The sequence below is a fragment of the Bacillus sp. FF-1 genome (assembly GCF_028548245.1).
Classification (GTDB): Bacteria; Bacillota; Bacilli; order Bacillales; family Bacillaceae_G; genus Bacillus_A; species Bacillus_A paranthracis.
The window spans coordinates 230686-461371 of the sequence record NZ_JAQQGG010000001.1; the positions used below are offsets into that span (position 1 = coordinate 230686).

At 35.5% G+C, this 230686-nt stretch carries 254 protein-coding genes, 2 pseudogenes, 6 riboswitches and 3 other annotated features (2 of these 265 running past the window's edge); of the genes and pseudogenes, 196 read left to right on the plus strand and 60 right to left on the minus strand.

What is annotated here, in order from left to right; translation table 11 throughout:
• The 5 genes from PQF83_RS01235 to PQF83_RS01255 all read left to right on the plus strand — a co-directional run.
• A protein-coding gene (locus PQF83_RS01235) for a phosphatase PAP2 family protein (RefSeq protein ID WP_001996991.1) crosses the window boundary here: on the plus strand, window positions 1-344 show its 3' portion. The gene continues 274 nt to the left of window position 1, outside the view; the window shows 344 of its 618 coding nt (coding positions 275-618); its start codon lies beyond the left edge, outside the window; its stop codon occupies window positions 342-344.
• Window positions 345-454: 110 nt separating this feature from the next.
• Complete coding sequence (locus PQF83_RS01240) at window positions 455-2647, plus strand: MMPL family transporter (protein WP_000856431.1); 2193 nt, start codon at window positions 455-457, stop codon at window positions 2645-2647.
• Between the two features lie 101 nt (window positions 2648-2748).
• Window positions 2749-3165: a hypothetical protein gene (locus PQF83_RS01245; protein WP_000490297.1), complete on the plus strand. Its 417-nt coding sequence runs from the start codon at window positions 2749-2751 to the stop codon at window positions 3163-3165.
• A gap of 98 nt (window positions 3166-3263) precedes the next feature.
• A complete protein-coding gene (locus tag PQF83_RS01250) occupies window positions 3264-4187 on the plus strand; it encodes an RluA family pseudouridine synthase (RefSeq protein ID WP_000448363.1) in 924 nt (307 codons plus the stop codon).
• A 91-nt stretch (window positions 4188-4278) separates the two neighbouring features.
• Window positions 4279-4884 carry a DUF1648 domain-containing protein gene (locus PQF83_RS01255; protein WP_000598992.1) on the plus strand — a complete coding sequence of 202 codons (606 nt, stop codon included), beginning with the start codon at window positions 4279-4281 and terminating at the stop codon, window positions 4882-4884.
• A gap of 40 nt (window positions 4885-4924) precedes the next feature.
• Here PQF83_RS01255 and PQF83_RS01260 read toward each other — a convergent pair whose 3' ends face one another.
• From PQF83_RS01260 to PQF83_RS01275, 4 genes are all read right to left on the minus strand, one after another.
• Window positions 4925-5752 (minus strand): CAP domain-containing protein, encoded by an 828-nt coding sequence (locus PQF83_RS01260; RefSeq protein WP_000747582.1) that lies wholly within the window; start codon window positions 5750-5752, stop codon window positions 4925-4927.
• Between the two features lie 465 nt (window positions 5753-6217).
• Complete coding sequence (locus PQF83_RS01265) at window positions 6218-7546, minus strand: (Fe-S)-binding protein (RefSeq protein WP_000209639.1); 1329 nt, start codon at window positions 7544-7546, stop codon at window positions 6218-6220.
• Entirely contained in the window at window positions 7543-8955 is a 1413-nt protein-coding gene (gene glcD / locus PQF83_RS01270; protein ID WP_000890742.1) for a glycolate oxidase subunit GlcD, read from the minus strand. Before glcD ends, PQF83_RS01265 begins: the two co-directional genes overlap by 4 nt.
• 117 nt (window positions 8956-9072) lie before the next feature.
• Entirely contained in the window at window positions 9073-10188 is a 1116-nt protein-coding gene (locus PQF83_RS01275) for a CdaR family transcriptional regulator (RefSeq protein ID WP_000898624.1), read from the minus strand.
• A gap of 136 nt (window positions 10189-10324) precedes the next feature.
• Here PQF83_RS01275 and PQF83_RS01280 point away from each other — a divergent pair, with 136 nt between their 5' ends.
• From PQF83_RS01280 to PQF83_RS01320, 9 genes are all read left to right on the plus strand, one after another.
• Window positions 10325-11299 carry a YncE family protein gene (locus PQF83_RS01280; RefSeq protein ID WP_001232402.1) on the plus strand — a complete coding sequence of 325 codons (975 nt, stop codon included), beginning with the start codon at window positions 10325-10327 and terminating at the stop codon, window positions 11297-11299.
• The gene (locus PQF83_RS01285; RefSeq protein ID WP_000049872.1) at window positions 11292-11963 is read left to right on the plus strand and encodes a response regulator transcription factor; all 672 of its coding nucleotides are present in this window, start codon (window positions 11292-11294) and stop codon (window positions 11961-11963) included. The genes PQF83_RS01280 and PQF83_RS01285 overlap by 8 nt, the downstream gene beginning before the upstream one ends.
• 3 nt (window positions 11964-11966) lie before the next feature.
• Entirely contained in the window at window positions 11967-13367 is a 1401-nt protein-coding gene (locus PQF83_RS01290; protein ID WP_000494825.1) for a sensor histidine kinase, read from the plus strand.
• Window positions 13368-13590: 223 nt separating this feature from the next.
• The gene (locus PQF83_RS01295) at window positions 13591-14280 is read left to right on the plus strand and encodes a FadR/GntR family transcriptional regulator (RefSeq protein ID WP_255256540.1); all 690 of its coding nucleotides are present in this window, start codon (window positions 13591-13593) and stop codon (window positions 14278-14280) included.
• 168 nt (window positions 14281-14448) lie between these two features.
• The gene (locus PQF83_RS01300) at window positions 14449-15168 is read left to right on the plus strand and encodes a (Fe-S)-binding protein (protein ID WP_000869149.1); all 720 of its coding nucleotides are present in this window, start codon (window positions 14449-14451) and stop codon (window positions 15166-15168) included.
• 16 nt (window positions 15169-15184) lie between these two features.
• Window positions 15185-16606, plus strand: a complete 1422-nt coding sequence (locus tag PQF83_RS01305) for a LutB/LldF family L-lactate oxidation iron-sulfur protein (protein ID WP_000061914.1) — start codon at window positions 15185-15187, stop codon at window positions 16604-16606.
• Window positions 16606-17316 carry a LutC/YkgG family protein gene (locus PQF83_RS01310; protein WP_000147209.1) on the plus strand — a complete coding sequence of 237 codons (711 nt, stop codon included), beginning with the start codon at window positions 16606-16608 and terminating at the stop codon, window positions 17314-17316. The genes PQF83_RS01305 and PQF83_RS01310 overlap by 1 nt, the downstream gene beginning before the upstream one ends.
• 112 nt (window positions 17317-17428) lie before the next feature.
• Complete coding sequence (locus PQF83_RS01315; protein ID WP_000495748.1) at window positions 17429-18151, plus strand: prepilin peptidase; 723 nt, start codon at window positions 17429-17431, stop codon at window positions 18149-18151.
• Window positions 18152-18165: 14 nt separating this feature from the next.
• The gene (locus PQF83_RS01320) at window positions 18166-18477 is read left to right on the plus strand and encodes a cyclic-phosphate processing receiver domain-containing protein (RefSeq protein WP_001103778.1); all 312 of its coding nucleotides are present in this window, start codon (window positions 18166-18168) and stop codon (window positions 18475-18477) included.
• A gap of 27 nt (window positions 18478-18504) precedes the next feature.
• Here PQF83_RS01320 and PQF83_RS01325 read toward each other — a convergent pair whose 3' ends face one another.
• The 7 genes from PQF83_RS01325 to phaQ all read right to left on the minus strand — a co-directional run bounded on the left by PQF83_RS01325 (window position 18505) and on the right by phaQ (window position 23981).
• On the minus strand, window positions 18505-19356 hold the full coding sequence (locus tag PQF83_RS01325; protein ID WP_000893048.1) for a formate/nitrite transporter family protein: 852 nt from the start codon (window positions 19354-19356) through the stop codon (window positions 18505-18507).
• Window positions 19357-19559: 203 nt separating this feature from the next.
• A complete protein-coding gene (locus PQF83_RS01330; RefSeq protein WP_000383322.1) occupies window positions 19560-20354 on the minus strand; it encodes a TerC family protein in 795 nt (264 codons plus the stop codon).
• Window positions 20355-20444: 90 nt separating this feature from the next.
• A riboswitch (yybP-ykoY riboswitch) is annotated at window positions 20445-20610 on the minus strand.
• Window positions 20611-20648: 38 nt separating this feature from the next.
• Window positions 20649-21968: a TrkH family potassium uptake protein gene (locus PQF83_RS01335; protein WP_000822333.1), complete on the minus strand. Its 1320-nt coding sequence runs from the start codon at window positions 21966-21968 to the stop codon at window positions 20649-20651.
• Window positions 21969-22082: 114 nt separating this feature from the next.
• Window positions 22083-22268: an alpha/beta-type small acid-soluble spore protein gene (locus PQF83_RS01340; RefSeq protein ID WP_001140707.1), complete on the minus strand. Its 186-nt coding sequence runs from the start codon at window positions 22266-22268 to the stop codon at window positions 22083-22085.
• Between the two features lie 148 nt (window positions 22269-22416).
• Window positions 22417-22860, minus strand: coding sequence for a MaoC family dehydratase (locus PQF83_RS01345; protein ID WP_001067916.1), 444 nt, complete (start codon window positions 22858-22860; stop codon window positions 22417-22419).
• 101 nt (window positions 22861-22961) lie between these two features.
• Window positions 22962-23486 carry a polyhydroxyalkanoic acid inclusion protein PhaP gene (gene phaP / locus PQF83_RS01350; protein WP_000448576.1) on the minus strand — a complete coding sequence of 175 codons (525 nt, stop codon included), beginning with the start codon at window positions 23484-23486 and terminating at the stop codon, window positions 22962-22964.
• A gap of 42 nt (window positions 23487-23528) precedes the next feature.
• Window positions 23529-23981: a poly-beta-hydroxybutyrate-responsive repressor gene (gene phaQ, locus PQF83_RS01355; protein ID WP_000903020.1), complete on the minus strand. Its 453-nt coding sequence runs from the start codon at window positions 23979-23981 to the stop codon at window positions 23529-23531.
• 198 nt (window positions 23982-24179) lie between these two features.
• Between phaQ and phaR the strand changes: the two genes are divergently transcribed.
• The 5 genes from phaR to PQF83_RS01380 all read left to right on the plus strand — a co-directional run bounded on the left by phaR (window position 24180) and on the right by PQF83_RS01380 (window position 29386).
• Window positions 24180-24662, plus strand: coding sequence for a polyhydroxyalkanoic acid synthase subunit PhaR (gene phaR / locus PQF83_RS01360; RefSeq protein WP_000566940.1), 483 nt, complete (start codon window positions 24180-24182; stop codon window positions 24660-24662).
• Between the two features lie 151 nt (window positions 24663-24813).
• Window positions 24814-25557 carry an acetoacetyl-CoA reductase gene (locus PQF83_RS01365; RefSeq protein ID WP_000250417.1) on the plus strand — a complete coding sequence of 248 codons (744 nt, stop codon included), beginning with the start codon at window positions 24814-24816 and terminating at the stop codon, window positions 25555-25557.
• Between the two features lie 82 nt (window positions 25558-25639).
• A complete protein-coding gene (phaC, locus tag PQF83_RS01370; RefSeq protein WP_000206335.1) occupies window positions 25640-26725 on the plus strand; it encodes a class III poly(R)-hydroxyalkanoic acid synthase subunit PhaC in 1086 nt (361 codons plus the stop codon).
• Window positions 26726-26819: 94 nt separating this feature from the next.
• Window positions 26820-28013, plus strand: a complete 1194-nt coding sequence (locus tag PQF83_RS01375) for an NAD(P)/FAD-dependent oxidoreductase (protein WP_000772473.1) — start codon at window positions 26820-26822, stop codon at window positions 28011-28013.
• Window positions 28014-28036: 23 nt separating this feature from the next.
• Window positions 28037-29386, plus strand: coding sequence for a TrkH family potassium uptake protein (locus PQF83_RS01380; protein WP_001204709.1), 1350 nt, complete (start codon window positions 28037-28039; stop codon window positions 29384-29386).
• A 38-nt stretch (window positions 29387-29424) separates the two neighbouring features.
• On the opposite strand, the gene PQF83_RS01385 is transcribed toward PQF83_RS01380, so the two are convergent.
• Window positions 29425-29760 (minus strand): DUF3905 domain-containing protein, encoded by a 336-nt coding sequence (locus PQF83_RS01385; protein WP_000725962.1) that lies wholly within the window; start codon window positions 29758-29760, stop codon window positions 29425-29427.
• Window positions 29761-29908: 148 nt separating this feature from the next.
• Between PQF83_RS01385 and PQF83_RS01390 the strand changes: the two genes are divergently transcribed.
• The 11 genes from PQF83_RS01390 (at window position 29909) to cbpA (ending at window position 42438) form a co-directional block, all read left to right on the plus strand.
• Window positions 29909-30061 (plus strand): hypothetical protein, encoded by a 153-nt coding sequence (locus PQF83_RS01390; protein WP_000240799.1) that lies wholly within the window; start codon window positions 29909-29911, stop codon window positions 30059-30061.
• A gap of 228 nt (window positions 30062-30289) precedes the next feature.
• Entirely contained in the window at window positions 30290-31366 is a 1077-nt protein-coding gene (locus PQF83_RS01395; RefSeq protein ID WP_000750887.1) for a putative 2-aminoethylphosphonate ABC transporter substrate-binding protein, read from the plus strand.
• 20 nt (window positions 31367-31386) lie between these two features.
• Window positions 31387-32388: a putative 2-aminoethylphosphonate ABC transporter ATP-binding protein gene (locus PQF83_RS01400; RefSeq protein WP_000006183.1), complete on the plus strand. Its 1002-nt coding sequence runs from the start codon at window positions 31387-31389 to the stop codon at window positions 32386-32388.
• On the plus strand, window positions 32389-34146 hold the full coding sequence (locus PQF83_RS01405; protein ID WP_000425420.1) for a putative 2-aminoethylphosphonate ABC transporter permease subunit: 1758 nt from the start codon (window positions 32389-32391) through the stop codon (window positions 34144-34146). It begins immediately after the preceding gene.
• Between the two features lie 21 nt (window positions 34147-34167).
• On the plus strand, window positions 34168-34962 hold the full coding sequence (gene phnX / locus PQF83_RS01410) for a phosphonoacetaldehyde hydrolase (protein WP_000687359.1): 795 nt from the start codon (window positions 34168-34170) through the stop codon (window positions 34960-34962).
• Between the two features lie 15 nt (window positions 34963-34977).
• On the plus strand, window positions 34978-36075 hold the full coding sequence (phnW, locus tag PQF83_RS01415) for a 2-aminoethylphosphonate--pyruvate transaminase (protein WP_000138244.1): 1098 nt from the start codon (window positions 34978-34980) through the stop codon (window positions 36073-36075).
• The gene (locus tag PQF83_RS01420) at window positions 36072-37256 is read left to right on the plus strand and encodes a saccharopine dehydrogenase family protein (RefSeq protein WP_000862149.1); all 1185 of its coding nucleotides are present in this window, start codon (window positions 36072-36074) and stop codon (window positions 37254-37256) included. Before phnW ends, PQF83_RS01420 begins: the two co-directional genes overlap by 4 nt.
• Before the next feature lie 40 nt (window positions 37257-37296).
• Complete coding sequence (locus tag PQF83_RS01425) at window positions 37297-38079, plus strand: DeoR/GlpR family DNA-binding transcription regulator (protein ID WP_000117662.1); 783 nt, start codon at window positions 37297-37299, stop codon at window positions 38077-38079.
• Window positions 38080-38492: 413 nt separating this feature from the next.
• A complete protein-coding gene (locus PQF83_RS01430) occupies window positions 38493-40811 on the plus strand; it encodes an NEAT domain-containing leucine-rich repeat protein (RefSeq protein ID WP_074604387.1) in 2319 nt (772 codons plus the stop codon).
• 248 nt (window positions 40812-41059) lie between these two features.
• On the plus strand, window positions 41060-41689 hold the full coding sequence (locus PQF83_RS01435; protein ID WP_000895995.1) for a class II aldolase/adducin family protein: 630 nt from the start codon (window positions 41060-41062) through the stop codon (window positions 41687-41689).
• A gap of 125 nt (window positions 41690-41814) precedes the next feature.
• Window positions 41815-42438, plus strand: a complete 624-nt coding sequence (gene cbpA, locus PQF83_RS01440) for a cyclic di-AMP binding protein CbpA (RefSeq protein WP_001264219.1) — start codon at window positions 41815-41817, stop codon at window positions 42436-42438.
• Between the two features lie 67 nt (window positions 42439-42505).
• Here the strand turns inward: cbpA and PQF83_RS01445 are convergent, their stop codons facing one another.
• Complete coding sequence (locus tag PQF83_RS01445; protein ID WP_001234121.1) at window positions 42506-43276, minus strand: divergent polysaccharide deacetylase family protein; 771 nt, start codon at window positions 43274-43276, stop codon at window positions 42506-42508.
• Window positions 43277-43612: 336 nt separating this feature from the next.
• Here PQF83_RS01445 and PQF83_RS01450 point away from each other — a divergent pair, with 336 nt between their 5' ends.
• Window positions 43613-43894 (plus strand): aspartyl-phosphate phosphatase Spo0E family protein, encoded by a 282-nt coding sequence (locus tag PQF83_RS01450; RefSeq protein WP_000493391.1) that lies wholly within the window; start codon window positions 43613-43615, stop codon window positions 43892-43894.
• 29 nt (window positions 43895-43923) lie between these two features.
• On the opposite strand, the gene PQF83_RS01455 is transcribed toward PQF83_RS01450, so the two are convergent.
• The gene (locus PQF83_RS01455; protein WP_000669144.1) at window positions 43924-45420 is read right to left on the minus strand and encodes a DUF3149 domain-containing protein; all 1497 of its coding nucleotides are present in this window, start codon (window positions 45418-45420) and stop codon (window positions 43924-43926) included.
• 190 nt (window positions 45421-45610) lie between these two features.
• Here PQF83_RS01455 and PQF83_RS01460 point away from each other — a divergent pair, with 190 nt between their 5' ends.
• The 4 genes from PQF83_RS01460 (at window position 45611) to PQF83_RS01475 (ending at window position 48801) form a co-directional block, all read left to right on the plus strand.
• The gene (locus tag PQF83_RS01460; RefSeq protein ID WP_000203341.1) at window positions 45611-46057 is read left to right on the plus strand and encodes a MarR family winged helix-turn-helix transcriptional regulator; all 447 of its coding nucleotides are present in this window, start codon (window positions 45611-45613) and stop codon (window positions 46055-46057) included.
• A 161-nt stretch (window positions 46058-46218) separates the two neighbouring features.
• Entirely contained in the window at window positions 46219-47913 is a 1695-nt protein-coding gene (locus tag PQF83_RS01465) for a M3 family oligoendopeptidase (protein WP_000008562.1), read from the plus strand.
• Window positions 47914-48051: 138 nt separating this feature from the next.
• Window positions 48052-48585 carry a DinB family protein gene (locus PQF83_RS01470; RefSeq protein WP_000941973.1) on the plus strand — a complete coding sequence of 178 codons (534 nt, stop codon included), beginning with the start codon at window positions 48052-48054 and terminating at the stop codon, window positions 48583-48585.
• A gap of 99 nt (window positions 48586-48684) precedes the next feature.
• Window positions 48685-48801: a DUF6254 family protein gene (locus PQF83_RS01475; RefSeq protein WP_000066280.1), complete on the plus strand. Its 117-nt coding sequence runs from the start codon at window positions 48685-48687 to the stop codon at window positions 48799-48801.
• A gap of 11 nt (window positions 48802-48812) precedes the next feature.
• Here the strand turns inward: PQF83_RS01475 and kinB are convergent, their stop codons facing one another.
• The gene (gene kinB / locus PQF83_RS01480; RefSeq protein WP_001993722.1) at window positions 48813-50021 is read right to left on the minus strand and encodes a sporulation sensor histidine kinase KinB; all 1209 of its coding nucleotides are present in this window, start codon (window positions 50019-50021) and stop codon (window positions 48813-48815) included.
• A 207-nt stretch (window positions 50022-50228) separates the two neighbouring features.
• Window positions 50229-50272: riboswitch (PreQ1 riboswitch) on the plus strand.
• A gap of 93 nt (window positions 50273-50365) precedes the next feature.
• Between kinB and queC the strand changes: the two genes are divergently transcribed.
• The 4 genes from queC to queF are packed head-to-tail and all read left to right on the plus strand — an operon-like array spanning window position 50366 to window position 52744.
• Window positions 50366-51028 (plus strand): 7-cyano-7-deazaguanine synthase QueC, encoded by a 663-nt coding sequence (gene queC, locus PQF83_RS01485; protein WP_000711607.1) that lies wholly within the window; start codon window positions 50366-50368, stop codon window positions 51026-51028.
• Window positions 51028-51519 (plus strand): 6-carboxytetrahydropterin synthase QueD, encoded by a 492-nt coding sequence (gene queD, locus PQF83_RS01490; RefSeq protein ID WP_000368413.1) that lies wholly within the window; start codon window positions 51028-51030, stop codon window positions 51517-51519. The genes queC and queD overlap by 1 nt, the downstream gene beginning before the upstream one ends.
• Entirely contained in the window at window positions 51512-52228 is a 717-nt protein-coding gene (queE, locus tag PQF83_RS01495; protein ID WP_000036282.1) for a 7-carboxy-7-deazaguanine synthase QueE, read from the plus strand. The genes queD and queE overlap by 8 nt, the downstream gene beginning before the upstream one ends.
• Window positions 52229-52246: 18 nt before the next feature.
• Window positions 52247-52744: a preQ(1) synthase gene (queF, locus tag PQF83_RS01500; protein ID WP_000918895.1), complete on the plus strand. Its 498-nt coding sequence runs from the start codon at window positions 52247-52249 to the stop codon at window positions 52742-52744.
• Window positions 52745-52799: 55 nt separating this feature from the next.
• On the opposite strand, the gene PQF83_RS01505 is transcribed toward queF, so the two are convergent.
• Window positions 52800-52985 carry a YkvS family protein gene (locus PQF83_RS01505; RefSeq protein ID WP_001165081.1) on the minus strand — a complete coding sequence of 62 codons (186 nt, stop codon included), beginning with the start codon at window positions 52983-52985 and terminating at the stop codon, window positions 52800-52802.
• Between the two features lie 231 nt (window positions 52986-53216).
• On the opposite strand from PQF83_RS01505, the gene PQF83_RS01510 reads away from it, so the two are divergent.
• Both PQF83_RS01510 and PQF83_RS01515 read left to right on the plus strand, forming a co-directional pair.
• Window positions 53217-53399 (plus strand): hypothetical protein, encoded by a 183-nt coding sequence (locus PQF83_RS01510; RefSeq protein ID WP_001997014.1) that lies wholly within the window; start codon window positions 53217-53219, stop codon window positions 53397-53399.
• An 88-nt stretch (window positions 53400-53487) separates the two neighbouring features.
• Window positions 53488-54090 (plus strand): phosphoglycerate mutase, encoded by a 603-nt coding sequence (locus PQF83_RS01515; RefSeq protein ID WP_000703127.1) that lies wholly within the window; start codon window positions 53488-53490, stop codon window positions 54088-54090.
• A gap of 33 nt (window positions 54091-54123) precedes the next feature.
• Here the strand turns inward: PQF83_RS01515 and PQF83_RS01520 are convergent, their stop codons facing one another.
• Window positions 54124-54702 carry a GNAT family N-acetyltransferase gene (locus PQF83_RS01520; protein ID WP_000619530.1) on the minus strand — a complete coding sequence of 193 codons (579 nt, stop codon included), beginning with the start codon at window positions 54700-54702 and terminating at the stop codon, window positions 54124-54126.
• 245 nt (window positions 54703-54947) lie between these two features.
• Between PQF83_RS01520 and PQF83_RS01525 the strand changes: the two genes are divergently transcribed.
• The 12 genes and pseudogenes from PQF83_RS01525 (at window position 54948) to PQF83_RS01580 (ending at window position 64803) form a co-directional block, all read left to right on the plus strand.
• On the plus strand, window positions 54948-55142 hold the full coding sequence (locus PQF83_RS01525; protein WP_000356683.1) for a hypothetical protein: 195 nt from the start codon (window positions 54948-54950) through the stop codon (window positions 55140-55142).
• Window positions 55143-55167: 25 nt separating this feature from the next.
• Complete coding sequence (locus PQF83_RS01530) at window positions 55168-55485, plus strand: hypothetical protein (RefSeq protein WP_000502211.1); 318 nt, start codon at window positions 55168-55170, stop codon at window positions 55483-55485.
• A 476-nt stretch (window positions 55486-55961) separates the two neighbouring features.
• Window positions 55962-56321, plus strand: a complete 360-nt coding sequence (gene nrdI / locus PQF83_RS01535; protein WP_000959450.1) for a class Ib ribonucleoside-diphosphate reductase assembly flavoprotein NrdI — start codon at window positions 55962-55964, stop codon at window positions 56319-56321.
• Window positions 56308-57435 (plus strand): annotated as a pseudogene (locus tag PQF83_RS01540) (ribonucleotide reductase N-terminal alpha domain-containing protein); the annotation flags it as partial. The gene nrdI and the pseudogene PQF83_RS01540, both read left to right, overlap by 14 nt.
• Window positions 57436-57817: 382 nt before the next feature.
• Entirely contained in the window at window positions 57818-58768 is a 951-nt protein-coding gene (locus PQF83_RS01545) for a ribonucleotide reductase (RefSeq protein WP_073536430.1), read from the plus strand.
• Window positions 58769-58849: 81 nt separating this feature from the next.
• On the plus strand, window positions 58850-59818 hold the full coding sequence (gene nrdF, locus PQF83_RS01550) for a class 1b ribonucleoside-diphosphate reductase subunit beta (RefSeq protein ID WP_001203021.1): 969 nt from the start codon (window positions 58850-58852) through the stop codon (window positions 59816-59818).
• Between the two features lie 216 nt (window positions 59819-60034).
• Window positions 60035-60415 (plus strand): GntR family transcriptional regulator, encoded by a 381-nt coding sequence (locus PQF83_RS01555; protein ID WP_000687514.1) that lies wholly within the window; start codon window positions 60035-60037, stop codon window positions 60413-60415.
• Window positions 60412-61110, plus strand: a complete 699-nt coding sequence (locus tag PQF83_RS01560) for an ABC transporter ATP-binding protein (protein WP_000137737.1) — start codon at window positions 60412-60414, stop codon at window positions 61108-61110. The genes PQF83_RS01555 and PQF83_RS01560 overlap by 4 nt, the downstream gene beginning before the upstream one ends.
• Window positions 61107-61895, plus strand: coding sequence for a hypothetical protein (locus tag PQF83_RS01565; protein ID WP_000804799.1), 789 nt, complete (start codon window positions 61107-61109; stop codon window positions 61893-61895). Before PQF83_RS01560 ends, PQF83_RS01565 begins: the two co-directional genes overlap by 4 nt.
• Before the next feature lie 14 nt (window positions 61896-61909).
• Window positions 61910-62812 (plus strand): ABC transporter ATP-binding protein, encoded by a 903-nt coding sequence (locus tag PQF83_RS01570; RefSeq protein ID WP_000528779.1) that lies wholly within the window; start codon window positions 61910-61912, stop codon window positions 62810-62812.
• The gene (locus PQF83_RS01575) at window positions 62812-63588 is read left to right on the plus strand and encodes an ABC transporter permease (protein WP_000475445.1); all 777 of its coding nucleotides are present in this window, start codon (window positions 62812-62814) and stop codon (window positions 63586-63588) included. Before PQF83_RS01570 ends, PQF83_RS01575 begins: the two co-directional genes overlap by 1 nt.
• Before the next feature lie 201 nt (window positions 63589-63789).
• On the plus strand, window positions 63790-64803 hold the full coding sequence (locus tag PQF83_RS01580) for a CPBP family intramembrane glutamic endopeptidase (protein WP_000558792.1): 1014 nt from the start codon (window positions 63790-63792) through the stop codon (window positions 64801-64803).
• 29 nt (window positions 64804-64832) lie between these two features.
• Here the strand turns inward: PQF83_RS01580 and PQF83_RS01585 are convergent, their stop codons facing one another.
• Both PQF83_RS01585 and PQF83_RS01590 read right to left on the minus strand, forming a co-directional pair.
• Window positions 64833-65015 (minus strand): DUF3913 family protein, encoded by a 183-nt coding sequence (locus PQF83_RS01585; RefSeq protein WP_000707103.1) that lies wholly within the window; start codon window positions 65013-65015, stop codon window positions 64833-64835.
• A gap of 100 nt (window positions 65016-65115) precedes the next feature.
• Window positions 65116-65568, minus strand: a complete 453-nt coding sequence (locus PQF83_RS01590; protein WP_001175495.1) for an Lrp/AsnC family transcriptional regulator — start codon at window positions 65566-65568, stop codon at window positions 65116-65118.
• 63 nt (window positions 65569-65631) lie between these two features.
• On the opposite strand from PQF83_RS01590, the gene PQF83_RS01595 reads away from it, so the two are divergent.
• The 3 genes from PQF83_RS01595 to PQF83_RS01605 all read left to right on the plus strand — a co-directional run bounded on the left by PQF83_RS01595 (window position 65632) and on the right by PQF83_RS01605 (window position 67155).
• Window positions 65632-66123: a carboxymuconolactone decarboxylase family protein gene (locus PQF83_RS01595; RefSeq protein ID WP_001997023.1), complete on the plus strand. Its 492-nt coding sequence runs from the start codon at window positions 65632-65634 to the stop codon at window positions 66121-66123.
• Window positions 66116-66670, plus strand: coding sequence for a cysteine hydrolase family protein (locus tag PQF83_RS01600; protein ID WP_001064616.1), 555 nt, complete (start codon window positions 66116-66118; stop codon window positions 66668-66670). The genes PQF83_RS01595 and PQF83_RS01600 overlap by 8 nt, the downstream gene beginning before the upstream one ends.
• An 86-nt stretch (window positions 66671-66756) precedes the next feature.
• Window positions 66757-67155: an SseB family protein gene (locus PQF83_RS01605; RefSeq protein ID WP_000435208.1), complete on the plus strand. Its 399-nt coding sequence runs from the start codon at window positions 66757-66759 to the stop codon at window positions 67153-67155.
• Between the two features lie 179 nt (window positions 67156-67334).
• On the opposite strand, the gene PQF83_RS01610 is transcribed toward PQF83_RS01605, so the two are convergent.
• A complete protein-coding gene (locus PQF83_RS01610; protein WP_272792284.1) occupies window positions 67335-68255 on the minus strand; it encodes a S66 peptidase family protein in 921 nt (306 codons plus the stop codon).
• Window positions 68256-68370: 115 nt separating this feature from the next.
• Here PQF83_RS01610 and PQF83_RS01615 point away from each other — a divergent pair, with 115 nt between their 5' ends.
• On the plus strand, window positions 68371-69465 hold the full coding sequence (locus PQF83_RS01615; RefSeq protein ID WP_000495257.1) for an NAD(P)H-dependent flavin oxidoreductase: 1095 nt from the start codon (window positions 68371-68373) through the stop codon (window positions 69463-69465).
• A 17-nt stretch (window positions 69466-69482) separates the two neighbouring features.
• Here the strand turns inward: PQF83_RS01615 and dltD are convergent, their stop codons facing one another.
• The 5 genes from dltD to PQF83_RS01640 all read right to left on the minus strand — a co-directional run bounded on the left by dltD (window position 69483) and on the right by PQF83_RS01640 (window position 73799).
• Window positions 69483-70658, minus strand: a complete 1176-nt coding sequence (gene dltD, locus PQF83_RS01620; protein WP_001030285.1) for a D-alanyl-lipoteichoic acid biosynthesis protein DltD — start codon at window positions 70656-70658, stop codon at window positions 69483-69485.
• Window positions 70655-70894 (minus strand): D-alanine--poly(phosphoribitol) ligase subunit DltC, encoded by a 240-nt coding sequence (gene dltC / locus PQF83_RS01625; protein ID WP_000807310.1) that lies wholly within the window; start codon window positions 70892-70894, stop codon window positions 70655-70657. The genes dltD and dltC overlap by 4 nt, the downstream gene beginning before the upstream one ends.
• Before the next feature lie 68 nt (window positions 70895-70962).
• Window positions 70963-72129, minus strand: coding sequence for a D-alanyl-lipoteichoic acid biosynthesis protein DltB (dltB, locus tag PQF83_RS01630; RefSeq protein ID WP_000127926.1), 1167 nt, complete (start codon window positions 72127-72129; stop codon window positions 70963-70965).
• Entirely contained in the window at window positions 72126-73640 is a 1515-nt protein-coding gene (gene dltA / locus PQF83_RS01635) for a D-alanine--poly(phosphoribitol) ligase subunit DltA (protein ID WP_000770523.1), read from the minus strand. Before dltA ends, dltB begins: the two co-directional genes overlap by 4 nt.
• A gap of 12 nt (window positions 73641-73652) precedes the next feature.
• On the minus strand, window positions 73653-73799 hold the full coding sequence (locus PQF83_RS01640) for a teichoic acid D-Ala incorporation-associated protein DltX (protein ID WP_000440293.1): 147 nt from the start codon (window positions 73797-73799) through the stop codon (window positions 73653-73655).
• A 337-nt stretch (window positions 73800-74136) separates the two neighbouring features.
• Here PQF83_RS01640 and amaA point away from each other — a divergent pair, with 337 nt between their 5' ends.
• The 5 genes from amaA to PQF83_RS01665 all read left to right on the plus strand — a co-directional run bounded on the left by amaA (window position 74137) and on the right by PQF83_RS01665 (window position 77254).
• Window positions 74137-75306 (plus strand): N-acyl-aliphatic-L-amino acid amidohydrolase, encoded by a 1170-nt coding sequence (amaA, locus tag PQF83_RS01645; protein WP_001082800.1) that lies wholly within the window; start codon window positions 74137-74139, stop codon window positions 75304-75306.
• Between the two features lie 274 nt (window positions 75307-75580).
• A complete protein-coding gene (locus PQF83_RS01650; RefSeq protein ID WP_000929012.1) occupies window positions 75581-75757 on the plus strand; it encodes a hypothetical protein in 177 nt (58 codons plus the stop codon).
• Window positions 75750-76196, plus strand: a complete 447-nt coding sequence (locus tag PQF83_RS01655) for a flavodoxin (protein WP_000041151.1) — start codon at window positions 75750-75752, stop codon at window positions 76194-76196. Before PQF83_RS01650 ends, PQF83_RS01655 begins: the two co-directional genes overlap by 8 nt.
• A 24-nt stretch (window positions 76197-76220) precedes the next feature.
• The gene (locus PQF83_RS01660) at window positions 76221-76994 is read left to right on the plus strand and encodes a hypothetical protein (protein WP_000544556.1); all 774 of its coding nucleotides are present in this window, start codon (window positions 76221-76223) and stop codon (window positions 76992-76994) included.
• A 98-nt stretch (window positions 76995-77092) separates the two neighbouring features.
• Complete coding sequence (locus PQF83_RS01665) at window positions 77093-77254, plus strand: hypothetical protein (RefSeq protein WP_000651089.1); 162 nt, start codon at window positions 77093-77095, stop codon at window positions 77252-77254.
• A gap of 2 nt (window positions 77255-77256) precedes the next feature.
• Here PQF83_RS01665 and PQF83_RS01670 read toward each other — a convergent pair whose 3' ends face one another.
• Complete coding sequence (locus tag PQF83_RS01670; protein WP_000378999.1) at window positions 77257-78159, minus strand: aminoglycoside phosphotransferase family protein; 903 nt, start codon at window positions 78157-78159, stop codon at window positions 77257-77259.
• Window positions 78160-78237: 78 nt separating this feature from the next.
• On the opposite strand from PQF83_RS01670, the gene PQF83_RS01675 reads away from it, so the two are divergent.
• Complete coding sequence (locus PQF83_RS01675) at window positions 78238-78756, plus strand: hypothetical protein (RefSeq protein WP_000820142.1); 519 nt, start codon at window positions 78238-78240, stop codon at window positions 78754-78756.
• A gap of 63 nt (window positions 78757-78819) precedes the next feature.
• On the opposite strand, the gene PQF83_RS01680 is transcribed toward PQF83_RS01675, so the two are convergent.
• The 3 genes from PQF83_RS01680 to PQF83_RS01690 all read right to left on the minus strand — a co-directional run bounded on the left by PQF83_RS01680 (window position 78820) and on the right by PQF83_RS01690 (window position 80596).
• On the minus strand, window positions 78820-78969 hold the full coding sequence (locus PQF83_RS01680; RefSeq protein ID WP_000744620.1) for a hypothetical protein: 150 nt from the start codon (window positions 78967-78969) through the stop codon (window positions 78820-78822).
• A gap of 18 nt (window positions 78970-78987) precedes the next feature.
• Window positions 78988-79161 (minus strand): hypothetical protein, encoded by a 174-nt coding sequence (locus PQF83_RS01685; RefSeq protein WP_000343560.1) that lies wholly within the window; start codon window positions 79159-79161, stop codon window positions 78988-78990.
• Between the two features lie 73 nt (window positions 79162-79234).
• A complete protein-coding gene (locus PQF83_RS01690) occupies window positions 79235-80596 on the minus strand; it encodes an MATE family efflux transporter (RefSeq protein ID WP_000665529.1) in 1362 nt (453 codons plus the stop codon).
• A 187-nt stretch (window positions 80597-80783) separates the two neighbouring features.
• Between PQF83_RS01690 and uppP the strand changes: the two genes are divergently transcribed.
• Window positions 80784-81575 (plus strand): bacitracin resistance undecaprenyl-diphosphatase, encoded by a 792-nt coding sequence (gene uppP, locus PQF83_RS01695; RefSeq protein WP_000796248.1) that lies wholly within the window; start codon window positions 80784-80786, stop codon window positions 81573-81575.
• Window positions 81576-81604: 29 nt separating this feature from the next.
• Here uppP and PQF83_RS01700 read toward each other — a convergent pair whose 3' ends face one another.
• Together PQF83_RS01700 and PQF83_RS01705 are read right to left on the minus strand one after the other, a co-directional pair.
• Complete coding sequence (locus tag PQF83_RS01700) at window positions 81605-82192, minus strand: thioredoxin family protein (protein WP_141402922.1); 588 nt, start codon at window positions 82190-82192, stop codon at window positions 81605-81607.
• A gap of 33 nt (window positions 82193-82225) precedes the next feature.
• Window positions 82226-82657 (minus strand): YrvL family regulatory protein, encoded by a 432-nt coding sequence (locus PQF83_RS01705; protein ID WP_000503434.1) that lies wholly within the window; start codon window positions 82655-82657, stop codon window positions 82226-82228.
• A 162-nt stretch (window positions 82658-82819) separates the two neighbouring features.
• On the opposite strand from PQF83_RS01705, the gene PQF83_RS01710 reads away from it, so the two are divergent.
• Entirely contained in the window at window positions 82820-83239 is a 420-nt protein-coding gene (locus tag PQF83_RS01710) for a MarR family winged helix-turn-helix transcriptional regulator (protein ID WP_000081435.1), read from the plus strand.
• A 136-nt stretch (window positions 83240-83375) separates the two neighbouring features.
• Complete coding sequence (locus PQF83_RS01715) at window positions 83376-83531, plus strand: hypothetical protein (protein WP_000184931.1); 156 nt, start codon at window positions 83376-83378, stop codon at window positions 83529-83531.
• A gap of 22 nt (window positions 83532-83553) precedes the next feature.
• Here the strand turns inward: PQF83_RS01715 and PQF83_RS01720 are convergent, their stop codons facing one another.
• A complete protein-coding gene (locus PQF83_RS01720; RefSeq protein ID WP_000814817.1) occupies window positions 83554-84789 on the minus strand; it encodes a dicarboxylate/amino acid:cation symporter in 1236 nt (411 codons plus the stop codon).
• A gap of 1122 nt (window positions 84790-85911) precedes the next feature.
• Between PQF83_RS01720 and PQF83_RS01725 the strand changes: the two genes are divergently transcribed.
• On the plus strand, window positions 85912-87255 hold the full coding sequence (locus PQF83_RS01725) for a TrkH family potassium uptake protein (RefSeq protein WP_000454130.1): 1344 nt from the start codon (window positions 85912-85914) through the stop codon (window positions 87253-87255).
• Window positions 87256-87288: 33 nt separating this feature from the next.
• Here PQF83_RS01725 and PQF83_RS01730 read toward each other — a convergent pair whose 3' ends face one another.
• Window positions 87289-87681, minus strand: a complete 393-nt coding sequence (locus PQF83_RS01730) for an imidazole glycerol phosphate synthase (RefSeq protein WP_001997037.1) — start codon at window positions 87679-87681, stop codon at window positions 87289-87291.
• Window positions 87682-87793: 112 nt separating this feature from the next.
• Here PQF83_RS01730 and ytfJ point away from each other — a divergent pair.
• Both ytfJ and PQF83_RS01740 read left to right on the plus strand, forming a co-directional pair.
• A pseudogene (gene ytfJ / locus PQF83_RS01735) lies at window positions 87794-88254 on the plus strand (GerW family sporulation protein).
• 114 nt (window positions 88255-88368) lie between these two features.
• Window positions 88369-88458 carry a hypothetical protein gene (locus PQF83_RS01740; protein WP_000608225.1) on the plus strand — a complete coding sequence of 30 codons (90 nt, stop codon included), beginning with the start codon at window positions 88369-88371 and terminating at the stop codon, window positions 88456-88458.
• Window positions 88459-88820: 362 nt separating this feature from the next.
• Here PQF83_RS01740 and PQF83_RS01745 read toward each other — a convergent pair whose 3' ends face one another.
• Window positions 88821-89060 (minus strand): YkuS family protein, encoded by a 240-nt coding sequence (locus tag PQF83_RS01745; RefSeq protein ID WP_001062580.1) that lies wholly within the window; start codon window positions 89058-89060, stop codon window positions 88821-88823.
• A gap of 125 nt (window positions 89061-89185) precedes the next feature.
• A complete protein-coding gene (locus tag PQF83_RS01750; RefSeq protein ID WP_000752508.1) occupies window positions 89186-89425 on the minus strand; it encodes a DUF3911 family protein in 240 nt (79 codons plus the stop codon).
• 415 nt (window positions 89426-89840) lie between these two features.
• Between PQF83_RS01750 and ilvE the strand changes: the two genes are divergently transcribed.
• The 20 genes from ilvE (at window position 89841) to PQF83_RS01850 (ending at window position 108074) form a co-directional block, all read left to right on the plus strand.
• The gene (gene ilvE, locus PQF83_RS01755; RefSeq protein ID WP_001005497.1) at window positions 89841-90737 is read left to right on the plus strand and encodes a branched-chain-amino-acid transaminase; all 897 of its coding nucleotides are present in this window, start codon (window positions 89841-89843) and stop codon (window positions 90735-90737) included.
• A 16-nt stretch (window positions 90738-90753) separates the two neighbouring features.
• Window positions 90754-90982: a binding site (T-box leader), on the plus strand.
• Window positions 90983-91054: 72 nt separating this feature from the next.
• The gene (ilvB, locus tag PQF83_RS01760) at window positions 91055-92755 is read left to right on the plus strand and encodes an acetolactate synthase large subunit (protein WP_000095851.1); all 1701 of its coding nucleotides are present in this window, start codon (window positions 91055-91057) and stop codon (window positions 92753-92755) included.
• Complete coding sequence (ilvN, locus tag PQF83_RS01765) at window positions 92752-93261, plus strand: acetolactate synthase small subunit (protein WP_000822948.1); 510 nt, start codon at window positions 92752-92754, stop codon at window positions 93259-93261. Before ilvB ends, ilvN begins: the two co-directional genes overlap by 4 nt.
• Window positions 93262-93287: 26 nt before the next feature.
• Window positions 93288-94298, plus strand: coding sequence for a ketol-acid reductoisomerase (gene ilvC, locus PQF83_RS01770; protein ID WP_001151736.1), 1011 nt, complete (start codon window positions 93288-93290; stop codon window positions 94296-94298).
• Between the two features lies 1 nt (window position 94299).
• The gene (leuA, locus tag PQF83_RS01775; protein ID WP_000809576.1) at window positions 94300-95820 is read left to right on the plus strand and encodes a 2-isopropylmalate synthase; all 1521 of its coding nucleotides are present in this window, start codon (window positions 94300-94302) and stop codon (window positions 95818-95820) included.
• A 77-nt stretch (window positions 95821-95897) separates the two neighbouring features.
• Entirely contained in the window at window positions 95898-96962 is a 1065-nt protein-coding gene (gene leuB / locus PQF83_RS01780) for a 3-isopropylmalate dehydrogenase (protein WP_000415369.1), read from the plus strand.
• A complete protein-coding gene (gene leuC / locus PQF83_RS01785; protein WP_000518108.1) occupies window positions 96962-98356 on the plus strand; it encodes a 3-isopropylmalate dehydratase large subunit in 1395 nt (464 codons plus the stop codon). The genes leuB and leuC overlap by 1 nt, the downstream gene beginning before the upstream one ends.
• Window positions 98334-98915, plus strand: coding sequence for a 3-isopropylmalate dehydratase small subunit (leuD, locus tag PQF83_RS01790; RefSeq protein WP_000433211.1), 582 nt, complete (start codon window positions 98334-98336; stop codon window positions 98913-98915). The genes leuC and leuD overlap by 23 nt, the downstream gene beginning before the upstream one ends.
• A 310-nt stretch (window positions 98916-99225) precedes the next feature.
• The gene (hisZ, locus tag PQF83_RS01795) at window positions 99226-100488 is read left to right on the plus strand and encodes an ATP phosphoribosyltransferase regulatory subunit (protein ID WP_000170316.1); all 1263 of its coding nucleotides are present in this window, start codon (window positions 99226-99228) and stop codon (window positions 100486-100488) included.
• On the plus strand, window positions 100464-101099 hold the full coding sequence (gene hisG, locus PQF83_RS01800; RefSeq protein WP_001244470.1) for an ATP phosphoribosyltransferase: 636 nt from the start codon (window positions 100464-100466) through the stop codon (window positions 101097-101099). The genes hisZ and hisG overlap by 25 nt, the downstream gene beginning before the upstream one ends.
• 11 nt (window positions 101100-101110) lie before the next feature.
• Window positions 101111-102400, plus strand: a complete 1290-nt coding sequence (gene hisD, locus PQF83_RS01805; RefSeq protein WP_000407007.1) for a histidinol dehydrogenase — start codon at window positions 101111-101113, stop codon at window positions 102398-102400.
• Window positions 102400-102984 (plus strand): imidazoleglycerol-phosphate dehydratase HisB, encoded by a 585-nt coding sequence (hisB, locus tag PQF83_RS01810; protein ID WP_001209290.1) that lies wholly within the window; start codon window positions 102400-102402, stop codon window positions 102982-102984. Before hisD ends, hisB begins: the two co-directional genes overlap by 1 nt.
• A complete protein-coding gene (gene hisH, locus PQF83_RS01815; RefSeq protein ID WP_000560333.1) occupies window positions 102985-103614 on the plus strand; it encodes an imidazole glycerol phosphate synthase subunit HisH in 630 nt (209 codons plus the stop codon). It begins immediately after the preceding gene.
• Window positions 103587-104306 (plus strand): 1-(5-phosphoribosyl)-5-[(5-phosphoribosylamino)methylideneamino]imidazole-4-carboxamide isomerase, encoded by a 720-nt coding sequence (gene hisA, locus PQF83_RS01820; RefSeq protein WP_000402310.1) that lies wholly within the window; start codon window positions 103587-103589, stop codon window positions 104304-104306. Before hisH ends, hisA begins: the two co-directional genes overlap by 28 nt.
• Window positions 104300-105058, plus strand: coding sequence for an imidazoleglycerol phosphate synthase cyclase subunit (hisF, locus tag PQF83_RS01825; RefSeq protein WP_000880083.1), 759 nt, complete (start codon window positions 104300-104302; stop codon window positions 105056-105058). The genes hisA and hisF overlap by 7 nt, the downstream gene beginning before the upstream one ends.
• Window positions 105055-105360 (plus strand): phosphoribosyl-AMP cyclohydrolase, encoded by a 306-nt coding sequence (gene hisI, locus PQF83_RS01830; RefSeq protein WP_000803968.1) that lies wholly within the window; start codon window positions 105055-105057, stop codon window positions 105358-105360. The genes hisF and hisI overlap by 4 nt, the downstream gene beginning before the upstream one ends.
• Window positions 105361-105370: 10 nt before the next feature.
• Entirely contained in the window at window positions 105371-105694 is a 324-nt protein-coding gene (hisE, locus tag PQF83_RS01835; RefSeq protein ID WP_000786132.1) for a phosphoribosyl-ATP diphosphatase, read from the plus strand.
• Between the two features lie 11 nt (window positions 105695-105705).
• The gene (locus tag PQF83_RS01840; RefSeq protein ID WP_000861820.1) at window positions 105706-106722 is read left to right on the plus strand and encodes a histidinol phosphate phosphatase domain-containing protein; all 1017 of its coding nucleotides are present in this window, start codon (window positions 105706-105708) and stop codon (window positions 106720-106722) included.
• 67 nt (window positions 106723-106789) lie between these two features.
• Window positions 106790-106957 carry a YozQ family protein gene (locus tag PQF83_RS01845; RefSeq protein ID WP_000043572.1) on the plus strand — a complete coding sequence of 56 codons (168 nt, stop codon included), beginning with the start codon at window positions 106790-106792 and terminating at the stop codon, window positions 106955-106957.
• Window positions 106958-107102: 145 nt separating this feature from the next.
• On the plus strand, window positions 107103-108074 hold the full coding sequence (locus PQF83_RS01850) for an NAD(P)-dependent oxidoreductase (protein ID WP_001062823.1): 972 nt from the start codon (window positions 107103-107105) through the stop codon (window positions 108072-108074).
• A 32-nt stretch (window positions 108075-108106) separates the two neighbouring features.
• Here the strand turns inward: PQF83_RS01850 and pssA are convergent, their stop codons facing one another.
• A complete protein-coding gene (gene pssA, locus PQF83_RS01855; protein ID WP_000285422.1) occupies window positions 108107-108808 on the minus strand; it encodes a CDP-diacylglycerol--serine O-phosphatidyltransferase in 702 nt (233 codons plus the stop codon).
• Window positions 108809-109102: 294 nt separating this feature from the next.
• A complete protein-coding gene (locus PQF83_RS01860; RefSeq protein WP_000941734.1) occupies window positions 109103-110989 on the minus strand; it encodes an LTA synthase family protein in 1887 nt (628 codons plus the stop codon).
• 200 nt (window positions 110990-111189) lie between these two features.
• Here PQF83_RS01860 and PQF83_RS01865 point away from each other — a divergent pair, with 200 nt between their 5' ends.
• The 12 genes from PQF83_RS01865 to PQF83_RS01920 all read left to right on the plus strand — a co-directional run bounded on the left by PQF83_RS01865 (window position 111190) and on the right by PQF83_RS01920 (window position 122255).
• Window positions 111190-111639, plus strand: coding sequence for a DUF3888 domain-containing protein (locus PQF83_RS01865; RefSeq protein WP_002163720.1), 450 nt, complete (start codon window positions 111190-111192; stop codon window positions 111637-111639).
• An 89-nt stretch (window positions 111640-111728) separates the two neighbouring features.
• Window positions 111729-111910: riboswitch (Lysine riboswitch) on the plus strand.
• Between the two features lie 180 nt (window positions 111911-112090).
• A complete protein-coding gene (lysA, locus tag PQF83_RS01870; RefSeq protein ID WP_000280637.1) occupies window positions 112091-113407 on the plus strand; it encodes a diaminopimelate decarboxylase in 1317 nt (438 codons plus the stop codon).
• Window positions 113408-113524: 117 nt separating this feature from the next.
• Window positions 113525-113633: riboswitch (SAM riboswitch) on the plus strand.
• A 72-nt stretch (window positions 113634-113705) separates the two neighbouring features.
• Window positions 113706-113849 (plus strand): YezD family protein, encoded by a 144-nt coding sequence (locus PQF83_RS01875; protein ID WP_000116161.1) that lies wholly within the window; start codon window positions 113706-113708, stop codon window positions 113847-113849.
• An 86-nt stretch (window positions 113850-113935) separates the two neighbouring features.
• Window positions 113936-114640, plus strand: coding sequence for a phosphoadenylyl-sulfate reductase (gene cysH, locus PQF83_RS01880; RefSeq protein WP_000958982.1), 705 nt, complete (start codon window positions 113936-113938; stop codon window positions 114638-114640).
• Between the two features lie 38 nt (window positions 114641-114678).
• Entirely contained in the window at window positions 114679-115815 is a 1137-nt protein-coding gene (gene sat, locus PQF83_RS01885) for a sulfate adenylyltransferase (RefSeq protein WP_000108788.1), read from the plus strand.
• Window positions 115816-115827: 12 nt separating this feature from the next.
• The gene (gene cysC, locus PQF83_RS01890) at window positions 115828-116421 is read left to right on the plus strand and encodes an adenylyl-sulfate kinase (protein WP_000380508.1); all 594 of its coding nucleotides are present in this window, start codon (window positions 115828-115830) and stop codon (window positions 116419-116421) included.
• Between the two features lie 11 nt (window positions 116422-116432).
• Window positions 116433-118055, plus strand: coding sequence for a nitrite/sulfite reductase (locus PQF83_RS01895; protein WP_000119628.1), 1623 nt, complete (start codon window positions 116433-116435; stop codon window positions 118053-118055).
• A 10-nt stretch (window positions 118056-118065) separates the two neighbouring features.
• The gene (locus tag PQF83_RS01900; RefSeq protein WP_000366909.1) at window positions 118066-118266 is read left to right on the plus strand and encodes a DUF3906 family protein; all 201 of its coding nucleotides are present in this window, start codon (window positions 118066-118068) and stop codon (window positions 118264-118266) included.
• An 86-nt stretch (window positions 118267-118352) separates the two neighbouring features.
• Window positions 118353-119129, plus strand: coding sequence for a uroporphyrinogen-III C-methyltransferase (cobA, locus tag PQF83_RS01905; RefSeq protein WP_000521270.1), 777 nt, complete (start codon window positions 118353-118355; stop codon window positions 119127-119129).
• 1 nt (window position 119130) lies between these two features.
• Window positions 119131-119886, plus strand: coding sequence for a sirohydrochlorin chelatase (locus tag PQF83_RS01910; RefSeq protein ID WP_000644366.1), 756 nt, complete (start codon window positions 119131-119133; stop codon window positions 119884-119886).
• On the plus strand, window positions 119861-120478 hold the full coding sequence (locus PQF83_RS01915; RefSeq protein WP_000283342.1) for an NAD(P)-binding protein: 618 nt from the start codon (window positions 119861-119863) through the stop codon (window positions 120476-120478). The genes PQF83_RS01910 and PQF83_RS01915 overlap by 26 nt, the downstream gene beginning before the upstream one ends.
• 61 nt (window positions 120479-120539) lie before the next feature.
• Window positions 120540-120788: a binding site (T-box leader), on the plus strand.
• A gap of 111 nt (window positions 120789-120899) precedes the next feature.
• A complete protein-coding gene (locus tag PQF83_RS01920; RefSeq protein ID WP_000665448.1) occupies window positions 120900-122255 on the plus strand; it encodes a sodium-dependent transporter in 1356 nt (451 codons plus the stop codon).
• Window positions 122256-122285: 30 nt separating this feature from the next.
• On the opposite strand, the gene PQF83_RS01925 is transcribed toward PQF83_RS01920, so the two are convergent.
• The gene (locus tag PQF83_RS01925; protein WP_001095993.1) at window positions 122286-122447 is read right to left on the minus strand and encodes a hypothetical protein; all 162 of its coding nucleotides are present in this window, start codon (window positions 122445-122447) and stop codon (window positions 122286-122288) included.
• Between the two features lie 101 nt (window positions 122448-122548).
• Window positions 122549-123820 carry a murein hydrolase activator EnvC family protein gene (locus PQF83_RS01930; protein ID WP_000726432.1) on the minus strand — a complete coding sequence of 424 codons (1272 nt, stop codon included), beginning with the start codon at window positions 123818-123820 and terminating at the stop codon, window positions 122549-122551.
• A 494-nt stretch (window positions 123821-124314) separates the two neighbouring features.
• Between PQF83_RS01930 and gltP the strand changes: the two genes are divergently transcribed.
• The 9 genes from gltP to PQF83_RS01975 all read left to right on the plus strand — a co-directional run bounded on the left by gltP (window position 124315) and on the right by PQF83_RS01975 (window position 132026).
• Entirely contained in the window at window positions 124315-125586 is a 1272-nt protein-coding gene (gltP, locus tag PQF83_RS01935) for a glutamate/aspartate:proton symporter GltP (RefSeq protein WP_000821149.1), read from the plus strand.
• Window positions 125587-125652: 66 nt separating this feature from the next.
• Window positions 125653-126171 (plus strand): DUF402 domain-containing protein, encoded by a 519-nt coding sequence (locus PQF83_RS01940; RefSeq protein WP_000824677.1) that lies wholly within the window; start codon window positions 125653-125655, stop codon window positions 126169-126171.
• Between the two features lie 120 nt (window positions 126172-126291).
• A riboswitch (SAM riboswitch) is annotated at window positions 126292-126397 on the plus strand.
• 94 nt (window positions 126398-126491) lie between these two features.
• Window positions 126492-127808, plus strand: coding sequence for a Na+/H+ antiporter NhaC family protein (locus PQF83_RS01945; protein WP_000665478.1), 1317 nt, complete (start codon window positions 126492-126494; stop codon window positions 127806-127808).
• A 228-nt stretch (window positions 127809-128036) separates the two neighbouring features.
• Window positions 128037-128393, plus strand: coding sequence for a lmo0954 family membrane protein (locus PQF83_RS01950; RefSeq protein WP_000808648.1), 357 nt, complete (start codon window positions 128037-128039; stop codon window positions 128391-128393).
• A gap of 45 nt (window positions 128394-128438) precedes the next feature.
• Window positions 128439-129101: a PspA/IM30 family protein gene (locus PQF83_RS01955; protein ID WP_000814144.1), complete on the plus strand. Its 663-nt coding sequence runs from the start codon at window positions 128439-128441 to the stop codon at window positions 129099-129101.
• Between the two features lie 106 nt (window positions 129102-129207).
• Window positions 129208-129948 carry a cell wall-active antibiotics response protein LiaF gene (liaF, locus tag PQF83_RS01960; RefSeq protein ID WP_000716087.1) on the plus strand — a complete coding sequence of 247 codons (741 nt, stop codon included), beginning with the start codon at window positions 129208-129210 and terminating at the stop codon, window positions 129946-129948.
• Window positions 129948-131003, plus strand: a complete 1056-nt coding sequence (locus PQF83_RS01965; RefSeq protein ID WP_000744320.1) for a sensor histidine kinase — start codon at window positions 129948-129950, stop codon at window positions 131001-131003. Before liaF ends, PQF83_RS01965 begins: the two co-directional genes overlap by 1 nt.
• On the plus strand, window positions 131000-131632 hold the full coding sequence (locus PQF83_RS01970; protein WP_000598709.1) for a response regulator: 633 nt from the start codon (window positions 131000-131002) through the stop codon (window positions 131630-131632). The genes PQF83_RS01965 and PQF83_RS01970 overlap by 4 nt, the downstream gene beginning before the upstream one ends.
• 124 nt (window positions 131633-131756) lie before the next feature.
• Window positions 131757-132026: a DUF3992 domain-containing protein gene (locus PQF83_RS01975; protein ID WP_001997062.1), complete on the plus strand. Its 270-nt coding sequence runs from the start codon at window positions 131757-131759 to the stop codon at window positions 132024-132026.
• Between the two features lie 23 nt (window positions 132027-132049).
• Here PQF83_RS01975 and brnQ3 read toward each other — a convergent pair whose 3' ends face one another.
• Complete coding sequence (gene brnQ3 / locus PQF83_RS01980; protein ID WP_001099164.1) at window positions 132050-133405, minus strand: branched-chain amino acid transport system II carrier protein BrnQ3; 1356 nt, start codon at window positions 133403-133405, stop codon at window positions 132050-132052.
• A gap of 56 nt (window positions 133406-133461) precedes the next feature.
• Window positions 133462-133720, minus strand: a binding site (T-box leader).
• Window positions 133721-134002: 282 nt separating this feature from the next.
• Between brnQ3 and PQF83_RS01985 the strand changes: the two genes are divergently transcribed.
• Window positions 134003-134212, plus strand: coding sequence for a hypothetical protein (locus tag PQF83_RS01985; protein WP_000880629.1), 210 nt, complete (start codon window positions 134003-134005; stop codon window positions 134210-134212).
• A 39-nt stretch (window positions 134213-134251) separates the two neighbouring features.
• Here PQF83_RS01985 and PQF83_RS01990 read toward each other — a convergent pair whose 3' ends face one another.
• The gene (locus tag PQF83_RS01990) at window positions 134252-135028 is read right to left on the minus strand and encodes a class I SAM-dependent methyltransferase (RefSeq protein WP_001122122.1); all 777 of its coding nucleotides are present in this window, start codon (window positions 135026-135028) and stop codon (window positions 134252-134254) included.
• A gap of 108 nt (window positions 135029-135136) precedes the next feature.
• Between PQF83_RS01990 and PQF83_RS01995 the strand changes: the two genes are divergently transcribed.
• Entirely contained in the window at window positions 135137-135988 is an 852-nt protein-coding gene (locus PQF83_RS01995) for a hypothetical protein (RefSeq protein ID WP_000824714.1), read from the plus strand.
• A 104-nt stretch (window positions 135989-136092) separates the two neighbouring features.
• On the opposite strand, the gene PQF83_RS02000 is transcribed toward PQF83_RS01995, so the two are convergent.
• Entirely contained in the window at window positions 136093-136290 is a 198-nt protein-coding gene (locus tag PQF83_RS02000; protein WP_001053353.1) for a hypothetical protein, read from the minus strand.
• A gap of 151 nt (window positions 136291-136441) precedes the next feature.
• Between PQF83_RS02000 and PQF83_RS02005 the strand changes: the two genes are divergently transcribed.
• The 3 genes from PQF83_RS02005 (at window position 136442) to hmpA (ending at window position 139540) form a co-directional block, all read left to right on the plus strand.
• Window positions 136442-137539 (plus strand): site-2 protease family protein, encoded by a 1098-nt coding sequence (locus PQF83_RS02005; protein WP_000794507.1) that lies wholly within the window; start codon window positions 136442-136444, stop codon window positions 137537-137539.
• Between the two features lie 114 nt (window positions 137540-137653).
• On the plus strand, window positions 137654-138172 hold the full coding sequence (locus PQF83_RS02010; protein ID WP_000735216.1) for a hypothetical protein: 519 nt from the start codon (window positions 137654-137656) through the stop codon (window positions 138170-138172).
• A gap of 159 nt (window positions 138173-138331) precedes the next feature.
• A complete protein-coding gene (gene hmpA / locus PQF83_RS02015; protein WP_000947706.1) occupies window positions 138332-139540 on the plus strand; it encodes an NO-inducible flavohemoprotein in 1209 nt (402 codons plus the stop codon).
• Between the two features lie 32 nt (window positions 139541-139572).
• Here hmpA and PQF83_RS02020 read toward each other — a convergent pair whose 3' ends face one another.
• Window positions 139573-140085: a Crp/Fnr family transcriptional regulator gene (locus tag PQF83_RS02020; protein ID WP_000600590.1), complete on the minus strand. Its 513-nt coding sequence runs from the start codon at window positions 140083-140085 to the stop codon at window positions 139573-139575.
• A 169-nt stretch (window positions 140086-140254) separates the two neighbouring features.
• Between PQF83_RS02020 and PQF83_RS02025 the strand changes: the two genes are divergently transcribed.
• The gene (locus PQF83_RS02025; RefSeq protein WP_000882907.1) at window positions 140255-140482 is read left to right on the plus strand and encodes a hypothetical protein; all 228 of its coding nucleotides are present in this window, start codon (window positions 140255-140257) and stop codon (window positions 140480-140482) included.
• Between the two features lie 293 nt (window positions 140483-140775).
• Here PQF83_RS02025 and PQF83_RS02030 read toward each other — a convergent pair whose 3' ends face one another.
• The 3 genes from PQF83_RS02030 to PQF83_RS02040 all read right to left on the minus strand — a co-directional run bounded on the left by PQF83_RS02030 (window position 140776) and on the right by PQF83_RS02040 (window position 143324).
• A complete protein-coding gene (locus tag PQF83_RS02030; protein WP_000455754.1) occupies window positions 140776-141576 on the minus strand; it encodes a sulfite exporter TauE/SafE family protein in 801 nt (266 codons plus the stop codon).
• A gap of 117 nt (window positions 141577-141693) precedes the next feature.
• Window positions 141694-142692, minus strand: a complete 999-nt coding sequence (locus PQF83_RS02035; RefSeq protein ID WP_000380271.1) for an inorganic phosphate transporter — start codon at window positions 142690-142692, stop codon at window positions 141694-141696.
• An 11-nt stretch (window positions 142693-142703) separates the two neighbouring features.
• Entirely contained in the window at window positions 142704-143324 is a 621-nt protein-coding gene (locus tag PQF83_RS02040; RefSeq protein WP_000231448.1) for a DUF47 domain-containing protein, read from the minus strand.
• 312 nt (window positions 143325-143636) lie between these two features.
• On the opposite strand from PQF83_RS02040, the gene PQF83_RS02045 reads away from it, so the two are divergent.
• Window positions 143637-145679 carry a transglycosylase domain-containing protein gene (locus PQF83_RS02045; RefSeq protein ID WP_000769284.1) on the plus strand — a complete coding sequence of 681 codons (2043 nt, stop codon included), beginning with the start codon at window positions 143637-143639 and terminating at the stop codon, window positions 145677-145679.
• Window positions 145680-145803: 124 nt separating this feature from the next.
• On the opposite strand, the gene PQF83_RS02050 is transcribed toward PQF83_RS02045, so the two are convergent.
• The 3 genes from PQF83_RS02050 to PQF83_RS02060 form a co-directional block, all read right to left on the minus strand.
• Window positions 145804-146232 (minus strand): hypothetical protein, encoded by a 429-nt coding sequence (locus tag PQF83_RS02050; protein WP_001265565.1) that lies wholly within the window; start codon window positions 146230-146232, stop codon window positions 145804-145806.
• 195 nt (window positions 146233-146427) lie between these two features.
• Window positions 146428-148350 carry a Gly-Xaa-Xaa repeat protein gene (locus PQF83_RS02055; RefSeq protein WP_196240851.1) on the minus strand — a complete coding sequence of 641 codons (1923 nt, stop codon included), beginning with the start codon at window positions 148348-148350 and terminating at the stop codon, window positions 146428-146430.
• A gap of 243 nt (window positions 148351-148593) precedes the next feature.
• Complete coding sequence (locus tag PQF83_RS02060; RefSeq protein WP_000937251.1) at window positions 148594-149865, minus strand: ATP-binding protein; 1272 nt, start codon at window positions 149863-149865, stop codon at window positions 148594-148596.
• A gap of 160 nt (window positions 149866-150025) precedes the next feature.
• Here PQF83_RS02060 and PQF83_RS02065 point away from each other — a divergent pair, with 160 nt between their 5' ends.
• A complete protein-coding gene (locus PQF83_RS02065; RefSeq protein ID WP_000897346.1) occupies window positions 150026-150871 on the plus strand; it encodes a DUF72 domain-containing protein in 846 nt (281 codons plus the stop codon).
• Between the two features lie 293 nt (window positions 150872-151164).
• On the opposite strand, the gene PQF83_RS02070 is transcribed toward PQF83_RS02065, so the two are convergent.
• The 4 genes from PQF83_RS02070 to deoD all read right to left on the minus strand — a co-directional run bounded on the left by PQF83_RS02070 (window position 151165) and on the right by deoD (window position 154792).
• Window positions 151165-151359: a DUF3924 domain-containing protein gene (locus PQF83_RS02070; RefSeq protein ID WP_001094858.1), complete on the minus strand. Its 195-nt coding sequence runs from the start codon at window positions 151357-151359 to the stop codon at window positions 151165-151167.
• Between the two features lie 119 nt (window positions 151360-151478).
• Window positions 151479-152009 (minus strand): tyrosine-type recombinase/integrase, encoded by a 531-nt coding sequence (locus PQF83_RS02075; RefSeq protein ID WP_000806236.1) that lies wholly within the window; start codon window positions 152007-152009, stop codon window positions 151479-151481.
• A 107-nt stretch (window positions 152010-152116) separates the two neighbouring features.
• Complete coding sequence (locus PQF83_RS02080; protein ID WP_000797533.1) at window positions 152117-153928, minus strand: sensor histidine kinase; 1812 nt, start codon at window positions 153926-153928, stop codon at window positions 152117-152119.
• Window positions 153929-154084: 156 nt separating this feature from the next.
• Window positions 154085-154792 carry a purine-nucleoside phosphorylase gene (deoD, locus tag PQF83_RS02085; protein WP_000110707.1) on the minus strand — a complete coding sequence of 236 codons (708 nt, stop codon included), beginning with the start codon at window positions 154790-154792 and terminating at the stop codon, window positions 154085-154087.
• 176 nt (window positions 154793-154968) lie between these two features.
• Between deoD and PQF83_RS02090 the strand changes: the two genes are divergently transcribed.
• Window positions 154969-155757 (plus strand): hypothetical protein, encoded by a 789-nt coding sequence (locus PQF83_RS02090; RefSeq protein WP_000232619.1) that lies wholly within the window; start codon window positions 154969-154971, stop codon window positions 155755-155757.
• 4 nt (window positions 155758-155761) lie between these two features.
• Here the strand turns inward: PQF83_RS02090 and mprF are convergent, their stop codons facing one another.
• Window positions 155762-158347: a bifunctional lysylphosphatidylglycerol flippase/synthetase MprF gene (gene mprF, locus PQF83_RS02095; RefSeq protein ID WP_000010864.1), complete on the minus strand. Its 2586-nt coding sequence runs from the start codon at window positions 158345-158347 to the stop codon at window positions 155762-155764.
• 186 nt (window positions 158348-158533) lie between these two features.
• Between mprF and PQF83_RS02100 the strand changes: the two genes are divergently transcribed.
• The 14 genes from PQF83_RS02100 to PQF83_RS02165 all read left to right on the plus strand — a co-directional run bounded on the left by PQF83_RS02100 (window position 158534) and on the right by PQF83_RS02165 (window position 171572).
• Complete coding sequence (locus tag PQF83_RS02100) at window positions 158534-158923, plus strand: hypothetical protein (protein WP_000583786.1); 390 nt, start codon at window positions 158534-158536, stop codon at window positions 158921-158923.
• A gap of 21 nt (window positions 158924-158944) precedes the next feature.
• A complete protein-coding gene (locus PQF83_RS02105; RefSeq protein WP_000067567.1) occupies window positions 158945-159436 on the plus strand; it encodes a YpuI family protein in 492 nt (163 codons plus the stop codon).
• A gap of 105 nt (window positions 159437-159541) precedes the next feature.
• Window positions 159542-160456, plus strand: a complete 915-nt coding sequence (locus tag PQF83_RS02110; RefSeq protein ID WP_000082669.1) for a superoxide dismutase — start codon at window positions 159542-159544, stop codon at window positions 160454-160456.
• 111 nt (window positions 160457-160567) lie between these two features.
• On the plus strand, window positions 160568-161692 hold the full coding sequence (dacB, locus tag PQF83_RS02115) for a D-alanyl-D-alanine carboxypeptidase DacB (RefSeq protein WP_001252622.1): 1125 nt from the start codon (window positions 160568-160570) through the stop codon (window positions 161690-161692).
• Window positions 161685-162281: a spore maturation protein SpmA gene (gene spmA, locus PQF83_RS02120; protein WP_000247808.1), complete on the plus strand. Its 597-nt coding sequence runs from the start codon at window positions 161685-161687 to the stop codon at window positions 162279-162281. The genes dacB and spmA overlap by 8 nt, the downstream gene beginning before the upstream one ends.
• The gene (gene spmB, locus PQF83_RS02125; protein WP_000029510.1) at window positions 162278-162808 is read left to right on the plus strand and encodes a spore maturation protein SpmB; all 531 of its coding nucleotides are present in this window, start codon (window positions 162278-162280) and stop codon (window positions 162806-162808) included. The genes spmA and spmB overlap by 4 nt, the downstream gene beginning before the upstream one ends.
• A gap of 289 nt (window positions 162809-163097) precedes the next feature.
• Window positions 163098-163826, plus strand: a complete 729-nt coding sequence (gene rluB, locus PQF83_RS02130) for a 23S rRNA pseudouridine(2605) synthase RluB (protein WP_000440555.1) — start codon at window positions 163098-163100, stop codon at window positions 163824-163826.
• A 94-nt stretch (window positions 163827-163920) separates the two neighbouring features.
• Entirely contained in the window at window positions 163921-164442 is a 522-nt protein-coding gene (gene resA / locus PQF83_RS02135) for a thiol-disulfide oxidoreductase ResA (protein ID WP_000742198.1), read from the plus strand.
• Window positions 164443-164563: 121 nt separating this feature from the next.
• Window positions 164564-166189, plus strand: coding sequence for a cytochrome c biogenesis protein ResB (resB, locus tag PQF83_RS02140; protein ID WP_000910527.1), 1626 nt, complete (start codon window positions 164564-164566; stop codon window positions 166187-166189).
• 14 nt (window positions 166190-166203) lie between these two features.
• Window positions 166204-167361: a cytochrome c biogenesis protein ResC gene (gene resC / locus PQF83_RS02145; RefSeq protein ID WP_000250096.1), complete on the plus strand. Its 1158-nt coding sequence runs from the start codon at window positions 166204-166206 to the stop codon at window positions 167359-167361.
• Between the two features lie 302 nt (window positions 167362-167663).
• Entirely contained in the window at window positions 167664-168380 is a 717-nt protein-coding gene (gene resD, locus PQF83_RS02150; RefSeq protein WP_000426862.1) for a DNA-binding response regulator ResD, read from the plus strand.
• On the plus strand, window positions 168380-170155 hold the full coding sequence (resE, locus tag PQF83_RS02155) for a sensor histidine kinase ResE (RefSeq protein ID WP_000964682.1): 1776 nt from the start codon (window positions 168380-168382) through the stop codon (window positions 170153-170155). Before resD ends, resE begins: the two co-directional genes overlap by 1 nt.
• Before the next feature lie 136 nt (window positions 170156-170291).
• Window positions 170292-170873 (plus strand): cob(I)yrinic acid a,c-diamide adenosyltransferase, encoded by a 582-nt coding sequence (locus PQF83_RS02160; protein ID WP_000781284.1) that lies wholly within the window; start codon window positions 170292-170294, stop codon window positions 170871-170873.
• Window positions 170874-170957: 84 nt separating this feature from the next.
• Window positions 170958-171572, plus strand: a complete 615-nt coding sequence (locus PQF83_RS02165) for a peptidoglycan DD-metalloendopeptidase family protein (RefSeq protein ID WP_000645700.1) — start codon at window positions 170958-170960, stop codon at window positions 171570-171572.
• Window positions 171573-171601: 29 nt separating this feature from the next.
• Here PQF83_RS02165 and PQF83_RS02170 read toward each other — a convergent pair whose 3' ends face one another.
• A complete protein-coding gene (locus PQF83_RS02170; RefSeq protein ID WP_000711807.1) occupies window positions 171602-172288 on the minus strand; it encodes a hypothetical protein in 687 nt (228 codons plus the stop codon).
• Window positions 172289-172533: 245 nt separating this feature from the next.
• Window positions 172534-172673, plus strand: a riboswitch (FMN riboswitch).
• A gap of 162 nt (window positions 172674-172835) precedes the next feature.
• Here PQF83_RS02170 and PQF83_RS02175 point away from each other — a divergent pair.
• Entirely contained in the window at window positions 172836-173414 is a 579-nt protein-coding gene (locus PQF83_RS02175) for an ECF transporter S component (RefSeq protein WP_000810854.1), read from the plus strand.
• Between the two features lie 123 nt (window positions 173415-173537).
• Here the strand turns inward: PQF83_RS02175 and PQF83_RS02180 are convergent, their stop codons facing one another.
• Entirely contained in the window at window positions 173538-173786 is a 249-nt protein-coding gene (locus PQF83_RS02180) for a ferredoxin (protein WP_001151996.1), read from the minus strand.
• A 267-nt stretch (window positions 173787-174053) separates the two neighbouring features.
• Between PQF83_RS02180 and PQF83_RS02185 the strand changes: the two genes are divergently transcribed.
• The 12 genes from PQF83_RS02185 (at window position 174054) to PQF83_RS02240 (ending at window position 183966) form a co-directional block, all read left to right on the plus strand.
• Entirely contained in the window at window positions 174054-175115 is a 1062-nt protein-coding gene (locus PQF83_RS02185) for a helix-turn-helix domain-containing protein (RefSeq protein WP_001176996.1), read from the plus strand.
• Window positions 175105-176634, plus strand: a complete 1530-nt coding sequence (locus tag PQF83_RS02190) for a RecQ family ATP-dependent DNA helicase (protein ID WP_000762996.1) — start codon at window positions 175105-175107, stop codon at window positions 176632-176634. The genes PQF83_RS02185 and PQF83_RS02190 overlap by 11 nt, the downstream gene beginning before the upstream one ends.
• A complete protein-coding gene (locus tag PQF83_RS02195) occupies window positions 176634-177197 on the plus strand; it encodes a CPBP family intramembrane glutamic endopeptidase (RefSeq protein WP_001025765.1) in 564 nt (187 codons plus the stop codon). The genes PQF83_RS02190 and PQF83_RS02195 overlap by 1 nt, the downstream gene beginning before the upstream one ends.
• A 22-nt stretch (window positions 177198-177219) precedes the next feature.
• Window positions 177220-177699, plus strand: a complete 480-nt coding sequence (locus PQF83_RS02200; protein WP_001254346.1) for a LysM peptidoglycan-binding domain-containing protein — start codon at window positions 177220-177222, stop codon at window positions 177697-177699.
• Between the two features lie 57 nt (window positions 177700-177756).
• Window positions 177757-178533, plus strand: coding sequence for a metallophosphoesterase (locus PQF83_RS02205; protein WP_000637818.1), 777 nt, complete (start codon window positions 177757-177759; stop codon window positions 178531-178533).
• Entirely contained in the window at window positions 178533-179408 is an 876-nt protein-coding gene (locus tag PQF83_RS02210; protein ID WP_001142636.1) for a MerR family transcriptional regulator, read from the plus strand. The genes PQF83_RS02205 and PQF83_RS02210 overlap by 1 nt, the downstream gene beginning before the upstream one ends.
• 77 nt (window positions 179409-179485) lie before the next feature.
• Window positions 179486-180094, plus strand: a complete 609-nt coding sequence (locus PQF83_RS02215; protein WP_001235392.1) for a genetic competence negative regulator — start codon at window positions 179486-179488, stop codon at window positions 180092-180094.
• Between the two features lie 268 nt (window positions 180095-180362).
• A complete protein-coding gene (gene gudB / locus PQF83_RS02220) occupies window positions 180363-181649 on the plus strand; it encodes an NAD-specific glutamate dehydrogenase (RefSeq protein WP_000225176.1) in 1287 nt (428 codons plus the stop codon).
• Between the two features lie 78 nt (window positions 181650-181727).
• Entirely contained in the window at window positions 181728-181937 is a 210-nt protein-coding gene (locus PQF83_RS02225) for a hypothetical protein (RefSeq protein WP_000526182.1), read from the plus strand.
• Window positions 181938-182029: 92 nt separating this feature from the next.
• A complete protein-coding gene (locus PQF83_RS02230; protein WP_001983018.1) occupies window positions 182030-182266 on the plus strand; it encodes a DUF3961 domain-containing protein in 237 nt (78 codons plus the stop codon).
• Window positions 182267-182345: 79 nt separating this feature from the next.
• Entirely contained in the window at window positions 182346-182876 is a 531-nt protein-coding gene (locus PQF83_RS02235; protein WP_001240643.1) for a peptidoglycan recognition protein family protein, read from the plus strand.
• A gap of 109 nt (window positions 182877-182985) precedes the next feature.
• Window positions 182986-183966 (plus strand): YpdA family putative bacillithiol disulfide reductase, encoded by a 981-nt coding sequence (locus PQF83_RS02240; RefSeq protein ID WP_196240852.1) that lies wholly within the window; start codon window positions 182986-182988, stop codon window positions 183964-183966.
• A gap of 37 nt (window positions 183967-184003) precedes the next feature.
• On the opposite strand, the gene ansA is transcribed toward PQF83_RS02240, so the two are convergent.
• The gene (ansA, locus tag PQF83_RS02245; protein ID WP_000822020.1) at window positions 184004-184978 is read right to left on the minus strand and encodes an asparaginase; all 975 of its coding nucleotides are present in this window, start codon (window positions 184976-184978) and stop codon (window positions 184004-184006) included.
• A 180-nt stretch (window positions 184979-185158) separates the two neighbouring features.
• Here ansA and PQF83_RS02250 point away from each other — a divergent pair, with 180 nt between their 5' ends.
• From PQF83_RS02250 to PQF83_RS02265, 4 genes are all read left to right on the plus strand, one after another.
• A complete protein-coding gene (locus tag PQF83_RS02250; protein ID WP_000738061.1) occupies window positions 185159-185332 on the plus strand; it encodes a YpfB family protein in 174 nt (57 codons plus the stop codon).
• A 128-nt stretch (window positions 185333-185460) separates the two neighbouring features.
• Window positions 185461-186138: a (d)CMP kinase gene (cmk, locus tag PQF83_RS02255; RefSeq protein WP_000361264.1), complete on the plus strand. Its 678-nt coding sequence runs from the start codon at window positions 185461-185463 to the stop codon at window positions 186136-186138.
• 333 nt (window positions 186139-186471) lie between these two features.
• Window positions 186472-187620, plus strand: coding sequence for a 30S ribosomal protein S1 (gene rpsA, locus PQF83_RS02260; protein ID WP_000229569.1), 1149 nt, complete (start codon window positions 186472-186474; stop codon window positions 187618-187620).
• A 12-nt stretch (window positions 187621-187632) separates the two neighbouring features.
• Complete coding sequence (locus tag PQF83_RS02265) at window positions 187633-188682, plus strand: type 2 isopentenyl-diphosphate Delta-isomerase (protein ID WP_000251042.1); 1050 nt, start codon at window positions 187633-187635, stop codon at window positions 188680-188682.
• A 317-nt stretch (window positions 188683-188999) separates the two neighbouring features.
• Here PQF83_RS02265 and PQF83_RS02270 read toward each other — a convergent pair whose 3' ends face one another.
• Window positions 189000-189134, minus strand: coding sequence for a YpzI family protein (locus PQF83_RS02270; protein WP_000513898.1), 135 nt, complete (start codon window positions 189132-189134; stop codon window positions 189000-189002).
• Between the two features lie 116 nt (window positions 189135-189250).
• On the opposite strand from PQF83_RS02270, the gene PQF83_RS02275 reads away from it, so the two are divergent.
• From PQF83_RS02275 to PQF83_RS02420, 29 genes are all read left to right on the plus strand, one after another.
• Window positions 189251-189862, plus strand: coding sequence for a YphA family membrane protein (locus PQF83_RS02275; RefSeq protein ID WP_000399224.1), 612 nt, complete (start codon window positions 189251-189253; stop codon window positions 189860-189862).
• Entirely contained in the window at window positions 189855-190748 is an 894-nt protein-coding gene (locus tag PQF83_RS02280) for a YIEGIA family protein (RefSeq protein WP_000575282.1), read from the plus strand. Before PQF83_RS02275 ends, PQF83_RS02280 begins: the two co-directional genes overlap by 8 nt.
• The gene (locus tag PQF83_RS02285) at window positions 190745-190930 is read left to right on the plus strand and encodes a capping complex subunit for YIEGIA (protein ID WP_000979054.1); all 186 of its coding nucleotides are present in this window, start codon (window positions 190745-190747) and stop codon (window positions 190928-190930) included. The genes PQF83_RS02280 and PQF83_RS02285 overlap by 4 nt, the downstream gene beginning before the upstream one ends.
• Before the next feature lie 124 nt (window positions 190931-191054).
• Window positions 191055-192365, plus strand: coding sequence for a ribosome biogenesis GTPase Der (der, locus tag PQF83_RS02290; RefSeq protein ID WP_001125893.1), 1311 nt, complete (start codon window positions 191055-191057; stop codon window positions 192363-192365).
• An 18-nt stretch (window positions 192366-192383) separates the two neighbouring features.
• Window positions 192384-193406, plus strand: a complete 1023-nt coding sequence (locus tag PQF83_RS02295; RefSeq protein WP_000161776.1) for an NAD(P)H-dependent glycerol-3-phosphate dehydrogenase — start codon at window positions 192384-192386, stop codon at window positions 193404-193406.
• 114 nt (window positions 193407-193520) lie between these two features.
• A complete protein-coding gene (locus PQF83_RS02300; protein ID WP_000369754.1) occupies window positions 193521-193772 on the plus strand; it encodes a stage VI sporulation protein F in 252 nt (83 codons plus the stop codon).
• A gap of 267 nt (window positions 193773-194039) precedes the next feature.
• Window positions 194040-194243: a DUF2768 domain-containing protein gene (locus tag PQF83_RS02305; protein ID WP_001288998.1), complete on the plus strand. Its 204-nt coding sequence runs from the start codon at window positions 194040-194042 to the stop codon at window positions 194241-194243.
• A gap of 48 nt (window positions 194244-194291) precedes the next feature.
• Complete coding sequence (locus tag PQF83_RS02310) at window positions 194292-195005, plus strand: hypothetical protein (RefSeq protein WP_000755470.1); 714 nt, start codon at window positions 194292-194294, stop codon at window positions 195003-195005.
• Window positions 195006-195248: 243 nt separating this feature from the next.
• Window positions 195249-196727, plus strand: coding sequence for a stage IV sporulation protein A (gene spoIVA, locus PQF83_RS02315; RefSeq protein WP_000416519.1), 1479 nt, complete (start codon window positions 195249-195251; stop codon window positions 196725-196727).
• 297 nt (window positions 196728-197024) lie between these two features.
• Window positions 197025-197297, plus strand: a complete 273-nt coding sequence (locus PQF83_RS02320) for an HU family DNA-binding protein (protein ID WP_001043860.1) — start codon at window positions 197025-197027, stop codon at window positions 197295-197297.
• Between the two features lie 120 nt (window positions 197298-197417).
• Entirely contained in the window at window positions 197418-197987 is a 570-nt protein-coding gene (gene folE / locus PQF83_RS02325) for a GTP cyclohydrolase I FolE (protein WP_001151482.1), read from the plus strand.
• Window positions 197988-198200: 213 nt separating this feature from the next.
• On the plus strand, window positions 198201-198950 hold the full coding sequence (locus PQF83_RS02330; RefSeq protein ID WP_002163716.1) for a heptaprenyl diphosphate synthase component 1: 750 nt from the start codon (window positions 198201-198203) through the stop codon (window positions 198948-198950).
• Window positions 198951-198979: 29 nt separating this feature from the next.
• The gene (gene menG, locus PQF83_RS02335; protein WP_001187667.1) at window positions 198980-199693 is read left to right on the plus strand and encodes a 2-heptaprenyl-1,4-naphthoquinone methyltransferase; all 714 of its coding nucleotides are present in this window, start codon (window positions 198980-198982) and stop codon (window positions 199691-199693) included.
• Between the two features lie 31 nt (window positions 199694-199724).
• Entirely contained in the window at window positions 199725-200687 is a 963-nt protein-coding gene (gene hepT, locus PQF83_RS02340) for a heptaprenyl diphosphate synthase component II (protein ID WP_000776082.1), read from the plus strand.
• A gap of 124 nt (window positions 200688-200811) precedes the next feature.
• Window positions 200812-201258, plus strand: coding sequence for a nucleoside-diphosphate kinase (gene ndk / locus PQF83_RS02345; protein ID WP_000415887.1), 447 nt, complete (start codon window positions 200812-200814; stop codon window positions 201256-201258).
• A gap of 270 nt (window positions 201259-201528) precedes the next feature.
• The gene (gene aroC / locus PQF83_RS02350; RefSeq protein WP_001269362.1) at window positions 201529-202701 is read left to right on the plus strand and encodes a chorismate synthase; all 1173 of its coding nucleotides are present in this window, start codon (window positions 201529-201531) and stop codon (window positions 202699-202701) included.
• Complete coding sequence (aroB, locus tag PQF83_RS02355; protein ID WP_000526830.1) at window positions 202701-203798, plus strand: 3-dehydroquinate synthase; 1098 nt, start codon at window positions 202701-202703, stop codon at window positions 203796-203798. Before aroC ends, aroB begins: the two co-directional genes overlap by 1 nt.
• Before the next feature lie 120 nt (window positions 203799-203918).
• Entirely contained in the window at window positions 203919-205031 is a 1113-nt protein-coding gene (gene hisC, locus PQF83_RS02360) for a histidinol-phosphate transaminase (RefSeq protein ID WP_001264036.1), read from the plus strand.
• Between the two features lie 463 nt (window positions 205032-205494).
• A complete protein-coding gene (locus tag PQF83_RS02370; RefSeq protein WP_001168676.1) occupies window positions 205495-206757 on the plus strand; it encodes a tetratricopeptide repeat protein in 1263 nt (420 codons plus the stop codon).
• 73 nt (window positions 206758-206830) lie between these two features.
• Entirely contained in the window at window positions 206831-207367 is a 537-nt protein-coding gene (locus tag PQF83_RS02375) for a ReoY family proteolytic degradation factor (RefSeq protein WP_001095923.1), read from the plus strand.
• A 154-nt stretch (window positions 207368-207521) separates the two neighbouring features.
• Complete coding sequence (locus tag PQF83_RS02380) at window positions 207522-207977, plus strand: YpiF family protein (protein ID WP_000871307.1); 456 nt, start codon at window positions 207522-207524, stop codon at window positions 207975-207977.
• Window positions 207978-208120: 143 nt separating this feature from the next.
• Window positions 208121-208633 carry a menaquinol-cytochrome c reductase iron-sulfur subunit gene (gene qcrA, locus PQF83_RS02385; protein WP_001290418.1) on the plus strand — a complete coding sequence of 171 codons (513 nt, stop codon included), beginning with the start codon at window positions 208121-208123 and terminating at the stop codon, window positions 208631-208633.
• Window positions 208634-209308: a menaquinol-cytochrome c reductase cytochrome b subunit gene (qcrB, locus tag PQF83_RS02390; protein ID WP_000932700.1), complete on the plus strand. Its 675-nt coding sequence runs from the start codon at window positions 208634-208636 to the stop codon at window positions 209306-209308. It begins immediately after the preceding gene.
• A 43-nt stretch (window positions 209309-209351) separates the two neighbouring features.
• On the plus strand, window positions 209352-210119 hold the full coding sequence (gene qcrC / locus PQF83_RS02395) for a menaquinol-cytochrome c reductase cytochrome b/c subunit (protein WP_000554606.1): 768 nt from the start codon (window positions 209352-209354) through the stop codon (window positions 210117-210119).
• Window positions 210120-210229: 110 nt separating this feature from the next.
• The gene (locus PQF83_RS02400) at window positions 210230-210820 is read left to right on the plus strand and encodes a DUF1405 domain-containing protein (RefSeq protein WP_000262820.1); all 591 of its coding nucleotides are present in this window, start codon (window positions 210230-210232) and stop codon (window positions 210818-210820) included.
• A gap of 25 nt (window positions 210821-210845) precedes the next feature.
• The gene (gene lit, locus PQF83_RS02405) at window positions 210846-211532 is read left to right on the plus strand and encodes a lipoprotein intramolecular transacylase Lit (protein WP_000742533.1); all 687 of its coding nucleotides are present in this window, start codon (window positions 210846-210848) and stop codon (window positions 211530-211532) included.
• Between the two features lie 108 nt (window positions 211533-211640).
• Window positions 211641-212429 carry a sporulation protein YpjB gene (ypjB, locus tag PQF83_RS02410; protein ID WP_000831595.1) on the plus strand — a complete coding sequence of 263 codons (789 nt, stop codon included), beginning with the start codon at window positions 211641-211643 and terminating at the stop codon, window positions 212427-212429.
• A gap of 104 nt (window positions 212430-212533) precedes the next feature.
• On the plus strand, window positions 212534-213214 hold the full coding sequence (locus PQF83_RS02415; RefSeq protein WP_000499536.1) for a zinc metallopeptidase: 681 nt from the start codon (window positions 212534-212536) through the stop codon (window positions 213212-213214).
• Window positions 213215-213313: 99 nt separating this feature from the next.
• Window positions 213314-213955 carry a uracil-DNA glycosylase gene (locus PQF83_RS02420; protein ID WP_000876851.1) on the plus strand — a complete coding sequence of 214 codons (642 nt, stop codon included), beginning with the start codon at window positions 213314-213316 and terminating at the stop codon, window positions 213953-213955.
• A gap of 28 nt (window positions 213956-213983) precedes the next feature.
• Here the strand turns inward: PQF83_RS02420 and PQF83_RS02425 are convergent, their stop codons facing one another.
• Complete coding sequence (locus PQF83_RS02425; RefSeq protein ID WP_000203301.1) at window positions 213984-214865, minus strand: YitT family protein; 882 nt, start codon at window positions 214863-214865, stop codon at window positions 213984-213986.
• A gap of 268 nt (window positions 214866-215133) precedes the next feature.
• Here PQF83_RS02425 and PQF83_RS02430 point away from each other — a divergent pair, with 268 nt between their 5' ends.
• Genes PQF83_RS02430 through PQF83_RS02460 form a run of 7 tightly spaced genes read left to right on the plus strand, consistent with a single transcriptional unit; the run spans window position 215134 to window position 220688 of the window.
• Window positions 215134-215475, plus strand: a complete 342-nt coding sequence (locus PQF83_RS02430; RefSeq protein WP_002108639.1) for a nucleotide pyrophosphohydrolase — start codon at window positions 215134-215136, stop codon at window positions 215473-215475.
• Complete coding sequence (dapB, locus tag PQF83_RS02435; protein WP_000658807.1) at window positions 215475-216275, plus strand: dihydrodipicolinate reductase; 801 nt, start codon at window positions 215475-215477, stop codon at window positions 216273-216275. Before PQF83_RS02430 ends, dapB begins: the two co-directional genes overlap by 1 nt.
• A gap of 14 nt (window positions 216276-216289) precedes the next feature.
• On the plus strand, window positions 216290-216685 hold the full coding sequence (mgsA, locus tag PQF83_RS02440; protein WP_000684755.1) for a methylglyoxal synthase: 396 nt from the start codon (window positions 216290-216292) through the stop codon (window positions 216683-216685).
• Between the two features lie 11 nt (window positions 216686-216696).
• Window positions 216697-217401 carry a bacillithiol biosynthesis deacetylase BshB1 gene (gene bshB1 / locus PQF83_RS02445; protein ID WP_000015666.1) on the plus strand — a complete coding sequence of 235 codons (705 nt, stop codon included), beginning with the start codon at window positions 216697-216699 and terminating at the stop codon, window positions 217399-217401.
• Entirely contained in the window at window positions 217398-218543 is a 1146-nt protein-coding gene (bshA, locus tag PQF83_RS02450; protein WP_000768296.1) for an N-acetyl-alpha-D-glucosaminyl L-malate synthase BshA, read from the plus strand. Before bshB1 ends, bshA begins: the two co-directional genes overlap by 4 nt.
• Entirely contained in the window at window positions 218530-219723 is a 1194-nt protein-coding gene (locus tag PQF83_RS02455; protein ID WP_000439308.1) for a CCA tRNA nucleotidyltransferase, read from the plus strand. Before bshA ends, PQF83_RS02455 begins: the two co-directional genes overlap by 14 nt.
• Window positions 219708-220688, plus strand: coding sequence for a biotin--[acetyl-CoA-carboxylase] ligase (locus PQF83_RS02460; RefSeq protein ID WP_001192048.1), 981 nt, complete (start codon window positions 219708-219710; stop codon window positions 220686-220688). Before PQF83_RS02455 ends, PQF83_RS02460 begins: the two co-directional genes overlap by 16 nt.
• A 100-nt stretch (window positions 220689-220788) precedes the next feature.
• On the opposite strand, the gene PQF83_RS02465 is transcribed toward PQF83_RS02460, so the two are convergent.
• On the minus strand, window positions 220789-221178 hold the full coding sequence (locus tag PQF83_RS02465) for a cupredoxin domain-containing protein (protein WP_000026412.1): 390 nt from the start codon (window positions 221176-221178) through the stop codon (window positions 220789-220791).
• A 406-nt stretch (window positions 221179-221584) separates the two neighbouring features.
• Here PQF83_RS02465 and panB point away from each other — a divergent pair, with 406 nt between their 5' ends.
• From panB to PQF83_RS02515, 10 genes are all read left to right on the plus strand, one after another.
• Window positions 221585-222421, plus strand: coding sequence for a 3-methyl-2-oxobutanoate hydroxymethyltransferase (gene panB / locus PQF83_RS02470; RefSeq protein ID WP_000853114.1), 837 nt, complete (start codon window positions 221585-221587; stop codon window positions 222419-222421).
• Window positions 222421-223269 (plus strand): pantoate--beta-alanine ligase, encoded by an 849-nt coding sequence (gene panC, locus PQF83_RS02475; RefSeq protein WP_000691778.1) that lies wholly within the window; start codon window positions 222421-222423, stop codon window positions 223267-223269. Before panB ends, panC begins: the two co-directional genes overlap by 1 nt.
• Window positions 223270-223281: 12 nt before the next feature.
• Window positions 223282-223665 carry an aspartate 1-decarboxylase gene (gene panD / locus PQF83_RS02480; RefSeq protein WP_000490176.1) on the plus strand — a complete coding sequence of 128 codons (384 nt, stop codon included), beginning with the start codon at window positions 223282-223284 and terminating at the stop codon, window positions 223663-223665.
• Between the two features lie 129 nt (window positions 223666-223794).
• Entirely contained in the window at window positions 223795-226599 is a 2805-nt protein-coding gene (gene dinG, locus PQF83_RS02485; protein WP_000044927.1) for an ATP-dependent DNA helicase DinG, read from the plus strand.
• 251 nt (window positions 226600-226850) lie between these two features.
• On the plus strand, window positions 226851-227021 hold the full coding sequence (locus PQF83_RS02490; RefSeq protein ID WP_000358352.1) for a YpmA family protein: 171 nt from the start codon (window positions 226851-226853) through the stop codon (window positions 227019-227021).
• Window positions 227022-227028: 7 nt separating this feature from the next.
• Window positions 227029-227532, plus strand: a complete 504-nt coding sequence (locus PQF83_RS02495; RefSeq protein ID WP_000758749.1) for a cell wall elongation regulator TseB-like domain-containing protein — start codon at window positions 227029-227031, stop codon at window positions 227530-227532.
• 18 nt (window positions 227533-227550) lie between these two features.
• A complete protein-coding gene (aspB, locus tag PQF83_RS02500) occupies window positions 227551-228738 on the plus strand; it encodes an aspartate transaminase AspB (RefSeq protein ID WP_000761548.1) in 1188 nt (395 codons plus the stop codon).
• A gap of 120 nt (window positions 228739-228858) precedes the next feature.
• Window positions 228859-229566, plus strand: coding sequence for a DNA replication protein DnaD (dnaD, locus tag PQF83_RS02505; protein ID WP_000728540.1), 708 nt, complete (start codon window positions 228859-228861; stop codon window positions 229564-229566).
• 15 nt (window positions 229567-229581) lie between these two features.
• Window positions 229582-230229 (plus strand): endonuclease III, encoded by a 648-nt coding sequence (gene nth / locus PQF83_RS02510; protein ID WP_000933025.1) that lies wholly within the window; start codon window positions 229582-229584, stop codon window positions 230227-230229.
• 3 nt (window positions 230230-230232) lie between these two features.
• A protein-coding gene (locus PQF83_RS02515; RefSeq protein WP_000442682.1) for a YpoC family protein crosses the window boundary here: on the plus strand, window positions 230233-230686 show its 5' portion. Its footprint extends 65 nt past the window's final position; the window shows 454 of its 519 coding nt (coding positions 1-454); it begins with the start codon at window positions 230233-230235; its stop codon lies beyond the right edge, outside the window.

A 230686-nucleotide genomic window follows, 5' to 3' on the forward strand; every position in this document is an offset into this window, starting at 1 on the left:
AAGGGATAAAAGAAATTATGAAAAGGGATCGTCCGTCGTTAAATGAAACGTTGGATGCGCTTGGATATAGTTTCCCTAGTGGGCATGCAATGTTATCTATTATGACATTTGGATTTCTTACTTATATCATTGTGGCAAATTTGAAGAGTGTGATCGGAAAATATGTAATAACGCTTTTCATGGGAATAGTAATCGTATCGATTGGATTAAGTAGAGTCATTTTAAATGTACATTATCCAACTGATATTTTAGCAGGTTATTGTGTAGGTGGTATTTTGTTAATTATGGCGATTTATTGCCATCGTTTACTTACCGAGAGATTGGGACTTAATAAAGAGAGATAAAAAGACGTCTGGAAAAACTATCATTATAGTGTTTCCAGACGTTTTTTGTTTGCATGAAGATGTGATACATTATAAGTAACAATTGAATGATGTAAAGTAGGTGAAAATGTGTGAAAACAAATGTACATAAAGTAGATAAGTGGGGAAAATTAGGAGCTTTTTTGTATCAGTTTCGTTATACAGTAATAGTAGCATTACTATTGGTTGCGATAGCGCTCGGTATTTTCGCTCCAAAGCTACCGGGAGTATTAGGTGGTGACGGTTTCCAAACAGAAGGGGACTATCAAAAAACGAAAGAAATTTTAGATAAAGATTTTAAGAGGTCTCAAGATACGCTCCTACTCGTTTTTGAAAAAAATAAAGGTGTTTCACATGAGGAATTTAAAAAGCAGTTAGAGGAAATTTTAAAGAATGTTCAAGAGAAAGAGACATATGAATCTTTCCATCATCCAGTGCAAAATAAAGAAATGTTACAAGATGATATCGGCTATGCGACAATTTTATTTTCCGGGAAAACCAATAAAGAACGAATGGAAAAGACATTACAATTTGCTGATAAAATTGAAAAGGAAAGTAATACAGCATTAAAAGTAACACCTACAGGGTTTCCGAAAATTAATAAAGAGATTAATGAAAGAACGCAAAATGATTTAAAAGTGGCAGAGATGATTGGGTTACCAATTGCATTTCTCGTATTACTATTTTCATTCGGTAGCCTTTTGGCATCTATTTTACCAATTGTAAATGGGGCACTTAGTGTTATTAGTACGATGGGCATATTATATTTTATAGGTAGTGATAAGGAACTATCTATCTTTGTGCTAAATGTTGCACCGATGATCGGACTTGCGTTATCTATTGATTTTGCGCTATTATTTGTAAATCGTTTTCGAGAGGAAGTTGCAAAGCGAACGGTAAAAGAAGCAATAGCAATTACATATCAGACAGCAGGGCGGGCAATCGTATTTTCGGGATTATGTGTATTCGTTGGCCTATCCGGTTTGTTTTTCTTTAAAATCGATTATATTCAGTCTGTCGCAATTAGTGGAATGATTGTTGTGATTATGAGTATTGTATTCTCGCTCACACTTCTTCCAGCGTTATTATCATTAATTGGTAAACGAATATTAAAAAAGAATCAAGTAGCACATACGCCGGCAAAGGCATGGCGTACATTTGCACAATTTGTAATGAAACATCCAATTGCGATGATTATTGTTGTTACAACATTTATTGTGATTTGTTTATTACCATTACGTACAGCTAATTTACAGTTCCCTGACGTAGAAGCTTTACCTAAACAAAGTGATACAAGAATTGCATATGAGAAGTACGAAGAGGCATTTAATAAAACTGCAAAAACACATGCTGATGTTACGTTAGTGGTAGAGACGAAAAAAGATATGAAAGAAAAAGAAAGTTTACAAAAGGTAGAAGAAGTCGTTCAAAAGTTAAAAGATGATAAGAAAGTATATGAAGTAAGAAGTTTATACGACAGTTTAAATGGAATGAAATCAGAGCAAGTTGCGGGGATGTTACAGTCGCCAGAAGCTGCTAAAATAGCTCCGGTATTTGAATCGTATACGAAAGGAAATAAGACAACAATCGAAGTCTTTTTACATACAAAACCACGTACAGAAATTGCGAAACAGTGGGTGCGTGATTTTAAACAAAATTATAAAGAAACGAACGTTACATATTATCTAGGCGGAATGACGACGTTCCAACAAGAGTTAGAAGATGAAATTAAAGATAAAGTTGCAATTGGTATGTCTGTTATATTTGGATCGACTTTTGTTATATTATTATTTGCATTTCGATCTATACTCATTCCAATTAAGGCGATTATTATGAATATACTTAGTTTAAGCGCAACAATTGGAATTGTTGTTTGGTTATTCGAAGGTGGTCATTTTGGTTTAGAAGCAAGTCCAGTTCTATTTGTTTTACCAATTTTCATTTTCGGCCTCGTCTTTGGGCTTAGCATGGATTATGAAGTCTTTCTTATTTCGCGTATCCATGAACTGTATGAAGAAACAGGGGATAACGATCAGGCGACGTTAGAAGGACTTGTTTCAACAAGTAGAATTATTACGTCAGCCGCTTTAATTATGATTGTTGTAACTGGTGCGTTTGCTTTTACTGATATTTTACCAGTACGACAAATGGGGCTTGGCGTTGCATTAGCGATATTTCTTGATGCAACAATTATTCGTCTTATGCTCGTACCAAGTTTAATGAAATTGTTTGGAGACTGGAACTGGTGGTTACCATTTCGAAAGAAAAAAGAAAAATCATCGTAAAAAATACTCATCTTATAGATGAGTATTTTTTTATGAATAGCAAGACCTACATTTTGCAAATAGTATGTGATAAGAACATTACATATAAGTAGGTGAAGGCAATGTTTCGTTATTTTAAATTTAAGCTAAATGATACAGTACAGTTTGCAGAAAACGATGGGCATATGTATCGCATTGTCGGTTATCGGTTAGAAAAAGGATTTTATCCAAAAGATGAATGGACTCATATTATTTATGAATTGCTTAGAGATTTTGATGGGTATACGATGGATGCGGAAGAAGAGGAACTTGTAAAGGTCATTCAAGTAGAGGATGAGTATTACAAAATACAAGAAGTATCGGGCTATCGTTATCCGGTAAAAATGAAGCAAAAACAACAAGTGATGAAAGTAGAAAAGATGGATGACTTATTAGATACGTATAACGATTATAAGAGGTTGGCGGATTTCTTTAAAGATTTATCATATGAACAAAAAGCGGAAGAAGTGTTGCAGGAAATGAGAAGGCGTAGAGCATGAGGGGCAGTCTATTATAAGACTGTCCTCTATTTTTGACGGTGCATCAAAGTGTATTTTCCGTTACAATGAGAGAATCAATAGAAATAAGGTGATACAGTATGGAAACGAAGAAGAAGGGCGAATGGTGCGAAATGACTGTGCCAGCGAAATGGAATGGTATAAGCATTGAGTCGTTATTAAAAATAGAATGGGAAATACCGAAAAAGTTGTTACATCAGCTTCGTATGGAAAAAGGTGTTACCGTTAATGGGGAACAGAGAAGATGGAATGAGCTTTTAAAAGAAGGCGATAAGTTGCAAGTTCATATGTTTATGGAGGAAGAATACGATGTAGAGCCTGAATATGGTGAATTACATGTAGTATATGAAGACGATCATGTACTCATTGTAAATAAGCCTGAGAAGATGGATACGCATCCTTCTGAAAAAGGCGGGATGGGAACACTTGCAAATCTTGTTGCCTTTCATTTTCAAATGCAAGGTTTAGAGACGAAGGTTCGTCATATTCATCGGTTAGATAAAGATACGACAGGTGGTGTCGTGTTTGCCAAACATAGAATTGCTGGTGCAATTATGGATCGTTTATTAATGGAACGAAAAATTAAAAGAACATATGCAGCTCTTGTAGAAGGCAAAGTGAAAAAAAAGCAAGGAACGATTGACGCGGCTATCGGAAGAGATCGCCATCATGCGACGAGACGACGTGTTTCTCCAAAGGGAGATCAAGCAATTACCTATTATAAAGTAGAGAAGTATTTTAGAAAACAAAATGTTACGCTTGTAACGTTACAATTAGAAACTGGTAGAACCCATCAAATTCGTGTTCATATGAGCTATAATGGTAATCCGTTAGTTGGGGATGTTTTATATGGTGGAGGAACGAAATATATGTCTAGGCAAGCGTTACATGCGATGAAGATAAACTTTTTACATCCAATTACGAAAGAAGAGATTGAAGTGGATGTACCATTTCCTACAAAATTAAATGACACAATGAAAGAATTTCAAAGAGTAAATGCGTAAAGTGTAAGTTTAAAGTTGAGAAAAGTAGATTTTTGCAGGAATTTCTCTAAAAGAAGCGAAGCCGTTAAGAGAAAAGAGGGGTGAGAATCACTTGATCAAATATAAATATATACTAGGAATATTTTTCGCTTGTCTTTTAGTTACTCTATGTCTCTATCCATATTTACAAGAGCATTTGGCGGTACATTGGGATGTAAATGGTCGGCCAAACGAGTTTATGAGTAAACAAGTTGTTATAGCACTTATTCCTTGTCTTATTATTTTCTTACATGGATTGATGTATATTATTTCACATAATATATATAAGTTTAATGAAGACGAGCATGTCATTATAAGTGGATTTCTAAAGACGATTACTTTATTTATGTTGTTTATCCATATGCTCATTCTCTTTATTAATTTTGGAAGCATGATATCCTTTCAAACAGGACTAACAATAGGGATTAGTATGTTTCTTTTTATGCTTAGTAAGGCGTTTAAAAAAGTTCAGAGTACGGAAAAAGACCCAATCAAATTAAAAAAGATCCGTTTAGTGAGTAGACGGATTTTTCAAGTGATGGCATGTAGTATATTGTTTTCATTGTTTTTGAACTTGAAATGGGGATTTTATGTGTTACTTAGCGTAATAAGTGGTGGTTCTATTTTGTTTATGTTCTACGCTTTATACTCATACATAATAGAAAGTTATGAAACGTAAAAAAGAGTCTTCTCATTATGAGAAGACTCTTTTAATCTATTTACTTCGTAATAAATTGTTGTGTCCAGTAGTTGCCGCTTTCTACATAGCCAACACCGATGTGAGTGAATCCATTATTTAAGATGTTTGCACGGTGTCCAGCACTGTTCATCCAAGCTTGTACTACTTCTTCAGGTGTACGTTGGCCTTGGGCGATGTTTTCACCTGCAGATGTATAAGAAATACCAAATTTCTTCATCATGTCAAACGGAGACCCGTATGTAGGGCTGTTATGATCAAAGTAGTTATTTTTTTGCATATCTTCAGATTTAATGCGTGCTACTTTGCTTAATTCAGTGTCGATTTTTAAAGCTGGTAAACCTTGTTTTGCACGCTCAGCGTTTGTTAATTCAACAACACGTTGTTCGAACTCGCTTAAAGATTTTGCTTCTTCAGCAGGCTTTTGCTCAGCTGGTTTTTGTTCAGCCGGTTTTTGCGTATTATTGTTTTCAGCAGGCTTTTGAGCTTCTGGTTTTTGAACTTCTTCAGCAGGCTTTTGCTCGGCAGGTTTTTGCTCAGCAGGCTTTTGAGTTTCTGGCTTAGCTGTCGGTTGCTCAGTTACAACATTTTCAGTAGGTTGTTGACCAGGAATAATGCAATTTGGTTGGAAGTTTCCTTGTTGCCATTGTGCTAATGACTCAACGCCCATAGATTGTAAGAATGCTTGTAATTCTTGTTGGCTCATTTGCTTCATCATCACTTTTGAATGCTGAATATTTTGAACCTTTATGTTAGATGGTTGTACTGTTGCAGCTTGTGCATCTAGAGAAGATACTCCTAAAGTAAGAGCTGTTGCAGCAGCTACAGATAATAAAACACGCTTTTTCATGATGTGTGTCCCCCTATATAAAGTTTTAATTTGTTTTCACACGATTTGTTTTTGACAGCCTGTCTGACTGACAAATTCATCGTAGCATAGATTTTGTGAGAAAAAAGATGGAAAAAAATTCATAGACTTAAAATTTACCTAATTTATCCTAAGAGGGGAAAAGGGGAAAAATAAGAGAAACATAGAGTATAAAAGGAATTTTCAGCATTTTTATACTTGGTTATAAGACGCGTTTTTTGGATAAATGTACCTATATTGAAAATGAAGAATCCTATTGTATCAATGGTTTGAGCGTTTTTTTGAGGAATATACTGGATTGATTTTTACAAAACTGTAATGTTTCTGTTGTTCTTTTTTATAATAAAGTAACATATTTTTAATGTTGTAGCGGACAAAAAAGCGGCTATCTCTTTACATAGACGAAGGAGATAGCCGTTTTCCTATTATTACGTATGTTACGAGTTATTACGAGTTGGTTTCAATTGCTTCTAATAATAAATCAACGATGTGAATTCCTCTCATTTTATGAGAAAGACCTTCTCGTTCAATGCCTAATTTCATTTGTAATAAACAACCTGGATTTGCAGTAACAATGGTTGCTGCTTCTGTTTCATGCACACGGTCCATTTTGTAATCTAGAAATTCCATAGATAGTTCTGAATGAACAATGTTATAAATACCAGCAGAACCACAGCAGCGATCAGCATCTTTCATTTCACGGTATGTTGCGCCTTGAATTGCTTCTAGTAACATACGAGGTTCTGAAGATGTTCGCATAACATTGCGTAAGTGACAAGAGTCTTGATACGTAATAACTTGCGGCGTGACTCGTAAGTCATTACGTTTATGGAAATCTAGTTCTACTAGAATAGCAGTAATATCTTTAATTTTAGAAACGAACTGCTTTGCACGTTCAGCCCACTGTGGATCATCTTTTAACAAGTAATCGTAGTCTACGAGGTAAGCTCCGCAACCACCAGCATTCGTAATAATATAGTCGATGTTTAAATCTTCGAATGCTTTTATATTGCGTTTTGCTAATTCCTTTGCCCCATTTTTCTCACCAGCATGTCCATGTAATGCCCCGCAGCAACTTTGTGTTTTCGGAATAACGATATCACAACCAGCTAACTGAAGCAGTTTCATCGTTGCGTTATTTGTTTCTAAAAACATTGTATCCATTAAACAACCTGTGAAGAATGCAACTTGTTTCTTCTTCGTACTTTCAGTAGGTAAAAATTCAGGGCGATCTTTCATTGCTTTCATTTTAGGGACCTTAGGCAAAACGAGATCCATTGTTGCAAGTGTTTCAGGGAATAACTTCATAATCCCTGTTTTATGTGTTAGCGTTTGTAAACCGGAACGTTGGTAAAATCCGATTAATCCTGTTAATGTTCTCATTCGATTTTGATGCGGGAAAAGTCCTTCAAAAACGACTTTACGAACAGCTCTCACTGGCATTGAAAACTTTTTGTTTTGATTTATAATATCACGAGCTTCTTCTAATAAATGTCCATAATTCACACCAGATGGACAAACAGGTTCACAAGCACGGCAGCCGAGGCAAACATTTAATGTGTTTTCAACATCTTCATCTGGCTCAATTAAGCCGTCAACGACCGCTTTCATTAATGCGATACGTCCACGCGGGGAATGTGATTCTTTATATCCAGATTGAATGTAAGTAGGGCAAGTTGGTAAGCAGAAACCGCATCGCATACAGTTTAGTAGTTCATCTTCACTTAATCGTTCTTTAAATTCCTTTTGAATGTTTTCTTTATTTAATGTTGTCATCGCTCAACCACCACTCTTTTACGAGTGTCCTTCGCGAACATCTTTCCTGGATTCATAATGTTATTTGGATCGAAGGCTTGTTTAATTCCTTGCATAGCAGCAATACCTTCTTTACCTAACTTCATTTCTAAATACGGAGCCTTCATCGCACCAACACCATGTTCACCAGTAATCGTGCCACCAAGTTCAATTGCTTTCGCAAATATTTCAGCAAAAGCTTGTTCAGCTCGGTGCATTTCTTCTTCGTTGCGAGCATCTGTCATACAAGTTGGGTGTAGGTTGCCATCGCCAGCATGGCCAAACGTACAAATAGGAATATTATATTTTTTGGCAATGGCATTAATAGCTTCAACCATCGGAGCAATCTGTGAGCGTGGTACCGTTGCATCTTCTAATATTGTAGTAGGTTTTAATCTTGCCAGTGCTGACAGTGCACTACGGCGAGCTGTTCGAAGCGCATCTGCTTCCGCTTCATCTTTTGCGACGCGAACATCAACTGCATTCATGGAACGACAAACGTTAGCCATTTTTTCAATATCTCGATTAACAACTTCAGGTGGACCGTCTTGTTCAATTAATAAAATTGCTTTTACGTCAGTTGGTAAACCGATTTGAGCAAACTCTTCTACTACTTCAATTGTCGGCTGGTCTAAAAACTCAAGTGTCGCTGGAATGATTTTATTTGCAATAATAGAAGAAACAGCACGTGCAGCTTCATTAATATCTTCATATAGTGCAAGCATCGTTTTCTTCGTTTCAGGCATAGGAACAAGTTTTAATATTGCTTCTGTTACGACGCCAAGTGTTCCTTCAGAACCGATAAATAAACGAGTTAAATCGTAACCAGCTACATCTTTTGCTAATTTACCACCAGTGCGAATCATATCACCATTTGGTAAGACAAGTTCAAGCCCCATCACATAATCACGTGTTACGCCATATTTTAATCCACGTAATCCACCCGAGTTTTCATTAATGTTACCGCCAATTGTAGAAATTTTCATTGAGCTTGGATCTGGTGGATAAAATAAACCTTTTTCTTCTACTGCTTTAATAATATCAAGCGTAATAACACCAGCTTGTACAGTAATTGTTAAATTTTCTTCATCAATTTCTAAAATGTTATTCATATGGCGGAAGATAAGGACGATACCGCCTTCAAGTGGACATGTCCCTGCGCAAAGATTTGTTCCAGACCCACGAACATATACAGGGATTTTGTGAGTGTTACATACTTTTAATACTTCAGCTACTTCATTTGTATTACGAGGAGCAATGACTGCATCAGGCATTGCTTGGAAGTTTGGAGTGGCATCATAACTATACGTTAAACGCCCCATATTGGATGTATCTACATTATCTTCGCCAACAATGGATACGAATGAATCAATAATTTGTTTTTCTAACATTGGAAATCCCCCTCAAACTGTTAACGTAATGAGTCATAATAAAAAACGTTGTCACAGTGCTTTCATTATAATGATAAAAAAGTCGGGGGATTCTTTCTATGTATAATCATCTAAAGATTAATCTATTTTATCATTCTTTTTTGTTTGATTATCTAATAAGAGGAGCGAGAAATATAAAATATTTAAGTCCTTGAATTGTTTCGGATCAAGTCCTGTATACTCCTCAATTTTTTTAAGTCTATAATGCAATGTGTTAATGTGTATATGTAATTGCTCCGCTGTTTGTTTATAGGATTGGTTATAATCAATAAATAAACGTAAAGTGTGCATAAGTTCAGGCGATGATAATAAGTTTTCGATGGTGCGCTTTAGAAATTGTTCCCGCGTTTCCGCAGAAATATCTTGTAAGCACATTTCTAAACGTAAATCTTCATTAAATACAATGTTTTTCGTTTCAAGTGATACGGAAAGAGCTTGTAATGCTTGTTCGTATGATAAGTTCATATTGCTTGGTGTAACGGATTGGCCAATCCCGATATATAAAGGAATAGAAAACAAAGTTTCACAGTCTTGTTTTAATCGTTTTAAAAATTGATATGTTTGCTCTTTGGAGTTCGTGGCTGTAAATAAAATGAATCGATCATTTCCCCAGCGAACAAATAGATGCTCCTTTGTTAATAGATTGCGTACGTGTTGCCAAATCTTACGCTGAAGCATCGTGTCATTTTGATCGATAGAGAACAAAATAAGTTGTTTCTTCTTATATAAATCAATACCAAGTGTTTTGGCACGATCGAGAAAGCTTGGAGACCAGTCTGTATTTTGGAGCCAATCAAAGACAAATGCTTCATAAGAACGGTGTTCAAGTTCTAGCTGTTCTAAAAAGTAGTTTTCGTGAATGAGTAGTTCGGTCATTTTACGTAATATTTCTCCGTATTGGGAAATGTTTTCAGGTTCGCCTGTAATTCCAATGACACCAATTACTTCGTCATGGAATAGTAAAGGGAGATTCATACCCGCTTTTACGCCATGCAAACGTCGTTCATCTTCTTTTGTAATAATGACAGTTTTCTTTTGTTTCGCACAGCGGAGTGCGCCTTCATGAAATTGACCGATTCTTTCTATATCTGTACTTGCGATAATAACGCCTTGTATATTAATGATAATAATATTTTCTTTAATTAGTCTGCGTACTTCTCGTACAATTTTATTTGCTAAATCAGGAAAAAGCATAATTGGCACACCTCAAATTCTATTTGTTGTACATTATATATGTAAATGAAGTAGGAAAGGGAAATTTCACACTTTCCACACATTTATTTGTTATTTTACAATTATAACGAAATCATCCGAAGATGGAGGGAATCTTTTGAGAAAGTCTGTTTTTCTTCTCTGTTTTGTATTTCTATTAGTAGGGTGTCAAGGAAGCTCGTATACACCGATTGCTAAAGATAAAAGTGTTATTATAACAACGAATATAAAAGAAGGCAGTATTAGTTTTGTCGATAAGCAAACTAAAAAGTTAATTACGACATGGGAACTTAACGAGCCGATGGCAGGAACCCTACTACTTCCAAATGGTGAAGACATACTTGTATATGGTAAGCAGTTAGAGTACATGTATGTATATTCACTAGTCGAAGGAAGACAAGTGGAGAAATATAAAACTGGAAAAGGTATTGTAAATGTAATCGTATCCGAAGATAAAAAACAATTGCTTGCTGCCGATCAAAATGCCCAAAAGGTAAGGTTCTTTACGATAAAAGGTAAAGAGACAGGAAGTGTGTCAACCGGAAAAGGGCCAATAACGATGGTAGAGTACCATAACCAGTTATCTGTATTAAACTTTTATGATACGAAGCTAACGACAATTGATACAAAGAAAAAAGAAGTGATACAAACCTTTATGATTCCACCAGCGTCAACGGGGGCGACAATTAGTCCAGATGGGAAAGAAATATGGATTGGCGGACATGGTGATGGAAATCAGGTAAATGAGAAAGTATTAGTGTATTCTTTGCAGAGCGGAGAAATGGTACGTTCTTTACACGCTCCGTTTATGCCTGTGAATATTACGAAGGATCATAAGTACGTATATGCATTAAGTCACGGTTCGAATACGCTTAGAAAGTTTGATGTTAGCACGTATAAAGAGGTGGCTTCTGTAGAAGTAGGATCAAACCCATTTGCATTTTTGAAGAGCGGAGCAGAAGGATACGTAGCAAGCTATGATAGTGATGAAGTTTGCGTCATGGATATGAAGAATTTGAAAATAAAACAAACAATTAAAGTCGGAAAAGGACCGTTTCAACTCATAGAGAGAGAAGGGAAGGACAATGAGTAAATATAGGGTGCTAGTTGTAGATGATGAAAGTGATATGAGGCAACTTGTTGGAATGTACTTAGATAATTTCGGATACGAGTGGGAAGAAGCTGAAAATGGAAAAGAAGCTCTAAAAAAATTAGAGACAAATCATTATGATTTCGTTGTACTAGATATTATGATGCCAGAGATGGATGGACTTTCAGTTTGTAAAGAAATTAGAAAAACGTCAGATGTACCAATAATATTTTTAACAGCAAAAGGTGAAGAGTGGAATAGGGTGAACGGCTTACGTATGGGAGCAGATGATTATATTGTAAAGCCATTTAGTCCTGGTGAATTAATTGCTCGTATGGAAGCTGTATTAAGGCGTTATACAAAGCAAGAGCAACAAGAGGAATTTCAGTTTGGGCCGATCCTTATTAATGAAAAAAGTAGGAAAATTGAGGTGGATGGTGAGCCGATTTCTCTTACAGTAAAAGAGTTTGATTTACTCTATTTTCTTTGCCAACATACGGGACAAGTATTTAGCCGAGAACAATTGCTGGAAAAGGTATGGGGATATGATTATGCCGGAAGTACAAGAACCGTAGATACGCACGTGAAAACGATGCGTTTGAAGCTTGGAGAAAGTGGAAACTACATTCAAACTGTTTGGGGTGTAGGCTATAAATTTGAGGTGTAACGTATGTTTACGATGGTACAGAAGCTTTGGCTGACAGTAGTATGTGCAGTATTTGTAACAGTTTCCTTTCTTTATTTTGTATCTTTATATTCGTATGAAAAACTATACGTTGATAATTTAAAAGATTCATTAGTAATGGAAGGGAAGCGTCTTGCTGCGCAATATGATAAGCGCGAAGGAATATCAATTTTTGAAGAGAAAGTAAGAGCATTTGATCAAATATCTAGTTCAGACGTTCTTTTCGTATCGAACCCACGTGATTTAAGTGCATGTTTACCATTTGATGTGCACCATCATTCTCTTATAAGTGAAGGGGACAGGCAAGCATTATTAGATGGAAAAACTGTGACAAAGATAGGATACGAGGAACATTTTGACCGTAATATTATGGGGGTTGTCATCCCTGTTTTAGAAAATAAAAAATTAGTTGGTATTGTATATTCTTATATTCCTTTAAAAAGTATAAAAGACTTAATATATGATATGGGTCTTATTTTAGCACCGTTAGCACTTGCTATAACTTTACTGACAATATGGATTGGTAGAAAAATTATTATTGCTATTACGAAACCACTTTCGCAAATGGAACGAGTTGCCAATCATTTGGCTACGGGAGATTTCTCAGAACGAATTACAATTTCTTCTGAAGATGAAATTGGACGATTAGGAAAAGCATTTAATAAGATGGCAAATTCTTTAGAGACAGAAGACGTAAAGCGTAAGGAGTTTTTAGCTAACGTTTCGCATGAACTAAGAACACCGCTTAGTTATATAAAAGGGTATAGCGAGGCTATTTTAGATGGTGTAGCGAAGGGACCGCAGCAGGAAAAAGTAACACAGCTCATTCATAAAGAAGCAGATCGTATGCAGCGTCTCGTTCATGATTTATTAGATTTAGCACAACTAGAAGGGGAACATTTCCCTTTAAAGAAACAACCTATCGTTTTTTCACAACTAATTGAAGATGTGTTAGATACGTATGAGATTAAGTTTATAGAAAAGAAAATTCGTATTTCAACAAATTTAAATCCAGAAATCATTGTAATGATTGATGAGGATCGTATGCAACAAGTGCTTCATAACGTGTTAGATAATGCGATACGGTATACAAATCAAAACGGGGATATTATGATAACGCTTAGGCAGATAGATGATTACTGTGAATTGAACATAAAAGATACAGGAATCGGTATTGATACGGAGCATTTAGAAAACCTTGGTGAACGTTTTTACAGAGTTGATAAAGCGAGAAGTCGTCAACATGGTGGAACAGGTTTAGGCCTGGCAATTGTAAGACAAATTGTTCATATACATGAAGGACAGTGGCGAATTGAAAGTGAAAAAGGGAACGGCACGACGGTTAGTATTAAATTGAAAGTACAGGATGAGGAGAGCATGTTCTAATTTTTAGGGCATGCTCTTTTTTAGAAAACAGTTATATGTAAAAGTATTAATTAATATGTAATAAATATCGAAATTTTGACGATTTTATGAACAAAACATTTGTACTTCTTACCAATTCGTTCTAAAATGGTTATGATGCAAAGTTCTTATAAATCGTTTCAATTGTTGTTTGGAAGATACTGAGGTGATTTAACTGGAGTACAAATCTATTAAACCGAAAAAAATTTACGAAGAAGTATCTGAAGCTATTTTAACAATGATTAAAAATGGTACGTTAAAACCTGGTGACAAACTACTTCCTGTACATCAATTAGCTGAGCAGTTTCAAGTTGGCAGATCTGCTGTTCGTGAAGCGCTAAGTGCGCTAAGAGCGATGGGCTTAATTGAGATGAAACAAGGAGAAGGTACATATGTGAAGAATTTTGATTCTTCTTCATTAACAAAATCATTAAACAATAGATTATTGATGAAGAAAGAAGATATTTTGAATTTATTAGAAGTACGAAAGGTGCTTGAAGTGGGGGCAGTTCGAGCAGCTGCGGCAAAACGTACGGAAGATAATTTGCAAAATATGAAGCATTGGTTAGATGAAATGGCAAAGAGCATTGGAGATGAAAAGGCTGGCGAAAAAGCAGATTTTCAGTTCCATATGGGAATTGCGGAGTCTTCGCATAACAACATTTTGCTTGAACTCATGAATCATGTTTCAGAGATGATTGCTGAAACGATTGGTGAATCAAGACGCATTATTTTATATGGTGAACAAACAACATCAGAACGACTTATAGAAGAGCATCAAGTTATATATGATGCAGTGTTAAAGCAAGATGTAGAATTAGCGCAGCAAGCAATGCTAGATCATTTAACAAATGTAGAACATATTGTCACAGGTAGCAACGATATAAATTCTTAATTTAATCTTTTAAAAATCTAATTTTCTGATAAAATAGAGAGAGATTAAGTAAGCGTTTTCTTTAGAAGAGGGAGAGGATAGGCCATGGTTGAGCCTATTTCTTCTCTCCTTAGTCATCTGATGACCATATGTTTGTTGGTGGAGTTGTAAAAAGGGGGAGTAATAATTATGAAAGTTACTTTATTTGTTACTTGTTTAGTCGATATGTTTGAAACAAATGTCGGCAAAGCAACAGTTGAGGTGTTGGAGCGTTTAGGTTGTGAAATTGAATTTCCAGAAGCACAAGTTTGTTGCGGTCAGCCTGCTTATAATAGCGGCCATGTAGAAGCTGCAAAAGAAGCGATGAAACATATGATTGAAACTTTTGAAGATGCAGAATATATTGTTACGCCATCTGGTTCTTGTGCGACAATGTTTCATGAGTATCCGCATGTTTTTAAAGATGATCCGAAGTGGGCTAAACGTGCACAAAAAGTTGCTGATAAAACATATGAATTTACACAATTTATTGTAGACGTTTTAAAGGTTACTGATGTTGGTGCAAGTTTACCAGGGATTGCTACTATTCATAAATCATGTCATATGACACGTATGCTTGGAGTAACAGAGGCACCAGGAATTTTATTATCAAATGTAAAAGGGTTAACTGTGAGAGAGTTACCAAATGTGCAAAATTGTTGCGGGTTTGGGGGAACGTTTTCAGTGAAGATGACTCCAATTTCTGAGCAAATGGTAGATGAAAAGGTAGATAGTGCAATGGAAACAGGCGCTGATTATTTAATCGGTGCAGATTGTGGGTGTTTGTTAAACATTGGCGGACGTATTGAGCGTTTAGGAAAAGAAATAAAAGTAATGCATATTGCTGAGGTACTGAATAGTCGCTCATGAAGGGGGAACATAAGCTATGTCTATGAAAATCAGTGAGAAAAAATTTAATGATCGCGTTGGCGATGGAATTCAAGATTCGTTTATGCGCGGAGCAGTATCTTCTGCACAAACACGCTTATATACGAATCGTTTAAAAGCAGCAGATGAATTAGGAAACTGGGAAGAATGGCGTGAACTCGGTGAAGAAATTCGTCAACATACGTTAGAAAATCTTGATTATTACTTAATGCAGTTAAGTGAAAATGTATCCAAAAGAGGCGGACATGTGTACTTTGCGAAAACGAAAGAGGAAGCAGCAAAGTATATTCAAGACGTTGCAAAAAAGAAGCAGGCAAAAAAGGTAGTAAAATCAAAGTCAATGGTAACAGAAGAAATTAGTATGAACCATGCGCTTGAAGAAATCGGTTGTGAAGTGTTAGAAAGTGATCTAGGAGAGTATATTCTGCAAGTAGATAACGATCCACCTTCACATATTATTGCGCCTGCTCTTCATAAAAATAGAACGCAAATTCGTGACGTATTTAAAGAAAAGCTTGGCTATGAAAATTCTGATGATCCATACGAAATGACAAAGTTTGTTCGTAAACAACTTCGTGAAAAATTTATGGATGCTGAAATTGGTGTGACAGGTTGTAACTTCGCTGTTGCAAATACTGGCTCTCTTTGTTTAGTAACAAATGAAGGTAATGCCGACCTTGTTATGTCGATTCCAAAAACACAAATTGCGGTTATGGGTATGGAACGTATGGTTCCGACAATGGAAGAATTAGATGTTTTAGTTGGTTTACTATGTCGTAGTGCAGTAGGTCAAAAGTTAACAAGTTATGTAACGGTAGCGGGACCAATTCAAGAAGAGGAAGTAGATGGCCCAGAAGAATTCCACTTAGTTGTGGTTGATAATGGTCGTTCTCAAATTCTCGGATCTGAATTCCGTCAAGTTTTGCAATGTATTCGTTGTGCTGCTTGTGTGAACGTATGCCCTGTATATCGACATGTTGGTGGACATTCATACGGCTCTATATACTCAGGACCAATTGGGGCGGTATTAACACCACTTTTAGGTGGATATGATGATTACAAAGAGCTTCCTTATGCTTCTAGTTTATGCGGAGCGTGTACAGAAGCTTGTCCAGTAAAAATTCCATTGCATGATTTATTATTAAAACATCGTCAAGTTATCGTTGAGCAAGAAGGGCGTGCTCCACTTGCAGAAAAATTAGCAATGAAAATGTTTAGTATGGGTGCATCTTCAGCAGCTTTATATAAAATGGGATCAAAGATGGCGCCAGCAGCAATGAGTCCATTTACATCTGGTAACCGTGTATCAAAAGGTGTTGGGCCACTTAAAAACTGGACAGATATTCGTGAATTCCCGGCTCCAAGTAAAGAACGATTCCGTGATTGGTATAAAGATCATAAGAAAGGCGGGGACAAATAATGACAGGATTAATTCAAAACCGTGAGTCCTTTCTAGAAAATATTGCAAAAGAACTTGGACGCACGCGTAAAACGGATGGTGTAAAACGTCCAGTATGGAAAAACAATGTGAATAAAGAAACGTTAAAAAATTATTCACAAGAAGAATTGTTAGAAGTATTTAAAAATCAATGTACAAACATTCATACAACTGTTGTGGAAACGACAAATGACCGTTTACGTGAAGATATTCAAAAAGTAATCGTTGAAAACGGCGGGGGACCTATTATGTTATCGGCAGATGAACGTTTTGATTCTTATGGATTGACTTCTTTATTTAAAGAAGAACTTCCAAAGCAAAATGTTGAAGTGAACGTATGGGATCCTGAGAAAAAAGAAGAGAATATGCGTATCGCGGAAAGAACGAATATTGGAATTGCATTTAGTGATTATACTTTAGCCGAATCTGGTACGATCGTTGTACAAAGTCATAAAGGCCAAGGCCGTTCTTTACACTTTTTACCGACTGTATACTTTGCTATTATTCCACGTGAAACACTTGTACCTCGTATTACACAAGCAGTTGAGGATATGAACAAGCGTGTAGAAAATGGCGAGACAGTGGCATCTTGTATTAACTTTATTACAGGACCTAGTAACTCGGCAGATATAGAAATGAATCTTGTTGTCGGAGTACATGGACCATTAAAAGCAGTATATTTCATCGTATAAAATAGGGGAAAGCAGGCCAGAAAATGGCCTGCTTTTTTAATAGAATAGAGATAATATGAAGTAGAAGTTCTCTCCTTTTTTTGCTATGTTCTTCTGGAAAGGAGAGGAAGGGATGTTCACTTATGTATATGCATTGTTAGCGGGGATGGTGTTTGGTTCTTTTTTTATGGTAATTGCGATGAGAGTTCCGCTAGGGGAGTCTATCATAACCCCGCGTTCATATTGTCATTATTGTAAGTATGTGCTAAAGCCAAAAGAATTGATTCCAATCATTTCTTTTTGTATGCAAAGAGGGCGTTGTACGAATTGTAAGAGGAAAATTTCAATTTTGTACGTAGTATTTGAACTTGTAACTGGAATGATATGCCTTCTTACTGTATATATGATTGGGGTGGAACGAGAGCTTATTATCGTTTTATCACTTTTTTCGTTACTTCTTATTATTTCAGTTACAGATTACATATATATGTTAATTCCAAATCGTATTTTAGCTTGGTTTGCTTGTTTACTCATTTTAGAATGTGCTTTTATACCGTTAGTCACTTGGATAGATAGTATAGTTGGTAGTTGCGTTATATTCATTTTGTTATACTGCATGCAAAAGATATATCCAGAAGGGCTTGGGGGAGGGGATATAAAATTACTTTCGTTACTTGGATTTATAGTGGGATTGAAAGGGATTTTTATCGTTTTATTTTTAGCATCTTGCTTTAGTCTTTGTTTCTTTGGAGCTGGTCTCGTATTAAAACGTATGAAAATGAGGACTCAAATACCGTTTGGTCCTTTTATTAGTCTTGGGGCAATATGTTACATGTTGGTCACGTATGCAAAATAGAGAGGGGATAGAAAATGAATGTATATATGGATGATCAAAGAAGTTGTCCGTACGGTTACGTGCTCGCAACTACAGTAGAATGTGCTTTGCAAATGGTACGAGATTATGAGGTGAATGTTCTTTCCATTGATTTCAATATGGGATGGGGAGAAAAAAGTGGATTAGATTTTGTCGAAGCTTTTTGTAAAGAGGGTTTATATGTAAATGAAATACACTTTCATACGAATGATGTCATCGGTATGCATAAGATGAAACAGAGAATGAATAAGGGAAAGGAAGAAGGAGAGATTAATCCTAATCTTGTTGTTAAATATGTGGGGAGCTAAAAACTCCAAAGTAAAACTTTGGAGTTTTTAATGTTTCATATGCGCTTGCAACGGAATGATTTCTTCTTGTTGAGCTGCTCCTAATTCAGTTTCTTCTTGTTTCACGTCAGGTACTTTCTTTGTTAAGTAATGGTATACCATACCGACAAATACAGACCCACCAATAATGTTACCGATTGTAACTGGAATTAAGTTATGAATAGCACCTGCAAAAGAAATTGTCTCAGGATGCGGTGAAACTAAAGATAAAGCAAACAGTGATAAGTTTGCGATGCTATGCTCGTAACCAGATAAGAAGAATGTGAAAACGAGCATCATCATCATCATAATTTTTGCTGTATCACCTTTAACTTGAGAAGGTAAGAAACAAGCAAGACATACAAGCCAGTTACATAAAATTGCTTTAAAGAATAGTTGCATTGTAGGTGTATTCATTTTTCCTTCTACTACTTTATTCATGAAATGACCGTGATCAATTGCTTCAAAAATGCCAGTTGCGTAAAATAGTAAGGCAAAGAATAAAGCACCAGCTAAATTGCCTGCATAACAAGCAAACCAGTTACGAAGTGTATCAGATAGTGTTGTTTCTTTTCTTAATGTTGCTACAGTGAAGTACATTGTGTTTCCAGTAAACAATTCAGCACCACCATATATAATAAGTACGAGAGCAATTCCGAAAAACATAGAAGCAGCTAAATAAGTTGCTGGTGAATCTGCAATGTGAAAAAAGTTACCTAATTTAAAGCATAGAACAATAATAAAACCGATATAAATACCCGCAAGTGCTGCACGAATGAAATATTGCATCGGGTTTGTATCTAACATTTGTTTTTTGCTCTTAGCCAGTTTGACAACATAATCTAATCCTTGTTCTAGCATGAGTAATACGCTCCTTTAGTACATCATCTATAAATACTCCTTATATGAATAAAGTACATGGATTCTTTTATAGTTTCAATAAGTTTGTGCAATGTTTCACAAAAAGGACATACATATATTAAGAAAGCGTTTACAAAATATAGTATAATAGAATTTTTTCTGGACATTGAGAGGGGGAAGGGCAAAAAGAAAAAGCACTGTAATTACAGCGCTTTTTCGTCTAAATTCTTTTCTACTTTTGTTTCTACTTCTTTTGAGAAGAACCAACCACCAGCTGCGATTCCAACTAATACAATCCAGAATGTAAGCTTCCATGGTGTAGATTCTGGGAATGAGTGCGGAATTACATTTAATGCAGGGTGTGCTAACGTATAAACTGCTAGTTTCACACCAACCCAACCTACAATTAAGAATGCCGCAGTTTCAAGTCCTGGTTTACGTTTTAAAATTTGTACGAAAGCAGTTGCCGCAAATCGCATAATGATTAATCCGATAAGTCCACCTACAAAGATAACAACGAATTGTCCAGTATCAAGACTACCAATTGTACCTAATCCTGTTTTTGGTAAAGTCATTGCTAATGCAACAGCAGCTAAAATAGAATCAACTGCGAAGGCGATATCTGCAACTTCAACTTTAAATACAGTCCACCAAAAGTTCTCTTGTTTTTTCTTTGCTTCTTTTTCTTCTGTTTCTTCATCTGTATTCTTTTTAACATACGTTTTAAATAAGTGATTACCAGCGATAAACATAAGGTAAATGGCACCGATTGCTTGCACTTGCCATACGTCGACTAGGAACGAAATCATAAATAACGATCCGAAACGGAAAACAAATGCCCCTGCTAATCCATAAAATAGTGCTTTCTTTCTTTTTTCTTCTGGTAAATGTTTTACCATAATTGCAAGAACAAGAGCGTTGTCAGCCGCTAAAATCCCCTCTAGTGCAATTAGGATGAGTAATACCCAACCATACTCCAATAATAATGATACATCCATGTACATTCTCCTCTCATTTCTATAAGTACTAAATAAGTGAAGAATTTCCCCACTATTTAGTTTCCCCATACTCCTGCCTATTAACTTTGGAAGAATTTGGTAATGAATGCAAAAAAGACCTCTGCCGTTAATAGGCAAAGGTCTTGCTAGACATATGTAATGAAAATGCCAACAAAGCCGGAAGAACTAAGTTCTACGTAATGACGACTTTGTTTCCAAGAAATATTCTTGGACGCTACTCCCCTTTGGAGATATGCTATTGTACTCTCATTATATGGATAATTTATACGGTTGTCAACCTGTTAAAATGTCTTCATTCGGATATTTTATTTTCCGGTTCTTTTTACGTGCAAATGAAAAAGCTAATGTTAAAGGCCCCATCTTCCCAAAAAACATCATAAAGATAATAATAGCTTTTCCAATCATCGTTAAGTGTGGTGTGAAATTCATACTGAGACCGACAGTCCCAAATGCTGAAAATACTTCGAAAGCACTCATCAATAGAGGAACTCGCTCAGTAATGCTTAAAATTAAAATAGCAAAAAAAATAAATGAAATAGAAATAATAGCGATGGTTAATGATTTGACAATGAGAGTATCTTTAATGGATTTTTTAAATACGACAATATCATCTTGCTCTTGTAAAAATTTAAATACCCCAAAAAACATGATTAAAAAGGTTGTTAATTTAATCCCACCGCCAGTTGAAGCACTACCGGCTCCGATAAACATTAGAAGCATCATTAATAAAAGGGAAGGCTTTGATAATGCGGAAATATCAACTGTATTAAAACCAGCAGTACGCGTTGAAATAGCTTGGAAATAAGCAGCCATGCCTTCTTCAAATGGAGTAAAGCCTCTCATAGAAAGAGAATTGTGAAACTCGAATATAAAAATAAAAACAGTCGCAATAATATTGATGATTAGAGTAGAAGAGAGCATAAGTTTTGAGTGTAATGTAAGGTTTTTAAAATTTTTCTTTCTTTTTATATCTACGATTACTGTAAAACCAATCCCACCTAAAATAATGAGGGAGGAAATGACGAGATTGACAAGAATGCTGTGAGAGTGGGACATTAAATTATCGCTCCAAACAGAAAAACCTGCATTGTTAAAAGCAGAGATGGAATGAAAAAAGCTATAATAGATCCCTTTAGCAATCCCATATTTCGGTACCCATTCAAAAGAAAGAATGAAAGCAGCGATACATTCGACTGTAAAAGAGAATAAAAATAATGCTTTGGCAAGACGAATGACACCGCCTATATTCGTTTGATTTAATGCTTGTTGCAGTAAAATTCGGTTTTGAAGGCCAATTTTTCTGCCAAGCATAATCGCAATTAAAACGGCAAAGCTCATAATGCCAAGTCCGCCCACTTGTATAAGTGTTAAAATGACACATTGGCCAAATAAGGTAAATACTTTCCCGGTGTCCACAACACCAAGCCCTGTAACCGTACAAGCAGAAACGGTTGTAAATAAAGCATCGAGCCATGAAATAGACGTCGTTGTAGCAATTGGCAATTTTAATAAGCATGTACCGATAATTGATAACATAATAAAAGACAAAGTAAGAACACGGGGAGGACTCATGCGAATGTTAATCCGTTTCATGTTACATATCGTTCCTTTCAGTTTGCTTTTACTAGTATGTGAAAAAGCACCATTATGTATGTTAAAAATAGAAAGAGGCAGAGAATATCTGCCTCTAAGCCATATGTTATATTGTTATCCACGTAATTGTTGTTGAGCTAAAGAAACAAGACGTTTTGTTACTTCACCGCCAACTGATCCGTTAGAACGTGATGCAGTATTAGACCCTAAGCTTACGCCGAATTCTTGTGCAATTTCATATTTAAATTGATCAAGTGCTTGTTCAGCACCTGGAACTAGTAATTTGTTTGTTTTTGCCATGATGATACACATCCTTATGAGTAATCCAGTTCAGCTAAGTATGTATCTGAACTGGTACCGTTATTTTATGTGGAACCGGCGTGCTCATACGCGGAAGTAATCGGTGTGATTAGAAGTTATTGGATAGAAAAAAGAGTAGCAATTTTTGCTACTCTTTTTTTAGTATTGTCGCTGTACCTTCCACGACAATATCATCCGATTGATTATATATATTTGTTTGCAACGTAATGATTTTTTTATCGTCACGTTTTTTGATGACCTCTGCCACAACGCGAAGTGTATCGCCGATTTTGACAGGAGCGCGGAATGAAACGTTTTGAGATAAATAAATCGTATTTTTACCCGGGAGTTTCGTTCCAAGGATGGTAGAAATAAAACTTGAAACGAGCATACCATGAGCAATACGTTCTTTAAACATTGTCGTTTTTGCAAAAGAATCTAAAATATGAATAGGATTCACATCTCCAGTCAATTTTGCAAAATTGATAACGTCCTCATCCGTAATCGTTTTTGTAAGTGATGCTTGATCACCGACTTGAATCTCATCATAACGAAGCTCCGGGACGGTTTGTGCTTCTTGAAATGGATTCATTTTGTCCTCCTTCTTTTCCATATCGAAAAATGCTAGCCATCTTGATGTAGTAGGAGGAAGAAAGAGTTTTGTTTGTGCTGCAGTTAGCTCCCACATTTTTCTTACTTGATGGAAGTAAATAGATTTTTTGAGTTTTCCTCGAACTTTTTTGCGAGTTCCAACTGTTTTGTCTTGAAATCTTCCAAAAAACCTTCTAACTGTTTTTGAGCCTCTTCACGTTGTAATTGTTGTTGTTCAATAAATTGCTTCGTTGTTTCTTCAAATTGACCGCTTGTTTGAGTAAGGATAGACAAAGATGTTTTTGTAGGAGAAACAGTTAGCTGTTGCATATGAGCAGAAAGCTCTTTCCATTTGTCTTGCCACTCATTAATTTGATCATTTAAGGAGTTTCCAGTTAATTGCTTCACGTAATCTGTATACTGATTATTGAATTGAGTAGTAAATTGTTGCAGTTCTTTTTCTAGTTCATCTACTCCTGCTGTTAATTTATGCAAAGCATCTTGTTGTTGTTTTAATGTTTCTAAAGTAAGTTGCTCTAATTGTTTCCCAGCTGAAGAGAAAAGGGAAAGTGATTGAGACCAGTTTTTCCAAAATGCATCGACTAATTCGTATGGTTTAGTTTCCATTGTTTGACCCCCAAATGTTTTTTTACATATTGTGAACGCAGATTATTCTGCTGTATCACCAGGTGAAGATGAAGAATCTTTTTCATCCTTTTCTGGAGAAGTAGAAAATGGAAAGAATGCATTGGTGTATAACGTGAAAAACGTCCGCAACATATTTTGATAATGCTCAAAAGAAGTCGCACATGTTGTTAAATATTGCTCTCCATATTCAGTTAAAGAATAAATTCTTTTGGCTGGCCCTCCGTCGCTTGTGTCCCAAGTAGAAGAAATAAGGTTTTCTTTTTCTAATTTGCGTAGTGTTCTGTACACATTACCTTGGTCAACAGAAGAAAAGCCGATATCCATTAGCATTTGAATAAGTTTGTAACCATGAAGACTCCAGTCTTTAAGACAGAGAAGTAAGAAGGGAACTAAGAAGTTTTTTGGCATGGAGTTTGGTTGTTTTGCTTGGTTGTTCTCCAAACTTTCGCGTTGTTCTGGTTCATTATGTAGCATGATTGTGCATCACCTCATGAATCAGTTAGATGGAATTTTTTGCTTATAAGTGCAATTTACACCTATCTGTTTTTAAAGTCAATACATTTGTTAGAAAATAGAAAAAAATAAAATATAGACTTGAAGTTTTATTCAGAATATTAGAAAATAATGAATAGGTTGAATTGTTTCAAAAACGAAAAAGGGAGTGTAGGTAAAGTGATTGATCAAAAATTCGATCCACTACAAGCATGGAAAAATGCTTATGAACAAACCGAAACATTTTGGGGAAAAGCGCTCAATGAAACAATTAAAACAGAAGAATATTCTGCTTGGATGGGCAGCGTTCTAGATTTGAATTTGTTTTATCAAAAAGCATTAAATGATACGACAAAAAATTATTTAGAGCAGGTAAATGTGCCTACGAAAGAGGATATCGCTAGAGTGGCTACGCTTGTTATTAACTTAGAAAATAAAGTGGATAACATTGAGGAGTTTCTAGAAGATAAGGTAGAGTCAGTAGGACAAGCTCCTACATTAAAGCGCGATGTTACGAAAGTAAAACAAGATATTCGCACATTAGAAACGAAAGTTGATCAAATTTTAGAATTGCTAGAAAAGCAAAATGCAGTACTAGCAAAACTACAAGAACCTGTAAAAGAAGAAGTAAAACCTACGAATAAGCCAGAAAATAAAAAGTGATAATAGCGCTTGTTTATAACATATGAAAGAGAAAGGGAGAATCTCTTTTCTATGTATAAACAGCGAAACATAATTATATAGGGACTCCATAGTATGAGTACCAAAATGATTCATAATAGTCGTTCACAAATTCATTTAAGGGGGAAAAGAAATGGTTCAATTAAATGGCAAAGTAGCAATCGTAACAGGTGGGGCAAAAGGGATTGGAAAAGCAATCACAGTAGCGTTAGCACAAGAGGGCGCAAAAGTTGTTATTAACTATAACAGCAGTAAAGAAGCAGCTGAAAACTTAGTAAATGAACTAGGAAAAGAAGGACATCACGTTTATGCAGTTCAAGCAGATGTTTCTAAAGTAGAAGACGCAAACCGACTTGTAGAAGAAGCAGTGAATCATTTTGGTAAAGTTGATATTCTTGTTAATAATGCTGGTATTACAAGAGATCGTACATTCAAAAAGTTAAATCGTGAAGATTGGGAACGCGTAATTGACGTGAACTTAAGCAGTGTGTTTAATACGACAAGCGCGGTACTTCCATACATAACGGAAGCGGAAGAAGGTAGAATTATTAGCATTTCTTCTATTATTGGTCAAGCGGGTGGATTTGGACAAACAAACTACTCAGCAGCGAAAGCAGGTATGCTAGGATTTACAAAATCATTAGCATTAGAGCTTGCAAAAACAAATGTAACTGTAAACGCTATTTGCCCAGGGTTTATTGATACTGAAATGGTAGCAGAAGTACCAGAAGAAGTACGCCAAAAAATCGTTGCGAAAATCCCGAAAAAACGTTTTGGTCAAGCTGATGAAATTGCAAAAGGTGTAGTATACCTATGCCGTGACGGTGCTTATATCACAGGTCAGCAATTAAACATTAACGGCGGATTATATATGTAATGAAGTAAGAAAAAAGTGCATATCCATAGCAGGAATGCACTTCTTTTTTTAGAAGGAAATTGACCAAAAAGGAGATAGAAAAATGACTACATTCGCAACAGAATGGGAAAAGCAATTAGAGCTATACCCAGAAGAGTACCGAAAAGCATATCGCCGAGTGAAAAGGGCGAGTGAAATTTTATTACGTGAACCAGAGCCACAAGTAGGATTAACGCCGAAAGAGGTTATTTGGACGAAGAATAAGACGAAGCTTTATCGCTACATTCCAAAACAAGAAAAAACACAAAGAGTCCCAATTCTATTAATATATGCTCTTATTAATAAACCATATATTATGGATTTAACTCCTGGAAATAGTTTAGTGGAATATTTAGTGGACCGTGGTTTTGATGTGTATATGCTTGATTGGGGCACATTTGGTTTAGAAGATAGTCATTTGAAATTTGATGATTTTGTGTTTGATTATATTGCAAAAGCAGTGAAAAAAGTAATGCGAACTGCAAAATCGGACGAGATTTCTTTACTTGGTTATTGCATGGGGGGAACGCTAACTTCTATTTATGCGGCACTTCATCCGCACATGCCAATTCGTAACCTAATCTTTATGACAAGTCCTTTTGATTTCTCTGAAACAGGATTATATGGCCCTTTATTAGATGAGAAATACTTCAATCTAGATAAAGCGGTTGATACATTTGGAAATATTCCGCCAGAAATGATTGATTTCGGAAACAAAATGTTAAAACCAATTACGAACTTTGTTGGTCCATATGTTGCTTTAGTAGATCGTTCAGAGAATGAGCGCTTCGTTGAAAGCTGGAGGTTAGTTCAAAAGTGGGTTGGCGATGGCATTCCGTTCCCAGGTGAATCATACAGACAGTGGATTCGTGATTTTTATCAAAATAATAAATTGGTTAAGGGTGAACTTGTGATTCGCGGACAAAAGGTAGACCTTGCAAATATTAAGGCGAATGTCTTAAATATTTCAGGGAAACGTGATCATATCGCCCTGCCGTGCCAAGTAGAAGCGTTGCTAGATCATATTTCTAGCACAGATAAACAATATGTATGTTTACCAACGGGACATATGTCGATTGTTTACGGTGGAACAGCGGTAAAACAAACGTATCCGACGATTGGAGACTGGCTTGACGAGCGCTCTAAGTAAAAATAAAAAATCCAACTAGCATATGTTAGTTGGATTTTTTTATGTAAAATAACAAAACATAGAAAGGAGAAATTTATATTTTAGGAGTATAATTATGAAGCTTATGATTGGTAAGTTGTTTTGGGATACAGGAGCTTCTATGCCTTGTTATCCATCGTTAGAAAATGATATGATATGTGATGTGCTTGTAGTTGGAAGTGGCGAAGCGGGTGCTCAAATAGCGTATTCGTTAGCGAAAATGGGAATGTGCGTTACACTTATTGAAAAAAATATGATTTCATGTGGCAGCACAGCTGCTAATACAGGGTTATTACAATTTCTTCATGATAAATCGTTAACCTCACTTATCCATACATTTGGCGAAGAAAAAGGGGTGCGAGCATATAAGCTTTGTTACGAAGCGTTACGAACAATGGAGAAAGTTGTACCGACTCTCGATATCGATCCCCAGTTTATTCCGCGAAACAGTTTATATTATGCAAGTAAAAGTGAAGATGTCTCATTTTTACAAGAGGAATACAAAACGTTACAGAATTATGAGTTTCCAGTTGAGTATTTTACAGCATCTGATATTAAGGAACGGTATCCTTTTACAAAACAAGCGGCATTATATACACACGGTGATGCTGAGGTAAATCCGTATTTATTAGCGCATAGCCTTTTGCATAAAGCAAATCAAATGGGTGCTACTATATATGAACATACAGAGGCCATATATATAAAAAAACGTCAAAATGATTTAATTTGTTATACGAAAACAGGAAATCAAATTGTAGCAAAGAATATTATTATGGCGACGGGTTATGAAGCACTTTTTGGAAAGAAAGAAAAAAATACAATAGTAGAAACTTCTTATGCAATTGTAACAAATGAAATAGATCAGTTTGAAGGTTGGTATGAGCGATCATTAATTTGGGAAACAGCACGGCCGTATTTATATTTTCGAACGTATAAAAACCGTATTATTGTAGGCGGATTAGATGAAGCAATGCAAATTCAAACAATCGGTGATACGAAATTATTGCATAAGCGTGATGTCCTTATTAACATTATAAAAGAGATGTTCCCGCAGTATAAAGATATACAGGCAGACTACTATTGGGCGGCAGCATTTGGCGGTAGTCATGATGGTCTCCCTATTTTAAAAGAAGATAATAAGATACATAATTTATTTTATGCATTGCCATATGGAGGTAATGGAACTGTGTATGGAATGGTATTTGCTAAAATATTTGAGCAGTTATTTACAAATAAAGAAAGTAAAGATTTTTCTTTATTTAATCGATAGAAAAAAGGTAGCGAAGTGATGGAATGAGAGATATAAAAAAGTTTTTACAAAAATTACGCCCTGTACAACTCATTGTTCTGTTTTATTTATTAGCGGTAGTTGTATCGGTGATATTGCTTAGTTTACCGTTTGTTACGAAGCCTGGTGTCAAATGGACATTTATAGATGCACTTTTTACATCGGTTAGTGCGGTAAGTGTTACGGGCCTGTCTGTTGTTACGATTTCAGATACATTTACTACGGCAGGAATTATTATTTTAGCCCTTATTTTACAATTGGGCGGCTTAGGAATTATGGCGTTAGGTACATTCGTTTGGATTATAACAGGAAAAAAGATTGGTTTGCAGAGAAGAAGACTCATTATGGCAGACCATAATCAAGGGAATTTATCAGGTCTTGTAGAATTGATGCGTTCTATTTTAATTGTAATTATTTCAATAGAGCTTATTGGAGCGATATTATTAGGTACAAGATTCTTACTTTACTTTCCAACTTGGCAAGAAGCTTATTTTCACGGTTTTTTTGCAGCTGTTAGTGCAACTACGAACGGCGGATTTGATTTAACAGGACAATCGCTAATTCCGTATAAAAAAGATTACATTGTTCAAATGATTCATATGTTACTTATTATTTTAGGAGCAATCGGCTTCCCTGTATTAATGGAAGTGAAACAATTCCTTAGTAAAAGGAGACAGCAACTATTTCGTTTTTCGCTATTTACAAAATTGACGACAACAACATTTTTTGCGCTCGTGGTCGTTGGAACGATTATGATTTTTTTACTAGAACGAAATCATTTTTTAGCAGGAAAGTCATGGCATGAAACAGTTTTCTATACACTATTCCAATCTGTGACGACGCGAAGCGGGGGACTTGCTACAATGGATATACTTGAATTGTCACAACCGACGCTTTTATTTATGAGTATATTAATGTTTATAGGAGCATCTCCAAGTTCGGTTGGGGGCGGGATACGTACAACGACATTTGCTGTTAGTATATTGTCACTATACACTTTTGCAAGAGGCGGGAGAACGGTTAGAGTCTTCAAACGTCAGCTACATGAAGAGGACGTGCTGAAAGCATCTGTCGTTATGACAATGGGGATTTTATTATGTGCCACAGCACTATTTATTTTATCTATTACGGAAAATGTACCGCTTATGAGTTTAATTGTTGAAGTCTGTTCTGCTTTCGGGACGACAGGACTATCGACAGGTATTACGCCAGATTTAACAACTGTTGGTAAACTTGTACTCATTGTACTTATGTTTATCGGGCGTGTCGGTATTTTAACATTTATACTAGCTAGTGGCGGAAGAGAACAGCCACCTCGCTATAAATATCCGAAAGAGAGAATTATTATTGGATAGTATGAAACCATTCTACCTAACATAGGTAGAATGGTTTTTTAGTCATTAATGCCAAATTGCGGATGCATAAAAGTATCCTTCTTATTATCTCCTTCTTTTTTTAGTAACTCTTGATTTTCTTCTGAAATCCAACCAATATCATTTGTAGGATGGATCCATTCTTCTCCAGCCATAATGGCAGGATCTACATCATCACTCCAATTGTGAAGTGGACTGTTCTCGGAATCATATTTACTGTCTCCGATTACGACGTCATATTGATTTATGAAAGGTTGTTGCATCTTCTTTCCTGTTCCTTTAAAAGATGGGAAATTCATTTGATGCGGGAGCGTTTCATCTAAAATGGGTGACTGGATTTTATCTTTCTTCTTCAAAATAAGAGCTCCTTTTTATTATGATTTCTTCATATGTAGTATTTCCATCTAACAGTTCTTATGTACTTGTTAACACTTGCCAGTAATAATTATTTTAGCTCGCTTCAAACTAGAGTAGAAAGTGAATTTTTGAGAGCAGGTGAATGTATTGGTAAAAAGAAAAGTGAAACAAAATGCGGCAATCAACAATAATAAAACTCCGAAAGAAAGCTTACCAGATGCAGAATTTGCATTAGAGTATGAAGGAGAAAATAGCGCGAAGTATGCAAATCGTAATTCAAAAAAAGGTAAACAAAAGTGAGGCGTTTTTTACAAACGCCTCATTTTTTTGTGGGATTATAAAGGTTTTTTTAATTATTTGTAAATTTAGTGTTCATTATTAGCAGAAAAATGCGAAAAAACATAGAAGTAGCAACGTATTACACAAAAACAAACAACAAACAAAAGATTAATGTTGGTTTAATACTGCTTTTACACTAGTTGTTTATATTTGAGTTGTACATAAGATTTGTAAAAGGAGAGAGAGACAGTGAAAAAAACAATCTTTAAAGCTGTAGCAACTGGAATGGTATTTTCGTTATTAATGGGGTGTGGTGCAAAGAAAGAAGAAAGTGCTGGGGCAAAAGTAAAAGATGATAAATTATCTGGATCATTAACTGTTTACACAGCAATTGAAGAAGAACTTGTACCAATTTATCTTGATTCTTTTAAAAAGAAATATCCAGATGTGAAGCTGAATATTGTTCGTGATTCAACTGGAGTTATTACAGCAAAATTGCTAGCTGAAGGAAAAAATACACAAGCAGATGTTGTATGGGGAACTGCAGCTTCAAGTCTATTAGCTTTAGATAAAAAAGATATGTTAAAAGGATACTCTCCAAAAGGAGCGGATCGCGTTTTACCGCAATTTAAAGATGATAAACAACCAGAAAAATGGGTAGGAAATACTGCATTTATGACGGGGATTGCTATAAATAAAGAAGAATTAAAGAAGAAAAATTTACCGATGCCAGAATCATACGAAGACTTAACGAAACCAGAGTATAAAGGAACGCTTGTTATGCCGCATCCAGCATCTTCTGGAACAGGATTTTTAACAGTTTCTGCATGGTTACAAATTATGGGTGAAGATAAAGGCTGGGATTACATGAAGAAACTTCATGATAATATGGCAACTTATACTCATTCAGGTTCAAAACCAGCGAAATTAGCGGGGGCGGGTGAATATCCAGTTGGTGTATCGATGGTTTATAGTGCTTTGAAAGAGAAACAAAAAGGTGCACCAGTTGAAGTTGTATTGCCAAAAGAAGGATTAGGTTGGGAAGTAGAAGCGAACGCACTTATTAAAAAAGATAATGCAAAAAATGAAAAATTAGCGCAAGCATTTTTAGATTGGGCAATTACTGATGATGTAATGAAGTTATACTTCGAGAAAAATGGATTTGCGACAATTAAAAATGATTATAAACTTCCAGATGGATTCCCTAAAGATGTGACGGAAAAATTATACAAAAAGAATGACTTTAAGTGGGCAGCAGAAAATCGCGACAAAATTTTAGAAAAATGGGAAAAAGAGTTTGGCCAAAAAGCAGAACCGAAAAAGTAAGTGAGTGGGAGAGAGAAAAAATGAGCGAATATTTATCAATTCAACACATTCAAAAACAGTTTGATGCATTTACAGCGTTAAAAGATATTTCTTTTACTGTGAAAAAAAATGAGTTTGTATGTTTATTAGGCCCAAGTGGCTGTGGGAAAACAACATTGCTTCGAATTTTAGCAGGGCTAGAAGAGGCGACAACAGGCAGTATAGCTGTGAATGGAAAAGATATTACAGCATTACCTCCTGGAAAGAGAAATTTCGGAATGGTGTTTCAATCATATGCATTATTTCCGAATTTAACAGCACTTGAAAACATTGAATACGGCTTAAAGACGAAAAAGTATGGAAAAGCAGAAGTAAAAGAGAAGGCGCTATCGGCGTTAGAACTAGTTGATTTACTGAATGTAAAAGATAAATATCCTGCTCAAATGTCTGGTGGACAACAGCAGCGAGTAGCACTTGCACGTGCGCTCGCTCTGTCTCCGGATATTTTGTTACTCGATGAGCCGTTATCTGCTTTAGATGCAAAAGTACGTGAAAAGTTACGTAGAGAAATGCGTGATTTGCAAGAAAAAGTAGGAGTAACAACTATTATGGTCACGCATGATCAAGAAGAGGCATTAACGATGGCTGATAAAATTGTTGTAATGAATCATGCGGAAATTATGCAGATTGGAACACCAGAGGAGATTTATCAAAGACCAGCCAATCCGTTTGTGGCAGATTTTATTGGTTCTATTAATTTCTTTTCGAAAAATAATGAAGAACATGCAATTCGTCCTGAACATGTAACGATTGTACAAAATGATGGTATTAAAACGGTTGTGGAAAGTATGGAATTTCGTGGATCTGTATACCGGACAGAAGTGCGAGTTATAGATGAAAAAACACATCTATATAATGAGAAAATCGTTGTAGATATATTGGCATCAGAAGTAGAAAAAACAGCTATTAGGAAAGGAAATCCGATTCAAATCTCTTTCTCAGAAAATCATATGTTGTCATATGGAAAGAAGGTTGTTGTATAGATGGAGATGTTAGAAGACTTAAAGGTAGAAAGTACGAAAAAAAAGATTAAGAGACGTATCGGTAAAGAAGAATGGATACAAAGACTATTAATTATTGGTATGATTCTTGCTTTTTTGATTATGCTTGTATTACCACTATTACAATTGTTTACACAAGCTTTTTATGATAAAGATGGAGCTTTCATTGGTGTTGCGAATTTCAGTAAATATTTCACAACCCCAACATTAGTTCAATCATTACAAAATACGATATGGATTTCGGGCGCGACAACAATTATTGCAGTGACACTTGCTTTCGCTTACGCCTATGCGATCGCTCGTACGAATGTATTTGGCAAGCGTGTATTTCAATATGTCGCGTTGTTACCATTATTCGCACCAACGATGATGCATGGTATCGCACTGACATATTTATTTGGTAATCAAGGATTAGTAACGAAAGGGATGTTTGGTTTATTTGAAGGTATACAAATCCCTTTATATGGACCAGTAGGAATTGTAATGGCTGAAGTCATGTATACATTTCCGCAAGCATTTCTTATATTATTAATTGCTTTCCAAGGTTCTGATTATCGTTTATATGAAGCTTCTAATATGTTGGGAGCGAGTAAAACAAAGCAATTTCTCACTGTTACTTTACCTAGTGTAAAGTATGGATTAATTAGTGCGATGTTTGTTGTGTTTACACTTAGTTTTACTGATTTTGGCGCACCAAAAATTGTTGGTGGGCAATATAATGTACTTGCTACTGATGTATACAAACAAGTAATTGGACAACAAAATATGCCGATGGGTGCAACTGTCGGAATGATTTTATTAATTCCAGCTATATTTGCATTTGCAGTTGATCGCATTACGCAAAGAAAGCAGGCAAATTTCTTATCTTCCAAAGCAGTGCCATATAGAATAACGGCTAATAAGAAAAGAGATGTAGTCTCATTCATATATTGTAGTGTGATTACACTTATGATTATTCTTTTATTTGTGGCGGTTGGTATTGCTGCAAGTGTGAAAGTATGGCCATATAATATGAGTTTTACATTTGAGCATTTTAATTTTTCGAGTTTAACAGGTGATGGACTTGAAGCATTTAAAAATAGTGTGATTGTCTCAGCAGTTACAGCAGTTATTGGGGCAATTTTAACATTTATGTTCGCATATGCGATTGAGAAAATAGATCAGCTAAAGTTTTTCCGAAAAACAGGCTACTTTTTCTCGATTGTCCCTTTAGCAATCCCAGGTTTAGTACTTGGATTGGGATACGTCTTTTTCTTTAGTCAACCAACGATTCAAATACTTGGACTTTCAGTAACGAATCCGTTTCATTCTTTATACGGAACAATTGCTGTGCTAGTACTAGTAAACATCATTCATTTTTATTCTGTAACATTCGTTACCGCAACGACTGCTTTAAAGAAATTAGACCGAGAGTTTGAGCTTGTTTCGCAGTCGATGGGCATTCCGTTTTATAAAACATTCTTTAGAGTAACAGTACCGATGTGTTTACCAGCAATTTTAGAAATGGTCATGTACTATTTCGTCAATTCGATGGTAACTGTGTCAGCGGTTGTATTCTTATACGCAGCTGATTTTAAACTAGCTGCCGTATCAATCGTAAATATGGATGATGCAGGAAATGTAGCGCCAGCAGCTGCAATGAGTGTACTTATTGTTGTTACAAATATTGTAGTAAGAGTTGTATATGAATGGGGAACGAAAGCACTTCGTAACCGAACGTCACAATGGCAAAAAAGATAAGTGAGAAGGGTGATGGATTGAATGAAAATAGAAGCAGTTATTTTTGATTGGGCAGGTACGACAGTTGATTACGGATGTTTTGCACCACTGGAAGTATTCATAAAAATTTTTCGTAAACGTGGTGTTAAAATTACAGATGAAGAAGCCCGTAAACCGATGGGATTATTAAAGATCGATCATGTAAGGGCACTAACAGAAATGCCTCGTATTGCGAATGAGTGGGAGCGTGTTTTCGGACATTTACCAACAGAAGCAGACATTCACGAGATGTATGAAGAGTTTGAAGAAATACTCTTTACTATTTTGCCACACTATGCCACGCCAATTGATGGGGTGAAAGAAGTGGTTGCTTCATTACGTAAAAGAGGCCTTAAAATTGGCTCAACAACTGGTTATACGAGAGAAATGATGGACATCGTTGCAAAAGAAGCAGAAATACAAGGATATAAACCTGATGTTCTTGTGACGCCAGATGATGTTTCAGCAGGCCGTCCGTACCCTTGGATGTGTTATAAAAATGCGATGGAACTTGGTGTGTATCCGATGAATCATATGATAAAAGTCGGGGACACAGTGTCAGATATGAAAGAGGGCAGAAATGCTGGTATGTGGACTGTGGGTGTAATTCTCGGTAGTAGTGAGCTCGGCTTAAGCGAGTGGGCAGCTGAAACTATGGATCCGGTAGAACTTCGTGAAAAAATGGAAGTAGTTCGAAAGCGTTTCGTTGAAAACGGGGCTCATTTTACAATTGAAACGATGCAGGGACTCGAAAACGTAATTGAACAAATCGAGAAACAAGAATTTATTATTTCATAAAAGGGGAATAGGATCATGACTGAAAATCACTACTTATTATTAACGCCAGGACCATTAACGACAACAAAAACAGTAAAAGAAGTTATGCTATACGATTGGTGTACGTGGGATGTTGAATATAACATGATGGTGCAACAGGTAAGAGCTAAACTTGTATCGTTAGCAACGAAGGAAGAAGAGAGATATACAACAGTATTAATGCAAGGAAGCGGTACGTTTTCAGTTGAAGCAGTAATCGGTTCTGTCATTCCAAAAAACGGAAAGCTGCTTGTTTGTACAAATGGTGCGTATGGTAAGCGAATTGTACAAATGGCAGAGATGTTACATATAGATGTGGTGGTCAGTCAAACAGAAGAGTGGGAGCCTACTAATATTGTAGAAGTAGAAAAGATATTACAACAAGATAAAGAGATTACACATATTGCAGTTGTTCATTGTGAAACAACAACAGGTATTATCAATCCAATTGTAGATGTATGTAAATTAGGGAAGCAATACGGAAAAGTAACACTAGTTGATGCAATGAGTAGTTTTGGTGGTATTGAAATAGATATCGCTGAGTTGCAAATTGACTTTCTAATTAGTAGTGCGAATAAATGTATTCAAGGGGTTCCAGGGTTCGGATTTGTTATTGCAAAGCGCGATGAATTGTTGAAATGTAAAGGGCAGGCACGTTCATTATCTTTAGATTTATACGATCAATGGGAAACGATGGAAAATCAAAATGGAAAATGGCGTTTTACATCACCTACACATGTTGTACACGCTTTTTATCAAGCACTACTTGAATTAGAAGAAGAGGGCGGAGTAAAAGCACGTTACAATCGATATGATAACAATCAAAAACTATTAGTGAATCGAATGAGAGAAATCGGATTTAAGCCACTAGTAGATGAAAAATATCAATCGCCTATTATTACATCTTTCATTTATCCAGAAGAATGGTTTGATTTTGATCAATTATACAATGAATTAAAGCGTGATGGATTTGTTATATATCCAGGTAAAATTTCAAAAGTAGATACATTCCGCATTGGAAATATCGGTGATGTACATGAGGCAGATATTCATCGCTTAGTTGATAGTATCGCTAAAGGAGTTGTTATAGGTTGAAAGTATTTTGCTTAGGTGGAGCAGGTAAAATTTGTCGTGAAGCAATTTTAGATTTAGTGCAATTTTCATCTTTTGAGACGATTACAGTAGCAGATTTTAACGAAGAAGAGGGGCTTAAAGTAGTAGAATGGCTCAACGATCCTCGCGTTGATTTTGTGAAAGTAGATGTAACGAATCATGAGGATACGGTTGCAAAAATGAAGGGCTATGACATTGTAATGGATGGTACAACAATTAAGTTAAATGGATTATCTACTCGATGTATTGCAGAAGCAGGTTGTCACGGTGTGAATTTAAATGGATTTGGTGAAGAAAATGATTCGCATTCTATATTTGTTCAAAACGGAAAAACATGTTTACCTGGGTTTGGTATGACGCCAGGTGTAACGCAAATGATGGCGATGCATGCAGCAAATCAGTTACATACTGTAGAGTCAGTTCGTGTAAGTCATGGTTCGTATCGTCCTATTGCTTTTTCTGCATCCATTACAGAAACAACGACATATGAATATGATCCACATTTGCCATCGCGTACAGTGTATGAAGATGGTGAGTTTAAGCAAGTGCCTCCGTTTGCGCGTCCAAGAGAAATTGAATTACCGGCGCCTTATGGTAAGACAACGCAGTATATCATACCGCATTCTGAAACGATTACGTTAGCAAAAGCATTAGAAAATAAAGGCGTTAAACTAATAGAGACGAGAGGAACTTGGCCAAAGCAAAATATGCAGCTCGTACGTGCATTGTATGATTACGGTATATTGCGTAATGATCCAGTTGAAATAAATGGAAAAGAAATCGGCATAATGGATTGTATTGCGAAGTATTTATTGCAATCGAAAGAAGGACAAGAAACAGAGATTTACGGTTATGCACTTCATGTAGAAGTAATAGGTATGAAAAATAATGAGAAACAAAGACGTGTATTATATCATACACACCCGTTATCTGATGGATCTGTTGTAGGATGGGAAAAATTAAGAGCTTATACGAGAAACGTCGGTATTCCATTTGGGATTGCTACAGAGCTAATCGCAAATGGGAATGTAAATAAAGTTGGTGTTGTGACACCCGAGGAAGCTTTTGTCAAACCACAAATTATTTTTGATGAACTAAAAAAGCGTGGTATTCATATTCACGAGGAAGTTTTCGTTGAAAAGGAAAGTTATAACTTTGTATAAGTAAGGCAGTGTATGAGGTAGAAATCAATGGGGTGAGGTTATGTCTGTAGTAGGTGAAGAAAGAAAGCGAACCATTCTTGAGAAGGTAGAGTTTAAAGGGAAGGTAAAAGTTTCAGAATTAGCGAGAGAGTTTGCTGTATCAACAGAGACGATTCGTCGTTATTTAGAAGAATTGGATCGTGAAAAGAAGTTGAAGAAAGTGTATGGTGGAGCCGTCCAACTTCCGGGAGCTGGAATAGAGGCACCAATGTTAGAACGAGAGATGCTACATATAGAAGAGAAGAAGCGAATTGGGTATAAAGCAGCAACATTTGTAGAAGATGGAGATGTGATTGCGATTGATGACGGAAGTACACCACTTCAAATGGTACCATATCTTGTACATCGCAAAAATTTAACGATTGTAACAAGTTCATTTCCAGTAGCGACACAATTAATTTCTTCTATTAATAAAAAGATGTTTCACGGTGAAGTTTTATTTATTGGTGGAAAAGTATCTCCAAAACATTCACGCGTATCAGGATCTATTTCGCAGCAAGTTATCCAGCAATTTCATTTTCATAAAGCATTTGTTTCGATTGATGGATTATTACCTGGTTTTGGAGTTTCTAGTTTTGAATTAGAAAAGGCGAAACTGTCAGAAGCGATGATGAAATTAGCAGAGAAAACATATATTTTATGTGATCATACAAAGGTAGGTGTAAAAGGAAATTACCGAATAGCAGCGTTTTCGCGCATTCAACATGTAATTTGTGATAAGAAAATGCCCTATAGTTTTGAAGAGGAAGTTAAAAGGCATAATATTCAATGGACAATTTGTTAAATACGTAGAACTCCCACCTGATTGTGAGGTGGGAGTTTTACTGCCTGCAAATAGCGGGATAAAAGATTTGTATTTATGCAAAAAAAGTGGACACATTTTCCCATCTCTTTCATATAATTTACCAATACAAAAAAAGTTGGTCGAAGGAAAGAAGGGGAAGTATGTCAGAACGGATATATAATAAACTTGTATTGTATGCAAATATTTTGCAAAAAATTGGTGTCATCAATGAGAAGGAGAAAAATGAAATTCTTCATACGATAGGTAAAAAAGCTCTTTGAATAAAGGGCTTTTTTATTTTTTGCCTTTAAAAATATAAATTTAATGTAATATTCTCGTTGACATCGATAATGATATTCATTATCATTTATTTATGAGTAATTGATAATGTTTATCAATTATAAAGATTATATATGATAGGGGATATTATTTTGAAAAAAAATTATATGAAGGCGCTAGTAGTAGCGACAACATTAGCAATTCCATTTGCTGCATACTCTACTCCAGCGTTAGCAGCAATAAAAATTGAAGCAAACCAATCGGTAGCGGCAGCTAGTGAACGTACATACGATACTGAGATTAAAATATATAAGGATCAAAAAGACGAGCCATCTATGGTTTCTCAATATATAAAAAATCCTAAAGTAACGATTGCGGATGGGAAAAAAATTGTAACTGTAACAATGCAAGATAGCGATTATTTTCAATACCTTAGAATAGAGGATAAAAACCAACCTGGCGTATTTCATGATGTGAAAGTTTTGTCAGAAGATAAGAGGAAGAATGGAACGAAAGTAGTTCAATTTGAAATTGGCGAGTTTGAGAAGAAGCACAATATGCAAATGCATATACTTATTCCGGCTATTGGATATGATCACAAATATCAAGTTCAATTTGAAATTAAAGATCCAACTGTAGGTGACAAAGAAACAGAGAAACGAGATGATAACTCTAATTCAGGCAATATGGAGACGGATCATCCAGTTGATAATCAAAATATGATAACAGATAATAAATTAAGAGAGCTTGTTAATAAAAAGGTATTTAATAGAAAAGATTTAAATACACCAATCACGAAAGAAGAGTTATTACAAGTAAAGGACTTGTTTTTAAATACGAATGAGATACTGGATTATAGTGCATTAAAATATATGCCAAATTTAAAATCTTTAACAGTTGCGAATGCGAAGATAAAAGATCCATCATTCTTTACGAGCTTAAAACAATTGAAACATTTAGCTTTACGTGGTAATGAATTTTCAGATGTAACAACACTTGTTAAGATGGATAATTTAGATTCTCTTGATTTAAGTAATAATAAAATTACGAACGTTGCACCACTAATTGAGATGAAAAATGTAAAAAGTTTATATTTATCAGGTAACCAAATAGAAGATGTAACAGCATTAGCGAAAATGGAACAACTAGATTACTTGAATTTAGCAAATAATAAAATTACGAATGTTGCGCCATTAAGCGCGTTGAAAAATGTAACATATTTAACTTTAGCAGGTAATCAAATTGAAGATATTAAACCGTTATATTCATTACCTTTAAAAGACTTAGTATTAACACGTAATAAAGTAAAAGATTTATCCGGTATTGAGCAAATGAAGCAATTAGAAGAATTGTGGATCGGGAAAAATGAAATAAAAGATGTTACTCCTCTAAGTAAGATGACCCAGTTAAAACAATTACACTTACCTAACAATGAGTTAAAGGATATTACTCCATTATCAAGTCTAGTAAACTTACAAAAGCTTGATTTAGAAGCGAATTATATTTCAGACTTAACACCAGCTAGCAATTTGAAAAAGTTAGTATTCTTAAGTTTTGTTGCAAATGAAATTCGTGATGTTCGACCAGTTATAGAACTAAGTAAAACAGCCTATATCAATGTTCAAAATCAAAAAGTATTTTTAGAGGAAACAGAAGTAAATAAAGAAGTAAAAGTACCTATATACGAGAAAGATGGTAAAATCTCTACAAAAGTTCGTTTAAAGAGCGAAGGTGGTACGTATAGTAATGATGCAGTTAAGTGGAGTACACCGGGTGAGAAAGTATATGAATTTGGTGTAAAAGATCCATTTGCGGATACAGGAATCTTCTTCACAGGATCTGTGATTCAAAATGTGGTAGAAAGTAAAGAAGATAACACTTCTAAAGAAGACAATAATTCTAAAGAAGATGAAAAAGTAGGAGTAGTAGAATTTAAAGATGTACCAAAAGGACATTGGTCAGAGGAAGCAATTCATTATTTAGCGAAAGAAAATATTTTTAAGGGATATGGAAATGGACAATTTGGATTTGGGGATCGTATTACTCGTGGACAAGTTGCGTCTTTAGTACAAAGGTATTTGAAATTAGAACATAAAGTAGAGCAGAAAGAGAGATTTACAGATACGAAAGGACATATGTTTGAGCAAGATATTGCTACAGTTGCGCAAGCTGGAATTATGCAAGGAGATGGTACTGGGGAGTTTCGTCCAGATGGAGTATTAACTCGATACGAAATGTCTGTAGTATTATATAAAGTATTTCAGCTAAAAGAAGATGAAAATAATAAAGTGAACTTTAATGATGTACCAACTGGTCATTGGGCAGAAGAATATGTGAAAGCGTTAGCGGACAATAACATATCAAAAGGTGATGGAAAAGGAAACTTTTTAGGTGATGATTTTGTAACACGTGAACAATATGCACAGTTCTTATATAACGCAATGACGAAATAAAAGATGAGAAAATACGTTATTCTTTGATTGAAAAAGAATAACGTATTTTTTATGTATAAAATGAAATAGTCAAGATACATGAGTATAGACATATGAATAGCCCTTTTTAAAGAAGAGACGTGAAACTATATTGACAAAAAGGCGTTCTCATGTGATAATTCAATTAAATTTTTAGAATAATCAAAAAATACTCCTTTTACATAGAAAGGATTCGAACATTATATGAATATTACGCCGGGGGTGACGAAATGTTATTTTTTCTAAAGAAATGGAATGAATTAAAAGATGTGAAATCTGAACTAGCACTTCGTGATTGGTTTTATGGTACAAAAATTAGCTTATCACTTTGTACGTCAAAAGAGCCGTTAACTTTTTTAGTAAACGTTGAAGGAAGAGATAAAGGGTTATTTTCAGAAGAAGATTTTATTGTTGTAAACTGTATGTGTGAACCAGTATTTGAAAATGAAGAAAAACCAGCTGCGGAATCATTTATGCATGCAGATATTTATAAAAAAAGTAGTGCAGAATGTATTTTACAAGTACAGACTGTAGATAGTCATTTAATATCAGAGTTGTATGGAGAAAAAGGGGAAGTAACATTCGATAAACGTAGCGTGGAACGTGTTTTTGGAAAAGAAGGTATAACAGAAATGACAATTCCCATTGTAGAAGATGAGAAAAAATTCGCAGATTTATTAGAGAATAATGTGCCGAATTTTATTGAAGGTGGAGGAGTAGTTCTCGTTCATAATTATGGCATGATTGTGTGGGGAAAAACTCCAGAATACGCGAAAAAATGGTTGGAGGGTATAGAATATTTAATGAACTACCATGTAAAATTGTTAATGATAAAAGGTGCAAAGAGCTCTGTTATATGAAATGTTTGTGATGTCGTTACAAGTCAATAAGTAAATGAAAGCGTTTTAAAAATAATTTTACTCATAAAATATAGGTCTCCTTATTATATATAGATTACATGTTGACATGTAAGGAGGAACATATTTTGCGAGTTAAATATCATTTTCTGCCAAAACAGCAAGTAACATTTTGCAAAATGAACGATTCAGGTAAGAAGGCTCTGCAAATTATGAATGAAACGGGATTTCGAGCAATCCCTGTATTAGCAGAAGATGAAAAGAAATTCATGGGGATTATTTATAAAGTGGATCTTTTAGAAAAGAAGTGTAATGGTGGATTAGAGGAATTAAGTACGGAACATATGCTGGAAGATTCCACTGCATTTATTTTTGAAAAGGACTCTTTTTTCAGAGCATTTTATGTTATTCGTCGTTTGCCGTTTTTAGCTGTATTAAATGATTATAATGAATTTGTTGGCATCTTAACTCATTCCAATATATTTGATGTTATTGAGGATTCATTTGGTATGCGGACGGGTGGTTATATATTAACAATTGCAACACAAGATTGTAAGGGAACGATTAAAGAACTTGGGACATTGTTGAAAGCATTTCATATCGGTGGACTATTTACGCTAGATAACGGCGATCAATATATTCGCCGCGTTATTGTCAATATAACAGATGAGTTAAATGAAAAAAGATTAAAGCAATTAATCGAAAAAATAGAGAAAAAAGGATTCAGGGTGAGTCATGTAGATTATATTTAAGATGAAAAGGAAAGGGAGCAATTTGCTATATGCAGATTGCTCTCTTTTTTAGTTTGAGTCATGAATCTTATTTTGAAACAGGAGGCGGAGATAATGCTAAATCGGATAAAAAAATAAAATCTGCATGTTCACGAATTTTAGGGATAGAGGTTTCTATAACACGTGATGTAATTTCACCTGGAGGCCCAACATGTCCGATAGCTACCATAATCGGTTTTTCTTGAAGTTTTTTAATGAGTAATTGGGCTTGTTTTGAAATATGTGCCGCTGTGTACACGTCATCAAAAAATAATTGATTTTCAATAATTGGTACTCCTAATTCTTTCCCGATTTTTGGGACGACACTCTTAGGATTTGTTTTGCTATCTAAATAAAATAAACCGTGTTTTTTACAAGCTGCGAGTATAAGTCGTACAATTCTTTCGTCTGCAGTCACCTTTGATCCCATATGATTATTCATCCCAATTGCATGTGGTACTTCTTGAATCGCTTGTTCGAGTCGATTATTTATTTCTTCGTCGCTTAAATCAGTTGTAATTGCTTTTGGTCCAAGCCATTCTTTTTTACCTTTAATCGGTTCCATTGGCATATGTATAATAACTTCGTGTCCTTTCTTATGAGCCGCTATCGCATCTTCCTTTGTGGAAGGAAGAAAAGGCATAACAGCAACAGTTAGTGGAATAGGAAGTGATAACATTTTATCAGTTCCTTTCATATTATTGCCGAAGTCATCAATGACAATAGCTACTTTATTTGTATGGGCCTTAGCCTCAATAGGAAACAAGAAGGCTGGTAAAAACATAGTCAAAATAAGCAATGCAATCGTATATTTGCGCATATAACTATTTCCTTTCTATATTATCAATCACCATTATGGTTTGCGTTTTTATATAAATTAAACAAAAAATGTCGAAGAAAAGTATATGGAAAATAGGGAATCCGCTATTTAATTGGTGTTTGTAAAAAAAGGAGATAAAAAAATTGTCTATTATTGCGAATGTATTTACAAAGATAGAATAATTTGTAATAATTCTCAAAGTGAGGGTAAAGATTTGTAAATTACAGGGAGAAAATGTTTAATTTTCTGATTCTTCAAATTCAAATATGATAAGCAGTTAAAAGTTCAATGGAGAAGTGAAGTAGAGAGCATGGAAGTATAATAAGGGGGATATGAATGTTTACTGCAAAAAGGAAGTACACATTAGAAAAGCTTTCACGTGATATTCATATGAAACGTGAAGAGATGATTCAATTAGGTTTAACGAGTGGGTTAAATAGTACGGAGACGATTCAAGTTAGTCAAGAATTGGACAAGCTTATTTTACAGTACCAGTGTTATAAAGAAAAACAAACACCAAAATGGTTATCAATTATAAAGGTACCTATTTTTCAAATTGGGTATGAAGGGAAATCAAGTAATTTTTGGCGAATGCTTGTGGCTGGTTTTATGAAATAAGTATAATTACCCTTTAGGGATAAGGATAATTATACTATGTGTAACGGAATTTCGATATGAACTGTCGTTCCTTCGTTTTCTATACTGTTAATAAAAATATGCCCGTTGTACATCTCTATAATTCGTTTACATATGACAAGTCCAAGACCTGTTCCAGTATCTTTATTAGTAAAGAACGGATGAAAGAGGTGTTTTTGAATATGTTTTGGAATCCCTTTTCCAGTATCTATAATTTGCAATTGTGCGTGTGTTTCATTGTTTGTTACGAAAATAGTTAGTGTATCGCCAAAAGTCATAGCTTCAATTGCATTTTTTGTAATGTTTAAAACCACTTGTTTCATATGGTCTTTCGAGCATCGGATATGAACAGGACGGTCTGGCAAATGTAAATGGAATACAATATTATGTAGATTCGCCTCAGATTGAATAATTAATGCTACCTCATTTAGAATGGTTCTCACATCATATGTTTGTTCAATGATTGCAGTTGGCTTTCCCAGAATAAGAAATTCACTTACAATTTCATTAATTCGTTCTATTTCTTGTTCGATGATGGAAAAATAGAACTGATCTTGTTCATCTTTATATTTCTCTTTTAATAGAGCGACGAGCCCTTTAATTCCGGTAAGTGGATTACGGATTTCGTGGGCGGTACTAGCTGCAAAAGTTCCAACTAATTCAATTTTTTGTAGTTCATTTTGTTGTCTTTCGAGTTTTGTTTGTCGTTTTAACAACATATATTGAGCGAGTAAAAATAAAATTGACATTAAAAATAAAGTAGCTATACATTCTACGGCAACCCACTGGTTTAAAGTTTTTTGATGAATAGGTAACGGAGAAACAGAGACCTTCCAATCTAATCTTTGGAGTGGAGTAGTAAGCATATTAGTATGTGCATCACTTGTTTCGTTATTATCATCGGTTAGAAAAACTACATCATACTTATCAGTTACTTCAAAATGGTATTGTGGCTTAATGGCATTTAAAGATGATGAAATGTAGTCAAAGCGTAAACTTGCTAACAATAAGCCTGAGAGCTCCTTCTGTTTATTAAAAATGGGGGAAGCAATCATAATAGCTTGATGGCCAAGAACACGATCTGTAATGACGGATGATACAGTTGTTTTCTTAGTTTGTAATGCGTTTTGAATATATTTACGATCTGAGACATCAACAGGTGGTTGGTCACCTTCCGATGCGATTGTAATGATACCTTCTGGTGTAGCGTAATATAGACCAGAAAAACGTGCATCGTTTCCATCTGTATCATGTACAATTTCTTTCATCCCATTAATATTTCCAGTCTCGGTTCCTACGACCTTTGCGAGCATTTCTAGGGCAGAAATTGCTTCGCCAAGGTGGTGATCTAAATAGTCTCTATATAAAAAGAGAACCGTATGGGCAACTTGTTTATTTTCTTGTTTCATTTTATACGAATGATATGAATAAAATGTAGCACCAATCCCTGTTGTTGGTAGGATAACAAGCAATATATATAAAACTATGCTGTGGAATTTGAATTTCAAATTTGGTACTCCTTCTTTTTTATTATCATTATATATAAACTATGTTAAAATTGTCATGTTTTTATTCAAGAATCATTCATAATATATTTGGGGAGAGATAATGAATGAGTGAATACTCATTCGGAATTTATATGAAGTACTATTTTGTTCTTTTTATTACTGAGAATTTAAATGAAGGGTTGAAAGTTGTATGACATCAAATAATGAACGAGAAGATATTTCTCAATCTTTAAAAGTATTTATTGCATTATCTCGTGTACATCGTTCTGTTATGGATACGACAAATAAGTCTATACAAAGTAACGGTTTAAATCCAACTGAGTTTGCTGTATTAGAACTGCTATATCATAAAGGCGGTCAACCACTTCAGCAAATTGGTGAGCGTATTTTAATAGCTAGTGGCAGCATTACATATGTTGTAGATAAGTTAGAGAAAAAGGGACTAGTAAAGAGAATTCCATGCCCGAATGACCGACGTGTTATTTATGCACAATTAACTGAATCTGGAGAGAACTTTATTTCTTCTATTTTTCCAGGGCATGAGCAAGTTATTCATCAGTCTTTTGAAATGTTAACGAAAGAGGAAAAGGACGAATTACTGGATCTATTAAAAAAGATTGGAAAGTATGAAAAGTAATAATATGTTCCAAAGGAGCTTTGGATAAAGAAATCCAAAGCTTTTTTGTTTACATGTAATGATGGCAGTATATGCCGTATTTTGTTGAAGAATAAGAGGAGATTTGGAAGTAAGTATTGAATTATAGTAAAGGATGCATTTAATGGAGAGGAGGCTCGTTCATGTCATTTAAAGACTATGAATATAAAAGGCCAAATATTGAAGAATTAAAAGAGAAGTTTACAGCTGCTTTAGAGAGGTTTGATAACGCAAAAACTGTAGAGGAACAAAAACAAGTCATTCATTCAATTAACGAAATTCGTAACGATTTTGGTACAATGGGGAATCTTTGTTACATTCGTCATTCTGTTGATACAACAGATGCTTTTTATAAGAAAGAGCAAGATTTCTTTGATGAATTCTCTCCAGTTGTACAAGGATATGGTACAAAGTATTATAATGCGTTAATTCATTCTCCATTCCGTGAAGAATTAGAAGCGTATTATGGGAAGCAATTATTTGCTCTTGCGGAGTGTGATTTAAAAACATATTCTGATGAAGTCGTGAAGGATTTACAATTAGAGAATAAATTGTCTTCACAATATACACAATTATTAGCATCTGCAAAAATTGATTTTGCAGGAGAAGAAAGAACTTTATCACAGCTTATTCCATTTATGCAAGGGAAAGAGAGAAGTGAACGTAAAGCAGCAAGTGAGGCGTATTACGGATTTTTAGCTGAGAATGAAGAAGAGTTAGATCGTATTTATGACGAGCTTGTTAAAGTGAGAACGAAAATCGCCAAATCTTTAGGTTTCAAAAACTTTGTTGAACTTGGATATGCAAGAATGTACCGTACAGATTATAATGCGGAAATGGTAGCAAATTATCGTCAGCAAGTGCTAGATTATATCGTTCCCGTTACAACGGAATTAAGAAAACGTCAACAAGCACGTATCGGTGTAGAGAAGTTAGCATATTACGACGAAAACTTTGAATTCCCTACAGGTAACCCAACTCCAAAAGGAGATGCGGATTGGATTGTTAATCATGGAAAAACGATGTATAAAGAGTTATCGGCTGAAACAGATGAATTTTTCAATTTCATGTTAGATAATGATTTATTAGATTTAGTTGCGAAAAAAGGAAAAGCTGGCGGTGGATATTGTACATATATTGAGAATTATAAAGCGCCGTTTATCTTCTCGAATTTTAACGGAACGTCTGGTGATATTGACGTATTAACACATGAAGCAGGTCATGCTTTCCAAGTATACGAAAGTCGTAAATTTGAAATTCCAGAATATAATTGGCCAACATATGAAGCGTGTGAAATTCACTCTATGAGTATGGAATTCTTCACATGGCCATGGATGAAGTTATTCTTTGAAGAAGATGCAGATAAATATTACTTCTCTCACTTAAGTTCAGCACTTCTGTTTTTACCGTATGGTGTATCTGTTGATGAATATCAACATTATGTATATGAAAACCCTGAAGCATCACCAGAAGATCGTAAGACAGCATGGCGTAATATAGAGAAAAAGTATTTACCGCATCGTGATTATGAAGATAATGATTATTTAGAGCGCGGTGGATTCTGGCAACGTCAAGGACATATTTATAGCTCGCCGTTCTACTATATTGACTACACGTTAGCGCAAATTTGTGCACTGCAATTTTGGAAACGTGCAAGAGATAATAGACAAGAGGCGTGGGAAGATTATGTGAATCTGTGCCAACAAGGTGGAAGTAAATCATTCTTGGAATTAGTAGAAGTTGCCAATTTAACATCGCCATTTGCTGAAGGCTGTGTGAAAAGTGTTATTACAGAAATCGAAGCATGGCTACAAGCAATTGACGACACAAAATTGTAAAAAACATGCGCTTTTTTTCACATGTTTAACATCGACATAATGAGAAAATGATGAGATAATAAAAGAAAATTCAGAATACTAAAGAGGTGTTTCTAATAAGGAGCGCCTCTTTTCACCAACAAAAGGGGGGAAAGAAGTATGCTTCAATCTAATATGGATGTGAGTTTAGAAAGTTTAGTGAACTCATTACAGTCTACCCGAAGCACGCTATTGTCAGAAATTGAAATGTTAAATGATACAGAAGTGAATGTAAAGCCACGTCGTGATAAATGGAGTATTATTCAAATTTTGCATCACTTGCATTTAGTTGAACAATCTGTCACGTCTGCCCTTGTATATGCCTTACAAAAAAATGAAAGAAACACGACTCCATTTAAAGACCTCCAACTTACGCTGGATCGCACACATAAACGAGAAGCTCCTCAGCAAATGAAACCAACAGAAACGCTAATGAAAAAACAGCAAGGAATCCAATTACTAGAACATTCACGACAAGAACTATTACATGCGCTTCATAGCGTTATAGATGAAAAAGACCTATTTGAAAATGGGTTAAAGCATCCTGTTTTTAATGATCTGAATTTATATCAGTGGGTTCAATTTCTTGATTTGCATGAACAAAGACATCTTACGCAGTTAAAAGAAGCGAAACACGCAATTTTACAGCGATAATAAGGAAGAAGTGGGAGACCACTTCTTTTTCATATGTGCATAGTTTTTCTTCTTATTTTGGAATACTACAGAGAGAAAGAAAAGAAGGAGTTGAAAAGTATGTCCAATAAAAAGAAAGAAGAAGAGCGCGCTTGGAAAGCACGTAAAGAAAATCAAAAACCACATGGAAAAGTGAAAGCTTTTGCTGAATTAGTTGAAGGAACAGAAAAAACGTGATGAGTATTTCATCACGTTTTTTGTATGAGTGGAAAAGTTAATAAGAAAGTTGTACCTGTACCTTTTTCACTTATAATATCAATTTTTCCGTTCATAGCTTGCACAACACTGAATACGACCATCATTCCAAGACCAGTACCTTTTTCTTTTGTTGAATAGAAAGGGGATCCAAGACGTTTTACTTGTTCTTGATCCATACCAACTCCTGTATCTTTTATATATAATTGAATATGCTTATGATCAGGAACTAATGTGAAATAAAGATCACCGCCTTTTGGCATGGCCTCAATGCAGTTTTTTAAAATATTTAACAAACATTGATTTAGTTTTTGTTTTTCTCCCGCGATAAAAAAAGAAGTACTTTGCTTTATATAATGTGTACGCACATTTGTTAAATTAGCAAGCGGTGTAATTAACGATAATGCATGCAGTAGTTCTTCTTCTAACTGTAATGTTTGTTCTTTTTCAATACTTGGTTTTGCAAAGGTTAAATAATCTGTAAGAACGTGATTTGCTTGTTCGATTCCGTTGATGGCTATGTCAATATATAATTTTCGCTCTTGCTCAGTGCATGTACCTGACTGCAAAAGTTGTAAAAATCCTTTTGTTGAAGTTAACGGATTGCGAATCTCATGAGAGATGGACGCTGCCATTTCGCCAATTAAATGAAATTTTTCAGCATTCATAAGTTCGTTTTGGAGACGAACTTGAGTTTGTAATATGTGTAGTAAATATAAAATAAGAATCGTACCAAGTATCGTACATAACTCATACACAATAATATGTGGTATATAATCAGTCTTATTTGTAACCTTTGAAAGGAAGAAAGGTATCCAACTCAATCCGTATGTGAGACTGTATATAATAGCGAGTATTATTTTTATACGATTAGAAGTTCGATTGAAAAATTTATATGTAAATAGTAGAACAATAAATAGAAGGATAGAACCGATAAGCGATGGGAAAACACCTATTCCTCCTAATAAGAAGCGATATATATTTAATACAACTAATATTGATCCACCAGCAATAGGACCTCCGGTTAATGTACCGACAACTAATACGATATGACGCATATCAAATTGAAATCCATAATTTGTTTTTGCTGCGAAAGTGATACATAGTATAGTAACGAGGCAGCATAATACAATAAATATAGCTGAATTTAATTTAGGAGAGCGTTTCCCTTTTTGATTCCAAAATAAATGGTATACGAGCATTGTAACAAGGATGAATAATATATTTAGAAAGAGATAAATAATAAAGGATTTCAGTGGGATGCCTCCTCTCTTCTTATAGTAAATTAATCATACTATAAAATGAAAGAAATGAAATGAGAAATAGCGGAAAAATCAGAAATTTTTTCTGGTAGTATACAATATGTTACAATAAGCTTTGTCAATGAAAGAAGGAATTCCGTGCAATGCACGGGAGAGGTTCGCGAACTCCCTCTATAAAAAACTATGGAAACAACAATATCTTTAGGTATTGTTTTGTTTTTTTATTGTGACAGTTCAAGAACGTTCTTTCTTCTTATTCGTAGTAGAGAAGGAGAATGAGTGAAATGAAAAAAGAAAAGGCAGTTGTTGTTTTTAGTGGAGGACAAGATAGTACGACATGTTTATTTTGGGCAATGGAGCAGTTTGCAGAAGTAGAGGCTGTAACGTTTAATTACAATCAACGTCATAAGTTAGAAATTGATTGTGCAGCGGAAATTGCAAAAGAGCTAGGAATTAAACATACAGTACTAGATATGAGTCTATTAAATCAACTTGCTCCAAATGCGTTAACGAGAACGGATATGGAGATTACACATGAAGAAGGGGAATTACCATCGACGTTTGTAGATGGACGAAATTTACTATTCTTATCATTTGCTGCTGTATTAGCAAAACAAGTTGGAGCACGTCATATTGTAACGGGTGTATGTGAAACTGATTTTAGTGGTTATCCAGATTGCCGTGACGTGTTTGTGAAATCGTTAAACGTTACTTTAAATTTATCCATGGATTATCCGTTTGTGATTCATACACCACTTATGTGGATTGATAAAGCGGAAACATGGAAATTATCAGATGAACTTGGAGCATTCGAGTTTGTTCGAGAAAAAACATTAACATGTTATAACGGAATCATTGGTGATGGTTGCGGTGAATGTCCAGCATGTCAACTTCGTAAAGCAGGATTAGATACGTACCTACAAGAACGCGAAGGAGCGAGTAACTAATGGATAATTTCTTTGGATTTCGTATCGTAGAAAATTTGCAAAAAATGGACAAGGATATTCAGCGTAAACAGCTCAAATATCATAATAAACGAGTAATGGTCAGCAAGGAATTTACATTTGATGCAGCACACCATTTACACTGTTATGAAGGGAAATGTAAAAACTTACATGGTCACACATATAAAGTTGTATTTGGGATTAGTGGATATGTAAATGAAATCGGTCTTGCAATTGACTTTGGAGATATAAAAGAAATTTGGAAGAATGAAATAGAAATTTATTTAGATCATCGTTATTTAAACGAAACGTTACCAGCGATGAATACAACTGCTGAAAATATGGTCGTTTGGATTTATGAAAAGATGGCAGAAGCGTTAACAAAAGATAATCGTGTGAATGAATATAAAGGAGCTCGTGTTGAATTTGTTCGTCTATTTGAGACTCCGACTAGTTATGCAGAAGTAAGACGGGAGTGGATGCTCGATGAGTAAAATCCCTGTCTTAGAAATATTTGGTCCGACTATTCAAGGTGAAGGAATGGTTGTAGGACAAAAGACGATGTTTATCCGTACAGCTGGCTGTGATTATAGCTGCGCTTGGTGTGATTCTGCTTTTACGTGGGATGGATCTGCTAAAGATCAAATTAGACAGATGACAGCAGAAGACGTTTGGAATGAGCTTGTAGAAATTGGCGGCGAAAATTTTTCTCATGTTACGATTTCAGGTGGAAATCCGGTATTGTTGAAAAATATTGAGTTTCTTCTTTCTATATTAAAAGAGAATGGAATCCGAACGGCAATCGAAACGCAAGGGAGCAAATGGCAAGATTGGTTACTTGAAATTGATGAAATAACGATTTCTCCGAAGCCGCCAAGCTCGACGATGAATACTGATTTTCAGAAGTTAGATGATGTAATTCAGAAGCTAGCAGGAAAAGATATTAGCTTAAAGGTAGTAGTATTTGACGATTATGATTTTGAGTATGCAGTTAAGATGCACGAACGTTATCCAGATGTACCATTTTTCTTACAAGTAGGAAATGATGATACAAAAACTGTGGATGATGCGATGTTGATTAAAAAGCTATTAGATAAGTATGAGTGGCTTATTGAAAAAGCGGTTAACTGCAAAGAAATGAATAATGCAAAAGTATTGCCGCAGCTTCATGCGTTAGTATGGGGAAATAAACGCGGAGTATAATGAGAAGGGATGTTTAAAATGGCAGGAAGATTAGATGAAGATTTAAAAGATGTAACATTATTAGGAAATCAAAATACAAAATATTTATTTGAATATAGCCCAGAAATTTTAGAGGTTTTTGATAATAATCATCCAAACCGTGATTATTTTGTAAAATTCAATTGTCCTGAATTTACAAGCTTATGTCCGAAAACAGGCCAACCAGATTTTGCGACAATTTATATTAGCTACATTCCAGAACAAAGAATGGTAGAGAGTAAATCTTTAAAACTATATTTATTTAGTTTCCGCAATCATGGTGACTTCCACGAAGATTGTATGAACGTTATTATGAATGACTTAATTAAATTAATGGACCCACGTTACATCGAGGTATGGGGTAAATTCACACCACGTGGAGGGATTTCAATTGATCCTTACTGTAACTACGGTCGCCCAGGAACGAAGTATGAACAAATGGCTGACTACCGCATGATGAACCATGATTTATATCCAGAAACAATTGATAATCGTTAATATATAATAGAAAGAAAGGATCTGTATGTTATACAGATCCTTTCTTTCTATTATATTATGCATTTTGATTAATGACAGTATAGTTTTTATGACTAACAACTGTAAGAGGTTCCATATCTAGTTCTCTAAAATTCTCCATAATTGTTATATCTACAATAACAGAGTTTTGATTTACTTTTTGAACACGGCCTTGCATTCCACCTTTAAATTCAATGATATCTCCAGTTTCTGCGATCTGCATAAGCAACTCTCCTTGTTACAGTTTTTCCAAAAAAGAATAATTTGGGATTTTTTATTTTCCTTTATTTTGAACTATGTTTCCTGTTTTGTAAATGTTTTCAAAGTAAAAATTCGAAAAATATTCACTTTTTGTAAGAAAATATGTAGAAAAGCCATGTTTTTTGAGAAAAAAAGGAGAAATGAAAAAATCTTTATATAGAGTTATAATAAAGAAATACAATAACCTATTAAAGTGGGAGAAATTAGAGGCGGTAAAATGATGTTTGAATTTGTGGGGAGTGTTATAGCATTAATTTTATTTGTATTTTCTTATATACATTTAAAAAAGATTCGTCATCATGAAACGACTACATATTTTGATGGGATGGATGGTATACATGCTGGGGTCACACATGAGAGTGGCGGGGATATGTAAAGGTGTATAACTTTCTTTTTTTGCGTGGTATGATATGTAAAAATAGTACATAATAGAGTTCGTAAGTGATGAATGGAGAGTGGAAAGAATGAAGATTTCTTTTATTCGTCATGGTCGCTTAAATCGTACTATAGAACCAATGACGGTTACATCCTTTCATGAATGGATGAAAGGATATGACTTACATACTATAACAAAAAAAGTACCAATACCTACGGAAACAAGGGAAGCGGTTGAAGCGGCAAAATTGATTGTAACGAGTGATCAAAAGTGCGCTGTACAGTCAGCAGCTGAATTAATGGATTCTTTATCGTTTATACAAAATTCTCTCTTTAGAGAAGCTACAGTTCCGACGAGCTTTTATGCTCCAAAATGGTTGAAGTGTAAACCTAACGTATGGATGTTTATCGGACGAACAGTATGGATACTTGGTTACCATAAAGATGTTGAGTCTTATAAGGAAGTAAGAGAGAGGGCGAGACAAGCGGCTTACTTATTACATCGTTACGCTCTCGTACATGGAAGTATTGCTCTTGTAGGTCATAATTATGTGAATGTAATGATTGGTGCCGAACTGAGAGCGATGGGATGGTCTGGTTCTCCTATTTTGCACAGAGAGCCATGGGGATGTACAACATATACGTTTCATGAGGCGATGAATGGAAATGTATTAAATACGAATTTAACATAAAAGCACACGATTTATATAAATCGTGTGCTTTTTTTAAGATATAGAAATTTTGATGTTTAATGGTTTTACGAGATGTGCATAAGGTTCGCCTACAAGCATAACGATTTGATCTTTTTTATAACCTAGTTTTTCGTATAGTGAATAGGCACGTTTGTTTTCTAAATTAACAAGTAATGCGATTTTTTCATACTCCTTTTCAGTTGCATGTATTTCAGCAGCTTCAATTAATTTAGAACCAATTCCTTTTCCGCCATATACACTTGAAACGGATAAAGTATCAATGTAATATTCATCAAGCTCGGCTTCTTTTTCTAACGTAATCGATTCATCTTTATGTAATTCTCTTAAGTGATGTACGATTGGTGCATCAAGCATTGTTGCTTCACTACCGTGATAAGCGACAATAACTCCAACTGCATCCCCGTCTTGTTCATATACAAAACAGTTTTCATAGCTCAGTCGATTTTTCTCTTTTGAGAACCATGTTTCAAGTCCTAGTAATACTTCTGTCTCAACTGTGCTACCTGTGATTTTTTCAGCAATTTCGTGCAGAGCGTTATACAATAAAGGTGCTACCAGTTTCGCATCTGTCTTTTTTGCTTTCCGAATCATAGTATCCCTCCTAGTTCTATTCATATATTGTAGCATAGCGGTGTGAAACTTTGCATAATTGAATGTCGAAATGTTTGATATAGAGAAGTAGCTATGTTAGTATATGATATTTAGTGGACATATAATTAAGAGATATCTTTTGAAAAATAATGAAAATGAAATGAAGGTATAGCATCTGGATAATTTTACAGTTGTTGACCTATAGAATATAAGTTAAAATAAAATATTGCATAGAGGTGAAATACATGGATAAAGAATTAGCAAATACAATTTTGGATCAGCTGAAAAATGGTGAAATAAAGGAGTATGTTGTTACGAAAGATGTATTTTATACGTTCAGAGAAGTTTTAGTAAATCGAGAAGACTTTAAACATTTCATTGGTAACGCACAGCGCGGCGGACAAGTCATTTATACATACTCAGAAACGCCACGTTCGTAACTAGAAGAATATAGGGAGGAGACTTATGGGCGATTTTAAACAAGGCATATTACCGCATTGGGATTATATGTGGAAAGATAGAGCCGGCAACCGATTTATGGGAATGGTCATGTATCCAGAGAAAAGAAAGTGTTCGACAAAAATGCTTCAGAAAATAAAAAGAGCATATGAAGAGGCTGTAGAAATTAAAGTAACTGTACAAGTTCAACATACATGTCAGTACGTTGAAGGAATGATTGTGTACTTTGATGAAGAAGCTCCTGTATGTACAATGATTGATAAAGATGAAAATCCACATCATATATTTGTAAAAGATATTTTGCGTATTGAGCACTCTGCATAATCTTTTCATAAATAAGTTGAATTTCCATAATAATAATCTTTTTCTATAATAGTTATCTTTTAGTATGTAACGCGAATCGAAAGTATATGTATAATATTTAATAAAGTAAAATTGATAAATGTAATCGTTTTTTAGAACAGATTATCGTTTCATGTCTGTTCTTTTTTGCGTGATGCTGGAGAAATATATTCCTCCAGCATTTGCCGTTTTATGACAAAATATATTGGTAACTTTTTTAAAAATAAGGTTAAATTCGTTGACAACTTTTTTGAAAAGCACTTTATTGACATGAGTTTTAGAATGTTGTTTCATAGTCATTGTATTGAAAAAAAACGACGGTCTTGTCGAAAAGTAAAAGTTAAAAAAAGAAAGAATTTATACATATATCTTGTGTCTTATTTTGAAACGTAATACAATATATAGAGAAATCAAGAAACAACATACAGAGAGTATAGATTGAAAAGGGAGGGTCGGAAATGTTAGTTGCATATGATTCTATGACAGGAAACGTGAAGCGTTTCATTCACAAATTAAATATGCCGGCCGTTCAAATTGGTGAAGATCTAGTAATAGATGAAGACTTTATTTTAATTACGTATACAACAGGTTTTGGCAATGTACCAGAACGTGTTTTAGAATTTTTAGAGCGCAATAATGAAAAATTAAAAGGCGTATCTGCAAGCGGCAATCGTAACTGGGGAGACATGTTCGGTGCAAGTGCTGACAAAATTTCTGCTAAATATGAAGTGCCTATTGTATCAAAATTTGAGTTATCAGGAACAAATAACGATGTAGAATATTTTAAGGAAAGGGTGCGGGAGATTGCGACACATTGAACTGAATAATGAAATCACGCAAATGCAGGACGGTTTTTATCAGCTTCATAAAGATAAAGAGGCATTAGAAGTCTTTATGGAAGAAGCTAGAGAGAATACCGTTCATTTTAATAGCGTGGCAGAGCGAATGGAGTATATGAAAGAACATGATTACTATTACAACGTTCTGGACGAGTATAACTTGGAGGAAGTAGAAGAGGTATATAACATCGCTTATGGTGAAAACTTCGAGTTCCAATCTTATATGGCAGCATCTAAGTTCTACAAAGATTATGCGTTAAAAACAAATGATCAAAAACAATACTTAGAAAGCTATGAAGATCGTGTAGCAATTGTGTCATTATACTTAGGACGCGGTGATGTTGCGAAGGCAAAACAATTCGCAAGCATGATTGTCAAACAAAACTACCAACCAGCGACACCAACCTTTTTAAATGCGGGAAGAAGCAGAAGAGGAGAAATGGTGTCTTGTTTCTTGTTAGAGATGGATGATAGCTTAAATTCAATCGGCTTTAACATTAATACTGCAATGCAATTATCAAAAATCGGTGGTGGAGTAGCTTTAAACTTATCTAAGCTACGCGCACGCGGTGAGCAAATTAAAGGTATCGACAACGCTGCAAGTGGTGTAGTACCTGTTATGAAGTTACTTGAAGATTCGTTTTCATATGCGAATCAACTTGGCCAACGAAAAGGTGCTGGCGCAGTATACTTAAACATTTTCCATTGGGATATTATTGAATTCCTTGATACGAAAAAAATAAATGCCGATGAGAAGAGCCGTATTCAGTCTCTATCAATCGGAATTATCGTTCCAAGTAAGTTCTTTGAGCTTGCTGAGAAAAACGAACCTTTCCATGTTTTCGCGCCTTATACGGTGTATAAAGAATACGGAAAGCATTTAGATGACATTGATATCGATGAAATGTACGATGAATTAATGAGCAATCCGAAAGTGAAGAAGAAGCCGCTAGATATTAGTGCACGTGATATGCTTATTAAAATTGCTATGATTCAGCTTGAGTCGGGTTATCCGTACTTAATGTTTAAATCAAATGCAAATAATCAACATCCACTGAAGGATATTGGAACTGTGAAGATGTCGAACTTGTGTTAAATATGTAGCACCTTCTAGTAGAAATGCTAGTCGAAAACTCCGTTAAACGGGGAAAGCCTCAAATTTGAGGTAACCTACCGTGCTAAATCTTATCTTAGAATGAAAATATAAAAGTTCAGAATGTATCTTATTATTTTGTATAGCAGAGTTATGGGACAACATAAAGTAATAAGAGACTTTCTGAAAGATTAAGATAAGTAAAAGCCTAACGACTATCCCTTATGGGAGTAGAGCGCAAGCGATTGGCGTTCGAAAAGCGGAGCACCTAATCAGGTAATGCTGTAGGTGATGATATAGTCTGTCCTGTATGGTGACATACAGCAGTTGCATGAGCAACGGACTGAGGAGTAGCGAACTCGGTTGAACATTCGAGACAGAAATCTTCCAGCTTCAAGAAACTTCTGAAATAAATGATTACGGTACAGATGACATTATTCGTCGTGATATTAACTGTAACTTAGGATCGTTAAATATCGTAAATGTAATGGAAAACAAAGAAATTCGTGAAGCGGTTCATGCGGGAATGGAAGCTTTAACAGCTGTTTCTGATATGACGATTATTCCGAATGCACCAACTGTGAAAAAAGCTAATGATGAGCTTCATTCCGTTGGACTTGGCGCAATGAACTTACACGGATATTTAGCAAAAAATAAAATCGCTTATGAAAGTGCAGAAGCGAAAGAATTCGCTCGTACATTCTTTATGATGTTAAATTACTACTCTATTGAGAAAAGTATGGAAATCGCTAAAGAAAAAGGCGAGACATTTAAAGACTTCGATAAATCTGATTATGCGAGCGGCACATACTTTGAAAAGTATGAAACGACAGATTACAGTCCAGTAACTGAAAAAGTTCAGCAATTATTTGAAGGAATTCATATTCCAACAAAAGAAGATTGGACAAGTTTAAAAGAGCAAGTACAGAAGAATGGTTTATATAACTCATATCGTCTTGCTATCGCTCCAACACAATCAATCAGTTACGTTCAAAATGCAACTTCAAGCGTAATGCCGATCGTAAGTCAAATCGAATCAAGAACGTATGCGAATGCGACAACATATTATCCAATGCCGTATTTATCAAAAGATACGTTCTGGTACTATAAATCTTCTTACGATATGAATCAGTTTAAATTAATTGATTTAATCGCAGAAATTCAAGAACATATTGACCAAGGGATTAGTACAATTCTTTACGTTAATAGTGATATTTCAACACGTGAATTAGCACGTTACTACATCTATGCACATAAAAAAGGCTTAAAGAGTCTGTATTATACGAGAACGCGTAAATTAAGCGTGGAAGAGTGTGTGGCTTGTACCGTTTAATATAAAAAGTGAGACATGATGAGCAGGGTTTTCTGAACCCTGCTCATGCTTAGTTATCATATTTAGAGAAGGGGCGATTGAATGCGTGCGGTAAACTGGAACAAAAAAGAAGATGATTTTAGTTTAATGTTTTGGAAGCAAAACATCGCTCAGTTTTGGACAGAAGAAGAAATCGCAGTGTCTTCTGACAAAAATACTTGGGCGCAATTATCAAAAGAAGAGCAGGTTGCTTATAAGCGTGTATTAGGTGGTTTAACACTTTTAGATACGAAACAAGGCGGCGAAGGGATGCCACTTGTACTTGTTCACCTTGAAAATTTACAAGCGAAAAGTGTATTAGCTTTCATGGGTGCAATGGAAGAAGTACATGCGAAGAGTTACAGTCATATTTTCACGACGTTAGCTACTGAAGAAGAAATCGATGAGATTTTTGACTGGGTAGATACTCATCCGTTACTTGAGAAAAAGGCTGGTATTATTACGAGTTACTATCGTCGTTTATTAAAACCTGAAGTGACGAAAAAAGAGTTATACATGGCAATGGTAGCAAGTGTGTTCTTAGAAAGTTACTTATTCTATAGTGGATTCTTTTATCCGCTTTACTTAGCTGGTCAAGGTAAACTGACGGCAAGTGGTGAGATTATTAACTTAATAATTCGTGATGAGTCAATTCACGGCGTATTCGTCGGTATTTTAGCACAACAAATCTTCGCGGAACTTTCTGCAGAAGATCAACAAGAAGTGCAAAAAGAAACGCAAGAGTTATTAATGGAACTATATGAAATTGAAATGGCATACACAGAAGAAATTTACACTTCTATTGGTCTTGTAGAGGATGTAAATCGTTTCGTTCGTTACAATGCGAATAAAGGACTTATGAACTTAGGACTTGAGCCGAAGTTTGAAGAAGAAGAAATTAACCCAATCGTTTTAAATGGTTTACGTACAGATACGAAAAACCATGATTTCTTCTCTGTAAAAGGAAATGGTTACGTAAAAGCAACGAACGTTGAAAAGTTATCTGATGATGACTTCGTGTTTAATTTTTAATATATGATCATAAAGAAAAGCTGTCTTATTCATTGATAAGGCAGCTTTTCTTTATGGATTTGTTTACATAACATTATTATTTTTGTATAACGATTTCTGTTTGGAAAGTTCTATCTGGCTAATGGATAGAACTTTTTTGTAATTAAATGGGTATTTACAATCCTTTTGTATCGGTGTATTATTTAACTAGTACACCAATACAAAAGGAGGGAAGAAATGAAAATAGAATTTTCTCCAAATACACCAATTTACATTCAGGTAATGGAATACATAAAAAAAGAAATCGTAACAGGACATTTGTTGCCTGGTGATAAAATTCCCTCTGTACGTGAATTAGCGAGTGAATTACAAGTAAATCCAAATACGATCCAGCGTACATTTCAAGAGCTAGAACGAGATGGGGTTGTTGTAACACGTAGGGGAATGGGACGATATGTAACGAATGAAGGGGAGAAAATTATGGAGCTGCGGAAAGAGATGGCGAAAGAATTACTTCACTCTTTTATAGATGGAATGGACAATTTAGGTTTTTCAGAAGAAGAAATTCTTACAATTCTTCGTTCTTCATTACATGAGAAAAGGGGGGAGAGCGAATGACAGAGCTATTAAAAATAGAAAACTTATGGAAGAGATACGGATTAAAAGCAGTGATTCGTGAATTAAACATAGAGATTACCGAAGGAAAAATTGTTGGACTTGTTGGAGATAACGGGAGCGGGAAAACGACGTTATTGAAAATGATTGCTGGTCTGCAGCACCCTTCTGAAGGTAGTATTACAATCGCTAGTAAAAAGGTAGGGTTAGAAACGAAAGAAATCGTTTCTTTTATGTCTGATAAACCAGTATTTGATGATTGGATGACAGTAAAAGATTCTATATTTTTCTACCGCGATTTTTATAAAGACTTCGACATTCAAAAAGCGGTAGATACGGTTGCGGAGTTTAAAATACCGTTAGAAGAAAAAATTACAGCTTTATCAAAAGGGATGGTTGAAAAGCTACAAATCATTTTAACATTTTCGAGGAAAGCGAAGTTATACGTACTAGATGAACCGTTGGGCGGGATTGATCTCATTTCTAGGGAACACGTACTGGAACTTATTCTACAATTTTATAGAGAAGATTGTACAATCCTAATCTCGACTCATTTAATAAATGAAGTTGAAAATATTTTTGATGAAGTAATCTTTTTAAAAGATGGGGAAATTGTATTGTATGAAAATGTAGAAGAATTACGTTTTCAAAGAGGGAAAGCGGTCACAGATGTGTTTAAGGAGGTGTTTAGTAGATGAAGCCGAGCTTAATATACATGTACAATATAAATAAAAAGCAAATTATTATTTCGTTGCTATCATTTATATTCGTTATCGCTGTAGCTTTCGTAAGTTTGGGGAATTATATTAAGCAAGAATCAGGAGAAGTAAGACAAACAATTATAGTTAGTTTCGTTATTCTAGTATATATAACTTTTTTAGCAATGATAGTTATTCAGGCGGTGTCTGCATTTGGAAAAATGACTGAAAGCACATTATTTCGGTTAACATCGATATCGGGTAAAAAGATTGTTTTAGCAATATTGTTATACGTTGTAATTTATTTACTTATTTTTGAATTAATGGGTTCTATTTTTTTATATGGTATTTCTATGAAAATAATAAAAGGTACAGAGCTCTATGAAGTATTATTTACTCAAAGTGTATTCAATCCACTAAAGCACCTCTTTAGTACTATGTTATATGTATTTAATTTATCTAGCATATTGCTAGTATTACTTTTTTCAGTAGCAAGCGTTAAAGTGTTTTCTTTGAAAAAGAAGAAGTTAAAATATCCAATGGTATTTTTCTTATTTTTACTAGTAACAAAATTATTAGGTACTATATATGGAATGTTGGGCGGTCTTGCACCTGCTGCACCTCTAATAAAAAAATTAGTATATATAGATGAAACATCAGGAGCGGATGTGTTTCTCTATCCGGAAAAACTTATGAATTTATATAGCCTTAGTTTTTCTATAGGAATATTTATTCTACTTGTTTATATAACAGGTCGCATAATCGATAAAAAACTAGAAGTCTAAAGGAGGAATCAGCATTGGGAAACGTAGTAGTAAAATTAGAGAAGGTTCGAAAAAAAATTGGTGGAACGGAAATTATTCGTGGTTTATCATTTGAAGTTCGTGAAGGGGAAGTATACGGGTTCCTTGGACCAAACGGTAGCGGTAAGACAACGACGATCCGTATGATGACAGGTCTTATTTCAATGACAGAGGGCGATATTACAATTTGTGGTCATAGTATTCGCACGGAGCGTGAAAAGGCGCTAGAGAAAATTGGAGCGATTGTAGAAAATCCTGAACTATATGATTATATGACAGGAATGCAAAACTTAAAGCATTTTGCGAACATGGCAATTACACAAATTAGTAAAGAGCGCATTGCTGAAATTGTAAAACTGGTTGAATTAGAGCATGCGATTCATAAAAAGGTGAAAACATATTCACTTGGTATGAAACAACGTTTAGGAATTGCACAGGCATTACTTCATCAGCCGAAAATTTTAATTTTAGATGAACCGACAAATGGATTAGATCCAGCTGGTATTCGTCAAATTCGTGATTATTTACAACGTTTAGCGAAAGAAGAGAATATTGCTGTAATCGTATCAAGTCACTTATTAAGTGAAATTGAACTCATGTGTGATCGCGTCGTTATTATTAAGCAAGGTGAGTTTGTACAAGAGTACAACTTACATGAACAAGCAAAACATGATGAGACAGTAGTTGTAGCGTTTGAAGTAGATCAAGTACAGAAAGCAAATGAAATCATTAAAGGTAAGGCGCAAGGAAATGTCATTGTAGTATCTGTAACGAAAGAAGAAATTCCGCAACTTGTAAAGAAACTTGTGAATGACGATGTGCTTGTATACGGAGTTACTGTTCAAAATAAAACGTTAGAGGATGAGTTCTTAGCGATTACAGGGGGAGTGAAAGCGTAATGTTTAAATTAATTCAAAATGAATTTTTAAAGCTGCATGCGAAAAAAGGAATGTATATTTTAATTGGTGTTATTGCAGTATTGGAGATTTTGGGAGTTTTAGCGATGCTGAAATGGGGAGATGGAAGTGAATTTAAAGGATCCTATTTAGATTTTGCAAGTTCAGAGATTGGTTTAATTACTTTGTTTGCAACAATTTTTGGCATTACGATTGCTTCGCGTATGATTACGGATGAGTTCCAAAAAGGTACAATTAAGCAGTTATTAATCCGTCCAAGAAAACGAATGACAGTTTTATTCTCTAAATATATTACAGTGTTACTTACTATAGTATTTATCATATTTGCTAGTACGTTAATTGCTATGATTATTGGATTAATTGTAATGGATGGTAGTAAAACAGAATTAACGTTAGGAATCGTAATGAAATCTACCTTATATCAAGTACTTTCACCGCTCTTCTTTGCGACGCTTGCATTTTTCTTAGCAAACGTATTTAGAAAATCTGTATTACCATTAATTATTACGATGTTCCTGTTCTTCTTACAAGGAGCAATTAATATGGTATTAATGATGTTTGCAAAAGGCGTAGCGAAGTTTATAGTATTCTTCCATTTGGATTTAAGAGCTTACGATGGCAATAAATTAATTAGTGGCGGAGTAGAACCTACATTCACAGAATTTACGTTTACAACTTCATTATTACTTGTAGCTGCATACTTTGTTGTATTGCTTGTAGCATCAAGTGCATTATTCCAAAAACGTGACGTATTATAATAAAAGAAATCCCCGCTTGTAAAAACGGGGATTTTTATTACATAACTTGCTCAGGTAGTGCAACTTGAAGAGCAGTAATATAGTATTTTAATAGATATGTTGTTTGAAAGTAATTGAGAAAAATAGGAAGAGTTCAACTATATTCATATTATAATGTAGTTATCCGCCCATTTACTTTTACTAACTTTGGAGGTGTTCTATATGCACTATGCATTTTCACGTATAAGGCTACGTAGCTTTTTTGGATGGATGATCATAGGGCTGTTCCTTACGATGATCCCATTAGGTCTATCAAATGTTTCTGAGAATACAACGGAGGTTATTTCACAAATAACTTTGTTTTTTGTATTTCCGTTATTTTGGTTATACGTAAAAACCAATAAAAATAATGTTGTATTTAATAGTTTTTTTGATAAGCCAGGAAGTTTACCGTGGGGATTAATTGTATTAGCAACGATAATGGGAATGATTTTTTCAGTCGGTATATCTCATATTCAATTTTACATATTAGCACATACGTTACCGAATTTCTTAGTTACTATGTTAGAAGACGGAAATGTTATTAATACGAGTAACATATATATGACGATATTTACTTTCGTTTCAGCATGTGTATTAGCACCAATTATGGAAGAGGTTATTTTTAGGGGCTTCTTTTTACAGCGAATGGCTTATAAATGGGGGATTAAAAAAGCTGTCATTATATCTTCCATTATTTTTGGCTTAGGACATTTTGATGTTATTGGTGCGTTCATGTTTGGTGTTGTTATGTGTCTTTTATACATAAAGACACAAAATATATGGACGAATATCGCTGTACACGCTCTAAATAATTTAATTGCAACAAGTATGCAATTTGTTGGCGGAGAAGAGAGTAGCGCAATTTCAATTCCTGAATTACAAGCGCAAAGTAATTTATGGATCGGTATCGGTCTTACAGTTGTTGGATTACTTTGGTTAATTCCTTACGTTTGGAAACAATGGCGTACGGTAAAAGAAGTGGGTGTGCCACCAGTGCGCTTCATAAATGAGGAAAAAGTAGTGAGTGCATCACAAGAAAATGAAGTGTATAGTCAAGTGATTGTAACAGATAGATTGATGGCTGTAGAGCTACCAGATGAGGCTGTAAATAAGCTCGGGTTAGAAGAAAATGATTATGTAACAGTATCTGTAGAAGACGATAAAATCGTTATAAAGAAAGCGCATGATAGATAAGTAAAAAGTAGCTCCTTGTGAGCTACTTTTTACTTTGTAATAATTTCCACACGAAAATTATTGCCGTTCTTTACATATTTAATATCTGTAACAGTGCGGACTGCTTTTAAAATCTCAACTTTTTCACCAATTCGAGGGATAGTCGGAACATTGTCCCAAATGCCAAGCAAGTCATCTAATTGTGCCGTTTTTTCATAAAACCAGATTTTCAATGTAAAACCCCTTTCTCGAACTATATGTATTTTAATACATAATATATTATTTTTATTCTTATTGTAAGGGGTTTTTATATATTTTATGAATAAAAATTAATTAATCTTCTGGAAAGATATGTTCAATATCAGGAGTAAGAGATATTTCTGATAATACGATATGAGAAACAGTCGTTGCATATGAAGAAACATCATTAATAAATTCTTCAAGTTCAACGAGTGAAGGAACAGAAATTTTTACAATGTAGCATAAGCTTCCTGTTACGCGGTAACAAAAACTTGCGGACGGATAAGACTGAATAAACTGTTGCATACGCGTTGTATCCCCGTTTTTTAAAGTGATTTCTAAAATACAGTCTAAAACAAGTCCTGCTTTTTTATAATCGATATCGATTGTGTATTTTTGGATAACGCCTTCACTTTCGAGCTTACGAACACGTTCTGCAGTAGACGGAGCAGATAAGTTTACTCGTTTCGCCAATTCACGCATGGAAAGGCGACTATCATTATATAATTCATTTAAAATTTTTCGATCAACACGATCTAGTTGCATGTGTAAATATACCTCCAGTAAAATGATAATTTTTGTAAAGGAAAAATATAAATTAAGATTCATATGAAATGTAAAGAGAACTTTATTTATTTTACAATAAAACTGAAAGGAATAGGAGGAAAAATAATGGAGAGAATTTCATTATCAAATGTAGGAGATACAAAGTTTCAAAGGTTATTAGGTCATAATCCGGAAATATTACATTCGTGGAGTACATTAGAAAATACATTATACAATAAAGGAACTCTTTCAGCAGAGTTAAAGGAGCAAGTGAGAAGAACATTAGCGTATGGGAATGAATGCCCGTACTGTATGGCGAAGGGAAGGCCTGATGATATGCAAAAGGTAGAAGAAATTGGTGTAGCAGTTACTTTTGCGCATACATTTATTCATGACAAAAAGGCGATAGATGATAATATGTTTCATGTATTGAAACAATACTGGACGGAAAAAGAAATTGTAGAGCTTTGTGCGTATATTTGTTTTATTACTGCGTCACAACAATTTGGTTTTCTATTTCAATTACAGCCGAAAGAAGGAGAAAATGATGAATAATCAAATAGCACTTATTATAATTGATGTACAAAAGGCGTTTCAATTACCATACTGGGGTGAGAGAAATAATCTTTTTGCTGAAGAAAATATGAGAATTTTGTTAGCAGAATGGAGAAAAAGGAAACGACCAGTTTTTCATATTCAACATGTAAATAAAGAAAATGATCAGTCGATGTTTTATGAGGGAGCGGAAACAGTCAACTTTAAAGAAGAGTTGCAACCACTACCAGGTGAAGTGGTTATTCAAAAATCTGTTAATAGCGCATTCATTGGGACAAATTTAGAAGAGCAATTAAGAGAGAACAAATGTAATGCAGTAGTGATTGTAGGATTAACGACAAATCATTGTGTGGAGACTACGACACGAATGGCAGGGAATTTAGGATTTAAAACATATTTAGTGAGTGATGCGACGGCTACTTTTAACCGTAATGGTCTAGATGGTAAAGAGTATAGTGCAGAAGATATTCATAATATGACACTTGTAAATTTACATGAAGAGTTTGCTACAATTATGACGACAAAAGAAGTATTGAAATTATTTTAAGAAAATAATTGCGAATTATGTAGAAAAAAATAAGAATATTTCGTATAATCTAAGTACAATCATTTTAAAAATAGGGGTGGCATCGTATGGAGCAAATTCCGGTAAAGAGAATAGAAGAAGTACTTGTTGTAGCAGGGGATGACAAACAAAAGCAAAAGGAATTTTATGAATTGCTCTTATCTACTGAGTTTTATGTTGCTGGCTCATTAGAAGCAGAGGAAGGTGCAACAGAAGGGATACTTCGTTTGCGTCATTTCCAAGGAGAGGGTAGATGGATCGTTCCGTTCTTTACACAAATGGAATTTGTAAAAGATGTGTTGCCAGAAGGAACACCCCTTATTACGATACGTGGGAAAGAATTATTTGGTAGCATTGAGAAAGATGCTACAGCAGTATTAAATGTCGGTACTGATATAAGTAAAACATTTATTCCAGAAGAAATTGCAGATATCGCATCTGGACGAATTTTTAACTATTATAAATAAAGTGAAGCTTTAATCAGTGGGGGTTTTCTTCATCCCCCACTGATTATTAGTTGAACCAATCGGGCTTTAATGGGCAGCCCGACCCCCACCTAACTTCTTTACTTTCGCTGAATTTTGATGTGGGGGTCTTACTGCCCATTAAAGCGGGATAAAAGGAAAAGCTGAATTGCTTTTCCTTTTTAATTTGAACACGGAGTGGCTATGCCAGAAGAAATAGAGAGTGTTTTATTATTTGTATTTATTGTCGCTGTAGCTCCAAGAGGGATTCCGATGTTTGGGCTTATATGTCCAATCGGTAAACCGAATAGGACAGGTATAGCATATGAAGTGAAATATTCATATAGTATTGTTTGCAATGATTGAGATGGTTTAGAAGGAGTGCAGTCATGACAACTTGTAAAAATAACACCACTACATTCATGAAACTTTCCAGATAAAAGTAGCTGATTTAACATACGATCAACGCGATACGGTTCTTCCCCAATGTCTTCAAGCAATAAAAGTTTATTGGCTGTATTTATCTCGTAGGAGGAGCCAATGATACTCGTTAACACCGCTAAATTGCCTCCAACTAACTGACCTGTAACTGTACGGGAAGAGCTAGGTACGATACATTCTGAAGCAGATAAGATGGTTGAATACGGATGAAATAGTTGGTTGAAAGAAGATAAAGAAAGAGAATCTACCCCTTTCCCTAATTCTTCAACCATTGGGCCATGAAAAGTAATAAGCTTTGCATAACGTGAAAAGGCAGTATGTAAAGCTGTAATATCGCTATATCCCCAAAAGATTTTTGGATTTTGCCGAATGATTTCATATTGAATGTGAGGGAGGAGACGAGCGCTACCGTAACCACCCCGTGTACAGAAAACGGCCTTTACCTCATGGTTTGAAAATGCTTCATGTATATCATCAAGCCGGACTTGATCCCTTCCAGCTAAATATCCATATTTCTCATAAACACTCTTCCCGATTACTACAGATAAACCCATTTCTTGTAATACCTTTACACCTTTTAATACATTTTCAATTGTTGGTGGCCCGGACGGTGCAATAATCATTACTGTATCACCTTGTTGTAATGCATTTGGATATATCATTGTTTTCAGCCTCCTTCACTTTCAATATATTCGCTTCATAGGAAGTTCAATCCTTGTAAAAGAAGGGAAAAGTTTGTCAAATAAAGAAGATATAAAGAGAATAGGAGGAGAAACAATGTTTACAAGTCGAGTCATAGATACATTACAAATTAAGTATCCCATCATTCAAGCCGGTATGGCGGGTGCGATTACGACGCCAGAACTCGTTGCAGCTGTGAGTAATAGCGGAGGATTAGGAACGCTTGGAGCAGGCTATATGAGCCCAGAACAAATTCGTGAAGCAATTTATACAATAAGGGAGCTAACAGATAAGCCCTTCGGTGTTAATTTACTTTTAACAAAAGAGATACAGATAGAAGAAGAGAAGATAAACTTGGCAAAGAGATTACTTAGCGGAGTGAATAGAGAATTCGGTATAGAGGAAGAAGAGCATGTAAAGCTTCCAAAAAGTTATAAAGAACAATTACAAGTGTTAGTAGAAGAAAAAGTACCAGTCGTTAGCTTTGCGTTTCAAACGTTAGAAAAAGAAGAGATAAATGATTTGAAAAGAAGTGGAATAAAAGTCATCGGCACAGCTACTCATGTGGCAGAGGCGAAAGTGCTTGCTGAATTAGGAGTAGACATTATTGTCGGTCAAGGTAGCGAGGCAGGAGGGCATAGAGGAACGTTTATCGGGAAAGAACAGGACGCTATGATTGGTACGTTTGCATTAATTCCGCAGCTAGTAGCAGCAGTTCCGCATATCCCGATTGTTGCAGCAGGTGGTGTAATGAACGGGCAAGGGCTTGTTGCTGCATTTACACTGGGAGCAGAAGCTGTTCAAATGGGATCAGCCTTTTTAACGAGTGAAGAGAGTATTACGCATGACGTGTATAAAAAAGCGGTTTTACGTAGTACAGATACGAGTACAACTGTGACTCGTGCGTTTTCCGGGAAATATGCACGAGGTATTCGTAATGAATTTATAGAGAAGCATGAAGGGAAAGAAGAAGACCTTCCGATGTATCCGGTGCAAAATGTATTAACCTCTAAAATACGCCAACAAGCAGCAAAGCAAAATAATGGAGAATATATGTCACTTTGGGCAGGACAAGCGTCATCATTAGCACGAATAGAATCAGCTCAGCATGTAGTGGAGAGAGTGATGAAAGAAGCAGATAACACAATTGAACAATTGCAAAATGTATATAGAAAAAGACCACTTGAATAATTCAAGCGGTCTTTTCATTAGTTTGCTTTATAAAATTGTTGGATGGCTTCATCGATATAAACCCAGCCTTTCCAACCTAAGTGCATGTGATCTTTTAAGAAGTATTTATCATACTCATGATTTGAGAAGTCAGCAATTGGATAGCCAGCTTTCTCAATTTGCTCATGAACTTTCTTATAGTACAATTCTCGGCGTTCTTTCGGGAAGCCAGCGTAATCGTACCAAGGACCTTTTACAGGAACAGAAATGAAGAGTGGTTTTGCACCAGATTGTTTTAATAAATCAAGTGCAATTTGTAAATCTTCATATTCTGGTGATTGATCATAAGCATCATTTTTTAAGTAGCCTTCACGTTGCTTTAATTTTTTCTTGATTTTGCTGTTGAAGTAACCATCTTCAATACCGTAATTGTTAGATCCAGATTCTGCTGCACCTGTTTGATCTGCATGTTTACGAGCCTCTTCCCAGCTCATTTGTTTTAATGAAGGGTCAAGTTTTTCTTTATGCGGTTTAATATTAAACATAGCTGTAAATAAATCTTTACGATCTAAAATGTTACGATAAATATAAGCGAAAGGTTTAGCAGCAAGTGCTTTTACTTTATGCTTTGTATCATCGTAAACGATACCTTCAAGCGAAATTTTTAATAAAGTTTCTTTCTTAACGATCTCAAAGTTTAATAAACGCTTTGCAATTTGCTTTTTCATTTCAGGTTTTACATCATCGTTGAAAATGAAGTGGTAACCTTGTTGCTTTGAAAAGTTAGGTGCAAAGTGTGTTTCATCAATACCTTGTGGCACAAACCATTGCGGAGAAAGAACGAATACCATTTTCTTATCCTTCAATTGATCCATCGTAGATGCAAAGTTTAATACATGTACAAGGTCTTGTGTTCCGCCACGTCCAAGTAGGAATGGTGTGAATCCTTCAGGCTTTACTTTGAAATAATTTGATGGATGGTAAGCATCCATACGTGCGAATTCCGATGAACCATACATCGGAAGGTATTTCGAGTCTGCTAACATCTTTTGCTGTAAAATCATACTTTGAATCTTTTCTTCTTTTAAAGAAGTTGCAGCTTGTTCTACTTTTTCGTCACTTAAAAGCGGGAGTAGAAAGCGCGTCGGAATAAGTAGGAATACAGCAAAAAGGGCCAATGCTAAAAGCATCGGACCAAATTTTGCTTTGTTCATCGGATTTCTTCCAACTTCTTAATAACCATGTTTGGAGTAGCCCACTCGTCACGATCAAAATCAGAAATAGAAACTTCAATATCTAAACGCTCTTGGAATTCAACTAATAAAGATACTACAGCGAAAGAATCAAGAATACCTTCTTCAAATAATTGAACATCTAAGTTTTCTTTTACAATATCGTTTTCACATACTTCTTCTAAAATATCTAATACTTGCTCTTTAAATTCTGCCATTTTTAAAATCTCCTTTATATCCGAAATATAATATATGTGCAACTTCTTAATGGTATAAGAAGGGTGCATTAAAAGTATCTGTTAAGGTGTCCAGAGAAAATTAGGAAACCGAAACATACAACGTGGAACGTAATTACGATCGCAAGGACGTGTGTAAATTTGTTGTTTGGCCAAAACTTATGCTTTTTGTTTTTTCGTTCGAAAATATCGAATAGAATAAACAGTGCGGCATGATATAGACCATAAATAACATACTGCGCAACAGCGCTTCCTTGGATGTGCCAAATTCCCATAATGAAGAAGTTTAAAAATGCACCGATATACGAAATAGTGTATCGGTTCTTAATTAACTTTTTCTTCGTTGCAAAAAAGACGAAACGCATGTAGATAAAATCACGGAACCAGAATGATAAACTCATGTGCCAACGGTTCCAGAAGTCTTTTATATTACGACTAAGGAACGGTTTATTAAAGTTTTCAGGAGTTTTAATTCCCATCATATAACTGATACCAATTACGAACGCACTATAACCTGCAAAGTCAAAGAATAATTGCATGCTAGTAGCGTACATAAAAATCACGTTAGATAAAAGTGTATCTTGATTGGCGAATACGGCCTTTACAAGATATGTTGTTATTAAGTGCGCGATTATAAATTTGTACAGAAAACCTTGGAAAATACGGTTAAGTCCTGTATATAGTAACTTTTGATATTCTTCAGCGCTAGGCGGCTTTTGAATATCTTTTTGGAATCTACGGTAACGATCAATAGGTCCACTTGAAATCGCAGGGAAGAATAAAACAAACTCCCAGAAATTAAAGAAGGAAAGTTCTTTAATTAAATTATCACGAACTTCAAAGACCATTTGTACAGCTCTAAATGTTACGTAAGACATACCTGCGAAAACAATAAAATGCAATTCAGGTACAAATGGTGCGATTTTTGCCAAAATAAGTGGCAAAATCGATAAAATAACAGCTATACAAAACATGAATGTACTATTGTTTTGTTTTCTTAAAAGTAAATAGCCTTTAATAAGGGCATATTGCCAAATAATAAATGCAGCTAACATAATCGCTTGCTTCGGTTTATCCGAGAAGATAATAGCAATCATGACTAATGTTAAAACGGCATTATATTTACGCAACATTTTACCTTTTAGTCCAGCTATGATAGTAGGTATTAATAAAATGCCCACTATAGCGAAAAAATAAAATGATCCATATGCGGTCATGCTGTAACCTCACTCAATAATTTTTTGCGATCTACCTTTCCATTTGGTGTCATTGGAATAGAAGATTGATACATGAATTTACGTGGAATCATGTAGTTTGGTAATCGCTCATTGAGTTCTTTTTTGATTGCAGATGTTAATTTGAATTCTTTTTCAAATGAATGTTCTCCAGGAACAACAACCGCTAATAAATAATCGTATTTCTCACCTTTTTTAATTGGAACGATAACTGCTCCTTCTACGTAAGAACACGCACGAAGGTGATGCTCAATTTCTTCTAATTCCATTCGATAACCATGCAGCTTAATTTGGAAATCAAGACGACCATTATAGAATAGAAGACCATTTTCAACATAGCCAGCATCGCCTGTTTTATAGGCGCGCTCACCGTCAATCATAGTAAATGCTTTTTCTGTTAATTCAGGGCTTCCTAAATATCCAACGCTTACGCTTGGACCAACAATTACGATTTCACCTTTTTCACCATCAGGCGCAATCGTACCATCTTCTTTCATAATAAGAAGGCGGCAGTCTGATTTACAGTAGCCAACTGGAAGTGATTTGTATTGATCAAGCACTTCTTCTGTAACGTGAATACCTGTTACAGCGACAGTAGCTTCAGTTGGACCGTACGTATTCATAATTGTTGCTTTCGGGAAACGCTCAATTAATTTTCTAGCTACTTCATTTGGTAACACTTCACCGCAGAATAAGAATGTTTTCATGTTTGGTAGCATACTCTCAGAGAAAGATGCTTCCATTAAACACATTTCTGCGAAAGATGGTGTGGAAGTCCATACTTGTATATCCGATTGCTCTAAAGAAGCAAACAAGTCTTTTGGACGTGCAATCATATCTTTATCAATTGCCCAAAGTGTACCACCTGTTACTAATGATGGGTAAATATCCATGACAGATAAATCAAATGAGAAAGGTGCTTGGTTTAAGAATACTTGCCCCGTCTGTAAGTTGAAATCTTCTACAGCCCATTTTGTAAAACTTACAAGGCAGTTATAAGTAATCTGAACCCCTTTCGGATTACCTGTGCTTCCTGATGTGTAAATAATGTAGAAGTTTTCATCACCTTTTACCGCATGTTCAGGATTTGGAGTTTTCCCTTTATGAGTAAAGAAAATATCTTTTAAGTTGTCCTCACTTACAATGCGAACTGGTAAATCAGTTACAGTTACTTCAGTTCCTGATAAAAGTAGTTTCGCACCAGAATTTTCAGCGATACGTTGTACACGATCAGCTGGGATAGATAAATCTACAGGAATATAAGCATGTCCAGCTTTTACACATCCTAAAAAGTTAATAATCATTTCAGGTTGCATATGGCCATACACCATAATTGGTGAACGATCATCTGGATACTCAGAAGAAATCCAATGTGCTAACGCATCAGAATCTTCCTTTAATTGTTTGTACGTAATTTTCGCATCTCGCCAAACAAAAGCAGTTTGATCAGGCGTTTCAATAGCCCACTTTTCAATTTGTTCTAATAACTTCATAACGTTCCCACCCTAGAATTCATTGTAAATAAATGTACTTGTGTTTGTATCATGGAATCCATACAACCAAAGTAATGCAAATAAAATTGCAAGGTAATAAACCGTCTTTGCAACCCATTGTGTGAGTGGTCGAGACCATATCTCTTTTAATCTTTCCATGTCTTTCCCTCTCTTAATGAAATAATAGCTCTTTGTAGGTATCATGTCCTACATTATTGTGAAAAAAACAAAATTCCACATTTTAGGTAAAAATAAGTCAAAAGGCTCTTTTCTGATATTAGCACTAAATACTAAAAAAGAAAATCCCTAACTTAGCAATTATATTACATTCAGCATCAATTTGTAATGGATTTGATATGTAAATAGGAAGTGGATTGTGTGAATACATAAAAGTGGACTATAAGAATGCGAAAAAATAGAGTATTTGTTTTTATTAATCACTCGAGACAGAGTAAAGTTTACAATTTCTATCTCTTTTGAAAAGGAGGAAATTATCATGAATAGAGTGTGGAAGAGTTTAATTGCGGAAGAAAATATCGTGAAATGGAGAAGACATTTTCATAAGTATCCGGAATTATCGTTTCATGAGAAAGAAACTTCACAATTTATATATGATACATTATGCACATTTTCTTCTTTTGAAGTAACGAGACCGACGAAGTATAGTGTACTAGCAATTAAAAGAGGAACGGAACAAGGGAAAGTAGTTGCGATTCGAGCTGATATAGATGCTCTCCCAATTCAAGAGGAGACGAGTAAATCTTATACGTCTGTGAATAAAGGAATGATGCATGCATGTGGACATGATGCTCACGCAGCTATTTTGTTGGGGACAGCAGAAGTACTATCAAATATAAAGGAAGATTTTGCAGGGGAGATTCGTCTATTTTTTCAGCACGCAGAAGAGGTATATCCCGGCGGGGGACAAGAAATGGTTGAGGCAGGTGTAATGGACGGTGTTGATTATGTAATAGGTTTACATGTTATGTCAGGACTTGAGAGCGGAAAGATAGGAATTGCGTATGGGCCGATGATGGCGGCACCAGACGTATTTACAGTTGAAATTCAAGGGAAAGGGGGACATGCGGCGAGGCCGGAGGAAACGATAGATCCTATTGCTATCGGAGCGCAGATTATTACAAATCTACAACATATTGTATCAAGAAATACAAGTGCTTTCATGCAAAGAGTCGTTTCAGTTACGCAGTTTCATGGGGGAATGGCTGATAATATTATTCCTAGTGCAGCAACTTTAATGGGCACTGTTCGTTCATTTAATCAAGCATTAAGGTTGGAAGCAGAAGAGAAAATTGAGAAAATCGTGAAAGGAATTACAGAAGCACATGGAGGGTCGTATACATATTCGTATCGATATGGATATGATCCGGTTATTAATGATGAATATATTACGAAAGTAGTAGAAGAAAGTGCACTACATTTGTTTGGAAATGAGCGTGTTGTGAAGCTTGAACCTTCTATGGGAGGAGAAGATTTTTCGGCATATTTAAGAAAAGCACCTGGTTGTTTTATTAAATTAGGGACTGGTAATAAAAAGATAGATACTTGCTACCCGCATCATCATCCAAAATTTGATGTAGATGAATCAGCTCTCATTTATGGAGTGGAATTATTTTTAGAAACAACAATGAGATTATTGAAATCATAGAAAAGTATAAAGTGCAACTTTAATCAGTGGGGGTTTTACTGCCCATTAAAGTGGGATAAAAAAAGGCAACTGCGCTCTATCGCAGTTGCTTTTATTTCTTTCCGTCAGAGAGGGCTGAGAAAGAACTATGCTCATTTATAGTATATGAATAGCTAACGGACAAGCTTGTACATTTTAATCATTTTTTAAAAAAAGTTGTTGACAGTGATAATCAATATCAATTAATCTAAAAATAGTTGAAATTGATAATTATTATCAATAGGATGGATGCGACATGTTAATGAGAAAAAAATTTCACCTTCTACGGAGGGGATTAAAAGATAAAAATAAAGAAGTTGATCAGCATATGGAATGGCAACGAAATGTAATTCGTTCGGAATATGTAGATGAGAAGAAGAGCATTCAAACAGAAAAAGAGATACAAAGTAAGGGGAGAGGTTCAGTTGAGTAAGTTAGTAATGATTTTTGCAAGTATGAGTGGAAATACAGAGGAAATGGCTGATCATATTGCCGGCGTGATTCGTGAAACTGAAAATGAAATTGAAGTGATTGATATTATGGATTCACCAGAAGCTTCTATATTAGAACAGTATGATGGAATTATTTTAGGTGCATACACTTGGGGAGATGGTGACCTTCCGGATGATTTCTTAGATTTTTATGACGCAATGGATTCTATTGATTTAACTGGGAAAAAAGCGGCAGTATTCGGATCATGTGATTCAGCTTATCCAAAATATGGCGTGGCAGTTGACATTTTAATAGAAAAGCTAAAAGAACGCGGGGCAGAAGTTGTGTCAGAAGGATTAAAAGTAGAATTAACGCCAGAAGATGAAGATGTAGAAAAATGTTTACAGTTTGGAGCTGAATTTGTAAAACACCTTTCTTAATGGCAGAAGGGAGATGAAGAGCAAGTGCATGAGAAAATCGCAATTAAAACGATGACAGATTATCATTTGTATGATTTTATGCGTTGTCCACATAAATTTTATTTTCGTCATATCAAAAGAAGAGAACCTTCTTCGTTTGAATGGCAACAAATCGCACAAATGATTGTGAATCGAATTATTAACGAATATTACACATTACCGGCAGGCCAACAAACGAAAATTGTACTTTTAATATTAATAGAAAAGTATTGGAAAAAAGTAAGAGTTAATATGTTTGCTTCGAAGATGGAGTATTACATTGTGTTAGCGAAGCTAACGGATCACTTATTACAGTTTGTTGAAAGAGATGATAGTCAGACACCACCGTTATTTTTATATGAAAAATTTCAAACATATATGGAAGAGTTAGGTGTCCACATGTCATTGACATTAGAAGTTGGTGAGTGGAGTACTGAGTCGTTTGTAATTAAAAAGTATGTTGTCGATGCGGATGAGGAAATGCTTGCTCTTTGTCAAAAGCTAATGACAGTATTTAGTTATAAAGCTTTCGGCATTCTTCCAGGGAAAATTGAAGTTATTAATTTAATAGAAGGAACTAAGTATGACTACACTCCGAAACAGGAAGATATTATAACTGGAATGGCTCATTTATCTAGAATGAAAGAAATGTTACAGCAACCTGAGCATTATACAGAGCGTCATTTTCGTTCTGAGTGTATAAGTTGTGCATTTCGTAGTGAATGCCAAGGGGAAGAAGTAAAGAAAGAAGCGAAACAGAAGAAAAATATCGTACATTAAAGGATGCAAATTTGCATCCTTTTTTGTTGTTGACATGAAAAGCTTTTCATCATGTATCGTATATTTGTAGCAGATTTTAATAAAGGGAGGAATAATCAATGAAAGATGAAACGAAAGTATTTCAATGGTTAAAAGAACAGAATGCCCCTTTTGGAATTCAACTGCAAATTTTACAGGCATTTCAACTGTATAAAGTCATTGTTGAAATGGATAAAAAGTTAATGTTATATGAGGAGAGAGAATATAGGGAGAGAATGTAATCTCATCCCTGTAGTATTGCTTTCAGTTGTTCTATACCAGCTAAAAATTCAAGTTCATTCTTTGTTTCAAAGTTATAAATTATATTATGTAGTAAAGGACTGTATTGATAAAAATTTGTGATACGGTGAGTGAGTAATGGATCATGGTGTGAAGTAAGTGTACAGTATTGTTCATATACTGATGTAGTAAATTCATGTCCGAAATCATCATATAGCCCAGCAAAGTCAAAGGCAGGATCTCCAATTTGAGCATCACCAAAATCAATGATTCCTGAAATGGTTTTATTTTGTTTATCAAATAAAATGTGATGATGTGTAAAATCAGCGTGAATGATTGTATTTTGAAATTTGGATGTAGCTAGACAGGCAAAGAAATTCTCGAATAAACGGTTTAAGGTTGATTTCTGGAACGAAGTTAGACTGTTAGTAACATACTCATTTAATTTAGTTTGTAGCTCTTTCCAGTAGGTAAGTGTTTTTTCGGTAGGGAACCCTAACGCTGTAACACTTTTTAGAGGAATGCTATGTAGAGCCGCAAGGAAAGTAGCTAATTGTGTAATAATTATTTTTCGTTCTTTTTCATCTAAGTTCGCAACTATTTCTGTTTTTAACGGTTCACCATGAATGAGAGTATAGTAGCTACAAAGAGGAACCTCATCAGATTCATTTGTATAAATTAGGTGATATTGTGGAACTTCGATTTCTTGTAGTGATTGAGTGAGAATTGTGCACAGTTCTTTTTCTAACGGAATTCGCATTGCATATTCCTGTTTTCGCGGGAAACGAAACAGTAGCTCATCATTTACTATAATCGCTACATTATCCCATCCTTCTTCATTTTGTTTATAGGAATGTATAGAAAGATTAGGCAAAGCTTCTTTTATATATTGTTTGTAAGAGTCCATAATTGTTCCTCGTTTCTAAGTTATTCCACTTTATGATATCAGAATTTTCTTTCTATATGTTAAAATATAATTATCATTATGAAGAGGGGCGGGAGTGTTATAAAGAAAAGACTATTAATCACTTCTCTATGTATCGCTTTTGGATTGTTTTGGTCATATAAAGAAGAGGTTTTTGCGGGCTATAAACCGATTGATCAGTACGGATTAAATAAGGAATTAAAAAACAAAGGTATAGAAACTTTAACTCATAATGAAATGAAAAAGGTAGGAGAACATTTTGTGACCGAGCAACTATCAGTTTTTGAGTTTACTAATAAAGAAGATGTGAAACGAAAAGGTGAAGAACTATTTTTAAATAGAGGGTATGAACAATTAATGAAAAATTATTATCCAAATCGTTTTCAGGATTTAGAGTATAAATTTATAAACGAGGAGATACGTGAAGTGACGGATGGAAGTTTTCTCTATCAAACTGTAGCGTACGTGGCGGGTACTGAAAATGGTAAGAGAAGCGAAATGAAATTGAATTATGAAATGAAAATTGTAAAGGTTAATCATACATTTAAGGTATTAGAACAAAAACAGTACGTACAATAAAGAGAAATATGAACCAGTACCATAAATAGCGGTATAAAAAATCCCCCAGTTCTTTGAGGGATTTTAAAGATTTTCATTTTGTTGACCAAGTTCTTTTTGAGCAATATATAAATTTCCTTGCTCGACTTGTTTCTGAGTAAGAACCGAATCACCTGCATACCCTTTTTCTGTTTTCACAATTCTTTTTGAACGATTGGAATTTTGTTTCTTCATATAATAAATCACCTTCCATCAAAAATAAACGAAAATGATAAGCACAAGCAATACAGCGGCAAAAATGGTAATCCCCATTAAAAACGAAGTGTTTTTATATTTAGGTTGTTTATGTACATCTTGCCGATATCCAGGTGAAATTTCAGGGGCGAATTCTTCGTCGAATGATTGCTTTTTTTCTTTTTCGTCCATATGTATCCACCTTTCTTTTTCATTATGTTATACGTTACAAGAAAAAATATGCATAAAGAAAACAACCGCTATATTATGAGCGGCTGTTTTGCGTTGTATATTTTCTCTGAACTTGAAAGAGACGGATAAGGAGGAAGGTTGCTCCAAATGCTAGACCGATAATAAGACCGATCCAATATCCTTTTGCTGCCCAATCAGTATAGGTTGCTAATATGTAACCGAGAGGGAGACCAATTACCCAATAGGCGATTAATGTCATAATTAAGGCGACATTTACATCTTTATAACCACGTAGTGCCCCTTGTACAGGAGTTGCAATTGCATCTGAGATTTGAAATAAAATCGCAAATATAAGAAATTCTTTTGCTAAATGATGAACTTGTATATCTGTCGTATAAATAGAAGCAATTTCATCATCAAAGAAGTAAAGAAGAATGGAATATAATAGGGCGAATGCAAGTGCTAAGCCAATCCCGATAAATCCATATTGTTTTGCGTTATTATATCGTTTCGCTCCAACTTCAAATCCAACAGAGATGGTCATGGCCATTGCTAAACTTAAAGGAGTCATATATAGCAAGGAAGCGAAGTTCATAGCTGCTTGATGAGCTGCGATTGTTGTCGTACTAAAATTACTCATCATAAGTGTTACTGCAGCGAAAATACTCGTTTCAAAAAAGATAGCAAATCCGATAGGGACGCCAAGTTTTAAGAACTCTTTCCAACTAGAAAGAGAAGGGCGATATAACTGTTTAAAAATATGGAAAGATGCAAAAGGCTCTCTCGTACGAATAATCATAACGGTAATAATTAAAATGCACCAATAGGTTGCTGTAGAAGCAATTGCTGCTCCGACACCACCGAGTTTTGGAAAACCGAAATGCCCAAAAATTAATACATAATTTAATATTACGTTAATAGGTAATGATAGTAACGTAATAATCATCGTTGTGCGAGTTTTTCCTAATGCATCAATAAATCCACGTAAAACAGTGTAAGTAAATAAAGGAATAATTCCCATTGCAATAATACTTAAAAATTGTGCTGCAATACGTTCTACCGGTTCTTCTAATCGCATGCCATTTAAAATGGGTGTAACAGCGAAAAATCCAATAAGCATAACGACGAAGCTAGCGCAAATTGCTAAATAGACTGCTTGTATGACGACTTGGGGAACATCTTCTTTTTTCTTGGATCCAACGAGTTGCGCAACAATTGGAGTTGTAGCCATCAAAATACCTGTTAATCCCGTACTAACTGGAATCCATATACTCGTTCCGATAGCAACCCCTGCTAAATCAATAGGGCTTGCATGTCCTGACATTGTTGTATCAAAAAAGCTCATTGCAAATAATGACATTTGCGTAACAAAAATCGGGAAAAATAGTAATACAAATTGCTTTAATTTTTGTGAGAATGTACTAGTTTCTTTCATAAAATCCCCTTTCTACGTAAAAAAGAAAACTCTTACTATCATACAATTTAATCAAAAAATAGAAAAGGAATAAGCTTATTAAAACTACGGTTTGACTATAAAAAAGGATGCACTTTGAAAGGGGATAAGGTATTATGGTAAGGTATGAAAAAATTACATATTATTAGTTATTAAGGAGGCACTACTCGTGGCTGATTGGTTAATTGGAATAATCATGGGTGCTGTTGAAGGTTTAACAGAGTTTTTACCAGTTTCATCAACAGGGCATATGATTTTAACAGGTCATTTACTTGGATTTGACGATGAGAGAGCGAAAGTTTTCGAAGTTGTTATTCAATTGGGATCGATTTTAGCAGTTGTAGTTATATTTTGGAAGCGTCTATGGTCTTTAGTAGGTATAGGGAAAGTAACAGACGGACCATCGTTAAATTTATTACATATTATTATCGGAATGATTCCTGCCGGCGTACTTGGCGTATTGTTCCATAGTGCGATTAAAGAAGTTTTATTTGGGCCAGGCCCAGTTGTCATTAGCTTAGTGGCTGGTGGTATTTTAATGATTGTTGCTGAGAAGTTTTCAAAACCAAGTACAGCAAGAACATTAGATGAAATCACATATAAGCAAGCATTTACAATCGGAATGTTCCAATGTTTAGCACTTTGGCCAGGATTTTCTCGTTCTGGTTCTACAATAAGTGGTGGTTTATTAGCTCGCGTGTCACATACAGCGGCAGCTGAATATACATTCATTTTAGCAGTACCAATGATGGTAGCTGCAAGTGGCTTAGATTTAATTAAAAGCTGGGATATATTAAGTGCGGCTGATATACCGCTATTTGCAACAGGATTTATTACGGCGTTCGTTGTTGCAATGCTTGCAATTGTTTCATTCTTAAAATTATTATCTCGTGTAAAACTAACACCGTTTGCTTACTACCGTTTCATTTTAGCTGCGGTATTTTATTTCTTCATTATGTAATAAAAAAACTGCCGAGTTCGGCAGTTTTTTTATTTTACTACTTTTTCCATCATGCTTTCCATTACATGTTCCCAAAGAGAAGTGTCATCAGCTAATGTGGCACGGAAATTAGCGTACATTTCTTTTTGTTTCTCTTCGAATGTTGGATCTTCTTTTTCAGGCAATGTAGCGCGCATTGAAGTTACTAACTCTTGTACTTTTGGAGCACGTGGTCCCCAAACGGCTTGTTCGTTTCCATCTTTATCAATGAAAATAAAGATTGGAATCGCACGTGCTGTTCCGTTTGTTAAATATTGATCCATTAATTCTAAGTTTTCATCGCGAATTAATAATGACATATCAATATTTGCAACTTCAGAAATTCGTTTCATAACAGGTACGCATAAAAGAGCATCGCCACACCAATCAGCTGTTAATACAATAACACGCCAGCCATCATTTTGACGTTCTTCTAATACAGGAAGTAATTCATTTGGAATTAAAAAGTTATTGTAAATGTGCAGTAGCTCGTATTGATTTACTTTCATTTCATTCACATATGTATCAAAGGACATACCTCTATCAGCCCATTTTTGTAAGTTCATAAGTAACACCTCTTTAGTATGATTTGTTTTCATTGTACCAATTTTTATATAGAAAAGCTTGTATTCTTACTCTTTCTTGTCACTTAATAATTTACTTAATAGGAAAAAGAATAGTACGACACATAATTCAGCTATGTTGGATAGTTGCACGCTCTCTATCCAATCGTCAGCGGTATGAATGACGAACCAATCTAGCGTAATTTCAATGATTGCAAAAAGAGTAATAGAAAGCCAATTTGGCATGTTTTGTGTCATTGGATATAGCAGTGCCTTGAAGAAAACGAAGATGAAAAATATAATACCGTCTAAGAAAGTAATTAATAAAAAAAATAGAAGTAAGGCAGTGCGCGATCGATACTCTACACCAGTAATATGAAAGATTCCTACATATATAAAAAATATAAATGCAAAAATTACAATGAGGAACAGAATAACAAAACCAATGATCAAAGTTTTATCTTTTAGATTGAAATTCGAAAATTTGTCTTCTTCACCCACTATCCCAACTCCTTTTTTTGGAAATTTAACTTCATTTTATCATGAAATATCTATTAAAAAACTACGAATTATGGGAAAATAAGGTGACAAAAAGTAAGATTTCATGTAGAATTATTAATAAGGTTTTTATTTAACTAAATGAAATAAAAGGGGCTGTCAAAGTTGTCTCAAAATCGAGAGCAATTAATGGAAGAACTATCGACAAATGTTTTTGCTATGTTCCGCACGTTGCGTAATGATATTGGAAAAATATTTGGTGGTTACATACCGTGGAATGAGTTCATCGTCCTTAGAATATTGAATCGTACGAATAAAGAAATGGTATCACGTGTAGCGAATGAATTAAATGTGTCGAATAGTCATATTACAGCTGTTACAGAAAAATTAATTAATAAAGGTTTTGTAACTCGTTCACGTTCTACGTCAGATCGCCGAGTTGTATATTTGGAGATTACTGAACAAGGAAAAGATTTAGTTGCGAAAATGGAAGATGCGAAAAAACAATATTTACAAGAAAGATTTTCTACGCTTTCAGAAGAAGAAATGAATATAATGATATCTATTTCTAAAAAACTTATTTAAGTTATTACAAGTAAGAAAACGTTTACACTTCGAAAAAAAAGACTTTCCTTATATGAGGAAGGTCTTTTTTCGTATGTAAAAGATTATAAAAAAGAAAATATGTAACATACTACTAATAAAGGAAGGGGGCAGAAATATGACAAATCGAAATGGTAGTAAAGGGAGCGGAAATCAAGGCTCACCGAAATCAGGGCAATTTCAACAAGAGTTTAGTGCAGAATTTGAAACTGGTAACGATAATAAAGGAAAAGAATATCGTTCGAAAAAGGGAAGTAAATCAAAAAAGGAGTGAATCATTTCACTCCTTTTTTGATTTAAGATGCGGCAGATTGATCTGTATTATATTTTTCTTCTGATTTTGCGACAATCATTGCGCAAATTGCATCACCAGAAATATTTACAGCTGTTCTTGACATATCTAGAATGCGGTCAATACCGATAATTAAGGCAATACCTTCTACCGGTAGATTTACTTGATTTAAAACCATCGTCAGCATTACAAGCCCAACACCTGGTACACCAGCAGTGCCGATACTAGCTAGTACAGCAGTTAATACGACTACAGCTAGTTGGGAAATAGTAAGTTCAACGCCGTATACTTGAGCGATAAATACAGTTGCTACACCTTGCATAATGGCAGTACCATCCATATTAATTGTTGCACCTAGTGGTTGTACAAAAGAGCTAATTGCTTTTGGAACACCAAGCTTCTCTTGTGCGGTTTTCATTGCAAATGGAAGAGATGCATTAGAGCTAGATGTACTAAATCCAATCGCCATTACTGGTCCGAAATGTTTAAAGAAACGGACAATGCTTTCTTTTGCCAATACTTTTAATAAGCCACCATATACGAAGACACCGTGAATAATAAGTACTAGCATAACGACAATCATATACTTGAACATCGCAGCGACGCCTGCAAGACCCATTTTACCAACGGATGAAGCAAGCAACCCAAATGTTCCGATTGGAGCTAATTTCATAACGAGATTAACGAGATACATCATTAATTCGTTGCCCTGTTCAAGTAATGAATGAATACCTTGGACACGTTTTCCTAAAATAGCTATACCAAGTCCAATTAATACGGCAAAGGCAATAATTTGTAACATGTTTCCATCAGCCATCGCTTTTGCTGGATTATCTGGTACGATATTTAGCAATGTATCGACGAAAGATGTTTCGGTTTTTGCACCTTCATATTTAAGCCCTTCGGTTTTAAAATTACCACCAGATCCTGGTTGTATAATCAGTGCAAATGTAACTGCAATAGAGATGGCAACGGCTGTAGTTACAAGAAAGAATGAAATTGATTTTAAACCAATTCTTCCAAGTTGCTTCGGATCTCCAAGACCAGCAGCTCCAAGTACGATAGAAATGAATACAACAGGGACAACTAGCATTTTAATGAGGCGAATAAACAATTGACCAAGTGGATTGAACACATATTGATTTAATGGTTCAAAAATGGATGGTGCAGCTAAATTTAAAGTGAGTCCGACAACTAAACCGAGAAATAATGCAATTAAGATTGCTTTTGTTTGTTTCAATAAAATCCCCCCTTATTTTTTGTAAAATAGCTTTCTACATTAATTGTACCGAAAAAATACCTATTTTGACAATATTTTCTGAATATTTTGTACAAAATATTTATCCCGCTTTAATGGGCAGTAAGACCCCCACCTCAAGATTCAGCGAAAGCAAAGAAGTTAGGTGGGGGTCGGGCTGCCCATAAAAGTCCGATTGGTTCAACTAATAATCAGTGGGGGATGAAAAACTCCCCACTGATTAAAGTTTCACTTTATTTTAATGTAGAGAGGATTACATTTTGTATTTGAAAAACAAATTAGGCCATCACATTGGATGACCTAGGGAAGGGGACAATTTATGTCAATTTAATTAGGGATGGAAGTTGTTCAAGACACTGGGGAATGTCTTATAAATTAGGGAGGAACAACTTCGATACATATACTATAAAAGATAGATGTGACCGGGGTGTGAACATAGAGTGAAAGAGAGAGGGAGTTTTAAATAGAAGATAGAAAGACAAAAAATAAGACCATCACATATGATGGCCAAAGGAAGGGGACAAATTTATGTCAATTTAATTAGGGATGGAAGTTGTTCAAGACACTGGGGAATGTCTTATAAATTAGGGAGGAACAACTTCGATACATATACTATAAAATGTGGATGTGACGCCCGTGTGAACATAGAGTGAAAGAGAGAGGGAGTTTTAAATAGAAGATAAAAAGACAAAAAATAAGACCATCACGTAGGATGGCCAAAGGAAGGGGACAATTTATGTCAATTTAATTAGGGATGGAAAGCTGTTCAAGACACTGGGGAATGTCTTATAAATTAGGGAGGAACAGCTCCGATACATATACTATAAAAGATAGATGTGACCCCTATGTGAACATAGAGTGAAAGGTATGAGGATTTAAGCAATGATACATATAAAATGATTGTTGTGAGAGTTATAGAGTAAGGGTATTTATAATAGAAAGAGTCTTTTCATAAATGAAGTGAAGTTCGAGTATAAATAAAAGTTGAAAACTATGAAAAAAAGGATTATGCTCAACTATATTATAAGAATATAAGGTTTATCCTGCTATTTAAGGTTTTTTATAAGCCTTTAGTTATGAGGGGCAAAAAGGGAGTTAGTGAATATGGAAGTAACAAAAAGACAAAGGCTGTATAATCGTTTTATACGATTAAATCCACCACAAATATTAGCATTAGGTTTTTTCTGCTTAATTGTGGTTGGCGGTTTGTTATTAAAGTTACCATTCGCAACGAAAGTACATATTAGTTGGGTAGATGCTTTCTTTACGGCAACGTCAGCAGCGACTGTAACGGGATTGGGAGTAGTAGATACTGCAAGTACGTTTACGATGTTTGGCGAAATTGTAATTATGTTTTTAATTCAAACGGGCGGTTTAGGTCTTATGACAATTGCCATTTTAATTGTTTGGGTATTAGGTAAAAAAATCGGATTACGTCATCGCTTATTAATTGGAGAGGCATTTAATCAGACAAATATAGGTGGTCTCGTAAAATTAGTAAAACGTGTCTTTATATTTTCAATTTGTATTGAGTTTATTGGAGTCATCTTTTTATCATTTCGTTTTATTCCAGAGTTTGGCTTTGGAAAAGGTGTATACTATAGTATTTTTCACGTGATCGCATCTTATAATAATGCTGGATTTGCTCTATGGCCGGATAATTTAACAAGGTATGTAGGCGATCCGATTATTAATATTGGGATTTGCTCTTTAATCGTAATAGGCGGTCTCGGATTTACCGTACTAATTGATATATGGTATAGCCGGAGTTTTCGAAAACTATCGCTTCATTCCAAAATCATGATTATTGGAACGGTAGCGCTAAATGTGATAGCGATGATTGTGATTTTTGTATTGGAATATAATAATGTAAAGACGTTAGGGAATTTACCGTTAAATGAAAAGTTATGGGCTTCTTTTTTCCAAGGGATTACTCCTCGTACGGCTGGATTTAATACAGTTGACTACGGGGGAATGGAAGAATCATCTATATTATTTACGATGGTTTTAATGTTTATTGGTGCAGGAAGTGTATCAACAGGTGGAGGGATTAAATTAACAACGTTTGTTATTTTAGTTACATCTGTTCTTTCTTTCTTTAGAAAGAAAGAGGAAATCGTATTATTTCAGCGCACAATTAAAATGTCGACAGTAACGAGAGCATTAGCAATTGCCGTTGCTAGTCAAATCCTTATTTTTGCAGCAGTATTTATGTTAATGCTTACAGAAGACTTCAGTTTTATTCAGTTACTATTTGAAACAATTTCAGCGTTTGGAACAGTAGGATTAACGATGGGAATTACTGCAAAGTTATCAGCGTTTGGAAAATGTATGATTATGTTTGTTATGTTTTGTGGATTAATCGGACCGTTAACACTTGTATTTTCTTTAGCGCGACCAGCAAAACAAAAAATTAAATATCCGTCAGAAGATGTATTTACAGGATAAGGTATCCCGCATAAGCGAGATACCTTTTTCTTTTTAAAAGAGGGAGAACAATAAGCCGATAAGCGCTACTCGGAATAAAATTGCAATGAGTGCTGCAATTCCACCGACAATCGCAGCGATACCACCAGTTACAGTAGCTCCGCGGTTATAAGCGTAAATACCTAGTAGTACAGAAACAAGACCGAATAATGTTGGGAAGGTGAAAAGTGATAAGATAGATAAGGCAAGAGCGATAAAGCCAGCCGTTGATCCAGCAGCGGACGATCTTACATCATCTTTATGTTCCTTCTCATCGTAATCATAATCAATGCGCTGTGGTGCAACCTCAGCTGCATATTCTTCTTTATAGTCACTATAATCACTATCTATTCTATCTCTTTTTTTATACTCATCAAATTTCTCAGTCAAAGTCATGACTCCTTTCATAACAAGGTTCAATAGTAGTATGTATCTCTTTTTCCTTTTTATCCGAGTATGTACAGGGAGTAATATCCATTTAAAAGGTGAAGATTGTTTTTTTGAAATAGGAAAAGTTAGTATGACTTCCTCTATTTTGGAAAGTATAAAAAAGAATAATGAGGAAAGGGGCAATACATAATGGAACATCCAATTGAAAATTTAATGAAAACAGCAATGACAAATTTAAAAGAGATGGTAGATGTAAATACGATTGTTGGAAGTCCAGTTTCAACAGCTGACGGAAATGTAGTATTAACAGTATCTCAAGTAGCCTTTGGTTTTGGAGCTGGAGGAAGTGACTTTAAAGGTGAATTTATTTCCGAAAAACATAATAATGGACAAGGGCAGCATAAAGAGAATAAGCAAAGTCATCCATTTGGAGGCGGAAGCGGGGCTGGGGTTTCTATTAGCCCAGTTGCTTTTTTAGTAGTTGGTTCTAACGGTGTGCAAGTATTGCATCTCAATAGTAGTACACATTTAATTGAAAAAGCTTTAAATACCGTACCAAGCACTGTAGATAAATTTGTAAATGGTCGCTAAAGGTGAACTTGCATTTTTTAGGAATTATGATATATTAGAAAAAGTGCGCTTTAGGATGATCGGAATAATTGAACTGTAAATATATATGATGTGTGGAATAAGGGAGAGGAATTTATGATTAATATCAAAAACTTAGTAGTTGGCTTATGTATGTTAGTAAGCGGTTTTGTTGTATATGTAATAAAAGAAAAAGCTCCATTCTAAAACAGACAAACCGTTATTGTCTGTTTTAAATTTGTGAAAAATGTTGACAAGTTGCTATATTGATGTTAAAATTTTAATTCGTGTCTCGGTTACAGCTAGTGTAAAGTAAATAAATCTTATAAATATAATACGAAAAGTTTGCGAAAGATCGGGTAGTTTTACCAACAACTTTTGTGAACAAACCCTATAAATTATAATTATAGGCTTTATAGGTATACTAGTGAATCAAGGAGCGGTCAGTGGAACCGTAATGATGAGAGAGAGGTAGGGCTTTCATCCAGTATATGTTACTTTCCCGTTAGGTGAATATAAAAAAGAGGACTCCTTTTCAAAAGGAGTCCTCTTTCTTTTTTGTATTGAATTTAAATGCGGCTCTCAACTTGTTGGCAAATTTCATCTGTTGTTAAACCGTGGGCGTTAATTACCGATCCTTTTATTGATGTATCTGCAATACCCATCATATTAGAATCTTGCCCAGTTACAACGCAACAGTCGCATCCTTGTGCGTCATGTTCCGAGTTAATTGTAATGACTTCATGCCCCTGTTGCTGAAGAGCTTGTTGGACATCTGTTAACGAATTTTCAACACCAATTTTAGCCATAATTCTCACCTCCTACCATCTAGTTGTTAGTATGCTCAAGTTCATCGTATATATTTATATAAAGACGGTAGGAAGCATATATTTATCTGTTATTTACGGGTAGCCTGATTAAAGTACGACTTTATTTAGTCGTTATATACACCAGTAAGCATTTGACTTACGAATTGATCGTTTAGAGTATCTTGGGCGGAAGAAGTATTTGAATGAATGTCGATTGAAGCAATGAAATTGTTATATTCTTTATTATTTGGTTCTACCTCTACATAATTATCAAATTTACAAAAACCTTTCGTATCCATTAGATCAAATAGTTGAAGCATCTCTACTACCTCTTGTCTCGTTCCTTTAATTTGTACACACGCCATATTGATTTCCTCCTTCATTTTGACAAATTGTTTTTTAAAAATAGGATTATGATTCCGAAATGAAAAATATGAATGTTATTTTTAGACAGCGTTATTTTTATTATTTTCCCCCTTTTTCAGCAAAAGTCGTTGTATATTCCCGAATTTATAAAAACGGACGTCCGTTTATTGAATACAATAGATTCGTATCAATTGGCGAAAATCCTTCTTTTAAACAAATATTTTTTTAATGGAAATTGACGAAAAAATTTTTTCGACTTTTTGTAAACGTTAACAATGTTGTTAAATCAATATAATTAAAGATGTACGTACGAATAAAAATTATAAATTTTCTAAAAATTCACTTGATTTATTTAGAAAGGAGAGTAAACTAGGAAACAATAAAAAATTCATAGAACATAGGAGGCGCTTTCCAGTGAACGAGCAATGGATTTTCTTAAATGGAGAATTTGTTCCAAAAGACGAGGCAAAAGTATCAGTATATGATCATGGTTATTTATATGGAGATGGAGTATTTGAAGGAATTAGAGTTTATAGCGGTAATGTTTTCCGTTTGAGAGAGCATCTTGTCCGGTTATATGAATCAGCAAAATCCATCATGTTAGAAATTCCATATTCTTTAGATGAAGTAACGAATATTGTTGTTGAGACGATTCGACAAAATAAATTATCTAATGGATACATTCGCCTAGTTGTATCGAGAGGAGCAGGAAATCTTGGGTTAGATCCTGATTCTTGTAAAAAACCGAATGTAGTAGTAATTGCAGAGCAACTATCTTTATTCCCACAAGAATATTATGAAAAAGGGATTCCAGTTGTAACAGTTGCAACGCGCCGAAACCGTCCAGATGTATTGTCGCCTCAAGTAAAATCTTTAAATTACTTAAACAATATTTTAGTTCGCATCGAAGCGAAATTGGCTGGAGTACAAGAAGCGCTTATGTTAAATGATCAAGGATACGTAGCTGAAGGCTCAGGGGATAACGTATTTATTGTAAAAGGAAATAAATTAATTACACCACCAAGTTCTGCTGGAGCGTTAGAAGGCATTACACGAAATGCTATTTTAGAAATTGGTGAAAAACTTGGATATGACGTTAGAGAAGAGTTATTTACAAGACATGACGTATATGTAGCTGATGAAGTATTTTTAACAGGAACAGCAGCGGAAGTAATTGCTGTTACGACAGTAGATGGTAGAACGATTGGTTTAGGGCAAACGGGTCCACATACGAATCGTTTATTAGAAGAATTCCGAAAGTTAGTTATAGAAGATGGAGAGAAAATTTACGAAGAAAATAAAGTTGGATAACAACTTTTTATAACATAAGAAAGCGTTGATAGGGAGGAGTAGTTGATTGTGAAGCCTCACAGAGAGTCGGTGGTTGCTGGAAACCGATGGTTCACGTCGACGAACATCGCCCTTGAGTGCTAAGCTGAAGCATTTGTCTAGGCTTAGACGGTAGCTCCGTTATTAGCTAGACTCATTTTATGGGTCACTGAGGCAAGAGTATTCTTGCAAAGAAGGGTGGTACCGCGAAATCTTTCGTCCCTTCAGCACATAGCTGGAGTGTGGACGTAGGATTTTTTTTATTGATAAAAGTTTTTAAAAGGGGGCTTATAAGAACAATGTCTTCAAAAACGGAAGAGAAACTGGCAACTGGTGCACAGCTATTGTTAGAAGCGCTAGAAAAGGAAGGAGTAGAAGTGATTTTCGGTTATCCTGGTGGTGCTGTTTTACCTCTTTATGATGCACTCTATGACTGTGAAATTCCGCATATTTTAACAAGGCATGAACAAGGTGCTATTCACGCTGCTGAAGGATATGCCAGAATTACTGGCAATCCAGGGGTTGTCATTGCAACGAGTGGACCAGGTGCTACAAATGTGATTACTGGTCTAGCAGATGCGATGATTGATTCATTGCCACTTGTTGTATTTACAGGGCAAGTAGCAACAACGTTAATTGGAAGCGATGCTTTCCAAGAAGCGGATATTATGGGGCTTACGATGCCAGTGACAAAACATAACTATCAAGTGCGAAAGGCTTCCGATTTACCTCGAATTATTAAAGAGGCATTTCATATTGCTAGAACAGGAAGACCAGGCCCAGTCGTTATTGACCTTCCGAAAGATATGGTAGTAGAGCAAGGCGAACGATGTAGTGATGTGCAAATGGATTTACCAGGATACAACCCTAATTATGAACCGAATCTACTGCAAATAAACAAATTATTACAAGCAATTCAGATTGCAAACAAGCCATTAATTTTAGCTGGAGCAGGTGTATTGCATGCGAAAGCTTCAAAGGAATTAACAAGTTTTGCTCGTAAATATGAAATTCCTGTTGTGCATACATTACTTGGTCTTGGTGGGTTTCCACCAGATGATGAACTATTTCTAGGGATGGGAGGAATGCATGGTTCTTACACAGCTAATATGGCGTTATATGAATGCGACTTACTCATTAATATAGGCGCTAGATTCGATGATCGTCTTACTGGAAATTTAGCTTATTTTGCGAAAGAGGCGACTGTCGCGCATATCGATATTGATCCAGCAGAAATCGGAAAAAATGTACCGACTGAAATTCCTATTGTTGCAAGTGCTAAGCAAGCGCTCCAAGTATTACTTCAACCAGAAGGAAGGAAAGAAAATCATCATGAGTGGATCTCTTTATTAAAGAATAGAAAAGAAAAGTATCCATTCTCTTATAAACGAAATTCTGAAAGTATTAAGCCTCAATATGCAATTGATATGTTATATGAAATTACGAAGGGAGAAGCGATTGTAACAACAGATGTGGGGCAACATCAAATGTGGGCAGCCCAATATTATCCGCTGAAAACTCCAGATAAATGGGTAACTTCAGGAGGACTAGGAACGATGGGCTTCGGATTTCCAGCAGCAATTGGTGCCCAAATTGCAAAGCCTGATGAATTAGTTATTGCAATTGTTGGTGACGCTGGATTTCAAATGACTCTGCAAGAATTAAGTGTGTTAAAAGAACACTCTTTACCTGTTAAAGTATTTATTTTAAATAATGAAGCTTTAGGAATGGTAAGACAATGGCAAGATGAATTTTATAACAAAAGATATTCGCACTCTTTACTATCGTGTCAACCAGATTTCGTTGCTCTTGCGAATGCGTATGGCATAAAAGGGGTTCGCATAGATGATCCACTTCTTGCAAAGAAACAATTGCAGCATGCAATTCAATTACAAGAGCCAGTCGTAATTGATTGCCGTGTACTTCAATCAGAAAAGGTAATGCCGATGGTTGCGCCAGGGAAAGGTGTTCACCAAATGGAGGGAGTGGAAAAAAGGTGAAGAGAATTGTTACAGCAACAGTTCGAAATCAAAGTGGTGTGTTAAACCGAATTACAGGTGTTATGACACGAAGACATTTTAATATTGAAAGTATTTCAGTAGGTCATACGGAATCATCGGACATATCGCGGATGACGATTGTTGTACACGTTGAAAATGAACAGCAAGTAGAGCAGTTAATTAAACAACTTCATAAGCAAATTGATGTTTTGAAAGTATCAGATATTACAGAAGAAGCGATGATTGCAAGAGAACTCGCACTTATTAAAGTAGCAACATCAGTAGCAAGAGCAGAATTATACAGTTTAATTGAACCGTTTCGAGCCGCTGTAATAGATGTTGGGAAGGATTCCATAGTTGTGCAAGTAACAGGTACGCAGGAAAAAGTAGAAGCATTAATTGAATTACTTCGTCCATACGGTTTGAAAGAAATTGCAAGAACAGGTGTAACAGCCTTTACGCGTAGTATGAAAAAGCAAGATAAGCAAGTAATGTTAATTCAATAATCATTTAAATATAGGGGGAAATGAAAATGGCAAAAGTTTATTATGAAAAAGATGTAACGGTAAATGTATTAAAGGAAAAGAAAGTAGCAATCATTGGATATGGCTCGCAAGGTCATGCGCATGCGCAAAATTTACGTGATAACGGATTTGATGTAGTAGTAGGTTTAAGAAAAGGTAAGTCTTGGGATAAAGCGAAAGAAGATGGATTTTCTGTATATACAGTAGCAGAAGCAGCAAAGCAGGCTGATGTAGTAATGATTTTGCTGCCAGATGAACTGCAACCAGAAGTATATGAAGCGGAAATTGCGCCAAATTTACAGGCAGGAAATTCTCTCGTTTTTGCACACGGATTTAATGTTCACTTTGATCAAGTGAAACCACCAGCGAATGTAGATGTATTTCTAGTAGCGCCAAAAGGTCCAGGACATCTTGTACGCCGTACATTTGTTGAAGGCGGAGCTGTTCCTGCATTATTTGCAGTATACCAAGATGCAACAGGAGTTGCGACTGAAAAGGCACTTTCTTATGCTGATGGAATTGGAGCGACGAGAGCTGGTGTATTAGAAACGACATTTAAAGAAGAAACGGAAACAGATTTATTTGGAGAGCAAGCTGTACTTTGCGGCGGAGTAACTGCGCTGGTGAAAGCTGGATTTGAAACGTTAGTTGATGCCGGATATCAGCCGGAACTTGCATATTTTGAATGTTTACATGAACTGAAACTTATTGTTGACCTTATGTATGAAGGTGGACTTGAAAATATGAGATATTCAGTTTCAGATACAGCGCAGTGGGGCGACTTCGTATCAGGACCACGTGTTGTAACGGAAGATACGAAGAAAGCGATGGGTACAGTACTAGCAGAAATTCAAGATGGTACATTTGCAAGAGGTTGGATTGCAGAGCATAAAGCAGGAAGACCGAATTTCCATGCGACAAATGAGAAAGAGAATGAACACGAAATCGAAGTAGTTGGACGTAAATTACGTGAAATGATGCCTTTCGTACAGCCGCGAGTAAAGGTAGGGATGAAATAATATGAAGCAGATTTTGTTCATGGATACGACGCTACGTGATGGCGAACAATCACCAGGAGTGAATTTAAATGAACAAGAGAAATTGCAAATTGCAAGGCAATTAGAAAGACTAGGGATTCATGTTATGGAAGCTGGCTTTGCAGCAGCTTCCGAAGGGGATTTTCAATCGGTAAAACGTATCGCGAATACAATTCAAAATGCTACAGTTATGAGTTTAGCTAGAGCGAAAGAAAGCGATATTCGAAGAGCATATGAAGCTGTGAAAGGTGCGGTATCTCCTCGTTTACACGTATTTTTAGCTACGAGTGATATTCATATGAAATATAAACTTTGTATGTCAAAAGAGGATGTGTTAGATAGTATTCATCGTTCTGTTACACTTGGAAAATCATTATTTCCAACAGTACAATTTTCTGCAGAAGATGCGACAAGAACAGCAAGAGATTTTTTAGCTGAGGCAGTAGAAGTTGCGATTCGTGCAGGAGCCAATGTAATTAACATTCCAGATACAGTTGGATATACGAATCCAGAAGAATATTATTCTCTTTTTAAGTACTTACAAGAATCCGTTCCTTCATATGAAAAAGCAATTTTCTCTTGTCATTGTCACGATGACCTTGGAATGGCTGTAGCAAATTCGTTAGCTGCAGTTGAAGGGGGAGCATTGCAAGTAGAAGGAACAATTAATGGAATTGGAGAGAGAGCAGGGAATGCGGCGTTAGAAGAGGTTGCAGTTGCTCTTCATATTAGAAAAGATTTCTATAAAGCAGAGCCTTCTATGACGCTAAAAGAAATTAAAGCGACAAGTACATTAGTAAGCAGATTAACAGGTATGGTTGTACCGAAAAATAAAGCGATTGTTGGAGCAAATGCATTCGCTCATGAATCAGGCATTCATCAAGATGGTGTATTAAAAGAAGTGACAACATATGAAATTATTGAACCAGCGCTAGTAGGCGAATCTCAAAATCTATTTGTACTTGGAAAACATTCTGGACGTCACGCGTTTACAGAAAAAATGAAAGAGCTTGGCTATGAATTTACAACGGAAGAACGAGATGCAGTGTTTGAAGCGTTTAAAAAATTAGCTGATCGTAAGAAGGAAATTACGGAGGAAGATTTACGAGCACTTATGCTTGGTGAAGCAGCATTTGCGGCTCAGCAATTTAATATTACGCAACTGCAAGTACATTTCGTATCAAATAGTACACAATGTGCGACAGTTGTACTAAAAGATGAGGAAGGAAATGTATTCGAAGATGCAGCTACTGGCTCTGGTAGTATTGAAGCAATTTATAATGCAATCCAAAGAATTTTAGGATTAGAATGTGAATTGGCGGATTATCGCATACAATCTATTACACAAGGTCAAGATGCACTGGCTCATGTTCATGTTGAATTAAAAGAAGGAACACATCAAGTATCAGGTTTTGGTGTTGCGCAAGACGTATTGGAAGCGTCGGCGAGAGCATATGTCCACGCAGCGGGGAAATTGAAATCTTTTATCCAGCTGGTGAAATAAGTGTTTGATAGGTGAGAGGGGCTATTCTCACCTATCGAATTAAAGTTATGAAAATTCAGTTAAAAGGAGTGTTGAAATTGGAAAAACGTATCGTTTGTTTAGCTGGTGATGGGGTTGGACCGGAAGTTATGGAAAGTGCGAAGGAAGTATTGCATATGGTAGAAAGGTTATATGGTCATCATTTTCATTTGCAAGATGAGTACTTCGGCGGGAGTGCTATCGATTTAAATGGGCAACCATTACCACAACGAACGCTTGCCGCTTGTTTAGCAAGTGATGCGGTTTTACTAGGAGCAGTTGGTGGACCAAGGTGGGATAGTGCGAAAGAAAGACCAGAGAAAGGATTATTAGCTTTAAGAAAAGGGCTCGGTGTATTTGCGAACGTTCGCCCTGTAACGGTAGAAAGTGCAACGGCACATTTATCGCCATTAAAAAAGGCTGATGAAATTGATTTCGTTGTCGTTCGTGAATTAACAGGTGGGATTTATTTTTCTTATCCGAAAGAACGAACCGACGAAGTAGCAACGGATACACTTACGTATCATCGCCATGAAATTGAACGTATCGTTTCTTATGCTTTTCAATTAGCGAGTAAACGGAAGAAAAAAGTAACATCTATTGATAAGGCGAATGTTTTAGAATCTAGTAAACTATGGAGAACTGTAACAGAAGAAGTAGCACTTCGTTATCCAGATGTTGAACTAGAACATATTTTAGTAGATGCAGCTGCTATGGAGTTAATTCGGAATCCAGGACGGTTTGATGTAATTGTAACAGAAAATTTATTTGGGGATATTTTAAGTGACGAAGCTTCCGTATTAGCTGGATCATTAGGAATGCTTCCGTCAGCAAGTCACGCGGAAAAGGGTCCTTCATTATACGAGCCTATTCACGGATCGGCACCGGATATTGCCGGGAAAAATAAGGCGAATCCAATTGCGATGATGCGCTCTGTTGCCATGATGCTTGGACAATCGTTCGGATTAACGAGAGAAGGGTGTGCAATTGAAGAAGCGATTTCAGCAGTCCTTAAATTAGGAAAATGTACAGCAGATATCGGGGGGACTGAAACGACAACTTCATTTACGAAGGCAGTAATGCAAGAAATGGAAGAGCAAGCGCTAGTAGGGAGAGGAAGATAATGGGGAAAAGGTTGCTAGATAAACTTTGGGAAAGACACGTAGTTGCGACAAATGAAAATGGATTAGATTTATTATATATCGATCTGCACCTTGTTCATGAAGTAACGTCACCGCAAGCCTTTGAAGGCTTGCGGCTTACAAATCGAACGGTACGCAGACCAGATTTAACATTCGCAACGATGGATCATAATATTCCAACGAAAGATGTTTGGAATATTACCGATCGCATTGCGAAGCAGCAATTAGATACACTTCGGGAAAATTGTAAACAATTTCAGGTGCCGTTAGCAGATATCGGAGATGAAGAGCAAGGGATCGTTCATGTTATCGGACCAGAACTTGGGCTCACGCAGCCAGGAAAAACAATTGTTTGTGGTGATAGTCATACAGCAACGCACGGTGCGTTTGGCGCGCTAGCATTTGGTATTGGTACGAGTGAAGTGGAACATGTATTGGCAACGCAAACGTTATGGCAAAGAAAACCGAAAGCGATGGGAATTGAGTTAAAAGGAAAATTACAGAAAGGCGTTTACGCAAAAGATATTATTTTGCATCTCCTTTCAAAGTACGGTGTAGCAGTTGGAACTGGATATGTAATGGAATTTTACGGAGAGACGATTCAGGCTATGGAGATGGAAGAGAGAATGACGCTTTGTAATATGGCGATTGAAGGAGGAGCAAAAGCGGGTATTATCGCGCCGGATGAAAAAACAGTTGCTTATGTAAAAGGACGTAAATATGCACCGAGAGACTATGAAACTTTCGAGAAGAAATGGTTTGAACTTTATACAGATGCAGATGCAATTTATGATTTACATATTTCGATAGATGTTACAGATTTAGCGCCATACGTTACGTGGGGAACAAATCCGAGTATGGGAGTTCGTATTGATGAGAAATTGCCAGAAAAACATGATGTAAATGACGAAAGAGCATTTTCTTATATGGGATTAAGCCCTGGACAAAGTACGTATGATATTCCAGTTCAGCATGTTTTCATTGGATCTTGTACAAATTCCAGGCTCTCTGATTTAGAAATTGCTGCAGCTGTTGTGAAAGGGAGAAAGGTAAAAGAAGGTGTGCGAGCACTCGTTGTACCTGGATCGAAAAGAGTAAGGGACGCGGCGATGCAAAAAGGACTACATCACATATTTGAAGAAGCAGGATTTGAATGGAGAGAACCTGGATGTTCCATGTGTCTTGGAATGAATCCAGATCAAGTACCTGAAGGAGAGCATTGCGCTTCAACTTCAAATCGTAATTTTGAAGGAAGACAAGGAAAAGGAGCACGAACGCATTTAGTTAGCCCAGCAATGGCGGCAGCAGCTGCGTTATATGGTCATTTTGTTGATACAAGAAAGGAGAGTTATGATGGAGCCATTTCGTATTCATAAAGGTACTGCCGCAGTACTTATGAATAATAACATTGATACGGATCAAATTATTCCGAAGCAATATTTAAAGAGAATTGAAAGAACTGGGTTTGGAAAGTTTTTATTTGATGAGTGGCGATATGATAATGAACGACACGAAAACCCTAATTTCCCACTAAATGCACCAGATAGAAAAGGAGCAAGTATATTAATTACAGGTGATAATTTTGGATGTGGTTCTTCAAGAGAACACGCACCGTGGGCACTTGCTGATTATGGTTTCCGCGTAATTATCGCGGGAGGGTTTGCAGATATTTTTTATATGAATTGTATGAAGAATGGTATGTTACCAATTGTAATGGATAAAGAAATGCGAGAAAAGCTTGCCCAAACGGATGCAAGAGAACCAATAGAAGTAGATTTAGAGAATGAAGTAATTACAACAAGTACGCACAGGTTTCATTTTACAATCGAGAAAATGTGGAAAGAGAAATTATTAAATGGTTTAGATGAAATTAGTATTACAATGCAATATGAACAAGAAATAAAAGAGTATGAAAGAAGGATAGCTGTATATTAAAAGATAACGGAATATTTAAAATGTATTTACATTCAGAATTAAGTATTATATACTATGTAAAAATTAGAGGAGAAAGGGAGTAAGTATTATGAAAACAATGCAATCTATTAAAATGCTTACACAACTACATCATCATACATAAAGCCCTTGAACCTAGCGTGAAAACGTGTAGGTGCAAGGGTTATTCCCGTTGTACCTACACGCTACTAAAGAGCCTTGTAGGTATATTTTATCTACAAGGCTCTTTTTATTTTCGGTTTAGGTGCATGAAATAAGCATACATTAGAAAGGGAAAGGTGTGAGAATTTCGATGACAAAATGGAAACGGGCAAATCCAAATGGAACGAGAGATTATTTATTCGAAGAATGTACGTTAATTGAAGAAGTGGAGCAAAAATTAAGGCGTACTTTTTTAGAGAGAGGTTATGAAGAAATAAGGACACCAACAATTGAATTTTATGATGTGTTCGCCTTTCAAAGCAGGCCGATAGATGAAGAAAAGATGTATAAATTTTTTGATGAAAAGGGAAGGATTATCGTATTGCGTCCAGATATGACAATTCCTTTAGCGAGAGTGATCGGAACGCAGAGGTGTGATACACCACTTAAAGTGACGTATAGCGGAAATGTATTTCGAGCGAATGAGTCCCTTACTGGAAAATATAATGAGATCGTGCAAAGTGGTATTGAAATTATCGGTATTGATAATGTAAGAGCTGAAATTGAATGTGTTATAAGCGTCATTCAATCACTTCAAAAGTTGAAGGTGCAATCTTTTACAATAGAGATTGGGCAAGTACAGTTATATAAATGTATTGTCAAAAAGCTCTCCATTCATGAGGAAGAAGAGAAAGTTCTTAGAACATATATTGAAAGTAAAAATTATGCCGCTTTATCCAATTTTATTAGAGATAAGAAATTAGATCGATGTGATGAGACAGTAAAGTTACTGGAGAAATTACCGAGGTTATTTGGGAATTTAGAAGTGATTGAGGAAGCAGAAAAACTCGCCTCCAGTAATGAAATGAAAATGGCCATTACAAGAGTGAAAGAAATATATGAAGCAATTGAAAAACTAGGCTATGGATCGTACATATCCATTGATTTAGGTATGATTCAACATTTGGACTATTATACAGGTGTTATTTTCAAAGGGTATATATATGAAATTGGGGAAGAAATTGTTAGTGGCGGAAGATATGATGAGTTAATTGGAAATTTTGGAGAAATGTTACCGGCTGTTGGACTCGCGGTGCAAGTTAATCAAATTGTAAAGGCGCTGCAAGAGCAGCAAGAGCCATATGAACGAAAGAGAATAGATATTATGATTCATTACGAGTTAAATAGATTAGCAGAAGCGGAACGATTACGAAATTTACTTCAAAAGGACGGGAAAAAAGTAGCGCTATCTTTATTCTCTAATTTAAATGATACTTTTCAATTTGCTAGAAAAAATCAAATTGTAACGGTCGTTGAGGCAAAGAACGAATCATTAGTGGAATATGTATGGAAAGAGAAATGGGTCGTCCAGAAAGAAGGAGAAACTTCATGCGTAACATTCAAATTGCGTTAACGAAAGGGAGATTAGAAAAACATGTGATTCCGCTCTTTGAGCAGATTGGAATTGATTGTTCAGAGCTCAAAAATAAAGGAAGAAAACTTGTCTTTCAAAGTAAAAATACGGATATCTCATTTATTTTAGTGAAAGCAGTAGATGTTGCTACTTATGTAGAACATGGAGTAGCGGATATCGGAGTCGTTGGAAAAGATATTTTAATGGAAAACGAGAAAGATATTTATGAAATGTTAGATTTAGGAGTAGGCGTGTGTAAGTTTTGTGTCGCTTCTATTCCTACTTATAATCCGAAGAGCTACCGGAAGAAATGCATTGCGACGAAATATCCACATATTACTTCTAACTATTTTCATGATAAAGGAGAGGATGTAGAAATTATTAAAATAGAAGGTTCTGTAGAAATTGCTCCTATTCTTGGATTGGCAGATGCGATTGTTGATATTGTTGAAACAGGAAAAACATTACAAGAAAATGGACTCATTGTATTTGAGGAAATGTATTCTATATCTGCTCGAATGATTGTAAATAAGGCTGCATTAAAAACTAAAAAAGACGAAATATTCAGTATTATAAATATGATGGAGCAAGAAATTTTGTCAGGAAAATAGGGGGACTTGTAATGGAGATCGTTTTTGAAGATTTTCAAAAGGCGTTATCGAAAATAAAATTGCTACGAGAAAACGCTAATATAATAGAAGAAACTGTTCAAAGAAATGTAAGTGAAATCGTTCAAAATGTAAGGGAGAGTAGGGATGAGGCCTTATCTTTTTATACAAAAAAGTTTGATGGTGTAAAGATGAAAGAGTTTCGTGTAAGTGAAGAAGAAATAAAACGAGCGAGTATGTTTGTAGAGAATTCATTTTTAGAAGCGTTACAAGAGGCGAAGAAAAACATTATTTCGTACCATGAAAAGCAAAAAAGACAATCGATGTTCGATTGCGCGAGTAAAGGCATCATTAGAGGACAAATCATTCGGCCATTAGAGAATGTAGGCGTATATGTGCCAGGCGGAACTGCTTCGTATCCTTCGTCAGTATTAATGAATGTATTGCCAGCAAAACTCGCTGGTGTGAAAAAGATTGTAATGGTAACACCGCCAAGAGAAGGAGGAATTGATCCACATATTTTAGTTGCTGCAAGTCTTGCAGGAGTAGATGAAATTTATACGATAGGTGGTGCGCAAGCAATTGCTGCTTTAGCATACGGGACGGAATCGATTCCGAAAGTGGATAAAATAGTTGGACCAGGAAATTTGTACGTCGCTCTAGCGAAACGAGAAGTATATGGAATAGTAAATATTGATATGATTGCTGGACCGTCAGAAATTGTAGTTATTGCAGATGAAACCGGCAATGCAAAATATATTGCTGCTGATTTATTATCACAAGCAGAACATGACGAGAGAGCGACAGCAATTTGTATTACAACAAATATAGAGTTAGCAAAAGAAGTAGAAAAAGAGATAGAAAGGCAGTTAGAAACATTACCAAGAAGCGAAATTGCACGTGAATCAATAAAGAGAAATGGGGCCATTTTTATCGTTCCTTCTTTAGAGGAGGCGCTAAATTTATCGAATGAAATTGCCCCGGAACATTTAGAGTTACATATAAAAGAACCGATGAATGCTCTAGCTTATGTGAAACATGCAGGATCTATCTTTCTTGGACCATATGCACCAGAACCGCTCGGGGATTATTTAGCAGGACCGAATCACGTGTTACCGACAAGTGGAACGGCAAGGTTTTTCTCACCGTTATCAGTCGATGATTTTGTGAAAAAATCAAGCTTTCTGTCTTATACAGAGGAAGCATTAAGAGATGTCCAACATCATATTGTAGAGCTTGCCAATAAAGAAGGGTTACATGCGCATGCGAGAGCAATTCAAATAAGATTTGAGGAGGAAGAATAATGCGTGAGTCTAGTCAAATACGTGAGACGACAGAGACAAAAATAAAATTAAGTTTACAGCTTGATGATGGGAAGAACGTTTCTGTACGAACGGGAGTTGGTTTTTTTGATCATATGCTAACTTTATTTGCAAGGCATGGAAGATTCGGTTTGCAAGTGGAGGCAGAAGGGGATGTATTCGTTGATGCACATCATACAGTTGAGGATGTTGGGATTGTACTCGGAAATTGTTTGAAAGAAGCATTGCACAGTAAAGAGGGGATTAACAGGTACGGCTCAGCATATGTACCGATGGATGAGTCTTTAGGCTTTGTTGCAATTGATATAAGTGGACGCTCATATATTGTATTTCAAGGAGAATTAACGAATCCGAAGCTTGGGGATTTTGATACAGAACTAACGGAAGAATTTTTTAGAGCAGTTGCTCATGCTGCCAATATTACATTACATGCTCGTATTTTATACGGAAGCAATACACATCACAAAATTGAAGCGTTATTTAAAGCGTTTGGTAGAGCGCTTAGAGAAGCAGTCGAAAGAAATGCCAATATTACTGGTGTAAATTCAACGAAAGGGATGTTGTAATTGATTGCCATTATAGATTATGGAATGGGAAACATTCGTAGTGTAGAACAAGCATTAAAGCATATTGGAGCAGCGTATATCGTAACGAGTGATAAAGAAGAGATTTTTAGAAGTGATGGAGTGATTTTACCAGGAGTAGGTGCATTTCCAAAAGCAATGGATGTATTGGAAGAAAAAGATTTAGTACGTGTGTTACAAGAAATTGGACGTTCCAGAAAACCACTTCTAGGTATTTGCCTAGGAATGCAGCTTTTGTTTGAAAAAAGTGAGGAACTACAAGACTGTAACGGGTTAAGTTTATTGCCAGGCGTTATTCGAAAGTTAAAGGTTCCTTATAAAATTCCTCATATGGGATGGAATGAGTTAAAGAAAGAAGGAGAAATAGCGCTTTGGAATGGAGTAGAGGACGGTTCTTTCGTATATTATGTCCACTCTTATTACGCAGATTGTCCAAATGAAATTGTATATGGAATAAGTGAATATGGAGTGAAAGTACCTGGTTTTGTAGCAAAAGGAAATATATACGGTGCGCAGTTTCATCCTGAAAAAAGTGGTGACATTGGCATGCAAATGTTGAAAAATTTTAAAGGAGTGGTAGAAACATGGAAATCTTCCCAGCTATCGATTTAAAAGAAGGGAGATGCGTTAGACTGTATCAAGGAGAATTTAGTAAAGAAACAGTAATGAATGAAGACCCAGTTGCGCAAGCGATTATATTTGAAACATTTGGAGCGAAACGGTTGCACATTGTTGATTTAGATGGTGCAGTTGCTGGTGAGTCGTTAAACTTGTCCGTCATTGAAAGAATTTGCAAGGCAGTACGTATTCCAGTGCAAGTTGGCGGAGGAATTCGATCACTTGTATCCGTAGAGAAATTATTTTCAGTAGGAGTAGATAAAGTGATTTTAGGAACAGCCGCTCTTTATGATAAGCCATTTTTAGAAGAGACAGTTCGTCTATATAAAGAAAAAATCATCGTCGGAATTGATGCGAAAAATGGTTTTGTAGCAACGAGAGGCTGGCTTGATGTGTCTGAAATTTCTTACATTGATTTAGCAAAACAAATGGAGAAGATAGGTGTTCAAACGATTGTGTTTACAGACATTTCGAAAGACGGAACACTTGCAGGACCGAATGTAGAGCAATTGGAGTTACTACAAAAGAACGTTGCTACTCGACTTATTGCTTCTGGAGGAATTGCATCTATACAAGATGTGAAAAAGTTAAATGATATGAACATATACGGCGTCATAATTGGTAAGGCTCTTTACGAGAAAACGATTGATTTAGAAGAAGTGCTAGAGGTAACAAAGTTATGTTAGCGAAACGCATTATTCCATGTCTAGATGTGAAAGAAGGGCGAGTCGTAAAGGGTGTAAATTTTATAGGACTACAAGATGTCGGGGATCCTGTTGAAATAGCAGCTTTATATAATGATGCAGGAGCAGATGAAATAGTATTTTTAGATATTACGGCAACGCATGAAGGGCGAAAAACGATTATAGATGTTGTAGAAAAAACGGCTTCAAAAGTATTTATTCCTCTTACAGTTGGCGGAGGAATTTCAAGTGTGAAAGATATGTACAATTTACTAAGAGCGGGAGCAGATAAAGTTTCAATTAACTCAGCAGCAGTGCGAAATCCAAAATTAATCGAAGAAGGGGCAGAGCATTTTGGCTCACAATGTATTGTCGTCGCAATTGATGCTAGAAAAGTAGCGGAGGATAAGTGGAATGTATATGTGAACGGCGGAAGAGTTGATACGGGAATGGATGCAATCGGGTGGGCAAAGCGCGTTACAGAGCTAGGCGCAGGCGAAATTTTATTAACGAGTATGGATGCAGACGGAACGAAAAACGGATATGACCTTCGTTTAACAGAAGAAATTTCAAAAAGTGTTTCCGTACCTGTCATCGCGTCAGGTGGATGCGGTCATGCTGATCACATTATAGAAGTGTTTCAAAAGACAACAGTTGATGCAGCATTAGCGGCATCAATCTTTCATTACGGTGAGGCGACAATAGGGGACGTAAAGAGAAAGTTAAGAAATGCAAATGTTGAGGTGCGGCTATGAAACCTAACTTTTCAAAAGGACTATTACCAGCAGTTGTAATTGAAGAAGATACAAAAGAAGTTTTAATGCTAGCTTATATGAATGAAGAAGCGTATGAAAAAACAATAGAAACGAAAAGAACATGGTTTTATTCTCGTTCAAGAAGGTCGTTATGGAATAAAGGAGAAACATCAGGTAATGTCCAACATGTGCAATCTCTTTATTTAGATTGTGATCAAGATGCAATCGTTGTTGTCGTAAAGCAAGTAGGGCCTGCATGTCATACGGGAGAAAAAACATGTTTTCATTACAAAATTATATAGGGGGATACATATGAAAAACGCCTTTACATTACTATTCGAAACAATTAAAGAACGAAAGAGAAATCCACTTTCTGAATCATATACAAATTACTTGTTTTCAAAAGGAGAAGATAAAATTTTAAAGAAAATTGGTGAGGAATGTACGGAAGTAATTATTGCATCCAAAAATAATGATAACGAAGAGCTAGTGAAAGAAATGGTTGATGTAATGTATCACTGCTTCGTTTTATTAGCCGAAAAAAATATATCATTAGAAGATATTATGGAGGAAGTGACAGAAAGAAATGGGAAGCTTTCGAGAGTAGGGGACAGAAGAGAAATAGATACATTATAGGGGGAATATGTATGAAGGTGGATTATCACATTCATTTAGAAGAAGGGCCATATTCAATAGGATGGCTAGCTAAAATAAATGAATCATTACAACATTATGAACCGCTAAAAGAAGAAAAACATTCTATGGAATGGCTTGTGAAAACACAAGAACGCCTGCAAAGACGTGTGAATGAAGGGCCATTTACAATGAAATGGATTGATTTATATTTAGAAGAAGCTTTGCGAAAAGGGATAAAAGAAGTTGGTATTGTCGATCATTTATATCGTTTTTATGAAGCGAAAGAATACTATGAAACATATGTTGATATTAGTGATTCGGGGCTTGGACGTTTACAAAAGGAATGGTTAGACCAAGTAAGGGTAGCTTCACTACATGATTTTACAAGGGCAATTGAAGAGGCGAAAGAACGGTGGAGTAAAAGAGGTGTTACGCTTAAACTTGGAATTGAAGCAGATTATTTTATTGGTGGTGAACAACAATTACAATCTTTACTTGCATTAGGAGATTTTGATTATGTAATTGGTTCTGTTCATTTTTTAAATGGCTGGGGATTTGATAATCCAGATACGAAAGAATATTTTAAGGAACATGACTTATATGTTTTATATGATACGTTTTTCAAAACGGTTGAGTGCGCAGTTCGTTCTGAGTTATTTGATATTATTGCTCATCTTGACAACATAAAAGTATTTAATTATCGATTAAATGAGAATGAACAACTTTCTTATTATAAGAAAATTGCGCGTGCATTAGTAGAAACAAATACAGCAACGGAAATAAATGCGGGATTGTACTATCGCTATCCTGTGCGCGAAATGTGTCCGAGTCCGCTATATTTACAAGTATTAGCTAAACACGAAGTTCCGATCACACTCTCTTCAGATGCTCATTATCCGAATGATTTAGGAAAATATGTGGAAGAGAATATAAAGACGTTACGTAATCATGATATTGCTCACTTAGCTACATTTACGAAACGAGTTAGAACGATGAGATTACTAGAAGAAGTAACAATTTCAAAATGATCACGATTTTTTGATGAAAACCCATCTTTTTGTTCAAAATAAGAAAGAATAAAAAGGAGGGTAAGAAATGTCGAAACAGCAAAATAAACAAAATGTACAAGGTGCACAGCAACAAGCGTATACTTCTGAAACGAATGCTACATCTCAATCCGTTATTGAGGAACAAATTAGTGATACAGTTGCAGAAGGAACGATCGATGTGAAGCTTGGAAAACAATCGCAAGAAAAAGCATAAGAAGAGGGGGAGACTTGCATCTCCTCTTTTTTTGTGGAAAAGTGTCGATTTTCAAAACTATAATCAAATTCCTTGGTTTTTATATGTGGATTTCTTACAATGAAAGATAAGAGAGATCTTATTTTCTATAGAAGAGGTGTTAGTAGTGGCAAAAATATTAGTAGCAGGGAAAATTCCAGCAATCGGATTAGAACTATTAAAGGATCATGATGTAGAAATGTACGATAAAGAGGAGTTAATTTCTTTAGATGAATTAACAGAGCGTGTAAAAGACAAAGATGCATTGTTAAGCCTACTTTCTACAAAGGTGACAAAAGAAGTGATTGATGCGGCACCTAATTTGAAGATTGTTGCAAACTACGGTGCTGGTTACGATAATATTGATTACTCATATGCCGAAAAAAAAGGGATTGCGGTAACGAATACACCGAAAGTATCAACGGAAGCTACTGCAGAACTAACATTTGCACTTCTTTTAGCAGCGGCACGTAGAATTCCTGAAGGTGATACGCTATGTCGTACAACTGGATTTAACGGATGGGCACCGTTATTTTTCTTAGGCCGCGAAGTACATGGTAAGACAATTGGAATTATCGGCCTTGGAGAAATCGGAAAGGCAGTTGCAAAGCGTGCGAAAGCGTTTGGAATGAATGTTTTATATACAGGACCAAATCGAAAGCCTGAAGCTGAAAGTGAACTGGAAGCAACATATGTAACATTGGAAGAATTATTACAAACAGCAGACTTTATTACAATTAACTGTGCGTATAATCCGAAATTGCACCATATGATTGATGAAGAACAGTTCAAAATGATGAAGAAAACAGCGTATATTATAAATGCTTCACGCGGACCAATTATGCATGAAGCGGCACTTGCTCATGCTTTAAAAACAAATGAAATTGAAGGGGCAGCTCTTGACGTGTTTGAATTTGAGCCGAAAATTACTGAAGAGCTAAAAGGATTAAAGAATGTGGTACTTGCTCCTCACGTAGGAAATGCAACATTCGAAACGCGTGATGCGATGGCCGAAACGGCGGTAAGAAATATTTTAGCTGTATTAAATGGCGAAGAAGCTGTAACGCCTGTCAATCAAAAAGTATTCGTTACAAAATAAAAAGAAACCTTCCGGAATCGGAAGGTTTCTTTTTATTTTTCTTTATTTGCTCTTTTTGATGGTCTTTGTCTAAGGAATTGAGATAGCATGTACAAAATATATAGTGGAATAGCAATGAATAAGAAAACAGAAAAATTACCGAACCCTGTTTGGTACATTGTGATAATGATGCCCACTAAAAATAGTGTAATAATGATGCTATATCGTGGAATTGGTACATCTTTTAAACTTGGGATACGAATGCGGCTCACCATTAAAAATGCGAACGTTACAAATACTGTAATAAGAACGATTTTTGGAATGGTATGTGAAAATAATGTTAAGAAAGCAACAAGCCCTCCCGCTGCTGTAATCGGTACCCCAGTGAAATATTTCATTGAAGTAGAAGATGGTGTTACATTAAATCGTGCTAAACGATATGCTCCGAAAAGAGGGAATAGCCCCGCTATGTATAGTCCGATGATTCCATAATTAGAGAAAGATGTGTAATACATGAGAACAGCAGGTGCTGCACCAAATGTTACGACATCCGCAAGCGAGTCAAGCTCTTTTCCCATTTGTGAATCAACACGTAATAAACGAGCAACACGCCCATCAAGACTATCTAACATCATCCCGATAAGTACTAAAATAGCAGCTGATTTATAATATCCTAAAGATGCATAGCCGATTGACAAGAATCCACTATATAAATTTCCGAGCGTAAATAAGTTTGGAATAGCTGCTCTATACAAAATCTGATCCCTTGCTTTCTGTAATAAATTCTTAATTAGTGTATGAAAGTTTACTTATTTTATCATACCATAAATTTCTTCTTCACACGAAAGAAATTCCCAATTTGTGAAAGATTTCATATCAGAATGATTTGAAAAATAAGTGAAAAAAGAAGGGGCTGTCTCATAAGTCTCTTTCGAAGTAAGATCACATGAAATTGAAAAGGCAGAAACGTTATAAAATTAACATTTCTGCCCTTCACTTTTTATTCGATTTTGGCTAAAAAGCACTTTTTGGGACAGCCTCTTCTTGTATTATTCAAAGTTCGTTATCATAGTTCCAGTTTTATACCGATTGTTAGGATCGAAACGTAACAAATCTCCATAAATGAGTTTGTCGGAAAGTTTCAATTCTGTTTTTGCTTTTTCAATATTCGGTTGACATAATGAGATGTCTGCTTCTTCACCTGTGTTTCGTTTATAGCACATGTTTTTTGTATACACATAATCTTTCGAAACGAAGCTACCATCACGCATTACCATAAGTGGATCTTCTTCTTTAATAAATAAGTCAGTTCCAAATTCAACTGATTTATTTGTTTTAATACCAAGTAAATGAAGTAGCGTTGGTTTAATATCAATTTGACCAGACACTTTAGAAATGACTTTTCCTTCTTGACCAGGTACATGAATAATGAGAGGGACGCGTTGTAATTGCATAGAATCAAATGGTGTAATAGCGTCTTTCCCAAGGAACTGAGCCATAGCTGCGTTATGGTTTTCAGAAATACCGTAATGATCTCCGTAAATGACAATAACAGAGTTGTCATACAGTCCTTCTGCTTTTAATTGTTTAATAAATTGTTTAAGAGCTTCATCCGTATAACGAACGGTTGGGAAGTAACGGTTTACAACGCCACTTTCCGAATTAAACTCATCAACATATTGATCTTCTGGATTTAGAAGAAATGGAAAATGATTTGTTAAAGTAATGAATTTTGTATAGAACGGCTGTGGTAAGGATTTTAACTTTGGAATAGATTGTTCAAAGAACTCTTTATCTTTTAATCCCCAACCGACAGACATTTGTTCTGTGCCTACGTAATCATTCAAATTAAAGTAACGATCATATCCAAGTGCAGGATACATTACATCACGATTCCAAAACGCTTTATCGTTTGAATGGAAGACAGCAGAAGAATATCCGTATTTTTTTAATTGTTCGGGTGTAGCTGTATATTCATTTGTTGCGTGAGTAAAGAATACAGAACCGCGGTCTAACGGATAAAGTGAATTTTCAACGATAAATTCAGCATCAGAAGTTTTACCTTGTCCTGTTTGATGATAGAAGTTATCGAAATAAAAACTATCTTTAATAAATTCGTTTAAAAATGGAGTAATTTCTTTTCCATTTATTTTTTTATTAATAACAAAACTTTGTGTAGATTCCATTGAAATCAAAATGACATTTTTACCTTTTGCAGATCCAAATAAGTTCTTATCAACTTGCTTATCTTTTGAGTCTGTATAGTTTTTAATTTCAGAGAACCCGTCCCCACTTGCAAATACACGTTCAGCTGAAGATTTTGATTGCAGTGTAATATCAAATAGATGATATGTGTATAAACCTAAATTTTTCACGACAGTTTGACGATCGAATGAGCGTGAGAACATTTGTGGTTTATAAATAACAGAAACAACAATTTGTAGTGCTAATAGAGCTGTTACACCGCTAAAGAAAGTTCTCTTCTCAGAGCGAGAAAGCGGCGTTTTGTCGCAAAATGATGGGAATTTACGCGAAAGAAACATTAAGATGATCGCATCTGCGAATAACAGTAATGTTTTATACGTAAAGAGTTCTTTTATACTCGTCCCTAAATCAGCCATATTATTTGTTTGAAATAATACTGGGAACGTAACGAAATCGTTATAAAACCCATAAAACATTGCATTTCCAAATAAAATGAATGACAGTATAAAACTAATTCCAACTATAATGCGATTTCGGTGTTTAGATGCAAATAATGCAAAACCGAAAAATAAAAGTAACGCAGCTAGTGGATTCATAAAAAGCATAAATTCTTCAAAGAAATTATCAATTTTAATATCAAACGCTAGCTTGTACACAATATATGTTTTTATCCATAATAAAACGACTGCAACGAGTGCGAATCGCAGTTTTGGAAACAGACGTTGTAGCATAATATACTCCTCTCCTAAAAAGCATGACGGTTCTTGTGGGCCTATTTGATTAGCACCTCATTTTATATATACGAACAGTCCTTTATTATTATGTTTATTATACTATGAGTATCATTATACGAAAATAAAAGAGAGTTGTGGACTTTTTTATAACAATTGAGTAGAAAAAGGGCAGTAGGAGACAATAAAATGGAGTGTCTATGTATGATTATTATCGTGCGCGGAAAGAATCGTGTAACAATACGGAGGTTATAATGCGAAAATTATTATATTTTATAGTATGCAGTAGTGTTATACTTTTTGCTTCACCAAGTGTGTCGGTAGCAGAGTATGATGCACCTCTTATGGAAGATGCCCTTTATTCTGTGTTATTTCCGAAAATAAATAAAGCAATCGAAAAACAATATGGGAGCTTGAAGCCTTATCAATGCCCGAAAATTATTAGTTTAAAAAAAGTGTATAGCGGTACATATTTATTTCAAGCGAGTATTGAAGTGACTAAGTATGAACGTGTTGCAGGGAAAATTGCGCCACCATTTGAGAAGGTAACGATTACATTTAATAACGAAGAAGGTGAATGGGAAGTGACAAAGGTTTCAGTAAAGCGCTTACCAAACGATACGAAACTAAACTGTAAAAAAGCAATATAAAAAATTGTTTGACAAATAAAATGGTCCTTTGGTATTGTTAATAGCAACAATTAGATGTTTGAAAATTAAATAGACTTACCTCATCTACTCTCAAAGGTAGAGGCCGCGATAGGAAAGAGTAAGCTATGGGAGATTTAATGGAATCTGTGATCATAGGTTGAAAGGGACTATTGCCGAAATATAAGAATAACCATCTTATTCATATATTGGGACTGCATTGAATAAATGTAGTACTGTCATAAGATTTATTTTATGGAGAGCTATTTGGAGATGTTGATGCGGTTTCTTATTTTGAGGAGATAACAACTCGTTTATTTTTTCAATATATATTTTTCCTAATAAGAAACGCGTGTGAACATTGTTCCGCGCGTTTTTTGTCTATCTAAAAGCGTGCTGCAATGAATAGAAGATTGGGGTTATGAGTTTTAGAGGAAATAAGGGAGGAATTCAAATGTATTTACACGGCACAAGCCGAATCAATGGGCAAGGACACTTAGAAATTGGAGGGTGCGACACGACGCAGCTAGCAAAACAATATGGAACACCACTTTATGTATACGATGAAGAGTCAATTCGAGGAAAGTGCCGCGCGTTTCATCGTGCTTTTAAAGAAAGTGGGTTCTCTTATCAAGTAGCATATGCAAGCAAGGCGTTCTTGTGCATGGAGATGTGCCGAGTAGCTCGTGAAGAGAATATGTCATTAGATGTTGTTTCTGGAGGAGAATTATATACTGCACTACAAGCAGGATTTCCTGCATCGCGCATTCATTTTCATGGCAATAACAAAACAGATGAAGAAATTGTGATGGCTCTTCAGGCGAATATTGGTTGTTTTGTCGTAGATAACTTCTTAGAATTAGAAATTTTGCATGATTTAGCAGTGCAACATGGGAAATTTGTGAACATATTAATTCGTGTAACGCCCGGAGTAGAGGCGCACACACATGAATATATTACAACAGGTCAAGATGATTCAAAATTTGGATTTGGCGTGTCAAATGGTCAAGCGATGCAGGCAATTGAGCTTGCTTTACAAAAATCAAATTATAACGTGTTAGGAATTCATTCACATATCGGATCACAAATATTTGAAACGGCTGGCTTTGTGCGAGCGATTGAAGTTCTTCGTCAATTTTTAGAAGCAGTGAGAGAGCGAACAAACTATGTAGTAAAAGTGCTAAATGTAGGGGGAGGATTCGGAATACGCTACACAGAGTCCGATACACCATTAACTCTTGAGACGTATGTGCGAGCTGTAACAAGTGCGGTGAGAGAACAATTTACGTTATGTAATTATCCATTGCCAGAAATATGGATTGAACCAGGCCGTAGCATTGTAGGTGATGCTGGAACGACACTTTATACAGTCGGATCTGTGAAGGACATTCCGGGTATTCGGAAATATGTATCAGTGGATGGTGGGATGACTGATAATTTAAGACCTGCTTTATATAACGCTCGTTATGAAGCGATGTTAGCGAATCGAGGGAATGATGAGAACGAGGAAGTTGTTTCGATTGCAGGGAAATGCTGTGAGAGTGGAGATATGTTAATTTGGGATATTACTTTACCGAAGGTTGCCTCTGCCGATTTACTAGCGATTTCTTGTACAGGGGCATACGGGTACTCGATGGCGAATAATTATAATCGGATTCGTAGACCAGCTGTCGTCTTCGTGAAAGGCGGTACATCACAAATTGTTGTAGAGCGCGAAACATATGAAAATATTATTGGGAACGATCGCATACGTATTAAAGAACTTGTTTAAATGAGGAAAAAGGAGTTGTTCGGATGGGCAATTCCTTTTTTGTAAAATAAAATAATTAAAATATATCGGAAAACTAGGATTGAAAAAAATCAGAATTATGATAAAATACAAATACAAAGCTTATCAAGAGAAGCGGAGGGAACTGGCCCGGCGAAGCTCGGCAACCTGCTTATAGAAAGCAAGGTGCTAAATCCAGCAAAATGGAATCCATTTTGAAAGATAAGGTAAAATATATTACCGAACAGTCTTTTCGAAATGGGAAAGATTTTTTTTATGAATAAAAAGGGGGGCTGTTCGCGTGAGCGTACGGGAACATTTTGAGGAAGTATCTGAGAAAATTGAAGCGATGCTTGCTGATATGAAATATGGTTCAATTACAATTGTTGTGCAAGATGGAAAAGTCATTCAATTAGAGAAAAGTGAAAAAGTACGTTTAAAGTAAAAAGCGCTGACTAGAAAAACTAGAGGCGGTTTTAACCTATTTCATTAGGTTAAAACCGCCTTTTTGCTTTTACAGGGGGAAAAAACATGTTGACGTATGAAACGTGGGAAGAAAATGATGTTTTATTTTCAGAAGAAGATGAAACAAAAGGCGCGTTATCTGTATTGAGTTGGGCTTATAAAGAATATAAAAGTGAAATTGTATACGCATGTAGCTTCGGAGTGGAAGGGATGGTACTACTGCATCTTATTAACCAAGTAAATCCATCTGCTAAAGTTGTATTTTTGGATACAAATGTTCATTTTCAAGAAACGTATGAATTAATTCAAAAAGTGCGGGAACGATTTCCTTCATTAAATATTATAGAAAAACAGCCAAAACTTACACTTGATGAACAAGCTAACTTGCATGGTAACAAGCTATGGGAAAGCAATCCTAATCTTTGTTGTAAGATTAGGAAAATTTTACCGTTAGAAGAATCATTAGCGAATGAAAAAGCGTGGATCTCGGGGTTGAGGAGGGAACAATCAGAAACGCGTAAGCATACAAAGTTTATAAATCAAGATCATCGCTTTCAATCTATTAAAGTTTGTCCGCTCATTCATTGGACGTGGAAAGAGGTATGGCGATATGTATACAAGCATAGCTTGCCGTATAACCCATTACATGATATTGGATATCCAAGTATTGGGTGTGAGAAGTGTACGTTGCCTGTAGGAGAGGGTGGCGATTCAAGAGATGGTAGATGGGCTGGGAAAGTGAAAACTGAATGTGGTCTTCATTATCAATAAGATGAATCTTGAAATAAAACTAAGAGGGGATATAGAACATGAGTACAGTAAACGAATTAGTAAACCGTGTAGACGAGACATATGACGTATTACAAATTGAAAAAGAAATTGGGCTAGATAACATTGCGTTAAGTGATTTAGAACTATTAGCAACAGGGGGATATAGCCCGCTTACTGGTTTTTTAGGAAAGAAAGATTATGATTCGGTTGTAGAAACGCTTCGTTTAGCTAATGGGAGCGTTTGGAGTATACCAATTACATTACCAGTAACAGAAGAAGTAGCAGAGACGCTAAAAGTTGGAGAGGAAGTAAAACTTGTTAACGGTGGAAACGTATATGGTGTCATTCAAATAGAAGATATTTTTGTGCCTGATAAGGAAAAAGAAGCGTTACTAGTATATAAAACGACGGATGAGGCTCATCCGGGAGTGAAAAAATTATATGAACGACCGAATGTTTATGTCGGTGGGGCTATTGTTCTTACGAAACGCTTTGAAAATAATCCGTTTCCTTCTTATCATTTAGACCCAATTGAAACGAGAGAAGAATTTAAAAAACGTGGTTGGAAAACAGTAGTAGGATTTCAAACGAGGAACCCGGTGCATCGTGCCCATGAATACATTCAAAAATCTGCTCTTGAAATTGTAGATGGACTCTTTTTAAATCCACTCGTTGGGGAAACGAAGTCGGATGATATTCCAGCTGATGTAAGGATGGAAAGCTATGAAGTATTACTTCAAAACTATTATCCGAAAGATCGTGTCTTTTTAAGTGTATTTCCTGCGGCAATGCGTTACGCAGGACCGAGGGAAGCAATATTCCATGCGTTAGTTAGAAAGAATTTTGGATGTACCCACTTTATTGTAGGGCGCGATCATGCTGGGGTAGGAGATTATTACGGAACTTATGAAGCACAAGAAATTTTTACAAACTTTACAGTGGAAGAGTTAGGGATTACACCATTATTTTTTGAACATAGTTTTTACTGTACGAAATGTGAAGCGATGGCTTCGACAAAAACATGCCCGCACGGAAAAGAAGATCATGTTATTTTATCGGGTACGAAAGTAAGAGAACTATTAAGAAACGGTGAGATTCCTCCAAGTACATTTAGTCGTAAAGAGGTAGTAGAGGTACTAATTAAAGGTTTGAAAAAAGAAGTAGTAACAGAATAGGGAGAGAATGAAATGGATACGAATATTACTTGGCATACAGCTTCTGTTTCAAAAGATGAGAGAAGAGTGAAGAATGGGCATCATAGTTTTGTAATTTGGTTTACTGGTTTATCAGCGTCGGGTAAATCTACAGTAGCAAACGCGGTTGCTCGTAAACTATTTGAAAAGAATATTGGAAACTATGTACTAGATGGAGATAATATACGCCACGGTTTAAATAAAGACTTAGGCTTTTCTGAAAGTGATCGTATGGAAAATATAAGACGGATTGGCGAAGTGGCGAAGTTATTTGTAGATCAAGGGACTGTTGTTCTTACAGCGTTTATTTCACCGTTTCGAGTAGACCGAAAACAAGTTAGAGATCTATTAGCTGCAGATGAATTTATAGAAGTGTTTGTAAAATGTCCAATTGAAGAGTGTGAGAAACGTGATCCGAAAGGGCTTTATAAAAAAGCAAGAAAAGGTGATATTAAAGACTTTACAGGTATCGATTCACCGTATGAGGAACCAGAGAAAGCGGAATTAATTGTACAAACGCACAAGTATTCTATTGAAGAATGTGCAGAACAAATCGTGAAATACTTACAAGAGCGTAGTTTTATATAGGGGGATAAAAAATGAGTTATGAAAAAGTATGGGCTAACAATGAAAAATTAAATCAAACTGAGAAAAATAAATTAAAAAAAGATGGATTGGAAATCTTTGATGATATTCCTTACTATGCAGAGAATGGCTTCGAATCTATTCCGAAAGAAGAGTGGGACGCATTCAAATGGGCAGGGTTGTATTTACAAAGACCGAAAGAAGCGGGTTATTTTATGATGCGCGTAAATATTCCTTCTGGAATTATTACGAATGCACAGGCAGAAGTGCTTGCTTCTATCGCTGAGGATTATGGACGTGACGTAATCGATATTACGACAAGACAGGCGATTCAGTTTCATTGGTTAGAAATTCATCAAATTCCAGATATTTTTAAAAGGTTAGCAAGAGTTGGGTTATCTTCAGCTGGGGCGTGTGGTGATATAACGCGTAATATTACGGGAAATCCACTTGCTGGCATTGATGCAAATGAATTATTTGATACAACGCATATTGTGAAAGAGGTATATGACTACTTCCAACATAATGAAGAGTTTTCTAACTTACCACGTAAATTTAAAATGTCTATTAGTTCTAACATTTATAACGCAGCAAACGCAGAGATTAACTGTGTTGCATTTACACCTGCTACGAAAGAAATAGATGGTGAGAAAAAAGTTGGTTTTCATATAAAAGTAGGCGGTGGGTTATCGGCTCGTCCATATTTAGCTGATGAATTAGATGTATTCGTTTTGCCAGAAGAAGTGAAGGCGGTAGCGATTGCAATTGCTACGATATTCCGTGATTTTGGATATCGTGAAAAACGTCATTTAGCTCGTTTGAAATTTCTTGTTGCAGACTGGGGAGCAGAGAAGTTTAAAGAGAAACTAATAGAATATACAGGACCATTACAAAGTAAAGGAGAAAGTGCTCTTAAAGGCTGGAATGCGGGATACTTTTATGGTGTCCAAGACCAAAAACAAGAGGGACTAAAATATGTAGGTTTTAATGTGCCGGTAGGACGCCTACATGCAGAAGAAATGTTTGAGATTGCAAGAATTGCTAAACAATATGGAAATGGACAAATTCGTACATGTAATTCACAAAACTTCATTATTCCGAATGTTCCGCCAGAAAATGTAACTGGCTTGCTAAATGAGCCGTTGTTTGAAGCGATATCAGCAAATCCGAAATCGTTTATTGGTCACGCGGTTTCTTGTACTGGTATTGAATATTGCAATCTTGCTTTAGTAGAAACGAAAGAAAGATTACGAAAAATTGCCGAATACTTAGATACGCAAATTGCACTCGATGTTCCGATTCGTATTCATATGGTAGGATGCCCGAATTCATGTGGTCAACGTCAAATTGCTGACATTGGATTACAAGGTGTAAAAATGAAAACGAAGGAAAAAGGAATTGTTGAAGCCTTTGAAATATATGTAGGTGGAACGTTGTTAGATGGTGGTGCTTATAATCAAAAGTTAAAAGGAAAAATAGATGGCGAGGATCTACCTGATGTACTCGCATCATTTATAAGTTATTTCAAAGAAAATAAATTACCAGCTGAAACGTTTTATGATTTTGTAGGCCGTGTTGGTGTAGAGACATTACAAACAGCGTTAAATAACGTGTTAGAAGAAGTAATAGCGTCTTAGGAGGGACAATATGGATTTATATCGATTTGAAGCTGTATTAGAGAATAGTATTGTTCCAATTGTTGTTGTTGCTGAAAGTGAAGAAAAGGCATTTAAGATGGCGGAGATTGAACTTGAAAAACATTTTTTACCGTTACCAGAAGTAAAGGAGATTGCTTTATTTGAAAAAAAGAAGATTCGAAAAAGCGCAGCCTTTGTTATTCATGAGTAAGGAACATTGAAATATGAAGAAATGAAAACTTCCATTCCTATATAAGGATGGAAGTTTCACTTTAATAGTAGAAATGAGGAGAGATGATGGGAAAAGTATATATCGTTGGAGCGGGCCCTGGTGATCCAGATTTAATTACTGTAAAAGGATTGAAATGCATTGAGAAAGCAGATGTTATTTTATACGACCGTCTCGTGAATAAAGAATTGCTTTCTTATGCAAAGCCTGAAGCGGATTTAATTTATTGCGGAAAACTACCAAATTATCACACGATGAAGCAAGAGACAATTAACACGTTTCTTATCAAATATGCGAAAAAAGGAAAAATTGTAACGAGGCTAAAAGGTGGGGATCCATTTGTATTTGGTAGAGGGGGAGAAGAGGCCGAAGCGTTAGCAAAGCAAGGTGTACCGTTTGAAATTGTTCCTGGTATTTCAGCTGGAATAGCTGCACCTGCTTATGCGGGTATCCCAGTGACACATCGTGATGCAAGTGCAAGTTTTGCTATTGTGACAGGGCATAGAAAAGAAGATGCTGAAGAGGAAGTGAAGTGGGAAAATTTAGCGAAAGGTGTAGAGACTTTAGCTGTATATATGGGGGTTAGCAATTTACCCTACATATGTGAGCAACTGATAAAGCATGGAAAAGATAAAAGTACGCCTGCTGCTATTATTGAGCGGGGAACGACATCTATGCAGCGCACAGTTGTTGGGACGTTAGGAACAATTGTAGATGTTGCGAAAAAAGAACAAATCCAAAATCCAAGCATGATTGTAATTGGAGAAGTCGTCCGTTTTAGAGAAAAAATTCATTGGTTTGAGAAACAGACAGAAAGTACGTATCAAGTAAGTGGAGTGTTATAAAATGAAAGCCATCTTATATATATGTCATGGAAGTCGCTTGAAAGCAGCGAAAGAAGAAGCGGTTGCATTTATTACGTCATGTATGAACCGTGTAGAGGCAAGTATTCAAGAAATTTGTTTTTTAGAGTTAGCGAGTCCAACTATTGATGAAGGCTTCCGTACATGTGTGAAGCGTGGTGCTACAGAGATTATTGTTATTCCAGTTTTTTTATTAGCGGCAGGTCATGTGAAAAAAGATATTCCGTTTGAATTGGAAAAGTTAACTAATCAATTTTTGAATGTTAAAGTGACCTATGGTAATCCGTTTGGTGTATCAGAAACACTTGTTAAATCGGTGTATAGCGGAAGTGGCATTGAACAGGAAGATAAGAATGAAGTGACGTTACTTCTCGTTGCAAGAGGGAGCAGTGATCCTGAAGTACTAAAAGATATAAACTGGATCGCTTCTTTATTTCAAACGGAAGAGAAAATTAAAAAAGTAGAAGTTTGTTATTTAGCAGCTGCCGAGCCGAAATTTGAGGAGAAGTTAAAGGAAGTTGTAGAACGAAAAGAAAAGAATATCGTTGTACTGCCTTACTTGTTATTTACAGGTTTGCTTATGAAGCATATTGAAAAAGAAGTACGCCAATATGAGCTAGATGAGATAAAAATAAGTCCATATTTAGGGAAGAATGAAGCGTTTCAGTATATGTTAATTCAGAAAACGAAGAAATTATTGAAGGGAGATCAATATGTATCCACTTACAGTGCGAGTTGAGAAGAAACGTGTTGTTGTCATTGGTGGAGGGAAAGTCGCGGGATTCAAAATTATTCCTTTACTCAAACAAGGTGCAGATATAGTCGTGGTAAGTCCTGAATTGGATGCAAATTTAGTGAAACTGGTAGAAGAAAAGAAAATTCGTTGGTATCAAAGGGAGTATGAAAAAAGTGATATTAAAGACGCCTTTTTAGTTGTTGCAGCGAGTAGTGATGCTGTATTGAATGAACAAATTGCTGAAGATGTCGCAGAGAATCAATTAGTAAATGTTATTACGAATCCGGAAAGTGGTAATGTTCATTTTCCGGCAGCGATTCATCGTGGATTACTGAATGTGGCTGTTTCTACTGGCGGAGCGAGCCCAAAACTTGCAAAAAAAATTCGAGATGATATCGCAAATAAATATGATGAGACGTATGAATCGTATCTTGATTTTTTATACGAAGTTAGAATAAAGGTGAAAGAATTACAAATAGAGAAAAGAGAGAAAAATATATTGTTGCAAGAGGTATTGAAGTCGATATATGTTCAAAATGAACAAAAAAGAGAATTTTTTTTACAAGAATTAGAGAGAAGAGTTCATATAGGATAATGAGTAAATTGTACTTTACAACTATAAAAATATAATTTATAATCACAAGTAACTTCAATAGATGAAATCGATGAGCAAGAAGAGTATGTATATTTGATACGTTCAGAGAGCTGGGGTAAGGTGTGAGCCCGGTACGATAAGATATACAGAATGGGCTTGCGAGAGGTATGTTGAACATTGTAGTAGGCAACCCGGGTTCCGCCGTTAAAAGGATAGAGTATCGGAGTTTTTCCTGTACTTGAACAAGTGGGATTTATCAATCCAATTGAGGTGGTACCACGGTATTAACATTACATATATCGTCCTCTACATGCATATTTGCGTGTAGGGGACTTTTTTATTTTCTAAAGGAGGTGTGCGAGTATGAAATGAAAGTGTATAATTGATAAAAGTTTAAATATTCAGAAAAGGGGAATTTATGATGAAAGAAACACAGCAATGGACGTCGAAAATAGGCTTTGTACTCGCAGCAGCCGGAGCCGCAGTAGGTCTTGGTGCAATATGGAAATTTCCATATGTTGCAGGTAATGGCGGGGGAGGCGCATTCTTCCTTGTATTTTTACTATTAACTTTATTTATAGGTATGCCACTCCTTTTAGCTGAATTTGTTATTGGACGTAGTACGCAAAAAGAGGCAGTTACAGCGTATAAAGTATTGGTGCCAAATAGCAAGTTATATCCTTGGATTGGTCGTATGGGAGTTGTTACTTGTTTTAGTGTACTATCTTTTTATAGTGTTGTAGGTGGATGGATTTTACTTTACTTATACTATAGTGTGACAGGAAGTTTCTGGAATGGAGTGACTGATTATGGGCAATTATTCGGTGAGACGATTTCAAATCCAGTAAGCGCGATTGGAGCGCAATTTGTCTTTATGCTTTGTACGATTTTTGTTGTAAGTAAAGGTGTAGAGAAAGGGATAGAAAAAGCAAGTAAGTATATGATGCCGCTATTATTTATTTTGTTTATTGCAATTATTGTTCGTGCGTTAACACTGGATGGTGCTTTTGCTGGGGTAGAGTTCTTCTTAAAACCAGATTTTTCAAAGCTGACAGCAGATACGATTTTATACGCGATGGGACAATCATTCTTCTCGCTAACAGTTGGGGCCTCGGTAATGGTCACGTATAGTTCTTATTTGAAGAAAGAAGAACATTTAGCAAAATCAGCAACATCTATTGTAAGTTTAACTGTTTTTATTACAGTACTTGCAGGATTAGCGATTTTTCCAGCGATTTTCGCATTAGGTGTTAAGCCGACTGAAGGACCGGGGTTACTATTTATCGTCCTTCCAGCGGTATTTGCGAAAATACCATTTGGACAATTTTTCTTCATTATGTTTTTGGTGTTATTCTTCTTTGCAACGCTAACATCTGCGATTTCCATGCTTGAAATTGTAGTAGCATCTGTTGCGAAAGATAATGAGAAAAAGCGTCCGTCAGCATCATTATTAATTGGTATTCTAATTTTTGCGGTTGGAATTCCGTCAGCGTTATCGTTTGGTATTATGAGTGATGTGAAAATATTTGGGAAAACATTCTTTGACTTAGTCGACTTCTCAGTAAGTAACGTATTGCTGCCGTTAGGGGTACTAGCTATTTCGCTATTCGTACCAAATAAAATGAGTAAAGAAATGTTAATGAAAGAATTAGAAGTTACGGAAACGAAAGGGAAAACATTATTTAATATTTGGTTCTTCTTACTTCGTTATGTTATTCCAGTAACTGTAATTATTGTATTTTTAAATGTGATAGGTGTATTTAAAATGTTTGCATAATAAAAAGACGGAGATTTCTCCGTCTTTTTATTATGTTGTAGGTGTATTTAGTAAGCGATTATATGCTTTGTAGGCTGTGATGACTGCGAGGAATGATCCGATTAAAAATAAAACTGAGCCACCAAATGTAAATATCCGGCCAATAAAAGTCTCTCTAGCTTCTTGTATTTCTTGCTGTAATTGTGTATTCATATAATTCACCCCGTAAACTATAGGCATTTAGTTATAGTCTATGTAGAATGCCTATAGTGTGTGAAGTGGAAATAAAAGAACTCGGTATGCACCGAGTTTTTTTATAATCCTATATAAGGAGATGGATCAACTGCGTTTGTCTTGCCGACATTCCATTCTCCCAGATGAAGTTCGAAGTGTAAATGTTGTCCGTATGATTGGCCAGTATTCCCCATAAATCCAAGTTGAGTTCCTTGTTTTACAGTTTGTCCATTTGATACAGAACGGCTACTCATATGAGCATATACTGTTGTATATGTTTTTCCGTTAATACGGTGAGATAAGTACACAACATTTCCGTAACTAGATGATAATTCTGAGCGAATAACAACGCCATCTGCAGCGGCAATAATTGGAACAGTTCCTGAAGCAGCGATATCGATTCCTTTATGGTTATCTATAGAGCGTACGCCAAAACCAGAAGTTTTTGATCCAGCTGCTGGTTTAATAAATCCTCCGATGTTTGTATCGTGTGGTGTTGGGACCGCTTGAGCTGTTTGAGCAGATGTAGCAGCTTGTTTACGAGCTTCTTCCGCCTTGCGAGCTTCCTCAGCTTTACGAGCTTCTTCTGCGCGTTTTTCTTCTTCAATTGCCTTTTGAACAGCTTGACGCTGATTTTCTAAAATGCCTTTAGATTCTTCTAATCCTTCAATCTCTGAATCTACTTTTGCTACTTTCGTATGTAGATCGCTAATAAGAGTTTGTTGCTGTTGTTGGTTGTTTTGTAATTCTTGTTGTTTTTGTTCTAATTTTTGCTCGGATTCTTTCAGTTGTTGCTCTTTTTTCTCAACAGCCTCTTTTTCTTTCGTCACAGCATCTTGGTCATTTGTTTGTTTTTTCACAATATCAGTATCATTATTTAAAATTAAACTGACAGAGTACATATTATCAACAAGATCAGCAATGTTTGCAGAATTTGTTAATACTTCCGTAATGATATTTGTGCGAGGTTTTTCTTGCATAGATTGCAGTCGTTGCTTAATAACTTCCTGACGCGTATCTATGTTTGTTTGTAATTGCTCTATATGTTTCTTTTTTTCAGTAATTACTTGTTGTGTCTTACTAATTTCTTTTTTTGTATCGTTTAATTCAGCTTCGTTTTTATTAATAGAAGTAGTTAAATCGTCGATTTTCTTTTGTAATTCTTGAATTTCTTTTTCTATTTGTTCTTTCTCGGCTGATTTATTTTGTAAGTCATTTTGTTTTCCTTCTAATTCAGATTGAATATTAGATAATTTATCTTGATTCGTTTCAGCGTATGCGGGTGAAAGTAACGGGGAAGCAAAAATCGTTCCTGCTGCTAAAACGCTGAACGCTACAAATTTCTTTTTCATGGTTGTCTGGCTCCTTTCCCTATGAATGTTATATATCATAAGAAGAAGAGTGTCTATCGTTGTAACCATAATGTAAAGAAAATTTTATAAAATTACTAAGTTTTGTCGGAATTTATCATTTTTTTACGGTAATTGTAATGGTGATTCTCTTTCTTAATTTGTGTAACAAAGGTGTGTTCTGGATTACGTTTTGTTAAATAAAGGAATAAATAGGTCTATTTTATGTAGTGAAATTTAATTTGGAAACTCAATAAAATACTAGTAAGGAATCGTTCTCATGTTAGGTTTTCTGACATGGGTTTTATTTTTGTCAAGAAAATTATTTGCGTTCGGGCAAACTTATTTTGTTGTCAGATTTTAAATTTTGATTTATGATTTTTAACAGGGACAAAATGTAGTGAATTGTCGAATAATATGTAATACTCTTAATTTCAAGTTTTATAGATATAGAATGAGAGGTAGAGTGACACATCGAAGAGGGGGTTACAACAAATATGAAAAGAATAGGACTTGCATGGCAAATATTAATAGGACTTGTGCTTGGTATTGCGGTTGGTGCGATTTTCTTTGGCAATCCAGCAGTGGTGAGTTACTTACAACCAATTGGTGATATTTTCATCCGACTAATTAAAATGATTGTAGTACCGATTGTTGTAGCAAGTATTGTTGTTGGGGTTGCTGGTGTTGGCGATGTTAAAAAATTAGGTCGACTAGGCGGAAAAACAATTATTTACTTTGAAATTATTACAACAATTGCAATTATTGTCGGTCTATTAATTGCGAATATTTTCCAACCAGGAAAAGGCGTAAATATGGAGCAGTTAACAAAGACAGATATTTCGAAATATACACATACGACAGAGCAAGTACAAAGTCATTCGTTTGCAGATACATTTGTAAATATTGTTCCAACAAACATTGTAAAGTCATTAGCTGACGGAGATATGCTTGCTATTATCTTCTTCTCTGTATTATTTGGTTTAGGTGTAGCAGCAATTGGTGAAAGAGGAAGACCGGTTCTTCAATTTTTCCAAGGTGTAGCTGATGCGATGTTTTACGTAACAAATCAAGTTATGAAATTTGCACCATTTGGTGTGTTTGCACTAATTGGAGTTACAGTTTCTACATTTGGTCTTGCTTCGTTAATTCCATTAGGGAAATTATTAATTGTAGTATACGGGGCAATGATTTTCTTCGTTGTAGTTGTCTTAGGACTTACAGCGAAAATATTTGGAATTAACATTTTCCAATTCTTTAAGATTTTAAAAGACGAGCTGATCTTAGCATATTCTACAGCGAGTTCAGAAACAGTTTTACCGAAAATCATGGAGAAGATGGAGAAGTTCGGTTGTCCGAAAGCAATTACATCTTTCGTTATTCCGACAGGTTATTCATTTAACTTAGATGGATCAACTTTATATCAAGCAATTGCGGCTATTTTCTTAGCGCAAATGTATGGTATTGATTTATCCATTACACAACAAATTACATTATTGCTTGTATTAATGGTTACATCAAAAGGTATCGCAGGTGTACCAGGCGTATCGTTCGTTGTATTATTAGCGACACTTGGTACAGTAGGTATTCCACCTGAAGGTTTAGCGTTTATTGCAGGTATTGACCGTATTCTAGATATGGCTCGTACAGCAGTTAACGTTGTAGGTAACTCTTTAGCAGCTGTAGTTATGTCTAAATGGGAAGGTCAATATGACGCTGAAAAAGGACAAGCCTACTTGAAAGAAATTTCTAATAAGCAAGCAGCTTAATTATAATTTGAACAAGCTCTCACATAATATGTGGGGGCTTTTCTATATAGAAGGGGAGCAGACGTAATGAAACGTAAATATGGTGACGGTTCTTCGTGGAAGCGACTACTAGAGAAGGATTATACGGTTAAGCAAATAGAAGAAGGAATGCTAGGAATACTGGAAATAAAAAAGGTGAGAGAACCTAGTTGTAAAGAATATGATGGTAAGGAACTTTGTATTGCTGGTAATCAGTATACGTGGATTCAATATTTCATAGACGAGAAAAACTTTGCGATTACCGCTATGTTAGATGATCAAAAGGAATTAGTGCAATATTATATCGATGTGGCGAAAGACTATGAAATAGACGAGCGTGGTTTACCGTATTTTGATGATTTATATTTAGATGTAGTATTATTACCGAATGGTAAAATCTATGTATTGGATGAAGATGAGTTAGAGGATGCTTATAAAAGTGGCGATGTTACAAAAGAAGAGTATGAGTTAGCTTGGTACACTACAAAGTGGATTATAGCTGCAATAAAAAATAATGAATTTTATTGGATTTCAATATTGGAAGAAGAAATCAAAAAGTTAAAATGATTATTGTATTCAAATTTTTGTATAATTACCAAAAAAATCTATACAAAAAATAATTGACTTTTGTTTTGTAAGCGAGTAAAGTTAGGGAAGAAATTATTATTAAAAAATAAATATGAAACCTTCTTATAAAGAGAGGCGGAGGGACTGGCCCTACGATGCCTCGGCAGCGGACTCGATTTCAGAGTGCTGTGCCAAATCCAGCAAGCATATGCTTGAAAGATGAGAAGAGCGTTTCTTATAGATGTATAAGACCTCTTCTCGTTGGAAGAGGTCTTTTGTTATTCATTAGAAAAAGGTTGAAACTAGGGAGAGATGGTACTTTGAAAGAAACGAGAGGAAATGGTTTGGCATTATTACCACTTGGGATATTTTTGGCGCTATTTATTGGTTCTGGAATTATTACAGGTGATTTCTATAAATTGCCGATACTTGTAGCAATTTCAATTGCTGTAGGAGTCGCTTTAGCAATGAATCGTAAAGAAAGTTTTCATGTAAAAGTGGAACGATTTGCTAAAGGTGCAGGGAACCCAGACATTATGATTATGGTTCTAATTTTTGTACTGGCAGGAGCATTTTCTGAAACAGCAAAAGGGATGGGTGGCGTTGATTCTACAGTTAACTTAGCGCTATCAATTTTACCACAAGGATTTATCGTAGCTGGCATTTTCGTTATAGGAGCATTTATTTCATTAGCGATGGGAACTTCAATGGGAACAATTGCTGCATTAGCACCAATTGCTGTAGGTATTAGTGGGCAAACTGATATCTCAATTGCACTTACGATGGCTACTGTTGTTGGCGGAGCGATGTTTGGTGATAATTTATCATTTATTTCAGATACAACAATCGCAGCTGTACGTTCACAAGGAACAGAAATGAAAGATAAGTTTAAAACGAACTTTTTAATTGTATTACCAGCGGCTATTATTACAATCGTACTATTAGTAATCATTACTTTAGGAAGTGATACGCAGATTAAAACGCATAGCTTTGACTGGATAAAGATTTTACCGTATGCAGGAGTACTTATTACAGCGCTACTTGGTTGGAATGTACTTATCGTGTTAACTGGTGGAACTGTACTATCTGGGGTTATCGGTCTTTTAGATGGAAGTTATACGTTAGAGAGTTTCTTTAAAAGTGTAACGACTGGAATGGGCGGTATGATGGAGTTAGTATTACTCGCTATTTTAATTGGCGGTATGGTCGAATTGATTCAATATAATGGTGGCATTCAATATTTAATGAATATTTTAACGCGTAACATTCGTTCAAAAAAAGGAGCAGAGTTCGGTATAGCTGGTTTAGTAGGTATGACGAATATGTGTACAGCGAATAATACAATTTCTATTATATTTACAGGTCCGCTTGCGAAAAACATTGCAGATCAATATGAAATTGATCCTCGTAAATCAGCGAGTGTATTAGATCTTTTCTCGTGCTGTGTGCAAGGGTTAATTCCGTATGGTGCGCAAATGTTAACAGCAGCAGGATTTGCGGCGTTATCTCCAATTGAACTGTTACCATATGCGTTTTATCCAATCTTAGTTGGAGTATGTGGAATCATTTCTATATTAATTGGTTTCCCGAGGTTTTCTAAAGTAGCGGAAAAGAAAGAGTATCATAAAACAGCATAATGAAAATGAAGTGTATGAAAAGTAACGAAAGCCGTACAGAGAATGTTCTCTGTACGGCTTTTTATGTGCGGGAAAAGAGTGAATGATCCCATGCTACCGTATGTTTTTACAAAAGGCTGAATGCAACTCGGTCTTAAGTCTGAGTTAAAAACGGTTCTTAAGCTCGTTATGGAAAAAAGAAAAAATAGTTAAGATAAGAGTATCAAATCGAAGGGAGGCAAGCACAAGATGAAACAATTTCTAGCGTTTATCGCGGCTGGTATTTTAGCTTTAATTGCTCTTGGTAGTCTTGCTGGTATTGTAGGATTCGCAATCGGAGCAGGAGTTGTGTACTGGAGCTATAAATCATTTGTGCGAGCACAATCATTTTTTGGAAAGTTAGCTTGGGGTATTGTTGGTTTGATCGGCTTGTCCATCGCCCTTTCTCATTCCCCAGCATTAATTGGTATTGCAGCATTAGTAGTTTTATACTACGGATACCGTGAGTGGAAAAAAGAAAAAGATGTAGTTGTTGATTCTGCTCCAGAAAGTTCTAAACCATATAGCAACTTTGAAGATGAGTGGAACAAGTTAATGAAAAACTAATATAAAATCAATCAAATTTATAAAGTAGAAGAGAGGAAGATTATAATGAAACAATCTTTATTCGGACGTGTACGCGATGCAATTTTAGCAGATTTTCATAATGTGTTAGATGAGAAAGAAAGAAAAAATCCAATTGCTATGTTAAACCAATATTTACGTGATAGTGAGCGTGAAATAACAAAAATTGAGAAGTTAATTCAGCGTCATAAAACATTAAAATCTAACTTTGCCCGTGAGCTTGAGCAAGCACGTTATTTCGTGAATAAAAGATCTAAGCAAGCGATTATCGCTCAAGAAGCAGGCGAATTACAACTACATGAGCGTGCATTAGAAGAAGTAGCTTATTATGAAGGGCAAGTAACTCGATTAGAAGAAATGTATACAGGTGTTGTAGAACAAATTGATGAGTTAGAGCGTCGTCTTTCTGAAATGAAAAATAAATTAAAAGAAATGCACGCAAAACGTATGGAATTAATGGCACGTGAAAATATGGCACATGCAAATCGTCGTATGAATACTGCGATGCATAAAATGGATGAAAATAATCCATTCTTACGCTTTGAAGAAATTGAAGATCATATTCGCGACTTAGAAACTCGTATGAACGAGGAGCATGAACGTGATACATTTGATATGAAGATTGCAAAGCTTGAGCGTGAAATGAAAGAAAAGAATGATGTATCGTTAACGAAAGAGTTAACAAAATAATAGTAGTATATTATAAAACAGGCTTATGATATAGTGATAGGAGAAAAGGTGTTGGAAAGCAATGCCTTTTCTTCTATGTATATGTGACAAGAAGGGGGGAGCTGAAATGAAGAAACATTTTTCAAAGACACAATTAATGGGGATGCTCCTCATCATATTTGGATTCGGTCTTTTTCTTGATATGATACTTGGACATTTTGAACCAGGTGGTCTCATTTTTGCATTTATTATGCTTATGTTTGGAAGACATTATCGTAAAAAGAATCGTTATGTACGGGGAAATGTATTTTTATTTATTGGTGGTATCGTATTTTTATTCTTCTTATTTTCATCAGCAGCATTTGTTCTTGTCGTATTTGCTTGTTTAGCTTTAATTGGTTATCAATTGATTCAACAAGGACATAAGCAAAAGGCAATGAAGGTTGAAATTAAAGAAAAAGGGATTATAGACGAAGAGAAGCAAATATATCGTACAGAACCATATTTGAAAAATATGTTTGTAGGCAATGTACGAATGATGGATCATATTTATGAACTTGAGGATATAAATGTTCAATATGGTGCTTGTGATGTGGAAATAGATTTAACAACTGCCATGATTCCAGAAGGAGAAACGGTAATTGTTATTCGGGGTGTCGTTGGTAATATTCGTTTATATGTGCCATATGATATTGAACTGTCTTTAAATCATTCTGTTATTGTCGGACGTGTGCTCTTGCCAGGTCATGAGGAGACAGGGTTTAACCGCAATGTTACATTTAGAACAGAGCAGTATAAAGAGGCTCCTCGTCGTATTAAAATTATTTCTTCGCTTGTCGTAGGCGATACGGAAGTGAGGAAAGTATAATGAAGAAACAAAAAAATATTTCGTGGATGTATATTCGTTATTCTATGTTGTCCTCAGTTAGTATCGCACTCATTTGTACAATTGTATATGTATGGAAAAGTGAGCAACAAGTATATGATTTATTATGGAAGGAATCCATCGCTTCTGTTCCAATTGGCTTGTTTATTATGACTACAAGTTTACTTATCGGGGGAATTGTAGGATATGCAATCGGTTACTATATAGAGCAGCGTATACAAGGGTTAAATACGTTTCTATTTGAAGTGGAGCGAGGGAATTTTCCAAGCGATGTTTCGTTTACTGCAGATGATGAATTTCATGAAGTGGAACGAAAAGTAATCGGTCTGGCTCGTCGATTAGAGGAGCAAGCTGGACTCTTTCAAAAAGTAACGAATGAACGAGCTCATTGGAATGAAGAGATGAGACAAGAAGCGATTTCCCAAGAAAGGCATCGATTGGCGAGGGAGCTGCATGATTCTGTAAGTCAGCAGCTTTTTGCAATGTCGATGATGATGTCGGCTATTAATGAACAAGTAGCTGAATTTCCAGAAACGACGAAAAAGCAGTTGCAACTTGTTGAAAATATGGTTGTAAATGCACAATCAGAGATGAGAGCATTGCTTCTTCATTTACGCCCAGTACAGTTAGAAGGTAAGAAACTAACAGAAGGTATAGAAGAATTATTAACAGAACTATCTAGAAAGCAACATATGAAAATTGAATGGTTAATTGAACCGATTCAATTAAAAAAAGGTGTAGAAGATCACTTATTCCGCATTGTACAAGAGGCGCTATCTAACACTTTACGTCATGCGAAGGCAAAGAAAACAGAAGTGCGTCTTCGAAAAATTGATCAATATGCAATATTGAAAATTATTGATGATGGTGTAGGTTTTAAAGTAGGAGTGAATAAGGCTGGTTCTTACGGATTAAGGTCAATACAAGAGCGTGTTCATGAAATTGGTGGGACATTAAAGGTACTTAGTTTTCCAAATAAAGGTACACAAATAGAAGTAAAAGTACCGATTATGATTGAGAGAGGGGGAGAATCATGATTAAAGTATTACTAGTGGATGATCATGAAATGGTTCGAATGGGTGTATCAGCATATTTATCAACGCAGCCAGATATTGAAGTAGTTGGAGAAGCTGAAAATGGAAGAAAAGGTTCAGAGTTAGCTTTGCAATTAAGGCCGGATATTATTTTGATGGACCTTGTCATGGATGAGATGGATGGTGTTGAAGCAACACGTGCTATTATTCAAGAATGGCCAGAAGCAAAAATTGTAGTTGTAACGAGCTTTTTAGATGATGAGAAATTGTATCCTGTTATTGAGGCCGGAGCGACAAGTTATTTATTAAAAACATCAAGAGCGAGTGATATAGCAGACGCTGTACGAGCTACTTATGATGGAGAAACGGTATTAGAGCCGAAAGTTACTGGTAAAATGATGTCTCGTATGCGTCAGAAGAAAGAACAACCTTTGCATGAGGAGTTAACAGAAAGAGAGTCTGAAATTTTGTTATTAATTGCAGAGGGGAAAAGTAATCAAGAGATTGCAGACGAGTTGTTTATTGCCCTCAAAACAGTAAAGACACATGTGAGCAATATATTAAATAAGCTAAATGTAAGTGACCGCACACAGGCAGTTATTTATGCGTTTCGACATCAATTGACGAAATGAGAAAGTGAAATTTTAACCAGTGGGGTGGTCCCCACTGGTTATTAGTTTGTACAAAATCTTTTTATTGACGCTAATAAATGTAAGCGTTATCATTTAGTTGTTAACAGTACATACAAAGGGGAGAATGTATATGCTAGTTCAAACGATATTTGGCATGGATAAATCAAAAAAATTAGGGGATTATGTGAACGCATTACAAGCGCTTTGTGAACAATATAATGTTGAAACAGATAAAATTGCAATTGTTGAGGCGACAGAAGAGTACTATTTATTTTTAATAAAGCAAGAAGAGTGCTACGATGTTGTCAAAGTAGAAACAGTGGATACAAATATCGACTATTATACGAAAGCGTATAAAATAAGCAGTTTTAATCATACTGCTTATCAAAAGTAAAAAACTCCCTTTTGGGAGTTTTTTTAGGATGCTTTTACTTCACAAGATTCGGTTAGTAAGGGAACTTTTTTCGCGCCACTTAGCTTAGCGATTGCAAGGCCAATAAGAGCTCCAGCTAATGCAGGTACTAGCCAGCCTATGCCTTCATTATATAAAGGGATAAATTCAAAATATGATGTGATAAATGAAACTGAAATACCTCCTTGTTTTAATCCATCAAATACGCTCACTATAGCTGCTCCAATTAAAGCACCTACATAAACAGAACGATATCCACCAAAATATTTATGAAGTAACGATAGTAGAACAAGTACGATTGCAATTGGATATACAACGAGTAGAATTGGAACAGAGATGGCAATGATTTTTGTTAAACCTAAGTTAGCAACTAGTAACCCTAAAGCACAAATGATACTTGCGAATGTTTTGTATGAAAATTTAGTCAATAATGTTGAGAAATATTGACTACATGCAGATACGAGTCCAACACATGTCGTTAAGCAAGCGAGTGTAACGATTAGAGCTAGTAGAAGTAAGCCGTATGGACCGAATAATTGTTGTACGATAACAGTAAGTAATTGTCCACCATTCTTTGCATATCCGAGCGAGACGCTAGTTGTACCGAGCCAGCCAAGCGCACCATATACAAGTACGAGACCAGTAGCGGCAATAAGTCCTGCTTTTGCTGTTGCGATGGCAATGGATTTACGATCATTCACACCTTTAGAGCGAATAGCATTTACAACGATAATTCCAAATGCAAGTGCTGAAATGGTATCCATCGTTAAGTATCCTTCCATAAATCCTTTGAAGATCGGGGAAGTTTGATACTCTTGCATCGCTGGTCCTGATTGCCCGAGTGGTGTAAATACACTTTTAACAAACAATAAGAAAATAGAGAGTAATAAAATAGGTGTTAATATATTTCCAATGCGATCTACAAGTTTAGATGGATTCAAGCTCAGCCAATATACGATAGCAAAGAATATGATTGTATATACAAATAGCACTAGGCTGCTAGAACGGATTGTTTCTGGTAAGAAAGAACTTACACCCATTTCATAAGCGACATTTGCAACGCGTGGAATACCCATAGAAGGACCAATGGCAATGTATACAACTACCGTAAAGAATATTCCGAATAATGGGTGAACATGACTTGCAAGTTGTTGCATACCATTTCCTGATAGAGAAATTGCGATAACAGTTAGTAGTGGTAAACCGACTCCTGTTAGTAAAAATCCAATCATTGCCGGCCAAAAGTTTTCACCTGCATTTTGTCCAAGCATGGGAGGGAAAATTAAATTACCTGCCCCAAAAAATAAAGAAAATAGCATAAGACCCGTGAAAAAAATATGTTTTTTTGATACAGTGTTCATTGTTTTTCCTCCTTTTTTACATTCATTTGTAAGAACACAAAAAACTCGTCCCTAAAGAAAGGGACGAGTTATATTTACCCGCGATACCACCCTAATTTATACATGTAGAAATGAGTCTATATGTATACGGCTTTACAACGTACAACATGATACGTGTTCCTTGTAACGGGGGACAGCCGGTAAGAACTTACTATAACATTCGGTTCTACTTCTCGGAGATGATTTTCGGTTATGCACTGAACGTTGGCTTTCAGCAAATCGCCAACTCTCTGGGGGACAGTCCTATAACGTACTCGTTCTCGTCAATGAATTTTTATTCAAGTATTCTGACAGTATTGTTACATGTTTTTTTTTGAAAGTCAATATTTTTTTGAAAAAGATATATTTATATGCGGAATTATTTGAGATAATATTCTTTTTTTGAGGTAAAGGGGGATGTAAATTGGATTGTAAAATGGGAGTAAAAAGTTGTAGAGAATTGTAAAGTTTGCGGAGAAAGTTGATATTTATAGGAGTAAAGAAGGGATTATTTGAATTTACAGAGAATAATACAACAATCCACTTGCTGGAAAGAACAAACCAAAAGAGGTGACTGGAATGCTTGCGATGGGAGTATTATTTGGCATTATTGCTATAATTGGTTTTATATGGTTATATTATTCGCGTTCGTTTAAACAAGCAGAAGTTTTACTCTTTCAAAAAGGTAGTTTGTTGACAAATCAGTCTAGATATTTAGTATGTCCGAAGTGTGGAAGTGCACAGGCCAGAAGTGGAGGGTATCAAGAGTGTTGCAAAATTAGATTATGAAAGAAGGAAGCCTCACATTATTTTGTGAGGCTTCCTTCCTTACAACTTCATGGCGCTCCAAATGGTCCACCTATCCCTTTCGATAATAGGAGAGACGTTTTGTAAGGCAGTCTGTACTTGTTGTAGAAGTTGAGAAAGTTCATAATCTGTTAATTCGTATAGAATGGATCGACCTGTTCGGGGGGATAAATCTTGCAATAATGCTTCGACAGACTCATGTATTTTTCGTACTTCCCATTGTGTTTGAGTGGGGAACACGTGAAGAAAATATTTTTGTAATTCTTGTTGTATCGTGGTGGTTTTTGGTCGTCTTTTTGATTCTATTTCGATAAGTTTCGGAAATATAGAGAAAAAATATCCACGAATGTGTTCAGGGCTTCCAGGAATTGTACAATCTTCAATGGTTCGGTCTTGTACAATAAGTACACCGTTTTTCTTTAATATACGAGAAGCTTCACGTAGAAATGTAGGAATGTCTTGCAAATGATGAATAACCGCACGCGAAATAACAATGTCGAATGTATCGTTAGGATATGGAGTACTATGTGCATCACCGTGAATGAATGAAATATTTGAAAATCCACTACAGTTTTCTTTTGCAGCTTGTAATATTTCTTTTGAAAAATCAAGCCCAACAACACTTTTTGCTCCCATAAGAGCAAGTTCTTTCGTATAAATCCCGCCACCACAGCCGATATCAATTATTCGTTTGTTTTGTATGTCTGTAATATTTTTTATCATTTCTCTCCAAGAAATATGGGCGTTTCGCTGTGCGTATGTGTATTTATTATTTGCATCGTGAAAATTAATGGGCATGAAAAAGACCTCCTTTCAATGCTTAGTATAGCGTATTTTATAGTGTGTCACGTTTTTGTTTTTTATATGAAGATTATAAGAATTTCTTATTGTAAAAGGAGGATTCAGTTGAAAAGGAAATATGTATTGTTGTTATTTGCTATGTTACTAGCATCTTGTAGTCAAGTTGAGCAAAAAAAAGAAACAAAAAAAGTGGAAGAGACGGTGAATGAAGTGAAAGAAACAATAGAGGTAACCGTTATACAAAAAAAAGATAAAGAGAAAAAGTTACAGGAATCTGAAGCTAATGTAGTAATAGACATTATAGATAAAGCTGAAAAACAAGAAATAACAGGTAGCTTCGGTGAACCTGAATATGAAATACAAATTAGTAGAGATGGGAAAAAGGAAACATATTATGCATGGCTAAGAGGAGAGGATAGACGAGGATGGATACAACATAAGAAAGCTATGTATATGCTGAATAAAAAAGATACAGAAAAGCTTTTGGCTATATTTCCAAATGTATCAGAACAAAAAGAAGATGAGATACAAGTAGGTCCTTTAACGGAAGTAACGAAAAAAGATTTGCAGATTACCGCGTTTCATATTAAAGCGGGCGATCAAAAAGTGAATTATACAGTACGGTATACGATTTCACAATCACTATACAACAAGTTAGAGAAGGAACAAAAATACTATTTGCAGGTTATTTTTCCAGAAAAAGTTCAAAAATTAATTGGAGCAAAAGAGAGTGAAAAAATCTTAGGAGAAAAGGTAAAGGAAGGATATAAACAGTATGAATTGCATGCTACTGTTCCGGTACAAGGTGCTTCAGAATCACAATTAAAGTCATTAGAAACATATTATGAAAATTATGATTTAAAAATATTAAATAGTAAACAAGAAAAAATAGGTGTTTTTCAAAATATTATTCAAATTGTTAAAGAGTATGGTGAAAAAATGAATTTACAAAGGTAAAGTGAATCTTTATTTAGTCCTTACGGATTGGGGTGAATAAAAATTTGTCAATTTTATATGTACTTTTCTAGGAAATGATAATAGAGAGGGGACGCCCCTCTCTATTACTTTGCTTTTGCAGATGGCTCATTCATTGATTTTCGTGTAATAAGGAAAGAAATCATAAGAGCGGAAAGGATGATAAGGGCAATAAATACGTGATTGGGCAACAAATCTAATAATAATACGTAACTAACAGTATAAAAAATAAGAGTTGAAGCTAAAAACGATAGAGCGCCTATTATGAGAGATTGTAAATTCAATTGTGTGCACCTCCTTTTATTTATATTTTTGGCTAAAAATGGATTATATAAACATTATTTCTAACAATAGAAAAAAATATGTCATAATAGAGAAAAGAACAAGCTTTGATGAATGTATATGATTCATTAATGAAAGATAAAGGAGAGGAATATGAAAAATAATAAAAAAGGATTATGGGGAATTCTTGTTGCAATAGGGCTATTTTTACTTTCTAAGTTAAAGTGGGTATTTGCAATTTTTAAATTAGCAAAGTTTTCAACGGTATTTAGTATGTTTCTATCACTTGGTGCGTACGCGGTTATATATGGTTGGAAATTTGGGGTAGCGCTCATTTATTTGTTGTTTATTCATGAAATGGGCCATTTATGGGCTGCGAAAAGAAAAGGTATACCAACATCGCCAGCAATATTTATTCCATTTATGGGCGCTCTTATTGGGATGAAAGAGATGCCTAAAAATGCAAAAGATGAAGCATATATTGCCTATATGGGACCTCTTTTCGGATTATTTTCATTTTTACCGGCTATTCCACTTTATATGATAACGAAAGAGCCGTTTTGGGCGCTCATTATTTTACTCGGAAGTATGATTAATTTCTTTAATTTAATTCCGGTTTCTCCGTTAGACGGGGGACGGATTATTTCAGTTGTAAGTACGAAAATTTGGGGAGCGGGGCTTGTTTTATTACTTGGGTATTCAATTTATTTTAAAAGTATTTTGGGAGGATTTATTGTTATTATCGGCTGTATGGAATTGTATAGAGTAATAAAAAGAGATGAGCCAATTAAGGAATTAGGATATAAAATTGATGGAATGAAAGAATATGTTGCAAGGCTTGAAGAGGAGTTAAAAGAAACTGGTGCTGTGCATCGAAATATATATATGATGCAACATGAAATAAATGTATTAAGGCAAAAAGAAAGAGAGAAAGAATTAAAAACAGGAGAATTTCAAAAGATTGAAGTGTTAGAGTATTTGTTACCGAAGTTTGAGCCACTGGATTACGTCCCGTATGAAGATGAAAAAGAAACACATACCATTCATATAAGAGAAGCATTTGAAATGTCAGAAAGAAAATTAGAGGAATGGGATGCGGAAAAGAGACAACAGGAAAACTACTATAAAGTGGATACAAAAACGAAATGGACGGTATTTGCTTGTTATATCGGATTAATGGCTATACTTGGCTACGCAGCTTATGAAGGATATATTGTTTTACAAGAACATTTGCCAACGAGAAATGTATAAAAGAATATTGTCGAAATGATAGGAAGAATTTATACAGGAATTATATTTCTACGAGAGAATGTTACAAGTATAGTCATACATTGTAATATCTTTAGTAGAGAAGGAGTTCTGTATATGAAGAAATTGTTAAATGTATTCGTGATTATTATCGTAATGATCATTGCGAGCTATAGTCTTATGAAAGTATTATTACATTATGCGAATAAGCCCGCTGAGGTAAGTACAACAGCTGAAATAGAAGATGTGCAAGAAGAGACAAAAGTACTAGATTTTATTCGTATGACACATGAAAGTTATAATAATTTCTTAAATTATGGTAAAGCAGAGAATTATACAGAAGGGGACTGGAACCAATTTAAACAATGGTTTCAACAACAAGAATCATCGTTAAAAAATATACATACAGACATAAAGAATGAAAAAATAAAACGTGATGTAAATAGAAGCTATGAAATTGTAAAAAAAGGTGTGGAGCTCCAAAATATTGAGTATGTAGTGTATGCACATCGCGTATACCATGATTTAGACATTATTGTAAATAAATATAGGGGTGAAACGAACATCTGGGGGTATACAGAAGTTGGAGATGGGAAAGATATAAGGGTAATTGAACAAGCGATACAGTCTAAATAATAAGCGAGCTAGCATTCTAGTTGGCTTATTTTATTTTGTAAGTTCAGTGTTCATATATTTTTCACAAAAACACCGTGTTAATAGTGATTAAAATCACAATCTGTATTATACAATTCAGTTAAACTAAAAACAGTTAAGGAAATAGAGGAGTGGGATACAATGTTAAGTGAAAAAACAATTGAAATCGTAAAGTCAACAGTACCATTATTACAGGAAAAAGGCGTTGAAATTACAACGAGATTTTATGAAATTTTATTTTCGGAACATCCGGAGTTATTGAATATTTTCAACCATACAAATCAGAAAAAGGGAAGACAACAACAAGCGTTAGCGAATGCTGTTTATGCAGCTGCAACGTACATTGATAATTTAGAAGCTATTATTCCAGTTGTAAAACAAATTGGTCATAAGCATAGAAGTTTAGGTATTAAAGCAGAGCATTATCCGATTGTAGGTACATGTTTATTACGTGCAATTAAAGAGGTCGCAGGTGCACCTGATGAAGTATTAAACGCATGGGGAGAAGCGTATGGTGTCATTGCTGATGCATTCATTAGCATTGAAGCAGAGATGTATGAAGAAGCGGCACATAAAGAAGGTGGATGGAAAGATTTCCGTAACTTTGTAGTTGTTAAAAAAGTGAAGGAAAGCGATGTTATTACGTCATTTTATTTAAAACCTGAAGATGGAGGGAAAGTTTCTTCATTCATCCCAGGACAATATGTAACGGTTCAAATAAATATCGAAGGTGAAACATATACACATAATCGTCAATATAGCTTATCAGATGCTCCTGGAAAAGAATATTATCGTATTAGTGTAAAGAAAGAAAAAGGTATAGATACGCCGGATGGTAAAGTATCTAATTACTTACATGATCATGTAAAAGAAGGCGATATGTTACCAGTAAGTGCACCAGCAGGAGATTTCGTATTAAATATGGATTCAACTTTACCAGTTGTCTTAATTAGTGGTGGAGTAGGTATTACACCAATGATGAGTATGCTAAATACGTTAATTGAACAAGATTCAAAACGTAATGTATGTTTTGTTCATGCAGCGATAAATAGTAATACACATGCAATGAAAGAACACGTTGAGGCAGTAGATAATGAATATGAACAAGTTAAAGCATATACTTGTTATTCTGCACCAACTGAAAAAGATTTAGAAATGAAGAACTTTGATAAAAAAGGTTTTGTTGAAAGAGAATGGTTACAAACTATTATTCCGACAACTGAAGCAGAGTTTTATTTCTGTGGTCCAATACCATTTATGAAACATATAAATGCTGTACTAACTGATTTAGGTGTGAAACAAGAACATATTCATTATGAATTTTTCGGTCCAGCAGCAAGTTTACAATAAATTGAGCTTTAAGAAGCAAAAAAAACGAGGTGTTATTTTACCTCGTTTTTTATTTGTTCTCGTAATAGTCGATTTACTGTTTCACGGCGTATACCGATCAGTTGACCAATTTCAGTTTGCGTTAATATTTCATATATAGGAATGTCACCTAAATATAGTGTGAACCATTCTTGTAAGCGATGAAGGCGTTCTTTCGGAGAGACGGTCGTCAATTGGTCGATACGTTGCTGCATCATTCTTAATTTTGACTGTAATTGCATAGCGATATTTGCATATGATGCAGGATCCGCTTGAAGTTGATCATACCATTCATTACTCATTATAGGTTCAACTTCTGTTTTCATTAAAGCGATTGCTGTACCGTGATATTCCTTCGGTGAAATTAAAGAATGGTGAGGTATCGTTTCTCCTGGAACGATAATATTGAATAGAAATGGTGTTCCATTTTCTTCTAACCTTACTACTTTTAATAAACCTGTTTTTATAAAATATAAAGGACCGTCCTCACCTTGACGGAATAGTACATCTCCTTTGTGTAAAATCAATGTTAGCCCCCCATTTAAACATCTCTATTTCTTTTATTTTAGCGTATATGTATAAAGATAATATACTTTACAACAGCAATTTCATTGACGAAATATATGCTATTACAGTAGTATACTATTTAGTGTGTAATAGTACTAGCAATGAATACGCTGTAGGGGGTTTAGTATATTGTTAGATGCGATAAAAATGACGGATATGAGAATTCCAGCGAATGCCATCATTCATGTAGAAGAGATGAAAGGTGGAGTCGTGTTATCCGTTGAAGTAGACGGCCAAATTATTTATACGATGGCTTATGATGAAGAAACAGATAGTTATGCTGAATTATATGATCGAAACGATAAGAGGGCGTGCCAAGTACATGAAGATTTTATGGGATGGTCACTTCTTCATTAAAAAAGATGTCAATATGACATCTTTTTTTATTAAACCGATAGAATATACAAAGAAATGAAATATAAGGATAAAATTTGTAATAAATGATTTTGCATTGTTAGCACTTTGTAACTGCAACTGAATTATTTTTTCGCTATCATAAAGATAACAGTCGCAGTCATAGGAGTGGTCAACGTGAAGAAAGTACATATTTCCAATTACATGTTATTATGTGTTTGTCTAATTTTATTTGTTCTCTTAGGAGGATTTTTATATTCATGTGTATAAAAAAAACGCATTCTAAAAAGAACGCGTTATAAAAAAGAAGTAATGATTAATCTAGTCCCAAGAATAATTAATGTGATACGCAATAAATTAATTACGGCGTTACCGCTTAATTTTGTATTAATATATGCCCCGATTTTTCCACCAATCCATGCACCAGGAATAAGAATTAATGCGTAAATCCAGCTGACATTTCCAAGGGAGATGTGAGTTGCAGAACTTACAATTGCTGATAGAAATACGATAAACATCGAAGTTGCTACAGCAATATGTGCTGGGAATGCAAAAAGTAGCATCATTGCTGGAACAAGTAAAGCACCGCCACCAATTCCAAATAATCCAGATATAAAACCAACTATAAAGGCGATAAATATAGCGAGAAGCGGTGGGAATTGATAGTGTACAGTGTTTCCTTCGTTATCTGTAAAAGAGCGCTTGATTACAGTCATATTTGATAAAGAAAGGGGTTTTAATTTGTCTCGTAACATAAGAAGAATGGAGACAAAAATAAGAAAAATCCCAAAATATAAAGAAAATGTATCTTGGTTTAAAAATTTATTCGCCAACGAGCCGATGATACCACCAGGGCCACTCCCGATAAATAAAATAAGTCCACTTTTGTAATCTACTCGTTTATGCTTCATATAAGTAAGGGTGGAAGATAGTCCCGTAAAAACGACTGTTACCATTGAAGTTCCTACTGCAAGTTGTGGTGACAGGCTATGTAATCCGATTAATAACGGAACAATAATAATTCCGCCGCCAAGTCCGACTAGACTCCCGACTGTCCCGGCGATTAGCCCGATGAAAAGTAACATGATGTATTCCAAAATTGCCAACTCCTCTATATAACTTATCCACCAATTATTATACACGCTTTTTCATGAGAAAAAGCTTTGTTCACAAAAAAGTCGTCTTCCTAGAAAAATAAGGAAGACGACTTTTAATTAAAAGATTAAGTGTAATAAAGAATAAAATAAAGCAGCTAATGAAGCTGAAATAGGAAGTGTGATAACCCAAGTAATTAACATGCGTTTTGCAGTTCCCCATTTTACACCTTTTACACGATGAGAAGCACCAACCCCTAAAATAGAAGAGGAGATAACGTGCGTCGTACTAACTGGTAAGTGAATGAATGTTGCCCCGAAAATAACAAGAGATGATGATAAATCAGCAGCTACCCCATTTACAGGACGAATTTTCATAATTTGTCCACCGACAGTTTTAATAATTTTCCATCCGCCGACAGAAGTACCAAGACCCATTGCAATGGCACAAGATAATTGTACCCAGAACGGGATGTCGCTAGAAGTATGATAACTATTCGCCATAAGAGCCATTGTAATAATTCCCATTGCTTTTTGCGCATCATTCGTACCATGTGTATAAGCTTGTAATGCAGCAGTGAAAATCTGGAATATACGGAAGTTTTTGTTCGTCTTCGTTAAATTAAAGTTTTTAAAGACGACTTTAAAAATACTGTATACGATATAACCAATAACAAATGCGATAATTGGTGAAATGATTAAAGCTTCAATAATTTTTATGAATCCTTTAAAGTTTAATGAACTAAAACCAGCAGCAGCGATAGCTGCACCTGCGATGGAGCCAATGATTGCATGCGAAGAACTACTTGGAATACCGTAGTACCAAGTAATCAAATTCCATGCTATTGCCGCAAGTAAAGCGGCTAAAATTACAAGAGAACCATTTTGTAAAGCGAACGGATCAACGATATCTTTCGTAATCGTTTTTGCTACACCTGTAAATGTCATCGCACCTAAAAAGTTCATAATAGCTGCCATAATAATTGCATGTCTAGGCTTTAGAGCTTTCGTTGAAACAGCCGTTGCAATAGCGTTTGCTGTATCGTGAAATCCATTAATAAAGTCAAAAGCTAAAGCGCAAATGACTACTAAAACGGTCAGTATCAAGAGTGTATCCATGATCAAACTCCTTACGCGTTCTTCATAATAATTGTTTCTAATACGTTTGCAACGCTTTGGCAGCTATCCGCTACTTCTTCAAGCTCTTCGTAAATCTCTTTGTATTGAATGATCTTAATTGGATCTTTTTCACGAGAGAATAAGTGCTTAATCGCGTGACGGCGAATATCATCACATTGTGATTCATAATCTTTAATCTTAATCGCATTTGTACGAATGTCGACTAATTTTTTGTTAGACATTAATTCAACAGAGTTTGCAATTTCAATCGCACATTGATTAATTGCTTCTACGAATTTAATCATGTATTCATCAGCTTCTGTAATAGAATACATTTCGAATAGACCAGCACTATGATCTAATCCGTCTAATACATCATCCATACTCATTGCAAGCTGTAGGATGTCCTCACGTTCAATAGGAGTAATAAACGCTTTATTTAGCTCCATAATGATTTCGTGAATAAATGAGTCACCTTTTGACTCATACTCTTTCATGCGCATAGAAAACTCTTTTAAATCGCTAGCATTTTTAATTTTATACTCCACGAAAAACTGCGCGCCTTCTTTTAAATTTTCGGAAACATTCATTAACATTTCAGAAAATTTATCTTTTTTTGATTTAAAGACCATTATTAGTTACCCCCACAAAAGTAATATATGTAAAATATATTGGCTAGTCAATTCTAACAAAAAACTGTCGTTTTTTAAAACATTTTATCGAAAAGTTTACAAAAACTTAACATAACTCTTATTGTTGTATTAATAATATTAATAATCAATATTGAATATCTTACTTGTAGAATGTCCTTTTCTTGCAAAAAGTATGAATGTGAAAGAAAAGCTTTACACTACAGGAAAGACTACGTTATTATAATAAATTTAAAAGGAGGTATATTCTTCCTTTTGAAAAGAAGAGTGTAAACAAACGAAGGAAGTGAACGAATGAAATTGAAGAACACTCACTTAAAAAAAATGCAGGAGTGGTTCAACAAGAGGAAGAAGCTTCGTAATTCATTAATTGTATTAGGAAGTTTGCTCGCTACTCTATTTATTGCTATAAATATAATAATTTCTATTCAAGACATATCTGAATTAAAGCAAGCTGTTCCGCAGCCGACCTTAATTTATGATGCAAATAATGAAGTTGCGACTAAATTAGCTTCTTCTAAAACAGAAGGCGTAAAAAAGAAAGATATTCCTGATATTATGGTTCAGGCCATTGTTGCAGTAGAAGATAAGGAATTTTTTAACCATCACGGGATTTACTATAGTGGAATTATAAGTGCAGTTTTTAAAAATATTACAGCAGGAGAAGTTGTAGCAGGGGGAAGTACAATTACACAACAACTTGCGAAAAATGTATTTCTGACACAAGACCGCACATACTCTCGAAAAATTAAGGAATATTTTTTAACAAAAAAAATAGAGCGTACGTATACGAAAGATGAAATCATTGAAATGTATATGAACCAAATTTATTTTGGTGAAGGTGCTTGGGGTATAAAAAGAGCAGCTAAATCTTATTTTGATAAAGATGTAAAAGATTTAACAATTTCAGAAGCAGCAACGATTGCGGGCTTGATTAAAGCACCATCTGCGTATTCACCTTATAAAAACTTTAACAAGTCAATTGAAAGACGTAATGTCGTATTAAGTTTAATGAAAGAGCAAGGGTATATTTCGGACGAACAGTATAATAAAGAAAAAGAGAGTGGACTTGTGTTAAAACGTGGCGTTGATGATAAATACAAGGGAAAATACTCTCAATATGTAGACTATATTGTTAGAGAGGCGATGGACCAGTACGAATTAACACAAAATGAAATTTTAGCAGGTGGTTATCGTATTTATACAGAGCTTGACCCGAAAAAACAACAGGCCGTAGAAGACGTTGTGAATAATGATAGTTATTTCAAAGATAGTGGCTCAGACCAACTCATGCAAACGGGTGTAGTTCTTATGAATCCCAAAACAGGTGGTATACCAGCTTTAGTTGGAGGCAGAGGGCCGTATCAGTTTTTACAGTTTAACCATGCAACCCAATTAAAAAGACAACCGGGCTCAACGTTAAAACCTTTGGCTGTATATGTACCAGCGTTAGAACAAGGATATGAAGTATACGATATATTAAAAGATGAACCATTTAACATTAAAGAATATAAACCACAAAATAGCGATCATACTTTTCACGGTGATGTGACAATGTATGAAGCCGTAGCAAAGTCGTATAATGTTTCAGCTGTGTGGCTATTAGAACAAATTGGATTAGATAAAGGATTGAAATCTTTAGAGCGATTTGGTATTCCATTAGTGCCAGAAGATCGTACGTATCCGATTGCTTTAGGCGGTATGCATGTGGGGACATCTCCATTTGTAATGGCTCAAGCATACAGTACATTTGCAAATGACGGAGTCCAAGTGGAAGCTCATGCAATTAGGGAGATACAAAATGCTGAAGGTGAAACGCTTGGAAAGTGGTATAAGAAAGAGACACGAGTGACGAGTGAGAAAGTTTCTCAAAAAATGACATATTTATTAAAAGGTGTTGTCGAAAAGGGAACGGGCGAAAAGGCAAAAGTTAATAATGTTGATACGGCAGGTAAGACAGGAACTACTCAAATTGTAAATGGCCCGAGCACCGGTGCAAAGGATTCATGGTTTGTTGGATACACACCAGATTTAGTAGGTGCGATTTGGGTAGGATATGATAAAACCGATAGCGATCATTATGTTCCGGGTGGTAGTCAAATTACGACGACAATGTTCCGGGATATTATGAAAAAAGCGAACGCAAATCCAGCTCAAAAAGCATTTCAGTTATCGCTCATATCTGAGGCTGATTATAAAAAACAATTGACTACAATAGAAGAGGAAAAACGAAGAAAAGAAGAAGAGAAGAGAAGGAAAGAAGAGGAACAACAACGAAAACAAGAGCAACAAGAGTGGCTTGATAAAGTGAAAGAATGGATTCCTTCATTTTGGTAAAAGAAAGAGGCGAATAAAAAAATTCGCCTCTTATTTTGTATGAAAACAAAATAAAATTTTAATCGGTAGAGATTTTTGTCTATCTTAATTAGCTATTAATCCATATCCGTTGAGATACATGAGATTACTCGTTAAGTACAATATTCGTACTGCCAAAGGATTCGGAATCGTATGTTACGATTATTTTGCCTTTACTAATAGGTTCGTAAGGTAATTCTTCTTCGTAATTACCGTTATTTTCATTGTGGATAGAAAGTGTAATTTCATCGATTTTTTTATTTGTATACTGATTTTTAATCGTTTCAGCAATTTGGAGTAACGCCTCGGAACTAGAAGCTTTCGTAATAAGCATTCCTTTTATAACCCTTTTTTCATTATTTGTGGAATTGGAATAAGGGATGTTGCTTTGTTTTGTATACAAAAGTTTGTATGGAGCAGTTTTTCTCTCTGCTTTTGATATAGTGGAATATTTTAGAGTTAAAAAAAATCCTACACATAAAATAATGCATACCATAAGTGCAAACCAAATGCGTATTAGTGACATAACTCTCATTTTCATCCCTCTTTCATATCTTTGACTTCACTATTTATCATACAAAATAAGGATTAAGATAGAGTAAATTTGAGGTAAAGAAACGTAAAGAAGGAACACTTATCCTCCCAAATAAGTGCTCCTTTCTATATAAAGAGAGATTTAATGCACGGTTAAACGATACATATTATTATAAATATACTTCTTAAGCGAAAATTAGTAAATTCGGAATACAGATAGTGTTGCTGTTGTATCGCCTGTGTTAGGAATTGAAATAGTGTTTGCTGTAGGCTGTATAGCAATCGTTGTACCAGCTTGTAAAGTAACAATTGTAGAGAAAGAAACAGCACTACCGATAACGTTAGTTGAGAAATTACGAGTAGGTGGTTGACCATTGAATGAAATACCGAATCCAAATGGTGAAGACCCTGGGAAAGTTGTAGACGCTGAGAAACTAATATCATATACGCCTGTTTCTAAAATCGTTAAAGTATCTGAAGTATCATTGAAAGAGATATTAGTTAATTCAAACACTTGATTGAATTGAAGGTTTGTTCCAGGTGATATAGTTTGTGGATTTGAGTTTCCGATTGCCGCGATCGTTACAGGAATTGGTGTACCCGCTGGTCCGGTTGCACCAGTAGCACCTTGAGCACCAGTAGCCCCTGTTGCGCCTGCCGGTCCTTGAGCACCAGTAGCGCCAGTAGCCCCCGCTGGCCCTTGAACGCCTTGAGGTCCTTGAGCACCAGTAGCGCCAGTAGCCCCTGCAGGCCCTTGAACACCTTGAGGTCCTTGAGCACCAGTAGCGCCAGTAGCCCCTGCAGGCCCTTGAACACCTTGAGGTCCTTGAGCACCAGTAGCGCCAGTAGCCCCTGCAGGCCCTTGAACACCTTGAGGCCCAGTAGCACCGGTAGCCCCTGCTGGTCCTTGAACGCCTTGAGGTCCTTGAACGCCTTGAGGTCCTTGAGCACCAGTAGCGCCAGTAGCCCCTGCAGGCCCTTGAACGCCTTGAGGTCCTTGAGCACCAGTAGCGCCAGTAGCGCCAGTAGCCCCTGCAGGCCCTTGAACGCCTTGAGGTCCTTGAGCACCAGTAGCGCCAGTAGCGCCAGTAGCCCCCGCAGGCCCTTGAACACCTTGAGGTCCTTGAGCACCAGTAGCGCCAGTAGCCCCTGCAGGCCCTTGAACGCCTTGAGGTCCTTGAGCACCAGTAGCACCAGTAGCCCCTGCAGGCCCTTGAATACCTTGAGGTCCAGTAGCGCCAGTAGCCCCTGCTGGTCCTTGAACACCTTGAGCACCAGTAGCACCGGTAGCCCCTGCAGGTCCTTGAATACCTTGAGGTCCTTGAGGTCCAGTAGCGCCTTGAACACCTGCAGGTCCTTGAGCGCCTTGAGGTCCAGTAGCGCCAGTAGCCCCTGCCGGTCCTTGAACGCCTTGAGGTCCTTGAGCACCAGTAGCGCCAGTAGCCCCTGCTGGCCCTTGAATGCCTTGAGGCCCTTGAGGTCCAGTAGCGCCTTGAACACCTGCAGGTCCTTGAGCGCCTTGAGGTCCTTGAGGTCCAGTGGCACCTTGAGCCCCCGCTGGTCCTTGAGGCCCAGTAGCCCCCGCCGGTCCTTGAGGCCCAGTAGCGCCAGTAGCACCGGTAGCACCGGTAGCACCCGTAGCACCCGTAGCGCCTCCGCCTCCAAGACAACCTGATCCGTATTGAACTAGGATAGCTTGGATCTCTGTTATGAGTTTAACTAGTTTGTCGGTCGTACAACAATCTACTTTGAATAACTTAGCGATATACAATAAATAATTAAGCAGACTTTGTAGTTCAACGTATAATGCTCCGCATGAGAAAGGTGTTGTTCTTAAAATAGTTAATAGATTAGCAATGATAGAATTTCCAATTTGTTTTTGTGCTGGGGATAAATCTAAGCAATTGAGGAACTTTTGTAAGTTATTGAGCGCAGCTATCAAGTTATCGATATTAGTTTGAGAAGGGTTCTGAAAGACAGCTTGAATAGCTTGGCCAAAAACTTGAAGGAGTCTAACAAATTCTGTAAGTTCGGACTTAGAGATGTTAATATGACTACAAGCTCTGACTTCGCAACAGTCATTACCATAAAATACTTTTCCTTTATTTTTATTGTTCATCTTTTCATTCCTTTCTTTCATAGAATCAATAGTCATTACTATATATTAAAATGAAATTTATACTGAATTCGTGATGGACAAACTACCATTTCTAAAAAAATAAGAAATTGGCCCGCTTGGCAAACAAATAAGTAAGATATAGAGAAGGTTTCATATAATGTAAAGAAGAAAAGTTCAACATAAAAAACTGCATGTCGATTGTTAAGGGATTTAACAATTGACATGCAGTTTGTGGATTGGATTTTATTTGTCTTGATTTAATCTTTCAAGGGCTGTTTTAGGTAAGATTGGAATTGAAATAGTAAAAGTAGTACCATCTTCATTGCTAGTCATTTTTAATGTACCATTATGATTTTGAATAATTTTTTTCGTTACTGCCAAGCCGAGTCCTGTACCGGAATCTTTTGTTGAGAAGAATGGATCAAAGATATATTCTTGAATCGCTGGTGGAATACCAGTCCCATTATCAGTGAAAGTAATACGAACAAAATTATCAAGGCGGTAACTAGTAATTTGTATAGAAAGTTTTTTTTCTCCTTGAGCATCGACAGCGTTCTGGAATAAGTTTAAAAAAACTTGCACAAGTTCATGACGATCAATATGAACTAAAATATCATCTAATTCGGTAGAAAAATTATAATCAATTGAAATGTTATGTAAAAAGACTTCACTAGCTAGTAACTGTTGAATATACTCACGTAAAAACGTATTAATGGGAAAGGGTTCTCTTGTAAATTCCCGTGTTTTTGAAATAGATAAAAATTTTGTAATGATACTATTTGCGCGATCTAATTCAGGAATAAGTAAGTTTTTAAATAGTTCTTTATTAGATGGAGAAACATTTTCTTGTAAAAATTGTAAATATCCTCGTACGGTTGTAAGAGGATTACGTACTTCATGCGCAATACCAGCCGCGATTCGCCCTGCTAACGAAAATTTTTCTGCATCACGTTCTGTGTTTAAATAATGAAAAACACTAATAACCCTAAAAATCTCTCCGTTATAATCACGAATAATTCGGTTATTTAAAATGCCATAGTTTTTGTCTAAAACTTCTTCATTATATATTTCTGTGCCTGTTCTTAATGTTTCTAGAGCTTTAATTTTTTCTTCAGGCAATTTTAGTAATTGTTGAATTGGTTTTCCAATTATATCATTTCGTACTACACCAAAATCATCTGCTGCAGCCTGATTACATAAAGTTATATTTCCTTTATTATCAACAAAGGTTACATGATGTGAAAAAGCATCAAAAATATGAATAAAGTATGTTTCAAGTTGTTTAAATAAAAATAATGAATCGCAAGTAAGTTGAAAGTCAGCCTCTTTATTCTCTTTTTGTATGTTTTGAATGGAATGATTCGATCTCGTTTTCTTTATTTGTAAACCAATATGTGGATTTTTATATGTGAAATGATGTGGTAATTGATTTACAAGTTCTTCATAAAAACGTACTTTATTCTCTAGTTCTTCTATTCGTTTTTCATGAGATATAATATCATCGTTTGGAAGCATAAATAAATAACCCCTCAATTTAAAAATTCTTCCATCTAGTATATCATATTTTTATATGAATACTCTTAAAGATGGGACTACTTAATGAAATTGATTGGTCAAAGTGTTCAGAAAGTGGGTAGAATGGATAGAAAGTGAAGTGAAAAAGGGAGGAATATATTTGCTTTTCATTGGAGTAACAGGGTGGGGAGATCATGATTCTTTATATATAGACCCCTATGAAAATAGAAATAAATTACGAACATATAGTGAGTATTTTCCTATAGTAGAAGTGGACAGTTCATTTTATGCGATGCAACCTGAACGAAATTATACAAAATGGGCAATGGAAACACCGAAAGATTTTTCTTTTATCGTAAAAGCATATCAAGGAATGACAGGACATATGAAAGGAGAGATTCCTTTTTCTACGTTCGATGAGATGTTTGATGTATATAAACAATCTATTCTTCCTTTAATTGAAGCTAGTAAATTAAAAACGATTTTATTTCAATATCCACCATGGTTTGATTGTAAAAAGAAGAATGTAGATTTTCTCCGATATACGAAAGAAAAAATGGAAGGTTTGCCGTGTGCGATAGAATTTCGAAATCAAACATGGTTTTATCCAGAAATGAGAGATAAGACGTTACAGTTTCTAGAGCAGGAGAAATGGATTCATACAATTTGTGATGAGCCACAGGCAGGGATGGGGTCAGTACCGCTCGTATTAGAAGTAACGAGTGCAGAGATGGTGTTAATACGCTTCCATGGCCGGAATGTTCATGGCTGGCTTGATAAAGGAGAAAATTGGAGAGCGGTTCGTTGCTTATATCGCTATAACAATAAAGAATTAGAAGAATGGGTAGAAAGACTAGAACAATTAAAAAAGAAGACAAAGGACATATATGTACTATTTAACAATAATTCAGGAGGAGATGCAGCTGATAATGCGAAACAGCTTATGAAAATGATGAACATTACATATGGTGAGCCAAAGCCTGAGCAATTAAATTTGTTTGAGTGATAATAAACAAGAAAGGCACTGTACAAACAGGGGGAATGTACAGTGCCTTTCTATATGAAAAAGAGGGGTAACAATGTTACTGAGCGTTTGGTTGATTCATCAATTGTTGGCTTCGTAATAAATGATAATGGTTATCATTATCATTGTCAATAGTTTTCCTAAAAATAAATAAAAAACTTTTTAGGAGATAGGAGCGATAGGGAGATCTCTAATAGAAGTTTGGCTGAAGTAATGAGTTGTTTCGAGGTAAATTTCTAGCAAACTCCTGATAACGTATAAAAAAAGAACAGCAATTAATGCTGTTCTTTTCCAGTGATGAATTGTTGTAAATCAAAAGGAGTTATCGCTTGGATAAATTCTTTTGAGATAAGTGTTTGAACAAGAGTGCTCTCAGAAATAGAAGCACCTGTTTTCTTTTCATAAGCTTGTTTTAATAAATCAAGTTTTTCAGCCGTTTCTTTCGGTAATTCAATTGTTAAAGTGTTCATAATTTCTCCCCCTTACTATTAGAGTACCACTACAATATAGGAGAGACAAGAAAAGAGAATGTGAAACATAAAAAAGGTTACCATTTATAAATGGTAACCTTTTTTATGTATAAGAGTTATTAAGCAATACCGATATACTTTAAAGTTTTTGATGGAGTACTATGATCAAAGAAGTGTTGTAAAAATGCGATATCAACACCTGATTTGTATGCACAATATCCCCAAGTTTTTCGAAGTGTATGTGAGCTAATCCCTTCTAATCCAACTTCTTTTGCAGCTTTGTTTAAAATGTACCACGCATGTTGTCTCGTAATAGATTTTGTTCCTTTTTGAGACTTTAATAATGGTTCATTACGTTTCCAAGTTTTACGTTCTTTCATGTAGTCTTCGATTGCGTGCTGTAAGTCTTCATTTACAGCGAACCATTTATGTTTCTTTACTTTTTCATTGTAAAATAAAATGGAATGGCGAACATTTTCATTTTCATCGATTACATCACTAACTTTTAATTGTAAGATTTCACTTACTTTTAAGCCAGAATTTACAGCTAATACGAATAATAAGCCATCACGTTTCGAAGATTGTAAAAGTATATTTTTGATAGTTTCTAATTGTTTTTCATTTTGAATAGGTTGTCCTGCTTGTTTCATTTCACGCACTCTCCTCTTTTATATGTGTAAAGGAAAGGATTAACTTGTTTCTAACTATAAAGGGAGAGTGTGAATTTCATGTGAACTCCTAGTGAAATTAAGACAAATTATTTGACTTCTTTTACTTTTTGTAAATTAAAGTAGAATACAACACTATTAGTCGTATTATATACACCATACTCGGCATGGTGGAGGTCTAAAATATTTTTAACAATAGATAATCCAAGACCAGTACCACCAGTATGACGGCTACGCGATGCATCTAAACGGTAGAAACGATCCCAAATTTTTTCAAGACTGTCTTCTGGAATAGGGTTTCCTGTGTTTTCGATTTCAACTTTTACTGTATCTTCCATTTCTATAACGGAGACTTGTATTTTTTCTCCATCTGGCGTATAGCGAATTGCATTGCTAAGTAAGTTCACAACTACTTGTTCAATTCGACTACGATTCGCTTTCACAAATATAGAAGGGTCTACATCTATATTCACTTGTAAATGTTTTTCCTCCATGCTAAATAATAACTTTGTATAGACTTGTTGAATTAGTTCACCGATTGAGAATGTCGTCATATCTAGCTTGTACGTACCTGATTCTAATTTTGCTAATTCTAACATTTCAACAATAAGTCTGTTCATGTTTTCGGTTTCTTCTAAAATAACATCTGTGTAATACGTCGTATCTTTACTAACGCCATCTTTAATTCCTTCTGCGAAACTTCTAATTACACTAAGTGGTGTTTTTAATTCGTGTGATACACCAGAAATGAATTCTTTTCGCGTTTTCTCTAATTGACGTTCACGTTCAATATCTTGTTGTAATTTTGTATTGGCAACATTTAATCGATCAATTCGGTCTTTTAAATTTACAGATAACGTATTAATACTACCGGAAAGCCCTCCAATTTCATCGTCTGCTGTTACAGGTAATTTCTCGCTAAAATCAAAATTGGCCATTTTTTTTGTAACACGATTCATTTTAATTAATGGTTTCACAATGATTTTTGAGTAGTAGAAGGATAATAAAATAATTACGAGAAATACGATGATTAAGGCATAGACATAATAATCTTTCAAAACGAGCATCGCTTCATTAACAGGTTGCAAGGATGCTATCGCAAAAGCATATTCTGTAATCTCTCCATTTTTCATAATAGGTTTTACAAAGATACTATTCTTTATATTCTCCCCGCTATCTATTATATAAGTGTTTAATTGCTGCGAGTTAGCAGTGCCATTTCTAATAAGCTCTGCAAAATATTGAACGGCTTGCAATGTTTCAATATCATTTGCAAGACGAACCTCCGCTTTCGATGGAAGTTGTAACTTAGAGATCGTACCAGTAAACTCAATTTGAGTAACAGTTTTGTATCGGTTTGTAAGTCTATTTTTAGAAGGGTTACCATTAATAGATGAAAAATCTGAATTGGTATATTCGTTTTGCCATCGATTGTAATTTGTTGTCAATTTTATTGGTGTTATTGTTTTGTTTTGTAGCAAACCGACGACATTTATCACATCGTCTTTTTTCAATCCTAAGTTTTCGAATTTCTTATATTCTTCGGGTGTTAAAAGATTATTGAGCGGAATAGAATATGTCTCATTATTTTTAGGATTAAATACGTCAATATAGTAATTGTTGTCGCTTTTAATAATGCCATTCGTATTTAAAAATTGCATGTCAGCATTTGTTTTATCATGAAATTCTTGTTTTAGTTTTCGAATTTCTTCATAAGTTTTCCCACTTTTTTCGTACGTATCTACGAACTTTTCAAAAGCAGTTTGAACTGTTTTTACTTTTTTATTAATATAAAATTTCTCTAAAAATAGAGATTGTCCTAGGAAAAAGAGGAGGAATATGATTGTAAATAATGTTGATGTTAATAAAAATAGTTTAAAGACGATACTTCTGTTTTTCACTGCGTCACCTCTTGTGAGAAATACTGTAAATGATTTCTTTATTATAACAAACGTTACAAAAAAGTAGAGGAGAAAATCTGTCTCTTCTGAAAGTAGTTTTTAATAAAAAGTCACATAAAAAGAACTCGACAGACGTATGACGAGTTCTTTAATGTATTATTGTTGAATTGCTGCATCTAAAGCGATTTCAATCATTTCGTTAAATGTAGTTTGACGCTCTTCAGATGTTGTTTCTTCACCAGTGAAGATGTGATCACTTACTGTTAAGACAGATAATGCATTTACACCGTATTTCGCTGCTAATGTGTAAAGCGCAGTTGTTTCCATTTCTACTGCTAGTACACCGTAATCTCCAAGCTTTTTCACCATGTCCATGCTCTCACGGTAAAATACATCTGCTGTTAAAACGTTACCAACACGAACGTGTAGGCCTTTTTCAGTTCCAGCATCGTAAGCTTTTTTTAGAAGGTCGAAGTTTGCAGCTGGTGCAAAATCAAATCCTGGGAATGTTAAACGGTTCATATTAGAATCCGTACAAGCTGTCATTGCAATAATAACGTCACGTACTTTTACGTCTTTTTGAATAGCACCGCAAGTTCCAACGCGAATTAAATTTTTAACTCCGTAGCTTTGGATTAATTCGTTTACATAAATAGAAATAGAAGGAACACCCATACCTGTACCTTGCACAGATACACGTTTTCCTTTATAAGTTCCAGTGAATCCTAACATTCCACGTACGTTATTATAGCAAGTAACGTCCTCTAGAAATGTTTCAGCAATATATTTTGCACGCAATGGATCACCAGGTAATAGAATAGATTCAGCGATTTCACCTTGTTTTGCTTCAATATGTACACTCATGAAAAGTCCTCCTTATAATGTATTGATAGAAATCAATATCATTTGCATTATACACTATGAATCCTTTCAATTAAAATCTTTTTTATCCTTTGTAATATGTGCAAAACAGAAGGATTTCATAAATCATAATCTAGAATATATATGAAAGAAGTTTTGTATGAATAGAGACTATAAAAATGGTAGGTGATGTTTTGAAAAATCTTGTCATTGGACTTGTTGCTTTGTTATTTATTGTGGTAGGTGGATTTTACATAAAAAAGTATCAGGAAACTACAGAGACTGTAGGTGATGTTCAGGAAGTAAAATGGGATGTATCAAATGGAAAAGGAAATAAGAAAACGGATATTTCATTTCAATTATTAAATAATAAAAATAGCGAAGTTCGTGGTGTGAATGATCAAATTCGTGCAGTTATTGTAGACGGACAATTAAAACACGTACAACAAATGAAACCTACATTCGCAGGAAATGGATCATATAAAGTATCTTCTAAAATAGCGAAAGATGAAGGCTATACAATATTTTTATATGAAGACAAAAATAAGTCTGTGCAATCATTTGCGAAGAAAGATTTTGGGAAAGAAATAGACGAGAAAAATAAGAAAAAAGTAAAATTTCCAATCGATAGTGTACTTACAAAAAAAATAGGGGAGTATGAAGTTTCTCTATTATTTGGTGCATTGCATCCGAATGAGCCAGTGACGTTAACATTTCAATTTCAAGCGAAAAAGGGTGAGAAATTGAAACTACATGCAGAGAGAGGAGAAGTGGAGGCGCTCTATATCGTGGACGAAACGAGAGAAAACTTTTTATATGCAATCCCTGTTGATACAGATGAGCAATTACAATATCGCATTACATTTCCTGCTGAAGGAACGTATAAAATATGGGGAGATTTCTATATAAATGGAAAGAAATATGAAAAAGAATTCATTGTACAAGTTCAAAAAAGAAAAAACAGCTAACTATTTAGCTGTTTTTTCTTTTTCCTATTAATTTTGTTACAGAGAGCATTGTAATTGGTAAAGAATGATTCTTTCTAAATGCTAAATATTTACCGCTCCATGTTGGTTTATATTTTTCTTTAAAATGTCGTAACCCGCTGAAACTATATGTGTAACGAACATTATTAAAGATGGCAGCAGCAACCCGTTCAGACCAGAAAGATTGTGTCGATAAACCTACATTTGAAAGTGGTGCCATACCAATATTAAAGGAGTGGTATTCATTTTCTTTTGCCCACTGGAATAGGTGGATGAAAATGGCATCCATAATGCCGCTAGGTGCATCTGGATAATACCGCATTAAATCAACAGACAATAATCCGTCTTGATATACTGGCATAAAAGTTGTAAATGCAATGATTTTTCCATCTGCATCAGATAATGTAGCGATAGGAGCACGGCTAATATATTCACGATCAAAGTATCCGAGTGAGAAACTTTTCTCTTTTTTTCCACCGAGCCACGCATCTGAAACTTTTTTTAATTCTTCAAATAGTTCATCTGAGAACGGCGGCTGGTGAATAGAGAATGTATAGCCTTCTCGTTCAAAACGGTTGAAAGTCGCTCGCATACCGGCGCGTTTTTTTCCTGTTATTGTAAATGTATTCAAATCAACGACAGCTTCTTCACCAAGCTTAAAGAAGTTGTAACCAAAATCATGATATAAACTCATCCATTTACTTTCAATTTGGTAGAATACACAAATGTATCCAAATCGGTCAGCTTCAGCTAAAAACTCTTGTAACACAGTACGGTAGGAGGAAGGATCTCCAATTGGATCACCTAGTACAACAAGACGTTTTCCAGTTATAGAGAAGAGAAGGAGCGCTTTCCCATCACTACTAAAGAAGAATTGTTTATCGCCTAAGAAACCTAAATGACTAAGTACATTTCCACCATGTTCATCTAAAAAGTTTTGTAATCTTTTATCATTAGCTGGTTGCCCGGGAAATTCATTTCGATAACGATTAGCAATGAGTGAGCCAATCAGTAAAAATGTAGGAACGAAAAAGGCAGCTGCTAATGCACTTCGTTTTACTTGCGTAATATTACGAACGACAAAATCAGGTTTAAAAGCTTCTTTTGCACCTGCAAATAAAATACCTAAGTTTTTATATAAATATAAAGTTATAAGTAAGAATATAAAAACTTTTACGATATCAGAAAGTGAGACTTCCATTTTCTCGCGTACAAATCTTTTACGAAGCATATATAATACAGCGAGTACAATTAATAAAATAAACGTTTCTTCAATATCAATCCCTTTTAGCGTATTAAAGATAGCTGCTCCGATTAAAGAAATAATCGTCATATAGTAAGAACGCTTTGTTCCATAATATATGCCTCGTGAAAGGATCAGGAGGAGAATACCGAATGTTAGTGATAAGCTAAAAGAAAATTGAATAAGATGTTTTGGAGCTAGAATATGTAAGGCGTGTGCTCTGTTTATACTTGTCGGTAGAATGGTCGATAAAATAACCATTAATCCAGCAAATACTGTTAAAGCAGCAGAGGCCCACGAACCTAGTTTTCCTAGAAAATCACGCTGCAAAGTCCATATAACACCAGTTGTTTCTAATGCAGGCGCAATAAAAGGTTTGTCTTCAAACTTTTTAATGGCCACGCCTGTCATTTCAAAAGTTGCAAAAATAAGACCAAGGCAGAATGGTAAAATGTAATAGACGAGGCGATATAATAACATAGCAGGTAGTAATACGCCTGTATCAATGCCATATTGTCCGAGCCCAGTTAAAAAGACAAGGTCAAATGAACCAAGTCCACCAGGTACAAGACTAACAACACCAGCTAAAGCAGCGATTACATACACACCTAAAAACTTTTGAAATTCGATATCAATGCCAAATAATATTAGTATGACGTACATAACAATACCAGCAGATACCCACTCAACTAATGAAACTAATGAGTATAAAACAGTTGGATTTTTCTCTTCTTCTCGTTCATCTTGTCCTTCGGTTTGCTTTGGTTTTCTATTTTTTAGTTTAGAAAAGCCAATGTATATAGGGACGAAAAGGGCGAAGAAGATCAAAACAGGCCATAGCCACGGTTTTTCATGCAAAATAAAACTTGTGTCTAATATTCCAATAAGGCCGAGGAATGAAAGAATAGCGAGTCCGTTAATAAAAGCAGTTGTCATCCAGGCGATACTTTTAATCAGCTTGCCATTTTCTTTTATGTATGGACGATAAAGCATCGTACGTACACCCGCTCCAACGAGACCACCAAATCCAATAAATCCATTTAAGGTATTAGCAATCCATGAGATACGAAAAATCTTTTGGACAGGTATATCAGCTTTTAAATAACGAAGCATAACATAGTCGTAAAAGAACATTGTTGATACGGCAAATGCACCAAGTGTAATGGCTAAAAAGACTCCTCCGGTTGGAATGTTTTTAATTGTATTGATTGCTTCTAAAAAAGAAATGCCTGCTAATTCTTTTTTTGCTTGAAAGAATACAATTGTTAATACAACAAATGGGAAGATAATTTTCCCGATTTGTAAGAAACGTTTCCATGAAAACGACATAAATACAACTCTCCTTGTATAAGAAAACTGAGACAATAATATTATTATGACAAACTTCAAGAAAAATAAAAAGGTAAATTCCTGTATAAGGAAGCTATTTTTTATAAGGGTTATATTTAAAAGAGTATTTCGTTTGTCAGAAAATTAAGTTAAAATGAATTGAAAGAAGGAAGAGAGGGGAAGTAGATGATTATAATAGGTTATGCGGGATATGAGCTAGAGAAAGCAAAACCTAATACGTCAGAAGATTTTTTTAATAGATCTGAAGTGACATATATATTAAATGATAAAGAAAGAACCTTTTCTGTTTTATATGTTCGGTATTTTGAAGAAGTTGTACAAGAAATTACTCCTTTTGAAGGAAATCCGGTATGTAAAGTAGAAAATCAAGACATATATTTGCGGGATATTGTAGCGATCTGTTGTTTACTGAAAGAGAATGAGCTTCGCATGCAAAAACGTTTGTATTTAAATAATATAGAAGAATTCCAACAATATTTTGATGAGGAAATAGTCGTGAAAGTACAAGAAATATTGGCTGAATTACATAAAAATAAAAGAGTAGAAATAGAGTGAACTGGCAAAGGAGAGGGAAAAATGTCTAATCTAATGGTGGAAAATCAAACAGAACAAGTTTCTATGTTTTTAGAAGATGTTATTCATTTGATAACCAATTATGTAAATTATCATACGTTGCCTTCTTTATTAGAAGAGACACCGGCAGGAAACGAACAATATTATAAAGGGTTATTAGCGTCAATAAGACGTCTTCTCGTTTTTTGTGAAGAAGGGCATGATGCGTGTTTTGTTTTGTTAAATAGCCAGCCATTTCGAAAGACAGCAGCTGAAAAGATTTTATATAAAATTTATCATCAAGTAATTGCAGAGTTTTTTTCACCAAAGAGTGATCATTGGTATGAAAATAGTCGGTCTGCTTATACAGGGAAAAACTCCATCGTTTTTCAACAAACACCACCTGCATCTGTAGAGGAAGTAATGAAGAGCTTAGAGGGGAAATTCCAATTGATGCGTGAAGAATTAGAATATTATGAGACGGATTATCAAACAAAGATGTTACACAAATATTAACTGCGAAAAAGAAGCTGAGGGGACTTAGCTTCTTTTCCTTTTGTACAGTTATATAAGAGATTGCCTTTGAATATATTTAAGGGGATAGCATTAAGGAGGTGTAACATGAGCCAGCAAGGTGTATTCACAGATTACTTTCATGAAGTAGAAAGCTGGTGTGAAAGTGTTCTTCACGTATTAGATAGCCGTGCAATGGAAGTGTATGATGTCCATATGCTTGCTTATAAAATTCAAACGTTATTAGACCGTATGAAAGAGCATGAGTATGATACAGATGCAGAGTTTATGTATGAAATAAGTGATGATGTAGAACATATTCAACATCATTTGCAGGAAGTATTCGTGCAGGGGGAAGAGGAATATGAACTATGTGAAAGAGGGGATAGTGAACGAGCTGTTCCAATTGGAGGGCATACACTCCCACCACTACCTTATCCATATAATGCGTTAGAACCGTATATTTCTAGAGAAATTATGATGTTACACCATGATAAACATCATCGTAGTTACGTGGAAGGATTAAATAAGGCAGAGAAGATGATGGAAGAAGCGAGAAAAACAAATCAATTTGATTTAATTAAGCATTGGGAAAGAGAAGCTGCTTTTCATGGATCAGGTCATTACTTGCACACAATATTTTGGAATAACATGAAAAAAGGTGGCGGCGGAAGTCCAAGAGGGGCTCTTTCACACCGGATTGAACAAGATTTTGGAAGTTTCTTGCGTTTTCAAAAACATTTTACAGAAGCAGCCTCTAAAGTGGAAGGTTCAGGATGGGCAATTCTCGTTTGGGTTCCGCGATCGGGAAGATTAGAAATTTTACAGAGTACACTTCATCAATTATTTACACAATGGGATACGATACCGCTCCTTGTACTAGACGTGTGGGAACATGCGTATTATTTACAATACCAAAATCGAAAAGATGAATATATTAAAAATTGGTGGAATGTTGTAAATTGGCCGGATGTAGAAAAAAGATTTGAAAGTGCAAAACAAATAGAATGGACACCTTATTAGACGCAGGTTCTCTGCGTCTTTTTTATTGGAAGGAGAGGGAGATTTCGTTCATATTTTAAAAGGCCAAGCATACACTTGTACAAAAAGTGCCAAAAGGACGTGGGGGGAAATATGAGACGAATTTGTGTAATCATTACGCTTCTTATTATGTACGCAAGCGTTATACCAATTCCTACATATGCAAAGATGACCAGCAATGTTAGTGCTCGAAATGCTGTATTAATGGAGCAACAGTCAGGTCGCGTATTATACGGAAAAGCAGAACATGAGCCGCAAAAGATTGCTAGTATAACAAAAATTATGACTGCCTTGTTAGCTGCTGAGTCAGGAAAAATGAAAGAAATGGTCTCGGTTAGTAATGAAGCAGTGAGAGTAGAAGGCTCAGCAATTTATTTAAAGCCTGGACAGAAAGTAAAATTAGAGGATTTAGTATATGGACTCATGCTTAGATCTGGTAATGATGCAGCACAAGTAATTGCTGAAAATGTAGGAGGGAGTATAGAAGGGTTTGTATATTTAATGAATGAAAAGGCGAAACAAATTGGAATGAAAGACACTCACTTTTCAAACCCACATGGTTTGGATGGAGATGGATCCCATTATTCGTCGGCCTATGATATGGCACTTTTAACAAGGTATGCAATGGGGAACGAAACTTTTAAGAAAATTTTTGGAACAAAAACGTATAAATCAGATTCGTGGGATTATCCGTGGAAAAATAAACATAAACTTGTGACGTCGTATTATGAATTTGCAACAGGGGGAAAAACAGGTTTTACGAAGAAAGCAGGAAGAACGCTTGTTACAACAGCATCAAAAGATGGACTAGATCTAATTGTCGTAACTTTGAGCGCTTCTAGTGATTGGGATGATCATATGAATTTATTTGATAAAGGTTTTGACCGTTTCGAACAAACAAAAGTTTTAGGACAAGGAGCACTTGCTGAAATAACCGAAAAGAAATACGCCAATCATGTTTACACGAAAAATAGTTTTTCAGTACCTTTAACTGAAGAAGAAAAAAAGAGCGTAGTATTAAAAGTTGAACTAGATAAAAGTGCAAAGCTTGTGGATGGAGTAAAGGTTGGAAAGACAGACGTTTATGTTGGCAATGAGAAAGTTGGAGAACGGAATTTATTTTATAGTAAACGAAAGTTAGTAGCTACAACGGGAATGTACTGGAATAATGTGAAAGAAATTTTTTCTTACATGATAGGTGTTGGGAACGATGGTTAATCTCGTATGGGTAGCGATGGCTGTCATTGGGATTGTGTATGCGATGATAAATGGAACAATGGAAGAAATAAATAAAGCTGTATTTGATGGAGCGAAAGATGCGGTAACGATTTGTATAGGACTCATTAGTGTTTTAGTATTTTGGCTCGGCTTAATGAAAATTGCAGAGGAAGCCGGATTGTTAAAAAAGTTAGTGGCACTTTTTATGCCGATAGTAAAAAGGCTGTTTCCAGAAATACCGAAGGATCATCCGTCAATGGGATTTATTTTATCAAATATGATGGCAAACTTTTTTGGTTTAGGTAATGCAGCGACCCCTCTTGGCATTAAAGCGATGGAACAATTGAAAGAGTTAAATGGAGGGAAGGATTCGGCGAGCCGTTCTATGGTAACGTTTTTGGCATTAAATACATCAGCGATTACTTTAATTCCTACGACCGTCATTTCGATTCGAATGACGTATGAATCAGCAAATCCAACTGAAATTGTTGGGGTAACATTCATTGCACAAGTACTCTCTATGATCGGAGCGATTTGGATTGACCGCTATTTTTACCGAAGAAGGAGTAGGAAGGGGCGGAAAAAATGAGCATTGTCAATACGATATCATTATGGGTAATCCCTTGTGTCATTGGTTTTATCCTTCTATATGGCACGATAAAGAAAGTTCCGACGTATGAATCGTTCGTTGAGGGGGGAAAAGAAGGGATTCAAATTGCAATCTCTATTTTACCGTTTATGGTTGGAATGCTCGTATCTATTTCTATATTTCGAGCTTCAGGTGCATTAGATGCAATGATATCAGTAATGAAGCCGATGTTAGATTTAATTCATGTCCCAGCAGAAATTGTTCCACTAGCACTTATACGTCCTATTTCGGGCTCTGCTGGTTTAAGTATTACGACCGATTTAATTGCGACGTATGGACCGGACTCGTTCATTGGGCGATTGGCTTCTACGATGCAAGGGAGTACAGACACAACTTTTTATATTTTAACAGTATACTTCGGAGCTGTTGGAATTAGAAAAATGGGAGATGCATTAAAAGTAGGACTTTTTGCCGATTTAATCGGAATTATTTGTTCGATTGTATTTGTTTCTCTATTGTTTCAGTAATGCTATTCATTTTTTATGCTATTTCGCTTATAATACGTATACGACCACTATTAAGGTGTTGCTTAATAGTGGTTTTTTTATGCGGTATTTTTGACAAAATAATGAACTTTTATTGTGAGCAATATGAAAAATATGGACAATAATAAAAGGTAAAAACATGATTTGACCTTTATATGTTTATTATCATCGCTATGTTGTTTAAGTAAGATGGAGCAAAAAGCCGTCAAGCGTATGCGGTTGCCAAGTCTTTCTAATGTAAGGTAAGATAAATTCGAGGTGAAAAAAAGAAATGGAACGATTACAAAAAGTGATTGCGCAAGCAGGTATTGCATCGAGAAGAAAGGCTGAGGAATTAATTCAGCAAGGAAAAGTGAAAGTTAACGGAAAAATAGTGAAGGAGTTAGGAACGAAAGTAACTCCTCAAGATAAAGTAGAAGTAAATAACATCCCTCTTGAAAAAGAAGAACCTGTTTATTTTTTACTATATAAACCAACTGGCGTAATTTCAAGTGTATCAGATGATAAAGGAAGAAGTGTTGTAACAGACTTTTTCCCGGAAATTACACAACGTTTATTCCCAATCGGACGTTTAGATTATGATACGTCTGGCGTATTATTAATGACAAACGATGGGGACTTCGCAAACGTATTAATGCACCCTAGATATAAAGTTGAAAAAACATATGTTGCAAAAATAAAAGGGCCTCTAACAGGTGAAAAAATCCGCATGTTAGAACGCGGTGTGATGTTAGAAGACGGAAAAACAGCACCAGCACGTGTGAAGATTATTTCTTGGGACAAGCGTAAAGAAATGGCGATTGTACAATTAACAATTCATGAAGGACGTAACCGTCAAGTACGTCGTATGTTTGAAGCGTTAGATTGTAAAGTAGTGAAACTAAAGCGTGAACGCTATGCTTTCTTAGAAGTAGGAAGCCTGCGACCTGGTGATGCAAGAGAATTGACACCACATGAGGTAAAACAATTACGTGCATTGGCTTCTACAAAGCCTCGCTAATCGATATTGTGAAAATTTCACCAGTGGAATGCTCCGCTGGTGATTTATTAAAAAATACATATATTCATCACTCGTCGAAGAGAGGGGAGACAATATGAAAAAAAATCGCTTATTATTTCGCGTTATTATTCTGCTCATTTTATGTGGTGCTGTAGGATTTACACTTTATCAAGGATATTTCTCTAAAGAAGAGAAAATGGAAATTGGAAAAGAAGCACCTAACTTTGTTGTGACAGATTTAGAAGGAAAGAAAATTGAGCTAAAAGATTTTAAGGGAAAAGGTGTATTTTTAAACTTTTGGGGTACGTGGTGTAAACCTTGTGAGAAAGAAATGCCTTATATGAATGAACTATATCCAAAGTATAAAGAAAAAGGCGTTGAAATCATTGCGTTAGATGCAGATGAAACGGATATTGCTGTTAAGAATTTTGTGAAACAATACGATCTTAAGTTCCCTGTTGCAATCGATAAAGGTGGAGAAATTATAAAAACGTATGGAGTAATACCATTACCAACAAGCTTCTTGATTGATAAAGATGGTAAGGTGATTCAAGAGATTAAAGGTGAACAAACGAAGGAACAATTGGAGGAGTATTTAAAGAAAATCACTCCGTAATAAAGAAAACCTTTACATACAAGGCGCTTACCTATAGTGCCTTTGGTTTAAAAATTCTGAGTATTGCGGTAAATTGAGGTTAGAATATACAATAGTACATATAGATACAGGGGCGGTGAGAGTGTTGAAAGAAATTAAATGTGAATGTGGACATGTGAATCCGATAGGAACTGTTTTTTGTGAAGCTTGCGGGAAACCATTTGAAAGCAATGAAAATATAAAACTATTGGATATGCGCTATGAGGGGAGTGCTCGGAGATCTCTCACGCAAACAAAAACGATTATTGATAAAATTTGGAGCTTTTTCTCTTCTGTAAAAGTCGGTGTATGGCTCATTGTAATCACTTTAGCTGCATCGGCGATAGGGACTATTTTTCCGCAAGAAATGTACATAACTCCAGGAATTGCACCAGCTGAATATTATAAGCAAGAATACGGATTTTTAGGGCAATTATACTATCAATTAGGCTTTAATAATTTATACGGTTCGTGGTGGTATATGATTTTAATTGCTTCAATTGGTATTTCACTTGTGATATGCAGTTTAGATCGTGTCATTCCACTTTATAAAGCTTTAAAGAAGCAAGGGGTGAAAAGACACCCTAGCTTTTTAAAGAGACAAAGATTATACGGTACTGGTACACCGCAAGATGGTGATTTTGAAAGAGTTCAAAAGAATTTAAAGAAAAGAAACTATAACGTAAAAGTGGAAGACGGAAATATTTTGGCGGAAAAGGGACGGTTTTCACGCTGGGGTCCATATGTGAATCATATCGGTCTCATCATCTTTTTATTCGGTGCGATGCTCCGTTTTTTACCAAGTATGTACGTAGACGAAGCGATTTGGTTACGTGATGGAGAAATGAAAGAAATACCAGGGACAGATGGTCAATACTATTTAAAAAACGAGAAGTTTATAAAGGAAGTTTATGATAAAAGTAAGGACAAGGAGGTTTTTGATGAAGCAATTGACCGTGTAGGTGATAAAATGATTGCGAAAAACTTCCAAACGAATGCTGTATTGTATAAAGCAGTAGGGGAAAATATAGCAGGACAAAAGCCGAAATTGGAAAAAGTAAAAGAAGCGGAAATTCGAGTGAATGAACCACTGAAATTTGATAAGTTTGCAGTGTATCAAGTGGATTATAAAGAAAATGAATTTAAAAGTATGTCCTTTAACTTGCAAAATAAAGAAAATAATCAAAAGTGGGGACCGATTAAAGTTGATTTAACAAACCCTGCAGAAAAATATGATTTAGGAAATGGTTATTCTTTAGAACTATTAAGCTATTTCCCTGATTTTTATTTTGATGAGAATGGAAGACCAAATACAAAAACAAAATTACCAAACAACCCTGCATTTGTATTTAAAATGTTTACACCTGAAACACCAGATGGTGAAGTGAGTTTTGTTGGTATTCAGCAAAATATAGAACCTGATGGGAATAACAAATATAAAATGTCCTTTGCAGGTGTGGAAATGCAAAATGCAACAGCACTTACTGTAAGAAAAGATTTAACGCTTTGGATTCTCGGTATTGGAGGGTTTATATTTATGGTTGGTGTCATTCAAGGAATGTATTGGAATCATCGCCGTATTTGGATACAACGCGTTAATGATGAATGGTGGATTGCAGGACATACGAATAAAAACTGGTTCGGTTTAAAGAAAGATATTGAAAGAGTACTAGAAGGTACAGCAATTCCGCAACCAAATGATAAAGTAGTCGATAAAAAAATTAGTTAAGGTGGGGAAACGATATGGTGCAAATAAGTAGTAACTTTCTCTTTACCGCATTTATTTTATATTTAATTGCCACTCTATTTTTTGGGGGAGCAATTAAAGAAAAGGGTCATAAATGGGCAAATGTAGGAATAACGATTACAATTTTAGGGTTTATTGCACAAACGGTATATTTTGTTACAAGATGGATTGCATCAGGACATGCACCGGTTAGTAACTTTTTTGAGTTCGGTACGTTTTTCGGCATGATGCTTGTCGGAGCATTTATTGTCATGTATTTTATGTACCGCGTAAGTATAATTGGGCTCTTTGCATTACCAGTTGCGCTTTTATTAATTGCCTACGCGAGTATGTTTCCGAGGGAAATATCACCGCTTATTCCATCTTTAAAAAGTAATTGGTTACATATTCACGTGACGACTGCGGCTGCAGGACAAGCAATTTTAGCAATTAGTTTTATTACAGGCGTTATGTATTTATTGAAAAATGTAGATCAATCAGTGAAAAGTAAACGTACATTTTGGCTAGAGACGGTAGTATTCACACTGGTTTGTACAGTTGGGTTTATTGGAGTAACAACGGTATATTCTAGTATGAAATATGAAGCAAAGTTTCAATGGATTGATAAAAATGAACAACAAGTGGAAATGAAATACAATCTTCCGGCTTTAGTGGGGCCGCATGAAGGGAAGTTACTGACAGAAAATAAATTAGAGCCGACAGTTGAAGTTCCGGCGATTGTAAATGCGAAAAAATTAAATACTGTTATTTGGTCAGTGTTAGTCGGAACGTTACTCTATATTGTATTAAGGCTAATTTTACGTAAACGAGTATCAGCGGCACTTCAGCCGTTAGTGAAAAATACGAATAGCGATTTGTTAGATGAAATAGGATATCGTTCTATTGCAATTGGATTCCCAGTTTTCACATTGGGTGCATTAATTTTCGCTATGATTTGGGCTCAAATAGCGTGGACACGTTTTTGGGGCTGGGATCCGAAAGAGGTTTGGGCACTTATAACGTGGCTCTTTTATGCGGCGGTATTACATTTACGTTTATCAAAAGGATGGCATGGAGAGAAGTCAGCATGGTTAGCGGTAATTGGTTTTGCAATCATTATGTTTAACTTTATTGTAGTAAACTTAATTATCGCGGGTTTACATTCATACGCATAGAGAAATAAAATAGGAGAGTGTATGTCACTTTCCTATTTTATTTTTGTCAACTTTTCTTCTTTTTTGAGAAAAACATGACAAAGTAGCGGTTGATTTTGTAAAATGATGTCGAGGACATTATATACTGTTCAAAAAAAATACATAGTTTTGGAAAAAAATTGAACGAACTTTATTATTCTTGTGAAGCATAATATGGGAAGTGAAACATTTAGAAGATTGCTTAAATAAACGAGAATAGCGCAACATAATAGTATAGAAGGGTAGGTGTGAACCGTTGTGGTAAAAGTACGCAACGGGTAGAAATGGAAAATGAATCAAGAATTTTAATTGTAGACGATGAGGATCGTATTCGTCGTTTGTTGAAAATGTATTTAGAGAGAGAACAATACACAATTGAAGAAGCAGACAATGGTGATACAGCTTTAGAAATGGCGCTGCAAAATGATTATGATTTAATCCTATTAGATCTTATGATGCCTGGTAAAGATGGTATTGAAGTATGTAAAGGGGTTCGTGAGAAGAAAGCAACGCCAATTATTATGTTGACAGCAAAAGGTGAAGAAGTAAATCGAGTACAAGGGTTTGAGGTAGGAACTGATGATTATATTGTGAAACCATTTAGTCCACGCGAAGTAGTGCTTCGAGTGAAAGCGGTCTTACGCCGTTCTGTACCAACAACATTCTTTACACAAGATACAACGACAAAAGATGTTACTGTGTTCCCTCATTTAACAATTGATAATGATGCACACCGTGTTACAGCAGATGGTAATGAGGTGAATTTAACACCGAAAGAGTACGAATTACTATTATTCTTAGCGAAAGCGCCTGATAAAGTATTCGATCGTGAGCAATTGCTAAAAGAAGTATGGCAATATGAATTCTTCGGAGATTTACGTACAGTTGATACGCATGTAAAGCGTTTACGTGAGAAGTTAAGTAAAAAATCACCCGATGCTGCGAAGATGATTGTTACCGTTTGGGGCGTAGGTTACAAGTTTGAGGTTGTGAACGACTGATGCTTTGGAGAAGTGTAGTAGGGAAGTTATGGATGACCATATTACTTCTCGTTTCGTTCGTGCTTGGATTTGTTGCGATTTTACTTTCACAGTTTTTTAGAACATATTATGTAGATATGAGTGAAGCTAGGCTTCAAAAAGTTGCAACAAGTGTTTCAGAGTTAATTGAAGAAGGTGCCGATGTAAAAACGATTGAGAATATCGCGTACAAATTCTCTGACCCACTTTCAAGGATCATTATTGTAGAAGATGGTAAAGAAATATCTTCTTCACCGAAACAAGAAGGATTAGTCACTCTTACAATGGATGATTTGAAAGAAGATAAAGAATTAGCGGCTGTTTTTACAGACAAAAAAGAAATTAAGAATAACATTAGAAAAGCCTCTAATAGTAGAAAGAATAAAAATACTGAAAATGATATTATGATTGTCGGAAAACCAGTGCAGTCAAAAAATCAAAGTGCAGTGTTTGTATACGAATCTTTACAAGTACCGATACAAGGTATGGAAAGAACGACTGATTTTATATTCTTATCAGCAGGGATTGCGATTATATTAACAACTTTCTTTGCATTCTTTTTATCTACTCGAATTACAGCGCCACTTCGTAAAATGCGTGAGGTTGCTTTTGAGGTGTCGCGTGGGAAGTTTGATGCAAAAGCTCCTATGGTATCCCAGGACGAGATTGGTGAGCTTGCAACGGCCTTAAATCAAATGGGGAAACAGTTGAAGTTTAATATGAATGCCCTGCAGCAAGAGAAAGAACAGTTAGCTAGTATTTTAAGTAGTATGGCAGATGGGGTTATTACATTAAATCAAGAGGGTGAAGTCGTTGTAATCAATCCGCCGGCTGAACATTTCTTACAAGTTTGGCAAGAAGAAAAAGAGATAGAGCTCAGTAAAAAACTACCTTCTGAACTTGTTGAACTATTCCATCTCGTTGTAGAAAGCGAACAACAACAAGTGGTTGAAATTAATTTACAAAAAGGTAACTATGTAGTTCTTATGACGCCGCTTTACAATCAAACGAAAATTCGTGGGGCTGTAGCTGTATTGCGTGATATGACGGAAGAACGCCGTCTTGAGAAAATGCGCCAAGACTTTATTGCGAACGTATCACATGAACTTCGTACACCGATGGTCATGCTCCAAGGGTATAGTGAAGCAATTTTAGATGATATTGTGCAAACAAAAGAAGAAATTAACGAGTTTGTTCAAATCATTTATGATGAATCCGTTCGTTTAGGGAAACTTGTAAATGAATTGTTAGATTTAGCGCGTATGGAAAGTGGTAATGTAGAGTTACATATAGGTGAAGTTGATATTCATCCTTTCGTTGAAAAAATAGGTCGTAAATTCCAAGGAATTGCAAAGGATAAAGAAGTCGCGTTAACGGTTGATTTCAAAAATCCAATTGAGCAATACCCGTTTGATGCAGATCGTATGGAACAAGTATTGACGAATTTAATTGATAACGCAATACGTCATACGAACGCAGGTGGACATGTAACGCTTGTAATTGATACGAAAAATAATGGTCTTATTTTTGAAGTACAAGATTCGGGCGCTGGTATTCCAGAAGAAGATATTCCATTTTTATTTGATCGTTTCTATAAAGCTGATAAAGCAAGAACACGTGGGAAAAAAGGTGGAACAGGACTCGGGCTTGCGATTGCAAAAAATATTGTGCAAGGCCATGATGGGAAAATTGCTGTTTCAAGTGTTGTTGGAGAGGGAACTACATTCTCTGTATATTTACCGAATCGTATAATTTAAATATGCGTTTTAAAAGTTGATAATGAATAAAGTTCTACTGTTGTTTATTTTTTTGTAAAATCAATTAAATAAATAATAGTAGAACTTTTTTCTAACTTAGTCGAATGAAGAATGATGAGAGGGGTGTCGTAAAGCAATGAAATTATATACAAAAACAGGAGATAAAGGGACAACAAGTGTAATAGGCGGCAGAGTGGATAAAGATAATATCCGAGTTGAAGCATATGGCACAATAGATGAGGCGAATTCTCATATTGGATATGCGATGACTAAACTACAAGGCGGGTCTTTCGGAGATATTTATAATGAACTTGAAAATATTCAACATGAACTATTTGATTGCGGGGGAGACTTGGCGATAGTAGGCGAGAAAATTCCTTATAAAGTAAAAATTGAAATGGTCGAAAACTTAGAAAGTAGGATTGATTCGTATATAGAAGAAGCACCGCCGCTAGAACGGTTTATTTTACCAGGTGGAAGCGAGTCGGCAGCTGCTATTCATATTGCACGTACAGTTGTAAGGCGAGCAGAACGATGTATCGTGTCCCTGCAAAAAGAAGGAGAAATAAATGAAGTTGTTCTAAAGTATGTAAATAGATTATCTGATTATTTATTTGCAGTAGCTAGAGTAATAAACGCTCGATTACAAGTAAAAGATGTAGAGTATAATCGCAGTGCAATCGTTTTTCGTGATAAGAAAGAGAAGGAAGTGGAGTGATTCACTTTCTTTTTTTGTATAGTTTTTTCTGTAATATACCAAAATAGAGAAGGTATGGTCGTAATTAGAAAACGGAGGATTTATATGAAAGCTTTAAAATACGGCGTCATGTTATTGACAGTACTGTTTTTATCTCAATTACATGTGTACGCAGAGGGAAATCAATGGGCATGGCCTGTTGAAGGACAGATAAGTGATTATTTTGGAACAAGGCACGGAAAACACTACGGTATAGATATAGCGGCACCGATCGGCACGCCTGTGTCAGCTATTCAAGAAGGGAAGGTAACAAAGTCTTATTATTCAAGTAGTTATGGAAACGTTATATTTATTAAACATGGAGAATATGAGGCTGTGTATGCACATTTAAATAAGAGATATGTAGCTCAAGGGGATTATATTTCAAAAGGAGAAATAATTGGAGAAGTAGGAAATACAGGAGAATCCCGAGGTGCACACTTACATTTAGAAGTTCATCAAGGAAGATGGACGATGGCAAAAAAGAATGCGATGAATCCATTGCTTGTTTTACATGAACAAAGAAATGAAACAGTTTCTTCATCGTTATACGTTGTCCAAAAAGGTGATACTCTAGTTAGCATTGCACGGAAATTTAGAATGTCCGTTAAGGAAATTCAAGAAAAAAATGGGTTGCAACAAGAGCTCATTTATCCAAATCAACAATTATATGTAAAGTAAAAAAAAGAGCTAGTTTAACTAGCTCTTTTTTACCAAAAAATAAAGACACATATAAATCCAGAAATAGCTAAGTAGCTATATAAGTAAAATACTTTCGCTCTTGTTTTTTCGTTTGTTCGAAATAGTACAATAGTCGGTTCAATTAAACCAATTGTCAAACAAAGTAAACCAAGAAGCATACAACCGATTGAAATAGAGTACAGGGCGATTTGTGGTCCTTGAAATGGAATCATCCATTTTAATAAAAATGCAATGAGTGCAGTATAGCAAATGCTGCCGATGTATTTATTCAACGGTGCATTAGAACGGAAACCAGGAAGTTTTTTTAAGAAAGAGCGGGAAACAACTTCAGTTTGTAAAGATGTATGCTCTTCGATTATTTTTTGAGCTTCTTTTCCTTTTTGGAAAAGGGATAATATCCAGTTTCGCTCACCTTGAAAAATAAATTGTGAAGTTGTTAAATAATGATCCACCTTCACTTTATTCCAACTCTTCCACGGATGACGCTCACATAATTTTAATTTACTTTCTGTCTTTTTATCATACTGATAAATACTGATGCCATCTTCATCGAAAGCAGCATAGTATGTCTCGCTTGAGAATGTGCCTAAATCAATTGGACAGTAGAAAAGTAATTCTTTTTTTAAGTAAAAGTATTCTTTCCTTAAGTTTTTTTTCATTGTTTCTCGAATAGAGTGTCTCTTCTCTTTCTTCATGACATTTCCTCCATAATCCAGAAAATGTTCTTATCTTAACAATTCAACATCTTATCACTTTTAATTATATATGACTAGGGGATTCATAGGAGAAATGCCGAATACTAAAAAATATGGAGTGTATTGTAAAATATAATGAATGATTTTGATTATGTAAAATCAATAACTTATTTTTAATAAGTTACGATTTTTTTGTTCACAATACGATCATGTTGTTGTATAATGAAGTGGAAAATAGAATATCGGTCTATCTTCGGGGCAGGGTGAAAATCCCGACCGGCGGTGATGAACTATATGTGATTTTGTTCTAAGCCCGCGAGCCGTTAAGGCAGGATTTGGTGTGATTCCAAAGCCGACAGTACAGTCTGGATGGGAGAAGATGGAGGTTCAAGCGTTCAAAAAAGATAAGTATTTGAACGTCTGTTTGATGTGCCTTAAATTCTCCCTTTGTGTAAAACACAAAGGGTTTTTTCGTTCTATGAAAAAGTAGGCATAGCAGAACCTTTCCACTTTCCATGAGATGATCGATGGAAAAGGAGAGAGAAAGATGAAACAAAAAAACAGTGTAGTGCAGATGGTGAGTGTAGCGATGCTAAGTAGTATTGCATATTTACTGATGATGTTGGATTTCCCATTCCCAGGGCTTCCGCCATTTTTAAAAATTGATTTTAGTGATGTACCAGCTCTAATTGCTGCAATTATTTTCGGGCCGGTTGCAGGGATAATTGTAGAAGCGATAAAGAATATTTTACATTACGGGATTCAAGGGAGTTTAACGGGAGTACCAGTTGGAGAAATTGCTAACTTTATTGCAGGATGTTTATTTATTGGACCAGCAACTTTCTTATTTAGAAAGTATCGTACTGTTAAGAGTTTAACGACAGGATTAATGCTAGGGACAATTACAATGGCTCTTATTATGAGCGTATTAAATTACATCATCATATTCCCAGCTTACACTTGGTTTTTAAATTCACCAGCTATGTCTAGCGAAGCGATAAAGACAACGGTTGTAACGGCAATCTTACCATTTAATTTGATTAAAGGAATTGTTGTGACAATTGTATTTGTAGCGTTATTCTCACGCCTGAAAGTATGGGTGTTTGCAAAAATGAAAAATGCATAAAATATAAAATAAAACCATTAGTAGTATGTAACTACTAATGGTTTTTTAATAAGGAGAATGAAAATAGAAAACAAAAAATACCCCTCAAAGGAATGAGGGGTATTTTTTGAAGTTAATAAAAGACTATTCGAACTTTAAAGCATCGCCGTCGAATGATTCGTCAGCAACTTTAATTGAGTCAGTTGGACAACCTTCAAATGCATCCATCATATCTTCAAGTAATACATCTGGAATTTCAACAATACCTTGGTTATCGTCTAATGTTACGAATGCAATACCTTCATCATCATAGTCATAAATGTCTGGTGCAGCAGCGCCACAAGCACCACATGCGATACAAGTATCTTTATCAACGATTGTATATTTTGCCATCTTTTTTCCCTCCTGATAATATGTATGTGAAAAGCTCGCCATAAAAATTATAACCTTATTGTAAAACGGTTTTTAAAACTTTTCAACATAAAATTATAATGATAATCCTTATCAATTAGAGTGTCAACTAATTTCTGCATTATGTCATAAGATTTTCAAAATACGTAAATGTTATTTCGTTTGGTACAATAGAATATATACAAGTACATATTGCCCATATGATAAGTTTAATGAGTAACTAAGTTAGATTGAAAGGTGGAAGCGGTAATGCAACTACAATATACTGTATTGTATTGTTTAAAACAATTGAATGGTGAAAGGACCGTTTCTTCTATTTATTATTTATTAAAGGGAAAACGTTCTTCGCAAACGTTACAAGATGGAAATATGTTCCGAATTTCTTTTTTGTTTGGAATATATAAATCGCTAAATAGAGCTGAATATGATCGTGAAGTTGCAAAGTTGTTGCAAGCAGATTTGATTCAAGAAATACATGAAAATACATATTTGTTAACACCTAAAGGTAAAATGCAGTTACATACATGGGAGGAAGGGTATGCTTTTCCAGCGCATTTACATGGTTTGCACTATGGTGAATTAGGTGAAACATTTTGGAAAAGATTATCTTTAATTATTCAAACTATATCTAATTTACAACAGAATAATACGAAGTTTATTCCTATTCAACAAGATACAGAAATAATGGTTTGGGTGAAACGCTTTTTAACAGGTATGCCGTATAGGCGTAGTGAATTGGCAAAAAGATTATGGAAAGAAATATATACTCTTTTAAGGAAATGTGATGTGGTAGAAGCAACGATTGTAACATATAGATTAACAGGATATGAACGTATCGGTTGTACATTGCAGCAGTTAGCAGAAATTACGAAACGAGATGTTTTCAGGGTGTACTTTTTATTTTGGGGTACAATTCATTTCCTTATACAAGAAGTTCGCGATTATGAAAATGAATTTCCGTTATTAGCTGAAATTATTTCTTATCCAAATGAGAGAGCTGAATTATTTAGTTTATCAACAAAAAAAACATATAATTTTTGGAGGCAAGGGCGCTCATTAGAAGAAATAGCGACAATTAGAAATCTAAAGGTTGCAACGATAGAAGATCATTTTGTTGAAATTGCTTTGCGAGAAAGAGATTTTTCAATCGAGATGTTTATGGAAAAAGACAAAATAGATAAAGTAACAGAAGTAATTGATGCATTACAAACACGTAAGCTGCGTGAGTTGAAACAAGCGGTTGGAGAGGATATCTCTTATTTTGAAGTTCGTCTTGTATTGGCGCGGATGGAGGGTATAAATGAAACTTGAGGAATATTTATATAGGTGGTTTGGATATTCTGAATTTCGTCCAGGTCAAAAAGGGGTAATTACAGATTTATTGGAAGGAAAAGATGTTATAGCGATGCTTCCGACCGGAAGAGGGAAGTCTATGTGCTATCAACTTCCAGGGCTCATGCAAGAAGGGACAGTACTTGTTGTATCACCATTATTATCTTTGATGGAAGATCAGGTTACACAATTAAAATATGTTGTGAAAAACCGAGTGATAGCATTTAATAGTTTTCGGACATTACAGGAAAAAAGAGAAGCGATGAAAAGATTAGCTTCTTATAAATTTATTTTTGTATCACCAGAGATGTTGCAGTCGGAATTGTTAATAAGAGAATTGAAGAAAGTTCATATTTCATTATTTGTTGTGGATGAAGCTCATTGTATTTCGCAATGGGGTTATGATTTTAGACCAGATTATAAAAAACTAAATGTAGTTATTAAGAATATCGGGTCTCCTACAGTGCTAGCATTAACTGCAACAGCGACGAAAGATGTACTCCGAGATATAGCAGAGAGTTTGAATTTGGAGAATGTGACGCAGCATGTATACTCTATTGATCGTCCAAATATAGCAATGGAAGTACAATTTGTAGAGACGATAGAAGAGAAGAAAGAGGCGCTTTTGGACCAGGTGATGTATTTACAAGGGCCGGGGATTGTATATTGTTCAAGCAGAGCGTGGACAGAACGTTTAACGGAATATTTAAGAGGAAAAGGCGTTACTGGTGTCGCTTTCTATCATGGTGGTATGGAACATGAAGAGCGTATGTTAATTCAACAGCAGTTTATGAATGACCAATTACAGCTTGTAATATGTACAAGTGCTTTTGGTATGGGAGTAAATAAATCAAACACGAGATATATTATTCATTTTCACTATCCGACTAATATAGCTTCTTATTTACAAGAAATCGGAAGAGCTGGAAGAGATGGTGAACCAAGTATAGCTATTTTACTATGTAGTCCGTTAGATCACGATTTACCAATTTCAATAATTGAAGATGAATTGCCAAGCCAGTCACAAATACAATTTTTATTTTCTTTACTACAGGAAAGAATGTTTCAAACGAAAGAATTACCAATAGAAGAGGTAGAAGAAATTTGTTATAATGCAGCAAGATTTAATGAACAATATTGGCGTTTCATCCGCTATCATCTTGAACAGCTTGGAATCATACAACAACGAAAACTAATATTAGAGAGCTTGTCAGATGAAATTATGAACAGATTAATAGCTGAAGTAGAAATAAGGTTACGTAATAAATATAGTGAGCTAGAAAATATGAAATCATGGATACAAGTGAAAGAATGTAGACGAGAATATTTGCTGCGACAGTTCGGTTACAGAAAAGAGGGCGAGTTAAAGAATTGCTGCGACTATTGTCATATTACAAAAACAGATTATAAAAAAAGACAAGCGCAACAATCGGATTTCGACTATAATTGGGAAACAGAGTTACAAAAGCTTTTCGGTCTAGAAAAGATGGGGGAATGATGAACATTCAAAGGCATAATATTGAAGATATGAGTCCGAAAGAAATAAGGCTGAATCTGTATATCACACAGTTCATTATTATCGGTATCGGTTGTTTACTAGCATATATACTATTCCGAGATATAAAATCGGTGTATAGTCTGTGGAAATGGGAACCGGTGTCTATACTTATAATAGGTGGCTTGTTAGCGATTGGTATTGTGTTATTAGATTATGTTGCAATGCGAGTATTTCCAGAGTCTTGGTTTGATGATGGTGGTATTAATGATAGGATGTTTCAAGGGATGTCAGTTATGCATCTACTCGTTATTACGTTCATTATCGGCTTTGCAGAAGAATTTTTATTTAGAGGTGTAGTACAGACGCACTTTGGAATTGTAATAGCGAGTTTTGTATTTGCAGTGTTACATATTCGGTATATAAAAAAGCCATTTTTGTTTTGTTTCGTCTGTTTCATTAGTTTTGTCTTTGGTTACGTATTTGAATGGACAGGAAATTTGTTTATAACAATCTTTGCACACTTTCTTGTTGATTTTATAATGGGACTCCAATTAAGAAAATAAATGGAAGGTGGTGGTGAACAACATGAGAAGACGAATTCCTGATTTTGAAGAGGAATTAGAAGTTGAGCGAGTGGAAGAAAAAGAAGGTTTACCGCCGCGTAGTGAAATTCATAGAAATAAAGAAAAAAAACAAAAGTTTAAAATGAATCATATTTTCGTTCGAGTTTTAACATTTCTATTCATATTACTACCAATTAGCATCTTATGGTATACAGATAAATATATTCAGGTGAAAAGTGATAGTAATAACGCTGGAAAAAGTGCATTTGAGGTTATTTTTTTTGATTCAGCTAAATCTGAGTCCGAGGCATCATCTGAGAAAGTCGTCACGCATACGGTGAAAGAGGGAGAAACTTTAGAAAGTATAGCGAAGCAATATTTTTCAGATGAAACTGGGATCGAAGTGATTAAAAAGTATAATGATTTACAAAAAGATGAAGTGAATGTAGGTCAAGAATTAAAAATTCCGATAAAAGATAAGTCCACAAAGCGAAAAAGTTAGTAAAATACTTACTATAAAAACTGAGGATTATCTTTATGAGGAGGGGAGTAAAAATATATGATATGGATTATCTTATTAAGTACTCTCGTTTGTATTGGTATTATAATGCTTCTTGTAATGTATACAGAAGCAATGCGTAATACGGTGCTAGAACATACTTTAATATTTGAAGAATTTCCGAAAAGTTTTCAAAAAGTAAATGTATTTTTTATATCTGATATTCATAGAAGGGTCATTTCGAATTCGTTAATTGAACAAGTAAAAGGAAGAGTTGATCTTGTAATTATTGGTGGTGATTTAGCGGAAAAAGGTGTCCCTTTATCGAAAATCTCTGCAAATATACAAAAGCTAAGAGCAATAGCTCCTGTATATTTTGTATGGGGAAATAATGATTATGAAATTGAATATCATGAATTAGATGCTTTGTTATTAGAAAATAATGTAAAAGTTTTAGATAATACAAGAGTTGTATTTGAGTCTGAATTAGGAGAGAAAATTTGTTTGCTCGGTGTAGATGATGTTGGTTTGGAACGTGATCGTTTAGATTTAGCGTTGGCTGATTGTAAAGAAGATGGTTTTCGCATATTAATTAGCCACAACCCTGATATAATAAATAAAATGTCTGGAAAAGAACAAATTTCACTTGTGCTAAGTGGACATACACATGGAGGGCAGATTCGATTATTCCCATCTAAAAAATATTTAAAAGGTGGCGTATATAAGCATTCAAATATAACTCTTTTTGTTAGTAATGGGTATGGAACAACGTTGATTCCACTTCGCTTCCGAGCACCTGCTCAAACACATATTATTACGTTATGCGGAGGGAAATGATGCCAACTCTAAACGGAAAATATAACATAAAAGCTGTTTCAAAAATAATTGGAGTTCAACCAAGTACGCTTCGTGCATGGGAAAGAAGATATCAAATGATTGCCCCAAAGCGGAATCATGCGGGGCATCGATTATATACAGAAGAGCATATTCAAATTTTGAAATGGTTAATGGACAAGGTTTCTTCCGGCATGATGATTGGACAAGCAGTTCAATTATTAGAAGGGAATCGTTTGCAGAATAGTGTTCAAAATGAAATACATTACGATAGAGAAGTTGTTTTAGTGGACGATTTACTACAAGCTTTGTTAAAATTTGATGAAATTACAACTTCTGCATTGTTAAACGAGGCCTTTAGTATTTATGCAACAGAAAAAGTTATCGCAAGTATTGTTCTTCAAGTGTCAAATAAATTGTTAACGTTAAAAAATAATAATGAAGTTACAATGGTGCAATTCCAATATGTCGTATCATTTTTACAAACGCGTCTAGGGATGGTATATCATAATGCATCATCGTTTTCTTCTATACACAAAGTTGTTGTGTTAGAAAGTAATATGTTGAAAGGGTTTGTTTTCTCAACGTATTTACGATTAAAAGGATATGAGGTGATATATATTAGGGCAAGCTTAGCGGAAGATAGTATTACGTTAGCTGTTGAGCAAATAAGACCTAAATATGTAGTAATCTCTTTTGATGACGGACGAGAACTGAAGAACGCAACGAGCTACTTGAATTTGTTGCAAGAAAAAAGTGAAAACCTTTCTGTTGGGGTTATAGGAGAAATAGGTGCTGGAGATCAGTTGAACATTCAAACAAGCCTAATTGGTGACACGAAAGAAGAATGGGATGATTGGTTAAAAATGTTAGAATAGTTGTTCGAAAAGAACCATCTATTTTCTATTTCATATAATAAAAATTATATTCATTGGTTGCGTAGGGAGGGTATGAGATGAGGCTGGAACGATTAAATTACAATAAGATAAAAATTTTCTTAACATTTGATGATTTATCTGAACGAGGATTAACGAAAGAAGATTTGTGGAGAAATGCACCGAAAGTACAGCAATTATTTCGTGATATGATGCAAGAAGCAAATAAAGAATTGGGATTTGAAGCGGATGGCCCGATTGCAGTTGAAGTATTTTCTCTACAAGCGCAAGGAATGGTCGTAATTGTAACGAAAGAACATCAAGAAGCGGATACAGATGATGAGTTCCGTGACGAGTTTATTGAAATGCAAGTGACTCTAGATGAAAGCGAGCATATCCTTTATGAGTTTGCTACACTAGATGACGTAATTAACCTGTCGAATCGTTTATATAACCTTGATGTAACTGGCGGAAAATTATATACGTGGGATGGGCGTTTCTATCTTTGGATGGAAGAAGAGGAGCAAATACAATTACTGAAGGCAGATTTTATAGCTATTTTAGCGGAATATGGTAATCCGTCTACAGCAACTATTTATCGTCTAATGGAGTATGGTAAAGAATTAATGGCTTCTCAAGCAATTGAACAAATACACAATTACTTTGTGAAAAAACAAAACCTTAGCTAATGTAACATAGCTAAGGTTTTGTTTTTTACCTTACTTAAATGTATTTTTTTCAAAGTGCTGTACATGAATAAAATAAAAAATATTTAAATATTTAAGTATTTTACTTTTCTAAAAGCGATAAAAGGACTATAATGATAGTGAAAACGCTTGCAAAAGAAAATACTTTGTATATATTTGTTAGCGTTTTCTATTGCATTCCAAATTTAACGGTGTATACTAGGCAATGAAGGTTTACTAAACAAGTGAAATTACAGGGGGTTTACTTACTATGGTAGCCGAAAAGGGAACTCAAACAAAAACACAACAACAAAGGGAACAACATTTTGAACTATTGAATTCAACACAAATTGTTATTAGTGAAGCGTTAGAAAAATTGGGTTATCCAAACGAAGTATATGAATTATTAAAAGAACCAGTTCGTATGATGACAGTGAAAATACCAGTTCGTATGGATGACGGGACTGTTAAAATATTTACAGGATATCGTGCACAACATAATGATGCTGTTGGTCCAACGAAAGGTGGAATTCGCTTCCATCCGAATGTAACAGAAAATGAAGTGAAAGCACTTTCAATTTGGATGAGTTTAAAATGTGGTATTGTTGATTTACCATATGGCGGAGGTAAAGGTGGAATTATCTGTGACCCGCGTGAAATGTCATTCCGTGAGTTAGAAAGATTAAGCCGCGGTTATGTACGAGCAATTAGCCAAATCGTAGGACCGACGAAAGATATTCCAGCTCCAGATGTATTCACAAACTCTCAAATTATGGCATGGATGATGGATGAGTATAGCCGTATTGACGAATTTAATTCACCAGGATTTATTACAGGTAAGCCACTTGTATTAGGTGGATCACATGGACGTGAAACAGCAACAGCGAAAGGTGTTACAATTTGTATTCGCGAAGCTGCAAAAAAACGCGACATTGATATTAAAGGTGCACGCGTTGTTGTTCAAGGATTCGGTAATGCTGGTAGCTTCTTAGCTAAATTTATGCATGATGCAGGTGCGAAAGTTATTGCGATCTCAGATGCTTACGGCGCATTACATGATCCAAACGGATTAGATATTGATTATTTATTAGACCGTCGTGATAGCTTCGGTACAGTAACAAAACTATTTAATAATACAATTTCAAACAAAGAATTGTTAGAACTTGATTGCGACATTTTAGTTCCAGCTGCAATTGAGAACCAAATTACAGAAGAAAATGCTAATGATATTAAAGCAAAAATCGTTGTTGAAGCTGCAAATGGTCCAACAACATTAGAAGCAACTAAAATTTTAACAGATCGCGGAATTTTACTTGTTCCAGACGTATTAGCGAGTGCTGGTGGGGTAACAGTATCTTACTTTGAGTGGGTACAAAATAACCAAGGTTACTACTGGACTGAAGAAGAAGTAGAACAACGTTTAGAAAAAGTAATGGTAAGATCATTTGATTCTATTTATGAAACAGCACAAGTTCGTAAAGTGAATATGCGCTTAGCAGCGTATATGGTCGGTGTTCGTAAAATGGCTGAAGCAAGTCGCTTCAGAGGTTGGGTATAATATTATATTGTGAGAAAACGTGATTCCTTTCGAGGGAATCACGTTTTTTTGTTGAAGTATTAGAGTGAAGTGTTGTAAATGGGAAATGAAATGATGGAACGGGTAGAACAATTAGAAGAAAAGGTTAAGAGGTTAGAGGGAGAACTTGCAAGAACGACGAAAGTCAAAAATACAAGTATTGTTCGGGTGTTCGGGGAAGGGCTACTGTTTTTAATATTTGGTGCGGTTGTAGTAGGGCCAATTATCGCCTTTGTAATCACGATTCTTACTGGATTTGCTGAAAAATAAAATAAAAACGAAAAGAACGCTTGTTCTATGCGAACAAACGTGCTATACTCTCCTTAGATAAACAAAACGGAAATGATTTTAAGGAGAGATAAATGATGAAAATGACAGTAGACCAAAGATTTATGATGCCAGCGGATGTTGTAGAACGAGTGGAAGTATTAAGAAACAAACAAAGTAAGCGCGGCACATTATTACAATCAGTAAATAAATTTTTCGGTTTAGATACGAAAGAAGATTGTGTTTGGTTTTACGGTTTTTATGGAGTTGCTGTAAGTATTTTATTATTTATGGTGTTCACATCAAATATTTTCGATTTTCTCTTCGCGTAAGAAATATGCTATAAGGACATTGCTACCGAATACATATATAAAGAAGTAAGGTAATCTTCTGAAGCGGGAGTTGGTAGTAATGGCGATGTTTCCTATAGAGCGTAACTATATTGGATATGGAAGTTCACGGCCGGGAATTCCTCTTTCTAAAGTAAGGTTTATTGTAAGCCATGATACGGGGAATCCTGGTAGCAATGCGATTGGGAATCGGGATTATTTTAATGAAATACAACCGAAAGCTTCGGCACATACATTTATAGATGACAAAACAATACTAGAAATTATTCCTATAAATGAAGTTGCTTATCATGTTCGATATGGTGTGCCGACAGATAATGACTTATATGGGTATGATGCCAATAAGGCTGCCATTGGAGTGGAGCTTTGTTATGGCGGTGATGTTAATTTTTGGGAAGCATATACACGTTTTACGTGGTATCATGCGTATTTATGTCAAAACTTCGGCTTGAATCCGAAAAAAGATATCGTATCACATAAAACACTTGATCCAGCCAGAAAGATTGATCCTGAAAATGTTTTAGGGAAACAAGGTATTAAATTTCAGCAGTTTTTAGCAGATGTCTATCGGATGTACGTTTCGTTTAGATGACAAATATATGAAAAATGAATACAATAAAGATAGGTGCCTACTGCTGTAAGTAGGTTTTTTCTTGTTTTTATAAATAGTGTATTGGTAGAAGACTAGGAGTGAACCGAGTATGCAGAAAGAAACAGCTATCATAATTGGAGGCGGTCCGTGCGGATTAGCAGCAGCAATTTCGTTGCAAAAGGTAGGGATAAATCCGTTAGTAATTGAAAAAGGAAACATTGTAAATGCGATTTATAATTATCCAACCCATCAAACATTTTTCTCTTCTAGTGAAAAATTAGAAATTGGTGATGTAGCTTTTATTACAGAAAATCGTAAGCCTGTTCGAAATCAAGCGCTTGCGTATTATCGTGAAGTAGTAAAGCGTAAATCTGTACGTGTAAATGCTTTTGAACGAGTAGAGAAAGTTCAAAAAGATGGAGAAGTTTTTCAGGTTGAAACGACAAAGCGTGACGGAAGTAAAGAAATGTATATAGCGAAATATATTGTTGTAGCAACTGGATATTATGACAATCCAAATTATATGAACGTTCCAGGTGAGGAATTGAAGAAGGTAGCTCACTATTTTAAAGAAGGACATCCTTATTTTGATCGAGATGTAGTAGTTATAGGTGGGAAAAACTCGAGTGTAGATGCCGCGTTAGAGCTTGTGAAAGCTGGTGCGCGTGTAACGGTACTATATCGCGGAAGTGAGTATTCACCAAGCATAAAGCCTTGGATTTTGCCAGAGTTTGAGGCGTTAGTTCGAAATGGTACAATTCACATGCATTTCGGGGCTCATGTGAAAGGAATTACTGAACATACATTAACGTATACAGTTGATGGCGAAGCATATACAATCCAAAATGATTTTGTATTTGCGATGACTGGTTACCATCCTGATCATAGTTTCTTAACAAAGATGGGTGTTCGGATTGATGAAGCGACAGGACGTCCAATTTATGCAGAGGATACGATGGAAACGAACGCTGCAAATATTTTCATTGCAGGTGTAATTGCTGCTGGAAATAATGCAAATGAAATATTTATTGAGAACGGTCGATTTCATGGGGATGCGATTGCGCAAACCATTGCAACAAGAGAAATATAAAAAGAAGCTGTCGGAATAAACTTCGACAGCTTCTTTTTTAATCGTGCATAAACATGTTTTGGATTGCTTCATGAGAAGTTGTATTCTCTAATGCAACTAATAATTTAATACGTGCTTTTTGAGCGTTTAAACCGTATGTGAATACAATACCCATATCTTTTAATTGTTTGCCGCCACCTTCATATGAATATACATCTTGAACGATCCCATTGAAACAGCGAGAAACTAATACGACAGGAATTCCTTTATTTATTAGCCGTTCTAGACTAGGAAGAGTTCTTGGAGGTAAATTACCTTGTCCAAGCGCTTCAATAACAATCCCGTCTACTGGAAGATTTTCAATTGCTGCTAACAATGTATCGTCCATACCAGCGTACGCTTTTAGAACGACTACATTTTTAGAAACCTTATTTACTGAATATGTTTCGTGATGTACTAAAGCATGGTGGAATACAACACCACGTTTTGTTACCATACCGATTGGTCCATACTGTGGACTTTGGAATGTTGCTACATTACTTGTATGTGTTTTCGTTACGTTTGTAGCGCAATGAATTTCGTCGTTTAATACGACTAAAACGCCTTTTTCGGCAGCTTCACTACTGCTAGCGACTTTTACAGCTGATAAGAAGTTATATAGACCATCAGCACCTAATTCATTGCTAGAGCGCATTGCGCCTGTTACAACGATCGGAATAGTTGCTTGTACTGTTAAATCTAAGAAATAGGCCGTTTCTTCTAATGTATCCGTACCATGCGTAATGACTACGCCATGAATGTTGTCTTGTTTTACTCTTTCATCAATGATGACTTGTAATTGTAACATTTCGCTCGGTGTCATATGAGGAGATGGTAGATGAAACACATCTTCAACGATTAAATCAACATCGCCTTCTAAATCAGGAATGAATTTTAAAAGAGGATTTTTTTCACCTGGTTGTACGACCCCAGTTTCTTTATCTTCCTCCATTGCAATTGTTCCACCTGTGTGTAAAACTAGGATTCTTTTCAATGCTTATACCCCTTTCAAGTAAAAAAATACATTTAGAACATAACATGTTTTGAGTAAATTCGACAATGGAAATGTATAAAAGTATGCCTCGAAAATGACAATAAAATGAAATGCTATATGTACGATGTATAAAATTACGAAACGAAATGTGCAAATACAGTATAGGAGGGAGCCATTACGTTGAAAAAGATGGAGAGAATGCTTATTCGTATATTAATAATACAATTCATTTGTCTTTCTGTTGTGCAATTGTTATTTATACATAAGTCATCAGTGAAATATTTATCTAAAATTGTTTATTATGAAGGTGTCATGGTAAAAAACAAAGCAGAAATCTTACAGGTGAATAGGTAGTTTTCATTTTCTTCTATGAAGGATTATGCTACAATAATTGAGGATTTAATGACGTGAAGCAAATGAGAAGAAGCAGGAGAATACCTGCTTTTCGTTTTGTTTTATAAGTGAAAAAATGAGGTGTTACAATGGATAAACGAATTTCAATTGCTATAGATGGTCCAGCAGCTGCTGGAAAAAGTACAGTTGCGAAAGTTGTAGCGAAGAAGCTTTCTTACGTTTATATTGATACAGGCGCAATGTATCGTACGATTACATACGCAGCCCTTGAGCAAAAAGTGGATATTGAAAATGAAGAGCAGTTAATGGAAGTTGTAAAAAATGTGAAAATCGAGTTTCAGCAAGGAGAAAATACACAACTTGTATTTTTAAATGGACAAGATGTTTCTGAAGTAATTCGTACACCTGAGGTAACGAATCGAGTATCGATTGTGGCGAAACATCGCCTTGTTCGTGAAGAAATGGTACGCCGTCAACAAGAGTTAGCGGAAAAAGGCGGCGTTGTAATGGATGGTCGTGATATTGGTACACATGTGTTACCAGATGCTGAAGTGAAGATCTTTATGCTTGCTTCTGTTGAAGAAAGAGCAGAAAGAAGACATTTAGAAAATATGAATAAAGGTTTCGATTCTAATTTAGAGCAATTAAAAGAAGAAATTGCTCAGCGTGATAAATTAGATTCAGAACGCGAAGTTTCTCCTCTAAAAAAAGCTGATGATGCATTGGAATTAGATACAACTTCTTTATCAATTGAAGAAGTTGTCCAAAAAATTATGGGTATTGTTTCGGGAGTGTTTGCGAAATAAAGAAAGGGGGTAGCCTCTTTCTTTTTTGTTTATATAAAAATGTAAAGGATACGTGAATTGTGAGTCTCTTTCCTTGACAAATGACCGGATTTATAAGAAGTTAGTTAAAGAGGAATAAAACTGTCAGAATATATTCGCTATTATATTTCAAAACATACTTTCTTCAACATGATTTTGCTGTATACTATTTATATAGGTTTAATATATTTTCTAGTGAAATGTATGAAGCTTACGTATGTGATGATAAATTCTTAAACATGCAAATGAAAACAATTGTTTTCATTTCGTATATACATAAAAAATGCTTTGTCAATTCTGTAGGGAGGTATTTCCATGGTAGAGAAAATGAATGAAGAAGTTATGGATTCAAAAGAATTACAAGTTGGTGACGTTGTTACAGGTTCTGTAACGAAAGTTGAAGAGAAACAAGTGCTTGTAAATGTTGGATACAAAACAGATGGCGTAATTCCAATTAGTGAATTAGCTAACGTTCATATTGAAAAAGCAAGCGATGTTGTAGAATTAGATCAAACACTAGAATTAAAGGTTATTAAGTTAGAAGAGGATGATCTTGTATTATCTAAACGTGCTGTTGATGCAGAAAAAGCATGGGTAGAATTACAAGAGAAATTTACTTCTGGTCACGTATTTGATGTTACCGTAAAAGATATCGTGAATGGTGGATTAGTTGTGGACCTTGGTGTTCGCGGCTTTATACCAGCTTCACTTGTAGAAGTACATTATGTAGAAGATTTTACTGACTATAAAGGCAAAACATTAGCCGTGAAAATTGTTGAATTGGACCGTGAAAAAAATCGTGTAATCCTTTCGCATAAAGCGGTAGTAGAATTAGAACTAGATTCTAAGAAGAAAGAAGCAATTTCTTCATTAAAAGAAGGCGACGTTGTTGAAGGGACAGTACAACGACTAACGGATTTTGGTGCTTTCGTTAATGTTGGCGGTGTGGACGGTTTAGTTCATATTTCACAAATTTCACACGAACGTGTAGAGCAACCTTCTGAAGTATTAGAGCAAGGTCAAAAGGTAAAAGTAAAGGTATTATCTGTTGATGCTGACACACAACGTATTTCTTTATCAATTAAAGCAGCTCAACCGGGACCTTGGGAAAATGTTGGTGGCGAAGTAAAAGCTGGAGATATTCGTGAAGGAGTAGTAAAACGTCTTGTTACATTCGGTGCATTCGTTGAAATTTTACCGGGCGTTGAAGGTCTTGTGCATGTATCTCAAATTGCAAATCGTCACGTGAAAAATCCAAATGAAGTATTGGAAATGGGACAAGAAGTAAAAGTGAAAGTGCTTGAAGTGCATGTAGCAGAGAAACGTATTTCTTTAAGTATAAAAGAAGCGCTTGAGGAAAATAATGTAACTGAAGATTATAGTCAGTATGAACCGAATGCTGATTCTGCTACTTTCCAATTAAGTGACATTATTGGTGAACAACTGAAAAAATTAAAAAAATAAAGAGGGGTACAAGTGGTAAGGGCAAAACGTAAATTAGATCATATTGAATACGCTCTTTCTACTGGTCAGTCTCGTACGCATGGCTTTCATGATATTGATTTTGTGCATCAAAGCTTGCCAAATTCAAATTATGACACAATAACATGTGAAACAAAAATCGGCGAACTTTCACTAAGTTCGCCGATTTTTATCAATGCGATGACTGGTGGTGGAGGAGAGAAAACGTTACATATTAATGAGCAATTAGCATATGTAGCGAAACGTCATAACCTTGCTATGGCTGTAGGATCGCAAATGGCAGCGTTAAAAGATGAAAGTGAGGCTGCTTCTTATAAGATTATTAGAAAGGTAAATCCAAATGGTATTTTCTTTGCTAATTTAGGTAGTGAGGCAACTGTTGAACAGGCAGAGCGTGCTGTTGATATGGTTGAAGCAAATGCATTGCAAATTCATTTAAATGTCATACAAGAGTTAACGATGCCAGAAGGAGACCGTGACTTTACTGGTGTACTTCAGCGTATTGAGAAAATTGTTTTAAATAGTAAAGTTCCTGTCATTGTAAAAGAAGTTGGATTTGGGATGAGTAAGGAAACAATGCAACAGTTAGCGAGCGTAGGTGTAACGGCAATTGATATTGGCGGACAAGGTGGTACGAATTTTGCTGCTGTTGAAAATGAAAGAAGACAGCGAATGCTTTCTTATTTTAATAACTGGGGCATACAAACAGCTACCTCGATTATTGAAGCAACCTCTACAAATAATAACCTCTCTTTTATTGCATCTGGGGGTATACAAACAGCGCTTGACGTAGCGAAAGCAATCGCATTAGGGGCGAATACAACTGCTTTTGCTGGATACTTTTTACGCATTTTAATGCAAGATGGCATCGAGAAGTTAGTGGATGAAATTGATCTATTACATGCAGACTTGAAATTTATTATGACAGCTCTTGGCGCGAAGACGATAGAAGAGTTACAGTCTGTTCCTCTTGTTGTAAAGGGCGAAACGTATCATTGGTTAACGCAGCGTGGCATTGATACGACGCATTATAGTAGAAGATAAAAAATCGACCGTTTGGTTGATTTTTTTGTTTTCTATTCATTTTAGTAATATAAAGCGAGGGATGGAATTGATATTCTAGAAAAATGAAATAATTCCTATATATAAACAGTATCTTGTAAAATTTGCGACTGAGAAATGTAGATAATGTGCCATTGAATTATTGCAGAAGGTTTAATTTTTCTAAGAAAAATAGGTATGGATAAAAATAAAGTTTAGAAAGATTTGTATGTGAAATGTTATTTCAATATGAATAGAAATTATGAAGAAATATGTAAAAGACGGTTTCGTACAATATCGAAACCGTCTTTTTGTATTCATTAGTGCTGATTCTGTTTTCGAGCTTGCTCAGGTGTATCAAGTCCAGTTGCACCCGGATATTGTAGTGATTGGTCACGATCAGATTCAACGCGGCGAGATTCTCTTAGTTTTTTTTCTTGACGATCTTTACCCATAATGAATAGCACCTCCTTATTAAAAGTGTTGCTGTTATATGAAAAAACTATGCGCGAAGAAAGTGGATTAACTTTCATAAAAAGTTCCCATAATGGAAAACATAGGAGGTGAAATGATGGAAGGGAGTACTTTTTATTTTGTAGCCTGGATAGGGTGGATTGTCGTAACATTTTTTATGAAAAAGGACTCTATTCGGTGGAAGATAAGCGCCTGTATATTGATTTTTATTATTTGTTCTCCGTTACATGTAACGATTGCTTCATTTACGGTATCAGTAAATGCACTTTTACTTTCTGGTATAGCTTTTATAGGACTCACGCTCTATTCTATTTGGAAAAAATTATATAGCTTACTTTCGGCACTTATTATTGCAATGTTATATACAAGTTTTCATTTGTTAGAAGTATATGATCCAATTTGGATTGTGGTGGACAGGTTATTTTTGTTAAGTAGTGCTCTTGTATATGCATCCGTTTTATTACATGAGGATCGCATATTACGACTATGTTCTCTTTATATAGGAATGTTACAGGGAGAATTGTTTGTGACAATTATTTTTCGGAAACTGCATTTTCCTTACGATTACGGTAGTTTAGCGTTTTTTGATATCGTTGCTGTTTCTACATTATTCATGGCAATTTTATTTTGGATTGCGAAAGTCTCCGTACACATGGAACAGTTTAAGAGGAAAACACGTAAAAGAAAGGCGAGGGTAATACATGATTGAATATACACCGGCCATTTTATGCGGCGTAATAGCAGGGACAGTAACGAGAGTGCTCATGCTTCGGACAGATACCCGGCAATATCCGACGAGGCTCCACGGGAAAATTATTCATATTGCGATGGGGTTAATTGCGGCGGCTTTAGGAGCGATTGCGATTCCGTCTATATTGAAAAAAGATTTTTCTGCCATTACGTTTCTTACGCTAGCAGCAACACAGTTTCGTGATGTGCGTAATATGGAAAGAAATACATTGCAACAATTAGATGGTTATGAGCTTGTACCACGTGGGAATACATATATTGAAGGAATTGCATTAGTTTTTGAAAGTCGCAACTATTTGGCGATGTTAACGTCGTTTGTAACGACGTTTGCTTATATAGGGTTCCGTTCATGGATTGCTGGAGTCGTTATGGCTATCATCGCATTTTTTATCGCGAAAACATTAATGTCTGGTAAGAGGTTGCATGATCTTGTTGATATCGAGCATGTTCCACTTCGTTTTGAAGGAGCGGGGCTGTATATTGATAATATTTACATTATGAATATTGGATTGCCAGCAAGACAAGAGGAAATTATGAAGTATGGAATGGGTTTTATTTTAAGACCGAAATCAATTGATGCGATGGTGACAATCTCTAACTTAGGACAACGACAAGCTATTTTACATGATGTTTCTGTTGCTTTAGGGATTTATAGAGATTCTGGTACGCCGGCACTTGCGCCGCTAGCAAAGCGTGATTTAGAGGATGGCAGGGTTGGAATCTTTGTCTTACCACAAGATCAAGATGTGGAGAAAGCAATAGGTGTCATAGGGAACGTGCCGACGTTAGAAAGTGCTGTTCATATGTCATCGGAAGCCCCGAAAGGAAGGGGAGATAAGAGATGATGTTAGAAAGTGTAATTCTTGCAGTTATTACAACGACTCCGGAGAAATTTGCTGGTGGTGCCCCTCTGTTTACTTGTGAATCGACAGAGGAGTTAGAATTTGTTGCAAATAATTTAGAGGCAATTCTAGATGGCATTGCGCATCGCTTACAAGAGAATGTATATATTATTGTGAAACATTAGCAACGTGTGTTATAATGTGAGGTGTTTTGATACGCTGAGAAATATTCTGGAATGCAAATCCCTTCTTGCACAAAGAAGGGTTTTTTACATAATAAACAGAAGCAAGTTGAAAGGATGAAAGTATATGCCGAAACCAGTAATAGCAATAGTAGGCCGCCCGAACGTAGGGAAATCTACTATTTTCAATAGAATTGTTGGAGAGAGAGTTTCAATTGTAGAAGATATTCCAGGTGTAACGCGCGATCGTATTTATAGCGCTGGAGAATGGTTAAATCATGAATTTAACATTATTGATACAGGTGGAATTGATATTGGAGACGAGCCATTTTTGACACAAATTCGTCAACAAGCTGAAGTGGCAATTGATGAAGCGGATGTTATCATTTTTATGACAAATGGTCGTGACGGTGTAACAGCAGCTGATGAAGAAGTTGCGAAAATATTATATCGTTCAAATAAACCGGTTGTACTTGCAGTAAATAAAGTGGACAATCCGGAAATGCGCAGTGACATTTATGATTTCTATGCATTAGGATTTGGTGAGCCATTCCCAATTTCAGGTACACACGGATTAGGATTAGGTGACTTATTAGACGAAGCTGCACAGCATTTTCCAAAGATTGAAGAAGACGGATATGATGAAGATACAATTCGTTTCTCTTTAATTGGACGTCCAAACGTAGGGAAATCATCACTTGTAAATGCTCTTCTTGGTCAAGAGCGTGTAATTGTTAGTAATGTAGCAGGAACAACTCGTGATGCTGTCGATACACCATATAGTAAAGATGGAAAAGATTATGTAATTATCGATACAGCTGGTATGCGTAAAAAAGGGAAAGTGTATGAAAGTACAGAAAAGTATAGTGTACTTCGTGCACTAAGAGCGATTGAACGTTCTGACGTTGTTTTAGTCGTTTTAGACGGTGAAGAAGGAATTATTGAACAAGATAAAAAAATCGCTGGATACGCTCATGATTCAGGACGAGCTGTCGTGATCGTTGTAAACAAATGGGACGCAGTGAAAAAAGATGAGAAAACAATGAAAGCATTTGAAGAAAACATCCGTGCTCATTTCCAATTTTTAGAGTATGCACCGATTGTATTCTTATCTGCAAAAACGAGAAAACGTACACAAACGTTAATACCGGTTATCGATGAGGTAAATGAAAGCCATAGTATCCGTATTCAAACGAATGTATTAAATGATGTAATTATGGATGCGGTAGCGATGAATCCAACGCCAACGCATAATGGTAGTCGTCTGAAGATTTTCTATGCAACACAAGTTGCGGTAAAACCACCAACATTTGTTGTGTTTGTAAACGATCCAGAACTATTGCACTTCTCATATGAGCGCTTCTTAAAGAATCGTTTACGTGAATCATTCGGCTTTGTAGGAACACCGATTCACATTATCGCTAGAGCAAGAGACTAATGGAGAGGATGTGATTTTATGACAAAAATCACAGTAGTTGGAGCAGGTAGCTGGGGAACAGCGTTAGCGATGGTATTAGCTGACAATGGGCATGATGTACGTATTTGGGGAAATCGTTCTGAACTTATGGATGAGATTAATACAAAACATGAGAATAGTCGATATCTCCCAGGAATTACATTGCCAAGCACAATCGTAGCCTACTCTTCTTTAGAAGAAGCATTAGTAGATGTAAATGTAGTACTTCTTGTAGTACCAACGAAAGCGTATAGAGAAGTACTGCAAGATATGAAGAAATATGTAGCGGGCCCGACTACTTGGATTCATGCAAGTAAAGGAATTGAACCTGGTACGTCAAAACGTATTTCGGAAGTGATTGAGGAAGAAATTCCAGAGGACTTGATTAAAGATGTTGTTGTACTGTCTGGACCGAGTCATGCTGAAGAAGTAGGGTTGCGTCAAGCGACAACTGTTACGTCTGCAGCAAAGCGTATGGAAGCGGCTGAGGAAGTACAAGATTTGTTTATGAATAGTTACTTCCGTGTATACACAAATCCAGATATCGTTGGAGTTGAACTTGGTGGTGCGTTAAAAAATATTATCGCATTAGCTGCTGGGATAACTGATGGTCTTGGATTAGGGGATAATGCGAAAGCGGCATTAATGACGCGTGGTTTAACGGAGATTGCTCGTTTAGGAAGAAAAATGGGTGGAAATCCGTTAACGTTTGCTGGACTAACTGGTATGGGTGACTTAATTGTAACTTGTACAAGTGTTCATAGCCGAAATTGGCGTGCTGGAAATATGCTTGGAAAAGGACACTCTTTAGAAGAAGTGTTAGAAAGTATGGGTATGGTTGTCGAAGGTGTAAGAACAACGAAAGCTGCTCATGAATTGGCAGAAAAAATGGAAGTAGAAATGCCGATTACAGCTGCTTTATATGATGTGCTATTCAATGGGAATAATGTAAAAGATGCAGTAGGCTCATTAATGGGGCGTGTTCGAAAACACGAAGTGGAAGCTATACCTGACTTACTTTAAAGAAAAGCGACAGAAGTACATTTGTACTTCTGTCGCTTTTTATTTTTTGGGTCTTTTCACCATTTTTTTATTTTTGCATAGGATGAAGAGTAACTTGAGGAGAGGGTGAAAAGAATGGATAACAACATTTTTAATAACATTGAAAAAGAAGCGAAAGTGAATAAAGAAGATATTTTTAAATTAGCATCATCGGTACAAAATGCGAATTTACGTGATGAGACTGTACTTCGTCAATTGATTCATCAGGTGGCTCTTATGGCAGGACGTGAAGTGCCGAAAGAACAAGAGGATCAAATTGTAAAAGCGATTATTAACAATAATATGCCGACAGATTTTGGCTCGTTAAGCAAAATGTTTAAAAAATAAAATATGAGAAACAAAGAGTTTGTAAATTGCATATGATAGCCATGAAAGTATGGGAATAGAGCTGTTTTGGGCATATTTGGTCAACCGAAGCGAGAGATATGCTCGCTTCGGTTTTATTTTTATCTAGACTGGTGGAAAATGCTGAAAAACCTATTGATTAAAACTACATATTCTCGATTTGTAGTAAAATGTTCTTTTTTGTATTTGTTTAAAGATTTTAATTTGTTAAAATAGTATAAAAATAGATTAATAAAAAGGGGTGTGTATATGTCGGAAGGGCTTATAAAAATGTGGTTTGCTTTAGGGGCAATTGGATTTATGTTTTTTGCAGTAAGTTTTATTTTACTAAGCAGATATAAAATAAAGAATAAAGTTTTGAAAGGGATTACAGCATTGGTAGCGTACACCCTCATGATTGTGTCAGGAATTGTTATTTTTCTTGTTGTATTTAGTGGTCCTGTACAGCAGTAAAGGGCATGGTACGGAGCGAGTTATATTAGTATGAAAAGGTGATTACTAGTGAAAAAAGTCCATATTATTTTAATATTTTGTTGTATGAGCATTTTAACAGGGTGTCTGTATCCAAAAGAAAATATGAAACAAAATGCTGTTCCTTATGAAGATCAGCTACAAGTCGTTCAAAAAGCTGTTGCGACATTTAAGGAGCAAAATGACGGGATATTGCCAATTAAGACGCGGGATATGAATACGCCTATTTATCAAAAATACCCAATCGATTTTCAAAAGATTTCTCCGCGTTACATACAAGAAGCACCAGGGAATGCCTATGAAAGCGGGGGAGTATATCAATACGTATTAATAGACGTTGAAACAAACCCAACAGTAAAATTAATTGATGTGAGGATGGCTGAACAAATTCAGCAATTATCATTAAAGCTGAGGATGTATCGAGATGAACATCAATATCCACCTTTTAAAAAGGTAATTTCAGATGGTGTGTATGAATTAGATTTCAAAAAACTTGGATATAAAGATGTACCGCAAGTGACAAGTCCATATTCTGGTAAAGGCCTTCCTTTTGTAATTAATGAGAAGGGAGAAATTTATGTTGATTATAGAATCGACTTATATGAAGCATTGAAAAAAAATGAAGGGCAATTTAAGGAGGGGGAAGATATTCGAAATATACTTTCGAAAGATTCTCCGTTTGTACCTGCGTATTCTTTACCGTATACGGTAAAGAGTGGAGAACCAATTTTTTTAAAATCATAAGTCATGAACCTTTCTTTTAGTGAATAAGTTCTAGAAGAAAGGTTTTTTATGTTACACAACTTGCGATGCAAACAAAAGGTATTTTTTTAATAGTCATATGAAATTGGACAAAATTATATGATATATTGTCCGAACTTCTAGAATACCATTATATTATATCAGATATTATAGGCAACGTTAGAGAAGGTATTAGTTGACTATAAACGTGGAATTATTCCCAAAAATATTGAGGGAGGGAATCACTTGGAAAAGGTAGATATTTTTAAAGATATTGCGGAACGCACAGGCGGTGATATTTATTTTGGAGTTGTAGGAGCTGTTCGAACAGGGAAATCAACATTCATTAAAAAATTTATGGAACTTGTAGTTATTCCTAATATTGAAAATGAGTCTGACCGTCAAAGAGCGCAGGATGAACTACCTCAAAGTGCTGCTGGCCGTACAATTATGACGACGGAACCGAAATTTGTTCCAAACCAAGCGGTTTCTATCGAAGTAGATGAAGGTCTTGAAGTGAATATTCGATTAGTAGATTGCGTCGGATATACTGTTCCAGGAGCAAAAGGTTATGAAGATGAGAATGGCCCGCGCATGATTAATACTCCTTGGTATGAAGAACCTATTCCATTCCATGAAGCTGCAGAAATCGGAACACGTAAAGTAATTCAAGAACATTCAACAATTGGTGTTGTAATTACAACAGATGGAACGATTGGTGAAATTCCAAGAAGAGATTATATAGAGGCAGAAGAACGCGTCGTAAATGAGCTAAAAGAAGTCGGAAAACCTTTCATTATGATCATTAACACTGTACAGCCGTATCATCCAGATACAGAGCAATTGCGCCAAAGCTTATCTGAAGAATATGATATCCCAGTCATTGCGATGAGTGTTGAAAGTTTAAGAGAAACAGATGTATACAATGTACTTCGAGAGGCGTTATTCGAGTTCCCTGTTTTAGAAGTGAATGTGAACCTTCCGAGCTGGGTAATGGTGCTAAATGAAGGGCATTGGTTACGCCAAAGTTATCAAGAAGCCGTTCAAGAGACTGTGAAGGATATAAAACGTCTTCGTGATGTAGACCGTGTCGTATGGCAGTTTAGTCAGTATGAATTTATTGATCGAGCGAGCCTAGCTGGCATTGATATGGGGCAAGGCGTAGCAGAGATTGATTTATATGCACCAGATGAATTATATGATCAAATTTTAAAAGAAGTAGTAGGAGTAGAAATTCGAGGGAAAGATCATTTATTGAAGCTTATGCTCGATTTATCTCATGCGAAAATAGAATACGATCAAGTGGCGGATGCTCTGCGTATGGTCAAACAAACAGGATATGGTGTAGCGGCGCCTGCGTTAGCTGACATGAGTTTAGATGAACCAGAAATTATTCGTCACGGTTCAAGATTTGGTGTGAAATTAAAAGCTGTAGCTCCATCTATTCATATGATTAAAGTAGATGTGGAGTCTACGTTTGAGCCAATCATTGGTACGGAAAAACAAAGTGAAGAACTAGTTCGTTACTTAATGCAAGATTTTGAAGATGATCCATTATCAATTTGGAATTCTGATATATTTGGACGTTCACTGAGTTCTATTGTTCGGGAAGGCATTCAAGCGAAACTATCTTTAATGCCAGAAAATGCGAGATATAAATTAAAAGAAACGCTAGAAAGAATTATTAATGAAGGATCTGGCGGATTAATTGCGATTATATTATAAGAAAAAATCCCTCTCATCGTAGAGGGATTTTTTAATTTTCGCATATAGAATAGGAAAATAAACAGCTATTATCTAATATATTGTTGTAAATTGTCAAGTTTCATCAGATTTTCACATTTTAAGAGTAACAATTTCCTTAAAAATATTGAATTATAAAGGAGAATCGTATAATATAGGCGTTGATAATGATTTATCTACATCTTTGTAGTATAGAATTTGCAAAAATTGCCTACAAATGAAAGTAAGACTCATTTTATGATCATTATACAGTCTTATCTTTGGGAGGAGGTGAATGGCATGAACAAGACAGATTTAATCAATGCTGTTGCAGAAGCAAGTTCCCTTTCTAAAAAGGACGCAACAAAAGCAGTAGACGCTGTTTTTGATTCTATCTTAGAAGCTTTAAAACAAGGTGATAAAGTACAACTGATCGGATTCGGTAACTTCGAAGTTCGTGAGCGTGCGGCTCGTAAAGGTCGTAACCCACAAACAGGTGAGGAGATTGAAATCGCTGCAAGTAAAGTACCTGCATTCAAACCTGGTAAAGCGTTAAAAGATGCGGTTAAATAATCCTTACATATTAACAGGGAAGAAGAGTTTCCTTTTTGGAAACTCTTCTTTTTGCTTTTAAAAACATAAATATGCTAGAATGTGTTCGTATCACTTTTAGGTTTTCGGGAGGGCTAGCGGATGGCAAAAGTTAATTTAGAACAAATTGAACATGCAGTACGCCTTATTTTAGAGGCAATTGGAGATGATCCTAATCGAGAGGGAGTACTTGATACACCAAAGCGTGTTGCAAAAATGTACGCAGAAGTGTTCTCAGGTATGCATGAAGATCCGAAAGAACATTTACACAAAGTGTTCGGAGAAGATCATGAGGAGCTTGTACTAGTAAAAGATATACCGTTTTATTCGATGTGTGAGCATCATTTAGTTCCATTCTATGGAGTTGCTCACGTTGCATATATTCCGCAAGGCGGAAAAGTGACAGGGTTAAGTAAATTAGCTCGTACTGTAGATACAATTGCACGTCGTCCACAACTGCAAGAACGTATTACATCAACGGTAGCGAACTCTATTATGGAAGTACTAGAGCCGCATGGTGTAATGGTAGTAGTAGAAGCGGAACATATGTGTATGACGATGCGCGGTGTGAAAAAGCCAGGTGCAAAAACAGTAACAACAGCAGTACGTGGTGTGCTAGAAAATGATGCTGCAGCACGTAGTGAAATTTTATCTTTTATTAAAACGAAGTAAAGAAAAGTGGGAAACTGCTTTTCTTTTTTTTTTTTTGTAAATAAATGATATAGTTTTAGCGAGGCAGAGTGAGAATAGAAAGATTACTTAAAAGAATAGAAGATGTTATGTAGTTCGGTAGAAGTTTGGAAAGAGTAGCCAAGTTTTGGTTATAGAAAATAGAGTGTATGTGTTATAATAAGTTTTATGAATTAGAAAACAAGGGTGATTTTTGTGTGTGACATCTACGGAGGGTATGCGGGTATAAGAGAGAAATTGATGGTGAAATTACGCCATCCTTATTTTATAAACTATATTGAAGAACCATTTATTGATGAAGAGAAAATCGCATTGTTATATGGTGCTTTAAAAGGTGCAAATTTACATATAGAACAAATTGAGCATTATGTAGTGACGATTATGCTTGTGCAAATTGCGCTTGATACACATGAAAGAGTATCAAATAAAGCAGGGGAAGAAGCGAATGAATCGCATAAGCGTCGCCAGTTAACAGTGCTTGCTGGTGATTACTATAGCGGGTTATATTATTACTTATTGTCTATGAATCGTGATATTGTTTTAATTCGTGCGCTTGCTGAAGGAATTAAAGAAATTAATGAACACAAAATAATGTTATATCAAAAAGCGCATAAAACGGTGGATGACATAATGGAGAGTGTAGTAATGATTGAGTCTGCACTGTTGCAAAAAACATGTGATCATTTTCATTTAGCGCATTGGAAGCCGTTTATAACATATGTACTAGGGAAAAATCGTCTCCAAAAAGAATGTGAACTACATGTTAATAAACAACATTCACCTGTTTTTCAAGCTGTTCAAGGGATTGTGAACGATAAAGCAGATGCAGAAACAGTTATGAATGGATGGATGATGAAACTTAGGAAGAAAGAAAATCAATTTTTAGAAAATCACACAGATATAAGCGAAATAAACTCTGTGTTAAGAGATACATCGAAGACATAAGCAATTTTACATTGGAAGAAGGTACGAGCATGCAACAATCAAAAGAAGAAAGAGTACATGATGTATTTGAGAAAATCTCTGATAAATACGATGTGATGAATTCTGTAATTAGTTTTCAAAGACATAAAGCGTGGCGCAAAGAGACGATGCGCATTATGGATGTAAAACCAGGTAGTAAAGCGCTTGATGTATGTTGCGGAACAGCGGACTGGACAATTGCGCTAGCTGGAGCAGTGGGTGAACAGGGCAAGGTTGTTGGTTTAGACTTCAGCGAAAATATGTTATCTGTTGGTAAGCAAAAGGTAGAGGCGTTACAATTAAAACAAGTAGAACTTCTGCACGGGAATGCAATGGAACTTCCATTTGAAGATAACACGTTTGATTATGTAACGATTGGATTTGGTTTACGTAATGTACCGGATTATATGCACGTATTAAAAGAAATGACGCGTGTAGTAAAACCAGGTGGAAAAGTAATTTGTTTAGAAACATCTCAACCAACAATGATTGGTTTTCGACAAGGTTATATTTTATACTTTAAATATATCATGCCGTTATTTGGAAAGTTATTTGCGAAAAGTTATAAAGAATATTCATGGCTACAAGAATCTGCTAGTACATTCCCAGGTATGAAAGAATTGGCTAATATGTTCGAAAAAGCTGGACTTGAACGTGTGCAAGTGAAGCCATTTACTTTTGGGGTAGCAGCGATGCATTTAGGCATGAAACCAGAATCAAAATAGAAAAAAGAAGTTTTAGGTTAAGGTGAACAATATGAAGTTACAACTTATGTACTCTTTTTTACGATCGGATATTAATGTGATAGAAAAAGAATTAAAAAAGACAGTTGCTTCTGAACAGCCATTAGTAGAAGAGGCGGCATTACAACTTATTGAAGCTGGTGGGAAGCGAATTCGTCCTGTATTTGTGTTGCTTGCGGGGAAATTTGGAGATTATAAGTTAGATGCAATTAAGCATGTAGCTGTTGCGTTAGAACTTATTCATATGGCTTCTCTTGTTCACGATGATGTTATTGATGCTGCGTTTTTACGACGTGGTAGTGCAACTGTGAATGCGAAATGGGGAGATCGTATTGCAATGTATACAGGGGACTATTTATTCGCTAAGTCTCTTGAATGTATAACGAATATTGAAATTCCAGAGGCGCATCAGGCGCTATCGCATACCATTTTAGAAGTTTGTAAAGGTGAAATCGAACAAATTAAAGATAAGTATAACTATGACCAAAATTTAAGAACATATTTAAGAAGAATAAAGCGAAAAACCGCTTTATTAATTGCTGCAAGTTGCCAACTAGGAGCGATTGCTGCTGGCGCTAATCGTGATACGGTAAGCCGTCTGTTTTGGTATGGCTATTTCGTAGGGATGTCGTATCAAATTATTGATGACATTTTAGACTTCGTTTCTACAGAAGAGAAACTTGGAAAACCTGCTGGAGGCGATTTATTGCAAGGAAACATTACGCTTCCTGCCTTATATGCTATGGAAGATCCAATCCTTTGTAAGAAAATCAGATCTGTACATGAAAATACAACAGCGGACGAAATGAAAGAAATTATTGAAGCTGTAAAGAATAGTGCTGCTATTGATAAAGCATTTGCGTTTAGTGAACGTTATTTACATAAAGCATTAGAAATGATAAAACCACTCCCACGTGGACAAGCAAAGTATGCATTACAAAATGTAGCAAAGTATATTGGAAAACGAAAATTTTAGTGTTTTTTCTAAAAAATAAAATAATCTCTCTATTTCAAAACTATTGCACAATTGTGATAAGGGTGTTAATATGTGTGTGGGGATATACAATTACATACATAATTCAGAAGTGGAGAGATTTTTTATGGAAAAAACATTTCTAATGGTTAAACCAGACGGTGTACAACGTGCCTTCATTGGGGAAATTGTAGCTCGTTTTGAGAAGAAGGGCTTTCAATTAGTTGGTGCAAAATTAATGCAAGTCACTCCAGAAATCGCTGGACAACACTATGCTGAGCACACAGAAAAACCTTTCTTTGGTGAATTAGTAGACTTTATTACATCTGGTCCTGTATTCGCAATGGTATGGCAAGGTGAAGGTGTAGTAGATACAGCTCGTAACATGATGGGTAAAACAAGACCACATGAAGCAGCTCCTGGAACAATTCGTGGAGATTTCGGTGTAACTGTTGCAAAAAACATTATCCATGGTTCTGATTCGTTAGAAAGTGCAGAGCGCGAGATTGGTATTTTCTTTAAGGAAGAAGAATTAGTTGACTACTCAAAATTAATGAATGAATGGATTTACTAATTATTTTGAAATAATTTGTAAACGCTTTAATCACTGTGATAATAGTAGAAAGTGCAAGGAGAATAGGGGTATTCTTCTTGCACTTTTTTTATTTCTATTAGTTACGAAGTTAGAGCTGTTATGATATATTGATATGTAAAGTAAAGGCCTATCGGAGAATAAGCGAATGGCTGATGTATGAATAACTCTTTCATATTTTTAGAGTAATGAAAGATAAAATTATTGCTTAATATAGCGAGATAAATACATATACGAAAAGAGGAATAACGTATGCGATATATTACAGCTGGTGAATCTCATGGTCCACAACTTACAACGATTATAGAAGGTGTTCCAGCCGGACTACCATTAGTAGCGGATGATATAAATGAAGAGTTAGCTAGAAGGCAAAAGGGATATGGGCGTGGTAGACGCATGCAAATTGAAACAGATCAAGTGCAAATTGTAAGTGGTGTTAGACATGGAGAGACATTAGGTTCTCCAATTGCACTTGTTGTTGAAAACCGTGATTTTGCACATTGGACAAAAATTATGGGTGCAGAGCCGTTAACGGAACAAGAAGAAAAAGAAATGAAAAGGAAAGTAACAAAACCAAGACCTGGACATGCTGATTTAAATGGTGCGATTAAATATGGTCATAGAGATATGAGAAATGTACTGGAACGCTCTTCGGCACGCGAAACGACAGTACGTGTTGCTGCTGGTGCGGTTGCAAAAAAAGTGTTAGCGGAACTTGGTATTGCAGTAGCAGGCCATGTAATTGAAATTGGCGGTGTACAGGCTAAAGAGACTACGTATCGTTCAATTGAAGAATTAAAAAGTATTACAGAAGCATCACCTGTACGCTGTTTAGATGAAGAAGCTGGTAATCAAATGATAAAAGCAATTGATGATGCGAAATCAAATGGTGATTCAATCGGTGGCATCGTGGAAGTAATTGTGGAAGGAATGCCGATTGGAGTAGGCAGCTATGTGCATTATGATCGAAAACTAGATGCAAAATTAGCAGCCGCAATAATGAGCATTAATGCCTTTAAAGGGGTCGAGATTGGAATTGGTTTTGAAGCAGCACATAGACCGGGTAGCGAAGTTCATGATGAAATTTTGTGGGATGAAGAGCATGGATATACAAGAAGAACAAATAACGCGGGTGGTTTAGAAGGCGGTATGACGACTGGAATGCCAATTGTTGTGCGCGGAGTGATGAAACCGATACCTACACTATATAAACCTCTTCAAAGTGTCGATATTGATACGAAAGAGCCTTTTACAGCAAGTATTGAACGTTCAGATAGTTGTGCTGTTCCAGCAGCTAGTGTCGTTGCGGAAGCGGTTGTAGCTTGGGAATTAGCGACAGCTTTAATAGAACAATTTGGATTAGATCGTATGGACCTTATTCGTGAAAATATTGAGAAACATAATGAATATGCGAGGGGATTTTAATGGGAAACATACATATTCAAACGAAATCAAAAGAATATGATGTATATGTAGGAAAAGAATCGTTGTCACATTTGACAACAATCGTTCAAAACATGCAGCCATCTGTATCAAACATTATGATTATTTCAGATGAGGCTGTTGCACCTTTACATTTACAGACAGTTGTAGATGCGTTGCAAATAGATCAAAAAGTATTTTCATTCGTTGTACCGAGTGGTGAAAAAGAGAAGTCCTTTGAAAATTTCTATGCGGCTCATACGTCAGCTCTTGAAAATAAATTAGATAGAAATTCTTTAATTATCGCACTTGGAGGCGGGATGATTGGAGACTTAGCTGGTTTTGTTGCTGCGTCATTTATGCGTGGAATTCGCTTTGTTCAAGTTCCGACGACTTTATTAGCTCACGATAGCGCGGTAGGTGGGAAAGTAGCAATCAATCATCCGTTAGGTAAAAATATGATAGGTGCATTCCATCAACCGGAAGCAGTTGTATATCATACGCCGTTTTTACAGTCTCTTCCTGAAAAAGAGTGGCGCTCGGGTTATGCAGAAGTGATAAAACATGCTCTAATTGGTGATGTAAAGCTATATCATTGGCTAAAAGAAGAAGTGCAAACATTAGCAGATCTTCGTGATGAGAAATTAATCCACATATTAACGAAGGCAATTCCTGTAAAGGCAAACATTGTAGCGCAAGATGAAACAGAAAAAGGTGTACGTGCTCATTTGAACTTTGGACATACGTTAGGCCATGCTCTAGAAAAAGAACTAGGATATGGAAATATTACTCACGGTGACGGAGTAGCGGTTGGAATGTTATTTGCTATATTCTTAAGTGAGCAGGTGTATAAGGTTAATCTTGCTTATGAAGAGATGAAGCAGTGGTTCTTGAAGTACGGCTATCCAAAAATGCCAAGTGATTTAAGTGTAGAACGCCTCGTCGGGTTGATGAAACAAGATAAGAAAGCGAATGCAGGAACAATTCATATGGTACTTATGCAGGAATATGGGGTAGTGAATGTCGTATCTATTCCTGATGAGACTGTTCATATTGCGTTAGAGGCATTTCAAAAGGATATGGGTATAAGAAGTAGATAACAGCTATGGAGAGCCTATTTAGAAGTATTTTCGTAATAGTGACAGTTATGATAAACGATTATAGTAAGGGAGTATAACCGTATTGTAATCGAATTGAATAAAATGACTGGGGGAAGAAAAATGAGAGTGAAAGAGCAATTGTTAACTTTGAGAGCATATGTGCCTGGGAAAAATATTGAAGAAGTAAAAAGGGAATATGGGTTATCAAAAATTGTGAAATTAGCATCGAACGAAAATCCATTCGGGTGCTCAGCACGCGTAACAGAAGCATTAACTTCTGTAGCGAGTCAATACGCTCTTTATCCAGATGGACATGCCTTTGAACTTCGGACACAAGTAGCAAAACATTTAGGTGTTAAAACGGAACAACTGTTATTTGGTAGTGGATTAGATGAAGTTATTCAAATGATTAGTCGTGCGTTACTACACGAAGGAACAAATGTTGTAATGGCGAATCCAACATTCTCACAATACCATCACCATGCTGTTATTGAAGGAGCAGAAGTTCGTGAAGTACCACTTAAAGATGGCGTTCACGATTTAGATGCGATGTTACAGCAAGTAGATGATCAAACGAAGATTGTATGGATTTGTAACCCGAATAATCCGACAGGTACATATGTAGAAAAACAAAAATTACTTTCATTTTTAGAATCAGTTCCTAAGTCAGCGCTTGTTATTATGGACGAAGCATATTATGAATATGCGGGAGCAGAAGACTATCCGCAAACATTACCACTTCTTGAAAAGTATGAAAATCTTATGGTATTGCGTACGTTTTCAAAAGCATATGGTCTAGCTGCTTTCCGTATCGGATATGCAGTTGGTAATACGGAGTTAATCGGGCAGCTAGAAGTAGCGAGGTTACCATTTAATACATCGACTGTAGCGCAATCTGTAGCACTTGCTGCATTAGAAGATCAAGCATTTTTACAAGAATGTGTGAAAAAGAATGAAGAAGGATTACATCAATATTACGCATTTTGTAAGGAATATAACGTATTCTATTATCCATCTCAAACAAATTTCATTTTCTTAAAACTCGGTATTCCTGGTAATGAAGCTTTTGAACGATTAATGAAAAAAGGATATATTGTTCGTTCTGGTGCTGCATTTGGTATCGATGATGGCATTCGTATTACTGTCGGTTTGAAAGAAGAAAATGATGAAATTATAGAGTTACTGAAAGAACTTGTAAATGAGCAAGTACAGAAAGAGGAAACATATTCTTAAGAGATTGTGAAGGCTCCTATTAGAGGAGTCTTTTTTATCGCATTAAAAAAGTTGAAGTTTAGTAATTAAGTTGTTCTGTAAATCAAGATTGGTATGGCTCGATAATTAGTGGGAGAAGTTATTTGCACGGTCATAAAAGAAAGCGGTACAATAGAAGAAGATAAGAAGGTATCGGTATCATATCCGAACCTTTGAACAATTAACTACTCTGTAAGAAGAAGCATGCTCATTCTAAAGGTTGCGTTCTAACAATGAGTTGCTTATGATAAAGTGAAACTTTAATCAATGGGGGGATGTTTATCCCCCGCTGATTATTAGCCCACACCAATCGGGCTTTTACGGGCAGTTGCCCCCAAAACTAACTTCTTTGCCCTAGCTGAATTTTGAGGTGGGGTCTTACTGCCCGTTAATAGCAGGGTAAATGAACAGAAAAGAATATTTTTTAGAATTAAAGGAGACGTTTATGCAAAAGTTTGAACAAGCTGTTTCATATATTGAAAATGGTGAAGCGGAAAAAGGATTACAATTATTAAAAGAGCAATTAAAAATTGCGAATGATGAAGAGAAGTATGATATTGCTCGCTATTATCATACTCTTGGATTTACGGATGAAGCGTTAGCTATTACAGAAGATTTGCGTTTATTGTATCCAGAGGAAAGTGAATTCACTGTATTTTTAGCAGAATTATATATTGATCTAGATAAAGAAGATGAAGCGATTGAAGTACTTCATGATATTCCGGAAAATGATGATTTATATGTTCAATCGTTATTACTTGTAGCGGATTTATTCCAAATGCAAGGTTTCGATGATGTAGCAGAACAAAAACTATTAAAGGCGAAAGAAATGATGCCTGACGAGCCTGTCATTACGTTTGGATTAGCAGAGTTATATAGTAGTAAAGGTGAAGAACAAAAGGCAATTACTTATTATGAGTCGCTATTAGCGGAGCATAAAGTAATGGGTGGTGTTGTCATTGCACTGCGCCTTGGAGAAACGTTAAGTGCCATTGGAAATTGGGAAGAGGCGATTTCTTACTACGAAGCAGGTTTAGAGGAACAAAAAGATATTCACTCATTATTTGGATATGCATTCACGTTATACCAAGGTGAAGAATACCAAAGAGCAATTGGTGCTTGGCAAGAACTGAAAGAATTAGATCCTGAGTATGCATCTCTTTACATGTATTTAGCGAAAAGCTATGAAAAAGAAGGAATGCTTCAAGAAAGCTATGAAACACTTCATGAAGGAATTAAAGTAGATGAACTTTCTGTACCATTCTATGTAGAATTAGCGAACATTGCAGCGAAATTAGGGAAAATAGCGGAAGCAGAGGAAGTGCTTCAAAAAGCGCTTGAGTTAGATCCAGGACATTTAGGTGCAACATTAAAATATGCATATATCTTAAAGGAACAAGAAAAGTATGAAGAGCTAATTGCCGTTGTAGAGCGTGCTATCGATAGCGGAGAACCAGATACACAACTACTTTGGGATCTTGCGTTTGCAAAAAAACAATTAGAAATGTATTCTGATGCATTAAAACACTATGAAAGTGCATATACTTCTTTTAAGAATCATCCAGACTTCTTGGAAGAGTACGGTTATTTCTTATTGGAAGAAGGTATGCGAAAAGAGGCGAAAGAAGTATTTACTCAGTTAATACAACTAGACCCGACACAAATTCATATTGAAGAATTGTTATATAATTTAGAGGATTTTTCATAAGTTGGAAGGAAACTGAATACCGCTTCTTGAATCTAAAAAGAAAAGAGAAAGACAGAGGAGGGACTTAATTGCTATGAATACCCCTGTTTCTGTAAACGAGAAGAAGGATTTTGTAAAATGGTTTTTGAATAATTACCAACTGAAACAGCGTGAATGTGTATGGATTTTGAATTATTTAATGAGTCACGACCAATTGATGCATAAAGTCCACTTCGTAGAGCATGCAAAATATTGTCCGCGTGGCTTAGTAATGTCCGCGAATTGTGTAAAAGACACACCGTTTCACTTTTTTAAACAAAATGTTATGACAACAGATGCTGAAAAATCGTTTCATGATATTCGTTTAAATCGAGATGAGGATATTTATATTCAACTCAATTTTAAATCATCGTTTCAAAATGCCAATTACGTAGCTGTATTAGAAGAAAACCCATATTTACCAAAGCACATTGAAGTAAATGAAAAAGATCGTTTACTTGCAGAAAGGTTTTTAGAAGAAAGTGTATTTTCTTTTAGAAGAGAACGTCTTTTGAAACAAATTGATGAAGCGCTGGATAAGCAAGATAAGGAAGCGTTTCATAGGTTAACAGCGGAGTTAAAGATGTTATAGAATTCATTTGGATTCATAAAATTTTACAAATTTCAGACTTTTTCAAGAAAAACTACCTTAATATAGGTAGTTTTTCTTTTTTTACCTCTTTTAGTATGGTTTAATATATATAAAGTGAAAGTTCTGTCATTTATAGACGGGGGAGGGAAGACATTTGAAATGGATTGTAAAAGATGTGGAACAGTTTGAGCAAGCAAGAGAATATGTAGATACGGGTGTTATACCACTTTTATCAATTTCAGCAGCGAAAGAAATGAAAATGGTAGTAGAACAAGGGGAATTTATCGAATTGTTGAGTATGGAGCTAGAAAGAGAATATAAAGGAAGAGTGCTTTTATTACCTGCATTTACGTATCTAGTAGAAAGTCAAAAAAACGAAAAAGGTCGTTTGCAAGAATGGACAAATCATTTGAAAAAGCAAGGTTTTAAGCATATTGCTTATGTTACAAGTGATTTTTCATGGAAAGAAGATATGCAAGAATTGCAGGGAGATTTATTTTGGTTTCCTTCATTAGCGTTAGAACAATTTAGTGATCAAGCGAAAAGAGAAGTGATTCATGCACATATAAAAAATATAATGGTAATGTTAGAAGAAAAATGGGGAAAATAATAATAAACAGAAAGTTCTTATTATTATGAGTAGTATGATATTGACCTGTGCATGAGCGTATTATATCATGATAGTGTCCTAGTTTTTATTTTTTATATAATTTATCACGAGGGGACAATTTCTGATAGAGGGGGGAAATTTTCGTGAGCGAGAAAGAACATCGTGTGTCAAGAAGACAGTTTTTAAATTACACCCTTACAGGGGTAGGAGGCTTTATGGCAGCGGGTATTTTAATGCCGATGACGCGATTTGCGCTTGATCCGGTGTTAAGAAAAGAAGCGGGAACGGATATGGTTGCTGTTGCACAAGTAAAGGATATTACAACAGAGCCGAAACGTTTCGACTTTAAGGTGAAGCAGGTTGATGGTTGGTACAAGTCCGAAGAGCCAAAATCAGCTTGGGTTCATAAAGATGAAAGCGGAGACATTGTTGCATTCTCTCCAGTATGTAAACATTTAGGATGTACAGTGAACTGGAATTCGGACAAAGCACATCCGAATCAATTCTTTTGTCCATGTCACGGGGGCCGTTACACAAAAGACGGGATAAACATTAAAGGCACGCCGCCCCTTGCTCCACTTGATGTATACGAATCTAAAGTGAAAGATGGAACGCTGTACTTAGGAAAAGCGAAGCCAAGAGGGGGTGCAAAGTAGATGCTAAATAAAATTTATGATTGGGTAGATGAAAGGTTAGATATTACACCAATATGGCGTGATATCGCTGATCATGAAGTACCTGAACATGTAAACCCGGCACATCACTTTTCTGCATTCGTTTATTGCTTTGGCGGACTTACCTTTTTCGTTACTGTAATTCAAATTTTATCTGGAATGTTTTTGACGATGTATTATGTGCCTGATATTAAAAATGCTTGGGAATCGGTTTATTATTTGCAAAATGAAGTTGCATATGGGCAAATTGTTCGTGGTATGCACCACTGGGGTGCTAGTCTCGTCATTGTAATGATGTTTTTACATACACTTAGAGTTTTCTTCCAGGGTGCGTATAAAAAGCCTCGTGAGCTAAACTGGATTGTTGGTGTTCTTATTTTCTTTGTTATGTTAGGTCTTGGTTTTACCGGATATTTATTACCGTGGGATATGAAAGCGTTATTTGCTACGAAAGTAGGGATTCAAATTGCAGAGCAAACGCCGCTCATTGGTCCTTACATTAAAACATTACTCGCTGGTCATTCCGAAATTGTTGGCGCTCAAACATTAACTCGCTTCTTTGCTATTCACGTCTTCTTCTTACCAGCAGCACTTCTAGGTTTAATGGCCTTCCACTTCATCATGATTCGCAAACAAGGTATTTCCGGTCCACTATAAGAGATTGCTAAATTAAAGGGGAAAGAACTAAAGGAGGGAGATTATGCATCGCGGCAAAGGGATGAAGTTTGTAGGAGATTCTCGGGTACCAGTAGCTCGGAAACCAAATATTCCAAAAGACTATTCGGAATACCCAGGGAAAACAGAAGCATTTTGGCCGAACTTCTTGTTAAAAGAATGGATGGTTGGTGCAGTTTTTTTAATCGGTTATTTATGTTTAACAGTGGCGCATCCGTCACCGCTTGAAAGAATGGCGGATCCAACTGATGCTGGGTATATACCACTTCCAGATTGGTATTTCTTATTCTTGTATCAGTTATTAAAGTATTCTTATGCTTCTGGCTCATTTACTGTAATTGGAGCGTTCATTATGCCAGGGATTGCGTTTGGCGCATTACTGTTAGCTCCATTTCTTGATCGAGGCCCAGAAAGACGCCCATTGAAGCGTCCTGTAGCAACGGGATTTATGCTTTTAGCAGTTGCATCGATTATCTTTTTAACTTGGGAATCTGTAGCACACCACGACTGGGAAGCTGCAAAAAAACAAGGAGCAATTGTAAAAACAGCACCAGTTGATAAAAATGATGACGGTTATAAATTAATGCAAAAAAATACTTGTTTAACATGTCACGGTGACAATTTACAGGGCGGCGCAGCAGCACCAGCACTGCAAAATTTAACTTTGAAGCCAGAAGAAATTGCTAAAATTGCGAAAGAGGGAAAAGGTTCCATGCCTAAAGGTGTATTTAAAGGTACAGATGAGGAACTGAAGAAGCTTTCGGAATTCGTTGCAAAGTATAATAAAAAATAATAAAAAGCTGACTACAAAATTTGTAGTCAGCTTTTTATTTTGATGATAGAAAGTTTACTATATAATAGAGTAGAGTTTGATGAAAGAATGAAAGGTGTTGGACATACAGCTTGGTTTACTTGTATGCAATGTTAAGGCAACGCTCCGTATTATTATTTTTATTAGTTGTTAACATATTAGGTACAATATACGGATTCATATGGTATGGAAATCAATTAAAAGAAACTTTACCTATATTTTGGCCGTTTGTACCCGATAGTCCTATGGCAAGTCTTTTTTTTGTCTTTGTTTTAATCGCTTTTTTAATAAAGAGAAATTGGGGATTAATAGAGGCGCTAGCGATTGTTACTTTAATAAAATATGGTATATGGGCTGTTGTTGTAAATGGGGTTATGATTTATGTAAAAGGTCCTATTGGCCTTATCGGGTATATGTTAATGCTTTCGCATTTTGCGATGGCAGTACAAGCAGTGCTATATGCACCGTTTTACCGTATAAAAAAATGGCATTTTGCGGTAGCCGCTATATGGACATTACATAATGATGCAATTGATTATTTGTTCTGGCAAATGCCGAGATACGGAATTATGCATTTGTTTGTAGGAGAAATTGGTTATTTTACGTTCTGGTTAAGCATTGCTGTGCTTTGTATGACATATTATTATTGCTTACGTGAGAATCGAAAACAGTTTTCTTTATGATAGTTAGAATATGTAGGGGGAGAAAATGAAGAAAAATACGAGTGGTACAAAAATATTGGATCGATTGATTACGATAATTGTTTCATATAGCATAGCATTTTCTATATTTGCACTCGCAACAACGGCGGTTGTATATGGAAAATGGCTATATTATTTTGAAATTGATTTTTTGAACATTCCAGATTTAGCAGATATGACGAAGGATGATATTAAAAGAAATTATGATGTGCTTATCACATATTTATCGCCATTTTATGACGGAGCATTACATTTGCCAACACTAGATATGTCTACAAATGGCCGTGTTCATTTTGTAGATGTGAAAAACATTTTAGTAAAGATTCAATATGTAATGTATGCGACAATTATAATTGCAATAGTAGGCGGCATGTATTTGTTAAAAAAGAAAAATGAAAAGTTTTTACTACATGGATCTATTTTAACAATCATTTTTCCAATAGCGTTAATGTTACCGATTGTTATTAATTTTGAAAAGAGTTTTGTGATATTCCATAAGCTTTTATTCAGTAATGATTATTGGGTTTTTGATCCTGAGAAGGATCCGATTATATTAATGTTACCAGAAGAGTTTTTTATGCATGCAGCGTGTGCTATTTTATTATTTATTTTATGTGGTAGCATAATTTGTTATAGCTTGTATAAATATTTCGTAAAAAAGAAAAGGATTTCAAAAGAAAAATTCTCTGTTTAAAGAGAATTTTTTTTGTTTGTAAAACGATAATATATTTTTCGGTCCAGTTCTGTTCTATTCTTGTCCACATTAACATATTTTGTACTAGTAGTTATAGGGGGGACCGTGATGAAGAGAACATTAATTGGACTGATTGCATTTCTAATTATCATGTTTCCGTTACGTATATATGCTGAGGAGTGGAGTGAACTAACAGGGTTGTTAGATGACTCATTACAATTAGTGAAGCGTAATGAAGATGAAAAAGCAGTACAAGTACTGCAACATTTCTCGGAGCAGTTTGTAATAAAGGGGAATGAAAAGAAGCAGGAAGTAACGCCAGATCAAGTTAGAGTTATTTCTTTAGCTTACGACAAGGCGAAACAATCTCTCGCGGAAGAAGATGTAAGGAAACAAGTTAAAATTGATAATGTGTTAGCCCTGCAGCTCGCTGTCGATGCGCAAGTATCGAAATATCAACCACTTTGGATGGAAAGAGAAGGAAAAGTAATGGATGCCTTTTCTCAAATGGAAAAAGCGATGAAAAAAGAAGATACGGGACAGTTTCAACAAACGTTAAACACATTTTTACATGAATTTAATATTATTTATCCAAGCTTAATGATTGCCTTGCCAGAAAATGAAGTGCAGCGTGTAAATGCCCATTTATCTTATTTAGATGAATTTCGTAACGTTATGTTAAAAACAAAAGGTGGGCAAATGCAATTAGGAATCATTAAAGGAGATTTGCAAAAAATATTTCATACAGTAAAAAAAGATGAAATTGCACCTTCTCTCATTTGGTTTATGACAATTACTGGAGGTCTTATTTTATTCACATTAACTTATGTTGGGTGGAGAAAGTATAAAGGAGAGAGAGAAAAAAGAAAAAGTAATGTACATTCTAAGAATAGATAATGTAATAAATAAAGATTCGGATTGTAAGGTTTATTCATTGACAATGGTGGCAGAAGAAAATAGAATGAGAAGTACTATAATTAAAACTTCAATGGAGGTTCATGATGTTTTATTTAATTTACTTCGCGATCATTTTGATCATACCGTTGTATGCACAGTCAAAAGTACGTAGTGCCTATAGCAAGTATTCACAAGTTTATTCAACATCAGGTATGACAGGAGCAGAAGTGGCTCGGAAAATCTTAGATGAAAATGGATTATACAACGTAGCTGTAGAAGAAACACCAGGTCATTTATCAGACCATTATGATCCAACTGCCAAAACAGTTCGATTATCAACAGATAACTATTACGGTCATTCAGTTGCTGGTACAGCAGTTGCAGCACACGAAGTAGGACACGCAATTCAAGATGCAAAAGATTATAACTTTATGCGTATTCGTCATTCGTTAGTGCCAGTTGCGAACTTTGGTTCAAATATTTCTTGGATATTTATTATGATCGGTATTTTTGCATCGATGGCCAACATGATATTTTTAGGTATCATTTTAATGGCAGCAGGTGTTGTGTTCCAACTCGTTACATTACCAGTTGAGTTTGATGCATCAAAGCGTGCGATGCAACAAATTGAAGCGTTAGGAATCGTATCAACAGATGAATATGGCCAAGCTCGTAAAGTATTAAATGCGGCAGCATTAACATATGTAGCAGCTGCAGCCGTAGCGGTATTTGAATTATTACGTCTCGTATTAATTTATACTGGTATGCAGCGTAGCGACGACTAAAGACTATCAATTTTGATAGTCTTTTTTGTTTTGTGGATTGAATTATATAATGTATTGCAAATAGAAATAATAGAAGTAATGCGGAAAGGCGGTGGGGAAATGAAATATCCAGACCATTTAGTAAAACAGGTGAAAGAGCGTAGTGCTCCTTATCAATTAGAAGGTTTTTTAAGTGGACAAGGCCCTGAAAATCCGAAATTTATGTTGTTAGGAGAAGCGCCTGGTGAAACAGAAATTCATAATGGGATTCCGTTTAGCGGGAGAGCCGGAAAACAATTAATGGGTTTTTTAGAACGTATTCACGTTACAAGGGAAGAAGTATATATTACGAGTGCTGTTCGGAGTAGACCTTATAAGTGGCGAGAGAAAAAAGAACGAAATGGTGAAATCATACAAAAAAAGTATAATAGAACGCCAAATCAAGGAGAAATAGTTGCCCATGCACCGTTGTTAGATTATGAATTAGAGAAAATAAATCCGAAGCTTATCGTCACGCTTGGCAATATCGGTCTTCAACGTTTAGCAGGAAAAGATAAAAAGATTACAGATGTGCACGGACAATTATTAAAACAGCCCATTCAAAAATTAAAGGATATGCAAAGTGCAGAATTTACATGGTCAGAGAAAGAATATCATATTTTTCCGACCTTCCATCCTGCTTCCATTTTTTATAATCGGGGCTTATTGGAGCTTATTTATGAGGATTTAGAGAAACTTAAGCAATACGTAATAAAAAACTAGAAAAGCTAAAAAGCTTTTCTAGTTGTGTTTATGTATGTAATGGGTTTTTATTTTCATCCAACGTAAAACCTTCACCAACTACATCATGTACGTCACTTACTGCAACAAATGCATGAGGATCTACAGAAGTAATAATATTTTTTAATTTCACGATTTCATTTTTAGCCACAACGCAATACAATACGTTCCGTTCCACTTTTGTATACGATCCAACAGCTTTTAAAAAGGTCGCTCCGCGCTCCATCTCAGATAAAATTTTAGCAGCAATTTCATCGTTTTTATCGGAGATAATAGTTGCTCCTTTTGCTGCATAGGCTCCTTCTTGCATAAAATCAATGACTTTCGCCCCGATAAAAACAGCAACTAACGTATACATACCCTCGCGATATGATAAATAGGTAAGGATAGAGACGATAATGACGATAGCATCAAACATAAACATCGTTTTCCCCATACTCCAGCCAACATATTTATGAGCGAGTCTCGCAATAATATCTACACCGCCAGTAGTTCCGCCGTATTTAAATATGATCCCAAGACCGATACCAATAAATGCCCCAGCAAATAAAGCTGCGAGTGTCATATCATTTTGTAAGTTTACATGTAAGTTGAGAACTTCGTAACGCTGAAAAATCCATAGAAATAAAGATACGCTAAAGGTGCCGATTAGTGTATATATAAATGTCGCTCTTCCAAGTAACTTCCAACCAATAAAAAATATAGGGATATTTAAAATTAAGTTTGAATAAGAAGGGTCAAACTTAAATAGAAAATACAATAATAGTGTAATACCGGTAAATCCACCTTCTGCAAGGTGATTTTCAATATTGATATTCACAATACCGAAAGAAAAAATAGCGGAACCGATTAAAATAAAAATGATATTTCGAATCTTCAAATTTGATGTCATATAGAAATCCCCCTAATTATGTAAATGGCATTGCTCCGCTGAAACGGTAAAACATAATGATAAGTAATTTCTAGTTGCTAGTGAAAATAGTGAAGGCTATAAAAATCGATTGGTTCTGGTTGATTTTTTGCCAAAAACGCAAAAGAAGTTTCACTTTATTATAATCTTTCCCAAAAAGGGTCGCAAATAGGTGTTTGGCGGGGAATAATATTTGTCAAATCGCGATGAATTGGCTAACATGAAAGAGGAAGGATTAGAGGTGAATTGTATGGAAGCGAAAACGATGAAGGATATGCAGAAAGAAGTTGATGCATATATTGGTCAGTTTAAAGAAGGTTATTTCAGTCCACTTGCAATGATGGCTCGTTTAACGGAAGAAATGGGGGAGCTTGCAAGAGAGGTGAATCATTATTATGGTGAGAAACCGAAGAAAACAACTGAAAAAGAACGTAGTATTGAAGAAGAGCTTGGAGATGTATTATTTGTTATGATTTGTATGGCAAATAGTTTAAATATTGATTTAGAAACAGCACATAACATTGTAATGAATAAATTTAATACTCGCGATAAAGATCGCTGGACACGTATTGATGAGGGAGAGAAAGAATAATGAAAGAAATTAAAGTAATTATCGCTGGACCAAGAGGACGTATGGGACATGAAGCAGTTCTTCTTATGGAAAGAACGGAACATTTTAATTTAGTAGCAGCAGTGGATTATAAGCATGGTGGAGAGAAAATCTCTGATTTACCGGGAATGCCAGCGCTAGATACACCTATTTATGGAGATTTACATACTTGTTTAGAGGAAGTAGAAGCAGATGTGTTGTTAGATTTAACAACGCCAGAAGTTGGGAAACAACACGTTACACTAGCAGTTGAGCGTGGACTTCGTTCTGTTATTGGTACAACTGGATTTACTGAAGAAGAGCTAAAACAATTAACTGAGACTGCGAGAGAAAAAGCAGTAGGAACAATTATCGCTCCAAACTTTGCAATTGGTGCAGTTCTTATGATGAAATTCTCACAAATGGCAGCGAAATACTTCCAAGATGTTGAAGTAATTGAATTGCATCATGATCAAAAACTAGATGCACCATCTGGTACAGCGGTAAAAACAGTAGAATTGATTCGTCAAAATCGTGAATCAAAGCAGCAAGGTCATCCAAATGAAGTAGAGCAACTAGAAGGGGCTCGTGGTGCAAACGTAGACGGCATTCACATTCATAGTGTACGTTTACCAGGACTTATTGCACACCAAGAAGTAATGTTTGGTGGAGACGGACAAATGTTAACAGTTCGTCATGATTCATTCAATCGTGCATCATTTATGTCTGGTGTAAAACTATCAATTGAGACAGTAATGAATCTAGATCATCTTGTGTACGGTTTAGAAAATATTATCGACTAAAGGGGAGACAACGGATGAAAATTGCCTTAATCGCACATGACAAAAAGAAAGACGACATGGTTTCGTTTGCATACGCATATAAACCAATTTTTGAACAACATGAATTATTTGCAACAGGAACGACAGGGCTTCGTATTATGGAAGCGACCGGTTTAGTTGTAACAAGATATCAATCTGGTCCTCTTGGTGGCGATCAAGAAATTGGTGCAATGATTGCGAAAAATGATTTAGACATGGTAATTTTCTTCCGCGATCCATTAACAGCACAGCCGCATGAACCGGATGTGAATGCATTGCTTCGTTTATGTGATGTATATGCAATTCCACTTGCGACGAATATGGCAAGTGCTGAAATGTTAATGCACGCATTAGAGCGAGGAGATTTAGATTACCGCAAGTTAAGAAAATGAGGGGAACAATTATGAGTGGATTACATATATTAGCGTTTGGTGCTCATGCCGATGATGTTGAAATCGGCATGGCTGGCACCATTGCTAAATATACGAAGCAAGGGTATGAAGTAGGTATTTGTGATTTAACAGAAGCTGATCTTTCTTCTAACGGAACGATAGAGTTAAGAAAAGAAGAAGCGAAGGCGGCAGCTCGTATAATGGGAGTAAAAACGAGACTAAATTTAGCGATGCCAGACCGTGGTTTGTATATGAAAGAAGAGTATATACGTGAAATTGTAAAGGTAATTCGTACATATAAACCAAAACTAGTTTTTGCGCCGTATTATGAAGATCGTCATCCAGATCATGCAAATTGTGCAAAACTTGTGGAAGAAGCTATTTTTTCAGCGGGAATTCGCAAATATATGCCAGAGGTTCCACCACATCGTGTGGAGTCTTTTTATCATTATATGATTAATGGTTTTCATAAACCGAATTTTTGTATAGATATTAGTGAATACGTATCGCAAAAGGTGGAAGCATTAGAAGCGTATGAAAGTCAGTTTTCAACAGGGAGTGATGGTGTGAAAACGCCGTTAACAGAAGGTTACGTTGAAACTGTAGTCGCCCGTGAGAAAATGTTTGGAAAAGAAGTTGGAGTTTTATATGCCGAAGGGTTTATGAGTAAGAAACCGGTTTTATTACATGCTGATTTAATAGGGGGATGTAAATGAAATTAAAAATAGGTATTACATGTTATCCTTCTGTAGGTGGTTCTGGAGTTGTTGGAACAGAATTAGGAAAGCAATTAGCGGAACGCGGGCATGAAATTCATTTTATTACATCGGGTTTACCATTCCGGTTAAATAAAGTGTATCCAAACATTTATTTTCATGAAGTGACGGTAAATCAATACTCTGTATTTCAATATCCACCATACGATTTAGCGTTAGCGAGTAAAATGGCAGAGGTTGCACAAAGAGAAAACCTAGACATTTTACATGTGCATTACGCAATACCACATGCCATTTGTGCTTATTTAGCAAAACAAATGATTGGAGAGCGTATTAAAATTGTTACAACCTTGCATGGAACAGATATTACTGTGTTAGGATCCGACCCTTCGCTAAATAATTTAATTCGTTTTGGTATTGAGCAATCTGATGTTGTGACGGCTGTCTCGCATTCATTAATTAACGAAACGCATGAGCTTGTAAAACCAAATAAAGACATTCAAACGGTATATAACTTTATAGACGAACGTGTATATTTCAAACGTGATATGACCCAATTAAAGAAAGAATACGGTATAAGTGAGAGTGAAAAGATACTCATTCACATTTCAAACTTCCGTAAAGTGAAACGTGTGCAAGATGTTGTGCAGGCATTTGCTAAAATTGTTACAGAAGTAGATGCGAAGTTGCTTCTTGTTGGAGATGGACCAGAATTTTGCACGATTTTACAGTTGGTGAAAAATTTACATATTGAAGATCGCGTCTTATTCTTAGGGAAGCAAGATAATGTTGCAGAACTACTTGCGATGAGTGATTTAATGTTGCTTTTATCAGAGAAAGAGAGTTTTGGTCTTGTTTTATTAGAAGCGATGGCGTGTGGTGTACCTTGTATCGGAACAAGGGTTGGAGGTATTCCAGAAGTCATTCAACATGGTGATACAGGATATTTATGTGAAGTTGGCGATACAACAGGAGTGGCAGATCAAGCCATTCAGCTATTAAAGGATGAAGAACTTCACCGTAATATGGGAGAGCGAGCAAGAGAAAGTGTTTACGAGCAGTTTCGCTCTGAAAAAATCGTCTCACAATATGAAACGATTTACTATGATGTACTAAGGGATGACAAAAATGGAAAGATTTAAAAAAGCTAGTTCTATTATTGAGACTTTAAAGCAACAAGGGCATGAGGCTTACTTTGTCGGTGGAAGCGTAAGAGACCTTATTATCGATAGGCCGATTGGAGATATTGATATTGCGACATCTGCTTTACCAGAAGAAGTGATGGCTATATTTCCAAGACATGTTCCTGTTGGTCTTGAACATGGAACTGTAATTGTCGTAGAAAATGGTGAGCCTTATGAGGTAACCACTTTTCGAACAGAGAGTGAATATGAAGACTTTCGAAGACCTAGTAGTGTTCAATTTGTTCGTTCATTAGAAGAGGATTTAAAACGTCGTGATTTCACAATGAATGCAATTGCAATGACAGAAGAAGGAAAAATGGTTGATTTATTTGCTGGACAGGAAGCGATTCAAAAGAGAGAAATTGTGACAGTGGGAAATGCTGCGGATCGGTTTCAAGAAGATGCCCTGCGAATGATGCGTGGTATTCGGTTCGTAAGTACGTTAGGTTTTTCTTTAGAGACGAAAACGAAGCAAGCAATTGAAACATATGGACATTTGCTGGAACATATAGCAATTGAGAGAATTACAGTGGAGTTTGAAAAACTGTTAACTGGCACATATTGTGTGAAGGCTCTCAAAGAATTAGTAGAAACGAAACTATTTTCTCATCTACCATATTTACAGATGTCAGAAGAGAAATTGTTAAAAGCTACGCAGTATAAATGGGATTCTTTTGAAGCAGACATTGAGGCGTGGGCGTTTTTCTTATATTGTATTGGAGAAGAACATCCAGCTGTCTTTTTACGTCAATGGAAGTTTTCGAATAAAAAAATAAAAGATATCGTCGCAGTTTTATTAACAATCCGTAAGAGAAAGGAGAAGGATTGGGATACAGTTCTTCTTTATAAAACGGGAATTCATATAGCTGAAATGGCAGAAAGAGTATATGAAGCGATGATTGAAAGCTATGATCATACAGCTGTTAACCGGGTACAAACGTTGTTTCAAGCATTGCCAATTAAGAGTCGACAAGAGATGAATGTGACTGGGAATGATTTGTTAAACTGGGCAAATAAAAAGCCAGGTCCGTGGGTTGCTGAAATGATTCAAAAAATTGAAGAAGCAATTGTACAAGGAAACGTAGTAAATGAGAAAGAGTGTATAAGGGAGTGGCTGCAAGAATGCAATCTACTATAAGAAAGCAGTTATTGCAAGTTTTTTCGGAAGCGGATGGCGAGTTTGTATCTGGTCAAACGATTAGTGATAAACTTGGTTGCTCAAGAACTGCTGTGTGGAAACATATGGAGGACCTTCGGAATGAGGGATATGAACTTGAAGCTGTGCGTCGATTAGGTTATCGAATTGCAAGTAAGCCAGACAAAGTGACTGCGAATGAAATACAGTTAGGGTTACAAACGAAACATATTGGTAGAACAGTGTATTTTGAAGAGTCCGTTGAATCGACGCAACATATTGCAGCAAAGCTTGCTTATGAAGGTGCAGAAGAAGGAACAATTGTTGTGGCAGAAGAACAAACAGCGGGTAGAGGTCGTTTAAGCAGAAAATGGCATTCACCAAAAGGAACAGGAATTTGGATGAGTATTATTTTACGCCCATCAATCCCGGTTCAACATGCACCACAACTTACTTTGTTAGCCGCTGTTAGCGTTGCGCAAGCAATTGAAAAGTGCACAGGTGTAAACGTAGGAATAAAATGGCCGAATGATATTTTAATTCAAGGGAAAAAGGCTGTAGGAATATTAACAGAAATGCAAGCTGATCCTGATAAAATTAATGCTGTCATTATGGGTATTGGTATTAATGCGAATCAAAAGCAAGAACATTTTGATGAGGAAATTCAGCATATTGCTACTTCTTTAGCGATTGAATCTGGTAAGCCAATTGTTCGTGCGGAGCTTATGCAACAAATCTTTTTACAACTAGAAAAATTATATGAAGAGTATTTACAAAATGGTTTCTCTGTCATTAAAATTCTTTGGGAAAGTTACGCTGTAAGCATCGGGAAAGAAATTAACGCTCGAACGATGAGAGAGACAATTACAGGGATAGCAAAAGGAATTACAGAGGATGGTGTATTGCTCCTAGAAGACCATGAAGGAAAAGTACATCATATTCATTCTGCGGATATCGAAATTAAGTAAAAGAAGTTCCTCTTTTGGAACTTCTTTTTTATTTCCATATTAATAAAATCTTTTAATATTTAAGTTTTATTTTAAAAGATCGTCCAGTTGAGTTTGCTTCTTATTTGACGATTACTTTACCTTCCATTCCTTTGAGGAGATGGTATCGACATATTAATTCATATGTACCGGCACTGTTAGGTTTCACGGTAATGTTTTTTTCTTTTCCTGACTCGACGACGACATCAATACCGAGTTTTTTGATTGTAAAGGTATGCTCACTCTTACCTTTATTTTTCAACAGTAATGTTGTTGATTCGTTAATTGGAATCGTGATGACGTTTGGATTAAAGTAATCATCGTTTAGCTCAACTTCAATCACTTTCGCTGACGCAATAGGTTGTGCCAAGTTGTTAACTGAGGCAAATACATTGAGGGAATTTAAAGTTGTTATTACCACAAGCATCACAAGAAAACCGATGAATCGAAATAACCATTTGTTTATAGACATTCGCAATTCTCCTTTTGTAAGTATATCTCCTCAATTAACCTGCATCATTATTTTATGAGTTATACCATGTATTTAAAAAGTTTATCTTTCTATGATTGAATCGTTCACTTATAAATTTCACATACCGTAATAATAATAAAAATTATTTTTTCAAAAAAATGTAGTAATTCCTTTTTGGAGTTTGCTATAATTAGTTCGAATGTGGGCAGTATCAGAGCGAACTGCACTATGATTCGAAGCAATACGAAAAATAATAACTTGGATTCTGCCTTGATCCAATAACGGACTGGGACAGAGGGATGAATAATGCCGACTAACACACAACCCTTCTGCCCTTTTATGGCCAGAGGGGTTTTTTATATGATTTCGGCCATCTCCTCTCTCCTGTATAAAGGAGGAGTAGTTTTTGAAAACAAAAACAGATTTTTTGAAAATGAAAGAGCAAGGTGAGCCGATTACAATGCTAACGGCGTATGATTATCCATCTGCTAAGTTAGCAGAAGAAGCGGAAGTTGATATGATTTTAGTTGGAGATTCCCTTGGGATGGTTGTGCTCGGCTATGATTCAACAGTACCTGTAACAGTAGAGGATATGATTCATCATACGAAAGCTGTACGCCGAGGAGCGAAAGAGACGTTTATTGTAACTGATATGCCATTTATGTCGTATCATGTGTCGCCTCAAGATACGATGGTGAATGCACGCCGCATCGTTCAAGAGAGTGGTGCTCATGCACTGAAGGTAGAAGGTGCAGGAGAAGTGATATCAACTATTCATTACTTGACGAGTGCGGGAATTCCTGTCGTGGCACACTTAGGCTTAACTCCTCAATCTGTAGGAGTGTTAGGTGGCTATAAAGTACAAGGAAAAGATGCTGAAAGTGCAAAAAAATTAATAGAAGATGCGAAGAGATGTGAGGAAGCTGGTGCGATAGCACTTGTATTAGAATGTGTGCCAATGCAGCTAGCAGAATTTATTTCGAAGCAACTAACAATTCCAACGATTGGAATTGGAGCAGGACAAAAAGTGGATGGGCAAGTACTCGTTTATCATGATCTTATCTCATATGGCGTAAATCGTGTTCCGAAATTTGTGAAGCAATATACGTCTGTTCAAGAGGAGATTGTGCGAGGGATTTCACAATACGTAACTGAAGTAAAGACAGGTCAATTTCCGGAAGAAAAACATTCATTCACAATGAAAGAGGAAGAATGTTTAGCGTTATACGGAGGAAAACAATAATGAAAATCATAAATACAGTGCAAGAGATGCAGCAAATTACAAACGAACTACGTGCAAGTGGAAAAAGTATTGGTTTTGTCCCAACGATGGGTTATTTACATGAAGGTCATGCGACTTTATTACGTAAGGCAAGAGAAGAAAATGAAATTGTAGTTTTAAGCGTGTTTGTTAATCCGCTACAGTTTGGACCAAATGAAGATTTAGATCGATACCCTCGTGATATTGATAGAGATGAAAATGTAGCAAAAGAAAACGGTGTAGATTATTTATTTTATCCGAGCGTAGAAGAAATGTATCCAGCAGAACAAACGACAACAGTAGAAGTTGTGAAGCGTACCGATGTGTTATGCGGAAAACAAAGACCTGGTCATTTCGCTGGTGTTGCGATTGTACTAATGAAACTATTTAATATTACATTGCCAACACGTGCTTATTTCGGTATGAAAGATGCACAGCAAGTTGCTGTCATTGAAGGATTTGTCGCTGATTTTAATATTCCGGTTACAATCGTACCGGTGGATATTGTAAGGGAAGAAGATGGATTAGCCAAAAGTTCTCGTAACGTGTATTTATCACCAGAAGAGCGTGAAGAGGCTCCTCATTTATACCGCAGTCTATGTATAGCGAAAGAAAGAATTGAGACAGGAGAACGTAATGCAGAAATCATTACAACTCTTGTGAAAGAGTATATTGAGACGTATACGAAAGGCACTGTAGATTATGCTGATTTATATGCGTATCCTTCACTACAAGTAGTGGATAAAATTGAAGGACGAATCATTTTAGCAATTGCAGTTAAATTTGACAATGTACGATTAATTGACAATATAACATTAACGGTTAAATAAGGGGGAGCATCTATGTTTCGCACAATGATGAGAGCGAAGCTACATCGCGCAACAGTAACAGAAGCAAATTTAAATTATGTAGGTAGTATTACAATTGATGAAGATTTAATGGATGCAGTAAATATTGTAGAAAACGAAAAAGTCCAAATTGTAAATAATAATAATGGTGCTCGCTTAGAGACATATGTTATTAAAGGAGAACGTGGTAGCGGTGTTGTTTGTTTGAATGGTGCAGCTGCAAGGCTTGTACAGCCAGGAGATAAAGTTATTATTATTTGCTACGGTTTAGTGGCAGAAGAAAATATTCATAAACAAGAGCCGAAAATTGCAGTATTAGACGATGATAATCAAATTATTGAAATGTTAGGTGCTGAAAAAGCGGGTACGATATTATAAGTAAGAAGGCTATCTCTATTATGGAGATAGCCTTTTTTGTGCATCTTTTCATTAAGATGAGATAAAACGTGGTATAGTAACATTATATAATTTTCTGTTTGATAGGTAAGAAATTGAGGTGTTACATATATGAGTAAGCGTTATGTCGTTGTGGATTTAGAGACGACAGGGAACTCCTGGAAGGATGGGAAAGATAAAATTACCCAAATTGCAGCTGTTGTAGTGGAAGATGGAGAGATATTAGAGATTTTTTCATCTTTTATTAATCCGAAGAGAGAGATTCCACCATTTATTACAGAGTTAACAGGGATTGATGAGAGTATGGTTAAGCAAGCCCCGTTATTTGAAGATGTAGCCCCAATGGTTGTTGAGCTATTACAAGGTGCAGCTTTCGTTGCACATAACGTTCACTTTGATTGGAATTTTTTAACGGAAGAATTAAGGCAGGCTGGATATACAGAAATACATTGTCCAAAAGTTGATACAGTTGAGTTGGCGCAAATTCTTTTGCCAACGGCTGATAGTTATAAATTACGTGATTTAGCTAAACAACACGAATTAGAGCATGATCAACCGCATCGTGCGGATAGTGATGCTCTTGCAACAGCGGAATTGTTTTTACAATTTTTAAATGAAATTGAGAAGTTACCCCTTGTCACCTTGCAATCGCTTTATGAATTGAGTGATGTGTTTCAAAGTGATATAGCGGATGTGCTTTCTGAAAATATTTTAAAGAAAATGATGCATGGTAAAAAAGGAGCAGAGGGATATGAAGTGTATCGAAATATTGCCCTTCGAAAACGAAATTATTCTTTAAACTTAAGTGAAACATGTGCATTTAAATTTGATGCTTTCTTGCATAAGACAATTGATAAACTTGAGTCGAATATGCCAAAGTTTGAAAAAAGAGAAAGCCAACAGAGTATGATGAAGGAAATATATACAGCGCTAAGAGATTCTAGGTTTTCACTAATTGAAGCAGGAACAGGAACAGGAAAGACTCTTGCATATTTGCTTCCAAGTATTTATTTTGCAAAGAAAAAAGAAGAACCTGTCATCATAAGTACCCAAACTGTACAACTGCAGCAACAAATACTAGAAAAAGAAATTCCATTATTACAGAAAATAATGCCATTTTCATTTGAAGTAGCTCTTCTGAAAGGAAGAAAGCATTATCTTTGTCTACATAAATTTGAATATGCTTTGCAAGAAGAAGAGAAGAATTATGATATGGCGCTCACGAAGGCAAAAATTTTAGTGTGGTTATTGCAAACGGAAACGGGCGATCGTGATGAATTAAATATTCCTGAGGGCGGAAAGTTACTTTGGAACCGGATTTGTAGTGATGTACATAGTCCGGGTGGGATGCAAAGCAACTGGTTTAGTCGTTGTTTTTATCAACGAGCAAAGAATAGAGCATTATTTGCAGATATCGTTATTACAAATCATGCGTTATTATTTCAAGATTTTTCAAGTGAAGAACCACTGTTTGCTTCATGTGAGCATATTATTTTTGATGAGGCTCATCATATCGAGGAAGCAGCGAGTAGAACATTAGGTGAACAGTTCTCCTGTATGTATTTCCAGCTAGTTTTATCTCGTCTTGGTACGCTAGAAACAGATGATGTACTTTCTAAAGTATATAAAATGATGAAAAAATCAGAGCAAGCCTCCCGTTCTACTTTCCGCATGGTAAGTCATAGTTTGAAGGAATTGAAATTTGATGCGGATGAGCTATTCCAAATGTTACGTGCATTCATCTTTAAACAAACAAAGCAGGAACAAGGGATCAGCAATATGCCACTCATTTATCGATATAACACGGAAGTAGAGAAAGGTAAGTTATGGGATAGTATTACCGAGTTAACAAATCGCTTTGTATATGATATAAGGAAATTACTCTCTACACTTGAGAAGCAAGTTGATATATTGCAAAGTAAATTAGAATGGGAAATGCATGTTGTTACAGGTGAATTTATGCATTTAATTGAGTTGTTGAGAAAGATGGCGCAATCTTTACAAGTACTCATTTTAGAAAAAAATTCATATGTGACATGGATGGAAACTGAAACGAAGGGAACCATTCATTCAACTGTTTTATATGGGCAACCTGTTCATATTGGTGAAAGATTTGCTGATGAATTTTTAACAGAGAAAAAGAGTGTTATTTTCACATCAGCAACGCTAACAGTAAACGATTCATTTGACTATATAAAAGAAGAGCTAGGCTTACATGATTTTGCTCCAAATACATTACAGGTCCCATCACCATTCCATTTTGAAGAACAGATGAAATTAATGGTTTCAACGGATGTGCCCTTTATTAAGCAAGCAAGTAATGAAGAATATATTGAATCTGTGTCGGCTCATATTGCAAAAATAGCGAAAGCTACAGAAGGTAGAATGCTTGTTTTGTTCACTTCGTATGAAATGTTGAAAGAAGCGTATACGAATTTGAAAAATGATGAGGAATTAGAAGGCTATTTATTATTAACGCAAAGTGTGAATAATAAGAGCAGAAGTCGTCTCATTCGTAAGTTTCAAGAGTTCGATAAATCAATTTTATTAGGAACAAGTAGTTTTTGGGAAGGGATAGATATACCTGGAGATGCCCTTAGTTGTCTTGTTATTGTCCGCCTTCCCTTTACGCCTCCTCATCAACCGATGATGGAAGCAAAAGGAGAGTGGTTAAAAAATCAAGGAGAGGACGTATTCGCTAAGTTAGCACTCCCGCAAGCAATACTGCGTTTTAAACAAGGATTTGGTCGTCTTATTAGAACAAGTACAGATACCGGAACGGTGTTTGTACTAGATCGTCGTTTGACAAGCGCTTCCTATGGAAAACGTTTTTTACAATCAATTCCAACTGTTCCGCTTTATGAAGGCCCTCTAGAAGAATTGTTAGAACAATTAAAGGAACGGCCAATTGAATAAAATTGGAAGGAAAAATACGCCTGAAGTGCATGTAAACTTCGGGCGTAAAAAATGTGGGTAGGAGGAATTTTATTTTTCTTACTTCTTGTATACAAAATGTATCGGTTTTCGACTTGAAACCTTTTTTTGCTGTACATGTCCTGCTATAATAGATGGGTGATGAAGCAGGGGTTGTAAAGAATGTACTCTTATTGTAACCGCATTGCGTTCTTCTATAATTAGAAATTTTTGTGTAACGGAGGAGTTTTTTCATGGATAAGAAAATCGAAGTCCTATCAACGACGCGTATTAAATATTCGTCTGACTTGTATAAAATCGTTGATAGTTTGAATCGTACGTTAAAAGAGCAGGACCTCATGTTCGGATTAGCATTAGACGAAAAAGATAAAGAAACAGCTGTATTTACGATTTACAGAACGTAGTGATACAATGAAAAAGTGGATCTTTGCAATCGTTATCGTAATCGTTGCTAGCGGAATATATGGGGCGTATGTTTATAATAAAGCAATGGAAAAGAAAATCCCTAAAGAGGCAAAATCTGTAGAAATTGCAAAAGAAAAAGCAAAGCTTGTAAAAGTAAAATCTGTGGATTATTATAACGGAGAATCTTCATATACTGTCGTACAAGGTACAGATGAAAAAGGAGAACAACTTATCGTTTGGGTGCCTGAGAAAAAAGGGGAAACTATAGTAAGGAAAAAGAGTGAAGGTATTTCTGAAAAAGAGGCTTTACAAAGAACGATTGAACAAGTCGGAGATGACAGTAAAGAGCACAAAAGTAAGCCTAAAGAAATTTTAAAAATAAAATTAGGCTTTGAAAACAATATACCATTATGGGAAGTTACATATATTGATGATGAAAATCGTTATAGTTATTACTATCTTGCATTTAAAGATGGGCAGTTTTTACGACGATACAGCATTGAAAAATAGATGTAGGGGGAACTACAAATGAAATTAGCAAAGCGAGTAGCTGCTTTAACACCATCTGCAACTTTAGAAATTACAGCAAAGGCACAAGCATTAAAAGCAGAAGGTCATGATGTAATTGGATTAGGAGCAGGAGAACCTGACTTTAATACGCCAGAACATATTATGGATGCTGCACATAAAGCGATGTTAGAAGGACATACGAAATATACACCAACAGGTGGGTTACAAGCGTTAAAACAAGAAATTGTGAAGAAGTTTACTCGCGATCAAGGAATTGCGTATGATCCGTCTGAAATTATTGTATGTAACGGCGCAAAGCATGCATTATATACATTATTCCAAGTGCTACTTGATGAAGGTGATGAAGTTATCATCCCTACGCCATACTGGGTAAGTTATCCGGAACAAGTAAAGCTTGCTGGTGGTAAGCCAGTTTATGTAGAAGGCCTTGAAGATAATGAATACAAAATTACAGCGAAGCAGCTGCGTGAGGCAATTACAGAGAAAACGAAAGCAGTTATTATTAATTCACCGAGCAATCCAACAGGAATGATTTACAGCAAAGAAGAATTACAACAGCTTGGAGAAGTATGTTTAGAACACAATATTTTAATCGTTTCAGATGAAATTTATGAGAAATTAATTTATGGTGGAGCAGAATATACTTCGGTTGCCCAGCTTTCTAATGCATTAAAAGAACAAACACTTATTATTAATGGTGTATCTAAATCTCATTCTATGACAGGATGGCGTATTGGATATGCAGCAGGAAATAAGCAGCTTATTAAAGCGATGACGAACTTAGCGAGTCATAGTACGTCAAACCCTACTTCAATCGCTCAATACGGCGCAATCGCGGCATATGCAGGCTCACAAGAACCTGTAGAAACAATGCGTCAAGCATTTGAAGAGAGATTAAACATTATTTATGATAAATTAATTCAAATCCCTGGCTTTACTTGCATTAAACCACAAGGTGCATTTTACTTATTCCCTAATGTAAAAGAAGCAGTAGCTTTATCAGGATACGAAACTGTTGATGATTGGGCAAAAGCTCTATTAGAAGAGGAAAAAGTAGCTCTTGTACCAGGTACAGGATTTGGTGCTCCAAATAACGTTCGTTTATCATATGCGACATCTCTTGAACAAGTGGAGAAAGCATTAGAACGTATTCACACGTTTATGAAAAGTAAAGTGCAAGCTTAATTGTATATTTTATTAATGTAATACAAAAACCTTCCTACATAATAGGGAGGTTTTTTTGACGAATTGTGGCAAAAAGAAATAGCGAAAGGTGTGTTATACTAGAGAGCGAGGTGTTTGGTGATGAAAAAGAAAATGATGTTACAGTGGTTTGAGCAGGGAAGCATTGCAATTCCAAAATTACTTATGATGCATTATAAAAAATTAGGGTTAAATGAAACAGAATTTATGGTTGTACTTCATGTACATACATTTTTAGAATCGGGCAATTCATTTCCGACTCCGTCAGAGATTTCAGAACGGATGACGATTACCGAAATGAAATGTATGGAAGTAATTCAGGCATTGATTCAAAAAGGTTTTTTATCACTAGAAGGTGGACAAAAATCAGAAGCGATGATGTGTGAAAGTTATTCTTTACAACCGCTATGGGAAAAAATATTGCATTTCTTAATGAATGAATCAATAGAGGAAGAACAAAAAGAAATAAAGCAATTGCAAGTAAATTTATATACAGTATTTGAAAAAGAATTTGGAAGACCACTTTCTCCTTTTGAATGTGAAACGTTGGGAATGTGGGAAGATCAAGATCAACATCATCCGAATTTAATTCAAGCGGCCCTCAGGGAAGCTGTAATGAGTGGTAAGCTTAATTTCCGATATATTGATCGTATTTTATTTGAATGGAAAAAGAATGGTATTAAAACAGTAGATCAAGCCCAAAACCAAGGACGGAAATTTAGAGCAAATCAACAACGAACGCAGCAAACGACAAAACAAGAGACGAAATTTACTGGAAAAGTGCCTTTTTATAATTGGTTGGAGCAGTAATGTAGGAGGAAGTATATGTTAAATAAAACGCAAATTCGCTATTGTTTAGACACAATGGCGGATATGTACCCAGAAGCACATTGTGAATTAATTCATGATAATCCATTTGAACTAGTAATCGCGGTAGCATTATCTGCACAATGTACAGATGCACTTGTAAATAAAGTGACGAAAAATTTATTTCAAAAATATAAAACACCAGAAGATTATTTAAGTGTTTCGCTAGAAGAATTACAACAAGATATACGTTCTATTGGTTTGTATAGAAATAAAGCAAAAAACATTCAAAAATTGTGCAGAATGTTATTAGATGATTACAATGGGGAAGTGCCGAAAGATCGAGATGAGCTTACGAAGTTACCAGGTGTAGGTCGGAAAACAGCAAACGTAGTTGTTTCGGTAGCGTTTGGTATTCCGGCAATTGCTGTTGATACGCATGTAGAGAGAGTGAGTAAACGGTTAGCGATTTGTAGATGGAAAGATTCGGTGTTAGAAGTAGAAAAGACATTAATGAAGAAAATTCCGATGGATGAATGGAGCGTTACACATCACCGTATGATTTTCTTTGGACGTTATCACTGTAAAGCGCAGCGACCACAATGTGAAGAGTGCCCTTTACTAGAAGTATGCCGAGAAGGAAAGAAGCGAATGAAGGGGAAATAAAGGATGGAGCGAGTGATAGAAATACCGAGAGAATTTCGGTGCTTACCATTTTTTAAAGAAAGTATAAATTCGATTGCGTATTATACAGAACAGTCATTTGAAGAAACAATACAAAAGACTTATTTTATATATGATATGGAAAGACAATATGAGCCGTGGAATGAAATTGAAAACAGTATTCCGGTAATGTTGAATGTATGGAAAAATAAGCATGAGGACATTGCTACTTTATTTCGAAACAGAAAGAAACAAGAAGCTGAAGGTCCGATGATTCTTTTTGCAGCACATTTATTATCAATTGTATATTGGCTAAATGAGCAACCTGTTCATAGTTTGAATAAAATAGAAGATTTTACGAGTGAATTGGAAGTGCAACCAGTTAATTTTATAGAGCGATATTCGTTCATTATAAAGAAACCGAATAATTATCATTCTTATATTCAGTTAGCGCAGTTGT

What these genes read in the sequence shown, in the direction of transcription:
- PQF83_RS01245 (WP_000490297.1), top strand. Translation starts at nt 2,749, where the DNA reads ATGTTTCGTTATTTTAAATTTAAGCTAAATGATACAGTACAGTTTGCA.
- PQF83_RS01250 (WP_000448363.1), top strand. Translation starts at nt 3,264, where the DNA reads ATGGAAACGAAGAAGAAGGGCGAATGGTGCGAAATGACTGTGCCAGCG.
- PQF83_RS01260 (WP_000747582.1), bottom strand. Translation starts at nt 5,752, where the DNA reads ATGAAAAAGCGTGTTTTATTATCTGTAGCTGCTGCAACAGCTCTTACT.
- PQF83_RS01265 (WP_000209639.1), bottom strand. Translation starts at nt 7,546, where the DNA reads ATGACAACATTAAATAAAGAAAACATTCAAAAGGAATTTAAAGAACGA.
- glcD (WP_000890742.1), bottom strand. Translation starts at nt 8,955, where the DNA reads ATGTTAGAAAAACAAATTATTGATTCATTCGTATCCATTGTTGGCGAA.
- PQF83_RS01275 (WP_000898624.1), bottom strand. Translation starts at nt 10,188, where the DNA reads ATGCTTTTTCCTGATTTAGCAAATAAAATTGTACGAGAAGTACGCAGA.
- PQF83_RS01285 (WP_000049872.1), top strand. Translation starts at nt 11,292, where the DNA reads ATGAGTAAATATAGGGTGCTAGTTGTAGATGATGAAAGTGATATGAGG.
- PQF83_RS01290 (WP_000494825.1), top strand. Translation starts at nt 11,967, where the DNA reads ATGTTTACGATGGTACAGAAGCTTTGGCTGACAGTAGTATGTGCAGTA.
- PQF83_RS01300 (WP_000869149.1), top strand. Translation starts at nt 14,449, where the DNA reads ATGAAAGTTACTTTATTTGTTACTTGTTTAGTCGATATGTTTGAAACA.
- PQF83_RS01305 (WP_000061914.1), top strand. Translation starts at nt 15,185, where the DNA reads ATGTCTATGAAAATCAGTGAGAAAAAATTTAATGATCGCGTTGGCGAT.
- PQF83_RS01310 (WP_000147209.1), top strand. Translation starts at nt 16,606, where the DNA reads ATGACAGGATTAATTCAAAACCGTGAGTCCTTTCTAGAAAATATTGCA.
- PQF83_RS01315 (WP_000495748.1), top strand. Translation starts at nt 17,429, where the DNA reads ATGTTCACTTATGTATATGCATTGTTAGCGGGGATGGTGTTTGGTTCT.
- PQF83_RS01320 (WP_001103778.1), top strand. Translation starts at nt 18,166, where the DNA reads ATGAATGTATATATGGATGATCAAAGAAGTTGTCCGTACGGTTACGTG.
- PQF83_RS01325 (WP_000893048.1), bottom strand. Translation starts at nt 19,356, where the DNA reads ATGCTAGAACAAGGATTAGATTATGTTGTCAAACTGGCTAAGAGCAAA.
- PQF83_RS01330 (WP_000383322.1), bottom strand. Translation starts at nt 20,354, where the DNA reads ATGGATGTATCATTATTATTGGAGTATGGTTGGGTATTACTCATCCTA.
- PQF83_RS01335 (WP_000822333.1), bottom strand. Translation starts at nt 21,968, where the DNA reads ATGAAACGGATTAACATTCGCATGAGTCCTCCCCGTGTTCTTACTTTG.
- PQF83_RS01340 (WP_001140707.1), bottom strand. Translation starts at nt 22,268, where the DNA reads ATGGCAAAAACAAACAAATTACTAGTTCCAGGTGCTGAACAAGCACTT.
- PQF83_RS01345 (WP_001067916.1), bottom strand. Translation starts at nt 22,860, where the DNA reads ATGAATCCATTTCAAGAAGCACAAACCGTCCCGGAGCTTCGTTATGAT.
- phaP (WP_000448576.1), bottom strand. Translation starts at nt 23,486, where the DNA reads ATGGAAACTAAACCATACGAATTAGTCGATGCATTTTGGAAAAACTGG.
- phaQ (WP_000903020.1), bottom strand. Translation starts at nt 23,981, where the DNA reads ATGCTACATAATGAACCAGAACAACGCGAAAGTTTGGAGAACAACCAA.
- PQF83_RS01365 (WP_000250417.1), top strand. Translation starts at nt 24,814, where the DNA reads ATGGTTCAATTAAATGGCAAAGTAGCAATCGTAACAGGTGGGGCAAAA.
- phaC (WP_000206335.1), top strand. Translation starts at nt 25,640, where the DNA reads ATGACTACATTCGCAACAGAATGGGAAAAGCAATTAGAGCTATACCCA.
- PQF83_RS01375 (WP_000772473.1), top strand. Translation starts at nt 26,820, where the DNA reads ATGAAGCTTATGATTGGTAAGTTGTTTTGGGATACAGGAGCTTCTATG.
- PQF83_RS01380 (WP_001204709.1), top strand. Translation starts at nt 28,037, where the DNA reads ATGAGAGATATAAAAAAGTTTTTACAAAAATTACGCCCTGTACAACTC.
- PQF83_RS01400 (WP_000006183.1), top strand. Translation starts at nt 31,387, where the DNA reads ATGAGCGAATATTTATCAATTCAACACATTCAAAAACAGTTTGATGCA.
- PQF83_RS01405 (WP_000425420.1), top strand. Translation starts at nt 32,389, where the DNA reads ATGGAGATGTTAGAAGACTTAAAGGTAGAAAGTACGAAAAAAAAGATT.
- phnX (WP_000687359.1), top strand. Translation starts at nt 34,168, where the DNA reads ATGAAAATAGAAGCAGTTATTTTTGATTGGGCAGGTACGACAGTTGAT.
- phnW (WP_000138244.1), top strand. Translation starts at nt 34,978, where the DNA reads ATGACTGAAAATCACTACTTATTATTAACGCCAGGACCATTAACGACA.
- PQF83_RS01425 (WP_000117662.1), top strand. Translation starts at nt 37,297, where the DNA reads ATGTCTGTAGTAGGTGAAGAAAGAAAGCGAACCATTCTTGAGAAGGTA.
- PQF83_RS01430 (WP_074604387.1), top strand. Translation starts at nt 38,493, where the DNA reads ATGATAGGGGATATTATTTTGAAAAAAAATTATATGAAGGCGCTAGTA.
- PQF83_RS01435 (WP_000895995.1), top strand. Translation starts at nt 41,060, where the DNA reads ATGTTATTTTTTCTAAAGAAATGGAATGAATTAAAAGATGTGAAATCT.
- PQF83_RS01445 (WP_001234121.1), bottom strand. Translation starts at nt 43,276, where the DNA reads ATGCGCAAATATACGATTGCATTGCTTATTTTGACTATGTTTTTACCA.
- PQF83_RS01450 (WP_000493391.1), top strand. Translation starts at nt 43,613, where the DNA reads ATGTTTACTGCAAAAAGGAAGTACACATTAGAAAAGCTTTCACGTGAT.
- PQF83_RS01460 (WP_000203341.1), top strand. Translation starts at nt 45,611, where the DNA reads ATGACATCAAATAATGAACGAGAAGATATTTCTCAATCTTTAAAAGTA.
- PQF83_RS01465 (WP_000008562.1), top strand. Translation starts at nt 46,219, where the DNA reads ATGTCATTTAAAGACTATGAATATAAAAGGCCAAATATTGAAGAATTA.
- PQF83_RS01470 (WP_000941973.1), top strand. Translation starts at nt 48,052, where the DNA reads ATGCTTCAATCTAATATGGATGTGAGTTTAGAAAGTTTAGTGAACTCA.
- PQF83_RS01475 (WP_000066280.1), top strand. Translation starts at nt 48,685, where the DNA reads ATGTCCAATAAAAAGAAAGAAGAAGAGCGCGCTTGGAAAGCACGTAAA.
- kinB (WP_001993722.1), bottom strand. Translation starts at nt 50,021, where the DNA reads ATGCTCGTATACCATTTATTTTGGAATCAAAAAGGGAAACGCTCTCCT.
- queC (WP_000711607.1), top strand. Translation starts at nt 50,366, where the DNA reads ATGAAAAAAGAAAAGGCAGTTGTTGTTTTTAGTGGAGGACAAGATAGT.
- queD (WP_000368413.1), top strand. Translation starts at nt 51,028, where the DNA reads ATGGATAATTTCTTTGGATTTCGTATCGTAGAAAATTTGCAAAAAATG.
- queE (WP_000036282.1), top strand. Translation starts at nt 51,512, where the DNA reads ATGAGTAAAATCCCTGTCTTAGAAATATTTGGTCCGACTATTCAAGGT.
- queF (WP_000918895.1), top strand. Translation starts at nt 52,247, where the DNA reads ATGGCAGGAAGATTAGATGAAGATTTAAAAGATGTAACATTATTAGGA.
- PQF83_RS01505 (WP_001165081.1), bottom strand. Translation starts at nt 52,985, where the DNA reads ATGCAGATCGCAGAAACTGGAGATATCATTGAATTTAAAGGTGGAATG.
- PQF83_RS01515 (WP_000703127.1), top strand. Translation starts at nt 53,488, where the DNA reads ATGAAGATTTCTTTTATTCGTCATGGTCGCTTAAATCGTACTATAGAA.
- PQF83_RS01520 (WP_000619530.1), bottom strand. Translation starts at nt 54,702, where the DNA reads ATGATTCGGAAAGCAAAAAAGACAGATGCGAAACTGGTAGCACCTTTA.
- PQF83_RS01525 (WP_000356683.1), top strand. Translation starts at nt 54,948, where the DNA reads ATGGATAAAGAATTAGCAAATACAATTTTGGATCAGCTGAAAAATGGT.
- PQF83_RS01530 (WP_000502211.1), top strand. Translation starts at nt 55,168, where the DNA reads ATGGGCGATTTTAAACAAGGCATATTACCGCATTGGGATTATATGTGG.
- nrdI (WP_000959450.1), top strand. Translation starts at nt 55,962, where the DNA reads ATGTTAGTTGCATATGATTCTATGACAGGAAACGTGAAGCGTTTCATT.
- nrdF (WP_001203021.1), top strand. Translation starts at nt 58,850, where the DNA reads ATGCGTGCGGTAAACTGGAACAAAAAAGAAGATGATTTTAGTTTAATG.
- PQF83_RS01555 (WP_000687514.1), top strand. Translation starts at nt 60,035, where the DNA reads ATGAAAATAGAATTTTCTCCAAATACACCAATTTACATTCAGGTAATG.
- PQF83_RS01560 (WP_000137737.1), top strand. Translation starts at nt 60,412, where the DNA reads ATGACAGAGCTATTAAAAATAGAAAACTTATGGAAGAGATACGGATTA.
- PQF83_RS01565 (WP_000804799.1), top strand. Translation starts at nt 61,107, where the DNA reads ATGAAGCCGAGCTTAATATACATGTACAATATAAATAAAAAGCAAATT.
- PQF83_RS01575 (WP_000475445.1), top strand. Translation starts at nt 62,812, where the DNA reads ATGTTTAAATTAATTCAAAATGAATTTTTAAAGCTGCATGCGAAAAAA.
- PQF83_RS01580 (WP_000558792.1), top strand. Translation starts at nt 63,790, where the DNA reads ATGCACTATGCATTTTCACGTATAAGGCTACGTAGCTTTTTTGGATGG.
- PQF83_RS01590 (WP_001175495.1), bottom strand. Translation starts at nt 65,568, where the DNA reads ATGCAACTAGATCGTGTTGATCGAAAAATTTTAAATGAATTATATAAT.
- PQF83_RS01595 (WP_001997023.1), top strand. Translation starts at nt 65,632, where the DNA reads ATGAAATGTAAAGAGAACTTTATTTATTTTACAATAAAACTGAAAGGA.
- PQF83_RS01600 (WP_001064616.1), top strand. Translation starts at nt 66,116, where the DNA reads ATGAATAATCAAATAGCACTTATTATAATTGATGTACAAAAGGCGTTT.
- PQF83_RS01605 (WP_000435208.1), top strand. Translation starts at nt 66,757, where the DNA reads ATGGAGCAAATTCCGGTAAAGAGAATAGAAGAAGTACTTGTTGTAGCA.
- PQF83_RS01610 (WP_272792284.1), bottom strand. Translation starts at nt 68,255, where the DNA reads ATGATATATCCAAATGCATTACAACAAGGTGATACAGTAATGATTATT.
- PQF83_RS01615 (WP_000495257.1), top strand. Translation starts at nt 68,371, where the DNA reads ATGTTTACAAGTCGAGTCATAGATACATTACAAATTAAGTATCCCATC.
- dltD (WP_001030285.1), bottom strand. Translation starts at nt 70,658, where the DNA reads ATGAACAAAGCAAAATTTGGTCCGATGCTTTTAGCATTGGCCCTTTTT.
- dltC (WP_000807310.1), bottom strand. Translation starts at nt 70,894, where the DNA reads ATGGCAGAATTTAAAGAGCAAGTATTAGATATTTTAGAAGAAGTATGT.
- dltB (WP_000127926.1), bottom strand. Translation starts at nt 72,129, where the DNA reads ATGACCGCATATGGATCATTTTATTTTTTCGCTATAGTGGGCATTTTA.
- dltA (WP_000770523.1), bottom strand. Translation starts at nt 73,640, where the DNA reads ATGAAGTTATTAGAACAAATTGAAAAGTGGGCTATTGAAACGCCTGAT.
- PQF83_RS01640 (WP_000440293.1), bottom strand. Translation starts at nt 73,799, where the DNA reads ATGGAAAGATTAAAAGAGATATGGTCTCGACCACTCACACAATGGGTT.
- amaA (WP_001082800.1), top strand. Translation starts at nt 74,137, where the DNA reads ATGAATAGAGTGTGGAAGAGTTTAATTGCGGAAGAAAATATCGTGAAA.
- PQF83_RS01650 (WP_000929012.1), top strand. Translation starts at nt 75,581, where the DNA reads ATGTTAATGAGAAAAAAATTTCACCTTCTACGGAGGGGATTAAAAGAT.
- PQF83_RS01665 (WP_000651089.1), top strand. Translation starts at nt 77,093, where the DNA reads ATGAAAGATGAAACGAAAGTATTTCAATGGTTAAAAGAACAGAATGCC.
- PQF83_RS01670 (WP_000378999.1), bottom strand. Translation starts at nt 78,159, where the DNA reads ATGGACTCTTACAAACAATATATAAAAGAAGCTTTGCCTAATCTTTCT.
- PQF83_RS01675 (WP_000820142.1), top strand. Translation starts at nt 78,238, where the DNA reads ATGAAGAGGGGCGGGAGTGTTATAAAGAAAAGACTATTAATCACTTCT.
- PQF83_RS01680 (WP_000744620.1), bottom strand. Translation starts at nt 78,969, where the DNA reads ATGAAGAAACAAAATTCCAATCGTTCAAAAAGAATTGTGAAAACAGAA.
- PQF83_RS01685 (WP_000343560.1), bottom strand. Translation starts at nt 79,161, where the DNA reads ATGGACGAAAAAGAAAAAAAGCAATCATTCGACGAAGAATTCGCCCCT.
- PQF83_RS01690 (WP_000665529.1), bottom strand. Translation starts at nt 80,596, where the DNA reads ATGAAAGAAACTAGTACATTCTCACAAAAATTAAAGCAATTTGTATTA.
- PQF83_RS01700 (WP_141402922.1), bottom strand. Translation starts at nt 82,192, where the DNA reads ATGAAAACAAATCATACTAAAGAGGTGTTACTTATGAACTTACAAAAA.
- PQF83_RS01715 (WP_000184931.1), top strand. Translation starts at nt 83,376, where the DNA reads ATGACAAATCGAAATGGTAGTAAAGGGAGCGGAAATCAAGGCTCACCG.
- PQF83_RS01725 (WP_000454130.1), top strand. Translation starts at nt 85,912, where the DNA reads ATGGAAGTAACAAAAAGACAAAGGCTGTATAATCGTTTTATACGATTA.
- PQF83_RS01730 (WP_001997037.1), bottom strand. Translation starts at nt 87,681, where the DNA reads ATGAAAGGAGTCATGACTTTGACTGAGAAATTTGATGAGTATAAAAAA.
- PQF83_RS01740 (WP_000608225.1), top strand. Translation starts at nt 88,369, where the DNA reads ATGATTAATATCAAAAACTTAGTAGTTGGCTTATGTATGTTAGTAAGC.
- PQF83_RS01745 (WP_001062580.1), bottom strand. Translation starts at nt 89,060, where the DNA reads ATGGCTAAAATTGGTGTTGAAAATTCGTTAACAGATGTCCAACAAGCT.
- PQF83_RS01750 (WP_000752508.1), bottom strand. Translation starts at nt 89,425, where the DNA reads ATGGCGTGTGTACAAATTAAAGGAACGAGACAAGAGGTAGTAGAGATG.
- ilvB (WP_000095851.1), top strand. Translation starts at nt 91,055, where the DNA reads ATGTCTTCAAAAACGGAAGAGAAACTGGCAACTGGTGCACAGCTATTG.
- ilvC (WP_001151736.1), top strand. Translation starts at nt 93,288, where the DNA reads ATGGCAAAAGTTTATTATGAAAAAGATGTAACGGTAAATGTATTAAAG.
- leuA (WP_000809576.1), top strand. Translation starts at nt 94,300, where the DNA reads ATGAAGCAGATTTTGTTCATGGATACGACGCTACGTGATGGCGAACAA.
- leuC (WP_000518108.1), top strand. Translation starts at nt 96,962, where the DNA reads ATGGGGAAAAGGTTGCTAGATAAACTTTGGGAAAGACACGTAGTTGCG.
- leuD (WP_000433211.1), top strand. Translation starts at nt 98,334, where the DNA reads ATGGAGCCATTTCGTATTCATAAAGGTACTGCCGCAGTACTTATGAAT.
- hisZ (WP_000170316.1), top strand. Translation starts at nt 99,226, where the DNA reads ATGACAAAATGGAAACGGGCAAATCCAAATGGAACGAGAGATTATTTA.
- hisG (WP_001244470.1), top strand. Translation starts at nt 100,464, where the DNA reads ATGCGTAACATTCAAATTGCGTTAACGAAAGGGAGATTAGAAAAACAT.
- hisD (WP_000407007.1), top strand. Translation starts at nt 101,111, where the DNA reads ATGGAGATCGTTTTTGAAGATTTTCAAAAGGCGTTATCGAAAATAAAA.
- hisB (WP_001209290.1), top strand. Translation starts at nt 102,400, where the DNA reads ATGCGTGAGTCTAGTCAAATACGTGAGACGACAGAGACAAAAATAAAA.
- hisA (WP_000402310.1), top strand. Translation starts at nt 103,587, where the DNA reads ATGGAAATCTTCCCAGCTATCGATTTAAAAGAAGGGAGATGCGTTAGA.
- hisF (WP_000880083.1), top strand. Translation starts at nt 104,300, where the DNA reads ATGTTAGCGAAACGCATTATTCCATGTCTAGATGTGAAAGAAGGGCGA.
- hisI (WP_000803968.1), top strand. Translation starts at nt 105,055, where the DNA reads ATGAAACCTAACTTTTCAAAAGGACTATTACCAGCAGTTGTAATTGAA.
- hisE (WP_000786132.1), top strand. Translation starts at nt 105,371, where the DNA reads ATGAAAAACGCCTTTACATTACTATTCGAAACAATTAAAGAACGAAAG.
- PQF83_RS01840 (WP_000861820.1), top strand. Translation starts at nt 105,706, where the DNA reads ATGAAGGTGGATTATCACATTCATTTAGAAGAAGGGCCATATTCAATA.
- PQF83_RS01845 (WP_000043572.1), top strand. Translation starts at nt 106,790, where the DNA reads ATGTCGAAACAGCAAAATAAACAAAATGTACAAGGTGCACAGCAACAA.
- PQF83_RS01860 (WP_000941734.1), bottom strand. Translation starts at nt 110,989, where the DNA reads ATGCTACAACGTCTGTTTCCAAAACTGCGATTCGCACTCGTTGCAGTC.
- PQF83_RS01865 (WP_002163720.1), top strand. Translation starts at nt 111,190, where the DNA reads ATGTATGATTATTATCGTGCGCGGAAAGAATCGTGTAACAATACGGAG.
- lysA (WP_000280637.1), top strand. Translation starts at nt 112,091, where the DNA reads ATGTATTTACACGGCACAAGCCGAATCAATGGGCAAGGACACTTAGAA.
- cysH (WP_000958982.1), top strand. Translation starts at nt 113,936, where the DNA reads ATGTTGACGTATGAAACGTGGGAAGAAAATGATGTTTTATTTTCAGAA.
- sat (WP_000108788.1), top strand. Translation starts at nt 114,679, where the DNA reads ATGAGTACAGTAAACGAATTAGTAAACCGTGTAGACGAGACATATGAC.
- cysC (WP_000380508.1), top strand. Translation starts at nt 115,828, where the DNA reads ATGGATACGAATATTACTTGGCATACAGCTTCTGTTTCAAAAGATGAG.
- PQF83_RS01895 (WP_000119628.1), top strand. Translation starts at nt 116,433, where the DNA reads ATGAGTTATGAAAAAGTATGGGCTAACAATGAAAAATTAAATCAAACT.
- PQF83_RS01900 (WP_000366909.1), top strand. Translation starts at nt 118,066, where the DNA reads ATGGATTTATATCGATTTGAAGCTGTATTAGAGAATAGTATTGTTCCA.
- cobA (WP_000521270.1), top strand. Translation starts at nt 118,353, where the DNA reads ATGGGAAAAGTATATATCGTTGGAGCGGGCCCTGGTGATCCAGATTTA.
- PQF83_RS01910 (WP_000644366.1), top strand. Translation starts at nt 119,131, where the DNA reads ATGAAAGCCATCTTATATATATGTCATGGAAGTCGCTTGAAAGCAGCG.
- PQF83_RS01915 (WP_000283342.1), top strand. Translation starts at nt 119,861, where the DNA reads ATGTATCCACTTACAGTGCGAGTTGAGAAGAAACGTGTTGTTGTCATT.
- PQF83_RS01920 (WP_000665448.1), top strand. Translation starts at nt 120,900, where the DNA reads ATGAAAGAAACACAGCAATGGACGTCGAAAATAGGCTTTGTACTCGCA.
- PQF83_RS01925 (WP_001095993.1), bottom strand. Translation starts at nt 122,447, where the DNA reads ATGAATACACAATTACAGCAAGAAATACAAGAAGCTAGAGAGACTTTT.
- PQF83_RS01930 (WP_000726432.1), bottom strand. Translation starts at nt 123,820, where the DNA reads ATGAAAAAGAAATTTGTAGCGTTCAGCGTTTTAGCAGCAGGAACGATT.
- gltP (WP_000821149.1), top strand. Translation starts at nt 124,315, where the DNA reads ATGAAAAGAATAGGACTTGCATGGCAAATATTAATAGGACTTGTGCTT.
- PQF83_RS01940 (WP_000824677.1), top strand. Translation starts at nt 125,653, where the DNA reads ATGAAACGTAAATATGGTGACGGTTCTTCGTGGAAGCGACTACTAGAG.
- PQF83_RS01950 (WP_000808648.1), top strand. Translation starts at nt 128,037, where the DNA reads ATGAAACAATTTCTAGCGTTTATCGCGGCTGGTATTTTAGCTTTAATT.
- PQF83_RS01955 (WP_000814144.1), top strand. Translation starts at nt 128,439, where the DNA reads ATGAAACAATCTTTATTCGGACGTGTACGCGATGCAATTTTAGCAGAT.
- liaF (WP_000716087.1), top strand. Translation starts at nt 129,208, where the DNA reads ATGAAGAAACATTTTTCAAAGACACAATTAATGGGGATGCTCCTCATC.
- PQF83_RS01965 (WP_000744320.1), top strand. Translation starts at nt 129,948, where the DNA reads ATGAAGAAACAAAAAAATATTTCGTGGATGTATATTCGTTATTCTATG.
- PQF83_RS01970 (WP_000598709.1), top strand. Translation starts at nt 131,000, where the DNA reads ATGATTAAAGTATTACTAGTGGATGATCATGAAATGGTTCGAATGGGT.
- PQF83_RS01975 (WP_001997062.1), top strand. Translation starts at nt 131,757, where the DNA reads ATGTATATGCTAGTTCAAACGATATTTGGCATGGATAAATCAAAAAAA.
- brnQ3 (WP_001099164.1), bottom strand. Translation starts at nt 133,405, where the DNA reads ATGAACACTGTATCAAAAAAACATATTTTTTTCACGGGTCTTATGCTA.
- PQF83_RS01985 (WP_000880629.1), top strand. Translation starts at nt 134,003, where the DNA reads ATGCTTGCGATGGGAGTATTATTTGGCATTATTGCTATAATTGGTTTT.
- PQF83_RS01990 (WP_001122122.1), bottom strand. Translation starts at nt 135,028, where the DNA reads ATGCCCATTAATTTTCACGATGCAAATAATAAATACACATACGCACAG.
- PQF83_RS02005 (WP_000794507.1), top strand. Translation starts at nt 136,442, where the DNA reads ATGAAAAATAATAAAAAAGGATTATGGGGAATTCTTGTTGCAATAGGG.
- PQF83_RS02010 (WP_000735216.1), top strand. Translation starts at nt 137,654, where the DNA reads ATGAAGAAATTGTTAAATGTATTCGTGATTATTATCGTAATGATCATT.
- hmpA (WP_000947706.1), top strand. Translation starts at nt 138,332, where the DNA reads ATGTTAAGTGAAAAAACAATTGAAATCGTAAAGTCAACAGTACCATTA.
- PQF83_RS02035 (WP_000380271.1), bottom strand. Translation starts at nt 142,692, where the DNA reads ATGGATACACTCTTGATACTGACCGTTTTAGTAGTCATTTGCGCTTTA.
- PQF83_RS02040 (WP_000231448.1), bottom strand. Translation starts at nt 143,324, where the DNA reads ATGGTCTTTAAATCAAAAAAAGATAAATTTTCTGAAATGTTAATGAAT.
- PQF83_RS02045 (WP_000769284.1), top strand. Translation starts at nt 143,637, where the DNA reads ATGAAATTGAAGAACACTCACTTAAAAAAAATGCAGGAGTGGTTCAAC.
- PQF83_RS02050 (WP_001265565.1), bottom strand. Translation starts at nt 146,232, where the DNA reads ATGAGAGTTATGTCACTAATACGCATTTGGTTTGCACTTATGGTATGC.
- PQF83_RS02055 (WP_196240851.1), bottom strand. Translation starts at nt 148,350, where the DNA reads ATGAACAATAAAAATAAAGGAAAAGTATTTTATGGTAATGACTGTTGC.
- PQF83_RS02060 (WP_000937251.1), bottom strand. Translation starts at nt 149,865, where the DNA reads ATGCTTCCAAACGATGATATTATATCTCATGAAAAACGAATAGAAGAA.
- PQF83_RS02070 (WP_001094858.1), bottom strand. Translation starts at nt 151,359, where the DNA reads ATGAACACTTTAACAATTGAATTACCGAAAGAAACGGCTGAAAAACTT.
- PQF83_RS02075 (WP_000806236.1), bottom strand. Translation starts at nt 152,009, where the DNA reads ATGAAACAAGCAGGACAACCTATTCAAAATGAAAAACAATTAGAAACT.
- deoD (WP_000110707.1), bottom strand. Translation starts at nt 154,792, where the DNA reads ATGAGTGTACATATTGAAGCAAAACAAGGTGAAATCGCTGAATCTATT.
- PQF83_RS02090 (WP_000232619.1), top strand. Translation starts at nt 154,969, where the DNA reads ATGGTAGGTGATGTTTTGAAAAATCTTGTCATTGGACTTGTTGCTTTG.
- mprF (WP_000010864.1), bottom strand. Translation starts at nt 158,347, where the DNA reads ATGTCGTTTTCATGGAAACGTTTCTTACAAATCGGGAAAATTATCTTC.
- PQF83_RS02100 (WP_000583786.1), top strand. Translation starts at nt 158,534, where the DNA reads ATGATTATAATAGGTTATGCGGGATATGAGCTAGAGAAAGCAAAACCT.
- PQF83_RS02105 (WP_000067567.1), top strand. Translation starts at nt 158,945, where the DNA reads ATGTCTAATCTAATGGTGGAAAATCAAACAGAACAAGTTTCTATGTTT.
- PQF83_RS02110 (WP_000082669.1), top strand. Translation starts at nt 159,542, where the DNA reads ATGAGCCAGCAAGGTGTATTCACAGATTACTTTCATGAAGTAGAAAGC.
- dacB (WP_001252622.1), top strand. Translation starts at nt 160,568, where the DNA reads ATGAGACGAATTTGTGTAATCATTACGCTTCTTATTATGTACGCAAGC.
- spmA (WP_000247808.1), top strand. Translation starts at nt 161,685, where the DNA reads ATGGTTAATCTCGTATGGGTAGCGATGGCTGTCATTGGGATTGTGTAT.
- spmB (WP_000029510.1), top strand. Translation starts at nt 162,278, where the DNA reads ATGAGCATTGTCAATACGATATCATTATGGGTAATCCCTTGTGTCATT.
- rluB (WP_000440555.1), top strand. Translation starts at nt 163,098, where the DNA reads ATGGAACGATTACAAAAAGTGATTGCGCAAGCAGGTATTGCATCGAGA.
- resA (WP_000742198.1), top strand. Translation starts at nt 163,921, where the DNA reads ATGAAAAAAAATCGCTTATTATTTCGCGTTATTATTCTGCTCATTTTA.
- resC (WP_000250096.1), top strand. Translation starts at nt 166,204, where the DNA reads ATGGTGCAAATAAGTAGTAACTTTCTCTTTACCGCATTTATTTTATAT.
- resD (WP_000426862.1), top strand. Translation starts at nt 167,664, where the DNA reads ATGGAAAATGAATCAAGAATTTTAATTGTAGACGATGAGGATCGTATT.
- resE (WP_000964682.1), top strand. Translation starts at nt 168,380, where the DNA reads ATGCTTTGGAGAAGTGTAGTAGGGAAGTTATGGATGACCATATTACTT.
- PQF83_RS02160 (WP_000781284.1), top strand. Translation starts at nt 170,292, where the DNA reads ATGAAATTATATACAAAAACAGGAGATAAAGGGACAACAAGTGTAATA.
- PQF83_RS02165 (WP_000645700.1), top strand. Translation starts at nt 170,958, where the DNA reads ATGAAAGCTTTAAAATACGGCGTCATGTTATTGACAGTACTGTTTTTA.
- PQF83_RS02170 (WP_000711807.1), bottom strand. Translation starts at nt 172,288, where the DNA reads ATGAAGAAAGAGAAGAGACACTCTATTCGAGAAACAATGAAAAAAAAC.
- PQF83_RS02175 (WP_000810854.1), top strand. Translation starts at nt 172,836, where the DNA reads ATGAAACAAAAAAACAGTGTAGTGCAGATGGTGAGTGTAGCGATGCTA.
- PQF83_RS02180 (WP_001151996.1), bottom strand. Translation starts at nt 173,786, where the DNA reads ATGGCAAAATATACAATCGTTGATAAAGATACTTGTATCGCATGTGGT.
- PQF83_RS02185 (WP_001176996.1), top strand. Translation starts at nt 174,054, where the DNA reads ATGCAACTACAATATACTGTATTGTATTGTTTAAAACAATTGAATGGT.
- PQF83_RS02190 (WP_000762996.1), top strand. Translation starts at nt 175,105, where the DNA reads ATGAAACTTGAGGAATATTTATATAGGTGGTTTGGATATTCTGAATTT.
- PQF83_RS02195 (WP_001025765.1), top strand. Translation starts at nt 176,634, where the DNA reads ATGAACATTCAAAGGCATAATATTGAAGATATGAGTCCGAAAGAAATA.
- PQF83_RS02200 (WP_001254346.1), top strand. Translation starts at nt 177,220, where the DNA reads ATGAGAAGACGAATTCCTGATTTTGAAGAGGAATTAGAAGTTGAGCGA.
- PQF83_RS02205 (WP_000637818.1), top strand. Translation starts at nt 177,757, where the DNA reads ATGATATGGATTATCTTATTAAGTACTCTCGTTTGTATTGGTATTATA.
- PQF83_RS02210 (WP_001142636.1), top strand. Translation starts at nt 178,533, where the DNA reads ATGCCAACTCTAAACGGAAAATATAACATAAAAGCTGTTTCAAAAATA.
- PQF83_RS02215 (WP_001235392.1), top strand. Translation starts at nt 179,486, where the DNA reads ATGAGGCTGGAACGATTAAATTACAATAAGATAAAAATTTTCTTAACA.
- gudB (WP_000225176.1), top strand. Translation starts at nt 180,363, where the DNA reads ATGGTAGCCGAAAAGGGAACTCAAACAAAAACACAACAACAAAGGGAA.
- PQF83_RS02225 (WP_000526182.1), top strand. Translation starts at nt 181,728, where the DNA reads ATGGGAAATGAAATGATGGAACGGGTAGAACAATTAGAAGAAAAGGTT.
- PQF83_RS02230 (WP_001983018.1), top strand. Translation starts at nt 182,030, where the DNA reads ATGATGAAAATGACAGTAGACCAAAGATTTATGATGCCAGCGGATGTT.
- PQF83_RS02235 (WP_001240643.1), top strand. Translation starts at nt 182,346, where the DNA reads ATGGCGATGTTTCCTATAGAGCGTAACTATATTGGATATGGAAGTTCA.
- PQF83_RS02240 (WP_196240852.1), top strand. Translation starts at nt 182,986, where the DNA reads ATGCAGAAAGAAACAGCTATCATAATTGGAGGCGGTCCGTGCGGATTA.
- cmk (WP_000361264.1), top strand. Translation starts at nt 185,461, where the DNA reads ATGGATAAACGAATTTCAATTGCTATAGATGGTCCAGCAGCTGCTGGA.
- rpsA (WP_000229569.1), top strand. Translation starts at nt 186,472, where the DNA reads ATGGTAGAGAAAATGAATGAAGAAGTTATGGATTCAAAAGAATTACAA.
- PQF83_RS02270 (WP_000513898.1), bottom strand. Translation starts at nt 189,134, where the DNA reads ATGGGTAAAGATCGTCAAGAAAAAAAACTAAGAGAATCTCGCCGCGTT.
- PQF83_RS02275 (WP_000399224.1), top strand. Translation starts at nt 189,251, where the DNA reads ATGGAAGGGAGTACTTTTTATTTTGTAGCCTGGATAGGGTGGATTGTC.
- PQF83_RS02280 (WP_000575282.1), top strand. Translation starts at nt 189,855, where the DNA reads ATGATTGAATATACACCGGCCATTTTATGCGGCGTAATAGCAGGGACA.
- PQF83_RS02285 (WP_000979054.1), top strand. Translation starts at nt 190,745, where the DNA reads ATGATGTTAGAAAGTGTAATTCTTGCAGTTATTACAACGACTCCGGAG.
- der (WP_001125893.1), top strand. Translation starts at nt 191,055, where the DNA reads ATGCCGAAACCAGTAATAGCAATAGTAGGCCGCCCGAACGTAGGGAAA.
- PQF83_RS02295 (WP_000161776.1), top strand. Translation starts at nt 192,384, where the DNA reads ATGACAAAAATCACAGTAGTTGGAGCAGGTAGCTGGGGAACAGCGTTA.
- PQF83_RS02300 (WP_000369754.1), top strand. Translation starts at nt 193,521, where the DNA reads ATGGATAACAACATTTTTAATAACATTGAAAAAGAAGCGAAAGTGAAT.
- PQF83_RS02305 (WP_001288998.1), top strand. Translation starts at nt 194,040, where the DNA reads ATGTCGGAAGGGCTTATAAAAATGTGGTTTGCTTTAGGGGCAATTGGA.
- PQF83_RS02320 (WP_001043860.1), top strand. Translation starts at nt 197,025, where the DNA reads ATGAACAAGACAGATTTAATCAATGCTGTTGCAGAAGCAAGTTCCCTT.
- folE (WP_001151482.1), top strand. Translation starts at nt 197,418, where the DNA reads ATGGCAAAAGTTAATTTAGAACAAATTGAACATGCAGTACGCCTTATT.
- menG (WP_001187667.1), top strand. Translation starts at nt 198,980, where the DNA reads ATGCAACAATCAAAAGAAGAAAGAGTACATGATGTATTTGAGAAAATC.
- hepT (WP_000776082.1), top strand. Translation starts at nt 199,725, where the DNA reads ATGAAGTTACAACTTATGTACTCTTTTTTACGATCGGATATTAATGTG.
- ndk (WP_000415887.1), top strand. Translation starts at nt 200,812, where the DNA reads ATGGAAAAAACATTTCTAATGGTTAAACCAGACGGTGTACAACGTGCC.
- aroC (WP_001269362.1), top strand. Translation starts at nt 201,529, where the DNA reads ATGCGATATATTACAGCTGGTGAATCTCATGGTCCACAACTTACAACG.
- aroB (WP_000526830.1), top strand. Translation starts at nt 202,701, where the DNA reads ATGGGAAACATACATATTCAAACGAAATCAAAAGAATATGATGTATAT.
- hisC (WP_001264036.1), top strand. Translation starts at nt 203,919, where the DNA reads ATGAGAGTGAAAGAGCAATTGTTAACTTTGAGAGCATATGTGCCTGGG.
- PQF83_RS02370 (WP_001168676.1), top strand. Translation starts at nt 205,495, where the DNA reads ATGCAAAAGTTTGAACAAGCTGTTTCATATATTGAAAATGGTGAAGCG.
- PQF83_RS02375 (WP_001095923.1), top strand. Translation starts at nt 206,831, where the DNA reads ATGAATACCCCTGTTTCTGTAAACGAGAAGAAGGATTTTGTAAAATGG.
- qcrB (WP_000932700.1), top strand. Translation starts at nt 208,634, where the DNA reads ATGCTAAATAAAATTTATGATTGGGTAGATGAAAGGTTAGATATTACA.
- qcrC (WP_000554606.1), top strand. Translation starts at nt 209,352, where the DNA reads ATGCATCGCGGCAAAGGGATGAAGTTTGTAGGAGATTCTCGGGTACCA.
- lit (WP_000742533.1), top strand. Translation starts at nt 210,846, where the DNA reads ATGAAGAAAAATACGAGTGGTACAAAAATATTGGATCGATTGATTACG.
- ypjB (WP_000831595.1), top strand. Translation starts at nt 211,641, where the DNA reads ATGAAGAGAACATTAATTGGACTGATTGCATTTCTAATTATCATGTTT.
- PQF83_RS02415 (WP_000499536.1), top strand. Translation starts at nt 212,534, where the DNA reads ATGTTTTATTTAATTTACTTCGCGATCATTTTGATCATACCGTTGTAT.
- PQF83_RS02420 (WP_000876851.1), top strand. Translation starts at nt 213,314, where the DNA reads ATGAAATATCCAGACCATTTAGTAAAACAGGTGAAAGAGCGTAGTGCT.
- PQF83_RS02425 (WP_000203301.1), bottom strand. Translation starts at nt 214,865, where the DNA reads ATGACATCAAATTTGAAGATTCGAAATATCATTTTTATTTTAATCGGT.
- PQF83_RS02430 (WP_002108639.1), top strand. Translation starts at nt 215,134, where the DNA reads ATGGAAGCGAAAACGATGAAGGATATGCAGAAAGAAGTTGATGCATAT.
- dapB (WP_000658807.1), top strand. Translation starts at nt 215,475, where the DNA reads ATGAAAGAAATTAAAGTAATTATCGCTGGACCAAGAGGACGTATGGGA.
- mgsA (WP_000684755.1), top strand. Translation starts at nt 216,290, where the DNA reads ATGAAAATTGCCTTAATCGCACATGACAAAAAGAAAGACGACATGGTT.
- bshB1 (WP_000015666.1), top strand. Translation starts at nt 216,697, where the DNA reads ATGAGTGGATTACATATATTAGCGTTTGGTGCTCATGCCGATGATGTT.
- bshA (WP_000768296.1), top strand. Translation starts at nt 217,398, where the DNA reads ATGAAATTAAAAATAGGTATTACATGTTATCCTTCTGTAGGTGGTTCT.
- PQF83_RS02455 (WP_000439308.1), top strand. Translation starts at nt 218,530, where the DNA reads ATGGAAAGATTTAAAAAAGCTAGTTCTATTATTGAGACTTTAAAGCAA.
- PQF83_RS02460 (WP_001192048.1), top strand. Translation starts at nt 219,708, where the DNA reads ATGCAATCTACTATAAGAAAGCAGTTATTGCAAGTTTTTTCGGAAGCG.
- PQF83_RS02465 (WP_000026412.1), bottom strand. Translation starts at nt 221,178, where the DNA reads ATGTCTATAAACAAATGGTTATTTCGATTCATCGGTTTTCTTGTGATG.
- panC (WP_000691778.1), top strand. Translation starts at nt 222,421, where the DNA reads ATGAAAATCATAAATACAGTGCAAGAGATGCAGCAAATTACAAACGAA.
- panD (WP_000490176.1), top strand. Translation starts at nt 223,282, where the DNA reads ATGTTTCGCACAATGATGAGAGCGAAGCTACATCGCGCAACAGTAACA.
- dinG (WP_000044927.1), top strand. Translation starts at nt 223,795, where the DNA reads ATGAGTAAGCGTTATGTCGTTGTGGATTTAGAGACGACAGGGAACTCC.
- PQF83_RS02490 (WP_000358352.1), top strand. Translation starts at nt 226,851, where the DNA reads ATGGATAAGAAAATCGAAGTCCTATCAACGACGCGTATTAAATATTCG.
- PQF83_RS02495 (WP_000758749.1), top strand. Translation starts at nt 227,029, where the DNA reads ATGAAAAAGTGGATCTTTGCAATCGTTATCGTAATCGTTGCTAGCGGA.
- aspB (WP_000761548.1), top strand. Translation starts at nt 227,551, where the DNA reads ATGAAATTAGCAAAGCGAGTAGCTGCTTTAACACCATCTGCAACTTTA.
- dnaD (WP_000728540.1), top strand. Translation starts at nt 228,859, where the DNA reads ATGAAAAAGAAAATGATGTTACAGTGGTTTGAGCAGGGAAGCATTGCA.
- nth (WP_000933025.1), top strand. Translation starts at nt 229,582, where the DNA reads ATGTTAAATAAAACGCAAATTCGCTATTGTTTAGACACAATGGCGGAT.